Origin of the sequence: Citrobacter sp. 50677481, assembly GCF_001463265.1 — a bacterium.
Taxonomy (GTDB): Bacteria; Pseudomonadota; Gammaproteobacteria; order Enterobacterales; family Enterobacteriaceae; genus Citrobacter_A; species Citrobacter_A sedlakii.
The window spans coordinates 1-196075 of sequence record NZ_LNHZ01000070.1; the positions used below are offsets into that span (position 1 = coordinate 1).

The 196075-nt window shown below is 54.4% G+C and carries 179 protein-coding genes, 3 tRNA genes, 2 rRNA genes, 1 other RNA gene and 1 pseudogene; 98 read left to right on the forward strand and 88 right to left on the reverse strand.

Features of this window, described 5'->3' with window-relative positions; all coding sequences use genetic code 11:
* The 3 genes from rrf (APU02_RS19895) to rrf (APU02_RS19905) form a co-directional block, all read left to right on the forward strand.
* Positions 1-106 (forward strand): 5S ribosomal RNA (gene rrf, locus APU02_RS19895); the annotation flags it as partial.
* A gap of 14 nt (positions 107-120) precedes the next feature.
* Positions 121-196: transfer RNA gene (locus APU02_RS19900), tRNA-Thr, on the forward strand.
* Positions 197-236: 40 nt separating this feature from the next.
* Positions 237-352 (forward strand): 5S ribosomal RNA (gene rrf, locus APU02_RS19905).
* A 104-nt stretch (positions 353-456) separates the two neighbouring features.
* Here the strand turns inward: rrf (APU02_RS19905) and APU02_RS19910 are convergent.
* From APU02_RS19910 to APU02_RS19935, 6 genes are all read right to left on the reverse strand, one after another.
* The gene (locus APU02_RS19910; RefSeq protein WP_042292042.1) at positions 457-1215 is read right to left on the reverse strand and encodes an amino acid ABC transporter ATP-binding protein; all 759 of its coding nucleotides are present in this window, start codon (positions 1213-1215) and stop codon (positions 457-459) included.
* A 7-nt stretch (positions 1216-1222) separates the two neighbouring features.
* The gene (locus APU02_RS19915) at positions 1223-2326 is read right to left on the reverse strand and encodes an amino acid ABC transporter permease (protein WP_060571028.1); all 1104 of its coding nucleotides are present in this window, start codon (positions 2324-2326) and stop codon (positions 1223-1225) included.
* A 9-nt stretch (positions 2327-2335) separates the two neighbouring features.
* Positions 2336-3517 (reverse strand): amino acid ABC transporter permease, encoded by a 1182-nt coding sequence (locus APU02_RS19920; RefSeq protein ID WP_060571029.1) that lies wholly within the window; start codon positions 3515-3517, stop codon positions 2336-2338.
* Positions 3518-3586: 69 nt separating this feature from the next.
* Positions 3587-4612, reverse strand: a complete 1026-nt coding sequence (locus tag APU02_RS19925) for an amino acid ABC transporter substrate-binding protein (RefSeq protein WP_060571030.1) — start codon at positions 4610-4612, stop codon at positions 3587-3589.
* Between the two features lie 520 nt (positions 4613-5132).
* A complete protein-coding gene (locus APU02_RS19930; RefSeq protein ID WP_060571031.1) occupies positions 5133-8246 on the reverse strand; it encodes an efflux RND transporter permease subunit in 3114 nt (1037 codons plus the stop codon).
* Between the two features lie 11 nt (positions 8247-8257).
* Entirely contained in the window at positions 8258-9421 is a 1164-nt protein-coding gene (locus tag APU02_RS19935; RefSeq protein WP_042292029.1) for an efflux RND transporter periplasmic adaptor subunit, read from the reverse strand.
* A gap of 406 nt (positions 9422-9827) precedes the next feature.
* Here APU02_RS19935 and envR point away from each other — a divergent pair, with 406 nt between their 5' ends.
* Positions 9828-10490, forward strand: a complete 663-nt coding sequence (envR, locus tag APU02_RS19940) for an acrEF/envCD operon transcriptional regulator (protein WP_060571032.1) — start codon at positions 9828-9830, stop codon at positions 10488-10490.
* 27 nt (positions 10491-10517) lie between these two features.
* On the opposite strand, the gene APU02_RS19945 is transcribed toward envR, so the two are convergent.
* From APU02_RS19945 to APU02_RS20005, 13 genes are all read right to left on the reverse strand, one after another.
* Positions 10518-10682: a DUF2556 family protein gene (locus APU02_RS19945; RefSeq protein ID WP_042292024.1), complete on the reverse strand. Its 165-nt coding sequence runs from the start codon at positions 10680-10682 to the stop codon at positions 10518-10520.
* Positions 10683-10764: 82 nt separating this feature from the next.
* Positions 10765-11649 (reverse strand): adenine-specific DNA-methyltransferase, encoded by an 885-nt coding sequence (yhdJ, locus tag APU02_RS19950; RefSeq protein WP_060571033.1) that lies wholly within the window; start codon positions 11647-11649, stop codon positions 10765-10767.
* 85 nt (positions 11650-11734) lie between these two features.
* Entirely contained in the window at positions 11735-12031 is a 297-nt protein-coding gene (fis, locus tag APU02_RS19955) for a DNA-binding transcriptional regulator Fis (RefSeq protein WP_000462905.1), read from the reverse strand.
* A gap of 23 nt (positions 12032-12054) precedes the next feature.
* Complete coding sequence (dusB, locus tag APU02_RS19960) at positions 12055-13020, reverse strand: tRNA dihydrouridine synthase DusB (RefSeq protein ID WP_060571034.1); 966 nt, start codon at positions 13018-13020, stop codon at positions 12055-12057.
* 326 nt (positions 13021-13346) lie between these two features.
* Positions 13347-14087: a carbonic anhydrase family protein gene (locus APU02_RS19965; protein WP_042292016.1), complete on the reverse strand. Its 741-nt coding sequence runs from the start codon at positions 14085-14087 to the stop codon at positions 13347-13349.
* A gap of 143 nt (positions 14088-14230) precedes the next feature.
* The gene (gene prmA, locus APU02_RS19970) at positions 14231-15112 is read right to left on the reverse strand and encodes a 50S ribosomal protein L11 methyltransferase (RefSeq protein WP_042292014.1); all 882 of its coding nucleotides are present in this window, start codon (positions 15110-15112) and stop codon (positions 14231-14233) included.
* An 11-nt stretch (positions 15113-15123) separates the two neighbouring features.
* Positions 15124-16575 carry a sodium/pantothenate symporter gene (gene panF, locus APU02_RS19975; RefSeq protein ID WP_060571035.1) on the reverse strand — a complete coding sequence of 484 codons (1452 nt, stop codon included), beginning with the start codon at positions 16573-16575 and terminating at the stop codon, positions 15124-15126.
* Positions 16565-16807, reverse strand: a complete 243-nt coding sequence (locus tag APU02_RS19980) for a YhdT family protein (RefSeq protein ID WP_060571036.1) — start codon at positions 16805-16807, stop codon at positions 16565-16567. Before APU02_RS19980 ends, panF begins: the two co-directional genes overlap by 11 nt.
* A gap of 108 nt (positions 16808-16915) precedes the next feature.
* Positions 16916-18265 carry an acetyl-CoA carboxylase biotin carboxylase subunit gene (gene accC / locus APU02_RS19985; protein ID WP_042292006.1) on the reverse strand — a complete coding sequence of 450 codons (1350 nt, stop codon included), beginning with the start codon at positions 18263-18265 and terminating at the stop codon, positions 16916-16918.
* Positions 18266-18275: 10 nt separating this feature from the next.
* Positions 18276-18743 carry an acetyl-CoA carboxylase biotin carboxyl carrier protein gene (accB, locus tag APU02_RS19990; RefSeq protein ID WP_042292003.1) on the reverse strand — a complete coding sequence of 156 codons (468 nt, stop codon included), beginning with the start codon at positions 18741-18743 and terminating at the stop codon, positions 18276-18278.
* A 383-nt stretch (positions 18744-19126) separates the two neighbouring features.
* Positions 19127-19726 carry a protein-methionine-sulfoxide reductase heme-binding subunit MsrQ gene (msrQ, locus tag APU02_RS19995; RefSeq protein ID WP_060571037.1) on the reverse strand — a complete coding sequence of 200 codons (600 nt, stop codon included), beginning with the start codon at positions 19724-19726 and terminating at the stop codon, positions 19127-19129.
* Positions 19727-20731: a protein-methionine-sulfoxide reductase catalytic subunit MsrP gene (gene msrP / locus APU02_RS20000; protein ID WP_042291996.1), complete on the reverse strand. Its 1005-nt coding sequence runs from the start codon at positions 20729-20731 to the stop codon at positions 19727-19729. It abuts the gene before it with no gap.
* 105 nt (positions 20732-20836) lie between these two features.
* Positions 20837-21811 (reverse strand): MDR family oxidoreductase, encoded by a 975-nt coding sequence (locus tag APU02_RS20005; RefSeq protein WP_060571038.1) that lies wholly within the window; start codon positions 21809-21811, stop codon positions 20837-20839.
* Between the two features lie 205 nt (positions 21812-22016).
* On the opposite strand from APU02_RS20005, the gene csrD reads away from it, so the two are divergent.
* From csrD to tldD, 8 genes are all read left to right on the forward strand, one after another.
* The gene (csrD, locus tag APU02_RS20010) at positions 22017-23957 is read left to right on the forward strand and encodes an RNase E specificity factor CsrD (protein ID WP_060571039.1); all 1941 of its coding nucleotides are present in this window, start codon (positions 22017-22019) and stop codon (positions 23955-23957) included.
* Between the two features lie 308 nt (positions 23958-24265).
* Positions 24266-25309 (forward strand): rod shape-determining protein MreB, encoded by a 1044-nt coding sequence (gene mreB / locus APU02_RS20020; RefSeq protein ID WP_000913396.1) that lies wholly within the window; start codon positions 24266-24268, stop codon positions 25307-25309.
* A 63-nt stretch (positions 25310-25372) separates the two neighbouring features.
* Entirely contained in the window at positions 25373-26398 is a 1026-nt protein-coding gene (mreC, locus tag APU02_RS20025; protein ID WP_060571040.1) for a rod shape-determining protein MreC, read from the forward strand.
* Positions 26398-26886, forward strand: coding sequence for a rod shape-determining protein MreD (mreD, locus tag APU02_RS20030; RefSeq protein ID WP_042291986.1), 489 nt, complete (start codon positions 26398-26400; stop codon positions 26884-26886). Before mreC ends, mreD begins: the two co-directional genes overlap by 1 nt.
* 17 nt (positions 26887-26903) lie before the next feature.
* On the forward strand, positions 26904-27497 hold the full coding sequence (locus APU02_RS20035; protein WP_060571041.1) for a nucleoside triphosphate pyrophosphatase: 594 nt from the start codon (positions 26904-26906) through the stop codon (positions 27495-27497).
* The gene (gene rng, locus APU02_RS20040) at positions 27487-28956 is read left to right on the forward strand and encodes a ribonuclease G (protein ID WP_042291983.1); all 1470 of its coding nucleotides are present in this window, start codon (positions 27487-27489) and stop codon (positions 28954-28956) included. Before APU02_RS20035 ends, rng begins: the two co-directional genes overlap by 11 nt.
* A 94-nt stretch (positions 28957-29050) precedes the next feature.
* Positions 29051-32854, forward strand: coding sequence for an AsmA2 domain-containing protein YhdP (yhdP, locus tag APU02_RS20045; RefSeq protein ID WP_060571042.1), 3804 nt, complete (start codon positions 29051-29053; stop codon positions 32852-32854).
* A gap of 167 nt (positions 32855-33021) precedes the next feature.
* Complete coding sequence (gene tldD, locus APU02_RS20050) at positions 33022-34467, forward strand: metalloprotease TldD (RefSeq protein ID WP_060571043.1); 1446 nt, start codon at positions 33022-33024, stop codon at positions 34465-34467.
* 100 nt (positions 34468-34567) lie between these two features.
* Here the strand turns inward: tldD and aaeR are convergent, their stop codons facing one another.
* A complete protein-coding gene (gene aaeR, locus APU02_RS20055; protein ID WP_060571044.1) occupies positions 34568-35500 on the reverse strand; it encodes an HTH-type transcriptional activator AaeR in 933 nt (310 codons plus the stop codon).
* A gap of 181 nt (positions 35501-35681) precedes the next feature.
* Here aaeR and aaeX point away from each other — a divergent pair, with 181 nt between their 5' ends.
* The 5 genes from aaeX to APU02_RS20080 all read left to right on the forward strand — a co-directional run bounded on the left by aaeX (position 35682) and on the right by APU02_RS20080 (position 40636).
* Positions 35682-35885, forward strand: a complete 204-nt coding sequence (gene aaeX / locus APU02_RS20060; protein ID WP_000051841.1) for a p-hydroxybenzoic acid efflux pump operon protein AaeX — start codon at positions 35682-35684, stop codon at positions 35883-35885.
* A 7-nt stretch (positions 35886-35892) separates the two neighbouring features.
* Entirely contained in the window at positions 35893-36825 is a 933-nt protein-coding gene (aaeA, locus tag APU02_RS20065; protein WP_060571045.1) for a p-hydroxybenzoic acid efflux pump subunit AaeA, read from the forward strand.
* Between the two features lie 5 nt (positions 36826-36830).
* Positions 36831-38798, forward strand: coding sequence for a p-hydroxybenzoic acid efflux pump subunit AaeB (gene aaeB, locus APU02_RS20070; RefSeq protein ID WP_060571046.1), 1968 nt, complete (start codon positions 36831-36833; stop codon positions 38796-38798).
* An 87-nt stretch (positions 38799-38885) separates the two neighbouring features.
* The gene (locus tag APU02_RS20075; RefSeq protein WP_060571047.1) at positions 38886-40334 is read left to right on the forward strand and encodes an NAD-dependent succinate-semialdehyde dehydrogenase; all 1449 of its coding nucleotides are present in this window, start codon (positions 38886-38888) and stop codon (positions 40332-40334) included.
* A 29-nt stretch (positions 40335-40363) separates the two neighbouring features.
* The gene (locus APU02_RS20080) at positions 40364-40636 is read left to right on the forward strand and encodes a barstar family protein (protein ID WP_042291964.1); all 273 of its coding nucleotides are present in this window, start codon (positions 40364-40366) and stop codon (positions 40634-40636) included.
* Positions 40637-40693: 57 nt separating this feature from the next.
* Here APU02_RS20080 and yhcN read toward each other — a convergent pair whose 3' ends face one another.
* Together yhcN and argR are read right to left on the reverse strand one after the other, a co-directional pair.
* On the reverse strand, positions 40694-40957 hold the full coding sequence (yhcN, locus tag APU02_RS20085) for a peroxide/acid stress response protein YhcN (protein ID WP_042291961.1): 264 nt from the start codon (positions 40955-40957) through the stop codon (positions 40694-40696).
* A 368-nt stretch (positions 40958-41325) separates the two neighbouring features.
* Positions 41326-41796, reverse strand: a complete 471-nt coding sequence (argR, locus tag APU02_RS20090) for a transcriptional regulator ArgR (RefSeq protein WP_012135369.1) — start codon at positions 41794-41796, stop codon at positions 41326-41328.
* Positions 41797-42211: 415 nt separating this feature from the next.
* On the opposite strand from argR, the gene mdh reads away from it, so the two are divergent.
* Positions 42212-43150, forward strand: coding sequence for a malate dehydrogenase (gene mdh / locus APU02_RS20095; RefSeq protein ID WP_042291960.1), 939 nt, complete (start codon positions 42212-42214; stop codon positions 43148-43150).
* Between the two features lie 201 nt (positions 43151-43351).
* Here the strand turns inward: mdh and degS are convergent, their stop codons facing one another.
* The 3 genes from degS to zapG form a co-directional block, all read right to left on the reverse strand.
* Complete coding sequence (degS, locus tag APU02_RS20100; RefSeq protein WP_042291957.1) at positions 43352-44419, reverse strand: outer membrane-stress sensor serine endopeptidase DegS; 1068 nt, start codon at positions 44417-44419, stop codon at positions 43352-43354.
* Positions 44420-44509: 90 nt separating this feature from the next.
* Positions 44510-45877 (reverse strand): serine endoprotease DegQ, encoded by a 1368-nt coding sequence (degQ, locus tag APU02_RS20105; RefSeq protein ID WP_060571048.1) that lies wholly within the window; start codon positions 45875-45877, stop codon positions 44510-44512.
* Between the two features lie 168 nt (positions 45878-46045).
* Positions 46046-46444 (reverse strand): Z-ring associated protein ZapG, encoded by a 399-nt coding sequence (gene zapG / locus APU02_RS20110; RefSeq protein ID WP_042292056.1) that lies wholly within the window; start codon positions 46442-46444, stop codon positions 46046-46048.
* A 192-nt stretch (positions 46445-46636) separates the two neighbouring features.
* Between zapG and zapE the strand changes: the two genes are divergently transcribed.
* From zapE to nanQ, 11 genes are all read left to right on the forward strand, one after another.
* Positions 46637-47761 (forward strand): cell division protein ZapE, encoded by a 1125-nt coding sequence (gene zapE, locus APU02_RS20115; protein WP_042291953.1) that lies wholly within the window; start codon positions 46637-46639, stop codon positions 47759-47761.
* 241 nt (positions 47762-48002) lie between these two features.
* Positions 48003-48431, forward strand: a complete 429-nt coding sequence (gene rplM, locus APU02_RS20120; protein ID WP_000847556.1) for a 50S ribosomal protein L13 — start codon at positions 48003-48005, stop codon at positions 48429-48431.
* 15 nt (positions 48432-48446) lie between these two features.
* A complete protein-coding gene (gene rpsI / locus APU02_RS20125) occupies positions 48447-48839 on the forward strand; it encodes a 30S ribosomal protein S9 (RefSeq protein WP_000829818.1) in 393 nt (130 codons plus the stop codon).
* A gap of 304 nt (positions 48840-49143) precedes the next feature.
* A complete protein-coding gene (sspA, locus tag APU02_RS20130; RefSeq protein WP_042291949.1) occupies positions 49144-49782 on the forward strand; it encodes a stringent starvation protein SspA in 639 nt (212 codons plus the stop codon).
* Between the two features lie 5 nt (positions 49783-49787).
* Complete coding sequence (gene sspB, locus APU02_RS20135; RefSeq protein WP_042291947.1) at positions 49788-50285, forward strand: ClpXP protease specificity-enhancing factor; 498 nt, start codon at positions 49788-49790, stop codon at positions 50283-50285.
* A 118-nt stretch (positions 50286-50403) separates the two neighbouring features.
* Positions 50404-51186 (forward strand): transcriptional regulator NanR, encoded by a 783-nt coding sequence (nanR, locus tag APU02_RS20140; protein ID WP_042291946.1) that lies wholly within the window; start codon positions 50404-50406, stop codon positions 51184-51186.
* Positions 51187-51307: 121 nt separating this feature from the next.
* Positions 51308-52201: an N-acetylneuraminate lyase gene (nanA, locus tag APU02_RS20145; protein WP_060571049.1), complete on the forward strand. Its 894-nt coding sequence runs from the start codon at positions 51308-51310 to the stop codon at positions 52199-52201.
* A 111-nt stretch (positions 52202-52312) separates the two neighbouring features.
* The gene (locus APU02_RS20150; protein ID WP_042291941.1) at positions 52313-53803 is read left to right on the forward strand and encodes an MFS transporter; all 1491 of its coding nucleotides are present in this window, start codon (positions 52313-52315) and stop codon (positions 53801-53803) included.
* A gap of 47 nt (positions 53804-53850) precedes the next feature.
* A complete protein-coding gene (locus tag APU02_RS20155; protein WP_042291938.1) occupies positions 53851-54540 on the forward strand; it encodes an N-acetylmannosamine-6-phosphate 2-epimerase in 690 nt (229 codons plus the stop codon).
* Entirely contained in the window at positions 54537-55412 is an 876-nt protein-coding gene (locus APU02_RS20160; protein WP_060571050.1) for an N-acetylmannosamine kinase, read from the forward strand. The genes APU02_RS20155 and APU02_RS20160 overlap by 4 nt, the downstream gene beginning before the upstream one ends.
* Positions 55409-55876: an N-acetylneuraminate anomerase gene (nanQ, locus tag APU02_RS20165; RefSeq protein ID WP_042291934.1), complete on the forward strand. Its 468-nt coding sequence runs from the start codon at positions 55409-55411 to the stop codon at positions 55874-55876. Before APU02_RS20160 ends, nanQ begins: the two co-directional genes overlap by 4 nt.
* A 62-nt stretch (positions 55877-55938) precedes the next feature.
* On the opposite strand, the gene APU02_RS20170 is transcribed toward nanQ, so the two are convergent.
* A complete protein-coding gene (locus tag APU02_RS20170; protein WP_042291932.1) occupies positions 55939-57219 on the reverse strand; it encodes a cytosine deaminase in 1281 nt (426 codons plus the stop codon).
* Entirely contained in the window at positions 57209-58459 is a 1251-nt protein-coding gene (gene codB / locus APU02_RS20175) for a cytosine permease (RefSeq protein ID WP_060571051.1), read from the reverse strand. The genes APU02_RS20170 and codB overlap by 11 nt, the downstream gene beginning before the upstream one ends.
* A gap of 880 nt (positions 58460-59339) precedes the next feature.
* On the opposite strand from codB, the gene APU02_RS20180 reads away from it, so the two are divergent.
* The 7 genes and pseudogenes from APU02_RS20180 to APU02_RS25450 all read left to right on the forward strand — a co-directional run bounded on the left by APU02_RS20180 (position 59340) and on the right by APU02_RS25450 (position 65802).
* The gene (locus APU02_RS20180; RefSeq protein WP_060571052.1) at positions 59340-59900 is read left to right on the forward strand and encodes a fimbrial protein; all 561 of its coding nucleotides are present in this window, start codon (positions 59340-59342) and stop codon (positions 59898-59900) included.
* A gap of 127 nt (positions 59901-60027) precedes the next feature.
* Positions 60028-62677: pseudogene (locus tag APU02_RS20185) on the forward strand (outer membrane usher protein).
* A gap of 18 nt (positions 62678-62695) precedes the next feature.
* Positions 62696-63439, forward strand: a complete 744-nt coding sequence (locus tag APU02_RS20190) for a fimbria/pilus periplasmic chaperone (protein WP_060571053.1) — start codon at positions 62696-62698, stop codon at positions 63437-63439.
* A gap of 104 nt (positions 63440-63543) precedes the next feature.
* Positions 63544-63960: a fimbrial protein gene (locus tag APU02_RS20195; protein WP_060571098.1), complete on the forward strand. Its 417-nt coding sequence runs from the start codon at positions 63544-63546 to the stop codon at positions 63958-63960.
* Positions 63957-64424: a fimbrial protein gene (locus APU02_RS20200; RefSeq protein ID WP_060571054.1), complete on the forward strand. Its 468-nt coding sequence runs from the start codon at positions 63957-63959 to the stop codon at positions 64422-64424. The genes APU02_RS20195 and APU02_RS20200 overlap by 4 nt, the downstream gene beginning before the upstream one ends.
* Positions 64421-64945: a fimbrial protein gene (locus tag APU02_RS20205; RefSeq protein ID WP_060571055.1), complete on the forward strand. Its 525-nt coding sequence runs from the start codon at positions 64421-64423 to the stop codon at positions 64943-64945. Before APU02_RS20200 ends, APU02_RS20205 begins: the two co-directional genes overlap by 4 nt.
* A 2-nt stretch (positions 64946-64947) precedes the next feature.
* Positions 64948-65802: a StfH/YfcO family fimbrial adhesin gene (locus APU02_RS25450; RefSeq protein ID WP_072197160.1), complete on the forward strand. Its 855-nt coding sequence runs from the start codon at positions 64948-64950 to the stop codon at positions 65800-65802.
* Positions 65803-65874: 72 nt separating this feature from the next.
* Here the strand turns inward: APU02_RS25450 and gltD are convergent, their stop codons facing one another.
* On the reverse strand, positions 65875-67293 hold the full coding sequence (gene gltD, locus APU02_RS20215; protein ID WP_060571057.1) for a glutamate synthase subunit GltD: 1419 nt from the start codon (positions 67291-67293) through the stop codon (positions 65875-65877).
* A 12-nt stretch (positions 67294-67305) separates the two neighbouring features.
* Positions 67306-71766, reverse strand: coding sequence for a glutamate synthase large subunit (gltB, locus tag APU02_RS20220; RefSeq protein WP_042291926.1), 4461 nt, complete (start codon positions 71764-71766; stop codon positions 67306-67308).
* 686 nt (positions 71767-72452) lie between these two features.
* Between gltB and APU02_RS20225 the strand changes: the two genes are divergently transcribed.
* From APU02_RS20225 to mtgA, 4 genes are all read left to right on the forward strand, one after another.
* Positions 72453-73382: a TIGR01212 family radical SAM protein gene (locus APU02_RS20225; RefSeq protein WP_060571058.1), complete on the forward strand. Its 930-nt coding sequence runs from the start codon at positions 72453-72455 to the stop codon at positions 73380-73382.
* A 93-nt stretch (positions 73383-73475) separates the two neighbouring features.
* Positions 73476-75815, forward strand: coding sequence for an aerobic respiration two-component sensor histidine kinase ArcB (gene arcB, locus APU02_RS20230; RefSeq protein ID WP_042291921.1), 2340 nt, complete (start codon positions 73476-73478; stop codon positions 75813-75815).
* 229 nt (positions 75816-76044) lie between these two features.
* The gene (elbB, locus tag APU02_RS20235; protein ID WP_042291918.1) at positions 76045-76698 is read left to right on the forward strand and encodes an isoprenoid biosynthesis glyoxalase ElbB; all 654 of its coding nucleotides are present in this window, start codon (positions 76045-76047) and stop codon (positions 76696-76698) included.
* Complete coding sequence (gene mtgA / locus APU02_RS20240; protein ID WP_042291915.1) at positions 76695-77414, forward strand: monofunctional biosynthetic peptidoglycan transglycosylase; 720 nt, start codon at positions 76695-76697, stop codon at positions 77412-77414. The genes elbB and mtgA overlap by 4 nt, the downstream gene beginning before the upstream one ends.
* A gap of 5 nt (positions 77415-77419) precedes the next feature.
* On the opposite strand, the gene yrbL is transcribed toward mtgA, so the two are convergent.
* The 12 genes from yrbL to APU02_RS20300 form a co-directional block, all read right to left on the reverse strand.
* Positions 77420-78052, reverse strand: a complete 633-nt coding sequence (gene yrbL / locus APU02_RS20245; protein WP_042291913.1) for a PhoP regulatory network protein YrbL — start codon at positions 78050-78052, stop codon at positions 77420-77422.
* A gap of 202 nt (positions 78053-78254) precedes the next feature.
* The gene (npr, locus tag APU02_RS20250) at positions 78255-78527 is read right to left on the reverse strand and encodes a PTS phosphocarrier protein NPr (RefSeq protein WP_042291909.1); all 273 of its coding nucleotides are present in this window, start codon (positions 78525-78527) and stop codon (positions 78255-78257) included.
* Positions 78524-79378 carry an RNase adapter RapZ gene (gene rapZ, locus APU02_RS20255; RefSeq protein WP_042291907.1) on the reverse strand — a complete coding sequence of 285 codons (855 nt, stop codon included), beginning with the start codon at positions 79376-79378 and terminating at the stop codon, positions 78524-78526. The genes npr and rapZ overlap by 4 nt, the downstream gene beginning before the upstream one ends.
* 45 nt (positions 79379-79423) lie before the next feature.
* Positions 79424-79915 carry a PTS IIA-like nitrogen regulatory protein PtsN gene (gene ptsN, locus APU02_RS20260; protein ID WP_042291903.1) on the reverse strand — a complete coding sequence of 164 codons (492 nt, stop codon included), beginning with the start codon at positions 79913-79915 and terminating at the stop codon, positions 79424-79426.
* Between the two features lie 117 nt (positions 79916-80032).
* On the reverse strand, positions 80033-80320 hold the full coding sequence (gene hpf, locus APU02_RS20265) for a ribosome hibernation promoting factor (protein ID WP_003025078.1): 288 nt from the start codon (positions 80318-80320) through the stop codon (positions 80033-80035).
* A gap of 22 nt (positions 80321-80342) precedes the next feature.
* Positions 80343-81776 (reverse strand): RNA polymerase factor sigma-54, encoded by a 1434-nt coding sequence (rpoN, locus tag APU02_RS20270; RefSeq protein ID WP_060571059.1) that lies wholly within the window; start codon positions 81774-81776, stop codon positions 80343-80345.
* A gap of 47 nt (positions 81777-81823) precedes the next feature.
* Positions 81824-82549 (reverse strand): LPS export ABC transporter ATP-binding protein, encoded by a 726-nt coding sequence (gene lptB, locus APU02_RS20275; protein ID WP_003025073.1) that lies wholly within the window; start codon positions 82547-82549, stop codon positions 81824-81826.
* A 6-nt stretch (positions 82550-82555) separates the two neighbouring features.
* Positions 82556-83110, reverse strand: coding sequence for a lipopolysaccharide ABC transporter substrate-binding protein LptA (gene lptA / locus APU02_RS20280; protein WP_060571060.1), 555 nt, complete (start codon positions 83108-83110; stop codon positions 82556-82558).
* A complete protein-coding gene (gene lptC / locus APU02_RS20285; protein WP_042291892.1) occupies positions 83079-83654 on the reverse strand; it encodes an LPS export ABC transporter periplasmic protein LptC in 576 nt (191 codons plus the stop codon). Before lptC ends, lptA begins: the two co-directional genes overlap by 32 nt.
* Positions 83651-84217 (reverse strand): 3-deoxy-manno-octulosonate-8-phosphatase KdsC, encoded by a 567-nt coding sequence (gene kdsC, locus APU02_RS20290; RefSeq protein WP_042291889.1) that lies wholly within the window; start codon positions 84215-84217, stop codon positions 83651-83653. Before kdsC ends, lptC begins: the two co-directional genes overlap by 4 nt.
* A 19-nt stretch (positions 84218-84236) precedes the next feature.
* Entirely contained in the window at positions 84237-85223 is a 987-nt protein-coding gene (gene kdsD / locus APU02_RS20295) for an arabinose-5-phosphate isomerase KdsD (protein ID WP_042291887.1), read from the reverse strand.
* A gap of 13 nt (positions 85224-85236) precedes the next feature.
* The gene (locus tag APU02_RS20300; RefSeq protein ID WP_042291885.1) at positions 85237-86214 is read right to left on the reverse strand and encodes a calcium/sodium antiporter; all 978 of its coding nucleotides are present in this window, start codon (positions 86212-86214) and stop codon (positions 85237-85239) included.
* A gap of 207 nt (positions 86215-86421) precedes the next feature.
* On the opposite strand from APU02_RS20300, the gene mlaF reads away from it, so the two are divergent.
* From mlaF to murA, 7 genes are all read left to right on the forward strand, one after another.
* The gene (mlaF, locus tag APU02_RS20305) at positions 86422-87234 is read left to right on the forward strand and encodes a phospholipid ABC transporter ATP-binding protein MlaF (protein ID WP_042291883.1); all 813 of its coding nucleotides are present in this window, start codon (positions 86422-86424) and stop codon (positions 87232-87234) included.
* 7 nt (positions 87235-87241) lie between these two features.
* Complete coding sequence (mlaE, locus tag APU02_RS20310) at positions 87242-88024, forward strand: lipid asymmetry maintenance ABC transporter permease subunit MlaE (RefSeq protein WP_042291881.1); 783 nt, start codon at positions 87242-87244, stop codon at positions 88022-88024.
* Between the two features lie 4 nt (positions 88025-88028).
* On the forward strand, positions 88029-88580 hold the full coding sequence (gene mlaD / locus APU02_RS20315) for an outer membrane lipid asymmetry maintenance protein MlaD (RefSeq protein WP_042292053.1): 552 nt from the start codon (positions 88029-88031) through the stop codon (positions 88578-88580).
* An 18-nt stretch (positions 88581-88598) separates the two neighbouring features.
* Positions 88599-89234, forward strand: coding sequence for a phospholipid-binding protein MlaC (gene mlaC, locus APU02_RS20320; RefSeq protein ID WP_042291878.1), 636 nt, complete (start codon positions 88599-88601; stop codon positions 89232-89234).
* The gene (gene mlaB / locus APU02_RS20325; protein ID WP_042291875.1) at positions 89234-89530 is read left to right on the forward strand and encodes a lipid asymmetry maintenance protein MlaB; all 297 of its coding nucleotides are present in this window, start codon (positions 89234-89236) and stop codon (positions 89528-89530) included. Before mlaC ends, mlaB begins: the two co-directional genes overlap by 1 nt.
* A 169-nt stretch (positions 89531-89699) precedes the next feature.
* Positions 89700-89954, forward strand: a complete 255-nt coding sequence (gene ibaG, locus APU02_RS20330) for a BolA family iron metabolism protein IbaG (protein ID WP_042291873.1) — start codon at positions 89700-89702, stop codon at positions 89952-89954.
* Positions 89955-90006: 52 nt separating this feature from the next.
* Complete coding sequence (gene murA, locus APU02_RS20335; protein WP_042291871.1) at positions 90007-91266, forward strand: UDP-N-acetylglucosamine 1-carboxyvinyltransferase; 1260 nt, start codon at positions 90007-90009, stop codon at positions 91264-91266.
* Between the two features lie 65 nt (positions 91267-91331).
* Here the strand turns inward: murA and sfsB are convergent, their stop codons facing one another.
* A complete protein-coding gene (gene sfsB, locus APU02_RS20340; RefSeq protein ID WP_042291869.1) occupies positions 91332-91619 on the reverse strand; it encodes a DNA-binding transcriptional regulator SfsB in 288 nt (95 codons plus the stop codon).
* A gap of 236 nt (positions 91620-91855) precedes the next feature.
* The gene (gene ispB, locus APU02_RS20345) at positions 91856-92827 is read right to left on the reverse strand and encodes an octaprenyl diphosphate synthase (RefSeq protein WP_042292051.1); all 972 of its coding nucleotides are present in this window, start codon (positions 92825-92827) and stop codon (positions 91856-91858) included.
* Between the two features lie 258 nt (positions 92828-93085).
* Here ispB and rplU point away from each other — a divergent pair, with 258 nt between their 5' ends.
* The 4 genes from rplU to cgtA all read left to right on the forward strand — a co-directional run bounded on the left by rplU (position 93086) and on the right by cgtA (position 95955).
* Positions 93086-93397 (forward strand): 50S ribosomal protein L21, encoded by a 312-nt coding sequence (gene rplU, locus APU02_RS20350; RefSeq protein ID WP_000271401.1) that lies wholly within the window; start codon positions 93086-93088, stop codon positions 93395-93397.
* 19 nt (positions 93398-93416) lie between these two features.
* On the forward strand, positions 93417-93674 hold the full coding sequence (gene rpmA / locus APU02_RS20355) for a 50S ribosomal protein L27 (protein WP_042291867.1): 258 nt from the start codon (positions 93417-93419) through the stop codon (positions 93672-93674).
* Positions 93675-93801: 127 nt separating this feature from the next.
* Positions 93802-94767, forward strand: a complete 966-nt coding sequence (locus APU02_RS20360) for a DMT family transporter (protein ID WP_060571061.1) — start codon at positions 93802-93804, stop codon at positions 94765-94767.
* A 15-nt stretch (positions 94768-94782) separates the two neighbouring features.
* Positions 94783-95955, forward strand: coding sequence for an Obg family GTPase CgtA (gene cgtA / locus APU02_RS20365; RefSeq protein ID WP_060571062.1), 1173 nt, complete (start codon positions 94783-94785; stop codon positions 95953-95955).
* Positions 95956-96010: 55 nt separating this feature from the next.
* Here the strand turns inward: cgtA and dacB are convergent, their stop codons facing one another.
* Positions 96011-97444 (reverse strand): serine-type D-Ala-D-Ala carboxypeptidase, encoded by a 1434-nt coding sequence (gene dacB / locus APU02_RS20370; protein WP_060571063.1) that lies wholly within the window; start codon positions 97442-97444, stop codon positions 96011-96013.
* Between the two features lie 244 nt (positions 97445-97688).
* Between dacB and greA the strand changes: the two genes are divergently transcribed.
* A complete protein-coding gene (greA, locus tag APU02_RS20380; protein WP_042291859.1) occupies positions 97689-98165 on the forward strand; it encodes a transcription elongation factor GreA in 477 nt (158 codons plus the stop codon).
* 155 nt (positions 98166-98320) lie between these two features.
* On the opposite strand, the gene yhbY is transcribed toward greA, so the two are convergent.
* Positions 98321-98614: a ribosome assembly RNA-binding protein YhbY gene (gene yhbY / locus APU02_RS20385; RefSeq protein WP_042292049.1), complete on the reverse strand. Its 294-nt coding sequence runs from the start codon at positions 98612-98614 to the stop codon at positions 98321-98323.
* Positions 98615-98740: 126 nt separating this feature from the next.
* On the opposite strand from yhbY, the gene rlmE reads away from it, so the two are divergent.
* From rlmE to APU02_RS20415, 6 genes are all read left to right on the forward strand, one after another.
* A complete protein-coding gene (gene rlmE, locus APU02_RS20390; RefSeq protein WP_042291855.1) occupies positions 98741-99370 on the forward strand; it encodes a 23S rRNA (uridine(2552)-2'-O)-methyltransferase RlmE in 630 nt (209 codons plus the stop codon).
* A 99-nt stretch (positions 99371-99469) separates the two neighbouring features.
* On the forward strand, positions 99470-101401 hold the full coding sequence (ftsH, locus tag APU02_RS20395) for an ATP-dependent zinc metalloprotease FtsH (RefSeq protein WP_042291851.1): 1932 nt from the start codon (positions 99470-99472) through the stop codon (positions 101399-101401).
* An 87-nt stretch (positions 101402-101488) separates the two neighbouring features.
* Positions 101489-102337 carry a dihydropteroate synthase gene (gene folP, locus APU02_RS20400; protein WP_060571064.1) on the forward strand — a complete coding sequence of 283 codons (849 nt, stop codon included), beginning with the start codon at positions 101489-101491 and terminating at the stop codon, positions 102335-102337.
* Positions 102330-103667, forward strand: a complete 1338-nt coding sequence (glmM, locus tag APU02_RS20405; RefSeq protein WP_042291845.1) for a phosphoglucosamine mutase — start codon at positions 102330-102332, stop codon at positions 103665-103667. Before folP ends, glmM begins: the two co-directional genes overlap by 8 nt.
* A 228-nt stretch (positions 103668-103895) precedes the next feature.
* Entirely contained in the window at positions 103896-104228 is a 333-nt protein-coding gene (gene secG / locus APU02_RS20410) for a preprotein translocase subunit SecG (RefSeq protein ID WP_042291843.1), read from the forward strand.
* A 9-nt stretch (positions 104229-104237) separates the two neighbouring features.
* A tRNA-Leu gene (locus APU02_RS20415) sits at positions 104238-104324 on the forward strand.
* A 213-nt stretch (positions 104325-104537) separates the two neighbouring features.
* Here the strand turns inward: APU02_RS20415 and argG are convergent.
* Positions 104538-105881, reverse strand: a complete 1344-nt coding sequence (argG, locus tag APU02_RS20420; RefSeq protein ID WP_042291839.1) for an argininosuccinate synthase — start codon at positions 105879-105881, stop codon at positions 104538-104540.
* 298 nt (positions 105882-106179) lie between these two features.
* Between argG and APU02_RS20425 the strand changes: the two genes are divergently transcribed.
* The 12 genes from APU02_RS20425 to mtr all read left to right on the forward strand — a co-directional run bounded on the left by APU02_RS20425 (position 106180) and on the right by mtr (position 119951).
* A tRNA-Met gene (locus APU02_RS20425) sits at positions 106180-106256 on the forward strand.
* A 207-nt stretch (positions 106257-106463) separates the two neighbouring features.
* Positions 106464-106916, forward strand: a complete 453-nt coding sequence (rimP, locus tag APU02_RS20430; RefSeq protein ID WP_042292047.1) for a ribosome maturation factor RimP — start codon at positions 106464-106466, stop codon at positions 106914-106916.
* A gap of 28 nt (positions 106917-106944) precedes the next feature.
* On the forward strand, positions 106945-108432 hold the full coding sequence (nusA, locus tag APU02_RS20435; protein WP_042291836.1) for a transcription termination factor NusA: 1488 nt from the start codon (positions 106945-106947) through the stop codon (positions 108430-108432).
* A gap of 24 nt (positions 108433-108456) precedes the next feature.
* Positions 108457-111138 carry a translation initiation factor IF-2 gene (infB, locus tag APU02_RS20440; protein ID WP_042291835.1) on the forward strand — a complete coding sequence of 894 codons (2682 nt, stop codon included), beginning with the start codon at positions 108457-108459 and terminating at the stop codon, positions 111136-111138.
* Between the two features lie 214 nt (positions 111139-111352).
* Positions 111353-111754, forward strand: a complete 402-nt coding sequence (rbfA, locus tag APU02_RS20445) for a 30S ribosome-binding factor RbfA (protein ID WP_001040201.1) — start codon at positions 111353-111355, stop codon at positions 111752-111754.
* On the forward strand, positions 111754-112698 hold the full coding sequence (truB, locus tag APU02_RS20450; RefSeq protein WP_060571065.1) for a tRNA pseudouridine(55) synthase TruB: 945 nt from the start codon (positions 111754-111756) through the stop codon (positions 112696-112698). The genes rbfA and truB overlap by 1 nt, the downstream gene beginning before the upstream one ends.
* Before the next feature lie 149 nt (positions 112699-112847).
* Positions 112848-113117, forward strand: coding sequence for a 30S ribosomal protein S15 (gene rpsO / locus APU02_RS20455; protein ID WP_000059465.1), 270 nt, complete (start codon positions 112848-112850; stop codon positions 113115-113117).
* A gap of 245 nt (positions 113118-113362) precedes the next feature.
* A complete protein-coding gene (gene pnp, locus APU02_RS20460) occupies positions 113363-115498 on the forward strand; it encodes a polyribonucleotide nucleotidyltransferase (RefSeq protein WP_042291830.1) in 2136 nt (711 codons plus the stop codon).
* Between the two features lie 108 nt (positions 115499-115606).
* Complete coding sequence (nlpI, locus tag APU02_RS20465; RefSeq protein WP_042291827.1) at positions 115607-116491, forward strand: lipoprotein NlpI; 885 nt, start codon at positions 115607-115609, stop codon at positions 116489-116491.
* A gap of 105 nt (positions 116492-116596) precedes the next feature.
* Positions 116597-116677, forward strand: a complete 81-nt coding sequence (yrbN, locus tag APU02_RS26510) for a protein YrbN (protein WP_010723222.1) — start codon at positions 116597-116599, stop codon at positions 116675-116677.
* Complete coding sequence (gene deaD / locus APU02_RS20470; protein ID WP_042291824.1) at positions 116670-118562, forward strand: ATP-dependent RNA helicase DeaD; 1893 nt, start codon at positions 116670-116672, stop codon at positions 118560-118562. The genes yrbN and deaD overlap by 8 nt, the downstream gene beginning before the upstream one ends.
* Before the next feature lie 144 nt (positions 118563-118706).
* A complete protein-coding gene (gene mtr, locus APU02_RS20475) occupies positions 118707-119951 on the forward strand; it encodes a tryptophan permease (RefSeq protein ID WP_060571066.1) in 1245 nt (414 codons plus the stop codon).
* 43 nt (positions 119952-119994) lie between these two features.
* Here mtr and APU02_RS20480 read toward each other — a convergent pair whose 3' ends face one another.
* From APU02_RS20480 to APU02_RS20490, 3 genes are all read right to left on the reverse strand, one after another.
* Positions 119995-121002 carry an LLM class flavin-dependent oxidoreductase gene (locus APU02_RS20480; RefSeq protein WP_060571067.1) on the reverse strand — a complete coding sequence of 336 codons (1008 nt, stop codon included), beginning with the start codon at positions 121000-121002 and terminating at the stop codon, positions 119995-119997.
* 80 nt (positions 121003-121082) lie between these two features.
* Positions 121083-121979 carry a U32 family peptidase gene (locus APU02_RS20485; RefSeq protein ID WP_192841989.1) on the reverse strand — a complete coding sequence of 299 codons (897 nt, stop codon included), beginning with the start codon at positions 121977-121979 and terminating at the stop codon, positions 121083-121085.
* Positions 121970-122965, reverse strand: coding sequence for a peptidase U32 family protein (locus tag APU02_RS20490; protein WP_060571069.1), 996 nt, complete (start codon positions 122963-122965; stop codon positions 121970-121972). The genes APU02_RS20485 and APU02_RS20490 overlap by 10 nt, the downstream gene beginning before the upstream one ends.
* 220 nt (positions 122966-123185) lie before the next feature.
* Here APU02_RS20490 and APU02_RS20495 point away from each other — a divergent pair, with 220 nt between their 5' ends.
* Positions 123186-123710: an SCP2 domain-containing protein gene (locus APU02_RS20495; RefSeq protein WP_060571070.1), complete on the forward strand. Its 525-nt coding sequence runs from the start codon at positions 123186-123188 to the stop codon at positions 123708-123710.
* Positions 123704-124207 carry an N-acetyltransferase gene (locus APU02_RS20500; RefSeq protein ID WP_060571071.1) on the forward strand — a complete coding sequence of 168 codons (504 nt, stop codon included), beginning with the start codon at positions 123704-123706 and terminating at the stop codon, positions 124205-124207. Before APU02_RS20495 ends, APU02_RS20500 begins: the two co-directional genes overlap by 7 nt.
* Here the strand turns inward: APU02_RS20500 and APU02_RS20505 are convergent.
* Positions 124194-124496: a GIY-YIG nuclease family protein gene (locus APU02_RS20505; protein ID WP_042291807.1), complete on the reverse strand. Its 303-nt coding sequence runs from the start codon at positions 124494-124496 to the stop codon at positions 124194-124196. The genes APU02_RS20500 and APU02_RS20505 overlap by 14 nt on opposite strands.
* 52 nt (positions 124497-124548) lie before the next feature.
* Between APU02_RS20505 and APU02_RS20510 the strand changes: the two genes are divergently transcribed.
* Positions 124549-124992 (forward strand): YhbP family protein, encoded by a 444-nt coding sequence (locus tag APU02_RS20510; protein ID WP_042291805.1) that lies wholly within the window; start codon positions 124549-124551, stop codon positions 124990-124992.
* On the opposite strand, the gene APU02_RS20515 is transcribed toward APU02_RS20510, so the two are convergent.
* Positions 124972-125490 (reverse strand): type 1 glutamine amidotransferase domain-containing protein, encoded by a 519-nt coding sequence (locus APU02_RS20515; RefSeq protein WP_042291802.1) that lies wholly within the window; start codon positions 125488-125490, stop codon positions 124972-124974. The genes APU02_RS20510 and APU02_RS20515 overlap by 21 nt on opposite strands.
* Before the next feature lie 128 nt (positions 125491-125618).
* Between APU02_RS20515 and APU02_RS20520 the strand changes: the two genes are divergently transcribed.
* Together APU02_RS20520 and APU02_RS20525 are read left to right on the forward strand one after the other, a co-directional pair.
* Positions 125619-126257: an NAD(P)H-binding protein gene (locus APU02_RS20520; protein ID WP_060571072.1), complete on the forward strand. Its 639-nt coding sequence runs from the start codon at positions 125619-125621 to the stop codon at positions 126255-126257.
* Between the two features lie 138 nt (positions 126258-126395).
* Complete coding sequence (locus APU02_RS20525) at positions 126396-127433, forward strand: permease (RefSeq protein ID WP_060571073.1); 1038 nt, start codon at positions 126396-126398, stop codon at positions 127431-127433.
* A gap of 52 nt (positions 127434-127485) precedes the next feature.
* On the opposite strand, the gene dolP is transcribed toward APU02_RS20525, so the two are convergent.
* The 4 genes from dolP to APU02_RS20545 all read right to left on the reverse strand — a co-directional run bounded on the left by dolP (position 127486) and on the right by APU02_RS20545 (position 131221).
* On the reverse strand, positions 127486-128061 hold the full coding sequence (gene dolP / locus APU02_RS20530) for a division/outer membrane stress-associated lipid-binding lipoprotein (protein ID WP_042291799.1): 576 nt from the start codon (positions 128059-128061) through the stop codon (positions 127486-127488).
* A gap of 9 nt (positions 128062-128070) precedes the next feature.
* Positions 128071-128661, reverse strand: a complete 591-nt coding sequence (diaA, locus tag APU02_RS20535) for a DnaA initiator-associating protein DiaA (RefSeq protein WP_012135279.1) — start codon at positions 128659-128661, stop codon at positions 128071-128073.
* Positions 128662-128813: 152 nt separating this feature from the next.
* Positions 128814-129209 (reverse strand): YraN family protein, encoded by a 396-nt coding sequence (locus APU02_RS20540; RefSeq protein ID WP_042291797.1) that lies wholly within the window; start codon positions 129207-129209, stop codon positions 128814-128816.
* Positions 129167-131221, reverse strand: a complete 2055-nt coding sequence (locus tag APU02_RS20545; RefSeq protein WP_060571074.1) for a penicillin-binding protein activator — start codon at positions 131219-131221, stop codon at positions 129167-129169. The genes APU02_RS20540 and APU02_RS20545 overlap by 43 nt, the downstream gene beginning before the upstream one ends.
* Before the next feature lie 64 nt (positions 131222-131285).
* Here APU02_RS20545 and rsmI point away from each other — a divergent pair, with 64 nt between their 5' ends.
* Positions 131286-132146: a 16S rRNA (cytidine(1402)-2'-O)-methyltransferase gene (rsmI, locus tag APU02_RS20550; RefSeq protein ID WP_060571075.1), complete on the forward strand. Its 861-nt coding sequence runs from the start codon at positions 131286-131288 to the stop codon at positions 132144-132146.
* Positions 132147-132151: 5 nt separating this feature from the next.
* On the opposite strand, the gene APU02_RS20555 is transcribed toward rsmI, so the two are convergent.
* From APU02_RS20555 to garD, 12 genes are all read right to left on the reverse strand, one after another.
* Positions 132152-133225, reverse strand: a complete 1074-nt coding sequence (locus APU02_RS20555) for a fimbrial protein (protein WP_233459267.1) — start codon at positions 133223-133225, stop codon at positions 132152-132154.
* A gap of 11 nt (positions 133226-133236) precedes the next feature.
* Complete coding sequence (locus APU02_RS20560; RefSeq protein WP_082636879.1) at positions 133237-135777, reverse strand: fimbria/pilus outer membrane usher protein; 2541 nt, start codon at positions 135775-135777, stop codon at positions 133237-133239.
* A gap of 30 nt (positions 135778-135807) precedes the next feature.
* On the reverse strand, positions 135808-136500 hold the full coding sequence (locus APU02_RS20565) for a molecular chaperone (protein ID WP_042291790.1): 693 nt from the start codon (positions 136498-136500) through the stop codon (positions 135808-135810).
* A 69-nt stretch (positions 136501-136569) separates the two neighbouring features.
* The gene (locus APU02_RS20570; protein ID WP_060571077.1) at positions 136570-137136 is read right to left on the reverse strand and encodes a fimbrial protein; all 567 of its coding nucleotides are present in this window, start codon (positions 137134-137136) and stop codon (positions 136570-136572) included.
* A 505-nt stretch (positions 137137-137641) separates the two neighbouring features.
* Complete coding sequence (locus APU02_RS20575; protein WP_042291789.1) at positions 137642-138415, reverse strand: DeoR/GlpR family DNA-binding transcription regulator; 774 nt, start codon at positions 138413-138415, stop codon at positions 137642-137644.
* 110 nt (positions 138416-138525) lie between these two features.
* Positions 138526-139569 carry a galactitol-1-phosphate 5-dehydrogenase gene (gene gatD / locus APU02_RS20580; RefSeq protein WP_060571078.1) on the reverse strand — a complete coding sequence of 348 codons (1044 nt, stop codon included), beginning with the start codon at positions 139567-139569 and terminating at the stop codon, positions 138526-138528.
* A gap of 44 nt (positions 139570-139613) precedes the next feature.
* Positions 139614-140987 (reverse strand): PTS galactitol transporter subunit IIC, encoded by a 1374-nt coding sequence (locus APU02_RS20585; protein ID WP_060571079.1) that lies wholly within the window; start codon positions 140985-140987, stop codon positions 139614-139616.
* Between the two features lie 4 nt (positions 140988-140991).
* Positions 140992-141276: a PTS galactitol transporter subunit IIB gene (gene gatB, locus APU02_RS20590; protein WP_042291785.1), complete on the reverse strand. Its 285-nt coding sequence runs from the start codon at positions 141274-141276 to the stop codon at positions 140992-140994.
* A gap of 29 nt (positions 141277-141305) precedes the next feature.
* Positions 141306-141770, reverse strand: a complete 465-nt coding sequence (gene gatA / locus APU02_RS20595; protein WP_042291783.1) for a PTS galactitol transporter subunit IIA — start codon at positions 141768-141770, stop codon at positions 141306-141308.
* A gap of 14 nt (positions 141771-141784) precedes the next feature.
* A complete protein-coding gene (gatZ, locus tag APU02_RS20600; protein ID WP_060571080.1) occupies positions 141785-143056 on the reverse strand; it encodes a tagatose-bisphosphate aldolase subunit GatZ in 1272 nt (423 codons plus the stop codon).
* 49 nt (positions 143057-143105) lie between these two features.
* Positions 143106-143960, reverse strand: coding sequence for a tagatose bisphosphate family class II aldolase (locus APU02_RS20605; RefSeq protein WP_060571081.1), 855 nt, complete (start codon positions 143958-143960; stop codon positions 143106-143108).
* Positions 143961-144140: 180 nt separating this feature from the next.
* The gene (garD, locus tag APU02_RS20610) at positions 144141-145712 is read right to left on the reverse strand and encodes a galactarate dehydratase (RefSeq protein WP_060571082.1); all 1572 of its coding nucleotides are present in this window, start codon (positions 145710-145712) and stop codon (positions 144141-144143) included.
* A 427-nt stretch (positions 145713-146139) separates the two neighbouring features.
* Here garD and garL point away from each other — a divergent pair, with 427 nt between their 5' ends.
* From garL to APU02_RS20670, 12 genes are all read left to right on the forward strand, one after another.
* Entirely contained in the window at positions 146140-146910 is a 771-nt protein-coding gene (garL, locus tag APU02_RS20615; protein WP_042291775.1) for a 2-dehydro-3-deoxyglucarate aldolase, read from the forward strand.
* A 29-nt stretch (positions 146911-146939) separates the two neighbouring features.
* Positions 146940-147830: a 2-hydroxy-3-oxopropionate reductase gene (garR, locus tag APU02_RS20620; protein ID WP_042291774.1), complete on the forward strand. Its 891-nt coding sequence runs from the start codon at positions 146940-146942 to the stop codon at positions 147828-147830.
* Positions 147831-147927: 97 nt separating this feature from the next.
* On the forward strand, positions 147928-149073 hold the full coding sequence (garK, locus tag APU02_RS20625) for a glycerate 2-kinase (RefSeq protein ID WP_042291772.1): 1146 nt from the start codon (positions 147928-147930) through the stop codon (positions 149071-149073).
* Positions 149074-149105: 32 nt separating this feature from the next.
* Positions 149106-149482: RNase P RNA component class A (gene rnpB / locus APU02_RS20630), an RNA gene on the forward strand.
* Positions 149483-150506: 1024 nt separating this feature from the next.
* Positions 150507-151445, forward strand: a complete 939-nt coding sequence (gene tdcA, locus APU02_RS20635; protein ID WP_042292871.1) for a transcriptional regulator TdcA — start codon at positions 150507-150509, stop codon at positions 151443-151445.
* Positions 151446-151543: 98 nt separating this feature from the next.
* Positions 151544-152533: a bifunctional threonine ammonia-lyase/L-serine ammonia-lyase TdcB gene (gene tdcB, locus APU02_RS20640; RefSeq protein ID WP_042292873.1), complete on the forward strand. Its 990-nt coding sequence runs from the start codon at positions 151544-151546 to the stop codon at positions 152531-152533.
* A gap of 34 nt (positions 152534-152567) precedes the next feature.
* Positions 152568-153899 carry a threonine/serine transporter TdcC gene (gene tdcC / locus APU02_RS20645; RefSeq protein ID WP_042292876.1) on the forward strand — a complete coding sequence of 444 codons (1332 nt, stop codon included), beginning with the start codon at positions 152568-152570 and terminating at the stop codon, positions 153897-153899.
* Between the two features lie 31 nt (positions 153900-153930).
* Entirely contained in the window at positions 153931-155139 is a 1209-nt protein-coding gene (gene tdcD / locus APU02_RS20650; RefSeq protein WP_060571083.1) for a propionate kinase, read from the forward strand.
* Between the two features lie 32 nt (positions 155140-155171).
* A complete protein-coding gene (tdcE, locus tag APU02_RS20655) occupies positions 155172-157466 on the forward strand; it encodes a 2-ketobutyrate formate-lyase/pyruvate formate-lyase (protein ID WP_042292881.1) in 2295 nt (764 codons plus the stop codon).
* 86 nt (positions 157467-157552) lie between these two features.
* Complete coding sequence (tdcG, locus tag APU02_RS20660; RefSeq protein WP_060571084.1) at positions 157553-158917, forward strand: L-serine ammonia-lyase; 1365 nt, start codon at positions 157553-157555, stop codon at positions 158915-158917.
* A gap of 278 nt (positions 158918-159195) precedes the next feature.
* Positions 159196-160527, forward strand: coding sequence for an amino acid permease (locus tag APU02_RS20665; RefSeq protein ID WP_042292974.1), 1332 nt, complete (start codon positions 159196-159198; stop codon positions 160525-160527).
* A 21-nt stretch (positions 160528-160548) separates the two neighbouring features.
* Positions 160549-161859 (forward strand): serine dehydratase subunit alpha family protein, encoded by a 1311-nt coding sequence (locus APU02_RS20670; RefSeq protein ID WP_042292887.1) that lies wholly within the window; start codon positions 160549-160551, stop codon positions 161857-161859.
* Positions 161860-161881: 22 nt separating this feature from the next.
* On the opposite strand, the gene APU02_RS26725 is transcribed toward APU02_RS20670, so the two are convergent.
* Both APU02_RS26725 and APU02_RS20675 read right to left on the reverse strand, forming a co-directional pair.
* A complete protein-coding gene (locus APU02_RS26725; protein ID WP_167333871.1) occupies positions 161882-162043 on the reverse strand; it encodes a hypothetical protein in 162 nt (53 codons plus the stop codon).
* Positions 162044-162062: 19 nt separating this feature from the next.
* On the reverse strand, positions 162063-162764 hold the full coding sequence (locus tag APU02_RS20675) for a pirin family protein (RefSeq protein WP_060571085.1): 702 nt from the start codon (positions 162762-162764) through the stop codon (positions 162063-162065).
* A gap of 104 nt (positions 162765-162868) precedes the next feature.
* Between APU02_RS20675 and yhaJ the strand changes: the two genes are divergently transcribed.
* Positions 162869-163765 carry a DNA-binding transcriptional regulator YhaJ gene (gene yhaJ / locus APU02_RS20680; protein WP_042292892.1) on the forward strand — a complete coding sequence of 299 codons (897 nt, stop codon included), beginning with the start codon at positions 162869-162871 and terminating at the stop codon, positions 163763-163765.
* A gap of 50 nt (positions 163766-163815) precedes the next feature.
* Here the strand turns inward: yhaJ and APU02_RS20685 are convergent, their stop codons facing one another.
* From APU02_RS20685 to exuT, 12 genes are all read right to left on the reverse strand, one after another.
* Positions 163816-164175, reverse strand: coding sequence for a DUF805 domain-containing protein (locus APU02_RS20685; RefSeq protein WP_042292895.1), 360 nt, complete (start codon positions 164173-164175; stop codon positions 163816-163818).
* Between the two features lie 226 nt (positions 164176-164401).
* A complete protein-coding gene (locus APU02_RS20690; RefSeq protein WP_042292897.1) occupies positions 164402-164767 on the reverse strand; it encodes a DUF805 domain-containing protein in 366 nt (121 codons plus the stop codon).
* 151 nt (positions 164768-164918) lie between these two features.
* Positions 164919-165905: a glutathione S-transferase family protein gene (locus APU02_RS20695; protein ID WP_060571086.1), complete on the reverse strand. Its 987-nt coding sequence runs from the start codon at positions 165903-165905 to the stop codon at positions 164919-164921.
* Between the two features lie 120 nt (positions 165906-166025).
* Positions 166026-166418: a DoxX family protein gene (locus APU02_RS20700; RefSeq protein WP_003024847.1), complete on the reverse strand. Its 393-nt coding sequence runs from the start codon at positions 166416-166418 to the stop codon at positions 166026-166028.
* A 279-nt stretch (positions 166419-166697) separates the two neighbouring features.
* The gene (locus APU02_RS20705) at positions 166698-166982 is read right to left on the reverse strand and encodes a YqjK-like family protein (RefSeq protein WP_042292902.1); all 285 of its coding nucleotides are present in this window, start codon (positions 166980-166982) and stop codon (positions 166698-166700) included.
* Positions 166972-167376: a phage holin family protein gene (locus APU02_RS20710; protein ID WP_042292904.1), complete on the reverse strand. Its 405-nt coding sequence runs from the start codon at positions 167374-167376 to the stop codon at positions 166972-166974. Before APU02_RS20710 ends, APU02_RS20705 begins: the two co-directional genes overlap by 11 nt.
* A gap of 2 nt (positions 167377-167378) precedes the next feature.
* Complete coding sequence (locus APU02_RS20715; protein ID WP_042292907.1) at positions 167379-167684, reverse strand: YqjD family protein; 306 nt, start codon at positions 167682-167684, stop codon at positions 167379-167381.
* A 35-nt stretch (positions 167685-167719) separates the two neighbouring features.
* Positions 167720-168088, reverse strand: a complete 369-nt coding sequence (locus tag APU02_RS20720; RefSeq protein ID WP_042292909.1) for a DUF1090 domain-containing protein — start codon at positions 168086-168088, stop codon at positions 167720-167722.
* Between the two features lie 150 nt (positions 168089-168238).
* Positions 168239-168622: an EnvZ/OmpR regulon moderator MzrA gene (gene mzrA / locus APU02_RS20725; RefSeq protein WP_042292912.1), complete on the reverse strand. Its 384-nt coding sequence runs from the start codon at positions 168620-168622 to the stop codon at positions 168239-168241.
* 3 nt (positions 168623-168625) lie between these two features.
* Positions 168626-169288 (reverse strand): DedA family general envelope maintenance protein YqjA, encoded by a 663-nt coding sequence (gene yqjA / locus APU02_RS20730; protein WP_042292913.1) that lies wholly within the window; start codon positions 169286-169288, stop codon positions 168626-168628.
* A gap of 349 nt (positions 169289-169637) precedes the next feature.
* Positions 169638-170414 (reverse strand): transcriptional regulator ExuR, encoded by a 777-nt coding sequence (exuR, locus tag APU02_RS20735; RefSeq protein ID WP_042292915.1) that lies wholly within the window; start codon positions 170412-170414, stop codon positions 169638-169640.
* 151 nt (positions 170415-170565) lie between these two features.
* A complete protein-coding gene (gene exuT / locus APU02_RS20740) occupies positions 170566-171855 on the reverse strand; it encodes a hexuronate transporter ExuT (RefSeq protein ID WP_060571088.1) in 1290 nt (429 codons plus the stop codon).
* A 475-nt stretch (positions 171856-172330) separates the two neighbouring features.
* On the opposite strand from exuT, the gene uxaC reads away from it, so the two are divergent.
* The gene (gene uxaC, locus APU02_RS20745) at positions 172331-173743 is read left to right on the forward strand and encodes a glucuronate isomerase (RefSeq protein WP_042292917.1); all 1413 of its coding nucleotides are present in this window, start codon (positions 172331-172333) and stop codon (positions 173741-173743) included.
* Between the two features lie 14 nt (positions 173744-173757).
* Complete coding sequence (locus APU02_RS20750; RefSeq protein ID WP_060571089.1) at positions 173758-175245, forward strand: altronate dehydratase family protein; 1488 nt, start codon at positions 173758-173760, stop codon at positions 175243-175245.
* Between the two features lie 74 nt (positions 175246-175319).
* Here APU02_RS20750 and sstT read toward each other — a convergent pair whose 3' ends face one another.
* From sstT to APU02_RS20770, 4 genes are all read right to left on the reverse strand, one after another.
* Entirely contained in the window at positions 175320-176564 is a 1245-nt protein-coding gene (sstT, locus tag APU02_RS20755) for a serine/threonine transporter SstT (protein WP_042292921.1), read from the reverse strand.
* A gap of 239 nt (positions 176565-176803) precedes the next feature.
* The gene (locus tag APU02_RS20760) at positions 176804-177769 is read right to left on the reverse strand and encodes a TerC family protein (protein WP_060571090.1); all 966 of its coding nucleotides are present in this window, start codon (positions 177767-177769) and stop codon (positions 176804-176806) included.
* 273 nt (positions 177770-178042) lie between these two features.
* A complete protein-coding gene (locus tag APU02_RS20765) occupies positions 178043-179041 on the reverse strand; it encodes a Gfo/Idh/MocA family oxidoreductase (RefSeq protein WP_060571091.1) in 999 nt (332 codons plus the stop codon).
* 69 nt (positions 179042-179110) lie between these two features.
* Positions 179111-179614 carry a M48 family metallopeptidase gene (locus tag APU02_RS20770; protein ID WP_042292980.1) on the reverse strand — a complete coding sequence of 168 codons (504 nt, stop codon included), beginning with the start codon at positions 179612-179614 and terminating at the stop codon, positions 179111-179113.
* 86 nt (positions 179615-179700) lie between these two features.
* Between APU02_RS20770 and rlmG the strand changes: the two genes are divergently transcribed.
* Positions 179701-180837 (forward strand): 23S rRNA (guanine(1835)-N(2))-methyltransferase RlmG, encoded by a 1137-nt coding sequence (gene rlmG, locus APU02_RS20775; protein WP_042292930.1) that lies wholly within the window; start codon positions 179701-179703, stop codon positions 180835-180837.
* 78 nt (positions 180838-180915) lie between these two features.
* Here the strand turns inward: rlmG and APU02_RS20780 are convergent, their stop codons facing one another.
* Together APU02_RS20780 and ygjG are read right to left on the reverse strand one after the other, a co-directional pair.
* Complete coding sequence (locus APU02_RS20780) at positions 180916-182934, reverse strand: NADPH-dependent 2,4-dienoyl-CoA reductase (protein ID WP_060571092.1); 2019 nt, start codon at positions 182932-182934, stop codon at positions 180916-180918.
* 213 nt (positions 182935-183147) lie between these two features.
* Entirely contained in the window at positions 183148-184527 is a 1380-nt protein-coding gene (gene ygjG, locus APU02_RS20785; RefSeq protein ID WP_167333872.1) for a putrescine aminotransferase, read from the reverse strand.
* A 430-nt stretch (positions 184528-184957) separates the two neighbouring features.
* On the opposite strand from ygjG, the gene APU02_RS20790 reads away from it, so the two are divergent.
* On the forward strand, positions 184958-186478 hold the full coding sequence (locus tag APU02_RS20790) for a PAS domain-containing methyl-accepting chemotaxis protein (RefSeq protein WP_060571093.1): 1521 nt from the start codon (positions 184958-184960) through the stop codon (positions 186476-186478).
* Between the two features lie 332 nt (positions 186479-186810).
* The gene (locus APU02_RS20795; protein WP_060571094.1) at positions 186811-188376 is read left to right on the forward strand and encodes a methyl-accepting chemotaxis protein; all 1566 of its coding nucleotides are present in this window, start codon (positions 186811-186813) and stop codon (positions 188374-188376) included.
* On the opposite strand, the gene APU02_RS20800 is transcribed toward APU02_RS20795, so the two are convergent.
* Positions 188373-189047: a PadR family transcriptional regulator gene (locus APU02_RS20800; protein WP_060571095.1), complete on the reverse strand. Its 675-nt coding sequence runs from the start codon at positions 189045-189047 to the stop codon at positions 188373-188375. The genes APU02_RS20795 and APU02_RS20800 overlap by 4 nt on opposite strands.
* Before the next feature lie 226 nt (positions 189048-189273).
* Between APU02_RS20800 and APU02_RS20805 the strand changes: the two genes are divergently transcribed.
* From APU02_RS20805 to APU02_RS20820, 4 genes are all read left to right on the forward strand, one after another.
* Positions 189274-190041 carry a siderophore-interacting protein gene (locus APU02_RS20805; protein WP_060571096.1) on the forward strand — a complete coding sequence of 256 codons (768 nt, stop codon included), beginning with the start codon at positions 189274-189276 and terminating at the stop codon, positions 190039-190041.
* Between the two features lie 267 nt (positions 190042-190308).
* On the forward strand, positions 190309-190800 hold the full coding sequence (locus tag APU02_RS20810) for a hypothetical protein (RefSeq protein ID WP_060571097.1): 492 nt from the start codon (positions 190309-190311) through the stop codon (positions 190798-190800).
* 655 nt (positions 190801-191455) lie between these two features.
* Complete coding sequence (locus tag APU02_RS20815; protein ID WP_042292970.1) at positions 191456-192760, forward strand: TolC family outer membrane protein; 1305 nt, start codon at positions 191456-191458, stop codon at positions 192758-192760.
* Positions 192761-192842: 82 nt separating this feature from the next.
* A partial coding sequence (locus APU02_RS20820; RefSeq protein ID WP_120714931.1) for an Ig-like domain-containing protein occupies positions 192843-196075 on the forward strand: 3233 nt, incomplete at its 3' end.

Genomic DNA, 196075 nt, shown 5'->3' on the forward strand with positions numbered 1-196075 from the left:
GTAGCGCGGTGGTCCCACCTGACCCCATGCCGAACTCAGAAGTGAAACGCCGTAGCGCCGATGGTAGTGTGGGGTCTCCCCATGCGAGAGTAGGGAACTGCCAGGCATCAAATTTAGCGTGCTGATATGGCTCAGTTGGTAGAGCGCACCCTTGGTAAGGGTGAGGTCCCCAGTTCGACTCTGGGTATCAGCACCACTTAATTAGGTTAAAGTTCGGCACAGTAGAAAAGAATTTGTCTGGCGGCAGTAGCGCGGTGGTCCCACCTGACCCCATGCCGAACTCAGAAGTGAAACGCCGTAGCGCCGATGGTAGTGTGGGGTCTCCCCATGCGAGAGTAGGGAACTGCCAGACATCAATTAAGTGAGAAGGCCATCCGAAAGGATGGCCTTCTTGCGTTTGGAACCCTATGAATCTATAGGCCCGGTAAGCGTGGCGCCACCGGGCAAAACAAGCGTTTAATGAATGACCTGCGACAGGAACGCTCGCGTACGTTCTGATTTCGGATGCGCGAAGAACTCATCTGGCGGAGCCTGCTCTACAATCTCTCCCCGGTCCATGAAGATCACTCTGTCTGCCACGGTTCTGGCAAACCCCATCTCATGCGTGACGCAAAGCATTGTCATCCCCGACTGTGCCAGGCCTATCATGGTATCCAACACTTCTTTAACCATTTCAGGGTCCAACGCTGAAGTAGGTTCATCAAACAGCATGATTTTTGGTTTCATGCACAGCGAGCGAGCAATCGCTACGCGCTGCTGCTGACCGCCCGAGATCTGGCCCGGGAATTTATGAGCATGCTCCGCTATACGAACGCGTTCGAGATAGTGCATCGCCAGGGCTTCGGCCTCTTTTGTCGGCATTTTACGTACCCAAATGGGAGCCAGCGTACAGTTTTGCAGAACAGTGAGATGCGGAAAGAGATTAAAATGCTGGAATACCATTCCAACCTCCTGCCTGACGCGTTCGACATTACGAATGTCCTCATTCAGCTCGATACCATCCACAACGATACGTCCTTGTTGATGTTCTTCGAGATGATTAATGCAGCGGATCGTCGTTGATTTCCCCGATCCGGAAGGACCACATAAAACAATGCGTTCTCCCTGTCTTACGCTCAGGTTAATATCCTTTAAAACATGGAACTGCCCGTACCATTTATTAACGTTTTCCAGCGTAATCATCGCGTCGGCAGATGGCATTAAAAGTTGGCTCATAGAATCCTCAGTGCGGCGTACGCCCGGTGTTAAAGCGCTTTTCCAGATACTGGCTGTAGCGCGACATGCTGAAGCAAAAAATCCAGTAAATCAGAGCGGCAAAAACATAGCCTTCGGTGGACATACCCAGCCAGGCAGGGTCAACCGTGGCTTGTTGCACGCTACTGAAGAGATCGAACAGGCCGATGATGATGACCAGACTGGTATCTTTAAACAGCGCGATGATGGTGTTGACCAGGCCCGGAATAACCATCTTCAGGGCCTGGGGAAGAATGACCAGCCCTTGCATTTTCCAGTAGCCAAGAGCTAACGATTCCGCCGCTTCATATTGACCCTTTGGCAGCGCCTGAAGACCACCACGAACGACTTCCGCGACATAGGCGGACTGAAACAGAATCACCCCTACCAACGCCCGAATGAGTTTATCGATACTTGTTCCTTCTTCCATGAACAATGGCAGCATAACCGATGACATAAACAGGACGGTGATCAGCGGCACGCCTCGCCAGAACTCAATGAAAATAACGGATAAGATCCGGACAACGGGCATAGGGGAGCGGCGCCCCAGAGCCAGTAGAATCCCTAAGGGTAACGCCCCAGCGATCCCGACAGAGGCGATGATTAAGGTCAGGGTCAGCCCTCCCCACTGGCGCGTCTCAACCCGCTCCAGCCCCAGCAAACCGCCATACAACAACCACCAGACCACTAATGGGTAGATGACTGCCCAGACAGCAATATAACGTCCGCGCCGGGGCATCCTGTTCCAGAACATCGGAACAATTGAGACCAGCCCGACAAACAGCGCCAGCTTGATCCGCCAGCGTTGCTCGTGCGGATAAAGGCCAAACATAAACTGGCCGAAACGTTCATGGATGAACACCCAGCATGCGCCTGATTGCGTGCAGTCCGCACGAGCAGAACCGATCCAATTGGCCTGTAAAAACGCCCAGTTTACGAAGGGAGGAATAAGCTCCCACATCAGCCACAGGCATAAGATTGTCAGTAGGCTATTCAATACGCTGGAAAAAAGATTTTTACGCACCCAGGCCACGATTCGGCCATGACCATGACTGGCCGGACGCGCGGGATGTGACAGCAGGACTTTTGTCATCATGCTTCCTTAGCGCTCAACGAGGGCGATGCGGCGGTTATAAATGTTCATCAGCAGTGAGATACTCAGGCTGATGATCAGATACACCGACATGGTGATGGCAATCGTTTCAATGGCCTGTCCTGTCTGATTCAGAACCGTTCCCGCGAACAGCGAAACCATATCGGGATAACCAATCGCGGCGGCCAGCGAGGAATTCTTAACAATATTGAGGTACTGGCTGGTTAACGGCGGGATAATCACCCGCAGCGCCTGAGGAATAATGACCTGACGTAGGGTGACCGTGTTTGGAAGCCCCAGCGAGCGCGCTGCTTCATGTTGACCATACGGCACCGCCTGAATCCCCGCGCGAATGATTTCCGCAATAAACGCCGAGGTATAAACCGACAGTGCCAGCGTCAATGCCGCCAGTTCGGGGATAAGCACCATTCCGCCACGGAAGTTAAACCCCCGCAATTCGGGGATGTCCCAATGAAGCGCAGCGCCAAAAAGCCAGTGGGCGAACAGTGGCAACAGGACAATCAGCCCCAGCGCAGTAGGCCAGGTTTTACGTAACTGTCCTGTTTTTGTCTGGTGCATTTTATTGAAGCGAAACAGCCCAACGGAAATCGCAACGGCGAGCGCAATTGAGATCGTAAAAGGCAGTATGCCTTCTCCCAATTGCGGAGAGGGAATATAGAGACCCCGGTTACTCAGAAACACGGCATCCAGCGCGCTGACAGCCTGCCGCGGGCCGGGCAAATTGCGTAACACCGCGAAGTACCAGAAAAATATTTGCAAAAGTGGGGGGACGTTGCGAAAGATCTCAATATACACCGTCGACAGTTTGCGCAGTAACCAGTTATCGGAAAGGCGTGCCAGCCCGAGAAAAAAGCCGAGAACGGAGGCAAACACAATACACAATGCGGAAACCAACAAGGTGTTAAGCAAACCAACCAGAAAAACGCGCCCGTAAGTATCACCCTGTTGATAGTCAATCAGGTGCTGGACAATACCAAACCCGGCACTGCGGTCAAGAAACGCAAAACCTGAAGTAATGCCGCGATTGCTCAGGTTATTAATCGTATTGTGAACAAGGTAAATAACCACGGCGACGACCGCAAGAATGGCGATAATTTGAAACAGCCACGCGCGGACCACAGGATGAGAAAAGGAGAGCGATCCTTTTGCGTGAGAGCGGCGATGGAACATAAGAAAGCCTCGGTAACCATGACTCTGGACTGAGCGCCGCCTGTGCGGCGCTCGTTACAGCACAACGGCTTAACGTACGGGTGGTGCGTACTGGATGCCGCCGTTATTCCAGAGATTGTTTTGCCCACGTTTGATCTTCAACGGGCTTTCCGATCCCACGTTACGTTCAAAGATCTCAGCGTAATTACCCACCTGCTTGATGATGTTATACGCCCACTTGTTATCGAGTTTCAGGTCTTTACCGTAATCCCCTTCTTTGCCCAACAGATGAGCCATATCCGGCGTTGCAGGGTTAGCCGCTTTCTCATCAACGTTTTTCGACGTGACGCCCATCTCTTCAGCATTTAGCATCGCAAATAGCGTCCAGCGTACAACAGCAAACCATTCATCATCGCCGCGACGGACAACAGGGCCAAGCGGCTCTTTGGAGATTACCTCCGGCAGGACGATCCATTCGCCTGGGTTACTTAGTTTAATGCGCAGAGCGTAAAGCTGAGACTGGTCGGAGGCGAGGGTATCACAACGTCCTGACTCCAGCGCTTTTGCCGACTCGTCAGAGCGATCAAAGGTCACTGGGGTATACTTCATCTTATTTGCTTTAAAATAGTCAGCCACGTTCAGCTCAGTGTCTGTTCCTGCCTGAATACAAACAGTCGCACCATCAAGTTCTTTCGCGCTTTTCAGACCCGCTTTGTTGTGTGTCAGAAAACCGATGCCGTCGTAATAGGTTACGCCGGTAAATGACATGCCCATCCCGGCGTCACGCGAGGAGGTCCAGGTCGTATTCCGCGAGAGAAGATCCACTTCGCCGGACTGTAACGCGGTGAAGCGCTCTTTGGCCGTCAGCGGGGTGTATTTCACTTTGCTGTCGTCGCCGAGCACAGCAGCAGCGACACCGCGACATACGTCGACATCAATGCCCGAGAATTTCCCCTCCGCGTCGGCGTAAGAAAAACCGGGCAGTCCATCACTGATCCCACATTGTACGAAGCCTTTCTTTTTTACGGCATCCAGGGTTGCACCCGCATGTACCTGATTTGCAACCGTAAGCAGCACGCCGGCGGCAGCCAGCGTGGCGATCATCATCTTTTTCATAATGCATCCTGTGTGGCGAGAATTATTGTTATAGAGAACGTTATGCAACGTTTTAAACCTGTCTGTGGCCTGGCCGTACTCTTATAAGCAAAGGGAGTGCCAGGTTTTGCGTCAGCGTGCACGACGCAATATCCAGAGTGTAGACAGGATTAAATACATGCAGCGCCCTTAAATAGTGCGAAAATGAAACGTAAGCCACATTTTGGAGCAAAATGTTTTTAACATATTCACTAAATCGAAATACTAATTTCGGACGTGAATATCGACAGGGTGAGTAATAGAAAAGTATTTCGTAAATGAGCAGTAGGAAATTTACAGAGCTAACAGAAAAGTAAATCAATGAAGAGAAAAAGATAATTAAAGGTGATACCAGAAATCATTTTCAAACGGCTTAATTATGGTGATACAGGTAAAAGCGTAATGACACCCTGCCGGACAGAACAAAATAATGATTCGATTCATAAAGTAAGAACAAGGCAGGATGTCACAAAGGCGTCCTGAGACGCCTTTGTTGACACGGTTACTGGCGGGTTCGTCCAAAACGTCCTCTGACGACCACGAAGAAGACAGGCACAAAGAAGATTGCCAGCAGGGTTGCTGAAACCATGCCGCCCATCACGCCGATACCGACCGCATTTTGCGCGCCGCTACCCGCGCCATTACTGATCGCAAGCGGCAATACGCCAAGTATAAAGGCCAGTGACGTCATGAGAATTGGACGTAAACGCATACGTGACGCAGAGAGGGTCGCTTCAATAACGCCTTTGCCTTCTTTATCCATTAAGTCTTTCGCGAATTCGACAATCAGGATCGCGTTCTTTGCGGACAGGCCAATGGTGGTTAACAGCCCAACCATAAAGTAAACGTCATTCTTTTGCCCAAATAACGTTGCGGCGAGCAATACCCCCACAATACCTAACGGCACAACCAGCATCACCGAGAAAGGTATCGACCAGCTTTCATACAGTGCGGCCAGGCAAAGGAAGACGACGACAAACGAGATGGCGATTAGCGCTGGCGCCTGGTCTCCGGATAGCCGCTCCTGATACGACATTCCTGTCCAGTCATAGCCAATCCCCACAGGAAGATTGGAAGCCATGCTTTCCATTAAGGCCATCGCCTCACCGGAACTGGTTCCAGGGGCGGCTTCCCCCAGGATCTCCATTGAAGGCAGGCCGTTGTAACGTTCCAGACGCGGCGAACCGTAAATCCAGTGCGACGAACTAAACGTAGAGAACGGCACCATCTCTCCATTTGCGCTCCGCACATACAGATTATCGATGTCCTCTGGCAACATGCGGAACTGGGCGTCGGCCTGAACATAGACTTTCTTCACACGACCACGGTCAATGAAGTCGTTAACGTAGTAGCCGCCCAGCGCCGCAGAGATTGTCTCGTTGATATCGGACAGCGAGACGCCCAGCGCCTGCGCTTTTTCCTGATCGACGTCCAGCTTAAACTGCGCAGTGTCTTCCAGCCCATTCGGGCGAACGCGTACTAGCGTTTCAGGATGTTGAGCCACCATTCCTAAAAGCTGGTTTCTCGCCTGGGTTAACGCGTTATGCCCCAGCCCCGCCTGGTCGATAAGCTCAAAGTCGAAGCCCGTTGCGGTACCCAGCTCGACAATTGCTGGCATGTTGAAAGGGAAAACCATGCCATCCCGGATCTGGCTGAAAGCGCGAGTCGCCCGGGCGATAATCGATTCAACGTTGTTTTCTTCGCCGCTACGCTCCTCCCAGGGCTTGAGGCTCACAAAGGCCATCCCCGAGTTTTGTCCCTGACCGCTGAAGCTAAAGCCGTTCACGGTAAAGACGCTTTCAACGTTGGCTTTCTCGGTGTCCAGATAATAATGGGTCACTTGATCCAGCACGTTTTGCGTGCGCTCCTGCGTTGCCCCGGCAGGAAGTTGGATCATGGTCAGAAACACGCCCTGATCCTCTTCAGGCAAGAAGGATGTCGGCAAGCGTACGAACAGGAGCGCCATCCCGACAACAATCAGCAGATAGATTAGCAGGTAACGACCGGTGTTGTGGACAATGCCGCTGACGCTATTGGTGTAATGGTTGACGCTATGATCGAATTTGGCGTTAAACCAGCCGAAGAAACCGCTCTTTTTCTCATGATGCTCAGCGGAGACGGGTTTAAGCAACGTCGCGCAGAGCGCAGGCGTGAGGATCAACGCGACCAGCACCGAGAGCGCCATTGCCGACACAATGGTGATGGAGAACTGGCGGTAGATTGCGCCTGTCGATCCGCCAAAGAAGGCCATCGGGATGAACACGGCGGAGAGCACCATTGCGATCCCCACCAGGGCGCCCTGAATCTGCGACATGGACTTCTCAGTGGCTTCCCGTGGAGGCAACTTATCTTCCATCATCACGCGTTCGACGTTTTCAACCACCACTATCGCGTCATCGACCAACAGGCCGATGGCGAGCACCATGCCGAACATGGTCAGGGTGTTTATCGAGTAACCAAATGCCGCCAGTACCGCAAACGTTCCCAACAGGACAACCGGAACGGCAATGGTCGGGATCAGCGTGGCGCGGATGTTCTGCAGGAACAGATACATCACCAGGAATACCAGTACGATTGCTTCGAAAAGTGTTTTCACCACTTCATGAATGGAGATTTTCACAAACGGGGTGGTGTCATACGGGTAAACCACTTTCATTCCCGCCGGGAAGAAGGGCTGTAGCTCGACCAGTTTGGCCTTAATGGCGGTGGCAGTATCAAGGGCGTTGGCGCCGGTAGCCAGTTTAATCCCCAGACCGGATGCCGGTTTACCGTTGATGCGAGCGACAACGTTATAGTTTTCTCCGCCAAGCTCAATGCGCGCGACATCTTTCAACCGCACGACGGAGCCGTCGCTGTTTACGCGCAGCGTGACTTTGCCGAATTCTTCGGGATCTTTCAGGCGCGTCTGCGCAATGATCGAGGCGTTAAGCTGTTGTCCCGGCAGGGCGGGCGTCCCGCCAAGCTGACCGGCCGCGATTTGGTCGTTCTGCACTTTCAACTGGTTGATAACATCTACCGGCGTGAGCTGGTATTTGTTCAGGAGATTGGCATCCAGCCAGATGCGCATCGCATACTGCGCGCCAAACAGTTGAACGTCACCGACGCCGTTCAGACGGCTGATGGAGTCTTTAACGTTTGAGGCGACATAGTCGGAGATATCGTCCTGGGTGGTCTGAGGATTATCGGAAACAAAGCCTGCAACCATCAGGAAGCTACTGCTCGACTTCTCAACGCTAATTCCCTGCTGCTGAACTTCCTGCGGCAGGAGCGGCGTCGCCAGCTGCAGTTTGTTCTGAACCTGAACCTGAGCGATATCCGGATCGGTACCCGACTCGAAGGTCAGCGTGATGGTTACGCTTCCCGCAGAGTCGCTGGTGGAGGACATATACATCAGGTTATCGATACCGTTCATATTCTGTTCGATAACCTGAGTCACGGTATCTTGTACCGTCTGGGCATCTGCCCCCGGATAGTTTGCGGAAATCGAAACCGCCGGTGGAGCGATGGTGGGGTACTGCGCAACGGGCAGTTGCATAATGGCCAGGGCGCCCGCCAGCATCAGAATGATGGCCAGTACCCAGGCAAAAATAGGACGCCTGATAAAAAAGTTTGCCATGTCCGTTTACCTTATTGCGCCGCTTGTGCAGCAGGGGCTTCGGTATCCGGCGTGGCTTTCACTTTGGTGCCTGGACGCGCTTTTTGCAACCCGCTCACGATCACCCGATCGCCAGGCTGTAACCCTTCGCTTATCAGCCATTTGTCGCCAATTGCCTGCGAAGCGATGACGGGGCGGGATTCCACTTTGCTTTCGTTGTTCACGACCAGTACCGTGGCATCGCCGCGCGGGGTTCGTGTGACGCCTTGCTGTGGTACGAGGATCGCGTTTGGCTGCACGCCTTCATCGATACGCGCGCGGACAAACATGCCCGGCAGCAATGTGTGCTGCGGGTTAGGGAACACGGCGCGTAAGGTGATTGAGCCGGTGCTTTCGTCAACGGTGACATCAGAGAACTGTAAAGCGCCTTTTAGCGGATACGCTTGGCCATTTTCCATGACCAGCTCGACGCTACTGCTGGCGTTATCCTTGTGCAGACTGCCTTGTTCGAGAGATTCTTTCAGACGCATGAAGTCGTTGCTGGATTGGGTCACATCGACGTAAATAGGGTCGAGCTGCTGTACGGTTGCCAGTTCCGTCGCCTGCCCGTTAGTCACCAGTGCGCCTTCGGTGACGCTTGATTTGCCAATCCGTCCGCTTATCGGCGAGGTGACTTTGGTATAAGCGAGATTGATACGCGCGCTTTCCACCGCGGCTTTTGCTGCTGTGACGGCGGCATCAGCCTGGCGCGCATCGGCAATGGCCTGATCGTATTCCTGTTGGCTGATGTACTTTGTACCAACCAGCGGAACATAGCGTTTCACCGTCAAATGGGCGATGGCGGCAGCGGCTTCGCTTTTCGCCAGCTCGCCTTTCGCACTGTCATAGTCGGCCTGATAGGTTGCCGGATCGATCTGGTAAAGCGACTGTCCGGCCTCGACATCGCTACCTTCGGTGAAATTCCGTTTAAGGACAATACCGCTAACCTGCGGGCGAACCTCGGCAATGCGGAAGGCTGTGGTGCGTCCCGGTAATTCTGTGGTCACGGCTAATGGTGCGGTGTTGACCACGTGTACGGTCACTTGCGGCTCGCTGGCATGCGCTTGTTGCTCTCCCTGATCGTTACAACCGGCCAGCAGCGCAGCAGAGATGATAATGAATGAGGGCAGGAGTGAAAACCTGGCATGTTTCGTCATTACTGTTCCTTAAAAACCAATAGCTCGTTATTTACCGGATAACGGTAAGGCGGTAACGTGCGCGAAAAAATAACAGCTTGCTATCCTACAAATTATTGGGTCGCGATGTAAGTAATACTTATTTTTAGGTTGGCGCAACGGCACGTAAAAGCAAAAAAGGAACACTGGCTTACCGAATTGCCCTGTCGAATTTAGACATTCTTTATTGCGAGTTAATATATTTTGAAATATACATTCCTTGTGTGAATAATTTATCTATTGGCATTCGCGCACTCTATTTATTTGAATGATTTGTGCGTCACAATCAGGCTTTTATTTCGTGTGCGCGGGTCTGAGATGTTACAGTCGGCTTTTCCAGAACGGCTTTACTGGCGTAATAATTACTCCGACTCTGATGTGATACTCCATGGCAAAAAAAACCAAGGCTGATGCCCTTAAAACGCGACAACATTTAATTGAAACGGCCATTACACAGTTTGCCGCACGGGGCGTAGGCAACACCACGCTCAATGATATTGCCGACGCCGCCCAGGTCACGCGTGGCGCAATCTACTGGCACTTCAGCAACAAGACGCAGTTGTTTAACGAAGTGTGGCAGCAGCAACCCCCTTTGCGCGATCTTATTCAGGAACGAGTCACTGCGCTGAATGCAGAAAACCCGTTACAACAACTGCGTGAGAAGTTTATCGTCGCATTGCAATATATTGCCGACGTTCCACGACAGCAGGCTTTATTACAAATCTTATATCATAAATGTGAATTTCAGGATGACATGATATCTGAGCGGGAAATACGTGAGAAAATAGGTTTTAACCAGCAGGCGTTACGCGAGGCATTACAGGCCTGTATAGCGGAGGGCATGATACCCGGAACCCTTGATCTGGACGTGGCCTTAATCATTATTTGCGGCAGTTTTAGCGGCATCCTTAAAAACTGGTTAATGAACCCTGCCAGTTATAATCTTTATGAGCAGGCGCCTGCGCTGGTGGATAACGTATTAAGCATGTTAAGCCCGGACGGAAATGTCAGGCAATTAATAAAACCAACCAATATTCACGGGGAAATATAATCATTTCCCCAATTCAAAAACGTGACGCTATTGCAGGTCGGCACAGTTGACTAACTTTAGGGGATTCACCGAGTCCATGTTGCGACACTTGTCGGATTCCGTGGTGATAAGCTCGATCCACTGAATCAGTAACGCATCAAAGATAAAAACGGAGACCGCAAAAACAACCAGCCACCAATACTTGCGAATCATTGTCCAATCCTGTGTATTCATGCCCAAGCGTGCTGGAAATATACACGAAAAATGCGCTCTGAAAAGCGGGCTTACAATGCTTTTACTTTGTCACGACGCTGAGCGTTTTGGGCCCCGTCCGGCTCTTTTTCGACAAATTTTTCGTCTTCCTTTTTTTCACTTTCGCAAGCTCATCGCTGGTGAAGTGCGAGGTCACATTCATGCGTCGCAGGCCTATCTTGACGTATTCATCATTTACCTCAATACCAATGAACTTCCGTCCTGTCTCCAGCGCCACCGCGCCGGTGGTAAAGCTGCCTGCGAAAGGATCAAGGACGGTATCGCCAGGGTTTGAGGAGGCCAATATGATCCGCTTTAACAGGGCGACAGGCTTTTGCGTCGGATGGTTTTCATATTCATTCATCAGGTAACGCACACGGGGAAACTCCCAGACGTTTCCCGGGACTTTTTGCGTGTTGTAGGGCTGAGGCGGGTTTTTACGGTAGTCGATCAACGCTCGTTTAGCGCCGGTTTTTGTCTCAACCAGAATCGCTTCGCTATTGAAGGTGTAATTTTTGGCGTCTTTTACCATCATCAGGATCGGTTCGTACATTGAGCCGAAATATTTCTTTGCCTGTACGCCTGAGCTGTCGTAGGACCAGACGATCCGGCTCTTGATGGTAAACAGATTCCGGCACTTGAGATCAATATATGGCATGTTCTCGGTGCTGTTCATGATGTACATCGTGCCCTGCTTTTTCAGTACCCGATGACACTCTTCAATGCATTCGAACAGCCAGGCGAGGAAAACGTCCGCGTCCCAGGCTTCCCGCATGCCGTCAAAATCTTTTCCGATGTTATAGGGCGGATCGGCAAAAATTAAGTCGACGCTTTCAGTAGGTAATTTCTTGAGTTCGGCTAACGCATCTCCGTGAATGACCGACGTCGATTCATTGCCAAAGTAGTGTGGTTCAACTCCCGTTTTCATCTCTACTCCACAAGAAATGCGTATAAAAAAGGCGCTTCCCCATGCCGAGTAGCGCCTTTTATATCAGACAGTTAACTGATTAGTATCAGTTCATGCCGTATTTTTTCAATTTTTTACGCAGCGTACCACGGTTGATGCCCATCATCAGAGCAGCACGGGTCTGGTTACCGCGGGTGTATTGCATCACCATGTCCAACAGGGGCTGTTCAACTTCAGCCAGTACCAGCTCATAGAGGTCATTAACATCCTGACCGTTCAGTTGAGCAAAATAGTTCTTCAGTGCCTGTTTAACCGAGTCACGCAGGGGCTTTTGAGTTACCTGATCCTGAGAGTTAACGGTAGAAACGGTCAGTACGTCAGAATTTACGCGTTGTTCGAACATAGTTCTGTCAGCTCTTTATTTCATTACGCAAAATTTTCGAAGTATGCCTCCAACGCCTCCAGCTGTTCGCTGGCGTCTTCAATGGCGTTGAATGTGCGCCGAAACTGGTCATTTGGAGCGTGCTCCTGGAGATACCAGGAGACGTGTTTACGCGCAATTCGGTACCCTTTTGCCTGGCCATAAAAGTCATGCAATTCCCGAACATGCGCACAAAGCAAGCGCTTAACCTCTGCCAAAGGCAGGGGGGACAGCAGCTCCCCAGTGTCCAGATAATGCTGGATTTCCCGGAAGATCCAGGGTCTTCCCTGAGCTGCGCGGCCTATCATCAGGGCATCAGCCCCCGTATAGTCGAGCACAGCTCTGGCTTTAAGCGGGTCAGTAATGTCGCCATTCGCGATAATCGGAATGGAAACTTTCTGCTTAACTGCCCGAATACTGTCGTACTCAGCATCTCCATTGAACAAACAGGCGCGGGTGCGTCCATGAATGGTCAGAGCCTGAATGCCACAGTCTTCAGCCAGTTGGGCAATCTCTACGCAGTTACGGTGTTCCGGAGCCCAGCCGGTGCGAATCTTCAGGGTGACAGGAACGTCCACTGCTCTGACGACCTCGGTTAGTATTGACTTCACTAATTCCGGGTACTGCAAGAGGGCTGAACCTGCGAGCTTGCGATTCACTTTTTTAGCCGGACACCCCATATTGATATCAATAATCTGGGCGCCGCTTTCCACGTTGATACGTGCGGCATCGGCCATCTCAACAGGGTCGCTACCGGCAATTTGCACCGTGCGAATTCCTGACTCATCAACGTGCACCATCCGTAGCCGGGACTTGTCGCTTTCCCAAACCTGCGGGTTAGAAGACATCATCTCGGATACGGTCAATCCTGCTCCCATCTCGTAGCACAGCGTCCGAAAGGGTCTGTCAGTGATGCCAGCCATTGGCGCTGCGATCAGGCGATTTCTGAGCTGGTATTGTCCGATGCGCATGAGTTAAGAAATGACCATACTGTGACTGCAAGGCGGCGTATATTACGCATTTTTTGCACGAGATGAAAGGCCAAACTTTGACCAATCCTCTGAGATGGATCAAAGAATCACCGTTAAACGAAGGTGACTTGAATAATTAGCTTTATAAATCATTAAATTAAAAAAATGTGTCGAATTTCTGTACGCGTATTATTTTGCGTAACTTCTCATTTTTTCTTCGATACCACAGGTGCTGACAAGATAATCTGCTGAATTAACCAGCAGATTAGCAGGTCATAGTGTGACTATGCTCTCATTTCAGGCATGAACGTTTACGGTGTCGTCGTTTACTCAACCACCACGCGGCCATTCAGCGGCTGTGCCGGGCGGCTATTGTCATGGTGCATGGTGTGGCTGAACTTCTCCAGCTGTGCCGCAGAGAGGGTCAGCGGATGCTTAAGAACGATCCAGGTCACGCCTTCAGAGCAGGGCGGTGTGGTCAGAGAGCCGCTGAAACGCCAGTAAGATTTCTCTTTTGGCAACAGCGCGTTCAGGTCCATCTGGGTGGTAATCTTGACGTCCTGAGCGGCTTTTTCCGGCATCGTCGCCCACAGCTTTTCCAGCTCGCTATTGGCGGCACCTTTGTCGAACATGACGGCGACGACGGTAATCGCCCCTTTCGCATCTTTATGCACCAGATGCATCTCCATGGCGTAATGCTTACCGTGAACGGTGTTTTCGCTCGGCGCATGGAAGTGAAACTGCTGCAACGTGAATGGTTGGCCATCGATCGTTACGGTATCCGCAGTGGTGGATTTTAACCCGGCCTGAATGGTATGCCCGTTGTTGATCAGCGTGACAGGGCCATCAACATAGTGGGTAGCCAGCGGACTCAGATGGGCATTGACCGTATGGTCGATATTAACCGGGGACTGATTCATTCCTGTCTGACAGGTTTTATATTCCTCACTCAGCGTACCCCAGTGCTCCGGGGCGCCTTCGCCTTCATAGGTCCAGTGTGAGGCCAGTGCCGTAAACGGCATGATACTTAGCGCCAGAAGCGCTGCCTTGCTCAAAGAATGGTTCATCGTATTCTTCCAATGAATGTATATGATTTTTATATGTGTAACTTCAATGGGTTACGTCACTATTTTAGCGAATGGAAGGCGATGGGAAAGAGGTAAAAAACCGAAAAAAAGGCCTGCGAACAGGCCATATTGGAAAAAAGGGATTACTGTTTTATTCCGGTGATCCGGCACCACTCCTCTTTTTCCACTACCGGATCGAGGGCGAAGAGGTCGGCATAGGCTTCGCAGACGCTTTCCGCCTGGCTGGCGAGGATACCGGAAAGGCCCAGCAAACCGCCTGTAACGGGCAGGACGCTGATTAACGGCGCCAGCTCGCGTAACGGGCCAGCAAGGATATTAGCGACCACCACGTCGGCTTTCAGGGCTTCTGGTTGATCCTGCGGCAGGTAAAGCGCCAGGCGATCGGAAACGCCGTTACGTTCGGCGTTGTCGCGACTGGCCTGAATCGCCTGCGGATCAATGTCCACGCCGATGGCTTTCGCCGCCCCAAGCTTCAGCGCCGCAATCGCCAGAATGCCGGAGCCACAGCCGAAGTCGATCACGGTTTTACCGGTTAAATCGAGGCTGTCCAGCCACTGCAGGCACAGGGAGGTCGTTGGATGTGTGCCGGTGCCGAACGCCAGTCCCGGGTCGAGCATGACGTTGACCGCGTTTTCGTCGGGGACTTCACGCCAGCTGGGGCAGATCCACAGGCGTTCGCCAAAGCGCATCGGGTGGAAGTTTTCCATCCATTCGCGCTCCCAGTCTTTATCTTCTAACTGTTCGATTTTATGGGCAAAACCCGCGCCAAGCAGCGGATGATTCTCAAGAATCGCGACCACCTCTTTCATGTCCGTCTCGGCGTCAAACAGGCCGATCACGTCAGTGTCGCCCCACAGGCGGGTTTCGCCCGGCAATGGCTCGAAAACCGGCGTGTCGTGGGTATCCTGGAAGGTAATGGAAACAGCGCCTGCTTCCATTAACGCATCACTCAGATCTTCCGCATTCGCACCGGTGGTATTCAGTTTTAATTGGATCCATGGCATGGCAAAACTCTTTATTTATCAGTAGACAATACGGCGGCCTGTGGTGCGGGGGAACCGAAACGGTTTCCGACCAGAAAGGCCAGCAGACTTAGCAGTAGCGAGGGCACTATCGGGTGAAAGCCCTGATACTGAATATTCAGGGTGGCGAGGATGGCGTATAGCCCACCACCGACGATCATCGCGCTCAACGCCCCGGTTGCGTTTGCGCGCTCCCAGTACAGCCCAAGCACCAGAGGCCACAGGAATACCGCTTCCAGTCCGCCAAACGCCAGCAGATTCAGCCAGATAATCATCTCTGGCGGCTTCCAGGCCGCCAGCAATAACAGCGCTCCCAGGATCAAGGTGATCGCCGCGGACATACGCTTCAGCCGCGTCTCATTTTCCGCGTGATCCGGGCGAATATTGAGGTAGAGATCTTTAATGATCGTAGCGGAACTCTGCAGCAATTGCGCATTGATCGTCGACATAATCGCCGCCATTGGCGCAGCCAGGAAGATCCCGGCAGCGAAAGGCGGCAACACCTTGACCATCAGCGTGGGAATCACCAGATCCGGCACCGTCAGGTCCGGGATCACCGCGCGTCCCAGCGCGCCCGCAAGGTGCATCCCGAACATCAGGATCGCGACCACGATGGTGCCGATGATCATCCCGCGATGCACGGCCTTGCTGTCTTTATACGAAATACAGCGTACCGCCGTATGCGGCAGCCCGATCACGCCAAAGCACACCAACACCCAGAACGAGGTCATAAAGGCGGGAGACAGGATATCATCCGCCCCCTGAGGGGAGATCAGTTGCGGATTAATGGCCTCGAGGGTTGCAACCGCGTGTCCTACACCGCCTGCGGCGTGCACGATACCGACCAGCAGAACGATCGTACCAATAAGCATCACCAACCCTTGCAAGGTGTCGTTCAGCACGCTGGCGCGAAAGCCGCCAAAGGCGGTGTACAGCGCGATACTGACCCCGAAAATCAGCAGCCCGGTTTCGTAAGGAATACCCGCCGCCGTTTCCAGCAACCGCGCGCCGCCGATGAACTGCACTGTCATCGCCCCGACAAAGGCCACCAGCAGGCTGAGACTCGCCAGCCACACCAGCAGTCGGCTTTGGTAGCGGGCAAACAGCATGTCATTAAGGGTCACGGCATTATAACGGCGCGCGAGAATGGCGAACTTTTTACCGAGGACGCCCAGCGAGAGCCAGACAGCGGGGAGCTGAATCATTGCCAGCAGAACCCAGCCCAGCCCGTATTTGTAGGCGGCGCCCGGGCCACCAATAAATGAACTGGCGCTGATATAGGTCGCGGTCAGGGTCATGGCCAGCACAACCCCGCCCATTGAGCGGCTGCCGAGGAAATATTCATTCAGAAATGAGCCGGTCTGCCTTTTACGCATGGCATAAACAGAAATGGCAAATACCACAACCAGGTAGGCAACCAGCGGCAGAATGACTTCAAGCTGCATCGTCATCCTCCAGCGGAATGTCGCGATAGATAAATTTTACCATTGCCCAGCACAGCAGAATGAAGATCAGCGGCGTCAACAGGCAGGCCATCTCAAACCAATGGGGCAGCCCGGTGAAACCCGGCGCTACGCCTGGTAAGTAAGCAGTCACTAACCATGCAGCAAGATAAAGAAGGGTCAGCCACAGCGCCCAGCGCGCTTCTTTATGGGCCTGAACAAAACGTTTGTCCATTTTTTGTCCCTTGTGGATGAAGAAAGCGGGGATTGTACATGATGGGGCCTGGCGATCCCCAGAAATAAAAAAGGCCGGGTTGCCCGGCCTTTTCGCATAAACGCTGACTTACTTCTCGTTCAGACCGAGTTTTTTCTCCAGGTAGTGGATGTTCGTGCCACCATTCTGGAAGTGCTCGTCGTTCATAATGCGGGTCTGCAAATCAACGTTGGTTTTGATACCGTCGATGATCAGCTCCTGCAGGGCGTTCTTCATGCGGGCAATCGCCACGTCACGGTTTTCGCCGTAGCAGATGAGCTTGCCGATCATGGAATCATAGTACGGCGGTACGGTGTAACCGGCGTAGATATGGGACTCCCAGCGCACGCCAAAGCCGCCAGGCGCATGGAAACGCGTGATTTTGCCGGGGCTTGGCAGGAAGGTATTCGGGTCTTCGGCGTTGATACGGCATTCCACCGCATGGCCGCGAACCACAACTTCTTCCTGTTTGATGGACAGGGGCTGACCGGCTGCAATACGCAGCTGTTCTTTGATCAGATCGACGCCGGTAATCATTTCGGTAACCGGATGTTCAACCTGAATACGGGTATTCATCTCAATGAAGTAGAACTCGCCGTTTTCGAACAGGAACTCAAAGGTACCCGCCCCGCGATAGCCGATATCGACGCACGCTTTCGCGCAACGCTCGCCGATGTAGCGACGCAGTTCCGGGGTAATGCCCGGCGCTGGCGCTTCTTCGACGACTTTCTGGTGACGACGCTGCATGGAGCAGTCACGTTCCGCCAGATAGATCGCGTTCCCCTGACCGTCAGCCAGCACCTGAATTTCGATGTGGCGTGGGTTTTCGAGGTATTTCTCCATGTACACCATGTCATTGCTGAAAGCCGCTTTCGCTTCCGCCTTGGTCATGGAAATGGACTGCGCCAGTTCAGCATCGCTGCGCACCACGCGCATACCGCGACCGCCGCCGCCGCCGGAGGCTTTGATGATCACCGGGTAACCGATGCGTTTAGCATGGGCGCGGTTCGCATCCATATCATCGGTCAGCGGGCCGTCAGAACCCGGTACAGTCGGTACGCCTGCTTTCTTCATGGCGGTAATCGCAGACACTTTGTCGCCCATCAGGCGAATAGTGTCGGCTTTCGGGCCGATGAAGATAAAGCCGGAACGTTCAACCTGCTCGGCAAAGTTGGCGTTCTCAGAGAGGAAGCCGTAACCCGGGTGAATCGCGACCGCGCCGGTGATTTCGGCGGCGCTGATGATCGCCGGGATGTTCAGATAGCTTTTTACGGACGGAGCCGGGCCAATACAGACCGTCTCATCCGCCAGCAATACGTGTTTTAAATCGCGGTCCGCGCTTGAGTGCACGGCCACGGTCTTGATGCCCAGTTCTTTACAGGCACGAAGAATACGCAGTGCAATCTCGCCACGGTTGGCGATAACAATTTTATCCAGCATGTTCGCCTCGTTACTCGATGACGACCAGCGGCTCGTCAAATTCTACCGGCTGACCACTTTCGACCAGGATCGCTTTCACAGTACCTGATTTGTCTGCTTCGATCTGGTTCATCATTTTCATGGCTTCGACGATGCACAGGGTATCGCCGACGTTGACTTTCTGACCCACTTCGATGAACGCTTTGGCGTCCGGGCTCGGGGTGCGGTAGAAAGTACCAACCATTGGGGAACGTACGATGTGACCACTGATTTCCGCTGCGGCGGCTGCCGGCGCTTCTGCTGCCGGAGCAACTGCGTTAGACAGAGCCGGTTGCTGCTGCATCACTGGCGCAGCGTAAGCCTGTTGCATAACCGGGAAGCTGCCTGCCGGCGCTGCACGACTGATGCGTACAGATTCTTCGCCTTCAGAAATTTCCAGTTCGGAGATGCCTGATTCTTCAACCAGCTCGATCAGTTTTTTAATCTTACGAATATCCATGAGTGGGTTCCGTACTCTTTGTTTAGTGTGATTGTGACAGAGGGGTTACCGCTGTCTGTAAAGCGTGAGTCCCAACGGCAACAGCGCGTTTGCCTGTCAGGACGTCGGACTATTTCGCCTTTACGCCTCAAGTGAGACTTGTCGGTCAAAATGCTGCGATTTGCGGCAATCCTCCGGCAAAAAACAAAATATACCTTCAAAGCGCGATTGTCACCCTTTCAGCGGCTTAAAAACGCCTTCCGGGAGGTCAGGGTCGCACATTATAACGATTTCGTAGCAATTGGCAGCTAAATACTGGTCTTATCAGGGAAGATAATCAACCGCTAACACGTAAATAACATCTGAGTCTCTGCGTTTTGTAACCGACAGCACACTTCGCTGAACTAGCGCCACCACTGGCGAAACTTCTTGTAACGGCAGGCTAAAAGCGCCAGCGCCAGCAGGGCGTAAATAACGGGTTGCGGGGATAAAACCTTCACTGACCAGAGATAATGTAAAGGGGCGAGGATCGCCACCAGATAGACGACGTTATGCAGCAATTGCCAGCGTTTGCCCAGCTTGCGCTGCGCCGCCTGCGTGGAGGTCAGCGTCAGCGCCAGCAAAATAAGCCAGCTGATAATGCCCAGCGTCAAATACGGGCGCGTAATCAATTCGCGACCCAGTAAACCCAGATTCTGAATGCCCAACTCCAACATCGCATAGCTGGTTAAATGCAGCGTGACCCAGGCAAAACACCATAGCCCCAGCAAACGCCGCGTGCGTATCAATAAGGGCTGTTTAGCGTAACGCGCCAGCGGCGTGACCAACAAGGTCGCCAGGAGAAATTTCAGAGCGGTCCTACCGGTAAAATGTTGAATATCTTTCACCGGATCGGCGCTTAACCCGCCGCTGTTAATTGCCCAGAACAGCCAAAGCAACGGCACAATTCCCGCCAGGTGAAGGAGGATTTTCAGCCAGGTCATCTGTTTTGCATTCAGCCGCACTTATATGTTCTCCCGCAGATCCAGTCCCCGGTATAACGACGCCACCTGCTCGCCATAGCCGTTGAACAGCAAGGTCGGCTGGCGCTTAACGTCAAGGATCCCGCCCGTACCGATAAATCGCTCCGTGGCCTGCGACCAGCGCGGATGATCGACGTGCGGATTCACGTTGGCGTAAAAACCGTACTCATCCGGGGCGGCGAGATTCCAGGTGGTCGGCGGTCGTTCGCGGGTGAGTTTGATGCTAACGATCGATTTAATGCCTTTGAAGCCATATTTCCACGGCACTGTCAGACGGATGGGCGCGCCGTTTTGCGGCGGTAGCGCTTTACCGTAGACGCCAACGGTGAGCAGGGTAAGCGGGTGCATGGCTTCGTCAAGCCGCAGGCCTTCAACGTAGGGATACTTCAACCCGCCGCCGATAAAACGATCTTTTTGTCCCGGCATATCGTCCGGCGCGTAAAGCGTCTCGAACGCCACATAACGGGCATTGCTGGTGGGTTCGACAAGCGCGAGCAGCTTGTGTAAAGGAAAGCCAATCCACGGTACCACCATTGACCAGGCCTCGACGCAGCGCATCCGATAAATGCGTTCTTCTAAAGGAAAGCGGGTGGTTAAGGCGTCGTGGTCCAGCGTCAGGGGTTTAGCGACCTCTCCGCTGATTTTCAGCGTCCAGGGATCGGTTTTCATGCTGCCGGCATTGGCCGCCGGATCGGCTTTATCCAGTCCGAATTCATAGAAGTTGTTATAGCCAGTGACCTTATCTTCCGGCGTTAAAGGCAGGCTGTTTTGCCACTCGCTGGGTTTACTGAAGTCGAGCGGCTTTCCGGCAGGCGCGGGGGGGCGATCGTTGCCTTTAAACCATCCCAACAGATCGGCCTGCGCCGTTGTAGGGAGCGAGAGGGCGGCAGCGCTGATGCCCAGGGCTTTAAGCACCTGGCGGCGATGCATAAAAAAAGCCGATTCGGCGGTGACATCGGCTTCAGTAAGTGGACGGTATTTTTTCATAACAGACTCCCGGCATACGCATAACGCGTAGTTACTATGGCAGGGAGTCTGTCAATGCGCTGAGAAATTTCGTTATTTATATGTAAATTTTTGCAGCGCTACGGCTTATTTAACCTTGACCAGCGTACGGCCCTGAACCTGATTGTTCATGATGGCGTCGGCGAATTTCGGCGCGTCGGCCAGCGCGATCTCCGTTGTGGCTTGCGCGTAGAAGCTTTCCGGCAGGTCACGAACCAGTCGTTCCCAGGCCTGGGCGCGGCGGGCGGGCGGCGTCATCACGGAATCCACACCCTGCAAACGCACGTTGCGCAGAATAAACGGCATCACCGTTGTCGGCAGGGCAAAACCGCCCGCCAGGCCACAGGCCGCCACGCAACCCCCGTAGTTCATCTGTGCCAGAACTTTTGCCAGCACCTTATCGCCAACGGTATCCACCGCGCCTGCCCACAGCTGTTTTTCCAGCGGGCGAGACTCGGCGAACTCGTCGCGTCCCAAAATGCGCTGGGCGCCAAGTTGTTTCAGATAAGCATGGGTGCTTTCACGACCCGATACGGCAACGACCTGATAACCCAGCTTATGCAACAGGGCGACAGCCGTACTGCCCACGCCGCCGCTGGCGCCGGTCACCACGATTTCGCCATCTTCAGGACGGATACCGGCCTCTTCCAGAGCCATTACGCAGAGCATGGCGGTGAAGCCCGCCGTACCGATCACCATTGCCTTACGGCTATCCAGGCCTTTCGGCATCGCCACCAGCCAGTCCGCTTTGACGCGCGCCTGCTCGGCCAGACCGCCCCAATGATTCTCGCCAACGCCCCATCCGGTCAGTAAAACGTCCTGACCGGCATGAAAACGCGGATCCTCGCTTGCGCGCACAGTGCCAGCGAAATCAATTCCAGGAATCATCGGAAAATGACGGATAATTTTTCCCTTTCCGGTGATCGCGAGCGCATCTTTGTAGTTCAGACTGGACCAGTGCACGTCCACGGTAACATCGCCTTCCGGCAACCGGCTTTCTTCAAGCGTCTGCACGGATGCGAGGGTTTTACCGTCCTGCTGTTCCAATATCAAAGCCTGCATAACCTGTCCTCAATGTTGCGTAGTGGATTGGAAAATGATTCCTGAAGACTATACTCGCTAATTGAAACGTGACGTCGATTCAACGCAATAAATTGCCAGATACACCTGATTTGGTAGTATGCACTCACTCTTTGCGCAACCAGGCGGATTTCGCGTTTGGTTATGCATTTTCGTGTCGCAATTTACTGGCGGAGTTAACACAAGGATGCGATTAACGACGAAATTCTCAGCTTTTGTTACGCTACTCACCGGGTTGACCATTTTTGTCACCCTGATCGGCTGCTCGCTGAGTTTTTACAATGCCATCCAGTACAAAATGAGTCATCGCGTGCAGGCGGTCGCCACTGCTATCGATACGCATCTCGTTTCGCGCGATTTCAACGCGCTGTCACCACACATCAACGAACTGATGATGTCTGCGGATATCGTCCGGCTTGATTTGCGCCAGGGTGAAAAAACGATCTTTACCCAGACGCGCGCCAGCAGCTACCGTCCGGTTGGCACCAGTAATATGTTCCGGGAACTGTCGGTACCGCTGTTAAAACATCCGGGCATGACGATGGATCTGGTTTATCAGGATCCGATGGGGAATTATTTTCATTCGCTGATGACCACCGCGCCGCTCACGCTGGCGATCGGTTTTATTATCCTGATGCTGTTTCTGGCTGTGCGCTGGCTGCAGCGCCAACTTTCCGGCCAGGAGCTACTGGAGGTGCGTTCTACGCGGATCCTGAACGGCGAACGCGGACCGAATGTTCGCGGCAGCGTGTATGAATGGCCGGCGCGCACCAGCAGCGCGCTGGACATGCTGCTCTCCGAGATCCAGAGCGCGCAGGAGCAACGCAGCCGACTCGATACGCTTATTCGCTCGTACGCGGCTCAGGACACCAAAACCGGCCTCAGCAACCGTCTCTTTTTTGATAACCAACTGGCGACATTGCTGGACGATCAAGAAAAGGTCGGCGCTCATGGGGTGGTGATGATGATTCGTCTGCCGGACTTCAATTTGCTGCGTGACAGTTGGGGACGCAACCTCGCCGAAGAAGAACTGTTCAGCCTGATCAATTTGTTATCCACCTTTATCCTGCGCTTTCCGGGCGCGCTGCTGGCGCGTTACCATCGCAGTGACTTCGCCGTGCTGTTGCCGCACCGTACCCTGAAAGAGGCGGAGAGCGTCGCCGGGCAACTTCTGAAAGCGGTCGATGCGCTGCCAACCAATAAAATGCTCGATCGCGACGATATGTTCCATATCGGCATTTGCGCCTGGCGTAGCGGCCAGTCGACCGAACAGGTGATGGAACATGCGGAAGCGGCCACCCGCAACGCGGTTTTGCAGGGCGGAAATAGTTGGGCGGTGTACGATGATACGCTGCCGGAAAAAGGGCGCGGCAACGTACGCTGGCGCACCCTGATTGAACAAATGCTCAGTCGCGGCGGGCCGCGCATTTATCAAAAGCCAGCGGTTACCCGTGAAGGGCGCGTTCACCACCGGGAACTGATGTGCCGCATTTTTGACGGCCATGAAGAGGTTAGCTCGGCGGAATATATGCCGATGGTGCTTCAGTTCGGCCTGTCGGAAGAGTATGACCGTCTGCAGATCAGCCGGGTCATTCCGCTCCTGGGCTACTGGCCGGAAGAAAATCTGGCGATTCAGGTCACCGTCGAGTCGCTGATTCGCCCGCGTTTTCAACGCTGGCTGCGTGATACCTTGATGCAGTGTGAAAAATCACAACGTAAACGCATAATTATTGAACTTGCAGAGGCAGATGTGGGTCAACACATCAGCCGGTTACAGCCAGTTATTCGTCTGGTGAATGCGTTAGGCGTTCGGGTGGCGGTAACCCAGGCGGGTTTAACGTTGGTCAGCACCAGTTGGATCAAAGAGCTCAATGTGGAATTACTCAAGCTCCATCCGGGATTGGTCAGAAACATTGAGAAGCGAACAGAGAACCAGTTACTGGTGCAAAGCCTGGTGGAAGCCTGTTCGGGCACCCATACCCAGGTTTACGCGACAGGGGTACGGTCGCGTGGCGAGTGGCAGACGCTGACAGCCCGCGGCGTTGCGGGCGGACAGGGGGATTTCTTTGCCTCCTCCCAACCGCTGGATACAAACGTGAAAAAATATTCTCAAAGATACTCGGTTTGACCTGCCGTTTGTTCAGTTTTCACGTAGAATAACGCGCGCTGTGCTTTCATGGGGGTGTGCTTGTCTGCTCGCCAGGGTGTTGCAGCACATATGCAGGTGAATGACCTTAAACAGGTTGCAAATGAAAGCGAGGATTGCTGCTGAAAAGCTCAGCCCTGAGGGACTCAGGTAGAGATTTGTAACAGAGGAAACGAACTGCACTAATTTTCACCGTAGCAGATGATTTTTGCGCCTTGTCGCTGCTGCGTGTGGTTGGTAAAGTAAGCGGATTTTGTTTTCCGCCCCAGCTTTCAGGATTATCCCTTAGTATGTTGAAAAAATTTCGTGGCATGTTTTCCAATGACTTGTCCATTGACCTGGGTACCGCGAATACCCTTATTTATGTAAAAGGACAAGGCATCGTATTGAATGAGCCTTCCGTTGTGGCCATTCGTCAGGATCGTGCCGGTTCGCCGAAAAGCGTGGCTGCAGTAGGTCATGATGCGAAGCAGATGCTGGGCCGTACGCCGGGCAATATTGCTGCGATTCGCCCCATGAAAGACGGCGTGATCGCCGACTTCTTCGTGACTGAAAAAATGCTCCAGCACTTCATCAAGCAAGTGCATAGCAACAGCTTTATGCGTCCAAGCCCGCGCGTGCTGGTGTGTGTGCCGGTTGGCGCGACCCAGGTTGAACGCCGTGCTATTCGTGAATCCGCGCAGGGCGCAGGCGCCCGTGAAGTGTTCCTGATCGAAGAACCAATGGCTGCCGCTATCGGCGCAGGCCTGCCGGTTTCTGAGGCAACCGGTTCCATGGTGGTGGATATCGGTGGCGGGACGACGGAAGTGGCCGTTATCTCTCTGAACGGCGTCGTTTATTCGTCATCTGTGCGTATCGGCGGCGACCGCTTCGACGAAGCAATCATCAATTACGTCCGCCGTAACTACGGCTCTCTGATCGGTGAAGCGACCGCAGAACGTATTAAGCACGAAATCGGTTCCGCTTACCCGGGTGACGAAGTGCGCGAAATCGAAGTGCGTGGTCGTAACCTGGCGGAAGGCGTTCCACGCGGCTTTACCCTGAACTCCAATGAAATCCTGGAAGCGCTGCAGGAACCGCTGACCGGTATCGTGAGCGCGGTGATGGTTGCGCTGGAACAGTGCCCGCCGGAACTGGCGTCTGATATCTCCGAGCGCGGCATGGTGCTCACCGGCGGTGGCGCGCTGCTGCGCAATCTTGACCGCCTGTTAATGGAAGAAACCGGTATTCCAGTTGTTGTCGCTGAAGACCCGCTGACCTGTGTGGCGCGTGGCGGCGGCAAAGCGCTGGAAATGATCGACATGCACGGCGGCGACCTGTTCAGCGAAGAGTAATCGGATGCAGGCAGGGGCGTGTCTGGCGCCTCTGCCGAATCTGATACGAGAATACGCAAACTTATGAAGCCAATTTTTAGCCGTGGCCCGTCGCTACAGATTCGCCTTATCCTGGCGGTGCTGGTGGCGCTCGGCGTCATTATCGCCGACAGCCGTCTGGGTACGTTCAGTCAAATCCGCACGTACATGGATACCGCCGTCAGTCCTTTCTACTTTATTTCCAATGGTCCCCGTGAACTGCTTGATGGCGTCTCGCAAACGCTGGCTTCGCGCGACCAGCTTGAGCTTGAAAACCGGGCGCTGCGTCAGGAACTGCTGCTGAAAAACAGCGAGCTGCTGATGCTCGGGCAGTACAAACAGGAGAATGCGCGTCTGCGCGAGCTGCTGGGATCGCCGCTGCGTCAGGATGAACAAAAGATGGTGACGCAGGTCATCTCGACGGTTAACGATCCCTACAGCGATCAGGTGGTTATCGACAAAGGCAGCGTGAACGGCGTTTACGAAGGCCAGCCGGTCATCAGCGATAAAGGCGTTGTTGGCCAGGTGGTCGCGGTGGCGAAGCTGACCAGCCGTGTATTACTGATTTGCGACGCGACCCATGCGCTGCCGATTCAGGTACTGCGTAACGATATCCGTGTGATTGCCGCCGGTAACGGCTGCACCGATGATTTACAGCTCGAACACCTGCCAGCCAATACCGACATTCGCGTTGGCGATGTGCTGGTGACGTCGGGGCTGGGCGGGCGCTTCCCGGAAGGTTATCCGGTGGCCGTGGTTTCCTCCGTTAAGCTGGATACACAGCGGGCATATACCGTGATACAGGCGCGTCCAACCGCCGGTTTACAGCGTCTGCGCTATCTGCTGCTGTTGTGGGGCGCCGACCGTAACGGATCAAATCCCATGACGCCGGAAGATGTGCATCGCGTGGCGAATGAGCGCCTGACGCAGATGATGCCTCAGGTGCTGCCCTCGCCGGATATGATGGGGCCGCCTGCGCCAATGCCCGCGCCAGCGACCGGGATCGCCACGACGCCCGTAACGCCGCCGCAGCCAGCGTCGCCTCAGCCACGTCCGTCGGGAGGTCAGTAGTGGCGAGCTATCGTAGCCAGGGTCGCTGGGTTATCTGGCTCTCGTTTCTCATCGCGCTTTTATTACAAATCATGCCCTGGCCGGAGGAGATCATCGTCTTTCGGCCAAACTGGGTGCTGCTCATTTTACTGTACTGGATCCTCGCGCTGCCGCACCGCGTAAATGTGGGCACAGGCTTTGTGATGGGTGCCATACTGGATCTGATTAGCGGTTCCACGCTTGGCGTGCGGGCGCTGTCGATGAGCATCATCGCGTATCTGGTCGCATTAAAATTTCAGTTATTCCGCAATCTGGCGCTCTGGCAGCAGGCTCTGGTGGTGATGTTGCTTTCGCTGGTGGTGGATATTATTGTTTTCTGGTCAGAGTTTTTAGTGATCAACGTCTCTTTCAGACCTGAAGTGTTCTGGAGTAGTGTAGTCAACGGCGTGCTCTGGCCGTGGCTGTTCTTGCTGATGCGTAAAATCCGCCAGCAGTTCGCGGTGCAATAAGTGCAATAAAGGTTTCTATGACGTCTCTATACTTAGCTTCCGGTTCACCCCGCCGCCAGGAACTGCTCGCCCAATTGGGCGTTGCGTTCGAGCGTATCGTTACCGGTATCGAAGAGATGCGCGGCGCAGGGGAAAGCGCGCAGCAGTATGTCTCTCGGCTGGCGCGTGAAAAAGCACAGGCGGGCGTGACGCAGACCCCGCGCGATTTGCCAGTGCTGGGGGCGGACACGATCGTCATCCTTCATGGTGAAGTTTTAGAGAAACCGCGCGATGCAGAACACGCCGCGACAATGCTGCGTAAGCTATCCGGGCAGACGCACCAGGTGATGACCGCCGTGGCGCTGGCCGACAGTCAGTACGTGCTCGACTGTCTGGTGGTGACCGACGTGACGTTCAGAGCGTTGTCGGATGCGGATATCGCTGACTATATCGCCAGCGGTGAACCGATGGATAAAGCAGGTGCATACGGTATTCAGGGGCTGGGTGGCTGTTTTGTCAGGAAGATAAATGGCAGCTATCACGCCGTAGTCGGCTTACCGCTGGTTGAAACGTATGAGTTGCTAAGCAATTTTAACTCACTGCGTGAGAAAAGGGATAAACATGACGGCTGAATTGTTGGTAAACGTAACGCCATCGGAAACGCGTGTGGCGTATATCGACGGCGGGATCCTCCAGGAGATTCACATTGAGCGTGAGGCGCGACGGGGAATCGTAGGCAATATCTACAAAGGTCGGGTAAGTCGCGTACTGCCGGGTATGCAGGCGGCTTTTGTAGATATTGGGCTGGATAAAGCCGCATTTCTTCATGCTTCTGACATCATGCCGCATACCGAATGCGTGGCGGGCGATGAGCAGAAACAGTTTACCGTACGGGACATTTCCGAACTGGTGCGTCAGGGACAGGATCTGATGGTGCAGGTGGTGAAAGATCCCCTCGGCACCAAAGGCGCGCGTCTGACCACCGACATCACCCTGCCTTCCCGTTATCTGGTCTTTATGCCCGGCGCGTCACACGTTGGGGTGTCTCAGCGTATTGAAAGCGAAGCCGAACGCGAAAGACTGAAAAAGGTGGTGGCGGAATATTGCGACGAGCAGGGTGGATTTATCATTCGCACCGCGGCAGAAGGCGTATGTGAAGACGATCTGGCTTCCGATGCCGCCTACCTCAAGCGTGTCTGGACGAAAGTCATGGAGCGCAAAAAGCGCCCGCAGACGCGGTATCAGATGTACGGCGAACTGGCGCTGGCGCAGCGCGTATTGCGTGATTTTGCCGATGCGCAGTTGGATCGCATTCGCGTGGATTCCCGTCTGACCTACGAGGCGCTGCTGGAGTTTACCGCCGAGTACATTCCGGAAATGACCAGCAAGCTGGAGCATTACAGCGGGCGTCAGCCGATTTTTGATCTCTTTGATGTGGAAAATGAGATCCAGCGGGCGCTGGAGCGCAAGGTTGAGCTGAAGTCCGGCGGCTATCTGATTATCGATCAGACCGAAGCGATGACGACCGTTGATATCAATACCGGCGCTTTTGTCGGCCATCGCAATCTCGACGACACCATTTTTAACACCAATATCGAAGCAACGCAGGCCATTGCCCGCCAGCTTCGCCTGCGCAATCTGGGCGGCATTATTATCATAGACTTTATCGATATGAATAATGACGATCACCGCCGTCGGGTTCTGCATTCTCTGGAGCAGGCGCTGAGCAAAGACCGAGTGAAAACCAGCATCAATGGCTTTTCACAGTTGGGACTGGTGGAAATGACGCGCAAACGCACGCGGGAAAGCGTGGAACATGTGCTCTGCAACGAGTGTCCAACCTGTCACGGTCGCGGTACGGTGAAAACGGTGGAAACCGTGTGTTATGAAATTATGCGTGAGATCGTACGCGTGCATCATGCCTACGATTCCGACCGTTTCCTGGTTTATGCTTCTCCGGCGGTCGCGGAGGCCCTGAAAGGGGAGGAGTCGCACGCGCTGGCGGAAGTGGAAATTTTTGTTGGCAAACAGGTTAAAGTGCAAATCGAACCGCTCTATAACCAGGAGCAGTTCGACGTCGTAATGATGTAATCATTTACGTAGGCCAGATCACGCGTTCACGCCGCCATCTGGCACCCTTTGCTTGCAGTTTGCGAGCCACTTTCAGGCAGACAAGGAGAGACGCGTGAGGCGATTGCCGGGGATATTACTGCTCACTGGAGCCGCGCTCGTCGTCATCGTAGCGCTGCTGGTCAGTGGCCTGCGCCTGGCCCTGCCGCATCTCAACAGCTGGCGTCCTGCCATCCTCGCCAAGATCGAATCCGCGACCGGTTTGCCGACGGAGGCCAGCCAGCTTACCGCCAGTTGGCAAAACTTTGGTCCAACGCTGGAAGCGCGGGACATCCGCGTGCAGCTAACTGACGGCGGCGAGTTTGCGGTGAAGCGCGTCACCCTGGCGCTGGATGTCTGGCAAAGTTTGCTGCATATGCGCTGGCAGTTTCGCGATCTGACGTTCTGGCAACTGAACCTACGCACCAATACCCCCATTCAACGCAGCGGAGACGCGGATACCCCTGAAGCGGGACGCATCAGCGATCTTTTTCTGCGTCAGTTCGATCACTTCGATCTCCGCGACAGCCAGATTAGCTTTCTGACCCTTTCAGGCCAGCGCGCCCAGTTGGCTATCCCCCAGTTGACCTGGCTTAACAGCCGAAACCGTCACCGCGCGGAGGGGCAGGTCAGCCTGTCGAGCCTGACCGGTCAACATGGCGTAATGCAGGTCCGTATGGACCTGCGCGACGATGATGGACTGCTGAATAATGGCCGCGTCTGGTTGCAGGCGGACGACATTGACGTCAAGCCGTGGTTGGGGCGATGGATGCAGGACAACGTGGCGCTGGAAACCGCGCGCTTTAGTCTTGAGGGCTGGATGAACATCAGCAAGGGAGAGATCGCTGGCGGCGATGTCTGGCTGAAAAAGGGCGGCGCGAGCTGGAAAGGCGAAAACACGACCCACACGCTTGCAGTCGATAACCTGACGGCGCATATCAGTCGCGAACAGCCCGGTTGGCAGTTCGCCATTCCAGATACCCGCATCACCATGGACGGCAAACGCTGGCCGAGCGGCGCACTGCAGCTTGCCTGGATCCCTGAGCAGGACGTGGGCGGCGCGGACGGTAAACGTAGCGACGAGCTACGCATTCGCGCCAGCCATCTTGATTTAGCCGGCCTTGATGGGCTGCGCCCCGTGGCGGCGAAGCTCTCGCCTGCGCTTGGTGAAGTCTGGCAGGCGACGCAGCCGAGCGGAACGATTGACACGCTGGCGCTGGATATCCCCCTTGATGCGACCGAAAAGACCCGTTTTCAGGCTGCATGGCGCGATCTGGCGTGGAAGCAGTGGAAGCTGTTGCCGGGAGCAGAGCATTTTTCCGGGACCCTTTCAGGAAGCGTTGAGGATGGTCGGTTAACCGCCGCCATGAAGCAGGCGAAAATGCCGTATGAAACGGTTTTCCGCGCGCCGTTAGAAATTGAAGATGGCGTAGCGACCCTGCACTGGCTGAAGAATGAGAAAGGTTTTCAACTGGATGGGCGCGATATCGACGTTAAAGCCAAAGCGGTACATGCCCGCGGCGGTTTCCGCTATCTGCAACCCGCAGGCGACGAGCCGTGGCTGGGCATTCTGGCGGGTATCAGCACCGACGACGGCTCCCAGGCCTGGCGGTATTTTCCGGAAAACCTGATGGGTAAAGCGCTGGTGGACTATCTCAGCGGGGCGATTCAGGGCGGTGAAGCGGATAACGCGACGCTGGTCTATGGCGGAAATCCCCATCTGTTCCCCTATAAACATAACGAAGGCCAGTTTGAAGTGCTGGTGCCGCTGCGTAACGCCAAATTCGCTTTCCAGCCGGATTGGCCTGCGCTGACCAATCTGAATATCGAGCTGGATTTCCTTAACGACGGCTTGTGGATGAAAACCGACGGTGTCGATTTAGGTGGTGTAAAAGCCTCCAACCTGACAGCGGTCATCCCCGACTATTCGAAAGAAAAACTGTTGATTGATGCCGATATCACTGGGCCTGGCGACGCAGTGGGGCCGTATTTTGACGGTACGCCGCTTAAAGAGTCGCTCGGCGCCGCCCTTGAGCAGTTGCAAATTGGCGGCGATGTGAATGCTCGCTTACATCTGGATATTCCCCTCGACGGCGAGCTGGTAACGGCGAAAGGCGACGTCACGTTGCGCGACAACAGTCTGTTGATAAAACCGATCGACAGCACCCTGAAAAACCTTAGCGGTAAATTCAGCTTTACCAATGGCGATCTCCACAGTGGGCCGATGACGGCGAACTGGTTTAATCAACCGTTGAACGTCGATTTCTCCACGACCCAGGGAGCAAAAGCGTATCAGGTCGCGGTGAACCTCAACGGTAACTGGCAGCCCACCCGTACCGGCGTATTGCCTGTTCAGGTGAATGACGCGCTCGGTGGCAGCGTGGCGTGGAAGGGAAAGGTGGGGATTGACCTGCCGTATCGTTCAGGCGCGCATTACCACGTTGAGTTGAACGGCGATCTTAAAAATGTAAGTAGTCGCTTACCTGCGCCGCTGAATAAAAAAGCCGGTGAACCGTTACCCGTTAACATTACCGCTAACGGCGACCTGCGTAGCTTTGCCCTCACCGGCAACGCAGACAAAGAGAACCATTTCAACAGCCGCTGGCTGCTGGGTCAGAAGCTTACCCTGGACCGCGCCATCTGGACGGCGGAAAGTCGAACCACACCGCCACTGCCCGAACAGGAAGGTATCGAACTTAATCTGCCCGCGTTGGATGGCGCCGAATGGCTGGCGTTATTCCAGAAAGGTGCGGCGGATAACGTGACCAGCAGCGCGAAGTTTCCTCAGCGCATTACCCTGCGTACGCCAGCGCTGACGCTGGGCGGTCAACAGTGGAACAACATGAGCATTGTTTCGCAGCCAGCGCTGAACGGAACGACCGTTGAAGCGCAGGGGCGAGAGATCAATGCGACGCTGGCGATGCGCAATAACGCGCCGTGGCTGGCGAATATCAAATACCTTTATTACAACCCGTCCACAGCGAAACCTGCAGAAAAAAACGACGCTCCCGCGACGCCGTTTGCCACTGTAGATCGCGTCAGTTTCCGCGGCTGGCCTGACATGCAGCTGCGCTGTAGCGAATGCTGGTTATGGGGGCAGAAGTATGGGCGCATCGATGCCGATCTGGCGATCAACGGCGATACGCTGAACCTGAGCAACGGGTTGCTGGACACCGGCTTTGCCCGGCTCACCGCAGACGGCCAGTGGGTCAACGCGCCTGGCCGCGAACGCACTTCGATTAAAGGCAAACTGCGCGGCAACAAGATTGATGCGGCGGCAGGCTTCTTTGGCGTGACCACGCCGATGCGCAACGCGTCGTTTAATGTCGATTACGATCTGCACTGGCGCAATCCGCCGTGGCAGCCAGATGAAGCCTCACTCAACGGGATTATTCGTACCCGTCTGGGCAAAGGGGAAATCACCGACTTAAGCACCGGCCACGCCGGGCAGCTCCTGCGCTTGCTCAGCGTAGACGCGCTGCTGCGTAAACTGCGTTTTGATTTTAGCGACACCTTTAGCGAAGGGTTCTACTTTGATTCGATCCGCAGTACCGCGTGGATTAAAGACGGCGTGTTGCATACCGATGATACGCTGGTGGACGGCCTGGAAGCGGATATCGCTATGAAAGGGTCGGTTAATCTGGTGCGACGCGAACTGGACATTGAAGCGGTCGTGGCGCCGGAAATCTCTGCCACGGTGGGCGTGGCTGCCGCGTTTGCGGTCAACCCGATCGTCGGCGCGGCGGTATTTGCCGCCAGTAAGGTGCTTGGGCCGCTGTGGAACAAAGTGTCGATTCTGCGCTATCGCATCACCGGTCCGGTCGATCAACCGCAGATCAACGAAGTTCTGCGCCAGCCGCGGAAAGATAAAACGCAATGATTTGACGGCGACGCGGAATTACCCCACTCTCAGTACATAGTCTTGCCGGAGGGTAACGTAGCGGCCTACATTATGACGTTTCCGTAGGCCGCATACACGCAGCGCCATCCGGCGTAAATTTTTTAGCATAGCGCTCTCCTACGCAGCAACTAACGAGTAGCAAAACGATGAGTCTGAACCTGGTAAGTGAACAATTGCTGGCAGCAAACGGCCTGAAACATCAGGATCTGTTTGCCATTTTGGGCCAACTGGCCGAACGCCGTCTCGATTACGGCGATCTCTATTTTCAATCGAGCTATCACGAATCCTGGGTTTTAGAAGATCGCATCATTAAGGATGGTTCTTACAATATTGACCAGGGCGTGGGCGTACGGGCGATCAGCGGCGAAAAAACCGGGTTTGCGTATGCAGACCAGATCAGCCTGCAGGCGCTGAGCCAGAGCGCACAGGCTGCGCGCACCATTGTCAGAGACAGCGGTGACGGGAAAGTGAGAACGCTGGGCGCTGTGGAACACTCCGCGCTTTATACCTCAGTGGACCCGCTCCAGAGCATGACCCGTGAGGAGAAGCTCGATATCCTGCGTCGTGTCGATAGCGTGGCGCGAGACGCTGATACGCGCGTGCAGGAAGTCACCGCGAGCCTGACCGGCGTCTATGAACTGATCCTTGTGGCGGCAACGGACGGAACGCTGGCGGCGGATGTGCGTCCGCTGGTGCGTCTTTCCGTTAGCGTACAGGTGGAAGAAGACGGTAAACGCGAGCGCGGCGCCAGCGGCGGCGGCGGTCGTTTCGGCTATGACTGGTTCCTTGCGGATCTGGACGGGGAGGTTCGCGCAGACGCATGGGCGAAAGAAGCGGTACGTATGGCGCTGGTTAATCTCTCCGCCGTCGCCGCGCCGGCAGGCACGCTGCCGGTGGTGCTTGGCGCGGGCTGGCCGGGCGTGCTGCTCCATGAAGCGGTAGGCCACGGACTGGAAGGCGACTTTAACCGTCGTGGTACGTCGGTGTTCAGTGGACAGGTCGGCGAGCTGGTCGCTTCTGAACTCTGTACGGTGGTGGATGACGGCACGATGGTCGATCGTCGTGGTTCTGTCGCGATTGACGATGAAGGCACGCCGGGCCAGTACAACGTGCTCATCGAAAACGGCATTCTGAAAGGTTACATGCAGGATAAGCTGAATGCGCGCTTAATGGGCGTTGCGCCAACCGGAAACGGTCGTCGTGAGTCTTACGCACATCTGCCGATGCCGCGCATGACCAACACCTATATGTTGCCGGGGAAATCCACCCCGCAGGAGATCATTGAATCCGTCGAATATGGCATCTACGCGCCAAACTTTGGCGGCGGTCAGGTGGATATCACTTCTGGTAAGTTTGTCTTCTCGACTTCGGAAGCCTATCTCATTGAAAACGGTAAAGTGACCAAACCGGTAAAAGGCGCAACGCTGATTGGTTCCGGGATCGAAGCGATGCAGCAGATCTCTATGGTGGGTAATGACCTGAAGCTGGACAACGGCGTCGGCGTCTGCGGCAAAGAAGGACAGAGCCTGCCGGTGGGCGTCGGTCAGCCGACGTTGAAGGTGGATAACCTGACCGTGGGCGGCACCGCGTAAGTCGCGGGTCTGCCGTGCCGGATGGCCGCACGTTGCGAGTTATCCGGCCTGGCGTGTTGTGTTCCTGCGTGCCCGATAAGCGACAGCGCCATCGTGCAATTTAGCCTTTCTCTTTTCCCCGACCGTACATTCCCTGAAACAGCTGCGATACATCGACAAAATAATCGGTCAGGTAGTTAATCACGACCTGCACTTTCAGCGGCAGCTTATCTTTTTCGGTATACAAGGCATAAACCGGACGCGGATCGGACTGATAACGCGGTAATAAGATCTCCAGTTCTCCGCGGTTAATCTCGTTGATCACCCACATCAACGGGACGTAGGCGACGCCCGCGCCGGCGGTCAGCCAGCGGCTCAGGGTCATCGGATCGTTGGTGACAAAGCGTCCCTGTGGGATCAGACGGGTTGAAATCCCTTCTGGCGCGATCAGCTCAAACTCATTGTCCGGACGGACGCTGTACTCCAGCCATGAGTGGTTTGCGAGGTCGGCTGGCTTCTCCGGTATGCCATATTGCGCGAGATAGCGTTTGGCGGCGCAAACCACCATTGGCATCGCCCCCAGGCGGCGGGAAAACAGACTGGAATCCTGTAACGCGCCAACGCGGATCACCACGTCCAGGCCGTCAGCAATCAGGTCGGGTGCGGGAATACCGGTGACCAGATTTACCGTCAGGCCGGGGTACTCTTTCAGCATTTTTGCGGTCAGTCCGGCGAGGACATTTTGTGCCATCGTTGAAGAACAGCCGATCCGCAACGTGCCGATAGGGGTATTGTTAAACGCGTAAAGCTGCTCGTGAACATCCTGCACTTCATGGAGCATTCGACGGCAGCCCTGGTAGTAAATTTTTCCGGCTTCAGTCAGCCCAATGCTGCGCGTACTGCGGTTGAGCAGTTTAACCTGCAGTTCATCTTCCAGTTTTGCAACCGTCTGGCTGATGGATGAAACGCTCATTTGTAGCTGTCTGGCCGCGGCGGTGAAGGAGCCAAATTCCACGACTTTGGCAAACACCGACATCCGTTTTAATCGTTCCATTATTCACTCTGGCTTAAAAGTGATTTAGATCACATATTATAGATAACAGCATAACAGTTACGTTAATATATTATTATTCAAATAACGGCTGCGTCGCTCTCGCCTGGCTTTCCTTGCCCTTCTCCGCGGCGACACGGCTAAAAACTGTATCGCCTGCACTCTCTAAAAAATCAAGGTCAACATGAGTCTGTTTCCCGTTATCGTGGTGTTTGGTCTGTCCTTCCCACCGATATTTTTCGAATTGCTTCTGTCACTGGCGATTTTCTGGCTGGTGCGCCGGGTGCTTGTGCCCACGGGCATCTATGATTTTGTCTGGCATCCGGCTCTGTTCAATACCGCGCTGTATTGCTGTCTCTTTTACTTAATATCGCGCCTGTTCGTTTGAGGTTGAAGTGAAAACACTAACAAGAAAACTCTCCCGTACGGCCATTACCCTCGTTCTGGTCATCCTGGCGTTCATCGCTATTTTTCGCGCCTGGGTCTATTACACCGAATCACCGTGGACGCGTGACGCGCGCTTCAGCGCCGACGTGGTCGCCATTGCGCCCGATGTTTCCGGGCTGATCACTAACGTGAATGTGCATGATAACCAGCTGGTAAAGAAAGATCAGGTGCTGTTTACCATTGACCAGCCGCGCTACAAGAAAGCGCTTGAAGAAGCAGAAGCCGACGTCGCCTATTACCGGGTGCTGTCGCAGGAAAAACGTCAGGAGGCCAGCCGCCGTAACCGTCTTGGCGTACAGGCGATGTCACGAGAGGAAATCGACCAGGCCAATAACGTTCTGCAAACCGTCTTACATCAGCTTGCGAAAGCGCAGGCGACCCGCGACCTGGCAAAATTAGATCTTGAGCGTACCGTGATCCGCGCTCCGGCCGACGGCTGGGTCACTAACCTTAACGTTTATACTGGCGAATTTATTACCCGGGGCTCCACCGCTGTGGCGCTGGTGAAGCAAAACTCGTTCTACGTGCTGGCCTATATGGAAGAGACCAAACTGGAAGGCGTGCGTCCGGGTTACCGCGCCGAGATCACCCCGCTGGGCAGCAACACGGTGCTGAAAGGTACGGTGGACAGCGTGGCGGCGGGGGTGACCAACGCCAGCAGCACGCGTGACGACAAAGGTATGGCCACTATCGATTCTAACCTTGAATGGGTCCGTCTGGCGCAGCGCGTGCCGGTGCGTATTCGTCTTGACGATCAGCAGGAGAACCTGTGGCCTGCCGGGACGACCGCCACCGTGGTTGTCACCGGTAAGCAGGATCGCGACGCCAACAACGACTCGTTCTTCCGTAAAATGGCGCACCGTCTGCGCGAGTTTGGTTAATCGCGATGGGTATTTTTTCCATTGCCAACCAGCACATTCGCTTTGCGGTTAAACTGGCATGCGCCATCGTACTGGCGCTGTTTGTTGGTTTTCATTTTCAGCTTGAGACGCCGCGCTGGGCCGTTCTGACCGCGGCTATTGTCGCGGCGGGACCGGCTTTCGCCGCTGGCGGCGAACCCTATTCCGGCGCTATCCGCTATCGCGGGATGCTGCGTATTATTGGGACTTTCATCGGTTGTATTGCCGCCCTGGTGATCATCACGACGATGATCCGCGCGCCGCTGCTGATGATTATGGTGTGCTGTATCTGGGCGGGGTTTTGTACCTGGGCATCGTCGCTGGTGCGTATCGAAAACTCCTATGCCTGGGGATTGTCGGGCTATACTGCCCTGATTATCGTTATCACCATTCAGCCGGAACCGCTGTTGACGCCGCAGTTCGCCGTTGAACGATGTAGCGAAATCGTCATCGGGATTGTCTGCGCCATCATGGCGGATCTTCTGTTTTCTCCGCGATCCATCAAACAGGAAGTGGATCGCGAACTGGACAGCCTGCTGGTCGCGCAGTACCAATTGATGCAGCTGTGTATCAAACATGGCGACAGCGAAGAAGTGGATCAGGCCTGGGGCGATCTGGTGCGGCGAACCGCCGCGCTGGAGGGAATGCGCAGTAACCTGAACATGGAATCATCGCGTTGGGCGCTTGCCAACCGCCGTCTGAAGGCGATTAACACGCTTTCGCTGACCATGGTGACTCAGTCCTGCGAAACCTATTTGATTCAGAATACGCGACCGGAAGCGATCACCGATACGTCCCGGGAGTTCTTCGATATGCCCGTTGAAACGGCGCAGGACGTGCATAAACAGCTTAAACGCCTGCGTCGGGTGATTGCGTGGACCGGCGAGCGCGAAACGCCGGTGACCTTGTACACCTGGGCCGGGGCGGCGACGCGCTATCTGCTGCTTAAGCGGGGAGTAATCGGTAATACCAAAATTAGCGGTACCGAGGAGGAGATCCTGGAGGGCGAGCCGGTGGTGAAAGTGGAATCCGCCGAGCGTCATCATGCGATGGTCAACTTCTGGCGTACCACGATTTCCTGCGTGCTGGGCAGCCTGTTCTGGCTGTGGACCGGCTGGACCTCCGGCAACGGGGCAATGGTCATGATCGCGGTGGTGACCTCGCTCGCCATGCGTTTGCCGAATCCGCGGATGGTGGGGATCGATTTTATCTACGGGACGCTCGCGGCGCTGCCGTTGGGGGCGTTTTACTTTCTGGTGATCCTGCCTAATACCCAGCAAAGCATGTTGCTGCTGTGTCTGAGCCTTGCGGTGTTGGGGTTCTTTCTCGGGATCGAAGTACAGAAGCGGCGGCTGGGATCGATGGGGGCGCTTGCCAGTACCATTAACATTATCGTACTGGACAACCCGATGACCTTCCATTTCAGTCAGTTTCTCGACAGCGCGTTAGGGCAAATTGTCGGCTGCGTGCTGGCGTTCCTGGTTATTCTGTTGGTGCGTGATAACTCCCGCGCCCGTACCGGACGTGTGCTGCTGAACCAGTTTGTCTCTGCGGCGGTCTCGGCGATGACCACCAATGTGGTGCGTCGTAAAGAGAATCATCTTCCGGCGCTTTATCAGCAGTTGTTTTTGCTGATGAACAAATTTCCTGGCGACCTGCCGAAATTCCGTCTTGCCCTGACGATGATCATTGCGCATCAGCGCCTGCGCGACGCGCCTGTTCCAGTCAACGAGGATCTGTCAGCGTTTCACCGCCAGCTGCGCCGTACAGCGGATCACGTAATATCGGCCAGCAATGACGATAAGCGTCGACGCTACTTCGCGCAATTGCTGGAGGAACTGAACGTCTATCAGGAAAAACTGCGAGTCTGGGAAGCGCCGCCGCAGGTGACCGAGCCGGTAAAACGTCTGACCGGCATGCTACACAAGTATCAACATGCGCTCACCGATAGCTGACCTGAAACCGACGCCAAAAGCGTCGGTTTTTTTATGGCTATACTTATTCGATGTGCGCAAAACCATGACATCGAAAGGAGAAACACCATGCAAACGCTCCAGGAGAACGAACTTTTCCAGACGGGATATCTGGTTGATGGATTGTGGAAAACGCTGGATACCACCTTTGATGTCCTGAACCCGGCCACCGGCGAGATAATCGCGAAGGTCGCCAAAGCGGGTAAACAGCAGACCGAGGAGGCGATTGCCGCCGCCAGCAAAGCGTTTCCCGCCTGGCGAGCGAAAACGGCGAAAGCGCGCTCGGCTATTTTGTACCGTTGGTACGAATTGATTATTGAGAATAAACGTTGGCTGGCCCAGTTAATGACCACCGAACAGGGGAAACCGCTGAAAGAAGCGGAAGGCGAAGTGGAGTACGCCGCCAGCTTTATCCAGTGGTTTGCGGAGCAGGCTAAACGCGCTAACGGTGAAATTATTCCGCCGGTCAAACCCGGATCGCGCATTCTGGCGACCCGTGAACCGGTGGGGGTGGTGGCGGCAATAACCCCGTGGAACTTCCCAATGGCGATGCTGACGCGAAAACTTGGCCCGGCGCTGGCCGCTGGCTGCACCGGCGTGATTAAACCCGCCAATAACACACCGCTAAGCGCCTTTGCGCTGCTTACCCTGGCGAAGAAAGCGGGCGTACCGGATGGCGTCCTCAACGCCGTGGCGGGCAATACGCAGGAGATCAGCGACGCGATTATGGCCAGCCATGAAGTGCGCAAAATCTCCTTTACCGGTTCCACTGCCGTCGGGAAAACGCTGATGCGGAACGCGGCGGAAACGATGAAAAAGGTCTCGATGGAGCTGGGCGGCAACGCGCCTTATATCGTATTTGACGATGCCGATATCAATGCCGCCGTGCAGGGTGCGATCGCCAATAAATTCCGCAATGCCGGTCAGGTATGCGTGAGCGTCAACCGTTTCTATATTCAGGAGAACGTCTACGACGAATTTACCCGCAGGCTGGCGGACGCAGTACAGGCGCTGAAGGTCGGCAACGGACTGGACGAAGGCGTAGTGGTCGGGCCGCTCATAGAGCCGTCTGCGGTCGACAAAGTGCGTGAGCACGTCGACGATGCAGTGGCGAAAGGCGCGAAGGTGTTGGCGGGCGGCAAGGCGCATCCGTCTGGCGGTAACTTCTGGCTACCGACGGTGCTGGGGGAGTGCAGTGATGGCATGAAGCTGGCCAGCGAGGAGACTTTTGGGCCGGTTGCCGCCTGCTTCCGTTTTACCAGCGAAGACGAGGTCATTCAGCGAGCGAATAACACGCCGTTTGGCCTCGCCGCCTACTTCTATACGCAAAACCTGCAGCGGGTTTTCCGCGTCTCGCAGGCCATTGAAAGCGGCATGATCGGCATTAACGAATGTGCGGTTTCCACCGAGCTGGGGCCGTTTGGCGGCGTGAAAGAGTCAGGGTTGGGACGTGAAGGATCGGTGCTGGGGCTGGACGAATTCCTGGAAGTGAAAACCCTGCACATTGGCGGCCTGTAAGTGAGGTGGCGTCGGGAAGGTGGCGACAAATGAACATCTATACATTTGATTTTGATGAAATTGAGGATCAGAACGATTTTTATCGTGAATTTACCCGGATGTTTGGCCTCGCCAGCGAAAACGTGAACGATCTCGATGCGCTGTGGGATATCGTTATGAGCGAAAAGCTGCCGCTGCCGCTGGAGATCGAGTTTGTGCATCTCCCCGACAAGCTGCGCAGACGCTATGGCGCGCTGATTCTGCTGTTTGATGAAGCGGAAGAAGAGCTGGAAGGGCAGTTGCGCTTCAACGTCCGTCATTAAGGCATAAAAAAGCCCCCGCCAGTCGGGGGCAAGGTCGTCGGACTAGACGACGAGGGTTTATTTGTACAGTTCGGCAGTGGCATGCCAGTTGTCACCGCTGCGGGCTTCAGTGATCTGATACGCTGATGCGCCTTTTTCTTCGGCTTTTTTGTTCAGCATTTCATGCATGTCCATCGGGTTTGAGCCGATCGCGCTTACGGAGATAGAACCCATTGCTTCGCGATTTTGTGCTTGTTCTGCGGTAATCGAATCTGCGGCGAAAGCGCCGAAAGAAAGAACAGAGAGAACGCTTAATGCTGCAACAGTAGTTTTGATTTTCATGATAAGTACCTCGTCGAATTTTATTATTGGGGGTCTTCGTTTCGTGACCCTCATCACAGAACTGAGTATACACTAATAACGCGATAAATTAATACCACGCTAACTGTTTCGCTGCTTTGTCAGTGATTAAAAACGACATTTTTATAACAATGCGTCATTAAAAATGCAGGCATTTAGTGTGTTTTTCAATAAAATCAAAATGTTATACAATTTAGCGATTTGTGCGTTTTAGAGAAGATGTATTCACTATGTGAATGTCTTTAGGCAGTAAAAGGCACTAACTGTTAAATCAGATGCAGCAGAAAAGCGGGTGAATTGAGGTGCGGGCCGGGTTTTCCCCGCCGCGGAACGCAGCGGGGTGAAGGGGATTAAAGCTCTTGCTCGAACAGCTCCAGAATGGCTTCGTACAGATCTTTCACCGTAAAGCCGTTCGCCGGCGTGGTGAAGATAGTGTCATCACCGGCGATGGTGCCAAGGATACCTTCGGCTTTACCGAGCGAGTCCAGCAGGCGCGCGATCAGCTGCGCGGCACCGGGGCTGGTGTGGATCACCACCACCGCATCGTTATAGTCGATGTCCAGCACCAGATTCTTCAGCGGACTGGAGGTCGTGGGGACGCCGAGTTCAGCCGGCAGGCAGTAAACCATCTCCATTTTCGCGTTGCGGGTGCGTACCGCGCCGAACTTGGTCAACATGCGGGATACTTTGGACTGGTTGATATTATCAAAGCCCTGATCCTGCAACGCGAGGACGATTTCGCCCTGGGAACTGAATTTTTCTTCTTTGAGCAGCGCTTTAAACGCTTTAACTAACTCTTCTTGCTTAGCGGAGCTTCGCATAAGTCACCCGTAGTATGAGGATGGAAACAACATTATTATGCATACAGATGAATTTTTATGCAAACAGTCTGCCTTAGTGAAGGCTGAAATAATGTTATGAAAGAGCGGAATTTTATCAAATTTCGTTATCAAGAAACATGCCTGTGTCACGCCTCGCAAATAAGCTTAAAAGTAAATTAATTGTTATCAAAATGATGTTGTTTTGGTCGGGCAGTAGGGTATATTGTCACCACCTGTTGGAAAGTTGCTCGACTGCGCTGGCGTCCTCGTATTACGTAAATTAAATGCATAAAAGCTAAATTCGCGTGACTACACATAATTGAGTATGAGTGATTGTATTCATCGTATTTGTGGATTATGGTCGCCGCCGCGGAGCAACAAACACTTAGTTTATCAATATAATAAGGAGTTTAGGATGAAAGTCGCAGTCCTCGGCGCAGCTGGCGGCATCGGCCAGGCGCTTGCACTACTGTTAAAAACCCAACTGCCTTCAGGTTCAGAACTCTCCCTGTACGACATCGCTCCAGTGACTCCCGGTGTGGCCGTTGATCTGAGCCATATCCCAACTGCTGTGAAAATCAAAGGCTTCTCCGGTGAAGACGCGACCCCGGCGCTCGAAGGCGCTGACGTGGTGCTGATCTCCGCAGGCGTTGCACGTAAGCCGGGCATGGACCGTTCCGACCTGTTTAACGTTAACGCAGGTATCGTTAAGAACCTGGTTCAGCAGATCGCGACCACCTGTCCGAAAGCCTGCATCGGTATCATCACCAACCCGGTGAACACCACCGTGGCTATCGCCGCTGAAGTGCTGAAAAAAGCGGGCGTTTACGATAAGAACAAACTGTTTGGCGTCACCACGCTGGACATCATCCGCTCCAACACCTTTGTCGCGGAATTGAAAGGCAAGCTGCCAACCGACGTTGAAGTTCCGGTAATTGGCGGACACTCTGGCGTGACGATTCTGCCGCTGCTGTCGCAGATCCCGGGCGTGAGCTTTACCGAGCAGGAAGTGGCTGACCTGACCAAACGTATCCAGAACGCGGGTACTGAAGTGGTTGAAGCAAAAGCCGGTGGCGGTTCCGCAACCCTGTCGATGGGCCAGGCGGCGGCACGTTTTGGCCTGTCTCTGGTTCGCGCGTTGCAGGGCGAAAAAGGCGTGGTGGAATGTGCCTACGTTGAAGGTGACGGCCAGTATGCGCGTTTCTTCTCTCAGCCGCTGCTGCTGGGTAAAAACGGCGTGGAAGAACGTCAGTCTATCGGCAAACTGAGCGCATTCGAACAGAACGCGCTGGAAGGCATGCTGGACACGCTGAAGAAAGACATTCAGCTTGGCGAAGAGTTCGTTAACAAGTAAGCGAACCGTAGCCAGAAAAGACAAAACCGGAGCGCAGACTCCGGTTTTTTTGTGATTGGGTTTGGCGATATTCTCTGTACCCCGAATCATTCACGTAGCGTCGGGGCAGCAAGTCAGTGAATTCCCAGAAGCGTACGAACAGTACGAGACTGGGGAGAATGACCATAGCCAACAAAGCGGCAGCGTGACGGATGCAGCGTATTAATTGGTCGCCGGGTATTCCTGAATGGTGACCTGCAACGTCAGTTGCTTGTCATCACGCATGACCACCACAGGGATCACCGACCCCGGTCGGATCTCCGCCACCTGATCCATCGTTTCCAGCGCGGACACGGCCGGCTTATTGTTCACCGAGATAATCAGATCGTTAACCTGAATTCCCGCCTGCGCCGCCGGGCCATCCGGGGCGACTTCATTCACGACGATCCCCTGGATCTGATCCATCCCGCTGCCTTGTGCGTGCAGCGGCGCAATCTCGCGACCGCCAATGCCAATGTAGCCGCGGATCACGCGCCCGTCGCGGATCAGCTTATCCATAATTTTGGTCGCCAGCTGGAACGGGATGGCAAAGCCGATCCCCTCCGGGGTTTCACCATCGTTGCTCTTGTCAAACGACAGCGTGTTGATTCCCATCAGTTCGCCCAACGAATTCACCAGCGCGCCGCCGGAGTTTCCGTGGTTGATCGAGGCGTCCGTTTGCAGGAAGTTCTGCCGTCCCGTCGGGTTCAGGCCGATGCGCCCCGTCGCGCTGATAATCCCCTGGGTAATGGTCTGCCCGAGGTTGTACGGGTTACCAATAGCCAGCACGACGTCGCCAATGTGTGGCGTGCGACGGGTGTTGATCGGAATGGTTGGCAGACCGCCGGTGGCGTTGATTTTCAGGACCGCCAGATCGGTCAGCGTGTCGGAGCCGACCAGCAGCGCTTCGAACACCCGACCATCCTGAAGGGCGACGATGATTTGGTCGGCATCGTTGATCACGTGCTTGTTGGTAATGATATAGCCGCGTTGATCCATAATGACGCCCGAACCGAGCGTGCGGATCTCCAGCTGGTTATGCGCGGTGCTGTTCATGCTGCGGTTATAGACGTTGACCACCGCAGGCGCCGCGCGACGTACCGCAGAGTTGTAGCTCGCCGGCGTCTCGTCGGCGCTGTCGTATTGCGGTACGGAAAGGGTGTTGATTTTGCGTAGCGAAGGCATGGCGGCCAGAAGAATGGCGCCGACAATCAAACCAATTGCGACCGAACGTAAGAGCTTCACAAACATGATGGAGGCGTCATTAATAAAGGAAACGGCAGCAGCATACCACGAGTTAACCGGACATCACACGCGGGGCTGATGTCCGGTTAAGTCGCATTAGCGCAGGAGCAGGTAAATACTCTCGTTACCGCGAACCACCTGTAGCGCGATGATTGACGGTTTCGCTTCCAGCACTTTGCGCATTTCGGCGATGGAATGGACGCGATCGCGGTTGACCCCGATAATCACATCATCTTTCTGCAAACCAGCCTGGGCGGCCGGGCTGCTTTTCTCCACGCTGTCAATTTTGATGCCTTTGCTGCCGTCTTTCAGCTGACCGTCGCTCAGCGTCGCGCCCTGAAGCGCCGGAGCGATCATTTCCGCACTCGCAGAGGCGGAGGTACTGGCATCGAGCGTGACTTCCACGTCCAACGGCTTACCGTTACGCAGCAGGCCCAGTTTCACTTTTGTGCCCGGTTCAGTGGTGGCGATACGCGATCGCAGTTCGGCAAAGCTATTGAGCGGCTTACCGTTGAGGCTGGTGATGACGTCGCCGGATTTCACGCCTGCCTTCGCGGAACCGGAGTTCGGCAGTACTTCGCTGACAAACGCGCCGCGCTGAACGTCAAGTTTGAACGCTTTGGCGATGTCAGCGGTCATTTCGGTGCCCTTGATACCGAGCAGGCCGCGTTTGATTTCGCCAAACTGAATCAACTGCTGCGCCAGAATGCGCGCCATATTACTGGGGATGGCAAAGCCAATGCCCACGCTGCCGCCCCCGGGCGCGAGGATGGCGGTGTTGATGCCAATAAGCTCGCCGTTGAGGTTAAGCAGCGCGCCGCCGGAATTCCCGCGGTTAATCGAGGCGTCGGTCTGAATAAAGTTTTCCAGTCCTTCCAGATTCAACCCGCTGCGTCCCAGCGCGGAGACGATACCCGAGGTGGCGGTCTGTCCCAGACCGAACGGGTTGCCTACGGCCACCGCAAAATCGCCGACGCGCAGTTTGTCGGAGTCGGCGATAGCGATTTGCGTCAGCTTGCTGGCGTTCTGAATTTGCAGCAGGGCGATGTCGCTCTGGTCGTCGCTGCCAATCAGCTTCGCGTCAAACTCGCGACCGTCGTTAAGCTGTACGCTGATTTTTTGCGCCTGATTAATGACGTGATTGTTGGTCAGCACATAACCTTTCGCGGCGTCGATGATCACCCCGGAGCCAAGACCTTCGAACGGCTGCGAGGGCTGATCCGGCAGTTCGTCACCGAAGAACTTTTTGAACTCTTCCGGTACTTTCTGGCTTTGGGTGGCGGTGCCTTCAACCTTCACGCTCACCACGGCAGGCAGCACCTTTTCGAGCATCGGCGCCAGGCTCGGCAACGCGGGCTGGCCCGGAACCTGACCGGGAATCGAGGCGACGGCCTGAAACGGTGCCGAGAGAGTTAACCCGACACTTAACGCTAAAGCACTCAACAGCTGGGTGTGTTTTTTCATGGATCCTGCTCTCGTACCTTGAGTGAAAGGAAAGTCGATTCAAAACAGGTTGATGTTATTGAATTTTCAGTCAGCTAACAATGCGGATAATGATTAAATGATAGTCGGGACGGGAGAGAAGAGGCGGGCGCAATGAGCGCGCCCGGAAAATTTCGTGCCGATGTGCGATCAGTCGCGCTTTGCGCCGCTACGCAGCAGGCCGGATGCGCCTTCAGAGTAGTCACGGGGCATTTGCACCGGCGCTTGATCGTTGCTGGCTTCAGACTCCGCCAGGCGGTTACGGAACGGATTCGACTCCGCAGACAGTTCCGGCAGCAGGCTGCTGGAGCTTTTCGCCATGTGCTGATACAGCTGGCGGTAATCGTGGGCCATGGTGTCCAGCAGTTCGGCGCTGCGGGCAAAGTGGCTCACCAGTTCTTCACGGTACTCTTCCAGCTCAGCTTTGTTCTTTTCCAGTTCGTACTGCAACGCCTGTTGCTGACGTAATTTGCGATTACCAAAACGCATGGCCACGGCGCCGATGATGATGCCGACGACTAAACCAATTAGCGCATATTCCCAGGTCATGAACATCTCCCGTTGTCTTTTGTTTCCGTAGGGTGTTGGCTTTAGGCTCCATGCCCGCGCCTGATATAGCCACTATAACCGCTAATCCCGCAGAAGTGGAATCCCACGTGTATATCGCGTAGTGTAGAACGGCCTTTTTTTCGACAACCGTGAACGACGGCACACCGATTTTCAAGGAATAACAATAACATCATGCAAAGCATTTCCCCCACATCGCGTTATCTGAAAGCCATTAACGACGGCACCCACCAACCCGACGACGTACAAAAAGAAGCGGTTAACCGCCTGGAGGCGATCTATCAGGCGCTAACGGTAAAGACGCCGCCAGCCGCCCCGGTGAAAGGCTTTATGGCCCGCGTCGGCCAGCTGTTGGGAAAACGAGAAGTGACGCAGCGCGTCCCGGTGCGCGGCTTATATATGTGGGGCGGCGTCGGGCGTGGGAAAACCTGGCTGATGGATCTTTTCTACCATAGTCTGCCGGGCGAACGTAAACAGCGTCTGCACTTTCATCGTTTTATGCTGCGCGTCCATGAAGAACTGACGGCGCTCCAGGGGCAGAGCGATCCGCTGGAAACGATCGCTGACCGTTTTCAGGCCGAAACGGACGTGCTGTGCTTTGACGAATTTTTTGTTTCCGACATTACCGACGCGATGCTGCTCGGCGGGCTGATGAAAGCGCTGTTTGCCCGCGGTATCACGCTGGTGGCGACCTCGAATATTCCGCCTGACGAGCTGTACCGTAATGGCCTGCAGCGCGCACGCTTTCTTCCCGCCATTGATGCCATTAAGCAACATTGCGACGTCATGAACGTGGACGCGGGTGTTGATTATCGCCTGCGAACCCTGACCCAGGCGCACCTGTGGCTTTCACCGCTTAACGATGAAACGCGGCAACAGATGGATACGCTGTGGCTGGCGCTGGCAGGGGTGAAGCGCGAGCAGGGGCCGACGCTGGAAATCAATCACCGTCCGCTGCCGACGCTGGGCGCCGAAAACCAAACGCTGGCGGTGTCGTTCGATACGCTGTGCGTCGACGCCCGCAGCCAGCATGACTACATTGCCCTGTCGCGCCTTTACCATACGGTAATGCTGTTCGATGTGCCGGTGATGACGCCGCTGATGGAGAGCGAAGCGCGGCGCTTTATCGCGCTGGTGGATGAGTTTTACGAACGCCATGTCAAGCTGGTGATCAGCGCGGCGGTGCCTTTATATGATATTTATCAGGGGGAGCGGCTGAAGTTCGAGTTCCAGCGCTGCTTGTCGCGGTTGCAGGAGATGCAGAGCGAGGAGTACCTCAAGCGGGAGCATATGCCCTGAACGCTCGCCCTCCGGCGCGGATGACCGTTACACAAATCACAAAAAGGGGTCGATCTTTGACCCCGACTTCTCTATAATCCTGCGACCCCACGTTACAAGAAAGTTTTTTTCCCGAAACTTTTTGTGTGCTGGCATTGGCTATTCGAAGGGGTAGGTTTGCCGGACTTTGTCGTGTGAACCTCAACTGACTAAACGTTTGGGTGTTCACCAACGTGTAACTTATTTATTGGGTAAGCTTTTAATGAAAACTTTTACAGCTAAACCAGAAACCGTAAAACGCGACTGGTACGTTGTTGACGCGACCGGTAAAACTCTGGGCCGTCTGGCTACTGAACTGGCTCTTCGCCTGCGCGGTAAGCACAAAGCGGAATACACTCCGCACGTAGATACCGGTGATTACATCATCGTTCTGAACGCTGACAAAGTTGCTGTAACCGGCAACAAGCGTACTGACAAAGTGTACTATCATCACACCGGCCACATCGGTGGTATCAAACAAGCGACCTTTGAAGAGATGATTGCTCGCCGTCCTGAGCGTGTGATTGAAATCGCGGTTAAAGGCATGCTGCCAAAAGGCCCGCTGGGTCGTGCTATGTTCCGTAAACTGAAAGTTTACGCTGGCAACGAGCACAACCACGCGGCACAGCAACCGCAAGTTCTTGACATCTAATCGGGATTATAGGCAATGGCTGAAAATCAATACTACGGCACTGGTCGCCGCAAAAGTTCCGCAGCTCGTGTGTTCATCAAACCGGGCAACGGCAAAATCGTAATCAACCAACGTTCTCTGGAACAGTACTTCGGTCGTGAAACTGCTCGCATGGTAGTTCGTCAGCCGCTGGAACTGGTCGACATGGTTGAGAAACTGGATCTGTACATCACTGTTAAAGGTGGTGGTATCTCTGGTCAGGCTGGTGCGATCCGTCACGGTATCACCCGCGCTCTGATGGAGTACGACGAGTCTCTGCGTTCTGAACTGCGTAAAGCTGGCTTCGTTACTCGTGACGCTCGTCAGGTTGAACGTAAGAAAGTCGGTCTGCGTAAAGCACGTCGTCGTCCGCAGTTCTCCAAACGTTAATGGTTCTCTGCCTCTGGCAGAAGACTCTTGGCGAAAAAACCCGCTTCGGCGGGTTTTTTTATGGATAAATCGGGCGTAATCCCCTGACAACTCCCTCTTTTTCCCCATTTCCGGAATCGACTCACCACAAAGGTCACAAAATCTGGTAAACTATCATCCAATTTTCTGCCCAAATATCGGGTATTGCTCATTTTTTGTTTGCTTTTTGAACGATGATGACCTTTCCGATGTGGGTGACATCACTTCTGGCTGGCCACGCGGTGGCTGGTAGCAGTAAAAATTCTGAATATACCTGGAGGTTTTCATGGCTGTCGCTGCCAACAAACGTTCGGTAATGACGCTGTTTTCTGGTCCTACTGACATCTATAGCCATCAGGTCCGCATTGTGCTGGCTGAGAAAGGTGTGAGTTTTGAGATCGAGCACGTGGAGAAGGACAATCCACCTCAGGATCTGATTGACCTCAACCCGAATCAGAGCGTCCCGACACTGGTGGATCGTGAGCTGACCCTGTGGGAATCTCGCATCATTATGGAATACCTGGATGAGCGTTTCCCTCATCCGCCGCTGATGCCGGTTTACCCGGTTGCACGTGGCGAAAGCCGCCTGTACATGCACCGTATCGAAAAAGACTGGTACACCCTGATGAACGTCATCGTCAACGGGTCTGCCTCGGAAGCGGACGTCGCGCGTAAGCAACTGCGTGAAGAACTGCAGGCGATTGCGCCGGTCTTCGGTCAGAAGCCGTACTTCCTGAGCGATGAATTCAGTCTGGTCGATTGCTACCTGGCGCCGCTGCTGTGGCGTTTACCGATCCTGGGCATTGAGTTCAGCGGTGCGGGCGCGAAAGAGCTGAAAGGCTATATGACCCGCGTCTTTGAACGTGACTCTTTCCTGGCTTCTTTAACCGAAGCTGAACGTGAAATGCGCCTCGGCCGGGGTTAATGCCTATGGATTTGTCACAGCTGACACCACGTCGTCCTTATCTGCTGCGTGCTTTCTATGAGTGGTTGCTCGACAACCAGCTCACGCCGCATCTGGTGGTGGATGTGACGTTGCCTGGCGTGCATGTTCCAATGGAGTATGCGCGCGACGGTCAGATCGTCCTGAATATCGCCCCGCGCGCGGTGGGGAATCTGGAACTGGCCAACGACGAAGTGCGTTTTAATGCGCGTTTTGGCGGCGTACCGCGCCAGGTTTCCGTCCCGCTGGCGGCAGTGCTGGCGATTTATGCGCGTGAGAACGGCGCCGGAACGATGTTTGAACCGGAAGCGGCGTACGACGAAGACGTTGCCAGCCTGAATGATGATGACGCGGCGTCTGGCGCTGAGAGCGAAACCGTCATGTCGGTTATCGACGGCGATAAGCCGGATCGTGATGACGACGACAATCCGGATAACGATCCGCCGCCGCGCGGTGGACGACCAGCGCTTCGCGTGGTGAAGTGATGTCAAACAGGCTCGTCAGAGCCTGTTTTTTTATGCCTGCCGCCCTGTTTCCCCCTTATTTCGATCCTGTGTTAGGATGAAGCTGCTATACATTCCCGTAACGTGCTGATCAGGTCTTATGAAAACATTTGATTCACAAGCTGAAAATTCGTCTGCCCTTATCGGTCGTAGTCTGCGAAAACGTCCGCTGGCGCGGAAAAAGCTCTCTGAGATGGTGGAAGAAGAACTGGAACAAATGATTCGTCGTCGGGAATTTGGCGAGGGCGAACAGCTTCCGTCTGAGCGTGAGCTGATGGCGTTCTTCAACGTGGGACGCCCCTCGGTGCGTGAAGCGCTGGCGGCGCTCAAGCGTAAAGGGCTGGTGCAGATCAACAATGGTGAACGCGCCCGTGTCTCCCGTCCTTCCGCCGACACGATCATCAGCGAATTGTCCGGCATGGCGAAAGATTTCCTCGCCCATCCCGGAGGTATTGCCCACTTCGAACAACTGCGGCTGTTTTTTGAATCGAGTCTGGTGCGCTACGCCGCGGAGCACGCCACTGACGCGCAGATCGATCTACTGGCGAAAGCGCTGGAACTCAACAGCCAGTCGCTGGATGACAACGCGCTGTTTATCCGGTCCGACGTGGATTTTCACCGCGTGCTGGCGGAGATCCCCGGTAATCCGATTTTCATGGCGATCCATGTCGCTTTGCTCGACTGGCTGATCGCCGCGCGTCCAACGGTACCTGATCGCGAGCTTCATGAGCATAATAGCGTTAGCTATCAGCAGCATATCGCGATCGTCGAAGCGATTCGTCAACGCGATCCTGACGAAGCCGATCGTGCGTTACAAACCCATCTCAATAGCGTCTCCGCCACCTGGCACGCCCTCGGACAACAGTCTCGATCTAAAAAATAACGATCCTTTAGTGAAGCAGATCGCAATATAAGCACGCTGTATTGCACTGCTGCTTATTTGATCTGGTATAACAGGTATAAAGGTATGCAATCAGATAACACTAACAGTGACAGAGGTCGGTATGGCAAAAGAGTTACGAGGCGTAATGCCAGCGTTATTAACCCCTTTCGATTCGCAACAGCAGCTGGATATCGACAGTCTGCGCCGTCTGGTGCGCTTTACTGTCTCACAGGGCATCGATGGGCTTTATGTGGGTGGGTCGACCGGGGAAGCCTTCGTTCAGAGCATCGCGGAGAGAGAGCGAGTACTGGAAGTTGTCGCTGAAGAAGCGAAGGGCGACGTCACGCTGATTGCCCATGTAGGAACGGTGAGTACCGCGGAAAGCCAACAGCTCGCCCGGGCGGCGCATCGCTATGGTTTTGACGCTGTCTCCGCTGTGACGCCGTTTTACTATCCGTTTAGTTTTGAGGAGCATTGCGACCACTATCGGGCAATCATTGATTCGGCAGAGGGATTACCCATGGTGGTTTATAACATCCCGGCGCTCAGCGGCGTGAAGCTCAGCCTGGATCAGATCAACACGTTGGTGACGCTACCGGGCGTCGGCGCGCTGAAGCAAACTTCTGGCGATCTGTATCAGATGGAGCAAATCCGTCGCGCGCACCCGGATCTGGTGCTGTACAACGGCTACGATGAGATTTTTGCTTCCGGCCTGCTGGCGGGGGCGGATGGTGGGATCGGCAGCACCTATAACATTATGGGCTGGCGCTACCAGGGCATTGTAAAGGCGCTTAAGGCCGGTGACATTCAGGCTGCGCAACAACTGCAAACCGAGTGTAATCAGGTTATCGATCTGCTGATAAAAACCGGGGTATTCCGTGGGCTGAAAACGGTACTGCACTACATGGACGTGCTGTCCGTCCCGCTGTGCCGTAAGCCGTTTGCCCCGGTAGACGAACGCTATCTACCGGAACTGAAGGCGCTGGCTCAGCAATTGTTGGCAGAGAAGGCGTAACCGTGAAAAGCCGGGGGCGCTTCGCTTGCCCGGCCTGCAAAACATACTCTGTAGGCCGGATAAGGCAACGTCGCCGTCCGGCATAACAGCAAAAATTATCGGGAGAGTGTTATGAGTAAGTGTACCCAAAGCATCCCGTGGTATCGCCATCTCAATCGCGCCCAATGGCGGGCGTTTTCTGCCGCATGGCTGGGATATTTGTTGGATGGTTTTGACTTTGTGTTAATTGCCCTTGTCCTGACCGAAGTACAAAGCGAATTTGGGCTGACGACGGTACAGGCGGCAAGCCTGATTTCGGCGGCCTTTATTTCCCGCTGGTTTGGCGGGCTGATGCTGGGGGCGATGGGCGATCGCTACGGGCGTCGTCTGGCGATGGTCACCAGCATCATTATGTTCTCTGTGGGAACCCTGGCCTGCGGTTTTGCGCCGGGATACACCACCATGTTTATCGCCCGACTGGTGATCGGCATGGGCATGGCGGGGGAATACGGCTCCAGCGCCACGTACGTCATTGAAAGCTGGCCGAAACATCTGCGTAACAAAGCCAGCGGCTTTCTGATTTCCGGTTTCTCCGTCGGTGCGGTGGTTGCCGCACAGGTTTATAGCCTTGTCGTTCCTGTCTGGGGATGGCGTGCACTGTTTTTTATCGGCATTTTGCCAATCGTCTTTGCCCTTTGGCTACGTAAAAACATTCCGGAAGCCGAAGACTGGAAAGAGAAGCATGAAGGCAAAGCGCCGGTGCGCACGATGGTCGATATTCTCTATCGGGGCGAGCATCGCGTCGTCAACGTATTGATGACGATCGCGGCGGCAACAGCGCTGTGGTTCTGCTTTGCCGGCAACCTGCAAAATGCGGCGATCGTTGCCGTGCTTGGCCTGCTGTGCGCGGTTATCTTTATCAGCTTCATGGTGCAAAGCAGCGGCAAGCGCTGGCCGACAGGGGTGATGCTGATGGTCGTCGTGCTGTTTGCGTTCCTCTATTCATGGCCTATCCAGGCGCTGTTGCCAACGTATCTGAAAACCGAACTGGCGTACGATCCATCAACCGTTGCGCGCGTGCTGTTCTTTAGCGGCTTTGGCGCGGCGGTCGGCTGCTGCGTGGGCGGTTTCCTCGGCGACTGGCTTGGCACGCGCAAAGCCTATGTCTGCAGTCTGCTGGCCTCGCAAGTATTGATCATTCCGGTGTTTGCGATTGGCGGCACAAACGTCTGGGTGCTCGGTTTGCTACTGTTTTTCCAGCAGATGTTAGGGCAGGGGATCTCCGGGATCTTGCCGAAACTGATCGGCGGTTATTTTGACACCGATCAGCGTGCGGCGGGCCTGGGCTTCACCTACAACGTGGGGGCATTGGGCGGCGCGTTGGCCCCGATCCTCGGCGCGCTTATCGCCCAGCGTCTGGATCTGGGTACCGCGCTGGGATCGCTCTCGTTTAGCCTGACCTTTGTGGTGATCCTGCTGATTGGCCTGGATATGCCGTCCCGCGTGCAGCGCTGGCTGCGCCCGGAAGCATTACGTACGCACGACGCCATTGATGGTAAACCGTTCAGCGGCGCCGTACCGCTCGGCGGCGATAAAAGCGCGTTAGCGAAAGGTAAAAGTTAAGCCATTTACCCGGTCTCGTACCGGGTAACACTTGGAAGGGAAGAAGTATGTCGTTACTTGCTCAACTGGATAAAAGCATCGCCGCAAACGGCGGCCTGATTGTCTCCTGTCAGCCGGTTCCCGGCAGTCCGCTGGATAAACCGGACATCGTTGCGGCGATGGCGCTGGCGGCGGAGCAGGCGGGGGCGGTCGCCCTGCGTATTGAAGGCATCGACAATGTACGGGCAACGCGCGCTGTGGTGAACGTGCCGATTATCGGCATCCTCAAGCGCGATCTGGACGACTCTCCTGTGCGCATCACTGCGTTTCTGGACGATGTCGATGCGCTGGCGCAGGCCGGGGCGGATATTATTGCGTTTGATGGTACCGATCGCGTGCGACCGGTTCCTGTGGACGCGCTGCTGGCGAGGATCCATCATCATCAGCGTCTGGCGATGGCGGACTGCGCGTCGCGTGAGGACGGACTGGCCTGCCATCAGCGGGGCGCGGATATGATTGGCACCACGCTTTCCGGTTACACGACCCCGGAAACGCCAGAAGAGCCCGATCTGGCGCTGGTCAAAACCCTGAGCGACGCCGGGTGTCGGGTGATTGCCGAAGGGCGCTACAACACGCCAGCGCAGGCCGCGGAGGCGATGCGTCACGGCGCCTGGGCGGTGACGGTGGGGTCTGCGATTACGCGTCTGGAACACATCTGCGGGTGGTACAACGCGGCGCTGAAAAAGGCGGTGCTATGACGACGCTGGCGATTGATATTGGCGGCACCAAACTCGCCGCCGCCCGGGTGGATGAGGATTTACAGATCCGCGAACGAATTGAACGTCCAACGCCCGCCAGTAAAACGCCAGATGCCCTGCGCGAAGCGATCGCGGAACTGATTGCGCCGCTGCAGGCGCAGGCGCAGCGGGTTGCTGTCGCGTCAACCGGGATAATTCGCGACGGTAGCCTGCTGGCGATTAACCCGCAAAATCTCGGCGGGTTGCTACACTTTCCGCTAGTTGAAACAGTAAAAGCGATCACCGGGTTACCGACCCTGGCGGTCAACGATGCGCAGGCCGCGGCCTGGGCGGAATACCATGCGCTGGCCGATGCGACCCGCGATATGGTGTTTATCACCGTATCGACCGGTGTGGGCGGCGGGGTGGTGAGCGGCGGCAAACTGCTGACCGGTAGCGGAGGGCTGGCCGGGCATCTCGGACACACCCTGGCGGATCCGAACGGCCCACGGTGCGGCTGCGGTCGGATTGGCTGCGTGGAGGCGATTGCCTCGGGACGCGGCATTGCCGCCGCCGCGCAAGGCGATCTTGCTGGTTGCGACGCCAGAACCCTTTTTGCACGCGCGGCGGAAGGGGATGCGCAGGCGGCACAGCTGGTTACGCGCTCGGCGAAAGTACTGGCGCGGCTGATCGCCGATGTCAAAGCGATCACCGACTGCCAGCGGGTAGTGGTGGGCGGCAGCGTCGGACTGGCGGAAGGTTATCTGACGCAGGTCGGCGATTTTCTGGCCCAACAACCGCCGGTCTATCACGTCGCATTATCCGCCGCGCACTACCGACACGATGCAGGGTTACTGGGCGCAGCGCTGCTGGCTCAAGGAGAACGTCTATGATATTGGGTGAAGTTCGTTCATTACCGTCCGCAGGTTTGCATCCTGTGCTTCTGGATGCGCTGACGCTCGCGCTGGCGGCAAGGCCGCAGGAAAAAGCGCCTGGTCGCTATGCGCTGCAGAGCGACAATATTTTTATGAATGTGATGGAATTTTTCACGCAGTTGCCGACGGAAAAGAAAGCGGAGCTGCACGAGCAGTATATCGATATCCAGCTGCTGTTAGCAGGGAAAGAGCGCATTCACTTTGGCGTGAACGGCGCGGCGCGACGTTGCGAAGAGATGCATGAAGAAGAGGATTACCAGTTGTGTAGTGAGATCGCAGACGAACAGTCGGTCACCCTGCAACCGGGGATGTTCGCCGTGTTTATGCCGGGAGAGCCGCATAAGCCAGGATGCGTATTTCGGGAGCCAGGCGAAATTAAGAAAGTGGTGGTGAAGGTACGAGCCAGTTTGCTGGCCGTTTAGACCGGATGCTTTTACAGGCCGGACAGGGATGACTCCGCTATCCGGCTATATTCTTCAGCACATTACCGCTTAAACGTGACCGCTTCTGGCTGCGTCAGATGCAGTGTTGTCTGGCTGGGAACCGTCTCGGCAATGATCTTTCCGTGGCGGATGGAATAGCGTGCAGGCGTCTGGCGACGAACCGCATCAAAACCATTCTCAGCCGGTAAAATCACCAGGTTCGCCGAATTTCCTACCTTCACGCCGTAATCCTGCAGGTGGAGCGTTTTCGCACTGTGGCTGGTGATCAGATTTAGCCCATCGTTAATCTGTCCGTACCCCATCAGTTGGCAGACGTGTAATCCCATATGCAGCACCTGCAACATGTTTGCGGTGCCCAGCGGATACCACGGATCGAAAACGTCATCATGACCAAAGCAAACGTTGATTTCCGCTTCCAGCATTTCTTTCACCCGCGTCACGCCGCGACGCTTAGGATAGGTGTCGAAACGGCCCTGCAGGTGAATGTTCACCAGCGGATTAGCGACGAAGTTAATGCCCGACATTTTCAGTAAACGGAACAGGCGGGACGCGTACGCGCCGTTATAAGAGTGCATCGCCGTGGTATGACTGGCCGTGACGCGTGGGCCCATCCCGTCACGATGCGCCAGCGCGGCGACGGTTTCAACGAAGCGCGACTGCTCATCATCGATTTCGTCACAGTGCACGTCGATCAGCCTGTCGTACTTCTGCGCCAGCGCGAACGTTTTATGCAACGACTCAACGCCATACTCGCGGGTAAATTCAAAGTGGGGGATCGCGCCAATTACGTCCGCGCCCATCCTCACCGCTTCTTCCAGCAATGCCTCGCCGTTGGGGTAAGAAAGAATGCCCTCCTGCGGGAACGCCACGATTTGCAGATCGACCCATGGGGCAACATCCTGCTTCACTTCCAGCATCGCTTTAAGCGCCGTCAGCGTGGGATCGGAGACGTCAACGTGAGTACGGACATGCTGGATACCGTTGGCCATTTGCCACTTCAGTGTCTGCATTGCGCGAGTCTTAACGTCTTCGTGGGTGAGGAGCGCCTTACGCTCTGCCCAGCGTTCAATACCTTCGAATAACGTACCCGACTGGTTCCAGCTCGGTTCACCTGCTGTTTGCGTTGTATCCAGGTGAATATGCGGCTCGACGAAAGGCGGAATCACCAACCCGCCTTCGGCGTCAAGTTGTTGACCTGCAGGCGCTGAGGCGGTTTCCTGCTGTTCAATACGGCTGAATCGTCCGTTTTCAATCGCGATCTGCCATAGCCCTTCTTGCCCCTGCAAGCGGGCCTGACGAATCGTGAGCGTATTATTCTGCATGGGTGGCCTCCGGGGCGTTAGCAAAGGTTCGTCTGGCGAATGGGGTTAACAGGATGTAGCTGAATACGCCGCCGAGGACCGCATTCACCGGCACAATGCCGGGGAGATAGTGCCCGGCTGCCACGCCGAGCGCGACTGACAAGATGGCGACCCAGTTGACCATCACAAAAGTTGCGTTGTGGAAGTTGGCATAGCGGCGGCGGTTGATCAGATAATCGGCGATAATCACCCCGCCAACGGGGGGAATCGCTGCCGACAGAAAGGTCAGCCAGCCGACAAAGTTATTGTACAGCCACAGCGCGCAGAGCGTACCGATAATCCCATTTACTACTGACAGCGTGCGGCTGGAGAGCCCGGTAATGTTGGCAAAGCCCAGACCCGACGCGTAGAGCGCGTTGTCATTGGTCGTCCAGATGTTCAGGCCAAGAACGATAATGGCGGGCAGTAGCAGGCCCTGAGCAATCATAACGTCAGAGATATCAGCCTGGCCCACCGCGGCGGCGCCTGCGGCACCGAAAATAAACATCAGCGAGTTGCCAAGGAAAAACGCCACCATCGCGACCAGTACGGCGCCTTTCGCGTTGCGGCCAAAGCGGACGAAATCGGCGGTGAGCGTCCCGGCGCTGATAAACGAGCCGACGACCAGCGCCAGCGCGCCTGAAAAATTGAGCGGTGTCTGCGGCACGATCGCTTTTAAGTGATCCAGACCGCCCACGCCGTCCACTGCCAGCCACACGGAGTAGCTGCCGAGGATGACAATCGCCGGAACGGCGATGATCGATAACACCGTCAGCGCCGATATGCCAAAGAAAATGGTCATGGTCATCAGCAGGCCGGAAACCGCGATGAGGATATTGACGTCAATTCCCGTAGCTTTACTCACCGGGATTGCGAACATGGCCACGCCAACCCCAAACCAGCCTACCTGCGTCCCGCCTAATAGCAGGGAGGGAAGCCATGAGCCTTTCACACCAAATGAGTAGCGGGCGAGGAGGTGGGTCGAAAGGCCAGTTTTGGCGCCAATGTAACCGAGAAAAGCGGTGTAAATACCGAGGAGAAGATTACCGAAGAGAACTGCCAGGAAGAAATCATGATAGGAAAGACCGGTGCCGAGCGTGCCGCCGGTCCACATACTGGCGGAAAAAAATGTCAATCCCAACATTACAAACGTTAATGGAATGACACCTTTCCGCGCCGTCAGTGGGACGGGTCCCTGGCTATAATTGTTATCTTGCGACACAACGCCTCCTTGAATTTTGGTCAAAAAATCCGCCGCATAATATACATTTTTCTGGTGAATGCAAACGTTTCCGTCCGGATTTACATACGTTGCGGGGGAACCACGAGATCAGCGTGGGGAGAGTAACGTTGCCGCCGGACAGTATCCGGAGGTGGCCGTATAAAAATGTCGTTAATGGCCCTGGTACAAACGGAAGGTGTCCGCAATATTGTTGCCATTTTTTTATTTTCACATTTGCGGCAATCATGACTTTGAATTAATAACCTCGTAACAAATTAAAACATCATCATTATCTTTTTATTTTATTCGGGGATCGGGTATGACGCCCGTTTTACCTCTGCGACGTTATTCCGTGCAATCATGCCAGAAGCATAGCGTTAGACGTATTAATATGAAATTTATCACCATTAATATTTATGGTGTTAATTTGAAAAACAGCAATGATCAATAAGGGTGATACGCGAACCCCGTGAACAATGATTTATTTACTTAAGCGAACTTTAAGTTAAATTGAATTAATGTAATAGTCATATATCAGATTTATTTTTTGTGCAGGGTTTGAGCACTGGCTGATGCTATTTTAATCTTTTCATGCATCTCTTTTATGGGGATTTCCTTAAATTAAGAAAACAGATCTTTAGTAAGTTATCTACCATTAAAAGTGGTTTGTTTGGGGGTTTTTATGGGTAATAATGCGTGGCGAAAATAAAATTTAGTTATTTTCAGTACGCATTGTACATTTTGCTGAATTCTAAAATGAAAATCAACAAAAATAATCTTATCTGAGTGAAGAGTATGCACTCTGCATCGGCTTCGATGTTTTTATTGGAGACGCGTGTTAATCATACTCATCTTATTTTAAATGTTTAAAGGATTAAGAATGAAAACTGTAGTGAAAACAATCGCTGCTTCGGCAATGATTATGGGGTTCGCGTCTTTCGCTAATGCGGCGGGTACGAATATGGGTAACGTAACATTTACCGGTACGATTGAAGATTCTCCATGTTCGATTGCGGTGGGCGACGAGCATCAGACCGTTAACCTGGGACATATTGGCACCGGTTCTCTGTTGAAAGGCGGTCAGTCTTCCGCAGTTGATTTCCATATCAAACTGGAAAATTGTGCGTTCACTACCGAGAAAACCATGTCGACGACATTCTCAGCGGCGGGTAATGAATCCACAACGAGTGCAGGCAATATCGCCTTAATGGGCGCGAACGGTGAAATGGCAGGATCAAGTATCGTTTTGGCAACTTATAAAGGCGCACAGATTAAGCTGGATGAAGCTGATAGCCAGCCTCTGGCTGTCGATGCCAGCGGCGTAGGGCTGGCTGATCAGACGCTGAACTTCAAAGCATGGGTAAAAGGGGACGACGCGGCAACGTCGATCGATACTGGTGAATTTAACAGTGTCGTGAACTTCGCAGTGAGCTACCTGTAAGGTATGCCATTCTCTACGGCAGTCGTGCCGTAGAGAAACCAATCAAGATAATTTTATTCGCCATCCATCAGATCGTCTGAGGGTTTATTTCGCTTGCTATCATTAAATTATCAGGGATAGATATCTGATGAGCCGTTATTCATCATTTCGCTCGCATGCGCTAACGTTTCTCGTCGGTATGGCGTTAATTGGCGATCTGGGAAATAGCTTCGCCGAAGATGCTATTCAGTTTAATACTCAGTTTCTCGACGTTAAGGATGGTTCGAAATTCGATCTCAACCGCTTTTCCCGCAAAGGGTACGTCATGCCGGGCAAATACACATTACAGGTGATGGTAAATCAGAGCCAGATTGCCCAGGAACGCATCGTAAATTATATAACAGCGCAGGCTGATAACACGGTTACTTTTCCCTGTTTACCCCCTGAATTGATTGCGCAATTTGGATTAAAAACAGATGTTCTCAACAAATTACGCTGGATAAATTCAGGCGGCTGCCTGATGCCTAATCAACTCGATGGCGTCGAATTTCAAACGGATTTAAGTAAGTCGACTCTGGTTGTTATAATCCCGCAAGCCTATCTCCAATATTCAGATAAAGACTGGGACCCGCCATCGCGCTGGGATGAAGGTATTCCCGGAATATTCATCGACTACAATATTAATAGCCAGTGGCAGCACCCTGAGCATACAAAAGGTGACGAATATGACGTCAGCGGGAATGGTACGCTGGGGGCAAACCTGGGGTCGTGGCGTTTGCGCGCCGACTGGCAGGCCAATTACTGGCATCAGGATGCGGACGATCGTGAAAATGACGACGTTTCTGCTCATTCTGACCGTAACTGGGACTGGAGCCGCTATTACGCCTATCGTGCTATTCCGTCCCTGGGGGCGCAGCTGAAATTTGGCGAAGATTCGCTAACGTCAGATATCTTTGACAGCTTTCGTTATATCGGTGGCAGTCTGAATACCGACGATCAGATGCTGCCGCCGAATCTGCGAGGCTACGCGCCGGATATTTCCGGCGTCGCCCGAACGCACGCCAGGGTCACCGTTACTCAGCAAGGACGGGTGATCCATGAAACGCAGGTACCGGCGGGTCCGTTTCGCATTCAGGATCTCAACGAGGCCGTCTCCGGCGACCTTCACGTACGTATTGAAGAACAGAACGGTCAGGTGCAGGAGTATGACGTCAGCACCGCGTCTGTCCCTTATCTGACACGACCTGGACAGGTGCGTTATAAAGTGGCGATCGGCCGCCCGCAGGACTGGGACCGTCATTTGCAGGGTTCGCTGTTCAGCGTCGGGGAGGCGTCCTGGGGGGTGGCGAACGGCTGGTCATTGTACAGCGGCGGGATTGGCGAAAAAGATTACCAGGCGCTGGCGATCGGCGTCGGGCGGGATATGGCGGTTCTGGGGGCGCTGTCGATCGACCTGACCCATTCGCGAGCGCGTATGCCTGAAGGCAGCGTTTATGGCGAGGGAATCATCCACGGGAACGCCTTTCGGGCCAGCTATGCTAAAGATTTTGACGCGTTGAAAAGTCGTCTGACCTTCGCGGGTTTTCGTTTCTCGGAAGAGAACTATATGACGATGGATGACTATCTGGATGCTCAGTATGCGGATGAGGATCGGGTGCGCAGCGGCCATGATAAAGAGATGTATACGCTGACGTACAGTCAGAACTTTGCCGAGATTAACGTCAACGCCTATCTGAATTTTACTCACCGGACCTACTGGAACCGACCGGACGAAGACAGCTATAACCTGACGGTTTCCCACTATTTCAACGTTGGCGACATGCGCAATGTCAGCTTATCGATCAATGGTTATCGCAACGACTATGACACTGATACCGACGATGGGGTTTTCGTCTCGCTGAGCGTCCCCTGGGGAAGCGACCGTACGCTAAGTTATAACGGCTCCTTCAGCGACGGCAATAACAGCAATCAGGTGGGGTATTACGAGCGTATCGACGATCGTAATAACGTCCAAATCAACGCCGGTCACAGCAACGACGGTGCGACGATGGACGGCTACTATCGCTATGCCGCTAATTTTGCCGATGTGGATGCCAGCGTGAATTATCAGGAAGGGGAATACCTTTCCGGCGGGCTCTCCTTACAGGGAGGAGCAACGTTAACGCCGTACGGAGGCGCATTTCACCGTACTGGCGTGAATGGCGGTACCCGATTATTGGTTAACGTTGACAGTCAGGCGGATATTCCGGTCAGTGGCTACGATACGCCGGTGTACACCAATGGTTTTGGTAAAGCGGTGCTCACCGATGTCAACGATTACTACCGCAATCAAATCCGTATCGATCTGACGGAATTACCCGAAAATGCCGAAGTGATTAATTCGGTAGCGCAGGCGACGCTAACCGAAGGGGCAATAGGCTACCGTCATATGGACGTGATCAGCGGCGAAAAAGCGATGGCGGTTATCAGGTTGCAGAACGGTGATTATCCCCCTTTTGGCGCAGAGGTTCGCAACGAGCATCTCCAGCAGGTGGGCATTGTTGACGGCGACGGCAGCGTCTATTTGATTGGCGTCAATGCGGCAGAGCGGATGCAGGTTATCTGGGACGGACTGCCACAATGTGAAATCGTGCTGCCGATGCCGTTGCCGAAAGCGTTATACAGCGGGCTGCTGCTTCCCTGCCGGAGCGAGGGGCTGTCATGAAAGAGCCGGCTCTCGACCTGTTCTCCCGATGACACAGCAGAAAACCCGGTTAGCGCCTTCCGTAAAACCGGAAGCGCTTTTAACCCGAAACTGATCACAAAGGATTTATTTTATGAAAGGACATCTTCTGACCGTGTTGGTGAGCTGCGCAATGGGCACAATCGGCGCGGCGCAGGCGGCCGTATCCCCGGACCGCACGCGACTGGTATTCAAAGGGGATGATAAATCCATAAGTGTGGATTTAAAAAATGCCAGCGAGAAAATGCCTTACCTTGCTCAGTCGTGGATCGAAGACGAAAAGGGCGTGCGGATCAGCTCGCCGCTGACCGTTGTACCGCCGGTGCAGCGCATTGAAGCGAAAAGTATCGGCCAGGCCAGGATTCAGGGAATGCCGGGTTTAGCTGCGCTGCCCCAGGACAGAGAAAGCTTATTTTTCTACAACGTACGTGAGATCCCGCCCAAAAGCGATGCGCCCAACACGCTGCAAATTGCGCTGCAAACGCGGATCAAGCTGTTCTATCGCCCCGTGTCGCTAGCGAAAGTCGATCCCATGAATCCCTGGCAGTATGACGTGGTGCTGGAGAAAAAAGGGGGTCAGTATCAGGTGAATAACACCACGGGTTATTACGTCATAGTGAGCGATGCCAGTCGCGATGTGGACGGCGAGACGGCGAAAGGGTTTACGCCAATGGTGATTGCGCCGCAGACCAGCCAGATGATGGTCGCCGGTATCGCCGAATTGGGTAACACGCCGGTACTTACTTACGTGAATGATTATGGCGCTCGCTTGCCGCTGATTTTTAACTGCTCAGCAGAGAAATGCACAGTCAATAAAGAGAAGAGCAGAAAATCGTGAGTGTCTTCAGCAGGAAGAACGTGGCGCGTATAGGGGCGGCGGCGTTAACGTTATTCATTTGCGCAGGAATAGCCCCGGTTAATGCGAAAAGTAAAACGGTCAATATGAAATTGATCGTGCTGGTGAACGCGGCTCCGCCCTGCACCGTCACGGGCGGGTCGGTTACGTTTGGCGACGTGCTGACGACCGAAGTGGGGAAGGCGGAGTATATCCAGCCGGTTAAGTACTCATTGAACTGTAACGGAAGGGTATCCGATTACCTGAAATTGCAGATCCAGGGCGCACCCGTGACGATAAACGGTGAGTCGGTGTTAAAGACCAGCGCCAGCGGGCTGGGTATTCGTATCCAGACGGCCAGCGACGGAACGCTGGTCCCCCTTGATAACAGCAACTGGCTGAATTTTACCTACGCTTCTACGTCCGGCATACCGCTGGAGGCCGCGTTGGTTAAGGCGAGCGGTAGCGAACTTCAGGCACAGGAATTCAGCGCGGCCGCAACGTTAGTGGTGGATTATCAATGAAAAAAATTCTCCTGGGCTTCCTGCTAAGCAGCTTTACGCTGTCGGCGGCGGAAAATCTGCAATTCAGCGGGACGCTGATCGCGCCACCCACATGCACCGTTAACAATGAAGAGACAATAGAGATCGGCTTCGGTGATGTCGCCATTGAGAAGATCGATGGCGTCAACTATACGACGCTGATTGGACTTTATGTTTATTGCAACTATCCCGGCAGGAACCACCAAATGACGTTAACCATCGGTGGGGCGATCAGCGATTTTAATCCTGCGGCAATTGAAACAGATGTTGATGGTCTGGGTGTCGAAATCAAACAGAATGGTAAACCCTTCCCCATTAATGATGTGCTGTCGGTTGAGGAACTGACTTTCCCGTTGCTGGAAGCGGTGCCGGTGAAAAAGAGCGGGGCAAGCTTAAAGGACGGTTCCTTTGAGGCATGGGCAACGATAAAGGTGGAGTATCAATGAGCGTCGTGAAAGATGCGCTCTGCTTGCTGGCGCTGTGGGGAATGTTGGGACAGACGGTGAACGCAGAGACGAAAATTCATTTTACCGGTCGGTTGCTGTCATCGCCCTGCTCGCTGGTGGTCAATGGCAATACGCTCACAGAAGTCCTTTTTCCCTCATTGAGCGCGCCAGAGCTGGCTACCCGCGGGAGATCGAAGCCTGTCGCATTCAGCTTACAGCTTAAAGACTGCAATACGGTGACAAGCAAGTCTGTTTCCGTGCGTTTTTCCGGAATGGAAGTCAGCGGCATGAGCGGCTTTCTGGCGCTGGAAGGGGGCGCCGACGCCAGCGGCATTGGCATCGGCATTGAGACTGAAGACGGCGCACAGGTGAAGATCAACGGCGCTTCAGGAAATGAATTTATGCTGAGCGATGGGCTGAATACATTGAATTTTAATGCCTGGATTCAGGCGGTGGAAGGCCAGGAGATAACGCCGGGAACCTTCAGTGCGACAACTCTCGTTGCTTTTGAGTACTTATAACGATGAAACAATTTATCTGCATCAGCGTATTTTTTCTTTGCTTACCCTTATTTTCCGCTTCCGCGACTGCGGCCGGGGATAAGTTGGCGAACTCAAAATTTAATAGTGAAACGGTCTACTACGGGCGTAATCGGACAATCAATAGTGGACCGACGACGCTAAATGTTACTGTTGCCACACCTCAGGGGGTTGCCTATGGGGCTTATCAAATTCCCTATGTGTCACATAAAGGCTCGGTCATTGCGGCAACATCCTGGTCGGGCACGGGAAAGGCGCCCATCCTGACGATAGTCGATTTTGCATCGGCATCGAACTCAAACTGTCCCGGCATAGATACCTCTAAATGGCAATGTGGTCAACTCGTCGTCAGCGTTGAGGTTGAATCGGATAACTTTGGCTGTCCATGGATAGCGACAATATCGGCGACATCGACAATGCGAGCGAATGGCAACTTTTATACGGGGCCAGTGACCCGCGACTCGGTATGCCCGACGGTACCGGTGGACACATTTGATATTTCCTGGGATCCCAACATCGTAAAGCACGAGACCGTTCTCGCTGTTGATGCTACAGGCGGGACGGTGACCTCCTCGCTGCAAACCTATTTAATGGAGAGCGGTTCGCTATGCGATAAAAGCAAGTATGATTCGCGCGGCGCGTACTGCCGTTTTGTGGGGACTGGAGTGACGTTGAGTGTACTGGGATGCGATGACAATCATGTCCAAAGCAGAGCCTCGCCCTTTGCGCTAACAGATAAAGCCTTGCACGATATTACTGTTTCGGTGAACACCAAAAATATAGGCACGGGAATGGTAAAAGCAACCTGTAATTTCCAGTATATTCTTGAACAGCTATAAGACGTTTTTCGCTGTACAGGCTTGCAGATAGCCCCCATCCCTGACTTATCTTCCGGATGGGGGCGGTGGTGTTTAAACCTCCAGGTAGTTCATGATCCCGTCAGCCGCTTTACGGCCTTCGGCAATGGCGGTGACCACCAGATCTGAACCGCGTACGATGTCGCCACCGGCGAAGATTTTCGGATTGCTGGTCTGGAACGCGTTATCGCTGCTTTCCGGAGCGATAATACGGCCCTGTGAGTCCAGCTCGACGCTGTGCGCTTTCAACCATTCCATGCTGTGCGGACGGAAACCAAACGCCATCACGACGGCGTCAGCCGGGACCACGTGTTCTGAACCGGCGACGATCTCCGCGCGACGACGGCCTTTCGCATCCGGCGCGCCCATTTCGGTGCGCGCCATTTTCACGCCGCACACCTTGCCGTTAGCGTTGACTTCAATACCCAGCGGCTGCACGTTGAACTGAAACTCGACGCCTTCTTCACGCGCGTTTTTCACTTCGCGTTTTGAACCCGGCATGTTTTCTTCGTCGCGGCGATAGGCGCAGGTGACGTGCGTCGCGCCCTGACGAACAGAGGTACGCACACAGTCCATCGCCGTATCGCCACCGCCCAGCACGACCACGCGCTTGCCTTCCATACTGATGAACGGCGCGTCGGTGGTTTCGCCAAAGCCCATGATCTGCCTGGTGTTGGCGATCAGGAACGGCAGCGCGTCAAACACGCCATCGGCGTCTTCGTTTTCCAGCCCGCCGCGCATGGACTGATAAGTGCCGACGCCGAGGAATACCGCATCGTAATCCTTCAGCAGGTCGTCGAGCTGTATGTCACGACCCACTTCCACGTTGAGTTTGAACTCAATGCCCATGCCGGTGAAGATTTCGCGGCGACGGGTCATCACCTCTTTTTCCAGCTTAAACGCCGGGATGCCGAAGGTCAGCAGGCCGCCGATTTCCGGATGACGATCAAAGACCACCGCCTTTACGCCGTTGCGGGTCAGCACGTCGGCGCAGGCCAGCCCGGCAGGACCGGCGCCGATAATCGCCACGCGTTTGTCGGTCTGACGTACCCCGGTCATATCCGGACGCCAGCCCATCTCGAACGCTTTGTCGTTGATATAGCGCTCGATATTGCCGATAGTCACCGCGCCAAACTCGTCGTTCAGCGTACAGGATCCTTCGCACAGGCGATCCTGAGGGCAGACGCGACCGCACACTTCCGGCAGGGTGTTGGTCTGGTGAGACAGCTCGGCGGCCTCGAAAATACGCCCTTCGTTGGCCAGTTTCAGCCAGTTCGGGATGTAGTTATGTACCGGACACTTCCACTCGCAGTACGGGTTGCCGCAGGACAGGCAGCGGTCTGCCTGTGCTTTGGCCTGACCTTCAGAAAACGGCTCGTAGATTTCGACGAACTCGATTTTGCGAATTTTCAGCGGCTTCTTCGGCGGATCAACGCGCTGCAGGTCGATAAATTGATATACGTTTTGACTCATGACCAGACCCTCTTACTGCGCCTGCACGCGCAGCTCGGCTGCGCTACGACTACGGTGACCCAACAGGGCTTTCACATCACTGGATTTCGGCTTCACCAGCGCGAACTTCGTGGCAAAAGCTGACCAGTTCGCCAGAATTTCTTCGCCACGCTGCGATCCGGTATGCTGCACATGTTCGGTAATCAATCCACGCAAATGCTCCTCGTGAATCGCCAAATCGTCAACGCTCAGCACTTCCACTAATTCCGGATTCACGCGTTTGCGGAACTCACCGTCTTCATCCAGCACGTAAGCAAAACCGCCCGTCATGCCTGCGCCGAAGTTCACGCCGGTTTTGCCGAGAATGCAGACAATACCGCCGGTCATGTATTCGCAGCCGTTGTCGCCAATGCCTTCCACGACGGTGATTGCCCCGGAGTTACGCACCGCAAAACGTTCACCTGCGCGGCCTGCGGCGTACAGGCGACCGCCGGTCGCGCCGTACAGGCAGGTGTTACCAATAATGCTCGCCTCATGACTGCGGAAAGCTGAACCGACCGGTGGACGTACCGCCAGCAGCCCCCCCGCCATGCCTTTACCGACATAGTCGTTAGCATCGCCGGTCAGGTATAACTCAACGCCGCCGGCGTTCCAGACGCCGAAGCTCTGGCCCGCGGTGCCGTTAAAGTGCGCTTTGATCGGGTCAGACGCCAGCCCCTGATCGCCATGCGTCTGGGCGATATAGCCCGACAGCGACGCGCCAACGGAACGGTCGGTATTGCGAATGTCAAACCAGAAGGTTTTGCTCTGACGTTCGTCAACGTACGGTTTCGCCTGTTGTAACAATTGCGCGTTCAGCACGCCGTTATCGAACGGCGGGTTGTTTTCCGTGCAGTACAGCGCTTTGCCTGGATGAGGCTCGGCGGTTTCCAGCAGACGGGACAGGGCCAGTTTCTGCTGTTTGGCGGTAAAGCCTTCCAGCTCTTTCAGCAGGTCGGTACGGCCAATCAGATCCACCAGGCGGGTGACGCCCAACTGCGCCATCAGCTCGCGGGTTTCACGGGCGATAAATTCAAAGTAGTTGGTCACTTTGAACGGCAGCCCGTGATAGTGATTCTTACGCAGTTTGTCATCCTGCGTTGCGACGCCCGTCGCGCAGTTATTCAGGTGACAAATACGCAGGTATTTACAGCCCAACGCCACCATCGGGCCGGTACCGAAGCCGAAGCTTTCCGCGCCCAGAATCGCGGCTTTGATAATATCAACGCCGGTTTTCAGGCCACCGTCCACCTGCAAGCGGATCTTATGACGCAGACCGTTTGCCACCAGCGCCTGCTGGGTTTCCACCAGGCCCAGTTCCCACGGACAACCCGCGTATTTCACCGAGGAGAGCGGGCTGGCGCCAGTACCACCGTCGTAGCCAGCGATGGTGATCAGATCGGCATAGGCTTTCGCCACGCCGGTCGCAATGGTGCCGACGCCCGGCTCGGAAACCAGCTTCACGGAGATCATCGCTTTCGGGTTAACCTGCTTCAGGTCGAAAATCAGCTGCGCTAAATCCTCGATAGAGTAAATATCGTGGTGCGGCGGCGGGGAGATCAGCGTCACGCCCGGTACCGAGTAGCGCAGTTTGGCGATGTATGGGGTGACTTTATCACCCGGCAACTGGCCGCCTTCGCCCGGCTTCGCGCCCTGCGCGACCTTGATCTGGATAACATCGGCATTGACCAGATACGCTGGCGTTACGCCAAAGCGACCGGATGCCACCTGCTTGATACGCGACACTTTATTGGTGCCGTAGCGCGCCGGGTCTTCACCGCCTTCGCCGGAGTTGGAGTTCCCGCCGAGGCTGTTCATGGCTTCCGCCAGCGCTTCGTGGGCTTCGGGGCTCAGCGCGCCGATGGACATTGCCGCCGTGTCGAAACGCTTGAACAGTTCGCTGGCCGGTTCAACGTCGTCAATACTCACGGCGTCGTCACCCGGTGTGATAGCCAGCAGATCGCGCAGCGTCGTGGCGGGACGTTCGTTGACCAGCTTCGCGTATTCCTGATAGTCGCTGTATTCGCCGCTTTGTACCGCCTGTTGCAGAGTACGCACCACGTCCGGGTTATAGGCGTGGTATTCGCCGCCGTGCACGTACTTCAGCAGGCCGCCCTGGGCTATTGGCTTGCGCGCCAGCCAGGCGCGTTTGGAGAGATTCAGCAGATCCTGCTGGAAGTCGGCGAAGCCCGCCCCGCCGATGCGACTCACCACGCCCTGGAAGCACAGGTTCACCACGTCGTCATGCAGGCCGACCGCTTCAAACAGCTTCGAGCAGCGGTAAGAGGCGATGGTTGATATGCCCATTTTGGACATGATCTTGTACAGCCCTTTGTTGATGCCGTTACGGTAGTTCAGCATCACGGTGCGGTAGTCTTTGGCAATCGCCTGGGTGTCGATCAGACGGCCCAGCGTTTCGTATGCCAGATAGGGATAGATGGCGGTCGCGCCGAAGCCGAGCAGCACCGCAAAATGATGCGGGTCACGGGCGCTGGCGGTTTCAACGATGATGTTCGCGTCGCAGCGCAGGCTTTGTTCCACCAGACGCGTCTGTACCGCGCCCACGGCCATCGGCGCGGGCACCGGCAGACGGTTCTTGCCAATGTTGCGGTCGGAAAGCACCAGCAGGACGGTACCATTACGCACCATCTGTTCGGCGGTGTCGCAGAGCGTTTTCACGGTCTCTTCCAGCGTGGTCTGCGTGGCGTCGAAGGTGATATCAAGCCAGTCGGCGCGATAATGTTCCTCTTTCATCGTCGTCAACTGTTTAAAGTCAGAGTACAACAGGATCGGCGATTTAAAGCTCAGACGATGCGCCTGGCCTTCCGCTTCGCAGAAGACGTTCATTTCGCGACCAATGCTGGTGGCCAGCGACATGACGTGAGCTTCGCGCAGCGGATCGATTGGCGGGTTGGTTACCTGCGCAAACTGTTGGCGGAAGTAGTCGTAAATAATGCGCGGCTGGCTGGAGAGCACGGCAAACGGGGTGTCATCACCCATAGAGCCGACCGCTTCCTGGCCGTTTTCGCCCAGTACACGGATGACGGAGTCCAGCTCTTCCGCGCTGTAGTTAAATTGTTTCTGGTAGCTGGCGAGCGCGTCGTCGTCCAGTTCGCGGCTTCCCACCTGATCGTCAGCCAGCTCTTCAAACGGTACCAGGCGGCGAACGTTTTTCTCCATCCACTCTTTATACGGGTGGCGGCTTTTCAGATCGTCGTCGGTTTCGGCGGAATGCAGAATACGGCCGCCGCGGGTGTCGATCACCATCAGTTCGCCAGGCCCAACGCGGCCTTTTTCCACCACTTCGTCAGGCTGGTAATCCCAGATGCCGACTTCCGAGGCGCAGGTGATCAGTTTGTCTTTGGTGATGACGTAGCGCGCCGGACGCAGACCATTACGATCGAGGTTACAGGCAGCGAAGCGACCGTCGGACATGACGATCCCCGCCGGGCCGTCCCAGGGCTCCATGTGCATGGAGTTAAAGTCGAAGAAGGCGCGCAGCTCGGGATCCATATCGGGGTTGTTCTGCCAGGCTGGCGGCACCAGCAGGCGCATCGCGCGAACGATGTCCATCCCGCCGGCCAACAGCAGCTCCAGCATGTTATCCATGGAGCTGGAGTCGGAGCCGGTTTCGTTAACAAACGGCGCGGCGTCGTGAAGGTCCGGGATCAGCGGCGTCTGGAATTTATAGGTACGGGCGCGCGCCCACTGACGGTTACCGGTGATGGTGTTGATCTCGCCGTTATGCGCCAGATAGCGGAACGGCTGCGCCAGCGGCCAGCGCGGTACGGTGTTGGTGGAGAAGCGCTGATGGAACAGGCAGATGGCCGACTCCAGACGCAAATCCGCCAGGTCCAGGTAGAAGCGCGGCAGATCCGCCGGCATACACAGACCTTTATAGATGTTGACCAGGTTCGACAGGCTACAGACGTAGAAGTCTTTATCATCCTGGAGGCGCTTTTCAATGCGGCGGCGGGCGATGAACAGGCGGCGTTCCATATCGCGCGGACGCCAGCCTGCAGGGGCGTTGACAAAAATTTGCTCAATGCGCGGCAGAGAGGAGAGGGCAATTTCACCGAGAACGCCTTCGTTGGTTGGCACATCACGCCAGCCGACAATTGACAGGGTTTCCTGCTGCAGCTCTTCTTCAACAATACGGCGAGAGGCGGCGGCCAGATCCGGATCTTTATTTAAAAAGATCATCCCGACGGCGTAGTTTTTGGCTAAGCGCCAGCCGCGCTCTTCGGCAACGATACGAAAAAAGCGGTCCGGTTTTTGTAACAGCAAGCCGCAACCGTCGCCGGTTTTACCATCGGCTAGGATCGCGCCACGGTGCTGCATTCGGGCCAGTGCGTGGATTGCGGTACGCACTACCTTGTGGCTAGGTTCGCCTTCTATGTGGGCGATCAGGCCAAAACCACAGTTATCCTTCTCAAGGGATTTATCGTACAACATATCAGTGAACCTCCCCAGGCTCTGCGGGATCCCCTTCCGACACCGTTTGCGCGCGGGCACACCAAGAGCATGGCGACGGGGTTTGCGCATCTTACGCTTACCTCGCATTCGCCCTCTTTATCCTTATCGCGTAGGTCAAACAAGTTTGAGGACTTGCTGTCAGAGGGAATCTCAATTACTGCATAAATATGATGAGCGCAGCGCTCATCCAGAAAGCTTCCAGCGGATTTCCAACTTATCGGGAATCCACACACAGGTCAAATGGCAAGCTTATTTATGCCAAAATGTGCTACGCAGCATGTATCAGAATGAAATTACTGGAATTATTGACATTTTTACATTGCTTTAACGTGGGAGATACGGGATGCAGAGTGTGATCTGTCTCACTGTCATATCCCCCTGTTAACCCTTATCTCAGCTTGATTCCCCGTGAGATGCAGTGTTTTGTGCTGGTTGTCGCTGTGAAGGCGATTCATCATACTGTTTTTGCGCAATCGGCGTCAGAAGATAAAAAAAATGGAAGGAGATAAGGAAAAATAATTGAACAGCTTATGAATGAAATAGCGTTTATTTTGACTGGATATGTAATTGATAAAAGCCCGCCGTGGCGATTGATCCAGGTCATCGCCGAACGGGGCTAAAAATGGCAGGCTTTGGCCTCTTTTTAAGAGGCGGTCTATCAGATTATGCAGTTACAGAAATTAGTCAATATGTTTGGTGGGGATCTTTCGCGTCGTTATGGACAAAAGGTTCATAAACTGACGCTGCACGGCGGGTTTAGCTGCCCTAACCGTGACGGCACCATCGGTCGTGGCGGCTGCACTTTCTGTAACGTCGCCTCTTTTGCCGATGAAGCCCAGCAGCATCGATCGATCGCCGAACAGCTTGCCCATCAGGCGCATCGGGTCAATCGCGCCAAACGTTATCTGGCCTATTTCCAGGCTTATACCAGCACCTTCGCCGAAGTGCAGGTGTTGCGCGCGATGTATCAGCAGGCGATAAGCCAGGCCAACATGGTCGGCCTGTGCGTCGGTACGCGTCCCGACTGCGTGCCGGATGCGGTGCTCGATCTGCTCTGTGAGTATAAAGACCAGGGCTACGAAGTGTGGCTGGAGCTTGGGTTACAGACCGCGCATGATAAAACCCTGCATCGTATTAATCGGGGTCACGATTTCGCCTGCTACCAGCGCACCACCCGGCTGGCGCGCGAGCGCGGACTGAAGGTGTGCGCGCATCTTATCGTCGGCTTGCCGGGCGAAGGCCAGCGTGAGGGCCTGCAAACGCTGGTGCGGGTGGTGGAGACGGGGGTGGATGGCATTAAGCTGCACCCGCTGCATATTGTCACGGGTAGCATTATGGCGAAGGCCTGGGAAGCGGGGCGGCTGACCGGCATTGCGCTGGACGATTATACCTTGACGGCAGGAGAGATGATTCGCCATACGCCGCCGGAAGTGATTTACCATCGTATCTCCGCCAGCGCCCGCCGTCCGACGCTGTTGGCGCCACTGTGGTGTGAAAATCGCTGGACCGGAATGGTCGAGTTGGATCGCTATCTTAACGAACACGGCGTTCAGGGGTCGGCGCTTGGACGCCCCTGGATTTCGCCCGACGCCTGATCTATGACGGGCGCTCGCATTTCTTGCACATTCTTCAACGTCACGCCCAGAATTGAGTATTATTGTGCCAGGTTGTCGTAAAGGAAATTCCTGATGAAGCAAATTCGTATGCTGGCGCAGTACTATGTTGATCTAATGATGAAATTGGGTCTGGTGCGCTTTTCGCTGCTTTTGGCGTTAGCGCTCGTTGTGCTGGCAATTGTCGTGCAGATGGCGGTCACTATGGTGCTGCATGGCCGGGTCGAACAGATCGACGTCATCCGCTCCATCTTCTTTGGTTTATTAATCACTCCCTGGGCCGTCTATTTTCTGTCGGTGGTGGTCGAGCAACTGGAGGAGTCACGCCAGCGGCTTTCCCGGCTGGTGCAAAAGCTGGAGGAGATGCGCGAGCGCGACCTTAAGCTCAACGTTCAGTTAAAAGATAATATCGCGCAGTTGAATCAGGAGATCGCCGATCGCGAAAAGGCGGAAGCTGAACGTCAGTCGACCTTTGAACAGCTGAAAGTGGAGATCAAAGAGCGCGAGGAAGCGCAAATTCAGCTTGAGCAACAGTCTTCTTTTCTGCGGTCATTCCTTGATGCATCTCCGGACCTGGTTTTTTATCGCAACGAAGATAAAGAATTTTCCGGCTGTAACCGGGCGATGGAGCTGCTGACCGGCAAAAGTGAAAAGCAATTGGTGCACTTAAAGCCTGCTGATGTTTATTCGCCGGAAGCGGCAGAAAAAGTCATTGAAACCGATGAAAAAGTGTTCCGCCATAACGTGTCGTTGACCTACGAACAGTGGCTGGACTACCCGGACGGACGGAAAGCCTGTTTTGAAATCCGCAAAGTGCCGTACTACGACCGCGTGGGTAAACGCCACGGTCTGATGGGCTTTGGCCGTGATATTACTGAGCGGAAGCGTTACCAGGATGCCCTTGAGCGCGCCAGCCGCGACAAAACCACCTTTATCTCCACTATTAGCCATGAGCTTCGTACGCCGCTGAACGGCATCGTCGGCCTGAGCCGCATTCTGCTCGACACCGACCTGACCGCCGAGCAGGAAAAATACCTGAAAACGATCCATGTTTCCGCCGTGACGCTTGGGAATATTTTCAACGATATCATTGACATGGATAAGATGGAGCGGCGAAAAGTCCAGCTCGATAATCAGCCGGTGGATTTCACCAGCTTTATGGCCGACCTGGAAAACCTCTCCGGTCTGCAGGCGCAGCAGAAAGGGCTGCGTTTTGTGCTGGAGCCGACGCTGCCGCTGCCGCATAAGGTGGTGACCGACGGTACGCGTCTGCGCCAGATTCTGTGGAATCTGATCAGCAACGCGGTGAAATTTACCCAGCAGGGGCAGGTGACGGTGCGGGTTCGCTATGACGAAGGCGATATCCTGCATTTTGAGGTGCAGGACTCCGGCATCGGTATTCCGCAGGATGAGCAGGATAAAATCTTCGCCATGTATTATCAGGTGAAAGACAGCCACGGCGGTAAACCGGCCACCGGCACCGGGATTGGTCTGGCGGTTTCCCGTCGTCTGGCGAAGAACATGGGCGGCGATATCACCGTGTCCAGCCAGCCGGGGAAAGGTTCCACCTTTACGCTGACCGTGCATGCGCCCGCCGTCGCGGAAGAAGTGGAAGACGCGTTTGAAGAGGACGATCTGCCGCTGCCGGCGCTGCATGTGCTGCTGGTGGAAGATATCGAACTCAATGTCATTGTGGCGCGTTCGGTGCTGGAAAAACTCGGTAATAGCGTAGACGTGGCAATGACGGGCAAAGCGGCGCTGGAGATGTTCACGCCGGGCGAGTATGACCTGGTGCTGCTTGACATCCAACTGCCGGACATGACCGGTCTTGATATCTCCCGTGAGCTGACCAAACGCTATTCGCGTGAAGATCTGCCGCCGCTGGTGGCGCTGACCGCGAACGTTCTGAAAGATAAACAAGAGTATCTGGATGCCGGAATGGATGACGTGTTGAGCAAGCCGCTGTCGGTTCCGGCATTAACCGCGATGATCAAGAAGTACTGGGACACGCAAAACGAGGAGGAGAGCACGGTGACACCTGAAGAAAGCAGTAAATCACAAGCGCTGTTAGATATTCCGATGCTGGAACAGTATATCGAGCTGGTGGGGCCGAAGCTGATTACCGATGGCCTCGCCGTGTTTGAAAAGATGATGCCGGGCTATTTGAGCGTGCTGGAGTCCAATCTGACGGCGCGCGACAAAAAAGGCGTGGTGGAAGAAGGACATAAAATCAAAGGCGCCGCTGGCTCTGTCGGTCTGCGTCATTTGCAACAGTTGGGGCAGCAGATCCAGTCTCCGGATCTCCCGGCCTGGGAGGATAACGTCGGCGAATGGATAGAAGAGATGAAGCAGGAGTGGCAGCACGACGTGGCGGTGCTGAAAGCCTGGGTGGCGGCGAACGGCGGAAAAAAATGACCCCGGCTTGACCGGGGTGCGCGAATACTGCGCCAACACCAGGGAAATCGTGGCTGCGCCGTAAGTTATACTCATTATCTCAAAAGGCGCAGCGCTCATTTTCAGGCCGCACGCAGATAAGATAGCAAATCTTAAATGTTTTGTTACATGAATCAGTTAAATGTGTGAAGCGCGGCAGTGTAATCACAATTATTAATGCGCTTCATACGAAGGGAAAAGGACATTTTGCATGAAGAAAATTGGCGTAGTGCTCAGCGGATGCGGCGTCTATGACGGTGCGGAAATTCATGAAGCGGTGCTGACTTTGCTGGCGATTGCCCGTAGCGGCGCGCAGGCCGTTTGCTTTGCGCCGGATAAGCCCCAGGCCGATGTGGTTAACCATGTGACGGGAGAGTCGATGGCGGAAACCCGCAATGTGCTGATCGAGGCGGCCCGCATTACGCGTGGTGAGATACGCCCGCTTTCGCAAGCCGTTTCTGCTGAACTGGATGCGCTGATCGTTCCTGGCGGCTTTGGCGCGGCTAAAAATTTGAGCACCTTCGCCAGCCAGGGCCGTGAATGTCAGGTTGACGCAGATCTTGCGGCGCTGGCTGTCGCCATGCATCAGTCGGGGAAACCGCTCGGCTTTATGTGCATTGCCCCGGCGATGCTGCCGAAAATCTTCGGCTTCCCGCTGCGGTTGACCATTGGTACCGACATTGATACCGCAGAAGTACTGGAAGATATGGGCGCAGAGCATGTGCCATGCCCGGTTGATGATATTGTCGTCGATGAAGACCATAAAATTGTCACTACACCGGCGTATATGCTGGCGCAGAATATCGCCGAGGCAGCGTCTGGCATTGAAAAACTGGTGTCGCGCGTGCTGGTTCTGACGGAATGAAAAAAGGCATCACCGCGTTTCTGCGGCGTCTGGTTCTGCGCATTATTCTGGTGCTCGCGGTATTCTGGGGCGGCGGCATTGCGCTGTTCAGCGTGGCGCCGGTGCCGTTTTCCGCGGTTATGGCGGAGCGCCAGATTAGCGCGTGGCTACAGGGGGATTTCGGCTATGTCGCCCATTCCGACTGGGTGAATATGAATGAAATCTCCCCCTGGATGGGGCTGGCGGTGATTGCCGCTGAAGATCAGCACTTCCCGGCGCACTGGGGGTTTGACGTCGCCGCGATTGAAAAAGCGCTGTCGCACAATGAGCGCAACGAGAACCGCATACGCGGCGCCTCTACGCTGTCACAGCAAACGGTCAAGAATCTCTTTTTATGGGACGGGCGAAGCTGGCTGCGTAAAGGTCTGGAGGCGGGTCTGACGCTGGGTGTCGAGACCGTCTGGAGCAAGAAGCGGATCCTGACGGTGTATCTGAATATCGCCGAATTCGGCGAAGGAATATTTGGCGTGGAGGCCGCGGCACAGCGCTATTTCGGTAAGCCCGCCAGCCGGTTGACGCAGTCGGAAGCGGCGCTGCTCGCGGCTGTGTTGCCTAATCCGCTGCGCTATAATGCCGCCGCGCCGTCCGGGTATGTCCGTAGCCGTCAGGCATGGATACTGCGTCAGATGCGGCAGTTGGGTGGCGAGTCGTTTATGACCCGCAACGCGTTGTATTAAACGTTTTAAGCCTCGCGGGAAGAGAGCGCCAGACCTGCGGACTCTTTTGGCGCCGCGCTTCTTTCCAGCGCCAGTGCCAATGCCGGTTGGGCAATAAACCGCTGCCACAAACGTTCCTGTTTGCGCTGGCAAAACCATTTCGACCAGCTGGCCAGCGGGATCAGCGTTCCTTCACCAATGTTATCGCACACGACGGGCACCACCTCGGATTCACTGATGCGATGGCAGAGGATATTCTGCGGCTTCAGCGTCATGGTCACGATATGGTTGTCACGCAGATAGCGCTTCAGCTTCTTCAGTAATTGACGCAAAACGGCAACGTCATCCTCGTAACGACACTGTTTAGCAAATTCAGTGAGCGTCACAGACGGTTTGCCATCGTAATCGGCAATCACATCGTATACATATCCTGTACCGCAGTCGGTCTCCACCGTGCCGTAATAGCGCGGGATCCCGCTCCAGTCCTGCAAATAGCGAGAGAGACGCGCGTAGTATTTCAGTTCGCGCTGTGTCTCTTTATCGCCGCCGTGGCCGCCGTTATAGACAATCTTGATACAGCGCCGGGCATCATCCGGATGCGCATAACATTTACGATGTCGTCCGGTGCCCAGGGGTGTCTGATCGGATAGACGAATCATGAGAGTATCCTGGAAATATTTACTGACAATAATCCAGTATGGACAACCAAAGTAAATGAAACCTAAACGAGCGGCCTTAAGGTTTTCTTAAGGTTATTCTTAGAGAAAAAAGCGCACAAAATGTACAAACGGAGAGCGTGAGAATAAAAAAAACGCCGGGTGGCGTTTTCTGTGAAGATCTTAATTGCGGTCAACCGGAGACTTAGTCTTCGTCGAATCCTGAATTGAACAAGGCGATCACCGCAGCCAGCGCCTCGACTTCCTGCGGGCCTGAGGCTTCAATTTCAATCTGGCGGCCTTTCGCCGAGTCCAGCATCAGCAGCGCAATGACGCTGTTGGCTTCGGCTTCGGTGCCTTCATCGTTACGTAACAGAACTTCGGCGTCAAACCCCTGCATTAATTCGAAAAGCTTCATCGCAGGCCGGGCATGCATGCCCAGCTTGTTGGTGACTTCCACAGTTTGCTTCACGGTCATGTTTTGCGTTTTTCCAGCGTACGATGGCGCGACTGTACGTTTTTACCGCGCGAGCGGAAGTAGTCTGCCAGCTGTTCTGCAATATACACCGAACGGTGCTTCCCGCCGGTACAGCCGATGGCTACGGTCAGATAGCTACGGTTGTTGGTTTCCAGCATCGGTAACCATAGCTCAAGATAGCTGCGCGTCTGGTAAATAAAATTGTGTACTTCTGTGTGCCTGTCGAGAAAAGCGGCAACGGGTTTGTCGAGACCGGTCATGGGGCGTAGCTTCGGGTCCCAGTGCGGGTTTGGCAGAAAGCGCACGTCGAAAACATAGTCGGCATCAATCGGGATGCCGTGCTTAAAGCCAAAGGACTCAAACACCATCGTCAGTTCGCGCTCGCGTTTCCCCAGTAATCGGGTGCGTAGCATTTCCGCCAGCTCATGTACCGACATTTCTGAAGTATCGACAATCAGGTCGGCGCGGGAGCGTAGCGGCTCCAGCAGGTCGCTTTCCTGATCGATCGCGCTTTCCAGGGAGAGGTTTTTACTGGAAAGAGGATGCAGACGACGTGTATCGCTGTAACGGCGAATCAGGGTGTTGCGATCGGCGTCAAGGAACAGCAACTGCGGTGAGAACGCATCGGGCAGGTTGTTCATCGCCTGCTCGAAGATCTCCGGGGATTCAGGCATGTTGCGCACGTCAATACTGACGGCTGCCGAGATCTGGCGTTCGGCAAGCGTGCGAGCCAGATCGGGCAACAGCACCACGGGAAGGTTATCCACGCAGTAAAAACCCATATCTTCCAGCGCCCGCAGGGCGACAGATTTACCTGACCCTGAACGACCGCTGACGATCATCAGTACCATGTACTGTTTCTCCTCACCACGTCAAAAGGGGAGTGTTTTACGCGCTTACTCATCATCCTGGCGACCTTCTGTGTCAGTGATGATTTGATACAGCTCTTCATCGCTTTGCGCAGCGCGAAGCCGGCGACAAATGGTTTTATCCGCCAGACGCTTGGCGACTAAAGACAGCGTGTGCAGATGCGTTTTGGTTTGATCCGCGGGCACCAGCAGGGCAAAGAGCAGATCCACCGGTTGATTATCGATCGCGTCGAAAGCAATCGGCGTTTCCAGTTGCACAAACACGCCTACGGCCCGCAAGGTATCTTCTTCCACTTTACCGTGTGGGATGGCGATGCCGTTGCCGATGCCGGTACTGCCCATCTTTTCCCGCGTCAGGATCGCTTCAAAAACGATCTGTGGAGGCAAACTTAGCTGCTTTGCCGCCAGTTCACTGATAATCTCCAGCGCGCGTTTTTTGCTCTGGCAATGCACGCCGCTGCGTGTACATTCCTGGTTAAGTACACTGCTCAGTTGTAGAGTTGTATCGTTATTTATCATAATTTCACCTAAGAACCTGCCCCTTCAAATGAGAAAACAGGTTCGGAGCGCTAACTGTACAAATGGCCCGTTGTTGTACACAACAGGCCGTCCTGCACCCGCTAACTGCCCGGACAATTAGTGTTGTTTCAGTTTATCTTTATGTTTGGTCAGCTGTCTTGCCAGCTTATCGATTAAGCCGTCAATGGCGGCATACATGTCCTGACCTTCCGCACTGGCGTGAATTTCGCCACCGTTGACGTGCAGGGTTGCATCCGAGATGTGGGTGACCTTCTCCACTTTCAACACAATGTAGACCTGATTGATTCTGTCGAAATACTGTTCGAGCTTCGCGAACTTGGTATTGACGAAGTCGCGCAGGGCTTCAGTGATCTCGACGTTGTTTCCAGTGATGTTGAGCTGCATAGTGTCTTCCTTATCGGTTGGGTCAAACCAGCTGTTTACGCTGATTCGACGGCGGAATGGATAAAGACTCTCGGTACTTCGCAACGGTGCGGCGCGCCACCATGATACCCTGTTCCGACAGCAAAGATGTTAACTTGCTGTCGCTCAGCGGTTTCGCGGGGTTTTCGGCCGCAATCAGCTTTTTCACCAGCGCGCGGATAGCCGTGGAGGACGCTTCGCCACCGCCTTCGGTGTTCACATGGCTGGAGAAAAAATACTTCAGTTCAAAAATGCCGCGCGGACTGTGCAGGTATTTCTGCGTGGTCACACGGGAAATGGTTGATTCGTGCATTTCGACGGCCTGGGCGATATCCGCCAGCACCATCGGTTTCATAAATTCTTCGCCCTGCTCAAAGAAGGCCTGCTGTTGCTCGACGATACAGCGGCTGACGCGCAGGAGCGTATCGTTACGGCTCTCCAGGCTTTTAATGAGCCATTTCGCGTCCTGCAAATTGCTGCGAATGTACTGACTGTCGGCATCGTTACGCCCGCCGTTACACATTGCCGCATAATGCTGATTGATCTGTAGCCGGGGGATGCTGTCGCCGTTCAGTTCGACCGTCCAGCGGCCATTGTGCTTACGCACCAGCACATCCGGAATGACGTATTCAGGTTCACTGGTCTGGATCGACTGGCCGGGCCTGGGATCGAGCGACTGGATAAAATTGACCGCCTCTTTGAGCACGTCTTCTTTCAGGCGCGTCACGCGCATCAGGGTGCGGAAGTCATGATTCGCCAGCAGATCAAGGTGATCGCTGACGATCAGCCGGGCTTCGTCGAGAAACGGGGTGGCCTTATCAAACTGGGACAGTTGGATTAGCAGACAGTCGCGCAGATCTTTCGCCGCCACGCCAACCGGATCAAAGCGCTGGATGCGTTTCAGGACCGCTTCGACCTCATCAATGTCCACCTCCTCGTCGCCCATGCTGTCGAGAATGTCTTCCAGAGAGACGGTGAGATACCCGGTGTCATCCACGGCATCAACGATGGAAGTGGCTATCGCGCGGTCTGTATCGGAGAAGGGCGTCAGCTCCACCTGCCACATCAGGTAATCCTGAAGGGACTGGGTGGTCTCGCCCTGATAAACGGGAAGCTCGTCGTCGATGTAATCTCCGCTGGTGCCGGATGGCGTACCGGCGGTATAGATCTCATCCCAACTGGCGTCGAGCGGCAGCTCTTCCGGCATCTCTTTTTGTTCGAGCGCGTCGGCGGCGTCCAGCGTTTCGCTGTCCTGCGTTTCGCGGGTTTCCACTTCATCATGAACGTCGGTTTGCTCAAGCAGCGGATTGCTTTCCAGCGCCTGTTGCAGCTCCTGCTGAAGTTCCAGCGTGGACAGCTGCAGCAGACGGATAGCCTGCTGAAGTTGCGGCGTCATCGCCAATTGTTGGCTGAGCCTGAGTTGCAAACCTTGCTTCATGTTCAGAGTCGTTTTCCCCCGCTATAACGTCGCGAACTTCTACCCTATCAGAGTCTGAAGTCTTCCCCAAGGTATACGCGCTTAACGTGTTCATCCTGGAGAATTTCCGTTGGCGTGCCGTGGGCGATCAGATGTCCCTGGCTGACGATATAGGCGCGTTCACATACTGCCAGCGTTTCACGGACGTTATGGTCGGTGATCAGAACGCCCAGGCCGCTGTCGCGCAGGTGCTCAATGATACGTTTGATGTCGATGACGGAGATCGGGTCAACGCCCGCAAACGGTTCATCAAGCAGGATAAATTTCGGGTTTGCGGCCAGCGCGCGGGCGATCTCGACACGGCGGCGTTCGCCCCCGGAAAGCGACTGTCCCATGCTGTCGCGCAGGTGCTCAATGTGAAATTCTTCCATCAGCTCGTTGGCGCGATCTTCGCGTTGCTCGCTGGTAAGATCGTCGCGAATTTGCAGTACCGCCATCAGGTTATCGAACACGCTCAGGCGGCGGAAGATCGATGCTTCCTGCGGCAGATAGCCAATACCGCGGCGCGCGCGGGCGTGCAGCGGCAGCAAACTGATGTCTTCATCATCAATGATGATGTTACCGGCGTCGCGCGGCACAATGCCGACCACCATATAGAATGTGGTGGTTTTACCCGCGCCGTTAGGCCCGAGCAGACCGACAATTTCGCCTGAGTTAACGGTCAGACTGACATCTTCCACGACGCGGCGGCCTTTGTAGGCCTTCGCCAGATTCTTTGCAGTTAATGTTGCCATAACGAATTAGTTACTCTTTTTCTGAGCCGGAGCCTGGTCTTTATTTTTGTCCTGTAGCTGGGACGGTACCAGAACGGTGGTCACGCGCTTGCCTTTCTCGCTGAACGCCTGCATTTTTTGCTCTTTCACCAGATAGGTAATCTTGTCGCCGGTGATGTTGCTGTCGAGCTGTTCCAGGTAAGCATTGCCGGTAAGCACGACGAAGTCTTTCGCCAGCTCGTAGTGCATCTTCGAGGCGCGGCCTTTGACCGGCTTCCCGTTGTCCTGCATTTGATAGAAAGTGGCCGGGTTGCCGAAGCCGTCAATGACCTCTTTGCCTTCTTCGCCGCCCGGGCGGGTCACGACAACTTTATCGGCGTTGATTTTAATGGTGCCCTGGGTCACGACGACATTGCCGGTGAAGGTGACGACGTTACCTTGCATATCCAGAGACTGCTGGTCCGACTCGATATGGATCGGCTGCTCGGTATCGCCGGTGACGGCGAACGCTGGAATGCTGGCGGCCAGAAGGGCGCTGGCAAGCACAAGATTAAGGCTGAGTTTGTTTGTTTTGAATTTCATAGGAGGTTCTAACCTTTTCAATCAGCTCGGCGTTCTTGCTGCGTAAGTTGCCGCGCATTTTCAGTCCGCTGGAGTTAAATGTTGTTCCGTATAACGTGACAAGATCCTCAGACGTGACATCCTGCGTCACGAGGTTGATCTGCGCGTTATCGGTGGTAATTTTGCGAAGTTGAGCGTCAGGCACCAGCGCGTTGACTTCAACGTGACCATACAGATACAGCATCCGATCGTCGGTCAGCTTGGCTTTATCCGCCTTGATTGACCACGTAGGGACCTTGTCCTTATCAAAGGTGGTTAATACCGGTTGAGTAAACCACGAAATGGCTTCATCCGAGAAATACTCAACGTTCTGCGCAATTAAACGATAGCTCAGCGCGCCTTCCGGGCTGTACACGACGGTATCGGTATGCTCGCTCTTATAAGTGGGATCGCTCGTGTTCACCACCACCTGCGCGGTATCGTCTTTATCGGCCAGATTAATACCAATCAGCACCAGCACGGCCAACGACAGTAGAATGATAACCCAACGTCTGGCTTTACTCATATCGATTGCCCTTTGGCCTCATCAAGCTTACCCTGCGCCAGCAGGAGTAAATCGCACACTTCCCGTACCGCACCGCGTCCGCCAGCGATTTTCGTGACGTAATCCGCGCGCGGAATCAGTAACGGATGCGCATCCGCGACCGCGACGCTCAGGCCGATTTTTTCCATCACTGGCCAGTCGATCAGGTCATCGCCGACGTACGCCACGTTTTCCGGAGCAATCGCCAGCTTATCCAGCAGATCGTGAAACGCCAGCAGCTTGTCAGACTGGCCCTGATACAGATGGGTGATCCCCAGGGTGGCGCAGCGATCTTCTACCAGTTTAGCCTTTCGCCCGGTAATAATGGCAACGTCGATATCAGACGTCAGCGCACAGCGGATGCCGTAACCGTCGCGTACGTTAAAGGCTTTCAGCTCTTCACCGTTGTTACCCATGTAAATCAGCCCATCCGACAGCACGCCGTCGACGTCAAGAATCAGCAGCCGAATGTTCTCTGCTTTGGCGATGACTTCAGCGCTAACGGGGCCATAACAGGTCGCAAGCGACGCACCTGCTTTACTCATTTCTTTTATCCTTGAATTGCTACACAACGCCTGCACGCAGGAGATCATGCATATGTAACACACCGAGTAACTGGTCGCCATCGGCAACCATTACTGAGGTGATATGGCGGGACTGCATTAAGTTCAGCGCATCGACCGCCAGAATCCCGGGACGCACGCGGATACCGCCCGGCGTCATCACGTCGGCGATACCTAACTGGCGTACGTCAACGCCCATATCAAAGACGCGACGTAAATCGCCGTCGGTGAAGATACCGTCGATCTTCATCGCATCGTCGCAAATCACGGTCATACCGAGATTTTTACGGGTGATTTCCAGCAACGCCTCGCGCAGGCTGGCGTCTTTGCGTACATGGGGGATTTCATCCCCGGTATGCATAATATCGTTAACGCGCAGTAAAAGTTTACGCCCCAGCGCGCCGCCCGGATGAGACAACGCGAAATCCTCGGCGGTAAACCCGCGCGCTTTTAACAATGCCACCGCCAGCGCATCGCCCATGACTAATGTGGCCGTGGTGCTGCTGGTCGGTGCCAGCCCCAATGGGCAGGCCTCTTTCGGTACTTTAACACACAGATGCACATCCGCGGCACGCGCCATGCTGCTTTCTGGCCGGCCAGTGATACAGATGAGCTGCACCTGGAGGCGTTTGAGGACGGGAATTAACGCGGCAATCTCGCTGGATTCGCCGGAGTTGGAGATGGCAATCACCACATCCTGCGAGGTTACCATGCCGAGATCGCCATGGGCGGCTTCACCCGGATGCACAAAAAAGGAGGACGTGCCGGTGCTGGCGAACGTCGCGGCCATTTTGCGTCCGATATGCCCCGATTTTCCCATGCCCATGACTACCACTTTGCCAGTGCAGTTGAACATCTTCTCACAGGCGAGGGTGAAGTCCTGATTGATATACTGATCAAGCTCCGCCAGGCCTTCACGTTCAATCGCCAGGACCTCTTTACCGGCCTGCTGAAAGTCAAAACCCGGTTGTAACGCTAAGTGCGACATAATCTGTTTCCAGTTATCCAACGAGGAGCGGCGACAGCCAATACAACATCGCCAGCCATATGATAAAACCGCCGGTCAGCAGTACGCCCGCGCCGCGACCGGACTGGCGGGGGCGCCGCCAGCAGAGTAATGCAAAGATGACGCTTACCAGTAGCATCACGCTGTAATCGCGGCTAAACGCCAGCGGGTTGACCTCGCCGGGCGTCAGCAGCGCGGGCAGGCCAAGGACCAGAGCGAGATTAAAAATGTTCGCCCCAATAATATTGCCTACCGCGATATCGTTCTCACCTTTACGCACGCCGGCAATCGCGGTCGCCAACTCCGGCAGACTGGTGCCGATAGCGATAACCGTCAGGCCGATGGTCAGTTCGCTCATCGCAAAGTAATTGGCAATAACGGTGGCGTTATCAACCACCATGCGGGTGGCCATCGGCATTATGATAAGCGCGATGCCCAGCCATAAAAACGCCACCGGCAGCCCGCCTTCGCGCGGTAGCTCCGCCAGTTGTTCGCGGGTGAGGCTGTCATTGCCCTGGCGTTCGGCCAGACGGGCGATTTTAACAATGAACAGCAGCCATAACACCGCTAACAACAGCAAAAATATGCCATCGCTACGGCTTAGCTGACCGTCGTAAAGTACGGAACCGGCCACTACGCTGACCAGCAACATTAACGGTAATTCGCGACGCAGAATATCGGAATGCACGGTAAAGGGGTGGATCAGCGCGGCAAGCCCCAGGATCAACAGGATATTGGTGATATTGGATCCGATCGCGGTGCCAACGGCGAGATCCAGCTGCCCGTGCAGGGAGGCGGCGAGCGAAACGATGATCTCTGGTAACGACGTGCCGATACTGACCACCGTCATGCCGATGATCAGCGGCGGGACCCCCAACGTTCGGCATAAAATAGACGCGGCGAACACCAGACGGTCGGCGCCGTAGACGACCAGAAGTAAACCAATAATTAACAGCGCCGTTGCTAAAAGCATCTAAAGTCCTTTCTTCAGGTATACTCGCCGGTCACCGGGATCCTCTGGAAACCGTAACGAAGTCTTAATTTTGACTTTATGCAGCTAAAAAGTAAAACAAATGCCAGCTTTAGCTAACCAGGGCAGGTAATATTCTGTAAATATGTTGGGTTCATGGCGCCATTCAACGCCATGCTTTGATCAACACGTAATACAAAGGATGAATGAATGGGTGAGTCTGCGGCGAATTTAGTCGATATGCGCGACGTCAGCTTTACGCGTGGCGACCGCTGCATCTTCGATAATATCTCCCTGACGGTGCCGCGTGGAAAGATCACCGCGATCATGGGACCATCGGGCATCGGTAAAACGACGCTCCTGCGCCTGATCGGTGGTCAAATTTCCCCAGACAAGGGCGAGATCCTGTTTGATGGCGAGAATATTCCCGCCATGTCGCGTTCGCGGCTCTACACGGTACGTAAACGGATGAGTATGCTGTTTCAGTCGGGCGCGCTCTTTACCGACATGAACGTTTTCGATAACGTCGCCTATCCGCTGCGCGAACATACCACGCTGCCCGCGCCGTTACTGAAAAGTACGGTCATGATGAAGCTCGAAGCGGTCGGTCTGCGCGGGGCGGCCAGACTGATGCCGTCCGAACTCTCCGGCGGGATGGCCCGGCGCGCCGCGCTGGCGCGCGCTATCGCGCTGGAACCGGACCTTATCATGTTCGATGAACCGTTCGTGGGGCAGGACCCCATCACGATGGGCGTACTGGTTAAATTGATCTCTGAATTAAACAGCGCGCTGGGCGTCACCTGCGTGGTGGTTTCTCACGATGTGCCTGAAGTCCTGAGCATTGCCGATCACGCCTGGATCATGGCGGACAAGAAAATTGTCGCTCACGGTAGTGCGCAAGGACTACAGGAGAACGCCGATCCGCGCGTCCGTCAATTCCTGGACGGTATTGCCGACGGGCCGGTCCCGTTCCGCTATCCGGCGGGCGATTATCATTCTGATCTACTCGGAACAGGGAGTTAAGCCACACATGCTGTTAAATGCACTGGCGACGCTGGGACACAAAGGTATCAAAACCGTCAGCTCGTTTGGGCGCGCCGGGTTAATGTTATTCAATGCGCTGGTCGGCAAACCGGAATTTCGTAAACATGCGCCGCTGTTGGTGCGCCAACTCTATAATGTCGGCGTCCTGTCGATGCTTATCATTCTGGTGTCGGGCGTGTTTATCGGCATGGTGCTGGGGCTACAGGGGTATCTGGTGCTCACCACCTACAGCGCGGAAACCAGCCTTGGCATGCTGGTGGCGCTGTCGCTGCTGCGTGAGCTTGGCCCGGTTGTCGCGGCGCTGCTGTTTGCCGGACGCGCGGGTTCCGCGTTAACCGCGGAAATCGGTCTGATGCGCGCCACCGAGCAGTTGTCCAGTATGGAAATGATGGCAGTTGATCCGCTACGCCGGGTGATTTCGCCGCGCTTCTGGGCTGGCGTGATTTCGCTGCCGCTGCTAACCATTCTGTTTGTCGCGGTCGGTATCTGGGGCGGCTCCCTGGTCGGCGTAAGCTGGAAAGGGATCGACCCGGGATTCTTCTGGTCGGCGATGCAAAACGCCGTCGACTGGCGTCTCGACCTGGTGAACTGTTTGATTAAAAGCGTGGTGTTCGCCATCACCGTAACATGGATTGCATTATTCAATGGATATGATGCGATCCCGACCTCGGCAGGGATCAGCCGGGCTACCACACGCACCGTTGTGCACTCGTCGCTGGCCGTTCTGGGCCTGGATTTTGTGCTGACCGCTTTGATGTTTGGGAATTGAGTTCATGCAAACGAAAAAAAATGAAATTTGGGTGGGGATTTTCTTATTAGCGGCGCTGCTGGCGGCGCTGTTTGTCTGCCTGAAAGCGGCAAACGTAACGTCGATGCGCACAGAGCCGACCTACACGATTTATGCGACCTTCGATAATATCGGCGGCCTGAAAGTGCGCTCGCCGGTGCGCATTGGCGGGGTGGTCGTGGGACGCGTCGCGGATATTTCGTTAGATCCGAAAACTTATTTACCGCGCGTCACGCTGGATATCGAAGAACGTTATAACCACATTCCTGACACCAGCTCGTTGAGCATCCGGACCTCCGGTTTGCTGGGCGAACAATATCTGGCGCTGAACGTCGGTTTTGAGGACCCGGAGCTGGGAACGTCTATCCTCAAAGATGGCGGCACGATTCAGGACACTAAATCCGCGATGGTGCTGGAAGATATGATTGGTCAGTTCCTTTACAACAGTAAGGGGGATGACAATAAGAATTCTGGCGATGCGCCAGCGCCGGCCGAAGGCAATAATGACGCTAACGGGCCTGCGGGCACAACGAATTAATCTCAGGAGATTCGACATATGTTTAAACGATTGATGATGGTGGCTCTGCTGGTGATTGCACCACTGACCGCCGCCACTGCAGCCGATCAAACTAACCCGTACAAGCTGATGAACGAAGCGGCGCAGAAAACGTTCGACAGACTAAAAAATGAACAACCGAAAATCCGTTCGAATCCGGACTACCTGCGCGACGTCGTCGATCAGGAACTGCTGCCGTATGTGCAGGTGAAATATGCGGGCGCGCTGGTGCTGGGCCGTTACTACAAAGAAGCGACCCCCGCGCAGCGCGAAGCCTATTTCGCCGCGTTCCGTGAATACCTGAAGCAGGCTTACGGACAGGCGCTGGCGATGTACCACGGTCAGACTTACCAGATTGCGCCTGAACAACCGCTGGGCGATGCGACGATCGTGCCGATCCGCGTCACCATTATCGATCCTAACGGTCGCCCGCCGGTGCGCCTCGACTTTCAGTGGCGTAAAAACACCCAGACGGGCAACTGGCAGGCCTATGACATGATCGCCGAAGGCGTCAGCATGATCACCACTAAACAAAACGAGTGGAGCGACCTGCTGCGAACCAAAGGGATCGACGGCCTGACCGCGCAACTGAAATCTATCGCACAGCAGAAAATCACGCTGGATGAGAAGAAGTAATGACGCAGTCACTCAGTTGGACGCGTAAAGGCGATACGCTGGCGCTGATGGGAGAGCTTGATCAGGACGTGGTAAATCCGCTATGGGATGCGCGCGTTGAGGCAATGCAAGGCGTCACCTGTATCGACCTGAGCCAGATTTCCCGTGTCGATACCGGTGGGCTGGCGCTGCTGCTCCATCTTATCGATCAGGCAAAAAAGCAGGGCACCCGTGTTTCGTTGCAGGGGGTGAACGATAAAGTTTACACCCTGGCGCAGCTGTATAATCTGCCTGAGGACGTTCTTCCTCGCCTGTAATTTGCGCCGGGTAGCTTACTGGCTATCCGGCCTTTTCCTGTCGTTCTGATCACCGCGTTAGCGTCACCATCAGGCAACTTTACGTTGATCGCCCTTTTGCTTATTTATGACAGCGCAACTTTGCTCTAAGATGTTGGGCTGTTTTCACTATCTGACGAATATAGAGCCCATGGAAAATAATGAAATCCAGAGCGTGCTGATGAACGCACTCTCCCTCCAGGAAGTCCACGTCTCCGGCGATGGCAGTCACTTTCAGGTTATTGCCGTGGGTGAGATGTTTGACGGTATGAGCCGGGTGAAGAAACAGCAGACCATCTATGCCCCGCTGATGGAGTATATTGCGGACAACCGCATTCATGCTCTGTCCATCAAAGCGTATACCCCCGCAGAGTGGGCGCGCGATCGCAAACTTAACGGTTTTTGAGCTACGGGAGAAATACCGGTAGCGACGATGAATTTTAACTGAGAACAACATCATGGATAAATTTCGTGTACAGGGGCCAACGAAGCTCCAGGGCGAAGTCACCATTTCAGGTGCAAAAAACGCCGCACTGCCGATCCTCTTTGCGGCGCTGCTGGCGGAAGAACCGGTCGAGATCCAGAACGTCCCGAAACTGAAAGATGTGGATACGTCCATGAAGCTGCTGAGCCAGCTTGGCGCCAAAGTGACGCGTAACGGCTCTGTGCACATTGATGCGCGCGACGTCAACGTATTCTGCGCGCCGTATGATTTGGTGAAAACCATGCGCGCGTCGATCTGGGCGCTGGGGCCGCTGGTCGCCCGTTTTGGTCAGGGCCAGGTTTCACTGCCGGGCGGCTGTACTATCGGCGCACGTCCGGTTGACCTGCATATCACCGGTCTTGAGCAACTGGGTGCGACCATTAAGCTGGAAGAAGGTTATGTGAAGGCCTCTGTCGACGGACGACTGAAAGGCGCGCATATCGTGATGGATAAAGTCAGCGTTGGCGCGACGGTCACCATCATGTGCGCAGCGACCCTTGCGGAAGGCACCACCATTATTGAAAACGCCGCGCGTGAGCCGGAAATTGTCGATACGGCGAATTTCCTGGTGACGCTGGGGGCGAAGATCTCCGGTCAGGGGACCGATCGGATTACGATCGAAGGCGTTGAACGTCTGGGCGGCGGCGTGTACCGCGTACTGCCGGACCGTATCGAAACCGGCACCTTCCTGGTCGCGGCGGCTATCTCTCGCGGTAAGATCATCTGCCGCAACGCGCAGCCGGATACGCTGGACGCCGTGTTGGCGAAGCTGCGCGACGCCGGTGCGGATATCGAAGTGGGCGAAGACTGGATCAGCCTCGACATGCATGGCAAACGCCCGAAAGCGGTAAATGTGCGTACGGCGCCGCATCCGGCGTTCCCGACCGATATGCAGGCGCAGTTTACGCTGCTGAACCTGGTGGCGGAAGGCACGGGCTTCATTACTGAAACCGTGTTTGAAAACCGTTTTATGCATGTGCCGGAGCTGAGTCGTATGGGCGCGCATGCGGAAATCGAAAGCAATACCGTGATTTGCCACGGCGTCGATAAACTTTCCGGCGCCCAGGTGATGGCAACCGACCTGCGTGCTTCTGCAAGCCTCGTGCTGGCAGGATGTATTGCAGAAGGAACCACAGTGGTTGATCGTATTTATCATATCGATCGCGGTTACGAGCGCATTGAAGATAAACTGCGTGCGCTGGGCGCGAACATCGAGCGCGTAAAAGGCGAGTAATTCGGACGCTTTCGTCACGAATAAACAGGTAGCCCCATCGCGAAAGGGGCTACCGTTCTGCCGTGTCACTCGGTGCCTGGCTTCTCCCGACGCGACGCTCTCATCAGGCGCGTTCTGTCGATGAATTCGTGCGTTTTGGCGTCGTGATAGCGCGACGGCCAGATCACCCACGGTTCCGTTCCCAGCGCTTTGGCAATAATCAGTTCGCCTTTCGGCCACGGTCGGGTTAAGGCATTGGCCAGCGTCGAAGAACTTAATCCGTTTCTGCGCGATTCAGCCGCCATTGATGTCCCTCTTTTGCGTAATCCCGCGATGATATCAGCGGGATGCCAGTCGATCAGTTTGCTCTCCATTTTTCCCTCGCTCCTTAACTTGTTCATGGGAATTTTGAACAATAAACCTGAGAAACACACTATACGCCTCAAGAACAAATGTTCTAAAAAGTTCATGTAAAGAGAGCGAATATTCAGAATATGCCAGGAGTTATTACAGCTATTGCAAGGGGTTTATGGATGAGCAAAATAATTAAAGAAATTTACTGGAATTTATATGAATCCATCCCGCGCGATACGGGATGGAGAGGATGTGTTTAACGGTCGCGCTGGACGGCGATATGCGCGAGGCCAATCAGCGCGTCGCGCCACGGCGTGTCCGGTAGGATCTGCAGGGCGGCGATGGCCTTATCCGCTTCTTCTTCCGCGCGCTGGCGTGTCCATTCCAGCGAGCCGCAGGCGTTCATCGCATCCAGAACCGGTTCCAGAAGATGTCGGCCGTTTCCTTGTTCAATGGCGGTGCGAATCATTTGCGCTTGTTCAGGCGTACCGTGACGCATCGCATGCAGCAGGGGAAGGGTTGGCTTGCCTTCGTTCAGATCATCACCCACGTTTTTACCAAGTTGCTCGCCGTCGGCGCTGTAATCCAGCAAATCGTCAATCAACTGGAAAGCGGTGCCGAGGTAACGGCCATAGTCCTGTAACCCTTTTTCCTGCGCGCCAGTACAGCCTGCAAGGATACCGGAACATTGCGCCGCCGCTTCAAACAGGCGCGCGGTCTTGCTGTAGATGACGCGCATGTAGTTTTCTTCGGTGATGTCCGGGTCGTTAACGTTCATCAACTGCAGCACTTCGCCTTCTGCGATGACGTTAACGGCTTCGGACATCACTTCCAGTACCTTCAGCGAGCCAAGGCTGGTCATCATCTGAAACGCGCGGGTATAGATAAAGTCGCCGACCAGAACGCTGGCGGCGTTACCAAACGCGGCGTTGGCGGTGGCTTTGCCACGACGCATGTCGGATTCGTCCACCACATCGTCGTGAAGCAGGGTGGCGGTGTGGATAAACTCGATCAGCGCCGCGATAGTGACATGGGCATTTCCCTGATAACCCACGGCGCGCGCCGCGAGTACCGCAATCATCGGACGGATACGTTTTCCGCCGCCGCTCACAATGTAATAGCCCAATTGGTTGATCAACTGGACGTCGGAATTAAGCTGTTCAAGGATTGTCGCATTGACACCCGCCATATCTTGCGCGGTTAACTCGTTGATTTTTTCTAAATTCATCGCAAAAGCCGGGCTTTTCGCCCTGTTTACCTGACAGTACATCAAGGTAACTTAGGGTTTAGGGTTAGAAATAAATGCTGATTGTACTGAAAAAACGCCGCAGATAAACGTTACCATACACGTTGTGTTTTTTTTCTTCATGTATTGACTGTAGCACTTGTCAAAGGCTCACGTTTTGCGTAATATTCGCGCCCTATTGTGAATATTTATAGCGCACTCTGAATCATTCAAAAGGTGTGCGCGGAAGCGGAGTTTTTTATGTACGCGGTTTTCCAAAGTGGTGGTAAACAACACCGAGTAAGCGAAGGTCAGACCGTTCGCCTGGAAAAGCTGGACATCGCAACTGGCGAAACTGTTGAGTTCGCTGAAGTTCTGATGATCGCAAACGGTGAAGAAGTCAAAATCGGCGTTCCTTTCGTTGATGGCGGCGTAATCAAAGCTGAAGTTGTTGCTCACGGTCGTGGCGAGAAAGTTAAAATCGTTAAGTTTCGTCGTCGTAAACACTATCGTAAGCAGCAGGGCCATCGTCAGTGGTTCACTGATGTGAAAATTACTGGCATCAGCGCCTAAGACCTGAGGAGAGATTTAAATGGCACATAAAAAGGCTGGCGGCTCCACTCGTAACGGTCGCGATTCAGAAGCTAAACGCCTGGGCGTTAAGCGTTTCGGTGGCGAAACCGTTCTGGCGGGTAGCATCATCGTTCGTCAACGTGGTACCAAATTCCACGCTGGTGCTAACGTAGGTTGCGGTCGTGACCACACTCTGTTTGCTAAAGCAGACGGTAAAGTGAAATTTGAAGTTAAAGGCCCGAACAACCGTAAATACATCAGCATCGTTGCTGAGTAAGTTTTTCGTGGTCCGGTAACGGATTAAAGCCCCGCACCTGTTGCGGGGCTTTTTACATTCGACGACCGGTAAATATGCTCGTGAAACCGTTCCTTTTCGGCTCACGAGCCCTTGCAGGGAAACGGGCATGAAGCAGCAGGCTGGCATTGGCATTCTTTTGGCGCTCACCACCGCGATGTGTTGGGGGGCTTTGCCAATTGCGATGAAGCAGGTGCTGGAGGTGATGGAACCTCCTACCGTCGTGTTTTACCGTTTTTTAATGGCCAGCGTTGGTCTGGGGGCGATCCTGGCGGTGAAGCGCAAGCTGCCGCCGCTACGAATTTTCCGTAAGCCGCGCTGGTTGGTGCTGTTGGCGATTGCCACCGGCGGGCTTTTTGGTAATTTCATTCTGTTCAGCTCTTCCCTGCAATATCTTAGCCCGACAGCCTCGCAGGTTATTGGGCAACTGTCGCCGGTTGGTATGATGGTTGCCAGCGTATTTATTCTCAAAGAGAAAATGCGCGGTACGCAGATCATCGGCGCAATGATGCTGCTGAGTGGGCTGGTGATGTTCTTCAACACCAGCCTGGTCGAAATCTTTACCAAACTGACCGATTACACCTGGGGCGTCATTTTTGGCGTTGGCGCGGCGATGGTCTGGGTGAGTTATGGCGTTGCGCAAAAAGTATTATTGCGGCGTCTGGCGTCACCGCAGATCCTGTTTTTACTGTACACTTTATGTACGATAGCGCTATTGCCGCTGGCGAAGCCAGGGGTGATCGCGCAGCTCAGCGACTGGCAGCTTGCCTGTTTGATTTTCTGCGGGCTGAATACGCTGGTAGGATATGGCGCCCTGGCGGAAGCGATGGCGCGCTGGCAAGCGGCGCAGGTGAGCGCGTTAATCACGCTTACCCCGCTGTTTACCTTGTTATTTTCAGATCTTTTATCTGTGGCCTGGCCCGATTTCTTCGCCAGACCGATGTTAAACCTTTTAGGTTATCTCGGTGCGTTTGTCGTGGTTGCGGGCGCGATGTACTCCGCCATTGGTCATCGAATTTGGGGCGGATTACGCAAGCATGAACCGGTGGTATCGCAACCCCGCTCAGGCGAATGATTTACGGAGAGTAAAATGAAGTTTGTTGATGAAGCAACGATTCTGGTCGTTGCAGGCGATGGTGGTAACGGTTGTGTCAGCTTCCGTCGCGAAAAATACATCCCGAAAGGCGGCCCGGACGGCGGCGATGGCGGTGACGGCGGTGACGTCTGGCTGGAAGCGGACGAAAACCTTAACACCCTGATCGACTACCGTTTTGAGAAATCCTTCCGCGCGGAGCGTGGTCAGAATGGCGCCAGCCGTGACTGCACCGGTAAACGCGGTAAAGATGTCACCATTAAAGTGCCGGTCGGCACACGCGTGATCGATCAGGGCACTGGCGAAACCATGGGCGATATGACCAAACACGGTCAGCGTCTGATGGTGGCGAAAGGCGGCTGGCACGGTCTGGGGAATACCCGTTTTAAATCTTCCGTAAACCGTACCCCGCGTCAGAAGACCATGGGGACGCCGGGTGATAAGCGCGATCTGTTACTGGAGCTGATGCTGCTGGCTGACGTCGGTATGCTCGGTATGCCAAACGCCGGTAAATCGACCTTTATCCGCGCAGTATCGGCGGCGAAACCAAAAGTGGCGGATTATCCGTTTACCACGCTGGTGCCGAGCCTTGGCGTGGTGCGTATGGATAATGAGAAGAGCTTTGTGGTCGCGGACATCCCGGGGCTGATTGAAGGCGCTTCTGAAGGCGCAGGGTTGGGGATTCGCTTCCTGAAGCACCTTGAGCGCTGCCGTGTTCTGCTGCATCTCATCGACATCGATCCGATCGACGGTTCCGATCCGGTGGAAAACGCCCGTATCATCATCGGCGAACTGGAGAAGTACAGCCAGGATCTGGCGTCCAAGCCGCGCTGGTTAGTGTTCAACAAGATCGATCTGCTGGATAAAGCCGAAGCGGAAGAGAAAGCGAAAGCGATCGCCGACGCGTTGGGCTGGGAAGGTAAATATTATCTCATCTCTGCCGCCAGCCAACTGGGCGTGAAAGATCTCTGTTGGGATGTGATGACCTTTATCATCGAGAATCCAATCGTTCAGGCTGAAGAAGCGAAGCAGCCGGAAAAAGTCGAATTCATGTGGGATGACTACCACCGCCAGCAGCTCGCGGAAGTCGAAGACGAAGCGGAAGATGACTGGGATGACGACTGGGACGAAGAAGACGAAGAAGGCGTTGAGTTCATTTATAAGCGCTAACCTGTGTAATGCGAAGCGCCGGATGGCGCTTCGCTTCTCCGGCATTACCGCCCGCCTAGTTGTTCTGATAAATATCTTTGTACAACCGGCTTTCGAAACGCACCAGCGGAATTCGGCGGTTACGCTGCTCGGCTGGCGCAACCGCATAGCCTGACAGATACTGTACGAATGCCATACGCTGCCCGCTTGCGGTAGTGATGAACCCTGCCAGGTTATAAACGCCCTGAAGCGAACCGGTTTTCGCCGACACCTTACCATCCACTCCCGCCTGATGCAGGCCCGCCCGGTATTGCAAAGAGCCGTCATAGCCCGCCAGCGGAAGCATAGAGATGAAGTTCAGCTCGCTGTCGTGCTGGGCGATATATTGCAGCACCTGCATCATGGTCGCAGGGGCTATCAGGTTGTGGCGAGAAAGACCGGAACCATCGGCGATAATGGTATTGCCAATATCTACGCCCGCCTGCTGACGAAGGATCTGGCGTACCGCATCGGATCCGGCGCGCCAGGTGCCCGGCACGTTGAAACGGGCATGGCCAATCATGCGAAAGACGGTATCGGCAATCATGTTGTCCGACTTTTTCAGCATAATCTTAAGCAGATCGTGCAACGGGGCGGACTGTTTGCTGGCAACAATGGTTCCCGGTTCATTGACCTGCGTCTGGCGTAATAACGTTCCGCCATAACTGATACCGGCTTGTTTTAACTCGGCTTTTAAAATTGCCCCGGCATAGCTGGCGCCATCCTGAATGGCGAAGGCTAATGGCAGCGGTTCGGCACGCTGCGGCAGGCAGCCGGTTAATGTGAAGCGGTTTAAATCTCCAGGCACCACGTCCAGTTCACAGTATTGCGCCTCAGCGGAGCCGCGAGCGAGCGTACGCACCTGGCTAAAGAAGGTGACAGGATAGTAAGACGCCACGCGAATATACGCCAAATCGTTGGGTTTCTGGGCGCTATAAAGCGAAATGGAGAAGCAGTTTCGGTCCACAATCGCAGCCGCAGGCGGGGCGCTAAAGCATTGAGTCATGTCATTCCACGGCCATCCCGGCGCTTTGTCATGACTGGCAAAAATCGAGGTATCAATGAGGATATTTCCGGTAATCTGCGTGACACCTGATTTTTTCAGGTTCGCGACCATATTCCGAATATCCTGACGTTTTAACGTCGGATCGGCACCGAATCGCGCCACTAAGTCACCCTTCAAAACGCCGCCATCGACCTGGCCTTTGGTCTCCAGCGTTGTCGTAAAACGGAAGTCCGGGCCAAGCTGTATCAGCGCCGCCAGCGCGGTGATGACTTTCTGCGTGCTGGCAGGTAGGGCCATTTGCTGACTATGATAATCAATCGCGGGGGCCGGCGCGCCAACCTTCTGCACCATGAGGGCAAGATTGGCTCCGGCAGGAAGCTGGTTGATGTACTCATCAACGTTCGCGGCCTGGACGCTGAACGCTATACTGGTGGTCAATCCGATGATAAATCTGGAAAATCGCATAATCTCGCGCTAACAACCTGGAAACAAGCCGTCATACTACGGCGCAATGCCCTGGAAAGTAAACGATGACCCATAGGGAACTCCAGGGTAAAATGAGTATCAAATTGAGAATTGTAGCTGACCTGGGTTTTTGCCCGGGTCGGTATTTTTTTGCTTCTGGCTCGGGTATGACGCCATACCGGGGCAGGCTTAACAGCCGGGGTGGACCATTGCCCCCTACAGGAATGTTTAAGAGGTATAACAAATGCAAGCTATTCCGATGACCTTACGCGGCGCAGAAAAACTGCGCGAAGAGCTGGATTTTCTGAAATCTGTACGCCGCCCTGAAATTATCGCCGCTATCGCTGAAGCGCGTGAACACGGCGATCTCAAAGAGAATGCGGAATATCACGCCGCGCGTGAGCAGCAAGGGTTTTGCGAAGGCCGCATCAAAGATATCGAAGCGAAACTGTCGAATGCGCAGGTGATCGACGTTACAAAAATGCCTAACAACGGTCGCGTGGTTTTCGGTGCGACGGTCACCGTGCTGAATCTTGATAACGATGAAGAGCAGACCTGGCGCATCGTGGGCGATGATGAGGCCGACTTTAAACAAAACCTGATTTCGGTGAATTCGCCGATTGCCCGCGGTCTGATTGGCAAAGAGCAGGATGACGTTGTGGTCATCAAAACGCCGGGCGGCGAAGTTGAGTATGAGATCACCAGGGTCGAATACCTGTAAGAATTTCCCAATACTCAAGATGTTGATGTATTGTAAAGAAAGGAAAAAGGCCGCATAGCGGCCTTTTATCAACGAACAGAGCGTGGCATTTTGCTCTCCTGCCAGCGGAAAATCCCTCGTTTTACACAGAATTTGTGTTCAACGTCAGGATATTCTTAGCGCGGCAGCGAGATTTTACGTTCTTTACTTGGGCGATAAAGCACCAGCATTTTACCGATGACCTGTACGTTACAGGCGCCGGTTTCGCGCACGATAGCGTCCACGATCAAGGTTTTGGTTTCGCGATCTTCTGATGCGATTTTCACCTTGATAAGTTCATGGTGCTCTAACGCTTGTTCAATCTCGGCCAGTACCCCTTCGGTCAAACCATTATTGCCAAGCATAACGACCGGCTTGAGCGGATGTGCCAGACCTTTCAGGTGCTGTTTTTGTTTAGTACTCAGATTCATCGTATATTTTTGCTTACGTTGGGATTGAAAACGGGTCATTCTACCGCCATCTCCCATATATCACCAAATAGTGCGTTGAAATTTACGCCGTATGGCAACGATGTTCTGCCCGGATGGGAAAGTTAAATGACAGGTAAAAAGCGTTCTGCCAGCTCGAGTCGCTGGCTTCAGGAACACTTTAGCGATAAATATGTTCAAGAGGCACAGAAAAAGGGGTTACGTTCCCGTGCCTGGTTTAAACTTGATGAAATACAGCAAAGTGACAAACTCTTTAAGCCGGGAATGACGGTTGTCGATCTCGGTGCCGCGCCAGGAGGCTGGTCACAGTATGTGGTCTCGCAAATTGGCGGCAAAGGCCGCATCATCGCTTGCGATCTTTTACCTATGGATCCTATTGTTGGTGTGGACTTTCTTCAGGGCGACTTTCGTGATGAACTAGTGATGAAAGCGCTGCTGGAACGCGTGGGTGACAGTAAAGTACAAGTTGTCATGTCAGATATGGCACCAAACATGAGCGGAACACCGGCGGTGGACATCCCCCGCGCCATGTACCTGGTGGAACTGGCGTTAGAAATGTGTCGTGATGTGCTAGCGCCGGGTGGAAGTTTTGTAGTGAAGGTGTTCCAGGGCGAAGGTTTCGATGAGTACCTAAGGGAAATTCGCTCCCTGTTTACGAAGGTGAAAGTTCGTAAGCCGGACTCTTCTCGCGCACGTTCGCGTGAAGTGTATATTGTAGCGACCGGGCGTAAACCATAACTGGTCGATTTCAGACGAAAGTTTGAAAGACGCTGGATATAGAGTATCCTGACGCTGTTTTTAACACAGTTGTAATAAGAGGTTAATCCCTTGAGTGACATGGCGAAAAACCTAATACTCTGGCTGGTCATTGCCGTTGTGCTGATGTCAGTATTCCAGAGCTTTGGGCCCAGCGAGTCTAATGGCCGTAAGGTGGATTACTCTACCTTCCTGCAAGAGGTCAACAACGACCAGGTTCGTGAAGCACGTATTAACGGACGTGAGATCAACGTTACCAAGAAAGATAGTAACCGTTACACGACCTACATTCCGGTTAACGATCCGAAGCTGCTTGATAACCTGCTGACGAAAAACGTCAAGGTTGTGGGTGAACCACCGGAAGAGCCGAGCCTGCTGGCTTCTATCTTTATTTCCTGGTTCCCGATGCTGCTGTTGATCGGTGTCTGGATCTTCTTCATGCGTCAGATGCAGGGCGGCGGTGGCAAAGGCGCCATGTCGTTTGGTAAGAGCAAAGCGCGCATGCTGACGGAAGATCAGATCAAAACCACCTTTGCCGACGTAGCAGGTTGTGACGAAGCGAAAGAAGAAGTCGGTGAACTGGTTGAATACCTGCGCGAGCCGAGCCGTTTCCAGAAACTGGGCGGTAAAATCCCGAAAGGCGTTCTGATGGTGGGGCCGCCGGGTACCGGTAAAACCCTGCTGGCGAAAGCCATCGCCGGTGAAGCGAAGGTACCGTTCTTTACCATTTCCGGTTCTGATTTCGTGGAAATGTTTGTTGGTGTCGGTGCGTCTCGCGTACGTGACATGTTCGAACAGGCCAAGAAGGCGGCGCCGTGCATTATCTTCATCGATGAAATCGACGCCGTAGGCCGCCAGCGTGGCGCAGGCCTGGGTGGCGGTCACGATGAACGTGAACAGACGCTGAACCAGATGCTGGTTGAGATGGACGGCTTCGAAGGTAACGAAGGTATTATCGTTATCGCGGCGACAAACCGTCCGGACGTTCTTGACCCGGCGCTGCTGCGTCCAGGCCGTTTTGACCGTCAGGTCGTGGTGGGGCTGCCGGATGTGCGCGGTCGTGAACAGATCCTGAAAGTCCATATGCGTCGCGTGCCGTTGGCGCCGGATATCGATGCGGCCATCATTGCCCGCGGTACGCCTGGCTTCTCCGGTGCGGACCTGGCGAACCTGGTGAACGAAGCGGCCCTGTTTGCTGCGCGAGGCAACAAGCGCGTGGTCTCCATGGTTGAATTCGAAAAAGCGAAAGACAAAATCATGATGGGTGCGGAACGTCGCTCCATGGTGATGACGGAGGCGCAGAAAGAATCGACCGCTTACCACGAAGCTGGCCATGCGATCATCGGTCGTCTGGTGCCGGAACACGATCCGGTGCATAAAGTGACGATTATTCCGCGCGGTCGTGCGCTGGGTGTGACCTTCTTCCTGCCTGAGGGCGACGCGATTAGCGCCAGCCGCCAGAAACTGGAAAGCCAGATTTCGACGCTTTACGGTGGTCGTCTGGCAGAAGAGATCATCTACGGTGTTGAACACGTTTCTACCGGCGCGTCAAACGACATCAAAGTGGCGACCAACCTGGCGCGTAACATGGTGACCCAATGGGGCTTCTCGGAAAAACTCGGTCCGTTGCTGTATGCGGAAGAAGAGGGTGAAGTGTTCCTTGGTCGAAGCGTCGCGAAAGCCAAACACATGTCCGATGAAACCGCGCGTATCATCGACCAGGAAGTGAAAGCGCTGATTGAACGTAACTACAATCGTGCGCGTCAGCTTCTGAACGATAACATGGACATCCTGCACGCAATGAAAGATGCGCTCATGAAATACGAGACCATCGATGCGCCGCAGATTGATGACCTGATGGCACGCCGTGACGTTCGCCCGCCAGCTGGCTGGGAAGAACCCGGTTCTAACAATTCTGACAACAATGGCACCCCGCGTGCGCCGCGTCCGGTTGATGAACCCCGTACGCCGAACCCGGGCAATACCATGTCAGAGCAGTTAGGCGACAAATAAGTCATACCATTGTTGATGACTGCGCGTTAATGAAAACCCTGGGGCTTGCTCCGGGGTTTTTTATGATTTCATACCAGGGATAACATTATGCAACTCTTCGCCCAGGGCACTTCACTTGATCTTAGCCATCCGCATGTGATGGGCATTCTCAATGTCACCCCAGACTCCTTCTCTGACGGTGGAACGCATAACACGCTGATCGAGGCCGTGAAGCATGCGAATCTGATGATTAACGCCGGTGCCACCATCATTGATGTTGGTGGCGAATCAACGCGTCCTGGCGCGGCTGATGTCAGTGTGGAAGAGGAATTGCAGCGGGTGATTCCGGTTGTTGAGGCGATTGCGCAGCGTTTTGAAGTCTGGATTTCAGTGGATACATCGAAGCCGGAGGTGATCCGCGAATCAGCCAGAGTGGGCGCTCACATCATTAACGACATCCGCTCGCTTTCTGAACCCGGTGCGCTGGAAGCCGCAGCGGAAACCGGTTTGCCCGTTTGCTTAATGCACATGCAGGGGCAACCGAAAACCATGCAGCAGGCGCCGAAATATGACGACGTTTTCGCTGAAGTTAATCGCTACTTTATTGAGCAGATAGCACGTTGTGAAAGGGCGGGTATCGCAAAAGAGAAATTGTTACTCGACCCGGGATTCGGTTTCGGTAAAAATCTCTCCCACAACTATACATTACTGGCGCGTTTATCTGAGTTTCATCATTTTAATCTGCCGCTGTTGGTGGGAATGTCGCGCAAATCGATGGTGGGCCAGTTGCTCAACGTCGGGCCTTCAGAGCGACTGAGCGGCAGCCTGGCCTGCGCGGTAATTGCGGCCATGCAGGGAGCGCAGATCATTCGTGTCCATGACGTCAAAGAAACCGTAGAAGCGATGCGTGTGGTCGAAGCCACATTGTCCGCAAAGGAAAACAAACGCTATGAGTAACCGTAAATATTTTGGTACCGATGGAATCCGTGGTCGCGTTGGCGACGCCCCGATCACCCCTGATTTCGTGCTTAAACTGGGATGGGCGGCCGGTAAAGTGCTCGCGCGCCACGGCTCCCGTAAAATCATCATCGGTAAAGATACGCGTATTTCCGGTTACATGCTGGAGTCGGCCCTGGAAGCGGGACTGGCGGCGGCGGGCTTATCCGCCTCATTTACCGGCCCGATGCCGACACCCGCCGTGGCATACCTGACGCGCACTTTCCGCGCAGAGGCTGGCATTGTGATATCAGCGTCGCACAATCCGTTCTATGACAACGGTATTAAGTTCTTTTCTATTGATGGCACCAAACTGCCGGATGCGGTGGAAGAAGCCATTGAAGCAGAAATGGAAAAGGAGATCACCTGCGTGGACTCCGCTGAACTGGGTAAAGCCAGCCGTATTGTGGACGCCGCAGGACGCTATATTGAGTTCTGCAAAGGCACATTTCCAAATGAACTGAGCCTGAATGAGTTAAAAATTGTTGTCGATTGCGCGAACGGCGCGACCTACCACATCGCGCCCAACGTGTTGCGCGAGCTGGGCGCAAAGGTCATTGCGATTGGCTGTGAACCGAACGGCGTTAATATTAACGAAGAAGTGGGCGCGACGGATGTGCGTGCTCTGCAGGCGCGCGTTGTCGCGGAAAAAGCCGACCTGGGGATTGCTCTGGACGGTGACGGTGACCGCGTGATCATGGTTGACCATGAAGGCAATAAAGTCGATGGCGATCAGATCATGTATATCATCGCCCGTGAAGCGTTGCGTCAGGGACAATTACGCGGCGGCGCCGTCGGTACGCTGATGAGCAACATGGGGCTGGAGCTGGCGCTCAAACAGTTGGGCATTCCGTTCACCCGTGCCAAAGTAGGCGACCGCTACGTGCTGGAAAAAATGCAGGAAAAAGGCTGGCGTATCGGTGCGGAAAACTCCGGGCACGTCATTCTGTTGGATAAGACCACCACGGGCGACGGCATTGTGGCGGGACTGCAGGTATTAGCGGCAATGGTGCGTAACCATATGAGTCTTCACGATCTCTGCAGCGGCATGAAAATGTTCCCGCAGATCCTGGTTAACGTGCGCTATACCGCCGGCAGCGGCGATCCGTTGGAAAACGAAACCGTGAAGGCGATCACGGCGGATGTGGAAGCGGCGTTGGGCAACCGCGGTCGCGTGCTGTTACGTAAGTCAGGCACCGAGCCGTTAATCCGCGTGATGGTGGAAGGCGAGGACGAAGCCCAGGTCACTGAATTCGCTCACCGTATCGCAGAGGCTGTAAAGGCGGTGTAAAGGTCCTTTTTACTGCATAAAAAGGCGGCAAATGCCGCCTGTTGCAGGTAGAAATGGCATGCTTTTGCTGTTTTTTTCCGCAGTTGATACAATGGCCTAAAATTGCCCTTGCGAAGGCCATTCGCTTTGGTTAGTATTCACACCCGCTTCAGTGGGAAACAGTAGCTTATCCCACTTTATTGGTTTGAAGCATTGGTATGCGGCAACTCCGCAAGGAACAGGTTGATTATGTACGAAGCTCTTTTGGTAGTTTTCCTTATTGTGGCAATTGGCCTCGTCGGTCTGATCATGCTGCAGCAAGGTAAAGGCGCTGATATGGGAGCCTCCTTCGGAGCAGGCGCTTCCGCTACGCTGTTTGGTTCAAGTGGTTCTGGTAACTTCATGACCCGAATGACGGCTGTGCTGGCGACGTTGTTCTTCATCATCAGTCTGGTGCTGGGCAATATCAACAGCAATAAGACCAATAAAGGAAGTGAGTGGGAAAATCTGAGCGCGCCGGCGAAAACCGAGCAGACTCAGCCCGCGGCACCGGCTAAGCCGACCAGCGATATCCCACAATAAGATTTTCGTGCCGAGGTGGTGGAATTGGTAGACACGCTACCTTGAGGTGGTAGTGCCCAATAGGGCTTACGGGTTCAAGTCCCGTCCTCGGTACCAATATTCCGAAAGAAAGACGCTGAAAAGCGTCTTTTTTTTCGTCTTTTATTTATGACTCTTGCCGTCTGTGGTCATTTGCCTGCCGAATAGTGGTTGCGCCGATATTCAACATTATTCACGAAGCCTGATGGCGCCACGCTTATCCGGCATACAGGGTGACGCCACGTATAAAAAAGGCCGCAAACGCGGCCTGGTGGAAAGCATCTTTTCAGATCACTTCGCTTTATTTTCCAGATTCTCTACCTGCGGCAGACCGGTCGCGGAAGAGGCGGTGAGCAAGCCAGACTGCGCATAGCCAAACAGCTTCTCACGGGTGTCGGTGATATCCAGATTACGCATAGTTAACTGACCGATACGATCGTCCGGTGAGAATACAGAGTCACCTTTTTCCATCGTCAGGCGTTCCGGTTTGTAGGTCAGATTCTCTGAAACGGTATTGAGGATGGAATAATCATTACCGCGGCGCAGTTCCAGCGTGACTTCACCGGTGATCTGGCTGGCGACCCAGCGTTGCAGACCGTCACGCAGCATCAGCGCCTGTGAGTCAAACCAGCGGCCCTGATACAGCAGGCGGCCCAGCTGACGTCCGTGCGCATGATATTGCTCAATAGTGTCTTCATTATGAATGCCAGTCAGCAAACGTTCGTAGGCGATATGCAGCAGCGCCATCCCCGGGGCTTCATAAATACCGCGACTTTTCGCTTCAATGATACGGTTTTCAATTTGATCGCTCATGCCCAGACCATGACGGCCGCCGATACGGTTCGCTTCCAGCATCATCTCCACATCGTCGCTAAACGTTTTGCCGTTCAGCGCCACCGGATGCCCCTGTTCGAAACGTACGGTGACTTCTTCCGCCGGGATTTTCACGTTTTCGTCCCAGAACTTCACGCCCATGATCGGATTAACGATCTTCACGCTGGAGTTCAGAAACTCGAGGTCTTTGGCTTCGTGCGTCGCGCCGAGCATATTGGAGTCCGTGGAATACGCCTTTTCGACAGACATTTTGTAGTCGAAGCCGCAGGCGATCATAAATTCAGACATCTCGTGACGACCACCCAGCTCATCAATAAAGTCGGTGTCCAGCCACGGTTTGTAAATCTGTAGCTCAGCGTTGGTCAGCAGACCGTAGCGGTAAAAACGCTCAATATCGTTTCCTTTATAGGTGCTGCCGTCACCCCAGATGTTCACGCCGTCTTCTTTCATCGCGGCAACCAGCATGGTGCCGGTTACTGCGCGGCCCAGTGGCGTGGTATTAAAATAGGTCAGGCCGCCAGTGGTGTTATGAAATGCGCCACACTGAATCGCCGCGATACCTTCGGCAACCAGCTGTTTACGGCAGTCAATCAGGCGAGCGTTCTCTGCACCGTATTCCATTGCGCGACGAGGAATCGCATCGTAATCGTCCTCATCTGGCTGACCCAGATTCGCAGTATATGCATATGGGACAGCCCCTTTTTGTCGCATCCACAGCAGTGCTGCGCTGGTGTCCAGTCCGCCGGAAAAAGCGATACCAATACGTTGACCTGCCGGAAGATGCTTGAGAATCGTCGTCATAAAATAAAACCCTGCTTGATAGACTGATGGTGAGATCGGCTTTCTGCTCTTATTGCATTTTTATGCAAAATAAATGAGTTTTCATTTAAACATCTTTTTCGCAAGACAGGAAGTGTTTCATGCGTTTTTCCACCATTCGCGCCGATGGCGTGTCGCGAGAGGATGCTGTTAACAAGGTTGACACAATGGGGGAGTAATCAATATAATAGCTGCAGATTTTACGTCCCGTCCTCGGTACCAAATCCCAGCAGTATTTGCATCTTTTACCCAAAACGAGTAAAATTTGCCACGTTTCAGGCGCGGGGTGGAGCAGCCTGGTAGCTCGTCGGGCTCATAACCCGAAGGTCGTCGGTTCAAATCCGGCCCCCGCAACCACTTTCCCTTAGAGTTCTTTTTCAAATATACTGTGAAGACTTAGGCCTTCGTAGCTGGATTTGAAAAAAATTCTTTCGGAAGGTTCTCCAGACCGCAGTTGCGGTTATAGGGTTCAGTTATCTAAAGCCCCGATTTATCGGGGTTTTTTGTTATCTGACTACAGAATAACTGGGCTTTAGGCCCTTTTTTTATGTCTTGGGGGTGGGCTTGTCCACATTAGAGCAAAAATTAACAGAGATGATTACAGCGCCAGTTGAAGCCTTAGGTTACGAGCTGGTCGGCATCGAATTTATTCGCGGTCGCACATCCACACTGCGCATCTATATTGATAGTGAAGATGGCATCAATGTTGATGATTGTGCTGATGTGAGCCATCAGGTGAGCGCTGTACTGGACGTAGAAGATCCGATCACGGTGGCGTATAACCTGGAAGTCTCCTCACCGGGGCTCGACCGTCCGATGTTCACTGCTGAACACTACGCGCGTTTCCTGGGTGAAGACGTTTCGCTGGTACTCCGCATGGCGGTACAGAACCGCCGTAAATGGCAGGGCGTGATTAAAGCGGTGGATGGTGAAATGATTACCGTCACAGTCGAAGGAAAAGATGAAGTGTTCGCGCTGAGTAATATCCAGAAGGCGAACCTGGTTCCCCACTTTTAACAGTCTGGATTGAGGTGAAAAGCCCGCGATGAACAAAGAAATTTTGGCTGTTGTTGAAGCCGTATCCAACGAAAAGGCGCTGCCACGCGAGAAGATTTTTGAAGCGCTGGAAAGTGCGCTGGCTACAGCAACTAAGAAAAAATATGAACAAGAGATCGACGTTCGCGTAGAAATCGATCGTAAAAGCGGTGATTTCGATACCTTCCGTCGCTGGCTGATTGTTGAAGAAGTAACCCAGCCGACGAAAGAGATTACGCTCGAAGCGGCGCGTTTTGAAGACGAAAGCCTGAACCTGGGCGACTACGTTGAAGATCAGATCGAATCTGTCACCTTTGACCGTATCACCACCCAGACGGCAAAACAGGTTATCGTACAGAAAGTACGTGAAGCCGAACGCGCGATGGTTGTCGATCAGTTCCGTGAACACGAAGGTGAAATCATCACCGGCGTAGTGAAGAAAGTGAACCGCGACAACATCTCACTGGATCTCGGAAATAATGCTGAAGCCGTGATCCTGCGTGAAGATATGCTGCCGCGTGAAAACTTCCGTCCGGGCGACCGTATCCGCGGCGTACTGTATGCAGTCCGTCCGGAAGCGCGCGGTGCGCAGCTGTTCGTTACCCGCTCCAAACCGGAAATGCTGGTCGAATTGTTCCGCATTGAAGTGCCGGAAATTGGCGAAGAAGTGATCGAAATTAAAGCGGCGGCTCGCGATCCGGGTTCCCGTGCGAAAATCGCGGTGAAAACCAACGACAAGCGTATCGACCCGGTCGGCGCCTGCGTAGGTATGCGCGGCGCGCGCGTTCAGGCGGTGTCGACCGAACTGGGCGGCGAGCGTATTGATATCGTTCTGTGGGACGATAATCCGGCGCAGTTCGTCATTAACGCAATGGCGCCTGCTGACGTCGCGTCTATCGTGGTGGATGAAGACAAACACACCATGGATATCGCCGTCGAAGCGGGTAATCTGGCGCAAGCGATTGGACGTAACGGTCAGAACGTCCGTCTGGCTTCGCAACTGAGCGGCTGGGAACTCAACGTAATGACCGTTGATGACCTGCAGGCAAAACATCAGGCTGAAGCCCACGCCGCCATCGATACCTTCACCAAATATCTCGATATTGATGAAGAGTTCGCAACAGTTCTGGTTGAAGAAGGTTTCGCAACCCTGGAAGAGCTGGCCTACGTGCCAATGAAAGAACTGCTGGAAATCGACGGCCTTGACGAGCCGACCGTTGAAGCGCTGCGCGAGCGCGCTAAAAACGCACTGACCACTCTGGCGCTGGCCCAGGAAGAAAGCCTCGGTGATAACAAACCGACTGACGATCTGCTGAATCTCGACGGTATGGATCGTGAACTGGCCTTCAAACTGGCTGCCCGTGGTGTTTGTACGCTGGAAGATCTCGCCGAACAGGGCATTGATGATCTGGCTGATATCGAAGGGTTGACCGACGAAAAAGCCGGAGAGCTGATTATGGCTGCCCGTAATATTTGCTGGTTCGGTGACGAAGCGTAATAAACTGTAGCAGGAAGGAACAGCATGACAGATGTAACCGTAAAAACGCTGGCCGCAGAGATACAGACCTCCGTGGAACGCCTGGTACAGCAATTTGCTGATGCCGGTATCCCGAAGTCTGCTGATGACTCTGTGTCCGCACAAGAAAAACAGACCTTACTGGCGCACCTGAACCGTGAAAACGGTTCAGGCCCGGATAAGCTGACGCTGCAACGTAAAACGCGTAGCACCCTGAACATTCCTGGTACCGGTGGAAAAAGCAAATCGGTACAAATCGAAGTCCGCAAGAAGCGCACATTTGTGAAACGCGACCCGCAAGAGGCTGAACGTCTCGCCGCGGAGGAGCAAGCGCAGCGTGAAGCGGAAGAGCAAGCCCGTCGTGAGGCAGAAGAAGCAGCCAAACGCGAGGCGCAACAAAAAGCTGAACGTGAGGCCGCAGAACAAGCTAAGCGTGACGCCGCTGAAAAAGCGAAACGTGAAGCTGCGGAAAAAGACAAAGTGAGCAATCAACAGACTGACGATATGACCAAAACCGCCCAGGCCGAAAAAGCCCGCCGTGAAAATGAAGCTGCTGAGCTGAAGCGTAAAGCGGAAGAAGAAGCGCGCCGCAAGCTTGAAGAAGAAGCGCGTCGCGTAGCGGAAGAAGCTCGCCGTATGGCGGAAGAAAACAAATGGACGGATAACACTGAGCCGACTGAAGACACCAGTGATTATCACGTCACCACTTCTCAGCATGCCCGCCAGGCTGAAGACGAGAACGATCGTGAAGTTGAAGGGGGCCGTGGCCGCGGTCGCAACACGAAAGCGGCCCGTCCGGCGAAGAAAGGCAACAAGCACGCTGAGTCTAAAGCCGATCGCGAAGAAGCGCGCGCAGCGGTTCGTGGCGGTAAAGGCGGCAAGCGTAAAGGTTCCGCGTTGCAGCAGAGCTTCCAGAAGCCAGCGCAAGCCGTTAACCGTGACGTTGTGATTGGCGAAACCATCACCGTTGGCGAACTGGCGAACAAGATGGCGGTGAAAGGCTCTCAGGTCATCAAAGCGATGATGAAACTGGGCGCAATGGCCACCATTAACCAGGTCATCGACCAGGAAACCGCGCAGCTGGTTGCCGAAGAGATGGGCCACAAAGTGATCCTGCGTCGTGAAAACGAGCTGGAAGAAGCGGTAATGAGCGACCGTGACACCGGCGCAGCGGCTGAACCGCGCGCACCGGTAGTGACCATCATGGGTCACGTTGACCACGGTAAAACCTCCCTGCTGGACTACATCCGTTCCACGAAAGTGGCCTCTGGCGAAGCGGGCGGCATTACCCAGCACATCGGTGCGTACCACGTTGAAACCGACAACGGCATGATCACCTTCCTGGATACCCCGGGTCACGCCGCGTTTACCTCCATGCGTGCGCGTGGCGCCCAGGCAACGGATATTGTGGTTCTGGTTGTTGCCGCAGACGACGGCGTGATGCCGCAGACCATCGAAGCTATCCAGCACGCGAAAGCGGCGGGTGTGCCGGTGGTGGTTGCAGTGAACAAAATCGATAAGCCGGAAGCAGATCCGGATCGCGTGAAGAATGAACTGTCCCAGTACGGCATTCTGCCGGAAGAGTGGGGCGGTGAAAGCCAGTTCGTCCACGTGTCGGCAAAAGCCGGTACGGGCATCGACGAGCTGCTGGATGCGATTCTGCTGCAAGCCGAAGTACTTGAGCTGAAAGCGGTACGTAAAGGCATGGCGAGCGGCGCGGTCATCGAATCCTTCCTGGATAAAGGACGTGGCCCGGTTGCTACCGTTCTGGTTCGCGAAGGTACCCTGCATAAAGGCGATATTGTGCTGTGTGGCTTCGAATATGGCCGCGTTCGTGCGATGCGTAACGAACTGGGTCAGGAAGTGCTGGAAGCGGGTCCGTCGATTCCGGTGGAAATCCTCGGTCTGTCCGGCGTACCGGCTGCGGGTGATGAAGTGACCGTGGTGCGTGACGAGAAGAAAGCGCGTGAAGTTGCACTGTACCGTCAGGGCAAATTCCGTGAAGTCAAACTGGCGCGTCAGCAGAAATCGAAACTCGAGAACATGTTCGCCAACATGACCGAAGGCGAAGTTCACGAAGTGAATATCGTGCTGAAGGCCGACGTACAGGGCTCTGTGGAAGCGATCTCCGACTCCTTGCTGAAACTGTCTACTGACGAAGTGAAAGTGAAGATCATCGGTTCCGGCGTGGGCGGTATCACCGAAACCGACGCGACCCTGGCGGCAGCATCCAACGCGATTCTGGTTGGCTTCAACGTACGTGCCGATGCGTCTGCGCGCAAAGTGATCGAAGCGGAAAACCTGGATCTGCGTTACTACTCCGTCATCTATAACCTGATCGACGAAGTGAAAGCGGCGATGAGCGGTATGCTGTCTCCGGAACTGAAACAGCAGATTATTGGTCTGGCTGAAGTGCGTGATGTGTTCAAATCACCGAAATTCGGTGCGATCGCGGGCTGTATGGTTACCGAAGGGACCATCAAACGTCACAACCCGATCCGCGTTCTGCGCGACAACGTGGTTATCTACGAAGGCGAGCTGGAATCCCTGCGCCGCTTCAAAGATGACGTCAACGAAGTCCGGAACGGTATGGAATGTGGTATCGGCGTGAAGAACTACAATGACGTTCGCGTCGGCGATATGATCGAAGTGTTCGAGATTATCGAGATCCAACGTACCATCGCGTAATCTTCGTCGTCTTTCGGGCCGCAACTGCGTTGGCTACGAGTGCTCACCCCGGTCACATAGTTATCTATGCTCCCGGGGATTCACACTCTTGCCGCCTTGTTGCAACCCAAAATACTTAGAAGATAATTTTGCGTAGGCCGGGTAAGCGAAGCGCCACCCGGCATGAATTTCAAAAGGGGGCTGATTGCTCCCTTTTTTGTCTGGAGAATTGATTATGGCGAAAGAATTTGGTCGCCCGCAGCGCGTGGCGCAGGAAATGCAAAAAGAGATCGCAATTATCCTGCAACGCGAAATTAAAGATCCGCGCCTGGGCATGATGACGACCGTTTCCGGTGTCGAAATGTCCCGCGATCTGGCGTATGCCAAAGTGTACGTCACTTTCCTGAACGACAAAGATGAAGACGCAGTGAAAGCGGGCATCAAAGCGTTGCAGGAAGCCTCCGGTTTTATCCGCTCCCTGCTGGGTAAGGCAATGCGCCTGCGGATCGTGCCGGAACTGACCTTCTTCTACGACAACTCGCTGGTCGAAGGGATGCGCATGTCTAACCTGGTGACCAACGTGGTAAAACATGACGAAGAGCGTCGTGTGAACCCGGACGACAGCAAGGAGGACTAATGAGTCGTCCTCGTCGTCGTGGTCGCGACATTCACGGTGTCCTGCTGCTGGACAAGCCGCAGGGCATGTCCAGCAATGATGTCCTGCAGAAAGTAAAGCGCATTTATAACGCCAACCGCGCCGGACACACCGGTGCGCTGGATCCGCTGGCGACCGGTATGCTGCCGATTTGCCTCGGAGAAGCGACAAAGTTTTCGCAATATCTGCTGGATTCTGACAAGCGCTATCGTGTGATTGCCCGTCTCGGGCAGCGAACGGACACCTCCGATGCCGACGGGCAAATCGTGCAGGAGCGTCCGGTAACGTTTACCCCTGAGCAGCTTGCCGCCGCGCTGGATACCTTCCGTGGCGACATTGAACAGATCCCATCGATGTACTCGGCGCTCAAGTATCAGGGCAAAAAGCTCTACGAATACGCGCGTCAGGGGATAGAAGTACCGCGGGAAGCCCGACCGATAACGGTTTACGAACTGCTGTTTATTCGCCAGGAAGGCAATGAACTTGAGCTGGAAGTGCACTGCTCGAAAGGCACCTACATCCGCACCATCATCGACGATCTTGGCGAAGCGCTGGGCTGCGGGGCGCATGTCACCTATCTGCGCCGCCTGACGGTAAGCAACTATCCGGTTGATCGGTTGGTGACGCTGGAACAACTGCGTGAGCGAGTGGCGCAAGCCGAGCAGCAGGGCATTCCGGCGGCGCAGCTGCTGGATCCGCTGCTGATGCCAATGGACAGTCCGGCCTCGGACTACCCGATCGTTAATCTGCCGTTAACCTCCTCGGTTTACTTTAAAAATGGTAATCCGGTACGCACCGCGGGCGCGCCGCTGGACGGGCTGGTCCGCGTGACGGAAGGGGATGACGGTAAGTTTATTGGCATGGGCGAGATCGACGATGAAGGCCGCGTGGCGCCTCGTCGGTTAGTGGTGGAATACCCAGCCTGATGCGGGTTCGTCTTGCGATAAGCAGGCGCTACGAGTAGAATACTGGCGCTTAACGTCGCGTAAATTTTTTAACAGTTTACGCGATGTACACTGGGACTGCTGAATTAGAGATCGGCGTCCTTTCATTCTTAATACTTTGGAGTTTTAAAATGTCTCTAAGTACTGAAGCTACAGCTAAAATCGTTTCTGAGTTCGGTCGTGACGCAAACGACACCGGTTCTACCGATGTTCAGGTTGCTCTGTTGACTGCACAGATTAACCACCTGCAGGGTCACTTTGCAGAGCACAAAAAAGATCACCACAGCCGTCGTGGTCTGCTGCGCATGGTTTCTCAGCGTCGTAAACTGCTCGACTACCTGAAACGTAAAGATGTTGCACGCTACACCGCGCTGATCGAGCGTCTGGGTCTGCGTCGCTAATTCTTGCGAGTTTCAAAAAAGGGGGCCTTCATGGCCCCTTTTTTCAAGCAGATGGCAGCAATTCACGGGAAACTATTGTATTGTTGCTATGAATGATCTTCCGTTGCAGAGGTTCGCGCGGCTAATGAGAGGCTTTACCCAATATCATGCGGGTTAGGGTTGTCATTAGTCGCGAGGATGCGCAGAAGATCGGGTCTTAACGGCGACTCAGCATAGGGTCGCCAGAATCAGGAAAGGATATTATTTTGCTTAATCCGATCGTTCGTAAATTCCAGTACGGTCAACATACCGTTACGCTGGAAACTGGCATGATGGCGCGTCAGGCCACTGCCGCTGTTATGGTTAGCATGGATGACACTGCGGTATTCGTTACCGTTGTGGGCCAGAAAAAAGCCAAACCAGGTCAGGACTTCTTCCCGCTGACCGTTAACTATCAGGAGCGTACCTACGCTGCTGGTCGTATTCCGGGTAGCTTCTTCCGTCGTGAAGGCCGCCCGAGCGAAGGTGAAACCCTGATCGCGCGTCTGATTGACCGCCCGGTTCGCCCGCTGTTCCCGGAAGGCTTTGTCAACGAAGTCCAGGTTATCGCGACCGTGGTTTCCGTTAACCCGCAGGTTAACCCGGATATCGTTGCGATGATCGGCGCCTCTGCCGCGCTGTCCCTGTCCGGCATTCCGTTCAACGGCCCAATTGGCGCCGCGCGTGTAGGCTACATTAATGACCAGTACGTACTGAACCCGACGCAGGACGAACTGAAAGAGAGCAAGCTGGATCTGGTTGTTGCCGGTACTGAAGCGGCTGTGCTGATGGTTGAATCCGAAGCGGAACTGCTGAGCGAAGACCAGATGCTGGGCGCGGTGGTGTTCGGTCACGAACAGCAGCAGGTGGTTATCCAGGCGATCAACGATCTGGTGAAAGAAGCCGGTAAACCGCGCTGGGACTGGCAGCCGGAAGCCGTAAACGAAGCGCTGAACGCGCGCGTTGCTGCTCTGGCCGAGTCTCGTCTGAGCGACGCTTACCGCATCACCGACAAGCAGGAGCGTTACGCTCAGGTTGACGTGATCAAATCTGAAACCATCGATGCGTTGCTGGCGGAAGACGACACTCTGGACGCTAACGAGCTGGGTGAAATTCTGCACGCCATCGAGAAAAACGTTGTCCGTAGCCGCGTACTGGCAGGCGAACCGCGTATCGATGGTCGTGAAAAAGATATGATTCGTGGTCTGGACGTGCGTACTGGCGTACTGCCGCGTACTCACGGTTCCGCACTGTTCACCCGTGGTGAAACCCAGGCGCTGGTTACCGCGACGCTGGGGACTGCCCGCGACGCGCAGGTGCTTGACGAACTGATGGGCGAGCGCACCGACAGCTTCCTGTTCCACTACAACTTCCCTCCGTACTCCGTCGGCGAAACCGGCATGGTCGGTTCTCCGAAACGTCGTGAAATCGGCCACGGTCGTCTGGCGAAGCGCGGCGTGCTGGCGGTTATGCCGGACATGGATAAATTCCCGTACACCGTGCGTGTGGTATCGGAAATCACGGAGTCCAACGGTTCTTCCTCCATGGCTTCCGTGTGTGGCGCGTCTCTGGCGCTGATGGACGCAGGCGTGCCGATCAAAGCCGCCGTTGCGGGTATCGCGATGGGTCTGGTGAAAGAAGGCGACAACTTTGTTGTCCTGTCTGACATTCTGGGCGACGAAGATCACCTGGGCGATATGGACTTCAAAGTAGCGGGTTCCCGCGACGGTATCTCTGCGCTGCAGATGGATATCAAAATTGAAGGTATCACCAAAGAGATCATGCAGGTTGCGCTGAACCAGGCTAAGGGTGCGCGTCTGCACATCCTCGGCGTGATGGAACAGGCGATCAACGCGCCGCGCGGCGACATCTCTGAATTCGCTCCGCGTATCCACACCATCAAGATCAACCCGGACAAGATCAAAGACGTGATCGGTAAGGGCGGTTCTGTGATCCGTGCGCTGACCGAAGAGACCGGCACCACCATTGAAATCGAAGACGACGGTACAGTGAAGATCGCCGCGACTGACGGTGACAAAGCGAAACACGCGATTCGCCGCATCGAAGAGATCACCGCTGAAATCGAAGTGGGTCGTATCTACAATGGTAAAGTGACCCGTATCGTTGACTTTGGCGCGTTTGTTGCCATCGGCGGCGGTAAAGAAGGTCTGGTCCACATCTCTCAGATCGCTGATAAGCGCGTTGAGAAAGTGACCGATTACCTGCAGATGGGACAGGAAGTACCGGTTAAAGTTCTGGAAGTTGACCGCCAGGGCCGCGTACGTCTGAGCATCAAAGAAGCCACTGAGCAGTCCCAGCCAGCTGCTGCGCCGGAAGCGCCAGCCAGCGAACAGGGCGAGTAAGGTTGTTTTTGCCCTCCGCTTTGCGGAGGGCGTTTAACCTGGCAGGACGCCTTGTTGAGCCGCCGGTGGACAGGACGTTCAGTTAATCGTTGTCTTCGGGAGTGGGAAATGAAGCCTTTTTTGCGCTGGTGTTTCGTAGCGACAGCACTCACGCTGGCAGGATGCAGTAACTCCGCCTGGCGTAAGAGTGAAGTCCTCGCAGTACCATTGCAACCGACTTTGCAGCAGGAAGTGATTCTGGCACGCATGGAACAAATCCTTGCCAGTCGGGCTTTAACCGATGACGAACGCGCGCAGCTTTTATATGAGCGCGGAGTGTTGTATGATAGTCTCGGTCTGAGGGCATTAGCGCGAAATGATTTTTCACAAGCGCTGGCAATCCGACCGGATATGCCTGAAGTATTCAATTACTTAGGTATATATTTAACGCAGGCAGGCAATTTTGATGCTGCCTATGAAGCGTTTGATTCTGTACTTGAGCTTGATCCAACTTACAACTACGCGCACTTAAATCGCGGTATCGCATTGTATTACGGCGGTCGCGACAAGTTAGCGCAAGATGATCTGCTGGCGTTTTATCAAGACGATCCCAATGATCCTTTCCGCAGCCTGTGGCTTTATCTCGCTGAGCAGAAGCTCGATGAGAAGCAGGCGAAAGAAGCGTTAAAACAGCGCTTCGAGAAATCGGATAAAGAACAATGGGGATGGAACATTGTCGAGTTCTACCTGGGCGACATTAGCGAATCCACGCTAATGGAAAAGCTTAAGGCAGACGCAACGGATAACACCTCGCTCGCTGAGCATCTCAGTGAAACCAACTTCTATTTAGGTAAGTACTACCTAAGTCTGGGGGATTTGGACAGCGCTACGGCTCTGTTCAAACTGGCGGTGGCTAACAACGTTCATAACTTTGTTGAGCACCGATATGCATTGTTGGAATTATCGCTCCTGGGCCAGGACCAAGATGACCTGGCAGAATCGGACCAGCAATAGCTGACGTACACATCAGCCCGTAATCTTATTGATTGCCATCACCTTCACGGGTGAGGGCGTTGTTGTTCGTTAATACACCTACTTTGAGCCGGTTCACACTTTTCAATGAAAATTGCAGATCAATTTCATGATGAGTTATGTAGACTGGCCGCCATTAATTTTGAGGCACACGTACTACATGGCTGAATTCGAAACCACTTTTGCAGATCTGGGCCTGAAGGCTCCTATCCTTGAAGCCCTTAACGATCTGGGTTACGAAAAACCATCTCCAATCCAGGCAGAGTGCATTCCGCATCTGCTGGGTGGTCGCGATGTTCTGGGTATGGCCCAGACCGGTAGCGGCAAAACCGCAGCGTTCTCTTTACCGCTGCTCAACAATCTTGATCCTGAGCTGAAGGCACCTCAGATTCTGGTGCTGGCACCGACCCGCGAACTGGCGGTTCAGGTTGCTGAAGCCATGACAGATTTCTCTAAACATATGCGCGGCGTAAACGTGGTAGCCCTGTACGGCGGCCAGCGTTATGACGTGCAGTTACGCGCCCTGCGTCAGGGGCCGCAGATCGTCGTCGGTACGCCGGGTCGTCTGCTTGATCACTTAAAACGCGGTACCCTTGACCTGTCTCGCCTGAGCGGTCTGGTACTGGACGAAGCCGATGAGATGCTGCGTATGGGCTTCATCGAGGACGTCGAAACTATCATGGCGCAGATCCCGGAAGGTCATCAGACCGCGCTGTTCTCTGCCACCATGCCGGAAGCGATTCGTCGCATTACCCGCCGCTTTATGAAAGAGCCGCAGGAAGTGCGCATTCAGTCCAGCGTGACAACCCGTCCTGACATCAGCCAGAGCTACTGGACCGTCTGGGGCATGCGTAAAAACGAAGCGCTGGTGCGTTTCCTGGAAGCAGAAGATTTTGATGCGGCGATTATCTTCGTTCGTACCAAAAACGCGACCCTGGAAGTGGCGGAAGCGCTGGAGCGTAACGGCTATAACAGCGCCGCGCTGAACGGTGACATGAACCAGGCGCTGCGTGAGCAGACGCTGGAACGCCTGAAAGATGGTCGTCTGGACATCCTGATCGCGACCGACGTTGCCGCCCGCGGCCTGGACGTTGAGCGTATCAGCCTGGTCGTCAACTACGACATCCCGATGGATTCCGAGTCTTACGTTCACCGTATCGGCCGTACGGGCCGCGCCGGTCGTGCGGGTCGCGCGCTGCTGTTCGTTGAGAACCGCGAGCGTCGTCTGCTGCGTAACATCGAACGCACCATGAAGCTGACCATTCCGGAAGTGGAACTGCCGAACGCAGAGCTGCTGGGCAAACGCCGTCTGGAAAAATTCGCCGCGAAAGTACAGCAACAGCTGGAAAGCAGCGACCTGGATCAGTACCGTGCGCTGCTGGCGAAAATCCAGCCGACCGAAGAAGGCGAAGAGCTGGATCTCGAAACGCTGGCCGCTGCGCTGCTGAAAATGGCGCAGGGTGAACGTACCCTGATCGTTCCGCCGGATGCGCCAATGCGTCCTAAGCGTGAGTTCCGCGACCGCGATGACCGTGGTCCGCGTGACCGCAACGATCGTGGTCCGCGTGGCGACCGAGAAGATCGTCCGCGTCGTGAACGTCGCGACGTAGGTGATATGCAGCTGTACCGCATTGAAGTGGGCCGTGATGATGGCGTGGAAGTGCGTCATATCGTGGGTGCGATTGCCAACGAAGGTGATATCAGCAGCCGTTACATTGGTAACATCAAGCTGTTCGCTTCTCACTCCACCATTGAACTGCCGAAAGGCATGCCGGGTGAAGTGCTGCAGCACTTTACGCGTACCCGCATCCTGAACAAGCCGATGAACATGCAGCTGCTGGGCGATGCACAGCCGCACACTGAACGTCGTGGCGGTGGTCGTGGCTTCGGTGGCGAACGCCGTGAAGGCGGTCGTGGCGAAGGTCGCGGTTTCGGCGGCGAGCGTCGCGAAGGCGGTCGCGGTGATGGACGTCGCTTCAGCGGCGAGCGTCGCGAAGGTCGTGCTCCACGTCGTGAAGAGGGTTCAAGCCGTCGCCGTTTTGGTGACGCGTAAATCCCGCGCTGACTAACGTAAAGTAAAAGATACAGGCCCCGATAAAATTATCGGGGCTTTTTTTATTCCCTTTGTACTATTGTACTGGTACAGTGCAGCGTATTAAAATTCAGTCGCAAAAGAATTCACTGGAGATCGGGCTGTATGGCAACACTAACCACCACCCAAACGTCACCGTCGCTGCTTGGCGGCGTGGTGATCATCGGCGGCACTATTATTGGCGCAGGGATGTTCTCTCTGCCGGTGGTTATGGCAGGTAGCTGGTTTTTCTGGTCCATGGCAGCGCTGGTCTTTACCTGGTTTTGCATGCTGCATTCCGGGCTGATGATCCTTGAAGCCAACCTGAACTACCGTATTGGCGCCAGCTTTGACACCATCACCAAAGACCTGCTGGGTAAAGGCTGGAACGTGGTCAACGGCATTTCGATAGCCTTTGTGCTTTATATTCTGACCTATGCCTACATTTCGGCGAGCGGCTCGATTCTGCATCACACCTTCGCTGAAATGTCGCTGAATGTGCCAGCTCGGGCGGCAGGCTTCGGCTTTGCGCTGTTGGTGGCGTTTGTGGTGTGGATAAGTACAAAAGCAGTAAGCCGGATGACGGCAATTGTACTGGGCGCGAAGGTGATCACCTTCTTCCTGACTTTCGGCAGCCTGCTTGGGCACGTCAACCCAACCACGCTGTTTAACGTCGCGGAAAGCAACGCCACCTATACGCCGTACCTGTTGATGACGCTGCCGTTTTGTCTGGCGTCATTTGGCTACCACGGCAACGTGCCGAGCCTGATGAAGTACTACGGCAAAGATCCGCGCACGATTGTGAAGTGTCTGGTCTACGGTACGCTGCTGGCGTTGGTGCTGTACAGCGTCTGGCTGCTGGGGACGATGGGCAATATTCCACGTCCGGAATTTATCGGCATTGCGCAGAAGGGCGGCAATATTGATGTGCTGGTGCAGGCGCTGAGCGGCGTACTGAACAGCCGCAGTCTGGATCTGCTGCTGGTAGTCTTCTCCAACTTCGCGGTGGCGAGTTCGTTCCTCGGCGTCACGCTTGGTCTGTTTGATTATCTTGCGGATCTGTTTGGCTTTGACGACTCAGCGATGGGGCGTTTCAAAACCGCGCTGTTGACCTTTGTTCCGCCGGTGGTGGGCGGCCTGCTGTGGCCGAACGGATTCCTGTACGCGATTGGCTACGCAGGTCTGGCGGCGACGATCTGGGCGGCGATTGTCCCGGCGCTGCTGGCGCGTAAATCACGTGAACGCTTCGGTAGCCCAACATTCCGCGTCTGGGGCGGCAAACCGATGATTGCGCTGATCCTGGTGTTCGGCGTGGGCAACGCGCTGGTGCATATCCTGTCGAGCTTTAATTTATTGCCGGTGTATCAATAGCGATAATGCCCGGCAGGCGTAGCGCCACCGGGCAAACCCCTGTTTACCCCACCAGTTCTTCTTTCACCTGCATGGCAAGATCGAAGGAGTGCAGACGCGCCTGATGATCGAAAATTTGGCCATTAACCATAATCTCATCGGCCTGCGTTTCCCGCAGAATGGATTCCAGACCGTGGCGGACTTTCGCTTTATCCCCCACCAGCGACATGCTCAGCGCCTGTTGTACGCCGTACTGTTCTGACGGCGACCAGAACTGATCCATATTCTGGATGGGCGGTGGAAGCTGGCCCGTTTCGCCACGGCGAAGTTTCACAAACGCCTGCTGCATTGAGGTAAACAGATATTCCGCATCACGGGTGCTGTCGGCGGCGATGATATTAATGCACACCATCGCGTACGGTTTTTCCAGTCGCGCGGAGGGTTTGAACTGAGTACGGTACAGATGTAGCGCCTGGAATAGCATATCCGGCGCGAAGTGCGAGGCGAACGCAAACGGCAGACCAAGCTGCGCCGCCAGCTGCGCGCTGTACAGGCTGGAACCCAACAGCCACACCGGGATCTGTTCGCCGTAGCCGGGCACCGGACGTACTTGCGGGTTGGGGTGGCAGGCGTCAAACCACTCCACCAGCTCCGCCACGTCGCGCGGGAAGTTATCGATATCGCCGCCCATATGACGACGCAGCGCGCGCATCGTGGGCTGATCGCTGCCCGGTGCGCGGCCGAGACCCAAATCAATGCGTCCCGGATACAGGGTGTTGAGCGTACCGAACTGCTCGGCAATCACCAGCGGTGAATGGTTGGGTAGCATCACGCCGCCGGACCCCAGATGCAACGTGGTGGTATTCGCCGCCAGGTAACCAATCAGCACCGAGGTTGCCGCACTGGCGATGCCGGTCATGTTGTGGTGTTCCGCCAGCCAGTAGCGATGATAGCCGCGCTTTTCCGCCAGACGTGCGAGGTCCAGCGAGTGTGAGAATGCCTCTTTGGCCGAGGCCCCTTCAGGGATCGGCGCCAGATCCAGCACCGAGAATGGAATGGTTTTGTCAGTCATAACGGCTCACTTTGTTCCGGTTAATCTTGTCATACTGCATTAAAGATTAGCGAATGTTGTTAACAAAGTGAGCTGTTTTATCAGGCTTCCAGCGTCAGCCCGGCGAGCCGCTTCCAGTAGCCGTTGCAATCGCTGTGCGCAGCGAGCGGCAGCGGCGACGCGCCGTTTTCGTTGGCGCGGAAGGCGTCCAGCATGGCGAACGTCCCGGTGTCGAGCGGCGACAAACGAACGATATCCACCAATCCCTGCATCGACGTCAGTTCGTTACCAAGGTTATAGACATAGCCGCTCATGGTCTGAATGCCATTTAGTACAAACACCTGCTGATTCTCCTGGGAGAGCACGTCGCGGCCATTCGGATACTTGATGCAGCAGGTTTCACACTCATCTTTCGGGCGGTCTTCCGAACGGGCGGTAAAGCAGCGAGCGGAATATGCCAGCGGCAGATGGCCGTAGCTCAGCACCTCGACTTCAAACTGGTTGCGAATGCCCAGTTCATCGCACTGTTCCAGCAGGTTAGCCAGCCAGTCGCGGGAAAGCTCTACCGGCATACACCAGCGTACCATTCCCTGTTTAAGCAGCAGACGCAGCGTTACCGCGTTATAGCAGTTCAGCGCATGTCCGGCGACAAACGGCAGCTTGCGCTCGGCGCACATGTTTACCACGCCGAGATCGCTCGCTTCCAGCAAAAACTCGCCGTTTTCCACGTAGCGTTTCAGTTCGTTCAGCTCAGACGAGGCCTGCACCAGCGCCAGCGTCGAAAGCACCACCTGCTTGCCGCTGCCGGCGAGCGATTTCGCCATCTCCAGCCAGTCGCCCACTTTAGTGGCGCGGCGTTTGCTGCACACCGCTTCACCCAGATAAATCACGTCAGCGCTGCTTTGCGCCGCCTGTTGATAAAAATCTTCCAGTGTTTCTTTCGGCCAGTAATAAAGCACCGGCCCCAGGGAATATTTCATTGCTTCTCTCACTGCCATTTCCGGTGATACGCGCCAAGCGTGGTCTGGGTGCCTTCGGACATCGCGCCGAGCGTCTCCATCCATGCGCTTTGCGGCGCAAAGTTTTGCGGGTCGGCCAGACAGCGGTCGATCGCCTGACGCCACACTTTCGCCACCTGGCTTACGTATGCCGGGCTGCGCTGGCGTCCTTCGATTTTCACCGACGCAATGTTCGCCGCCAGCAGTTCCGGCAGCAGTTCCAGCGTATTCAGGCTGGTGGGTTCTTCCAGCGCGTGATAGCGCTCGCCGCCGACGAGATAGCGGCCTTTACACAGTGTCGGATACCCGGCGTTTTCGCCGTCCTGGTAGCGGTCTATCAGCACATCGTTCAGGCGGGATTCCAGTCCCTGCCCGGTTTGCTGCCAGCGAACAAAACGGGCGGGGGAGCAGGCTCCTACCGTATTCGGCGATTCGCCGGTTAAATACGACGACAGGTAGCAGCGACCCTCCGCCATAATGCACAGGCTACCGAACGCAAAGACCTCGAGTGGTACTGGCGTGGCGCGGGCAAGTTGCTTCACCTGGTGAATGGACAGCACGCGGGGCAGCACCACACGTGCGACGTCGAAGTTGCGATGGTAGAAGTTCACCGCTTCTTCGTTGGTCGCTGATGCCTGAACGGAGACATGGCGCTCAATATGCGGATAACGTTCTGCGGCATACTCAAGCATGGCCAGGTCGGCGAGGATCAGCGCGTCGGCGCCCAGTTGCGCCGCCATATCGACAGCGCGCTGCCAGCGGGCATAGCCGTCCGGATGCGCAAAGGTGTTGATGGCGATATGCAGCTTGCGGCGATGTTGATGGACAAAACTCACCGCTTCCTGCAGTTTCTTCTCGGTAAAGTTAAGGCCGGCGAAGTGACGGGCATTGGTATCATCTTTCAGCCCGATATAGACGGCGTCAGCGCCGTTTTCGATGGCCGCCTTAAGCGCCGGGAGATTTCCGGCAGGGCAGAGCAGCTCCATAATTTATCCTGAAGGTAGCGCCGCCTGGGACGCATAATTGTTAACGAACTGGGATTTTAGTTAACCTTGCTGCGACAATTTTTGATTTAAGGCAGTTAAAGTCGTATTGATATCAGCAATAAAGAGGTACGGTTAACGCATACAATTGTTGATTTACGCCGCTATGTCGTTTATCTGATATGGCAAAATGGCAGGACTACGGAAACAGGGAGTAAAGCTCGTGTTAGATAAACTGCGTTCACGCTTAGTGCATTTTGGTCCGTCTCTGATGAGCGTGCCGGTTAAACTGACGCCCTTTGCGCTGAAGCGCCAGGTTCTGGAACAGGTCCTGAGCTGGCAGTTTCGCCAGGCGCTGGCAGACGGGGAGCTGGCGTTCCTCGATGGCCGTTGGTTAAGCATTACGGTTAGCGATATTGGCCTTCAATGGTATACCTCTGTTGAAAATGACAAGCTGATCGTCAGTCAGCACGCGCAGGCCGACGTCAGTTTTCGCGCCGAAGCCAGCGATCTGCTGATGATCGCCGCGCGTAAGCAGGATCCGGATACGCTCTTTTTCCAGCGTCGGCTGGTCATTGAAGGGGATACGGAGTTAGGGTTGTATGTGAAAAACCTGATGGACGCCATTGAGCTGGAGCAGATGCCAAAAGCCTTACGCGTGCTGCTGCTACAGGTGGCGGATTTTGTTGAGGCGGGACTGAAGCACTCGCCGGAAACCAAACAGACATCGGTAGGTGAACCATGCTGATTCGAGTAGAAATTCCAATTGACGCGCCGGGGATTGATGCCCTGTTGCGTCGTTCATTCGAAAGCGATGCGGAAGCAAAACTGGTTCACGATCTGCGTGAAGATGGTTTTCTGACGCTCGGTCTGGTCGCCACGGACGACGAAGGTCAGGTGGTGGGTTACGTCGCGTTTAGCCCGGTCGATGTACAGGGCGAAGACCTGCAATGGGTGGGGATGGCGCCGCTGGCGGTGGATGAACACTACCGTGGGCAAGGGCTGGCTCGTCAACTGGTCTACCAAGGACTCGATTCCCTCAACGAATTTGGCTATGCCGCCGTCGTCACGCTGGGCGATCCGGCACTGTATAGCCGTTTTGGTTTTGAACTGGCCGCCCATTACGATCTACACTGCCGCTGGCCGGGCACGGAGAGCGCGTTCCAGGTGCATCGTTTAGCTGAAGATGCGCTGAAGGGCGTGACGGGGCGGGTTGAGTATCACGAACACTTTAATCGCTTTTAAGCGCCGTGGTTTGCAGGTCGTTGAGTAACGCTGCAAAACCGTCGCCATTCGCCACCAGGCGCTCTTTTTGACGCTTGGTGAGCTGTTTAATGCGGTATTCCATGCGCAGCGCCAGCGAGCGATCGCCCACCTGCGCGGAAAACGCCAGCGTCAGCTCGCCCTTTCCCCGCAGCGCCTTCGCGCCTTTTCCACTCTGATGCTGTTGATAGCGGCGCGCCACATCGGTGGTGATACCGGTATACAGCGCATTATCCGCAGTACGGATCAAATAGAGAAACCAGGGTGTCATCGTGACCTTCTGCGTGTTACGTTTCTGGCTCCCAGTATAAAAGAGAACAGCAATGGAAACACTCACTGCGATTAGCCGCTGGCTGGCAAAACAACACGTTGTGACCTGGTGCGTCCAGCATGAAGGGGAACTCTGGTGCGCCAACGCGTTTTACCTTTATGATGCGCAGAAGGTGGTTTTTTACCTGCTGACAGAAGACAAAACCCGCCACGCGCAGATGTCGGGGCCGCGAGCGAAGGTCGCCGGGACGGTAAACGGTCAGCCCAAATCAGTAGCGCTTATTCGCGGTGTGCAATTTACAGGTGAAATTCGCCGGCTGGACGGTGATGAAAGCGACGCGGCGCGTAACGCCTATCATCGCCGCTTTCCGGTTGCCAGAATGCTGTCAGCGCCAGTCTGGGAGATCCGACTGGATGAACTCAAGTTCACCGACAACACGCTGGGCTTTGGCAAAAAACTTCACTGGTTAAGGCAGTCAGGCGCCGAGGATACGTAACGCCTCGCGGTTAAACGCCGGCAGATCGTCAGGGGTTCGGCTGGTGACCAGTTGGTCTTTATCCACCACCACTTCCTGATCGAAGAATTCCGCCCCGGCGTTCTTCACGTCAATCACAATGGGTTTAACGGCGGTGAGCTTGCGCCCGCGAATGACGTCCGCGCTGATCAGTAACTGTGGGCCGTGGCAAATGGCAAAAACCGGCTTTCCGGTGTTCACAAAGTCGCGTGTGAAGGTGACGAAGCGATCGTCGCCGCGCAGGTAATCCGGTGAATGGCCGCCGGGCAGCAGCAGGGCGTCAAAGTCGGCAGGGCTGACATCATCAATGGCTTTATCGATGGTGACGCTGGCGTCGCCTTTTTTCCCTTTTACCGTTTTCCCCGCCTGCTTCTCAATGGTGATGACCTCGTGTCCGGCCTGACGAAATTCTGCTGCAGGTGAAGTAAATTCGGAATCTTCAAACTCGTCAGTGATTAAAACGGCTATCTTCTTGCTCATGCTTCCTCCGCGGTGTTGGCATTGGATAAGGCAAATTTTCCATGATGAGGGATAATTACCTTGTGAATGAATAAGTCTGGTCGATGAGACTGAGAGTGCAAGTTGGACAATTCTGTAAAGGGGTGAGGATGAGTCAGGTATTGATTACAGGCGCGACGGGGCTGGTAGGCGGTCATCTGCTGCGAATGCTGCTTAATGAACCGAGAATCCATTCGATTGCCGCACCCACGCGTCGTCCGCTGGCTGACATGCCTGGCGTGTACAATCCTCACGATCCGCAACTGACCGATGCGCTGGCGCAGGTGACGGATCCGGTGGATATTGTTTTCTGCTGCCTGGGGACCACCCGGCGCGAGGCGGGAAGCAAAGAGGCGTTTGTCCATGCAGATTATACGCTGGTGGTGGATACCGCGCTTACCGGACGGCGGCTTGGCGCACAGCACATGCTGGTAGTCAGCTCAATGGGCGCTAATGCCCGCTCGCCCTTTTTCTACAATCGGGTAAAAGGGGAGATGGAAGAGGCGCTCATCGCCCAGGACTGGCCGCGGCTGACCATTGCACGCCCGTCGATGCTGCTGGGGGACCGGGCGAAACATCGAATGAACGAAACCCTTTTTGCGCCGCTGTTCCGGCTGCTTCCGGGTAACTGGAAGTCGATAGAGGCGAGGGATGTGGCGCGGGCGATGCTGGCAGAGGCGCTGGCGCCCGAAAAAGAGGGGGTAACAATTCTTAGTTCTGCGCAGTTGCGGGAAAAAGCGGCGCAATAGGCTTTCGCATTGTGCCGGAAGCCAACGCGTTGCGTCTTATCCGGCATTCGGCATCAGGCAAAAAAACGACATTTCCAAACATTTCCCAAAGGCGTAGTATTCACCGGCAAAATATTCTAACACTCCCTGGGGAATGCTATGACTGGTCAGTCTTCATCTCAGGCGGCAACGCCAATGCAATGGTGGAAACCCGCTCTTTTCTTTCTCGTTGTTATCGTCGGTCTCTGGTATGTGAAATGGCAACCGTATTACGGTAAAGCTTTTACTGCCGCCGAAACTCACAGTATCGGCCAATCCATTCTGGCGCAGGCGGATGCGAATCCGTGGCAGGCAGCCTGGGATTACGCCATGGTCTATTTCCTCGCCGTCTGGAAAGCGGCGGCGCTGGGCGTGATTCTCGGCTCATTAATCCAGGTGTTGATCCCGCGAGACTGGCTGCTGCGCACGCTGGGGCAATCGCGCTTTCGCGGTACGCTGTTTGGCACGCTGTTTTCTTTGCCCGGAATGATGTGTACCTGCTGCGCCGCGCCAGTGGCGGCAGGAATGCGCCGTCAGCAAGTGTCAATGGGCGGCGCGCTGGCCTTCTGGCTGGGAAACCCACTGCTTAACCCGGCGACGTTGGTCTTTATGGGCTTTGTGCTTGGCTGGCATTTCGCGGCGATTCGCCTGGTTGCCGGGCTGGCAATGGTGCTGGTGGTGGCGACGCTGGTACAAAAATGGGTGAAAGAGCCTGCGCAAACCGATCTGCCGATCGAGATCGCCGCGCCGCAAGCGCAGGGTGGGTTCTTTGCGCGTTGGGGTAAAGCGCTGTGGACGCTGTTCTGGAACACTATTCCGGTCTATATTCTGGCGGTGCTGGTTCTCGGCGCGGCGCGCGTCTGGTTGTTTCCGCACGCCGATGGCGCCATTGATAACAGCCTGATGTGGATCATCGCGTTGGCGGTAGCCGGATGCCTGTTCGTGATCCCGACGGCGGCGGAAATTCCGATTGTGCAAACGATGATGCTGGCCGGTATGGGCACCGCGCCCGCGCTGGCGCTGTTGATGACGCTTCCGGCGGTGAGCTTGCCGTCGCTGATCATGCTACGCAAAGCATTCCCGGCAAAAGCGCTGTGGCTGACGGGGGGGCTGGTGGCGATATCGGGGGTGATTGTCGGCTGTCTTGCGCGAGTGTGACGTGGGATTGCTACCCTGCCTACGTGAGCCATCACGTAGGCAGGTTGATGTGTTATTTAATAAAGGTAAACGCGGTGGTGACACGCTTCACGCCGCTCACCCGGCTGGCGATGTCGGCTGCGGCTTTGGCTTCACGTTCAGTCACCAGACCCAGCAGGAACACTTCGCCGTTTTCGGTGGTCACTTTCACGTTAGAGGATTTCACCTGGTCGCTGGTGAGTAACTGAGAGCGTACTTTGGTGGTGATCCAGGTGTCGTTGGAGGCGGTTCCGAGGCCAATTGGCTGGCCCTGACGGATCTCGTTAAAGACTTCGGTTGTGCCTTCCACGCCCATTGCGATCTGTTTGGCGCGCGATGACAGTTCGCTGTTAGGCGACTGACCCACCAGCAGCACCTTGCCCTGATAAGCCGTCACGTTAATCCGCGCTTCTTTCTTAATTTGTTCGTCTTTCGACAGCGCGCTGTTCACGCGCAGTTCCAGGGTTCCATCATCCACCTGGGTGCCGACGCTACGCGGGTCGGTTGCTGCTTTGGTTCCCACCGCGGCGGTACCGACTACGGCGGCAGCGACACAGCCTTGCAACAGCAGCGCAGAAATAAGGACTGCGATTGGCGATAAAGCCTTCATGTAAACTCCTTAATCATCCTGGTGAGGGAAAAGCGTGTTATCGATCAGATCGCACAAACAATTTACCGTCAGCATATGCATCTCCTGAATGCGCGCGCTATGGTGAGACGGTATGCGGATTTCAACGTCCTGCGGCCCTAACAGCCCGGCCAGCTCTCCTCCGTCATACCCGGTCAGCGCCACAATCGTCATATCACGCGTGACGGCGGCTTCTACGGCTTTTACGATATCGCGACTGTTGCCGCGCGTCGAAATAGCCAATAAAACATCGCCCGCATGTCCCAGCGCCCGGACCTGTTTTGCATAGATTTCATCATGCAGGCGATCGTTGGCAATCGCAGTTAAGACCACGTTATCGGTATTTAGTGCGATAGCGGGTAAACTGGGACGCTCTGTCTCAAAACGGTTGATCATGCTGGCAGCAAAATGCTGTGCATTGGCAGCGGATGTCCCATTACCACAACAGAGGATTTTGTTGCCATTCAGCAGCGAGTGTACCAGCGTCATGGCGGCGCGGGAGATCGCATCCGGGAGCGCTTCAGCCGCAGCTATCTGAGTTTGAATGCTTTCTGTAAAGCAGACTTTAATTCTGTCTAACACGCGAATCCTTAAGTCCCTGCTATAAGGCTATTTTATTTGCCATTTGTCCCTGGCAAGCGCTTACCCTCCGCACGTACGCTCCGGGTGTTCCGCGCTGTCCGCCCGGACTGGCGGCAACAATGACGCCTTATAAGCAGGAACTGGTTTAAGTATCATGAGCAGTCGTTAAAGGCATCCCTTAACCACTCAACATCATTTCCGGTGAAGGCTAACACATCGAACCGGCAATCCACAGTATCAAAACTCCCATTGTGGCGCGCGAGCCACAAGCGGGCAGTGTGTAATAATTTGCGTTGTTTGCTCCGGGTCACACTGGCCGCCGCGCCGCCGAAGGCTGCTGAGCGGCGGTAGCGGACCTCAACAAAGACGGTCGTTTTACCTTCACGCATAATCAGATCAATTTCGCCGCCACGTTCGTTGACGTTGGCGGCGATAAACTGCAGTCCCTTGCGCTCGAGCCAGCGTCGCGCGGTGACTTCCCACGCGCCGCCGGTCTGTTTGCTCGTTAACTGGCCGGGACGATCTGCCCTTGCTGGTATTTGAGCCATGATAACTTCCTGTTAATCACACAGTCCTGATTAGCGGTCAGCGCGCCGGTGTTGCCGTTGATTTCAAAGCCCTGAACCTGACGCATCTGCGAGAAATGGTTCGCCAGCGTCCAGGCGTCAACGCCCATCGCGTACATGCGCGCCAGAGAGTAGTCGTTGCGTACCGCGCCGAGCGCCTGTTGCATCAGCGACGGATTGCCGCCAGCGAGCATTGGGATTTCGCTGTACTGTAAGCCTTCCATTTCCAGACGGAAGTCCGGTCCGGCATTTCCCTGTGCGCTACGGGAGCTGGCGTAAAGCGTTGCGCCGCTCTGGCTGCCGTTGCGCATGGCGATCATCGGCTTAATAAACGCGATCTCGTTCGGCGTCGCCAGTATATAGACCGCGTCGACACGACCGCCGCTACCGGTAATTTGGGCCTCGGTTGGCGGCGCCGGAATGGTCAGATCGCCAATGGTCACCCCAGGCTGCGATCGCGCGCTGGCGGCAACCGGGCTACCGGTTAACGCGATGCCGGCGCCGCCGTTGACGCCCATCCGTAGCTCTGCGGTAGAACCGAATTTTTGCTGTAGCACGGTACCGCCGCCCAGCTTCAGCCATTCTTCAGCAAAAGCGTTGGCCACGCGATCGCCCAGCGCGCTGCGTGGGATCAGCAGCAGCGGCGACTGTTTACCCTCGTCACGAATGTGACGGGCGGCGTCGCGCGCTTCATCTTCCGGCGAGAGGGCGAAATAGCAGATATTGACGCGGTTCTGCACCGCTTCCGGCTGGTTTAGCGCCAGCACGTTCAACGGGGTATTGCTCTTGATCAGCTCATCGACATTGCTTTTCAGCAGCGGGCCTACCACGATGCTCGCGCCATCCTGCTGAACCTGATTCAGGATCTGCGTCAGCGGCTGTGAGCTGGTGTCATAAATTTTGAGTTCCGCGGAGGGATTCGCCGCCGCGCTTGCCGTTACAGGCTGCGCAGGCGCTGTTTGCGGGGCGCTGGTCGGCGTGGGTTGCTGTGCTGGCTGCTCGTTGGTCAGATCGTTCACCGACGCCTGAGACGGGCTGGCGACGCCATCGGTTACCTGCGGCTGTTGTTCGGCTGGCGCAGGCGCCTCTACCGGCGCGGGCTGGGCGGCTGGCTGCGCGTCTACGGGCTGCGTGCCCTGGTTTTTCGCCGCTTCAAACCCTTGCTGGATGGTGCGGCCAAAAACGGCGGCCTGACCGTTCAGCGGCAGCAGCAGGGCGATTTTACTGGTGGACGCTGGCTTAAAGCTCTGCACATTCACCAATTGCGTCGGCAGCATTTTCGCTCCCGGGTTCTGTGGATAGCGTTTTTGCCAGTCTGTAATGCCCGCTTTCATCATGTCCGGATCGCTGCGGTTATCAAACCAGACCCGCTGCAGATCCAGCCAACCCTGCAGTACGTTTTCATCCGCATTGATAACCAACGCTTTCGCCTGATCCTGACTCATGGAAGTCAGGGCCTGCCAGGTGGCATCGATGTTCGCCTGTTTTTCTTTTGCGCCGAGCAGTGGTTCCTGGGCGATCAGCGCACGCAGGAGCGTCAGGGAAGGCTGTCCCTGTTCCGCGGCGATGCCGATTTGCCAGAAACGCAATTGTTGATTTTTATCCAGCGCGGAAAGATCGATCTCGCCTAACTGTTTTTTCGCGCCGGCAACGTCCTGCTGCACGACCTTCACTTCTGCCCCCAGCAGCGCCTGCTCACGGCGCTGGGCGTCGTTCAGGTTCTGCGGCAGTTGGTTAAACAGTTCGATAGCCTGCTGGTTTTTGCCCTCTTTCAGCAGGGCACGAATGGCGAGTAATTGCCAGTTGGTCTTGCTATCATCTGCGCTCTGCTGCATTTGCTGTAAATAAAAGCCAGAGTCAGCTTGCGCGCTGCCCTGCATGTGCGCAGTGCTTTGATCGGGCGCCTGGGTGCCACAGCCGGCGAAAATCAGTGCTGCCAGAATGACGGGCAGACAGCGCGCGGCTTTTAAACGAGAAAATGTTAAGGGTACCATACTGTATCCAGTGATATTTTTTATACGCAATGCTCAATATTAAATCGGCAATACGGACGACACAATGAAACAACACGAATCGGCGGATAAATCTCCCGGCCAACTCTTTATTGTACCTACTCCCATCGGGAATTTGTCCGATATTACCCAACGTGCGCTCGAAGTTTTGCAAGCCGTTGATTTAATTGCCGCTGAAGACACACGTCATACCGGTTTGCTGTTGCAGCATTTCGCGATTACCGCCCGCCTGTTCGCCCTGCACGACCATAACGAGCAACAAAAAGCCGATACGCTGGTGGCAAAGCTGAAAGAAGGGCAGAACATTGCGCTGGTATCAGATGCCGGAACGCCGTTGATTAACGATCCGGGTTATCACCTGGTGCGCACCTGCCGGGAGCAGGGGATCCGCGTGGTGCCGCTACCGGGGCCCTGCGCGGCCATTGCGGCATTAAGCGCGGCGGGCTTGCCTTCTGATCGCTTCTGCTATGAAGGCTTTTTACCTGCAAAATCAAAGGGTCGGCGTGATGCACTCAAAGCCCTCGAAGCGGAACCGCGGACGCTAATTTTTTATGAATCGACTCACCGCCTGCTCGACAGTCTGGAAGATATGGTGGCGGTATGGGGAGGAGCCCGTTACGTCGTGCTGGCGCGAGAGCTGACCAAAACCTGGGAAACGATTCACGGCGCGCCGGTCGGCGAGCTGCTGGCGTGGGTGAAAGAGGACGAAAACCGCCGCAAGGGCGAGATGGTATTAATTGTCGAAGGGCATAAAGCGCAAGAAGACGAATTGCCCGCTGACGCCCTGCGCACGCTGGCGTTACTCCAGGCGGAGCTGCCGCTGAAGAAAGCCGCCGCGCTGGCGGCTGAAATTCACGGCGTGAAGAAAAACGCGTTGTATAAGTATGCGCTGGAGCAGCAGGACTAACGCTGCTACTTCACCACCACGGTAATGGTGGCGGTCCCCTTAAAACGCCCTCCGGCAAGCGTGCCCCCGGTGAGATTGACCGGGTAAGCCTGTAAATGCGCGGTCCCGCTGCCGGAACTGTCCATCAGAAGTGCGCCGGGGTTAAAAGGAATATCTATGTTTGTGGTGGTGATATCCACCAGGCGGATTCCCACATCCGGCTCGTTGTCAGACTCTCTGCGTCTTGCGACGAGCACATATTGGCTGGCCAAATCGCTGCCCTCGATATACATATACAGGCTGTTCTTTATTTCAGACATATCCCCGCAGTCATAGGTAATGTCGAAGTTAATGGGTGTGTAATGCTCAGGCATTTGGTCCTTAATTGTAAAATGTGCAGCACTGATTGTTCCAAGATTCACCTGGATGACGTCTCCTTGATTAATCTTACAGTGTTGTGGAACCGTAATTCGCCCCTGGATATGCAGCTCAGCAATATTATTGAAGGTTTTTGGATAGGTCGACGAGCTGCTCCATGCCGCCTGGATGTAGGCGACAAGGGTGTCAGGAATAATCATTTCGCCTAAAAACGGTTTGCGGACATACAGCGTAAATGTGGTATCCATACCAATTGAAATCGCTGACGATCTTTGCTCGGCAGGATCGTCATTACAGACGCTGTTACTGGTTTTTGTACTGTAAGAACCGCTGGTATCCTTGATGGGCGAACCAATTTTCGTGGGAACAAGTACGGTACCTGCGTTGGGAATATCGTTAATCTCGGTTTTAATGTCCAGACTGTCGTTTAAACGATAAAAACCACTTAAATGTCCGGTGGTGGTGATTGCGCTGACGGTAGAATAATAAAGGTTTACCTTGGTGTTAGCACTGCAGTCGCATCCTAATTGATAGGCATTGCCCCTGGCTGCCGAAGGGATCTGCCAGACTGAAGCTGTCACATTCTGTTCTTTTGTCCAGTCGGTTGCGATATCTGTCATAAAATTTCCATTCGCTTCGCAAATACCTGTCGCTGACTGAGCCGGTGAGACAGAAGCCAGGGCGATAAGCGCGGTAATCACAGATAAAATATAAATTCTCATCGAATACACCCTTAACGACATACCGTTGTGTCTTTTAGAACAGATGATGCGCTCTGCCGGTTATCTGACAGGCTATAAGTAAACTGACATTGCTGGCTGGCTTCTTTACCCCAGCGAATCGTCCAGGTTTGCGGCAACTCGTTAACCCCAGTGAGATAAAGCACGCCGCCCTCGTCCACGATGCTTTGCGTTCCCGCACTCTGGTTATTCGCCATAGCACCGAAAGGTAAAGGGGTATTCTGCGCATCGGTCACGGTGAGTAAAACTCTGCGCCCCGTCTGCGCACTAAAATAGGCACTCACGGCAGCGCCCTGACCTGGCACGACGATTTTTGCTGTTTCCGTTACGTCAACGTCATCCGGCATGGTGGTCGTGTCCAGCGTAATTCGGTTTTCCTGATACGGCGTGAGAAAAGGGATAACGGCATTGCCAAAATAGTCGGTTGCGATTCCCGGGTAGTTCTTAATCCGTATATTGGCGGCGCCATTGGCGTCAATAAGCGCAAAGGCATTACCAAGCGGCTGGGACAGCGTTACGCCATGAGAATGCGCAACGACGCCGCCAGAAAGGCCATAGCTGAGCTGGCGATTATCTGGACTGTAGTCGTAGCTACTGCTGACGGTACCGTATGCGGAGCGGTAATTTGCGGAAAAACTGCTACTGGTGTTGTCGTTATCTTCGCTTTGCCGTTGCTTAAGGCTATAGCTCAGACGATAGTCATCCAACAGCGAACCATTAATTCCTACCTCATGCTGCGTCGCTTTATTTTTATCTTCCGTAACACGCCATGTCGCCTGCGCATGGGGAAGCCATCGATCCAGCGGTACGCTAATACTGAGCGAAACGGAGCGCTCGCTCTCGCGGTCCGTTGAATCGGTGAATTGTCCGTTAAGGTTATAGCTGACGCCGTAGAGGCTGCCATTCAGTCCTGCGGAGAAGTTGTTATCTTTTTGGCTGTCGTTCCAGTAGGTACGTTGAGAACCGGAAACATAAAAATTGATGCTGTTGAGTAGCGTCTGGCTGATGCTGAATTGTGCTTCACTTTTTTGACGGTAACTATTGTTTATATTCTTTGCATTGGCATCAGAAAACGTAAAATAGCCATTGCTGGTATAGCGATAATATCCCAGCGATAAATTCGTGCCAGTTTCTGGCAAATCTTTAATATATTGGGTACGCCAGGTATAGCCTTCAAAGGTATTGCCATCGTCAAATTGCGTCTCTGCCCTGCCAATATCCACTGAAACGGCGCCGAATTCTCCCAGAGTGCCGCCAACGCCGACGGTTTGCGACCGATAATTTTCAGCGGTTAGCATTCCGCCATACACCGTCAGGGCGTTGCTCAGACCATAGATGCCGGTACTTTCAATAAATTGGGGTTCTTTACTCTCTGCTGATTGGGCGGCGCGAAAGCGACCCGCAGTAAGGCTGTATTTCAGATGCCCCAGCCTTTGCATAACGGGAAGCGACGAGAAAGGTTGAATGAAATGGCGAACTGTCCCGTCGGCTTCTTCGATACTGACGTCCAAATCGCCCCCGAAGGAGGAGGGATAGAGATCGTTAATCTCAAATGCGCCCGCAGGGACGTTGCTTTGGTAAATCGTATAACCGTTCTGGCGAACCGTGACGATAGCGCTGGAATTGGCGATGCCACGAATGGTTGGCGCAAAGCCTTTTTGACTGTTTGGCAGCATGTTGTCGTCGGAGTAAAGGCGAGCGCCGGTAAACTGGTAGCCCGGAAAAATGGCGCCGTCTGTTGAGCTTTCGCCAATCACCAACTGTGACCTGAGGGACTTTATGTCCCGTTGCAACCAGCTGTTGATGCTGTCCCAACGAGCGTCATCCTCATTGTGCGTCCAGGTGGAGTAGTTACGTAATCGCCACTCGCCGAAGTTCGCGCCACTTTGCAGGTTCATGTACTGGCGTTCACTTTGTTCGTTATTGTCGTAGCGGCTTCTGGAACCGGTGAAACTGTAGTTGGTGAAAACGACCGGAACACCGTTATCCCAGCGCGAAGGATCGACATAGCCTCTGGCATCGCGATAAAGGGCAATTTGCGGAACGCTTAATTTGAGTTTGCTGTGGTTAAAATCAAATATCGCAACGCTACCGGGAACGGCTTTAGCGAGATCGGGAATGCGCGTACCGTCATTAGCATTGGCAAATACCGGATTCTCATCGACTTTAAAGCCTAATTCGCGTAGTTGCCCTACTGTAAATTGTGGTTGAAGCTGGTGATTATTTGCGATGACAAAAGGCAGCGTTCGTTGCATCATCTTTTTATTATTGATGTAAATATCGACAGAATATTCACCAGGTTGCTGTGCATTCTTATGAGAAAAAAGTGACAGATCGACGGGGCGTTGACCACTTTTGGCGGTTTCCAGTAGAGCGGGGTCGAAAAAATAGTCATCGGCAAAAACAGTACCTGAAACCAGGTAACCGCTGGTGATGGTAAACGGCAAAAGGTACCTGATGCAGTGGCGCAAATATTTCTTTGCGTACAGTACATCGATTTTCTCCGTTAAATCCTTTTTCCGCTTATAGCTCATATTTCCCTTATCACTGAAGCGTTGCCTGTTTTATGGAATCAGGCGTGTTTCTGGCGCTGTACTGCCACCAAAATCATTTATTGCCGCCCATTTCACCGTTCTTCCAGTCGTGGCATTGATGGCAATTATTTTTCTTTCCTGCGGCGCGATGTATTCAATTTTGTCGGTGAGGTTGACATTGTCTAAACTTAATCCCGCAAAAACGACATGATATGCCGATGGGTTATAAATAGTCAGTTGGTTCGCTGAGATGCCAAACTCGAGCGCTTTGAAAGCATCTCTGGCTTTACCGTTGAGTCCTTTTGGTCGGTAAAAAAGTTTGATTCGGGTTTTAAACACTAACGTTAATGTATTGGTATTGGCGAGATCGGCTTTGTTCTGTGCAGGAATGGCTCGCACATTGATAAAATACATCGACTCTCTGTCATTAGGCACTTGTCCATCAGCCTTAATAATACGTAGCGTAGAGTCTTCTCCGGCATCAAGTCGAAACAGTGGTGGCGTGACAATAAACGGGCCGCGCGAGCTGTTGTTGCTGTTTTCTACCCATGATTGCAGCAGATAAGGCATTTTTTCGCTGTGGTTAGCGAGCGGCAGAGCGGCCTCTTTTTTACTGGCGTCATAAATAACGCGCGTCCTTTCCAGTACGATACCCCCTGCGAAAGCTGTGCTTGCCAGAGTGGTAAGCAAGATAAAAAATGCCAGTGTCGCCAGTCTCTTCATTATTTACTCCCTGAAATGTTAATATCTCTTTATCCCTGTAAAAAGGGATAAAGAGATATGATGAAGGGATTAACGGTAATCAAGAGTGACATCAACCGAAGCGTTTGCTTCACCTGGGGTAATGTCTTTAGACTCTACGGTTGAAACGTAATAAGCCAGTAAATTGATATCCATCGTCGCCCCGGTAATAGGGAAAGACACTTTAGGATCGTTGAGTTTGTTAATGGCCATTTGTGTCCCCTGGTCATTATCGATACGAATACCGACACCCGTCGCAGGTTCGTCCATACCCGTCACCGCAACCAGTTCGTCATTTGTTCCGGTCGTTCCGCCATTTCGTGTTTCTAACCATAGCTGGAAAGACGCATCTTCAACACCATCAACATGCTCCCACGGGTCAGTTGGACAATTTTTTAATGGGATAGTGACTGGAATACTTGGCGTTTTATCGCCAACGGTTTTGAACTGAGAAGCGGCGTAATGACCAAGTTCAACATCAACCGTGTCGCCATTAGCAAATTCACAGGTGCTGGTTAATATTTGCCCGGTAAATTCAATCGTTCCATCTGTCGCCCACGCGTGGCTTGCGGAAAGCGTGAGTAAACCCGCAATAACGGATTTCGTATAGCGTTTCATTACTAATTCCTTATCCTTGCTTAAAATACAATGAAATATTTCATTAGGCAATATATCTGCATGCTTTAAGGATTATACAGTTCCTGACGGCTTAGAATGGCGTAATGTTATGTTTTCGGAATATATTTATATTAATAAAGTCTATTTGGCTGGTGGTTAATTGATCTGTCAACAGGGGGTTTTAAAAATTCATACTTAATGCTGTTGCTCATAACTGGTTGATTTTAAGTCATAATGAAAGTGTAAGGTTAAATAAAAGTGAGCAGTCTATTTAATATAAGTCAAATAAAAATATTCATATTATTGATATGAGGGGGCGATTCATCTCAAAAAAGACTTTTTAATATTATTTTTGTGCAATATCTTTATATAAATTTCTTTCGGGATAAGATACCATCAAGCTAAAGATATAATCTTAAACTAAACAGTATTTTTAATTTGTATAACCGGATAAAAAGTAGACTCGCTGCAGGCAGGCGCAGGCCTGCCTTTATTAAGTGAAGCTCTAAACAATAATAAGCTCAACGCCGGTTTTGAGCACCGCCGCTTTATCCTGCTTACTGATGCCATCGTCAGTGATCACGCAGTTGATCTTCTCCATGGGAAGAACCTGGTTGAATCCGCGGCGGTTGAACTTGGTGGCGTCCAGAACGGCGACAACTTTGTGTGCCGCAGCGGCCATCACTCCGCTTATCGAATACCCTTCATTAAAGGTGGTGATCCCGTTGGTGGCGTCGATACCGTCCGCACCGACAAACATCAAGTCTGCGCTGATGCCCTGTAACGAACGTTCGGCGATGGTGCCATGCATGGAATGTGTTTTATGCCTTACCGTGCCGCCGCAAACCACCAGCGTCAGGTCTTTGTTGTCGGACAGGGTAAATGCCGCCGGTAAGCTGTTGGTAATCACGGTAATGTTGCTCTTACGGTTCAACGCTTCGGCGATCAATAACGTGGTGCTGCCGCTATCCAGAATCACGGTCATCCCTTCTTCCACCATCGCCGCCGCTGACTGAGCAATGCGCTTTTTCGGATCGCTGGCAAGCTGGTAACGGTCCTCGAGTATAACTTCCTGATTATCGCCTTCCGCCAGATGACTTCCGGGTTTAGCCGCGCCGCCGTGAAACCGCGTAACCAGACCCTTTTCCTCCAGCAAACGCAGATCGGCACGGATAGTGACTTCAGAAATACCAAAGGTATTCGAAAGATCAAGCACCAACACGCTGCCCTGCGAATTAATCAGGTCGACAATTTTGTTCCTTCGCTCAAATGAGTTCATATTGATTTGCCTGATAATTAACTGTGACTAGTTTAATCGAAGGATTGCGAAAGGTGAACGCTAAATTTCGAAAGTAAATGTGAGCCAGCGCAGGTTGCTGGCTCGTACGATCAGGAGAAGTCCAGGAGGATTTTTCCCTGCATAGGTGCGCCGTTTAGCGCTTTCACGGCTTCTGCGAAACGCTCTGGGTTACCCCGATGGGCAATCAGCGGGATGAGCTGCAGGCGTTTCTCGGTCAACAAGCGTGCGGCCGTTTCCCACTCTTCTCCTGGCCACGGGCTGGAGTAGTTCATCCAACTGCCCTGCACCGTGAGCTCTTTGCGCAGGATCAGCCCAAAAACGTGACTGGTGAGCGTCAGATCATGGTGCAGCGTGCCGACCAGCGCTACCTGCGCACGCGGTCCGGCAATTTCAATTGAGAGTGAGACGGTCTGCGGCGTGCCTGCCGTTTCCAGCACCAACTGGTCGAACTGCGCGTCGTTCTGCGCTGCCTGAATCTCTGCTGCGCTCATCTCCCGGCTGTTATACACCCGCGTGGCTCCCAGCGCTGTTGCCAGCGCCAGTTTCTGTGGATTAATGTCGATGGCGGCGACGCTTTTCGCACCGAGCTCTTTTGCGCACTGAAGCGCGAGCAGGCCGATGGTGCCCGCGCCAACGATGATAACGTTTTTCCCTTCACATCCCCGCGCCAGATGAAACGCATGCAGACCAACGGTGATCGGCTCAATGAACGCGCCGTCTTCGACAGGCATATCGGAAGGTAAGCGGAACAGATTGGCGCGCTTTACGACAACGAACTCCGCATTGCCGCCTTCACTGCGCGAACCGACAAACTGGTACTGTTTACACAACGAGTAAAAACCACGCTCGCACTGGGGACAGTGAAAGCAGGGCAGAAGCGGCACGCAGGCAACCGCGTCGCCCGGCTGCATGTCCTTCACGCCCTTGCCATACGATTCAACGTAGCCGCTAAATTCATGGCCGAGGGTAATGGGGTAATAATGCGCGCCTTTAGCAAAAATACGCGGAATATCAGAACCACACAGACCAGAACTGATGACTTTCACCAGCACGTCGTCGTCGTTTTGCAACTGGGGCATGGGGCGTTCTTCAACGCGCACGTCTCCCTCAGCGTGAATCACCACTGATTTCATAACATTCTCCAGAAAGATAGCGGGGAGCGAACGCTCCCCTGAAATTACACGGTGGGCTGACTTTCCGTCAGCGTTGCGTTTTGCTCCGCGGCTGCAAAATGACGCGCCCGACGCCAGGTCAGCAGTACGCCGGTGAAATAGAGGGCGGCAATCACCACGAACCCTATAACGTTCTGCCAGGTAAAGAGCTGGATCAGAAGCCAGGTTACCGGCGATCCCCCCTGGTCCATGGAGGCCACCATGCCACCGGCTTTCAGCGCCCCGGCATTGGCGGCAAGCTGGGTATGCAGACCGATGGTTTGCGTGGCGATCCACAGCGTAATGCCCATAATGATGACGCCGGATATCAGCGTGCGGAAAAGGTTGCCCTGATGCACCGCCACCGCCATCGCGACAAAGAAACCGATAGTCGCAAGGTCGCCGAACGGCAGCACCTGGTTACCCGGGACCAGCACCGCAATCAGGATCGTCAGCGGGATAAAAATCAGGCTGGCGGAAACCACAGAGGTATGGCCGAGGAGCAGCGCCGGATCCAGTCCAATCAGAAACGCCTGGCCGCCAAATCGGGCCTGCAGACGTTTACGCGCCTGTTTGGCTATCGGCGTTAAGCCATCCATGATCGGCTTGATCACGCGCGGCATTAGTAGCATCACTGCCGCTGTTTTGACTGCCAGTTGCAGGACGGCTTTCACGTCGTAGCCTGCCAACATGCCAATCACCAACCCCATCACAAAACCGACGGTCACCGGCTCGCCAAACGGACCGAAGCGTTTTTGCACATCGTCCGCGCTGAAATGAATGCGGTTAAGGCCCGGTATTTTGTCGATAACCGTATCGACCAGTACCGCGACAGGACCGAGGTAGGCTGAGGTGCCATGCGGGATAGCTATTCCTTCCAGACCGAAGAAGTCGCGGGTATCTTTTGCGAACCAGTCGCCAAGTTTGTAAACAAAGGCAGCATGGACAATCACGCCGAGGATCCCCAGCCAGTACGATCCGGTCGCCAGATGCAGCATCGCACCGGTAAAGGTCATGTGCCAGATATTCCAGATGTCGACGTTCACAACGCGGGTCATACGCGTCACCAGCATCAGAATATTGACGCCAATGGCGACCGGGATGGCGATCAGCGCAATTTGCGAGGCCCAGGTCATGGGTGACGAGCCGGGCCAACCAACATCAATGACGTGAAGATTGATTTGAAATTGTTCGGCCATCGCTTTCGCCGCAGGGCCAATAGAGTCAAGCATCAGACCGATCACCAGGCCGATTCCGACAAAGCCAATGCCAATATGCAGACCCGATTTAAAACAGTCCCCGAGCTTCATCCCCAGCAGTTTTGAGAAGATGATGATCACCAGCGGCAGCATTACCGTTGGGCCTAAGTCGAGGATATAACGCATAATTTCGCTAAACATGGCGTCACCCCACGAGGATCGTCAGTATTTTTTGCTGCAACGCTTCGATACCCACCCCGGAAACAAAAGGCATACCGTGAACGACAGGAATATCGCCAAAGGTGCGGTCGACGCGGGCGGTGGTGCAAATGAGATCGGCGCCGTCCATATAGGTTTCGATTTCCGTGACCCGACATTGCACCAGGTCGAGTGTGATATCGTTGGCTTCACATAGCTCTTTAATTTCTTCCGCGGCCAGCGTAGAGGTCGCGACAGCACCGCCACAGGCCACAATCACTTTACGTTTCATAGGGTATTCCTTTTATTATCAGTATATTATCAGGCCTGTTCGCAAGGCTCAGGCATCAGGATAGTTTCCTGAAAACGGGCTGCCAGCGCTGTTTCAGGGGCACTCAGTAACGCTTCAAGGGTGTCCGGGTTTTGCAGTTCGCTAAACAGACGACGCAGGAGTTTCAGCTGCGCCGTCGGGTTTTCAACGATCAGCGCGATGATCAGCGAAACGGCAATTTCGCCGTCGTCATCGGCCTGCTGAAACGCCACCGGAGTATCGGGACGGATGAGGTAGATCGCCGGCGATTTGGCGTGAACCGCTTCGCAGTGTGGAATCGCAACGGCATGGCGTTCCAGCGCGATGCCGGTTGGAAAGTTTGCTTCACGTTCGAGAAGCGCCTGCGGATACGTGTCATGCACCACGCCTTTGGCCAGCATCTCCTCGGCAATGTGCGCGAGCGCCTGCTGGCGCGAGGTAAAATGAATTCCAGTACGGACAAAAAGTTGGCTCATAGCGTCTCCGGTTTTCAGGCTGTTTCTGACGCGCAACCGAACCGGTATGCACGTAAAACATCCTGAATTTTGTCAATAATCAGGCTGTGCGGCGTGGCGTTTAGCGCGCCTTCCGACAGCCGTTCAAACTGTACAGGCATAAACTGGCTGATTAATCCCAGCGGTAATGAGACGCCACTCAGATTGGCGATCAGTTTTTCCACACTTTGCCGAATACGCGGGTGCGGCCAGTAGTAACGGATACGGTCTGACAGGCTGAAATGGATATCGACCATCGCCTGGCTCCAGGTCGGCCGGTAATACTTCTTCCAGTATCCAGGCTCGTTAAGCATCACTTCATCGATCACCTCCAACACCCGGCTGCGTTGTTCCGGCGAAATCAGGGCGTCTTCCATCTGCGCCAGCGCAAAAACGGCTTCACGCAGAGCGAAAGTCAGGGCCGGGCCGACCTTGAGAATGGCGTAGTGATCACGAACCAGCGCGCGGTAGGCTTGTCGGGTCTGGTAGTCTGTGGAGTGCGCTTCGTAAACCATTGGCGTGGCCTTGATCCAGGTAGTGAGCGCTTCGGCAGCCTGAGGCTGGTAGTGGATAATTTGGGTGTGATCGAATTCCACGCCGGGCTGCACGACGATGGCGATAACGCGGGTTAAGGCCTCATCAAGCCCCCGAGCGTGAAAGGCAACCTGATGCGTTTCCAGCGTGCGGGCGGCATCGTCGGCGCGGGTGACGTGAACCGTCCCAATGCTGCTGGCTTCCCCGCCCGGTACCGGAACTTCAGTGCCGATTACATAGGTCAGTCGGCGTTTTTGTTCTTCCGTTGCCGTCGCTTCAGCCGCCTGGCAAAGTACCGCTGCGCGTTCGGCGACCACCATCGGGTCGAGCGGCGTGGGGTCATCGGCGCAGGACATAGAGGCGTCCAGGTGGATTTTACTGAATCCTGCGGCGACGTAGGCCTGAATCAACACCACCGATTTTTCCATCGCATCCGCTGCGGGTTCATCCTGCCAACAGTTCGGGCCCAAATGATCCCCGCCAAGGATTAAACGCTCACGCGGGAAGCCAACCTCCTGGGCAATGCCATAGACAAAATCGCGGAAATCAGCGGGTTTCATGCCGGTATACCCGCCGAACTGATTGACCTGGTTAGAGGTCGCTTCAATCAGCACTTTGTTGTCGCTGTGCAGATCAAAGCGCAGGGCCGCTTCAATGACCAGCGGATGGGCTGAACAGACAGAACAGATCCCGACATGTTCACCGGCTTTATGACGCGAGATAATTTCTTTCACTTCTGACTCCGATATCTTTCGTTTGTATTGAATGCGAATGCGCTATCTGTCAAAGCTTGCCTTCGCAGCCGCAGTCGGCGATGACTTTGCGCACGACGGCTTTCATGGCGGCTTTGGCTGGCACCATGTAATGTCGGGGATCATTGGCCTTGGGATGCTCACTAAGATAGGTTTTCAGGGCATCGGAAAAGGCAATTTTAAGTTCGGTGGCAACGTTAACCTTGCAGATGCCGAGTGAGATTGCGCGTTGGATATCCCCGGTGGGCAGGCCCGAGGCGCCGTGCAGCACCAGTGGAATATCCACGTGTTGCCGAATCTCCGCCAGGCGCTCAAAATCCAGTCGCGGTTCGGCGGTGTAAAGGCCGTGAGCCGTTCCAATTGCTACGGCCAGAGAATCAATGCCGGTTCCGGCGACAAACTCCCGGGCCTGCTGCGGATGGGTATAAAGCGCGTCTTTTTCGTCAACGTTCAATTCGTCTTCCTGTCCACCCAAACGGCCCAGTTCGGCTTCGACGCTAACGTCGTAACGATGGCAGTAATCGACAACATTTTTCACCAGGGCAATATTGTCGGCAAACGGAAGGTGCGAGCCGTCGATCATGACGGAACGCACGCCAGCAGCGACTTTCTGTTCTATATCTTCACGTTTTTCATGATGATCAAGATGGATCGCGAGAGGGTGGTTCCATGACTTCGCCAGTTCCCCGGCGATGGCGACGATATTGCTCACGCCTGCATAGCGAAACGTGCCTGGCGTCCCCGCAACGATCAATGGTGAACGTAATTCTGCTGCGGTTTCCACGACCACCTGCAGGGTTTCAAGATTATGGATGTTGAAAGCCGGTACGGCGTAACCCTCGCGCTGGGCCTTCCTGAGCATGGTCTTGCTGGAAATAATAAACATCCTTCCTCCGAAATCTTTCGTTTGTCTTCTTCGAAAGAATGTATAGGCTTTCGTAATGTTTTTATGTGATTTCGATCGGATAAATGAAAGCTACGAAAGTAAAAGAAGGTTTGCGAAAGATTACGGCCGAAAAAAAAGCACGCCCGCCGGGCATGCTTTATGAGAAGAGAAGGGGGGGCGTCACGTCACCGGCGCCGGGTTAAACACTGCCAGTTGGTTATGAAGGCCCCATTGATCCGAGAAGGTTTTCTTCCGTCCGCTGGCTACCTCCAGGATAAACGCAAACAGCTTCTGACCGACCTCTTCAATGGTTTCTTCCCCGGTGGCGATGGTCCCGGCGTTAATATCCATTAAGTCATACCAGCGGTTTGCCAGCTCGGTGCGGGTAGCCATTTTGATCACCGGTACCGCCATCAGCCCATACGGGGTACCGCGCCCGGTAGTAAAGACCTGGACGGTGATCCCTGACGCCACCTGCTGGGTGCCGCAGACAAAGTCGCTGGCGGGGGTTGCCGCGTATATCAGGCCGCGCTTCGTTGGCCGCTGGCCCGGCGACAGCACTTCAACAATCGCGCTCTTACCTGACTTGGCAATGGAGCCGAGCGCTTTTTCGACCACGTTCGCCAGCCCGCCTTTTTTGTTCCCCGGTGACGGGTTGGCGCTGCGGTCGGTTTTCCCCATGTCGAGGTAGTTATCGTACCAGGCCATCTCTTCGAGCAGGCGCTTGCCCACCTCTTCGTTGACCGTGCGCGGGGTCAGCAGATGGATGGCGTCACGCACTTCGGTCACTTCGGAGAACATCACCGTGGCGCCGCAGCGAACCAGCAGGTCCGAGGCATACCCTACCGCCGGGTTCGCCGTGACGCCGGAAAACGCATCGCTGCCGCCGCACTGCATCCCGACGACCAGTTCAGAGGCCGGGCAGGTTTCGCGCTGGCGCTGATTGAGTTTCGCGAGATGGCGCTCAGCCACCTGCAAAATGTCATCCACCATCGAGCGGAAACCGACGTGTTTTTCATCCTGCAAGCTCACGATGCTGGCGCTGTCCACCGGGATACTCTGCACATCGTCGGTACCTTCCAGCAGGCGCTCAGGTTGCAGTTTTTCACAGCCGAGGCCGATGACCATCACTTCGCCGCCAAAGTTCGGGTTCAGCGAAATGTTGTGAATCGTGCGAATGGGCACTACCGCTGCCGGGGCGTTGATCGCCACACCGCAGCCGTACAGATGGTTCAGGCCGACGACGCCGTCGACGTTCGGGTAGTCAGGCAGCAGATCGCGCTCAATGATCTTCACCACATAATCGACCACACCCGCCACGCAGTGGACGCTGGTGGTAATGCCGAGCAGATTTTTGGTGCCCACGCTGCCATCGGCATTGCGATAGCCCTCAAAGGTATAACCTTCCAGCGGCGGCAGCGGCTCCGGCACTTTGGTCGCCAGCGGCAACGTGTGCAGTGGCGGCGCCTTCGGCAGTTCCACCATGGACTCATCGATCCAGCTTCCGCGCGCGATATTGCGAACGGCATAACCAATCACCTCGCCATAGCGAACGATTTCACCATGCGCGGGAATATCCACCAGCGCCACTTTGTGCCCCTGCGGAATATGTTCGATCAGTTCAAGCCCGTCCGGGAAACGCGTTCCGGCTTTTAAACCATTGTCGTTGACAATGATTGCCACATTATCGATGTCGTGAACTTTAATATAAAACGCCGTCGGCGATTGCTGTCGGATGTCGATGTTAGCCATTGCTCAGTATTCTCCAGCTAAAAATAATTCGTTCAGTGAACCTGAAAAAAGAGAATGTCATTTTGATAAAATAAGCATGTCAGGCGCGCTGGAATAAGAATGTGATCGCGATCACCCGTTGTGGCGAACGCCACGCCCGCAGGGTGAGCAAAGCGTAAATCTGTGCATCAGCGCCCAGGCTTATGTGCATATGCACAAAATAATATTTAATGCTCGTTTCTTTAATGAGCGTTTGCACAATGCCTAATACACCGCGGCTGATTATACTGAACCACGAACTTATTACACCCGTCGGTTATTTTAATTAGCATCGGTAAATGTCAAACAATAATAAAATACCGGCTTAAATATCTGGGTAAATAAATAGTGACCCGTCCGTCGGTTTATAAAACTCTCTATATAACGGTTAAGTGACAAGGTAAACGTGATGAATAACGACATCTTCCCCAACAAATTCAAGGCAGCGCTGGCTGCGCATCAGGTGCAGATCGGTTGCTGGTCGGCGCTGGCAAGCCCCATCAGCACCGAAGTGCTCGGTCTGGCGGGCTTTGACTGGCTGGTGCTGGACGGCGAACATGCGCCGAACGATGTCTCAACCTTTATCCCGCAACTGATGGCATTAAAAGGTAGCGCCAGCGCGCCGGTTGTGCGCGTGCCGACCAACGAGCCGGTGATTATCAAGCGTCTGCTGGATATCGGCTTTTACAATTTCCTCATCCCGTTTGTGGAAACAGAACAAGAAGCCGTAAACGCCGTGGCGGCGACCCGCTATCCGCCAGAGGGGATTCGCGGCGTATCCGTATCACACCGCGCCAATATGTTTGGCACCGTAGCGGATTACTTTGCGCAGTCGAATAAGAACATCACCATCATTGTGCAGATCGAAAGCCAGCAGGGCGTCGATAACGTGGACGCGATTGCGGCAACCGCAGGCGTTGACGGTATTTTTGTCGGGCCAAGCGATCTGGCTGCCGCGTTAGGCCACCTTGGCAACGCGTCGCATCCTGACGTTCAGAAAGCCATTCAGCACATTTTTGCCCGTGCGAAAGCGAACGGTAAACCCTGCGGCATTCTGGCGCCGGTTGAAGCCGATGCGCGCCGTTATCTGGAGTGGGGAGCGACGTTTGTGGCCGTGGGCAGCGATCTGGGCGTATTCCGTTCCGCCACGCAGAAGCTGGCAGATTCCTTTAAGAAATAACCACCACCGCAACAAGAGAGAATAGTGATATGACGATGAAAGTTGGTTTTATTGGCCTGGGTATCATGGGTAAACCAATGAGTAAAAACCTCCTGAAAGCAGGTTACTCGCTGGTGGTTTCTGACCGTAACCCTGAAGCGATTGCTGAAGTTATTGCTGCCGGGGCAGAAACCGCCTCTACCGCAAAAGCGATCGCTGAGCAGTGTGATGTGATCATCACCATGCTGCCGAACTCCCCGCACGTGAAAGACGTTGCGCTGGGTGAAGGCGGCATTATTGAAGGCGCGAAGCCGGGCACCGTTTTGATCGACATGAGTTCGATCGCGCCGCTGGCAAGCCGTGAAATCAGCGACGCGCTGAAGGCCAAAGGGATTGATATGCTCGACGCGCCGGTCAGCGGCGGCGAACCGAAAGCCATCGACGGCACGTTGTCCGTCATGGTGGGCGGCGACAAAGCGATCTTCGACAAATATTACGATCTGCTGAAGGCGATGGCGGGATCCGTGGTGCATACCGGTGAAATCGGCGCGGGTAACGTCACCAAGCTGGCAAACCAGGTGATTGTGGCGCTGAATATTGCCGCGATGTCAGAAGCGCTGACGCTGGCGACCAAAGCGGGGGTAAACCCGGATCTGGTATATCAGGCGATTCGCGGCGGTCTGGCGGGCAGTACCGTGCTGGATGCGAAAGCGCCGATGGTTATGGATCGCAACTTCAAACCGGGCTTCCGTATCGATCTGCATATTAAAGATCTGGCGAACGCGCTGGATACGTCGCACGGTGTCGGCGCGCAGCTGCCGCTGACCGCTGCGGTGATGGAGATGATGCAGGCGCTGCGCGCGGACGGGCTGGGGACGGCCGATCACAGCGCGCTGGCATGCTATTACGAAAAACTGGCGAAAGTGGAAGTCACTCGCTAATCACGTCGTGCCTTGTGGCACGCAGCAATCTGGCCTGCCTGGCGCAGGCCGGAACAGTGAAACGCTAATTGGCGTTATGCAGTAACAGGCTACCCCTATGAAAATCGTCATTGCCCCAGACTCTTATAAAGAAAGCCTTTCTGCCAGTGAGGTAGCTCAGGCAATAGAAAAAGGATTCCGGGAAATTTTTCCGGATGCGCAATATGTTTCTGTTCCCGTCGCCGACGGTGGTGAAGGAACAGTTGAAGCCATGATTGCCGCCACGCAGGGAACTGAACATTCCGCTTGGGTTACCGGCCCGTTGGGGGAAAAGGTCAATGCCAACTGGGGCATGTCAGGAGACGGAAAAACCGCGTTTATCGAAATGGCGGCAGCCAGCGGACTGGCGTTGGTTCCCCCGGAAAAACGTAATCCGCTGATCACCACCTCTCGCGGCACGGGCGAGCTGATTTTGCAGGCGCTGGAAAGCGGGGCGCGAAACATCATCATCGGTATTGGCGGCAGCGCCACCAATGACGGTGGCGCGGGTATGATACAGGCGCTGGGTGCGAAACTGTGCGACGCCAATGGCACCGAGATCGGTTATGGCGGAGGCAGCCTGAACAGCCTCAACGCAATTGATATTTCGGGTCTTGATCCACGATTACGCGCCTGCACGATTCGCGTTGCCTGCGACGTCACCAATCCGCTGGTGGGGGAGAAGGGCGCATCGCGAATTTTTGGACCGCAGAAAGGCGCGACCGAGGCGTTAATTGTCGAACTTGACGCCAATCTTGCCCATTACGCCGATATCATCAAAAAATCGCTACGGGTGGATGTCAGAGAGGTTCCTGGCGCAGGCGCGGCGGGCGGTATGGGCGCGGCGCTGATGGCCTTTCTCGGCGCGGAGCTGAAAAGCGGTATCGAGATTGTGACCCAGGCGCTGAATCTGGAAGAACATATCCACGACTGTACGCTGGTGGTGACTGGCGAAGGACGAATTGACAGTCAGAGCATTCACGGAAAAGTACCGGTCGGCGTGGCGAGCGTGGCGAAGAAATACCACAAGCCGGTGATAGGTATTGCCGGCAGCCTGACGCGTGACGTCGCGGTGGTGCACCAGCACGGTATTGATGCCGTGTTTAGCGTATTAAGCAGCATTGGCACGCTGGAAGAAGCCTTCCGGGGCGCATTTGACAATATTTACCGCGCTTCGCGAAATATTGCGGCCACGCTGGCGATGGGAATGCGCAGCGCGGGGTGACAAGGGCGCGTAAACCCTCTATACTTCGCGCCGAAGCTGACCAGACAGTCGCCGCTTCGTCGTCGTCCCTTTCGGGGGAGACAGGCGGAGGGGAGGAAAGTCCGGGCTCCATAGGGCAGGGTGCCAGGTAACGCCTGGGGGGGAAACCCACGACCAGTGCAACAGAGAGCAAACCGCCGATGGCCCACGCACGTGGGATCAGGTAAGGGTGAAAGGGTGCGGTAAGAGCGCACCGCGCGGCTGGTAACAGTCCGTGGCACGGTAAACTCCACCCGGAGCAAGGCCAAATAGGGGTTCATAAGGTACGGCCCGTACTGAACCCGGGTAGGCTGCTTGAGCCAGTGAGCGATTGCTGGCCTAGATGAATGACTGTCCACGACAGAACCCGGCTTATCGGTCAGCTTCAACTCATTACTGAAACCCCGCCATCAGGCGGGGTTTTTGCTTCTGTGAAGCAGATGAATGCCTGTCCACGACGCTATACCCAAAAGAAAGCGGCTTACCGGTCAGCTTCAACTCATTACTGAAACCCCGCCATCAGGCGGGGTTTTGCTTTTGTGAAGCAGATGAATGCCTGTCCACGACGCTATACCCAAAAGAAAGCGGCTTACCGGTCAGCTTCAACTCATTACTGAAACCCCGCCATCAGGCGGGGTTTTTGCTTTTGTGAAGCAGATGAATGCCTGTCCACGACGTTATACCCAAAAGAAAGCGGCTTACCGGTCAGCTTCAGCTCACTACTGAAACCCCGCCATCAGGCGGGGTTTTTGCTTTTGTGAAGCAGATGAATGCCTGTCCACGAGGATAACCATTCGGCAGGGGAGCGTATTGAACGCAAGAGATTTCCCGATATGTGACAGGAAACACAAAACGCTGGCTTTGATTCTTTTGGCGACAGAAACAAAAAGCAAACGATCGCCTTCACAAAATTACTTGCTATAAAATCTATAAAAACTAGTGTTAATGGTTTGTTTGTAATGATAATGAATTGTATGCTTATATTTAATTATTGATAAAAGTAATGTTTATTTACAAACAAATACGGCAAAAAAATGTGATATGCCACAATATTTAACGTCATTTATGTTTTATATATAATTATATTTGATAAATTGCACATTAAATTTAATGACATATTTGAACGTTAATTGCACGATAATTGATTGAAATATCATCATTCGCCGATTTTGAAAATAACCACAAGTTTATCGATGTTATCGCCATAAAATATTGTTATCCCCCCTATTTTTTTGACTAAAATCAGACTAAAGCGACATTGTAATTATATAACTGTTTGAAAAATATAAATTTAATAATTTATTTGCCAGCTTCATAAAATAATGGCAAGGCAATTTGTGAGTGGTCGCACATATCCCCCATTACGTAATTTGTTACACTCCACGCCGTCAACAAAGTTATTTGCGCAGGTCGATATGAATACGTTTGCTCTCCCAAAAACTCAGCAGTTGGTGGTCTTTCAGGAAGTAATCAGAAGTGGTTCGATCGGATCTGCGGCGAAAGAATTAGGGTTAACTCAACCGGCGGTCAGTAAAATCATTAACGATATTGAAGCGTATTTCGGCGTTGAGTTGGTGGTACGGAAAAACACCGGCGTCACCTTAACCCACGCAGGGCAGGTTTTACTCTCGTGGTCAGAGTCCATCACTCGCGAGATGAAAAACATGGTGAATGAGATGAACAGCATGACCGACAGCGCGGTGGTGGACGTCTCCTTCGGATTCCCGTCGCTGATTGGATTTACCTTTATGTCCGATATGATCCAGAAGTTCAAAGAGGTCTACCCGAAATCGCAGGTCTCTATGTATGAGGCGCAGCTCTCCTCGTTTCTGCCAGCGATTCGCGACGGACGACTGGACTTTGCTATTGGCACGCTCAGCGATGAAATGAAGTTACAGGATCTCCATGTCGAGCCGTTGTTCGAGTCAGAGTTCGTGCTGGTGGCGAATAAGTCCCGAACATGCACCGGCACCACCACGCTGGAATCGTTGCAAAACGAACAGTGGGTGCTGCCACAAACGAATATGGGCTACTACAGCGAACTCCTCACCACCCTGCAAAGAAATGGCATCAGTATTGAAAACATCGTTAAAACCGACTCCGTCGTCACCATTTATAATCTTGTTCTTAATGCCGATTTTTTAACTGTTATTCCATGTGACATGACCGCGCCTTTTGGTTCAAACCAGTTTATTACGCTCCCTGTAGAAGAATCATTACCCATTGCGCGATATGCTGCAATATGGTCTAAAAATTATCGTATTAAAAAAGCCGCCTCGGTGTTGGTGGAATTAGCGAAAGAGTATTCATCTTATAAAGGTCGCAGACGAAAGCAATTAATTGAAATCGATTAACCCAAATAAATTTAGTTAATCCAATATTAACGCCATCGCGCTGTATTTCAGCCGTTGGTCACGATCATTTATTACTTTACAATAAGTAAGAGGTTACAATGCACATTACTTACGATCTACCGGTTGCCATTGACGATATCCTCGAAGCCAAAAAACGCCTGGCAGGAAAAATATATAAAACAGGCATGCCGCGTTCGAACTATTTTAGTGAGCGCTGCAAAGGTGAAATATTTCTCAAGTTCGAAAATATGCAGCGTACCGGTTCTTTTAAAATCCGCGGCGCGTTTAACAAATTAAGTTCGCTGACGGATGCGGAAAAACGCAAGGGCGTGGTGGCCTGTTCCGCGGGCAACCACGCGCAGGGCGTATCGCTCTCCTGCGCGATGCTCGGTATTGACGGCAAAGTGGTAATGCCAAAAGGCGCGCCGAAGTCAAAAGTTGCCGCGACCTGCGACTACTCCGCGGAGGTGGTGCTGCACGGGGATAACTTTAACGACACCATCGCCAAAGTCAGCGAAATTGTAGAAACCGAAGGCCGTATTTTTATTCCACCGTATGACGATCCGAAAGTCATTGCCGGGCAAGGCACAATTGGTCTGGAAATCATGGAGGATCTTTATGACGTCGATAACGTTATTGTGCCTATTGGCGGAGGCGGTTTAATTGCCGGGATTGCCATCGCGATTAAATCCATTAACCCGACAATTAAAGTCATCGGCGTTCAGGCTGAAAACGTACACGGTATGGCGGCATCTTATCAGGCCGGAGAAATAACCACGCACCGAACGACCGGCACCCTGGCGGATGGTTGTGACGTTTCCCGCCCGGGTAATTTAACTTACGAAATTGTGCGTGAATTAGTGGATGACATAGTCCTCGTGAGCGAAGACGAAATACGCAACAGCATGATTGCCTTAATTCAGCGCAATAAAGTGGTGACAGAAGGCGCTGGCGCACTGGCTTGTGCCGCTTTATTAAGCGGGAAATTAGATAGCTATATCCAGAACAGAAAAACGGTCAGCATTATTTCTGGCGGCAATATCGATCTTTCTCGTGTATCGCAAATAACGGGTTTAGCAGACGCTTAACACCGGCTATTCATCTTTTCGTTGAGGATAGGATATGAGTACTACTGATAGCATTGTATCCAGCCAGACAAAACAGTCGTCCTGGCGTAAATCGGACACCACCTGGACACTGGGATTATTTGGTACCGCCATCGGCGCCGGAGTGCTGTTCTTCCCCATTCGCGCCGGATTTGGCGGCCTGATCCCCATTCTACTGATGCTGGTGCTGGCGTACCCCATCGCCTTTTACTGCCACCGGGCGCTGGCGCGCCTGTGCCTGTCCGGCTCGAACCCGTCCGGTAACATTACGGAAACGGTAGAAGAGCACTTTGGCAAGACGGGCGGCGTGGTGATCACGTTCCTCTACTTCTTCGCCATTTGTCCGCTGTTGTGGATTTACGGCGTGACCATTACCAACACCTTCATGACTTTCTGGGAAAACCAGTTGCAGTTGCCAGCCCTGAACCGCGGCTTTGTGGCGCTGTTCCTGCTCTTGCTGATGGCGTTTGTCATCTGGTTTGGTAAAGATCTGATGGTAAAAGTGATGAGCTATCTGGTCTGGCCGTTTATCGCCAGCCTGGTGCTGATTTCACTGTCGCTGATCCCGTACTGGAATTCGGCGGTGATCGATCAGGTCGATCTGAGCAACATCGCGCTGACCGGTCACGATGGCATTCTGGTCACCGTATGGCTCGGTATCTCCATTATGGTGTTCTCGTTCAACTTCTCGCCGATCGTCTCCTCGTTCGTGGTGTCGAAGCGCGAAGAGTATGAGAAAGATTTTGGCCGCGACTTTACCGAGCAGAAATGTTCACAGATCATCTCCCGCGCCAGCATGCTGATGGTCGCCGTGGTAATGTTCTTCGCCTTCAGTTGCCTGTTTACGCTCTCGCCGCAAAACATGGCGGATGCGAAAGCGCAGAACATCCCTGTGCTCTCTTACCTGGCGAACCACTTCGCCTCAATGTCCGGTACTAAGTCAACGTTCGCGACCACGCTGGAATACGGCGCGTCGATTATCGCGCTGGTCGCCATTTTCAAATCGTTCTTCGGGCACTATCTGGGCACGCTGGAAGGGCTGAACGGTCTGATCCTTAAGTTTGGCTATAAGGGCGATAAAACTAAAGTCTCGATGGGTAAACTCAATACCCTCAGCATGATCTTTATCATGGGGTCCACCTGGGTTGTGGCCTATGCCAACCCGAATATTCTTGACCTGATTGAAGCGATGGGCGCGCCGATTATCGCCTCGCTGCTCTGCCTGCTGCCGATGTACGCCATTCGTAAAGCGCCTTCGCTGGCGAAATACCGTGGCCGTCTGGATAACGTGTTTGTCACCGTCATTGGTCTGCTGACCATCCTGAACATCGTGTACAAACTGTTTTAAGCCTTAGGCTCAGGATGAGCGGAGTAGTGAAATGACTGAATTTCCTGTAGTTCTGGTAATTAACTGCGGTTCGTCTTCAATTAAGTTTTCAGTGCTGGATGCAACAAACTGCGACGTTTTAATGGCAGGTATTGCTGACGGCATTAACACTGAAAGCGCCTTCTTGTCGGTAAACGGAGGAGAGCCAGCAACGCTGGCTCACCACAGTTACGAAGGGGCATTAAAGGCGATCGCCTTCGAACTGGAAAAACGTAATTTAAACGACAGCGTGGCCTTAATTGGCCACCGCATCGCCCACGGTGGAAATATCTTTACCGCGTCGGCCATTATTACCGATGAGGTCATCGACAATATCCGCCGGGTTTCACCGTTAGCGCCGTTACATAACTATGCGAATCTGAGCGGAATAGAATCCGCACAGCAGTTATTTCCCGGCGTCACGCAGGTCGCTGTTTTTGATACCAGTTTTCATCAGACGATGGCGCCTGAGGCCTACCTGTACGGCCTGCCGTGGGAATATTACGAACAACTCGGCGTGCGGCGTTACGGCTTTCATGGCACGTCACATCGCTATGTGTCTCTGCGGGCGCATGCGCTGCTGGATCTTGCTGATGACGATTCAGGTCTGGTGGTGGCGCATCTTGGCAATGGGGCGTCTGTCTGCGCGGTTCGTAACGGGCAGAGCGTGGACACCTCAATGGGCATGACGCCGCTGGAAGGGCTGATGATGGGCACCCGCAGCGGCGATGTCGACTTCGGGGCGATGGCGTGGGTCGCCAGCGAAACCGGTCAGACCCTGAGCGATCTGGAGCGGGTGGTCAACAAAGAGTCCGGTCTGCTGGGAATTTCGGGTTTATCGTCCGACTTAAGAGTGCTGGAAAAAGCCTGGCATGAAGGACACGCGCGGGCGCAACTGGCGATCAAAACGTTCGTCCACCGTATCGCCCGCCATATCGCCGGGCATGCAGCGTCGTTACATCGTCTGGACGGCATTGTTTTCACCGGCGGTATCGGCGAGAACTCGGTCTTAATTCGTCGCCTGGTAGCAGAGCGTCTGGCGGTGCTGGGCGTTACGCTCGACAGTGACAGAAATAGCCTGCCGAATTCCCACGGCGAACGCATTATTTCCGCCAGCGATGCCCGGGTCATGTGCGCCGTTATTCCGACCAATGAAGAAAAAATGATTGCGCTTGATGCGATCCAGTTAGGCCGTATTCACGCGCCAGTGGAACTCGCTTAATTCATTGTTGTTCTGTAGAGAGATTATTTTTCATGAAGGTAAATATCGATACCAGCGATATGCTGTACGCCGACGCATGGCAGGGTTTTAAAGGTACGGACTGGAAAGAAGAAATTAATGTCCGTGATTTTATTCAGCACAACTATACGCCTTATGAAGGGGATGAATCTTTTCTCGCGGAAGCGACGCCAGCCACAACGGCGCTGTGGGAAAAGGTGATGGCGGGGATTCGCATCGAAAACGCGACCCATGCGCCGGTTGATTTCGACACTAATATCGCCACGACGATCACCGCGCATGACGCGGGCTATATCGAGCAGTCGCTGGAAAAAATCGTCGGTCTGCAAACGGACAAACCGCTCAAGCGTGCCCTGCATCCGTTTGGCGGCATCAATATGATCAAAAGCTCGTTTGAGGCTTATGGTCGCGAGATGGACCCACACTTCGAATACCTGTTCACCGAGCTACGAAAAACCCACAACCAGGGGGTTTTCGACGCCTATTCGCCGGACATGCTGCGCTGCCGTAAATCCGGCGTCCTGACCGGTCTGCCGGACGGCTATGGCCGCGGGCGAATCATTGGCGACTACCGCCGCGTGGCGCTGTACGGCATCCGCTATCTGGTGCGCGAGCGTGAACTGCAGTTCGCCGATCTCCAGTCAAACCTGGAGTGGGGGCAAAATCTCGAAGCCACCATCCGTCTGCGCGAGGAGCTGGCGGAACATCGCCGCGCGCTGCTGCAAATGCAGGAGATGGCGGCAAAATATGGTTTCGATATCTCGCGTCCAGCGCGCAACGCTCAGGAAGCAGTACAGTGGCTCTACTTTGCCTACCTGGCGGCAGTGAAGTCGCAAAACGGCGGCGCGATGTCGCTGGGGCGTACCGCGTCATTCCTCGATATCTACATTGAACGTGACTTCAAAGCGGGGATCCTGACGGAGCAACAGGCGCAGGAGTTGATCGATCATTTCATTATGAAGATCCGCATGGTGCGCTTCCTGCGTACGCCGGAATTCGACACCCTGTTCTCCGGCGATCCGATCTGGGCGACGGAAGTGATCGGCGGGATGGGGCTGGATGGTCGCACGCTGGTGACGAAGAACGCTTTCCGTTACCTGCATACGCTGCACACTATGGGTCCCGCGCCGGAACCAAACCTTACCGTGCTGTGGTCGGAAGCGCTGCCGGTGGCCTTTAAAAAGTACGCTGCGCAAGTGTCTATCGTCACGTCGTCGCTGCAATACGAAAATGACGATCTCATGCGTACTGACTTTAACAGCGACGACTACGCGATCGCCTGTTGTGTTAGCCCGATGGTAATCGGTAAGCAGATGCAGTTCTTCGGCGCGCGCGCCAACCTCGCCAAAACGCTGCTTTACGCGATCAATGGCGGCGTGGATGAGAAGCTGAAAATCCAGGTTGGGCCAAAAACCGCGCCGCTGATGGACGATGTGCTGGATTACGACACCGTGATGGAAAGCCTCGACCACTTTATGGACTGGCTGGCGGTGCAGTACATCAGCGCGCTGAACATCATTCACTACATGCACGACAAGTATAGCTATGAAGCCTCGTTAATGGCGCTTCATGACCGCGACGTGTATCGCACCATGGCCTGCGGTATTGCCGGGCTGTCAGTGGCGGCGGACTCCCTTTCCGCCATCAAATACGCGAAGGTAAAACCGGTGCGCGACCATAACGGCCTGGCGGTCGATTTCGTTATCGAAGGCGACTACCCGCAGTACGGTAATAACGACGAGCGCGTCGACAGTATCGCCTGCGATCTGGTCGAACGTTTTATGAAGAAAATTAAGGTGTTGCCGACCTACCGCAATGCGGTGCCGACCCAGTCCATTCTGACCATTACCTCAAACGTGGTGTACGGGCAGAAAACCGGGAATACGCCGGACGGACGCCGTGCCGGTACGCCGTTCGCGCCGGGAGCCAACCCGATGCACGGACGCGACCGCAAAGGCGCGGTCGCCTCGCTGACCTCCGTGGCGAAGCTGCCATTTACCTATGCCAAAGACGGTATTTCGTACACCTTCTCCATTGTGCCAGCGGCGCTGGGCAAAGAAGATCCGGTGCGGAAAACCAACCTGGTCGGGCTACTTGATGGCTACTTCCATCATGAAGCGCATGTGGAAGGCGGTCAGCATCTGAACGTCAACGTCATGAACCGGGAAATGCTGCTGGATGCCATCGAACATCCGGAAAGCTACCCGAACCTGACGATTCGCGTTTCCGGTTATGCGGTGCGCTTTAACGCGCTCACCCGCGAGCAGCAGCAGGATGTCATCTCGCGGACTTTCACCCAGGCGATGTAACATTATCGGGGCGGTCAGCCGATCGCCCCTGGTCATAATGCGTATCAAACCTGGTCTCCACTGAACGGCATTCCGAGGGTGTAGATATGATTAGCGCATTCGATATTTTTAAAATAGGTATTGGTCCTTCCAGTTCCCACACCGTAGGGCCAATGAATGCAGGTAAGCGTTTTATCGATCAACTGGTCAACAGCGGTGACTTGCTGCGTACAACGCGCATCACGGTGGATCTGTATGGGTCGCTGTCGCTGACCGGAAAAGGTCATGCTACCGATACCGCCATCATCATGGGGCTGGCGGGTAACAGTCCGCAAAACGTCAATATTGACGTCATTCCCGGGTTTATAGAGGCGGTCACTCGCAGCGGGCGTCTGCCGCTGGCGGAAGGCGCGCATGTCGTTGATTTTCCAGTGACGGACAGCATTCTGTTTCACGGCGAAACGCTTCCCCGTCACGAAAACGGTATGCGCATCAGCGCCTGGGAACACCAGCGCCAGTTGTTGAGTAAAACCTACTATTCGATTGGCGGTGGGTTTATCGTCGATGAAGAGCATTTTGGTCAGGCCCACGATGTCGAAGCCCCTGTGCCTTACGATTTCCATTCGGCGAGCGAACTGCTCAGGCTGTGTGAGCGCAACGGGCTGTCGGTCTCCGGACTGATGATGCAAAACGAACTGGCGCTGCGCAGTAAGGCGGAAATCGACGACGGATTTGCCTGTATATGGGACGTTATGCACGCCGGAATCGAGCGCGGCATGAATACCGAAGGCGTACTGCCCGGTCCGCTCAACGTACCGCGGCGGGCGGTGGCGCTGCGGCGCTTGCTGGTTTCCAGCGATAACCTTTCCAGCGATCCAATGAACGTTATCGACTGGATCAACATGTTCGCCCTCGCGGTCAGTGAGGAGAACGCCGCGGGCGGACGTGTGGTGACAGCGCCCACTAACGGGGCGTGCGGGATTATCCCGGCGGTGCTGGCCTACTACGATAAGTTTCGCCGTCCGGTGAACGCCAATTCTATCGCCCGCTACCTGCTGGCGGCAGGCGCTATTGGCGCGCTATATAAGATGAATGCGTCGATCTCCGGCGCGGAGGTGGGCTGTCAGGGAGAGATCGGCGTAGCGGCGTCAATGGCGGCGGCAGGGCTGACTGAGCTGCTCGGCGGGAGTCCGGCGCAGGTGTGCATTGCGGCAGAAATCGCCATGGAACATAACCTCGGCTTAACCTGCGATCCGGTGGCCGGACAGGTGCAAATCCCCTGTATTGAACGCAACGCGATCAATGCGGTAAAAGCGGTTAACGCCGCGCGCATGGCTCTGCGTCGCACTTCGCAGCCGCGCGTGTCGCTCGATAAAGTCATTGAAACTATGTACGAAACCGGCAAAGACATGAACGACAAATACCGCGAAACGTCACGCGGCGGGCTGGCGATCAAGGTGGTCTGCAGTTAGCCTACGTCCCGGTCCGGTAAAAAAAAGCACACTTCGGTGTGCTTTTTTTATTGTGATCGCTATCAAATTAAGAAATTAATGCCTTTAAGATGCAGTTAAGGGGAAAATTTTTCTTAACACAGGGAAAATACAGGGGTTTGTTTGTGAAGTTTTTCTCTGCGCCCGGGCGTATGATTTTTTTCATACTAACAACTCGCCTGCACACCTGTACCGCGTATCGCCCTGATGCGGCACGACAAAAATATAAAAACTTACCCTACATATTGAGCGAGAATTTTATGGAAACGGCAACGAACAGCAGTGTGATACCTGGTGCCTCCAGCCCGGCGCGCCGGGCCGGTATGACCGAAAGCGAATGGCGTGAAGCGATCAAATTCGACAGCACCGACACCGGCTGGGTCATTATGAGTATCGGGATGGCAATTGGCGCGGGGATTGTTTTTCTCCCGGTCCAGGTGGGGCTGATGGGGTTATGGGTCTTCCTGCTCTCTTCGGTCATTGGCTACCCGGCAATGTATCTGTTCCAACGACTGTTTATTAACACCCTGGCGGAATCGCCGGAATGTAAAGATTATCCGAGCGTTATCAGCGGCTACCTCGGCAAAAACTGGGGTATTTTGTTGGGCGCGCTGTATTTTGTGATGCTGGTGATCTGGATGTTTGTTTATTCCACCGCAATCACCAATGACAGCGCCTCTTATCTGCATACCTTTGGCGTCACGGAAGGATTACTCTCCGACAGCCCGTTTTATGGTCTGGTGCTCATCTGCATCCTGGTTGCCATCTCCTCGCGCGGTGAGAAACTGCTGTTCAAAATCTCCACCGGTATGGTGCTGACCAAACTTTTGGTGGTCGCGGCGCTGGGCGTGTCGATGGTGGGGATGTGGCATTTGTACAATATTGGCGCGCTGCCGCCGATGGCGCTGCTGGTGAAAAACGCGATCATCACGCTGCCGTTTACCCTGACCTCAATCCTGTTTATTCAGACCTTAAGCCCGATGGTGATTTCCTATCGCTCCCGCGAAAAATCCATTGAGGTCGCGCGCCACAAAGCGCTGCGCGCGATGAACATCGCCTTCGGCATTTTGTTTGTGACCGTTTTCTTCTACGCCGTCTCCTTTACGCTGGCGATGGGCCACGATGAAGCGGTGAAAGCCTATGAGCAAAACATTTCCGCGCTGGCGATCGCCGCACAGTTTATTAGTGGCGCGGGCGCAGGCTGGGTAAAAGTGGTCAGCGTGATCCTCAATATTTTTGCCGTAATGACCGCGTTCTTTGGCGTTTACCTGGGCTTTCGTGAGGCTACCCAGGGGATTGTGATGAATATCCTGCGCCGCAAAATGCCCGCCGAGAAGATCAACGAAACGCTGGTGCAGCGCGGCATTATGCTGTTCGCCATTTTACTGGCCTGGAGCGCCATTGTGCTCAATGCACCGGTGCTCAGCTTTACCTCAATCTGTAGCCCCATTTTCGGCATGGTGGGCTGTCTGATCCCGGCCTGGCTGGTTTACAAAGTTCCTGCACTGCACAAATACAAAGGGGCGTCGTTATATCTGATTATCGTCACCGGTTTGCTGCTGTGCGTATCTCCGTTCCTGGCATTCTCCTGATTGACTTTGAAGGTTGTTGTTATGTTTGAGACTACAGAAAATCCGTTGTGGCAGCGTTTTATCCTCGCCGTACAGGAGGAAGTCAAACCGGCGCTGGGCTGTACGGAACCTATTTCACTGGCGCTGGCGGCGGCGGTTGCCGCTGCCGAACTGGATGGCGCGGTTGAACGTATCGACGCCTGGGTCTCGCCAAACCTGATGAAAAACGGGCTGGGCGTAACGGTTCCCGGAACCGGAATGGTAGGACTGCCTATCGCCGCCGCGCTCGGCGCGCTGGGCGGAAACAGTCAGGCCGGGCTGGAGGTGCTGAAAGACGCCTCCGCACAAGCTATCCATGACGCGAAAGCGATGCTGAGCGCCGGAAAGGTATCGGTGATGCTGCAACAGCCCTGCGACGAGATCCTTTTTTCCCGTGCGAAGGTCTACAGCCGCGACGGTTGGGCCTGCGTGACCATCGTCGGCGGACATACCAACATCGTGCGCATCGAAACGCACGCTGGCGTGAAGTTTGCTCAGGACACGCGGACGGACGGCGATGAGCAGGACTCTCCGCTGGCGGTGTTGTCCACGACCTCGCTCGAGGAGATTCTGGCGTTTGTGAATAACGTCCCGTTTGACGATATTCGTTTCATTCTCGACGCTGCCCGGCTCAACGGCGCGCTGTCGCAGGAAGGGCTGCGCGGGAGTTGGGGGCTGCACATCGGCGCGACGCTGGAAAAACAGTGCGCGCGCGGACTGCTGGCGAACGATCTCTCTACGGCGATTATTATTCGCACCAGCGCGGCGTCCGATGCGCGCATGGGAGGGGCGACGCTGCCGGCCATGAGCAACTCCGGCTCCGGCAATCAGGGGATTACCGCCACGGTACCGGTGATGGTGGTGGCGGAGCACTTCGGCGCCGACGAGGAAAAACTGGCGCGCGCGCTGATGCTTTCTCACCTGAGCGCGATCTACATCCATCATCAGCTTCCGCGTTTGTCGGCTTTGTGTGCGGCGACTACGGCGGCAATGGGGGCGGCGGCGGGGATGGCGTGGCTGGTGGATGGGCGCTACAGCACCATCTCCATGGCGATCGGCAGCATGATCGGCGACGTTAGTGGGATGATTTGCGACGGTGCGTCAAACAGTTGTGCGATGAAGGTGTCGACCAGCGCGTCGGCAGCGTGGAAAGCCGTGTTGATGGCGCTGGACGACACGGCGGTAACCGGCAACGAAGGCATCGTGGCGCATAACGTGGAACAGTCCATTTCCAACCTGTGCGCGCTGGCGTGTCATTCTATGCAGCAAACGGACAAGCAGATCATCGAGATCATGGCCCGTAAAGCGCAGTAAGGGAGGCAACAGGCGGAAGGGATCAGGCGGTGGCCTCTTCCTCGGCGAGCCGCACTTCGGCGTCGGCGACAATCGCCTCCAGCTCGGTCAACATCTCCTCGTAGCCAAAACGACGGGAAGCGACCGGGGTTTCTGCTGCCGCGGTAGGTTTCGCGGCAGCCTGTTTTTTGATTTTCTTACTCATAAGCAACTCCATTTACCGGCTACACCGGCAAATCTATCAGCAAAGCGCGCAGCGGCGAATCGGCGACGAGCGTAATGTTAGCTTCATCACGAATAAACGCGCCGTCGCCGCAGGTCAGCGCCTCGCGGGCTTCATCGTGCGTGACCGCGTGAAACGTACCGTGAATCGACTGCAGATAGGCACGGGGACCATGCAGTTGAAAGCGCAGGGATTCTCCCTGTTCCAGTTCAACATGATGCACCCACACCTGTTGACGCAGTTGCAGACTGCCATTCTCGCCGTCAGGAGAGGCGATCAGCTGTTGCTTCGCTTTTTCAAGCGTGGTTTTCTGCACAGACGCGTTTTCGCGTTCAGGACAGGCGTCAAGCCACAGCTGCATGCGTGTTAACGGCTTGTCCTTACTGATGTTATGTTCGCTGTAGCTAATACCCGGCTGCGTGGCGAGCAACAGCGCTTCGCCCGCTTTGGCCTGGACATGGTTGCCGTCGCTGTCGCGATATTCGGCAACCCCTTCCAGAATCAGGTTTAAAATATCCACCTTCGGGTAGGTGCGCGGCTGAAAAGCGGCGCCGGGCGCCAGCACTTCCTGATTGAGTACGCGCAGTGAGGCGTAGCCCAGCAGTTTCGGGTCGAAGTAGTGTCCAAAGGAAAAAGTGTAACGGGCCTGCAGCCATCCGTAGTCCGCTTGTCCGCATTGTTTGGCTGTTCGGGTAGTAATCATAATTCTTGACCTCTCTTTACTCCCTTTTATGTTAAGGGGCTGGACGCTACATTGTTAGCCAGATATTCTGCCCGGTATGTTCAAATTTCCTGAATGAGAACGATATGGCCAAAGAAAGGGCATTAACGCTCGAAGCGTTGCGCGTGATGGATGCGATAGACCGTCGCGGCAGCTTTGCGGCGGCGGCGGATGAACTGGGGCGCGTGCCGTCTGCGCTCAGTTACACCATGCAGAAGCTGGAAGAGGAACTGGATGTGGTGCTGTTTGACCGCTCCGGGCACCGCACAAAATTCACCAATGTCGGACGCATGTTGCTGGAAAGAGGCCGCGTTCTTCTCGAAGCGGCGGATAAACTGACTACCGATGCCGAAGCGTTGGCCCGGGGATGGGAAACGCATTTGACCATTGTAACGGAAGCGCTGGTGCCGACGCCGTCCTTTTTCCCGCTTATCGACAAGCTGGCGGCCAAAGCCAACACGCAGCTATCGGTCATTACCGAAGTGCTGGCAGGCGCCTGGGAACGTCTGGAGCAGGGGCGGGCAGATATCGTTATCGCCCCGGACATGCACTTTCGCTCGTCGTCAGAAATCAATTCGCGCAAATTATACACTCTGATGAATGTTTATGTGGCTGCGCCGGATCACCCTATCCATCAGGAGCCAGAACCGCTTTCTGAAGTGACGCGCGTGAAATATCGCGGCGTGGCGGTGGCGGATACCGCCCGCGAGCGTCCGGTGTTGACCGTACAACTGCTGGATAAGCAGCCGCGTCTTACCGTCAGTACGATTGAGGATAAGCGTCAGGCGCTGCTGGCGGGGCTTGGGGTGGCGACGATGCCTTATCCGTTGGTGGAACACGATATCGCTGAAGGGCGACTGCGGGTTGTCAGTCCTGAATCGACCAGTGAGATCGACATTATTATGGCCTGGCGGCGAGACAGTATGGGCGAGGCGAAAGCCTGGTGTCTGCGTGAGATTCCGAAACTGTTTATTGGAAAGTAATATTTGCTGGAACAATGAAATTCGGGGCAAATATATTGCCCCGAAAAATCTTAATTAATCTCACCCTGCTTAGGGTCTGCGCCGAAACGGTTATTTCCGGCGGTGCCGTTCTGGCACATAAAGACGATAAGCACAATCGCCCCGACAATCGGAATCAGGCTAATCAGCAACCACCAGCCAGAGCGCTCGGTATCGTGCAGACGGCGAACCGCCACGGCAATACTCGGCAGCAGAACGGCGAGGCTATAAATTATCGTGATGTACGGCGTTTCCATGCCGATAACGGCTTGAATAACGTTCAGAATTGCGCTGATGATCATGTTGATCAGCACAAACATCCAGTACTCTTTCCTGCGCGCACGTCCCGTAAAAAGGGCATAATTTTTTAATACACCTATATACCAATCCATTAAATATCCTTATTAGTGCTAAAAAAAGTCGCAGAAATATATCACGCTATATCGCTGAGGTCATTTTTATTATGCAAACTTAGGAATATTTCATGTTAATATTCGTATTAATAATAATATGATTAGATATAAATAAGATGTGAATGGATAAACGCACAGACAACAAAAAGAATATTTATCGTGTAAAAATTAAAAAGGCAGCTTTTTTTTCTGCCTTTTTGGGTTCTTATGGCAGGGTTTTCGGATCCGGGCCGAAGCGGTTTTCGCCAGACGTACCGTCCTGACAGTTAAAGATAATAATAACCAGCCAGCCGATGACGGGAATGAGTAACAGTAACAGCCACCATGCAGATCGATCGGTGTCGTGCAGGCGTCGGAACTGAACCGCCCACCACGGCAGAAACACGAGGATCCCATACAGGGTTGTGAGTACGCCTTCTCCGCCTGCGCGTTGCCAGCCCAGGATTTTATCCAGCACGCCCAGAACGAACGTTAAGATGACGTTGACCAGAATAAACATCCAGTACTCTTTGCGCCGGGCGCGACCACCGAACCCGATGTAGTTTCGTAGAACTTTTAAATACCAATCCATTTTCGCCTCAACCTTGGGTCAATCACTTGTTTTTAAAGCAATCAAATTAAGAATAGCTGCGAATGATCGGGGGGTAAATATTTGTGAACGGAATGAGGCCTGGTAGGCAGAAAAAGAAAGAAGCGCCGCCATCCGCGATGGCGGCAGGGTGTTACGCGAAGCGGGTGTCGCGCCCGTGAGGCTCGCTGAGATCCTGCCACGGACCGATGGAAATGATCCCCGTCGGGTTGATGGTCTTATGGCTTCGGAAGTAGTGCGTGCGAATATGGTCAAAATTCACCGTTTCCGCAATCCCCGGCATCTGGTAAATATCGCGCAGGAAGCCGTAAAGGTTGAGATAGTCGCTGATGCGATGCTTATCGCATTTAAAATGCGTCACGTACACCGGATCAAAACGGATCAGCGTGGTCCACAGACGAATATCCGCCTCAGTTAAGCGATCGCCGGTAAGAAAACGATGCTGACTGAGGATCTGCTCCAGGCGCGCCAGATGGGTAAAGACATTGTTAACCGCGTCGTCATAGGCCTGCTGGCTGGTGGCGAAACCGGCTTTATAAACGCCGTTATTGACGTTGTCATAAATCCAGCCGTTCAGTTCGTCGATCTTACCGCGGAGATCGGCAGGGTAGTAGTCGCCTGCTTTGGCGCCCTGCGCATCAAACGCCGTATTAAACATGCGGATGATTTCTGCGGATTCATTGCTGACGATAGTGTGGTTCTTTTTATCCCACAGTACCGGTACGGTCACCCGACCGCTGTAATGCGGGTCGGCGTGTAGATACAGTTGATACAGAAATTCGTGTTGATACAGAGTATCACCTGTCGCAGCCGGGAAGTTATCGTCAAAGGTCCAGCCATTTTCCAGCATTAAGGGATTGACGACGGAAACGGAAATAAACGGCTCCAGCCCTTTTAACTTGCGCAGGATCAGCGTACGGTGCGCCCACGGGCAGGCGAGCGAAACGTACAGATGATAACGATCTTTTTCCGCCGCAAAGCCGCCTTCACCGGAAGGACCGGGTGCGCCATCGGCAGTGAGCCAGTTACGGAATGCCGATACCGAACGCTGAAATTTGCCGCCGGTGGATTGGGTGTCGTACCAGGTGTCATGCCAGACGCCGTCAATCAGTTGTCCCATGTTACTCTCCTTTACACGCTTCGTTGTAGGCCGACTCGAAGCAACGCGAAATCCATTAGGTATGGATAGCAAAAACGAGGAGAAGGTCTCCTCGTTTTACGTTCATCAAGTATAGTGCGTTTACCACTTTTTATTCAGCACGCGGTCGATACTGAACGCGCCCGGACCGGTGATGGCCAACAGCAGGAAGCCGCCAGCGATGGTCAGGTTTTTCATGAACATCAGCGAGTTCACCCCTTCCGCGAAATTACTGTGGAACAGAAACGCGGTCAGAAGCGTAAAACCGGCAGTAAACAGGGCGGTGGTGCGGGTCAGGAAACCAAACAGAATCGCCAGGCCGCCGCCAAACTCAAGCAGGATTACCAACGGTAACATAAAGCCAGGCACGCCCATGGCTTCCATATACTGTTGTGTACCCGCGTAACCGGTAATCTTTCCCCATCCTGCGGTAATAAACAGGATTGGCATCAGAATACGCGCGACCAGTACACCAACATCTTCTAATTTTTTCATTTTACTCTCCAGGAAACCACTCAGGCTGCTGATTATGTTTTTTAGCGCAATGGCGCGGTACTCCGCGTCATTGCTGTCGATGGAGAGAATCATAAACGTGAGTAATGAGAATTGTTAGCAAGGAAAACTGTCAAATTTCTTCAATAATTTTGATGAATATAAGATTGGGTGCTGAACAGCGACGATGGCGTAATGTGCCAGTGGGGGTTATGCGCTCAATAAGTGGGGAAAAAGGAGAGGCCCGATAAGCGAAGCGCCATCGGGCAGAAGGCGTTCGGCCTACGCATTCAACGTCTTTTTGAATAACCGCCAGGCCGTCCAGGCACCGAATCCACGTCTTGCCCAGCGTACCAGCATATTTGGATGACGCACGGTCCAGATCGCCATCACGCTGCTGCCCACCAGCGCCCATGAACGCAGACTCAGGAGCGTGTTCCAGCCGCGATCGTAGGCGCCCGTGGCTTCCAGCCAGTCACGGCGACTGGCTGAAAGATCCAGCCTTTGCTGCTGGATCTCGCTAAGCAGTCGGGCCTTACGCTGTGCACGTTCGACTTTACCGCTCACGGCTCTCCTCCTCGAGAATTTGCCTGTCGTTCGCCAGTTCATGCCGCGTATGGCGAAGCAGCGTGGACTGACGCGCTTTGCGTAACGTCCATATGCCGCCAATCAGCGCCAGAACCAGCAGTACGACCGTGGTGGCAATCATCGCGTTGAGCCGGTACTGCGGATCAACGGCCCAGATCACCAGCACCATCAGGCTCATCAAACCAAATGCAGCGAAAAGCATGGTGAGTCCCAGCATCAGCAGCAGCTGAAAGAGGTTAGCCTTTTCTTCTTCAAGCTCAACCACCGCCAGACGCAGCCGGGTTTCCACCATCTCTACCAGAATAGAGACGATTCGCTGCCCGATGCCCAGAACGCTTTTACCGGGCCCTTGCGCGTGATGAGTGTCCGCCATAATTAGCGACGCGACAGCAGTACGCCCAGCACTACGCCAACCGCAGCACCAATACCTACGCCAGTCCATGGATTTTCGCGAACATAGTCGTCTGCACGGGCAGCGGCTTCACGGGTCTGCTTCGCGATAGCATCACCGGTTTCACCAAGACGATAACGGCTCTCTTTCAGCGCACGTTCGGCTTTGCTACGGATCTTACTCAACTCTTCTTTCGATTTTTCGCCAGAGGAGTTCAGCACTTCTTCCAGCGTATCGGTCAGGGATTTCAACTCAGCGCGCAGATGTTCCGAAGTAGTATCTTTCGACATAGTTTTTCTCCAGATGAGTAAGGGGTTAGGGTTGCTTAGTAGTCGCGAGCTTCCAGCTCTTTCAGCTCGGCCTCTGCTTCAGCCAGCTTGCGCTCACGTTTGGCAATTTTGTCCGCATCGCCTTTTTGCTTCGCTTCCACGAGATCCTGTTTACGCTCAGTAATCTCTTCTTTTTGCTCAGCAATCTTTTCCTGATGTTCCGCGCGCAGTTTACTGTCAGTGCAGTTGGCTTTGACTTCACTGAGCGCTTTCTTCAGCCCATCGATACGGTGTTGATTATTGTGTTTCTCGGCATAGCTGATTTCCCGTTGAATATCCTGCTCCTTCTGTTGACAGAGCGTATTGGCGTAACTGCCAGCACTAAGAGCAAAAAGGGTAATAGCTAAAGCGATGCGGTGTTTCATTCTTGAACCTTCCATTGTGATTCGTTCCCGTGAAGTCAGGAACGAGAATCCAGATGACAACGCGATGGGGTGACCCACCGCTTTATTAATCATAGACATTAAACGGGGAAATCACCAAAGTGGGTGACGGGATTCGGATTCCTGGCGATATTATCCTACCCGATGTGGGGTATCGCGCAAACGCGACAGCCACTGTACGGCCTGGCTGTCATTATCCTGCTGAGCAATGATATAGCCCTGCGGCAGGGTTTTATCGAGCACCGCTTTTGCCGCGGCGCTTTGGGCGCTGGAATCGAACGTGATCAGCAGCGTATCTTTCTGTGGCGTGATGCTTTTAAAGCGAATACCGTTGGCGTCAAGATGATGCCAGATAGAGAAACCGTCGGGCACGCTTGCCCCCTGATGAACGGCGCGGATCGCGAGAGTTGAATCCTGCTGGCGAATGGCCGACCAGACCAGTAGCAGACTGCCCAGCACCAGCAGGAACGCGGTACTCAAGGCCAGTTGCTTCAGCGTTATGCGCGGTTTCAGCATCCCTTACCCTCGGTTCCCGTATTTCTTTTTCCACAAGACCACCAGCGAACCGGCAAGGCCAAAGACCAGCAGGACGACCGGCAGCAGCATCAGGCAGGACATCAGTTGGTCTTCATATTTCAGAAAGACCGGTGTTTTGCCCAGCAGATAGCCCAACGTGGTCAGGATAAGCACCCATAGCAGGCCGCTCATCCAGTTGAAAAACTGAAAGCGCGCATTATTAAGGCCGGACAACCCTGCGATGGTGGGCAACAGGGTACGCACAAATGCAATAAAACGGCCAATAAGCAGTGCTGAAAGCCCATGCTTATGGAACAGATGGTGCGCGCGCTGATGATAGTGCGCGGGCAGATGCGAGAGCCAGTTTTGCACGGTGCGGGTATTCCCCAGCCATCGTCCCTGAATATAGCTCAGCCAGCAGCCCAGGCTGGCGGCGGTGGTGAGCAGCAAAATGGTTTGCGGATAGCCCATTGCGCCTTTCGCAATCAGTACGCCGACCAAAACCAGCAGACTGTCGCCGGGTAAAAAGGCGGCAGGCAGCAACCCGTTTTCCAGGAACAGAATCATAAATAAAACAAAATACAGCATGCCAATCATGGAAGGATTGGCCAGAGTTTCAAAATCCTGCGCCCACAGAGCGTGCAGTAATTGGGTCAAAAGTTCCATTCAGTATTCCTGGTGAATCGGTTAACGTCACGCCGGTTTCAGGAGTTTGCTATGCCGCATCATTTATCAACTTTTTTGTATGGTGTGCGAACGGCGCAAAGCCACGGCCTGAACTAATCCCTGTAAAGTGGTGAAGTAAGCAAGCACTAACAAACATAAATTCGATTTGCATCTAATTGTAACAAAGGTCAACGGAGTCCGTTATAGAAATTACGCGTCCCTGAGGTCTGATTTTGCTTATCGTAGTGGAGTGAGGCGAGAGGATTTACACAGGCTGACACTTTATACCTTTCGCTTACTGTCAGGCGTGCAGACAGGCGCAGCGGCGCGCCTGTCGGAGAAAGAACGTTTATTTTGCCGCGTTGACGGCGGTATCAAGATGAACCACCGGATTTTCAGCAAAAAGATAACGGTCAGCGTTAAATTCGAAATCGTCGCTGGTTTCGTTAAACAGCATGATTTTGGTGTTTTCGAGATGCTGCCACATTGCCAGTTTGGCGGCGTTCGGATCTTTACGAATCAGCGCCTTAAGGATTTGATCGTGATCGTCGCACCAGTTGTCCACGGTACGCGCATCAATGTGTTCGTGCAGTTTTTTCCAGTAGGGGTTATGGCTGCGCTGGGTCCACATTTTTTCGACAATCGCCGCCAACGCGGAGTTTTGCGTCGCTAACGCCACCTGAATGTGAAACTGCAGATCCCATTCGGAATCGCGAAAGCACTTTTCATTGCGCGCTTTCTCCTGGATCTCCATCAACTTCATGATGTCCTGCTTGGTCACCTGGGTCGCGGCAAATTCAGCAATATTGCTTTCAATCAGCTGACGCGCCTGTAGCAGTTCGAACGGTCCGTAATTGGCGAACTCCAGCGACTCGTCGGCCGCCTGATGATAGCGAGGCTGATTAGAAATGACGTGAATACCCGAACCTTTACGCACTTCCACAAAACCTTCCACTTCCAGCATGATAATGGCTTCACGAACCACGGTGCGGCTGACGTTCTTTTCATCGGCAATAAAACGCTCTGCGGGCAGTTTATCGCCCACCAGGTAAACGCCCTGCTCAATACGCTCTTTCAGGTCAGCGGCAAGTTGTTGATACAAACGACGGGGTTCAGTGATTTCCATATGCGCTCCAGGCATGATACGGCAGACTCTATTTGTTATACCACTTTCGCGAGTTTCGCTCCACTCACAGAGACGAAAAAGCCGCCCTGGAGCAGGCGGCTTAGGTCAGCCGGGCAGGTAAAGCGCTCCGGCACAGGCTCTGGATTGCAGGTTAGCTTTGCGTAGCCGGTTTATTCACCTGCGGACCGGCATCGACATCGCTGGCCGGTTTGTTTTGCAGAACGGTCCAGATGACCAACGCGCCCAGCAGGTCAAACACCGCCAACACAGCAAACAGCGGGCTAAAGCCGATGGTATCCGCCAGCGCGCCTACCACCAGGGCGAACAGGGTGCTCGCCAGCCAGGCGGACATCCCGGTCAGGCCATTCGCGGTGGCCACTTCGTTGCGGCCAAAGACGTCAGAGGAGAGGGTAATCAACGCGCCGGACAACGCCTGGTGAGCAAAACCCCCTACGCACAGCAGCATGATGGCAATGTACGGGCTGGTGAACAGGCCGATCATCCCCGGACCAATCATCAGTACCGCGCCGAGGGTGACCACCATTTTACGCGACACGATCAGGTTTACGCCGAACCAGCGCTGGAACAGCGGCGGCAGATAGCCCCCGACGATACAGCCCAGGTCGGCAAACAGCATAGGCATCCAGGCGAACATGGCGATTTCTTTCAGGTTAAAGCCATACACCTTAAACATGAACAGCGGGATCCACGCGTTGAACGTACCCCATGCCGGTTCCGCCAGGAAGCGTGGCAGGGCGATCCCCCAGAACTGGCGGTTGCGCAGGATCTGCAGCAGCGACATTTTCTTTGCGCTGTTGGTCTGATGCTGAGCTTCCTGACCGTTAATAATGTAGTCACGCTCTTCGTCCGTCAGTTTTTTCTGGTCGCGCGGGTGTTTGTAGAAAATCAGCCATGCCATCGCCCAGATAAAGCTCAGGGCGCCGGAGATGATGAACGCCATCTGCCAGCTGTGCATCACAATCGCCCAGACGACCAGCGGCGGGGCAATCATCGCACCGATAGAGGAGCCAACGTTAAAATAACCCACCGCAATGGAGCGCTCTTTCGCCGGAAACCACTCAGAACTGGCTTTCAGGCCAGCCGGGATCATCGCGGCTTCGGCTGCGCCGACCGCGCCACGCCCGCCCCAGCTTCCCGCCAGTGCCGTTGCGCCACAGAAAACGGCCCACAATACGGCAAACATCGCGTAACCCACTTTGGTGCCGAGGACGTCAAGCACGTAACCGGCAACGGGTTGCATAACCGTGTAAGCAGCAGAGTAGGCTGCGATGATATAGGAATACTGTTGGGTGGAGATGTGTAACTCTTCCATCAGAGTCGGCGCAGCTGCCGCCACAGTGTTACGCGTCAGATACCCGAGCACGGTGCCAAGCGTCACCAGTGCGATCATGTACCAACGTAACCCTTTAATTTTACGCATGTAAAACCTCATCGTTTTGTTATTTCCGCCAGGAACGCGGCCATCATCCAGCGTAGGGCGGAGGATGTTCTTCTCACGAAGGGCGTAACCGAAAAAAGCCGGTACTCCCCGAACGTTGCCATTAAGTCGTTGTGCTCATTCGGTTTCCGTACCGGTCAATCCGATGATGAATTCATCGGTAATAATGCATTCCGTCAGCTTATGTATCGCGACGGCAGAAAGATAACTTGTCATACAACTTTAAAAGGTGAGAGCCATCACAAAAGTGCTATTCTTAGCAGGGTCATTATTTCTTTACAGGAAGGCCAGTCGTGGCGCGGCCTGGGACGGTTTTTACCTCCAGAAGGGTAACGTTTTTGTCAGGGTTTATTGATCTGGCTCACGAAAATATCTTCGGATAGTGGAAATTGGTGTGATAACTTTGTCAGCATCGCAACATAAGCAATCTGACGCACTCGATGAGAGGAAGACGATAATGACCCCGTTTATGACTGAAGATTTTCTGCTGGATACCGAATTTGCCCGCCGCCTGTATCATGATTACGCTAAAGAACAGCCGATCTTCGACTACCACTGCCATTTGCCGCCGCAGCAAATCGCCGAAGACTACCGTTTCACGAACCTGTATGACATCTGGCTGAAGGGCGATCACTACAAATGGCGCGCGATGCGAACCAACGGCGTGCCTGAGCGGCTGTGTACCGGCGACGCGTCCGATCGCGAGAAGTTCGACGCCTGGGCGGCAACCGTTCCGCATACCATCGGCAATCCGCTGTATCACTGGACTCACCTCGAACTGCGTCGCCCGTTTGGCATCACCGGTAAGCTGCTGTCACCGTCTACCGCTGATGAGATCTGGAATGAGTGCAACGACCTGCTGGCGCAGGATCGCTTCTCCGCGCGCGGGATCATGCAGCAAATGAACGTGAAAATGGTCGGCACTACCGACGATCCGATCGACTCGCTGGAGCACCATGCGAAGGTGGCGCAGGACAGCAGCTTCGCCATTAAAGTGCTGCCAAGCTGGCGTCCGGACAAAGCTTTCAACATTGAACAGGCGACCTTCAATGATTACATGGCGAAGCTGGGTGAAGTGTCCGATACCGACATCCGCCGCTTTAGCGATCTGCAAAGCGCGCTGACCAAACGTCTGGATCATTTCGCCGCCCACGGCTGTAAAGTCTCTGACCACGCGCTTGATGTGGTGCTGTTTGCGGAGGCGAATGAAGCCGAACTGGACGGCATCCTGGCGCGCCGTCTGGCGGGCGACGCCCTGAGCGAACACGAAGTGGCGCAGTTCAAAACGGCGGTGCTGGTGTTCCTCGGCGCGGAATATGCCCGTCGCGGTTGGGTCCAGCAGTATCACATCGGCGCGCTGCGCAATAACAACCTTCGCCAGTTCAAACTGCTGGGGCCGGACGTGGGCTTTGACTCCATCAATGACCGTCCGATGGCAGAAGAGCTGTCTAAATTACTCAGCAAGCAGAACGAAGAAAACCTGCTGCCAAAAACCATTCTCTACTGCCTGAACCCGCGTGATAACGAAGTGCTGGGAACGATGATCGGTAACTTCCAGGGCGAAGGGATGCCGGGCAAAATGCAGTTCGGTTCCGGCTGGTGGTTTAACGATCAGAAAGACGGGATGGAACGTCAGATGACACAACTGGCGCAGTTGGGCCTGTTAAGCCGCTTCGTGGGCATGCTGACCGACAGCCGCAGCTTCCTGTCGTATACCCGTCATGAATACTTCCGCCGCATTCTGTGCCAGATGATCGGCCGCTGGGTGGACGCGGGCGAAGCCCCGGCAGACATTCAGCTGTTGGGCGAGATGGTAAGAAACATTTGCTTTAACAATGCGCGTGACTACTTCGCCATTGAGCTCAACTAAGGTTCGGGGTTGATATGCAATACATCAAGATCCATGCGCTGGATAACGTTGCGGTAGCGCTGGCCGATTTGGCGCAGGGCACGGAAGTGAACGTTGATAACCACACCGTAACGCTACGTCAGGCTATCGCACGTGGTCATAAATTTGCGTTGAGCAATATTACGCGTGATGAATACGTCATTAAGTACGGGCAGCCTATCGGCCATGCTCTGGCGGACATTGCGGCGGGTGAACACATTCATGCCCATAATACACGCACCAACCTGAGCGACCTGGATGCGTATCGCTATCAACCTGAGTTTCAGGATCTCCCGCCGCAGCCCGCGGATCGCGATGTGCAGATCTACCGTCGCGCCAGCGGGGAGGTCGGCGTACGTAACGAGCTGTGGATCCTGCCGACCGTCGGCTGCGTCAACGGGATCGCCCGGCAGATCCAGAATCGCTTCCTGAAGGAGACCAATAACGCCGAAGGCACCGACGGCGTTTTCCTGTTCAGTCACACCTATGGTTGTTCCCAGCTCGGGGACGACCACATCAACACCCGCACCATGTTGCAAAACATGGTGCGTCATCCGAATGCCGGGGCGGTACTGGTGATTGGCCTCGGCTGTGAAAACAACCAGGTCGATGCGTTTCGCGAAACGCTGGGCGAGTTCGATCCTGAACGCGTGCATTTTATGATCTGCCAGCATCAGGACGATGAAGTGGAAGCAGGGATTGCGCATCTGCATCAGCTTTACGAAGCGATGCGCCACGATAAGCGCGAACCGGGTAAACTGAGCGAACTGAAGTTTGGTCTGGAGTGCGGTGGTTCTGACGGGCTTTCCGGTATTACCGCGAATCCGATGTTAGGACGTTTTTCTGACTATATGATTGCCAATGGCGGCACGACGGTGCTGACCGAAGTGCCGGAGATGTTCGGCGCGGAGCAACTGCTGATGAGCCACTGCCGCGACGAAGAAACCTTCCACAAGCTGGTGACGATGGTCAACGACTTTAAGCAGTATTTTATGGCCCATAACCAGCCCATCTACGAAAACCCCTCGCCGGGCAACAAAGCCGGGGGCATTACCACGCTGGAAGATAAATCGCTGGGCTGTACCCAGAAAGCAGGTTCCAGTCAGGTGGTGGACGTGCTGCGTTACGGCGAGCGTCTGAAAACGCACGGGCTGAACCTGCTGAGCGCGCCGGGTAATGATGCAGTGGCTACCAGCGCACTGGCCGGGGCGGGGTGTCATATGGTGCTGTTCAGTACCGGACGCGGCACGCCCTATGGCGGTTTTGTGCCGACAGTGAAAATCGCCACCAACAGCGAACTTGCAGCGAAGAAAAAGCACTGGATCGACTTCGACGCGGGTCAGCTCATTCACGGTAAAGCGATGCCGCAGTTGCTGGATGAATTTATCGACACCATTGTTGAGTTCGCCAACGGCAAGCAGACCTGCAATGAACGTAATGATTTCAGAGAGTTGGCTATTTTTAAAAGCGGCGTTACCCTCTAATTACCCTTCGTTTTGAGTCAGGTTGTAAAAACAGGCCGGATACGCGCAGCGCTATCCGGCCTGGGGATGTCACATTAGCTACGCAGTGCGTTGTTGGCCAGACGCTCATCTTCCGCCTGGCAAGCCGCCGCGGTAAACAGTACGTCGGTAGAGGAGTTCAGCGCCGTTTCGCAGGAGTCCTGCAGTACGCCGATGATGAAGCCAACCGCCACAACTTGCATGGCAATATCGTTCGGAATGCCGAACATGTTACAGGCCAGCGGGATAAGCAGCAGTGAACCGCCCGCCACCCCGGATGCGCCACAGGCGCACAGAGAAGCCACCACGCTCAGCAGCAGCGCCGTCGGCAGATCCACCGGCACGCCCAGCGTATGTACCGCCGCCAGTGTCAGTACGGTGATGGTGATTGCCGCACCCGCCATATTGATGGTCGCGCCCAGTGGAATTGACACCGAATAGGTATCACGGTCCAGATTCAGCTTTTCACACAGCGCCATGTTTACCGGAATATTGGCCGCGGAACTGCGGGTGAAGAAGGCGTAAACGCCACTTTCACGCAGGCAGGCGAACACCAGCGGATACGGGTTGCGCCGAATTTTCCAGAACACCAACAGCGGGTTGATCACCAGCGCCACCAGCAGCATACAGCCAATCAACACCACTAACAGCTGAGCGTAGCCCCACAGTGTAGAGAAACCGGTGGTGGCCAGCGTAGACGACACCAGACCAAAAATACCAATCGGCGCAAAACGGATGACCAGCTTCACCATAAAGGTGACGGCATTGGACATATCGTTCACCAGGTTTTTGGTGGTCTCATTACCGTGACGCAGGGCAAAGCCCAGACCGACAGCCCACACCAGAATACCGATATAGTTGGCGTTCAGTAGCGCATCGACAGGGTTAGAGACCATGCTCATCAGCAGGCCGCGCAGGACTTCGACAATGCCGGACGGCGGCACAACGTCATTGGCGCTACTACTTAAATGCAGCGTGGACGGAAAGGCGAAGCTGAACACGACCGCAGCCAGCGCTGCAGAAAAGGTGCCCAGCAGATAGAGGAACAGAATCGGACGGATATTGGTTTTTTGCCCGTGTTGATGGTTGGCGATAGACGCCATGACCAGCATCAGAACCAGGACAGGTGCGACGGCCTTTAACGCGCCGACGAAAAGTGTACCCAGTAACCCTACAGCTTCTGCTGCGGGCTTAGAAATCCATGCCAGTAGAATCCCCAGAACGAGGCCCACTAAAATTTGTTTTACCAGACTCCCTTGCGCCAGGCGCTGGAACAACCCCGGTGTACGTTGCGTAGTCATTTCTCGATCCTTACAGTGTGATGTTGCTCATCCGCTGTGCGCTCTGATGGCGCATCTTTCTGGATGTAACAAAGTGTTTGCATGGTCGAGTATAAGGAAAGATAAAGCTTCGGGAAGCGAAATATGCTGGAATTTTCGCTGTGATCATATTTTATAACTTATAATTAACACAATTGTGACATGATAAACAAAAAGCGATCGCGCCGGGCGGAGGAAAACCGCCACCCGGCATAACAGATTTAAGCCTGCTGCTGCTTATCACGCTGGTGGTTCACCCAGGCATTGATCAGTAGCGTAACAACCAGAATACCAAACACCACACCCAGCGAAATGGCGATCGGGATATGGTAGAAGTCGACGATCAGCATCTTAATGCCGATAAACACCAGTATTACCGCCAGTCCGTATTTGAGCATTGAGAAGCGCTCAGCCACCCCCGCCAACAGGAAGTACATCGCACGCAGACCGAGGATCGCAAACAGGTTCGATGTCAGTACGATGAACGGGTCGGTCGTCACAGCGAAGATCGCCGGGATACTGTCGACCGCGAAAATGACGTCGCTCAGCTCCACGAGGATCAGCACCAGCATCAGCGGCGTCACGTACAGCAGACCATTTTTACGCACAAAGAAATGCTCGTTCTCAATGGTATCGGTCATTCGCAGATGTCCGCGCAGCCAGCGCACCAGCGGCTTGTCGCCAATGCCGGATTCGTCCTCTTTCGCCAGCGCCATCTTCACGCCGGTAAACAGCAGGAACGCGCCGAACACATACAGCATCCATTCGAACTGGGTAATCAACCAGGTCCCTGCAAAAATCATAATCGTACGCAGTACGATCGCGCCCAGCACGCCGTAGACCAGCACCCGACGCTGCAGCGCAGGGGGGACCGAGAAGTAGCTGAACAGCATCAGCCAGACGAAGACGTTATCGACGGCCAGTGATTTTTCAATCAGATAACCGGTGAGGAAGGCGAGCGCCTGTGGGTCTGCGACCGCGCGTCCTTCAGTTTGTACCAGATACCACCAGAACGCGGCATTAAACAATAACGAGAGGGTAACCCAGACGAGGGACCAGGCTGCCGCTTGCTTCATGGTCATCGTGTGTACGCCACGACGCCCCTGAAGCAAGAGGTCGATAGCCAGCATAATCACCACAACGACAGCGAATCCGCTCCATAACAACGGTGTGCCGACAGTATTCATAGACATTCCTTACACATAAAAAAAACGGCCAACGTCGGAAGACGTCAGCCGCTGCTTTTTATATGCATAGACCTCGCCTTCCGGCAAGGTCTCACTTACAACAAAACAGGAATACGTTGTCGCATTCCTGTTTGGTTGCCCGGTGACCGGATGTGGTTTTTCACACATCGTAATGACGATCAACCGACAATGAAGTTACTCCCCTTTGCAGGTTACAAAATATGACAGGCCACGCATTTCGTCAATGGCCTGTAACATCTGTTTTACAATGTTTTACGCAGGGGTCGCGTGGCTGACATCATCCGCCGGGAAAATCACGCCGGTCTGGCGGCGAATTTCCGTAAGCAGTTTGGCGGTCACGCGACTGACCGACAGCCCGGGATGGTTCACTTCATTGGTTTCTACCAGTGCTGCAAAAACCTCTGCCTCATACAGCATAGTATTGATGTGCTGAGGTTGGGTGAGGTCCTGCGATTTCCCGCCGCGCGGCACGAAGCACACTTTCTGGCATTCGGATATCTTTTCGACAACCAGTGCGCCCGCTTCACCCTGAATTTCACTGTCGATAACGGAATCACTGACTTTCGAATGCTGCAACGTTACGCTGAAATCGCCGTAATCCATCACCACCACGCCGTGCGCATCGACGCCGCTGTCCAGCAGGCTGGCTGTCGCCTGCACGCCGTGCGGTTCGCCCCACAGCGCTACCGCTGACGCCAGGCAATAAAAGCCGATGTCCATGATGGAGCCGTTAGAAAAGGCGGGATTAAAGGTGTTTGGGTTTTCTCCATCCAGATAACGTTGATAGCGCGAGGAGTACTGGCAGTAGTTAAGAAACGCTTTACGCATTTTGCCCACTTTCGGCAACGATTGCTGGAGCAGCAGGAAATTCGGCAGGCTGGCGGTTTTGAACGCCTCGTACAGCACCACCTGATTTTCCCGCGCGCAGGCAATTGCGGCTTCCGCTTCCGCCAGGTTCGACGCCAGCGGTTTTTCGCAAATCACATGTTTCTTATGACTCAGAAAAAGCTGTGTTTGTGGGAAGTGCAGCGAGTTCGGGCTGGCAATATACACAGCGTCAATGGCATCGCTCTGCGCCATCGCGTCCAGCGAGGTAAAAAGATGCTCGACGAGGTAATCATTGGCGAAGGTTTGCGCCTGCTCGAGGCTGCGGGAATAAACGGCGGTGAGCTTATATTTGCCGGTCTCATGGGCGGCATCGACAAACTGGCGGGTGATCCAGTTCGTGCCAATCACTGCGAAACGTATCATAAACGCGTTCTGGCTCCATAAAAGGTATCTGCCGACAATGTAGCATGCCCACGTGTCAAAGCCAGTGCGCTACCGCGCAGTTTCCCTGATTGAAAGCGCCGTCAGCCAAAGCCGGGTATCGAATTCCAACTGGTGATAATGCGGCTCCATATGACAGCAGAGCTGGTAAAACGCCTTGCTGTGCTCTTTTTCTTTGAGATGCGCCAGTTCGTGCACCACGATCATGCGCAAAAACGGCTCCGGCGCATGGCGAAACACGGTGGCGACCCGGATTTCCGCTTTCGCTTTCAGTTTACCGCCCTGCACCCGCGACACGGCGGTATGCAGCCCCAGCGCGTTTTTCAGCACATGGATCTTATTGTCATACATCACTTTATTGATCGGCGGGGCGCTGCGCAGGAACTGGCTTTTCAGGTCCTGGGTGTACTGCCAGAGCGCCTTATCGGTGGCGAAGTCATGCGTGCCGGGATAACGCTTTTCCAGCACCGCCCCCAGTCGTTGTTCGGCAATCAGCGTGCGCACCTGAGAAAGCAAATGTTCAGGGTAACCCTGGAGATAAGGCAGTTGGTTCATTACGGTCCACGCCATTGAATGAAAATGTTGTATACTCACGCACCCTTTTCAGGGACAAGCCGAAATTTTACCATTCAGGAGGGCCGATGAGCCACACAGACAACGGTTTCCGTTCACTGACATTAAAACGTTTTCCCCAGACGGATGACGTTAACCCACTGCTGGCGTGGGAAGCGGCGGACGAGTATCTGCTGCAACAGTTGGACGATACGGAAATTCGCGGCCCGGTGCTGATCCTGAATGACGCCTTTGGCGCGCTGAGTTGTGCGCTGGCGGCGCACACGCCGTACAGCATTGGCGACTCATATCTGAGCGAGCTGGCGACGCGGGAAAACCTGCGCCATAACGATATCAGCGAAGCCAGCGTTACGTTTCTCGACAGCACCGCGGCGTATCCGCAGGCGCCGGGCGTGGTGCTGATTAAAGTACCGAAAACGCTGGCGCTGCTGGAGCAGCAGCTACGCGCGTTGCGTAAAGTCGTTACCCCACAAACGCGAATTATCGCTGGCGCAAAAGCCCGGGATATTCACACGTCCACGTTGGAACTGTTTGAAAAGGTGTTGGGACCGACCACCACCACGCTGGCATGGAAAAAAGCCCGTCTTATCAACTGCGCCTTCAGCGAACCTGCGCTGACCGACACCCCGGACACCCTGAGCTGGAAGCTGGACGGTACCGACTGGACCATCCATAACCATGCCAACGTTTTCTCGCGTACCGGGCTGGACATCGGCGCGCGTTTTTTTATGCAGCATCTGCCGGAAAACCTGGAAGGGGAGATTGTCGATCTCGGCTGCGGCAATGGGGTGATCGGCTTAACCTTGCTGGCGAAAAATCCGCAGGCGAGCGTGGTGTTTGTTGATGAGTCGCCGATGGCGGTGGCGTCCAGCCGCCTGAACGTAGAAACCAACCTGCCGGATGCGGTCGATCGCAGCGAGTTTATGATCAACAACGCCCTTTCTGGCGTCGAACCGTTTCGTTTTAACGCCATCTTCTGCAATCCGCCGTTCCACCAAAAGCATGCCCTGACCGATAACATCGCCTGGGAGATGTTTCATCACGCCCGCCGTTGCCTGAAGATCAACGGCGAACTGTATATTGTCGCCAACCGGCATCTCGACTATTTCCACAAGCTGAAGAAGATTTTCGGTAACTGCGCCACTGTCGCCACCAACAACAAATTCGTGGTGCTCAAAGCGGTGAAACTGGGACGTCGTCGTTAACGTATTGCCGGATGACGGCCAACGCCTTATCCGGGCCGCATCGGAATGCTATCCCGTCGGCCCGGTAAGCGTAGCGCCTTAAATCGCCAGCGCTAAACGGGTGCCCTGGGCGATGGCGCGGCGAGCGTCCAGTTCCATCGCCACATCGCAGCCGCCAATCAAATGCACCGTTTTACCGGCCGCGTACAGCGGTTCGGCCAGTTCACGCCGCGGCTCCTGCCCGGCACAGATAATGACGTTATCCACCTTCAGGATCTGCGGTTCGCCGCCGATCAGCAGATGCAGCCCGTCATCGTCGATCCGTTGATAACTCACCGCAGGGATCATTTTCACCCCACGCGCGAGCAGCGTGGCGCGATGGATCCAGCCGGTGGTTTTCCCCAGCCCGTCGCCGGGTTTACTGGCTTTACGCTGGAGCATCACGATCTGGCGCGGACTGCGCGGGAGATGCGGCCCTTCCGGACGTAATCCGCCGGCCTGTTTCAGGCTGGTGTCGATGCCCCATTCCACGCAAAAATCGGCAATGTTCTGGCTGGTCGGTTCGCCAGGCTGGCTTAAATACATCGCGGTATCAAAGCCGATACCGCCGCAACCAACGATCGCAACCCGGTTGCCCACCGGCGCTTTATCACGCAGCACGTCGAGATAGGTTAATACTGAAGGATGATCGATGCCTTCAATTGGCGGTCTGCGCGGTTCGATCCCGCTGGCGAGGATCACCTCGTCAAAGGCCTGAAGGTCGTCCGCGCTGACAACGTGGTTCAGCTGCAGCGTAACGCCTGTAACGTCGATCATCCGCCGGTAATAGCGTAGCGTTTCGTAAAACTCCTCTTTGCCGGGGATCTGTTTGGCAATGTTAAACTGCCCGCCGATCTCGCCCAGGGCATCGAACAGCGTGACGTGATGACCGCGCGACGCCGCGTTGATGGCAAAGGCCAGCCCTGCCGGACCCGCACCGACTACCGCCAGGTTTTTTGCCTGCAGCGCAGGCAGAACCGGCATTTGGGTTTCGTGACACGCGCGTGGGTTGACCAGACACGAGGTGACTTTTCCGGCGAAGATTTGATCCAGACAGGCCTGATTGCAGCCGATGCAGGTGTTGATCTCATCCGCACGTCCCGACTGCGCTTTTGACAGGATCCCGGCATCGGCCAGAAATGGACGCGCCATCGATACCATGTCGGCATCGCCGCGCGCGAGGATCGCATCGGCGACCTGCGGATCGTTAATACGGTTGGTGGTCACTAACGGTACAGAGACATGCCCCTTCAGCTTGCGAGTCACCCAACTGAAGGCGCCGCGCGGTACCGGCGTGGCGATGGTGGGAATACGCGCTTCGTGCCAGCCAATGCCGGTGTTGATGATTGTCGCGCCCGCGGCTTCAATGGCCTTTGCCAGCTGGACGGTCTCCTCAAAGGTGCTGCCATTTTCCACCAGATCCAGCATCGACAGACGATAGATAATAATAAAATCGTTGCCGACACGCTGGCGTACCGCACGCACCACCTCCACCGCAAAACGCATGCGGTTGGCGTATTCTCCGCCCCACTGGTCGTCGCGCTGATTGGTGCGCAGGGCGAGAAATTCGTTAATCAGATAGCCTTCCGACCCCATCACCTCTACGCCGTCATACCCCGCTTCGCGCGCCAGCTGCGCGCAGTGCGCAAAGTCCTCAATCAATTGCAGTATCTCATCATGAGACAGCGCATGGGGCGTAAAACGGTTGATCGGCGCCTGAATCGCGGAGGGAGCGACCAGCTGCGGCTGATAGCTGTAGCGCCCGGTGTGCAAAATTTGCAGGGCTATTTTGCCGCCCTCATTGTGCACTGCGTCAGTGACTACGCGATGCTGCGGCAACTGACAGGCATCGTTAAGCGTCGCGCCGCCCTTCAGCGCCACCCCGGACAGGGAGGGCGCAATGCCGCCTGTCACAATCAGCGCAACGCCGTGCCGTGCGCGTTCGGCGTAAAAGGCCGCCAGGCGTTCAGCCCCCTCGGGGTGCTCTTCCAGCCCGGTATGCATCGATCCCATCAGCACGCGGTTTTTCAGCGTGGTAAAGCCAAGATCCAGCGGGGCAAACAGCGACGGGTAGCTCATAGCAGTATCCAGTATGTAAAATTATTGTTATGTGGTCGGATGAGTTACTAATTTAGCCGTCGCGCCGTAAAAGGGAAAAGGGGAATGCGATGATTGTGATGGGATTCAAAAAAGCGCCACCGCAGATAAAAAAAGCCGGATAGCGCTTATCCGGCCTGGATTGGTTTCTTGCCCGTAAGCCGGGTGGCCATACCGCCCCCTGGCACTGTTGCGTTACACTTCTTCCACGCTTACCCGTAGCGCCGCCAGCGCTTTACGCGCGGCTTTCAGTACCTGCTCGCACTGCTCGACGGACAGGGTGAGCGGTGGCTCAATGCGGATCGTTTTCGCGTTGTTGAGCGTGCCGGCAACCAGTACGCGCTGTCGGAACATCTCGCTGGCGAAGCTGTAGCCGATCTCATTGTCGACAAACTCGATCGCCATCAGCATCCCCTTGCCGCGCGCGTCATGCACCAGATCCGGATATTCACGGCTCAACTGGCGGAAACCGTCCAGCAGCATATCGCCTTTCTGCTCTGCCTGAGCGGGCAGGTTTTGCTCCAGCAACACGTTGATGGTTGCCAGCGCCGCTGCGCAGGAAAGCGGGTTTCCGCCAAAGGTGGTGGTGTGCAGGAACGGGTTGTCGAACAGTACCGAAAAGACCTCTTCGGTCGCAATCGTTGCGCCAATCGGCATCACGCCACCGCCCAGCGCCTTCGCCAGGCAGAGAATGTCAGGCTGCACGTTTTCATGTTCGCAAGCGAACATCTTGCCGGTGCGCCCCATGCCGGTTTGCACTTCATCCAGAATCAGCAGCGCGCCGAATTCGTCGCACAGTTTACGCACGGCGCTAAGATACCCCTGCGGCGGCAGGATCACGCCGCCTTCTCCCTGAATGGGTTCGAGGATCACCGCCGCCACGTCGTCGCCGGTCTTTTTGCACTCGCTAAGGACCGATCGCATCGCGCTGATATCGCCAAAAGGCACATGACGAAAGCCCGGCAGCAGGGGCATAAACGGTTTGCGGAAGGTCGATTTCGCCGTTGCGGACAAGGAACCTAATGACTTGCCGTGGAACGCGCCGCTGGTGGCGATAAAAGTGAACTTACCGCGCGGCGACTGGTACGCTTTGGCGAGCTTCAGCGCCGCTTCGACGGATTCAGTACCGCTGTTGGAGAAGAAGCTGTATTTCAGTTTGCCTGGCGCCAGGGCGGCGAGCGTTTTTGCCAGCATCGCCCGCAAAGGATCAAGCAGTTCCTGACTGTGCAGGGGTTGTTTCGCGAGTTGATTCTGTACGGCGGAAACCACGACTGGATTACGGTGCCCCACGTTAAAGATGCCGAACCCACCCAGACAGTCGATAAATTCCTGACCCTGGGTGTCGACAAGCGTATTCAGACTCCCCGCTTGCCACTCTACGGCTCCGTAATCCCCGCCGGCGGTAACAGATTTGCGATACTCTAAAAAACCCGGATTCACATGCTCTTTGAAGTAATCAATCACCTCTCGGTTTAGTGCTTTCATTTCCTCATGGTCAAGCGTTCGCTTTTCGATGAGATTCAGGGCGTGTGCGCTGCAGGCTAATGCCGACGCGCTGGAAGGTAACCTGTTCAAAATATGCTCCCGCGGCTCGCGTATCACATGATACCGATTTAAGTATTGCAGGGATTGCGCCATCCCAATGAGGCCGACGAAAATCGGGATAAACATGAGGAAATAAGGAAAATGCGCAATATTTAATCTTATTTGTTAACAAAAAGTAGCATATTGAGCAGAATTTAATCAGTTCACAACGAGGAGAGATCCCGCTCGCTGCACAAAAAAGAGGCGGATTTTGCGCTATGGTGGTGCGGGTGGGCTCGCAGGTACGGATAGTTTCATCCCGAAAGTATTCAAAATCAACAAATTGGAATTCGTACAAATAATAAGGTTTAATCGCAAATTGCGATCTAAATCAAATTTAACAACTAAAGATAAATCCGTTAGCGCCGAAATAACATCTGACAAGAAGTTAACAACCAGATAACCTGCACAGGACGCTACTATGTCTTCTCATCTCTACGTTACCCAGCAAAATACACCGCTGGATGACGATACGACGCTCATGTCCACGACCGATCTGCACAGTTACATCACGCACGCTAACGATACTTTCGTCACTGTTAGCGGCTACTCGCTCAATGAGCTGTTGGCGCAGCCGCACAACCTTGTACGTCATCCGGACATGCCAAAAGCTGCGTTTGCCGATATGTGGTACACCCTGAAACAGGGCGAGCCGTGGAGCGGCATTGTTAAAAACCGTTGTAAAAACGGCGATCACTATTGGGTTCGCGCCAACGCGGTGCCGATGGTTCGCGAAGGGCAGGTCACTGGCTACATGTCGATTCGTACCCGCGCAACGGAAGAAGAGATCGCCGCGGTGGAGCCTTTATACCAGGCGCTGAACGAAAACCGCTGCGCCCGACGCATTCACAAAGGGCTGGTGGTACGCAAAGGCTGGTTGGGAAAACTCCCTTCTCTGCCGCTGCGCTGGCGGGTACGCGGCGTGATGACGCTGTTGTTCGTGATGGTCGCGGCGGGCCTGTATGCCTCCGACGCGCCCGCGCTGGCGTATCTGATGAGTGCGCTGGCGCTGGGAGCCGGCACCGCGATCTTTGAAGGACAAATAGTTCGTCCGATCGAAAACGTGGCGAAGCAGGCGCTGAAAGTCGCGACCGGGGAGCGTAACAGCGTGATGCATCTTAATCGCAGTGACGAACTGGGACTGACGCTGCGCGCGGTTGGGCAACTTGGGCTGATGTGCCGCTGGCTCATCAACGATGTCTCAAGTCAGGTGTCGAGCGTACGTAACGGCAGCGAAACGCTGGCGAAAGGCAATGACGATCTGAATAAACACACCCGCCAGACGGTTGATAACGTGCAACAAACGGTTGCTACCATGAACCAGATGGCCGCTTCGGTTAAGCAGAACTCCGAAACCGCCTCCGCTGCCGACAAACTGTCGAGCGCCGCCAGCAGCGCAGCGACTCAGGGTGGTGAAGCCATGGATACGGTGATCAAAACGATGGATGACATCGCCAACAGCACCCAGCGGATAGGCACCATCACCACGCTGATAAACGACATCGCTTTCCAGACCAATATCCTCGCGCTTAACGCGGCGGTGGAGGCGGCGCGTGCGGGCGAGCAAGGAAAAGGGTTCGCCGTCGTGGCGGGAGAAGTACGCCATCTGGCCAGCCGCAGCGCCAGTGCGGCGAACGACATCCGTAAGTTAATTGACGCCAGCGCGGACAAAGTTCAGTCCGGTTCGCAGCAGGTTCACGCCGCAGGACGCACCATTGATGACATTGTTTCGCAGGTGCAAAACGTCACCCAACTGATTGCGCAAATCAGTCATGCGACGTCGGAACAGGCCGACGGGCTGAGCAGCCTGACCCGCGCGGTGGATGAGCTTAACCACATCACCCAGAAAAATGCCGAGCTGGTTGAAGAAAGCGCGCAGGTATCCGCTATGGTCAAACACCGCGCCAGCCGTCTGGAAGATGCCGTGACGGTACTGCATTAATTTCCTCATTTCTTCACATCTCTGCCTCTTCTTTTTTCTGCCAACGCTTACCGTAATGGGTGAGCGTTTTGTAAATTTAATGTTAAATTTATATTAAATATTAACCCATAAGGGTGAGATAGTTATTTTTATCCTCGTTGTCGCTCGGCGGTTTTCCGCATTTCACGAAAGCATAAAAAACGCTTATATAACGATCGGTCTACCGTTATTCATCGTTAAAAGCGATTTATCAGAAAGCGTTTAAAATAAAAACTGATCAATATCATAAAGTTACTGAGATTCCGACCGATAAGAAATGCTATCTGAGAAAAACGATCTCCGGGAGGGGAAATATGTTTTTGCGTAACGTGAAAATTCGTTCAAAGTTATTTATCGCGTTTGGTTTGTTTATTGTGCTGATGATGGTGAGTTCCGGTTTGTCGATATTTAGCCTGGATCGTGCGAATCGTGGTATGCAAAACATCCTGACCGACGATTATCCGATCACGGTAAAAGCCAACAAACTTATCGACAATTTTCAGGAGTATGTCAGCACGCAACAACTGATGCTGATGGATGAAGAAGGGCGTTGGACAGGGGCTTCGCAGGCCCGGCTCGACGCGATAAGCCAGCAGATTAGCCTTCTGCTGGACGAGCTAAGCGCGGCGCCGCTCGACGATAAATCGAAAACGGTGATAGCAGACATTCGCGACGTGCGTGAGCAGTATCTTGCCTCGCAGCACCGTATCCAGGCGGCGGTGCAAAGTCACAACCGTCAGGCGGCAATGCAGGAGATGATGACCACCACGGTAAACGTGCAGCAGGCGTATAAAGATAAAGTTATGGCGTTGATCGCCATAGAAGACGCGCAGATGCTAAAAGCAGGCGAGCAAGTGGAGAGCGATTTTAAAGCCAACCGGATCCTGCTTGTCGCCCTGGCGCTGGCAGGCATTGTCGCTGGCTGCGTTATGGGGCTGTACATCGTGCGTTCCATTACCCGACCGCTGGACGACGCTGTCCAGTTTGCCGAAGCGATCGCCGAGGGCGACCTGACCCGCACTATCGCCTGCGAACAGCGGGACGAAACCGGCGTATTGCTGCAGGCGCTGATGACCATGAAAAACCGCCTGCAAGAGATTGTGCAGGAGGTACAAAACGGCTCGGAGAATATTTCCAGCGCGGCGGCGCAGATTGTGGCTGGCAACCAGGATCTGGCGGCGCGTACCGAAGAGCAGGCCAGCTCGGTTGAACAAACTGCCGCGTCGATGGAACAGATCACCGCGACGGTGAAAAACACAGCGGAACATACCGGAGAAGCGACGAAGCTCTCTGCGGGGGCGGCGACCGTAGTGAAAAACAACGGTGAAATGATGAATCAGGTCACGCAAAAAATGCGCGTCATAAATGAAACCGCTAACCGCATGTCCGACATCATCAATCTGATTGACTCTATTGCCTTCCAGACCAACATACTGGCGTTGAACGCTGCGGTAGAAGCGGCGCGTGCGGGTGAACACGGGCGTGGGTTCGCGGTAGTGGCGGGTGAAGTGCGGCAGTTGGCGCAGAAAAGCGCTTCGTCCGCCAGCGAGATCCGTAATCTGATTGAAGATTCCACCGGTCAGACTCAGGAGGGAATGCTGCTGGTCGAAAAAGCGAATGCGCTAATCAACGGTATGGTGAGCAATGTTGAGGAAATGGACGTGATCCTGCGGGAAATCGGCCAGGCCAGTCGCGAACAGACCGACGGAATTTCGCAGATCAACAGCGCGATTGGCCTGATCGACGCCACCACGCAACAGAACTCCTGTCTGGTGGAGGAGTCCGTTTCCGCGGCAGCGTCACTGAATGAGCAGGCGCTTCACTTAAAAGAGCTGGTGAAAGTGTTCCGTGTCAGGGAAGACGACGCGCAGCCAGCTTAATCCAGTTGAGTGATTTCCAGCGCCGCGCGGTCGATCACGCCAGTGATCTGTTTTAACTGCGCGTCGCTGAGATTCCCTTGATTCACTTTCAGGTCCAGCACCGCCTTGAAATTGTCCAGCGCCCGCTTCATCTGCGGATTCTTACGCAGTTCCGCGCCAACATTACGCGCTGTGATCCGCGCCTGAATGTGTCCGAGGTGTTCCTGGTTCTCCTCCAGCCATTGTGCGCCGGACGCGGTAAGGGTGATTTTCTTCCGTCCGCCGTCTTCTTCGCTAATGGTGATAAGCGCCTGCTCCTGTAAAAAATCGAGCGTTGGATAGATCACGCCCGGGCTGGGGGTATAGTTCCCTTGAGTCAAATTTTCGATAGCTTTGATCAGCTCGTAGCCATGACTGGCCTCACGGGAGAGGATATCCAGAATCACCAGACGCAGCTCGCCATGTCCGAAGAAGCGTTGGCGTCTTCCACCGCCTCTGCCATGACGTTGCCCACACCCGCCGTGATGATGACTTTCGCCGTTACACCCGCCGTGTTGATGACCTTCGCCATTACATCCGCCGTGATGATGACCTTCGCTGTGACAGCCGCCCTGGTGGCGACCTTCGCCGGAACAGCAACCCTCATGATGCTCTCCTTCGCCGTTGCAGCAACCCTCGTGATGATGTCGCATAGGTTTCTCCTGATGTTTATTAGATATATCTAATTTATATCTAAACTCTTGATTTTGGCAAGCTGTGCAATGAAAATTTTATAATCTATTGAATTTAATGTTTATTTATGGCAGGTGAGGCAGTATAAACCAGTATCGAAAAATCGCTTGCAATCATCTTGATTAGCAATCATTATCATTTGGAAATTAAATTCGATATATCTGATTATTTCACGAAGGCAGCGACATGACCGACATCACCTCACGTTATCCTCAACGCGTGCGCAACGAATTGCGTTTTCGCGAACTTACCGTTTTGCGCGCGGAACGTATCAGCGCAGGCTTTCAACGCATTGTACTGGGCGGCGACGCGCTGAAAGGCTTTTGCTCACACGGCTTTGACGATCACACGAAAGTCTTTTTCCCCCAGGCTGGCGCTCCGTTTGTCCCTCCAACGGTCACTGACGAAGGCATTGTCTGGGGAGAGGGCGCACGCCCGGCGTCCCGTGACTACACGCCGCTTTACGATGAAGCGCGTCATGAACTGGCGCTGGATTTCTTCATTCACGATGGCGGCGTGGCGAGCCGTTGGGCGATGCAGGCTCGCGAAGGGGATACGCTGACCATCGGCGGGCCGCGTGGTTCGCTGGTGGTGCCGGAGGATTATGCATACCAGGTTTATGTTTGCGATGAGTCAGGTATGCCCGCGCTGCGTCGGCGTCTGGAAGCGCTCAGCCGCTTGCCGGTCAGGCCGTCGGTGACCGCGCTGGTGAGCGTCAACGATCCTGCTTATCGGGATTACCTGGCGCATCTTGACGGGTTCAACATCGAATGGCTGGCGCACGACGAGCAGGCGATTGATGCGCGACTGGCGCAATTGTCGGTGCCAGCGGCAGATTACTTTATCTGGGTCACCGGAGAAGGAAAGGTGGTCAAAAACCTCAGCCGCCGTTTCGAAAGTGATGCGTTTGACCCGCAGTTGGTGCGCGCGGCGGCCTACTGGCATCGAAAATAAGGCCGTCCGTGGCCCCATTGTTGCAGGCCGGGTAAGGTGTTTTCGCACCACCCGGCAAAAAGCCGATGTCAGAAAATTCGCCAGGATATTTCGTTCTGCCATTAAGATTATCCTAAATAATGGGGGTAATTTAGCCGACCGTTTACCGTAACGTTTTATTATTTTCACATTAACTGGAAAATTTAGGACTTTTCAGTTCCAAAAAACTATAAATCCATCGCGACTGCCGTTAGGATAGCTTTTCCAAAATTACTGACTCGCTATATCATGTTCTACACAAAAGTCTTCATGTTGCTGTGTGCATTAAGCATTGGCACCTTTCTTTTTCTTTCAATTCGCTATTTGCTGACGTCGCCGTTTAGTACGAATAATCTGTTGTCCGAACAGCGAATGCGTGACCAGCGTATTATTGAGGAGATTCTTCACGTTTGGCCCTATGAAGAAACAGTGGGCTGTACGCAGTACTATTTGCATCCGGCGATTATTCATCAAATCTCACATCGCATGGAGCAGGCTGAAAAATTTAACGATACCGACTATCGCCTGCATGATGAAACGATAGAGCTGGCGAAACGTGAATTCATTTCTTCGATCATCGAACTTAATTATACAATATACGCATTCCTGCTCTCTGAAGGCTCGGAATACAACGACTATCGCGACAAAATAGGCATCAAGTCGCAAATGATGATCGAAAAGTACGACCGCTTTCTTTTCACCTGTAAGCGGAAAAACCACACCGTTTTACTCCCTTCCTGATTTCCCGCATTAACACGCTCACCTCGGCATGGATGCTAACTGATTGGAATAATATTGTTTCTAATTTGTTATTCATCTGAAAACTGATCCGGTTTAATTTTAGTCAAGGATGAACAATACTGATGAATCTCTGCGCACCCCATGGCTTTTTAGTTCAAAATTTCAGCAAGTAAAGGGCTTTTCAGAGTGTTTAAGATCTTTGGTTGAAATATCATGTTCTTGTTTTTATTAGTTTTAGTTCTTCATGGTTACAATCAGAAATCATTTAAGATGAATTAAGGTTATTTTTCTTTCCTCGTTTACCCCGACACCTCAGAATATTCTTCAACCCGTGATGCCAGCGATAGGTAACGCTTACCCTGAATACCCGGGAAAGTGTCTTTTCTGGACGCTGGAAAATGTCATACAGACGTAGTGATGATGACGTTTTTCAACTTTGTTTGTCACGGACAGGTATATGTCGTTATCAGTGTGGGCATTATTTAAGCTCAGGGGAGACTGACCGTTAAATTCAGCGGAATGCGCTGAAAACACATTGATAAGGGCATATCTCATAGCAGGCTTCGTTATTTTCCATATCGCTCTGAAAAAGAAAAGTGTGGAGGCATCGGTCAGCCTGAAGAAAGCCATTTTAATTAGGATATATGTTGTGAGTATGCGTTTTGTTTTTTCATTGGTGACGTTAACTCTTGCACTTTGCGGCGCTTCTGTTTCTTGCTTCGCGGCATTAGCGAATGTTGAAGAGACGAATCTGAAAGAAAGTATTTTATTTGCTTTAGATCGCGACCCGGCAATTAGCCGTCAGGCCGCGCAAATGGGAATCGGCCAGGCAATGACAAAAGAGGCGAAAAGCGGCTGGATGCCGCAAATTGGCTTAACGGCGAGTACCGGTCACAGCCAGACAACGGATTCCAGTGGTTCGTTAAATAATTCCGCAGCCTGGGGAATTACCGTTACGCAATTAGTGTATGACTTTGGTAAAACCAATAGCGCTATTGCCCAGTCGGAAGCGCAATACGAAAGTTATCGCTATCAGTTGATGGCGACCCTTTCGGAAGTGGCGGAAAAAGCCGCGCAGGGTTATGTCGAAGTGAAACGCTATAGCGCCTTAGTGAATGCGGCGCGGGAGAACATCGCCGCGCTGGAGAAAATTCAGCATCTGGCGCAACTGCGCGCTGGCGCAGGTCTTAGCTCGACCTCTGACGATCTGCAAACCCAGACCCGCATTGCCGGGATGCGAGCGACGCTGGAGCAGTACGACGCCGCGTTGCAAAAAGCGAAAGCGGTGCTGGCGGTACAGACCGGTATCAGCGCCCATCGTTACGCCCGTCTGCCGGAGAACCTGGAAGCCAAACAGGTCGCCGTTGACGATATCGATTATTCCAGAATCCCTGCCGTGCTGTCCGCACGCGCGATGGTGACATCCGCACAGCACGGCATTGATCGGGCGAAAGCCCAACATCTGCCCACGCTCAGCCTGAAAGCGGGACGCACCCGTTATGAATCTGACAATCGCGGCTACTGGGACGATCAAATCCAGCTCAGCGTGGATGCGCCGCTGTATCAGGGTGGTGCGGTTTCCGCGCGCGTTGATCAGGCGCAGGGGGCAAAGGCGATGGCCGCTTCAGAAGAAGAAAAAGCGCGATTTGACATTCTGCAAAAAGCCTCATCGGCAATGGCGGACTGGAAAGGCGCACGCGGTCGTGAAGATGCCGGCAAATTCCAGCTGGTTAACGCCATGCAAACCCGCAGCGTTTACAAAAACGAATACACCCTGAGCAAAAAAAGCATCAACGACCTGCTGAGCGTCGAACAGGACGTCTGGCAGGCGCAATCTTCACGCATTAATGCTGAATACGACGGCTGGAGCGCCGCCATTCAGTACGCGACGGCAGTCGACAACCTGTTGCCCCTTATCGGGATTGAAAAACAGGCATCTAAAAAATTGCCCGATCTCTAATCCATTTTACTCGCAGCACCATGACCTCAGGGACGCGACCCGCAAGCGTAGTACTGATTAACTGACCTTTATGAGCCAGACTATGAATACATTAAAAACCGCAAACATTATCAATCGTCACACCGCGAAAAAAACCGTCCTGTCGGGCGAAGGCAACCTTTCCGTCGCAGTATCCGGCGCTTCCGTGATCGAAATCCTCGGTTCCGCTCAGGATGTGGCCCGCTACGTCCGCCAGGGCAACGACCTGCTGATCTACATGAAAGACGGCAGCGTGATTCGTTGCAGCGGCTATTTCACCGAAGATCCCGAGTCGAAACTGCACTCTGAACTGGTTTTCAATGATGAAACGGGACTGACCCACGTGACCTTTGACGATGTGGGCAATGTTGCCAGCCTGGACGCGGTTGAGCTGACGGCGCATGCGACGCCGATCGACAGCATCGAACCGTTGATGGCGGAAGCCGCCAGCGAAGAGAATGATTTTCCGTGGGCATGGCTGGCTGGTGCCGCGTTGGGCGGCGGCGCGATTGGCGCGCTGCTGGCTAATGATGACGGCGGTGAAACGAAAACAGTCACAGTGACCGAAACTGAAACCGTTGATAACACCAAAAATACGCCAACCTACATGGTCACCGATAATCAGGGCGACAAACAGGGCGGTCTGACCGCCAATGCCACGACCGACGATAACACGCCGACCTTCAGCGGGACCGGCCATCCGGGCGCGACAATTCAAATCAAAGACAGCAACGGCAACACCATCGCCAGTACAATGGTCGATGCAAATGGGGTCTGGACGGTACTGCTGCCCACGCAGACCGACGGCGTACATACCTGGTCTGTCGTGCAAATCAACGGTAGCGAGTCCACCTCAGCGGGCAATATTACGGTCAATGTCGATACCACGCAGGCAACCCTCACGCTGGCGACAACGGCTAACGATAATGTGATTAACGCCAGTGAACAGTCTGCCGGGTTTACGCTGTCAGGCAGTAGCAGTCATCTGGCGCAGGGCACGCAACTGACCGTCACGCTAAACGGTAAAAGCTATCTCACCCGCGTCGACGCGAACGGGGAGTGGCAGATCAACGTCCCGGCGGCGGATGCCGCTGCGTTGGCTGACGGGAGCTGGACGGTGAGCGTAAGCGGTCAGAATGCGGCGGGCAATACGGTGACGGGCACTCAGGTGATTGCTGTCGACACACAGGCGCCGCTGCTGTCGATGGATAGCATCGCCGTTGATCAGATCCTCAATGCCGTTGAGCACAACGCGTCCCTGGCATTAAGCGGAAAAACCACTGCCGAAGCCGGGCAGACGGTCACACTGACGCTGAACGGCCAAACCTATACCGCCCTTGTGACGAACGAGGGGACCTGGGCGCTGACGGTGGACGCCGCAGACGTACAGGCGCTGGCGAATGGCGACCATTCTTTGACGGTTTCAGTGAGCGATAAAGCCGGGAACGCGGCGGATTTCTCCGATCAACTGACTGTCGACACCACCGCGCCGATCCTGACGGTCAATCCCGTAGCTGGCGATAATATCCTTAATGATGATGAGCAGGATGTCGCTCAACTGATTTCAGGAATGGCGAACGGCGCCGCGCCCGGCGACGTCGTGACCGTTCAGTTTGGTGATCAGACCTTTACTGGCGTGGTACAGGCAGACGGCAGCTGGAGCGTGGGCGTTCCGGCCTCGTTGTTTAATTCCATGAGCAACGGGCAGCACACCATTACCGTGACGGTGACCGATGCGGCGGGCAATACCAGCACAGCCACCCACGATGTGACTCTCAACAGCCTGGCCGTCGGGATCACCGTCGATACTATTAGCCAGGACAACGTACTTAACGCCCAGGAGTCGATGCAGCCGCTGACCTTAAGCGGCGCCAGTACTCTCGCGGACGGTAGCACCCTGACCGTGATGCTCAACAATATCGCCTATACCGCAACGGTCAACGGTGGCGTCTGGTCTGTTCAGGTGCCGGTTTCTGATGTACTGAACCTTGCCAATACCCTCTATCATGTCACCGTTAGCGGCACGGACGCCACCGGTAACAGCGGCACGACCAGCGCATCCTTCCTCGTCGACACGGTGCTGCCGCAGGTGGTCATTAATCACTTCGCCACCGACAACCTGGTGAACCACGCGGAAACGCAAAGCGACCAGATTTTAAGCGGTCGTGTCATCCATGCCGCGGCGGGCGATACGGTCACCGTTCAGGTCGGCGGAAAAAGCTACAGCGCTACCGTGGAAAATGATCTGAGCTGGAAGGTGACCATTCCGGCCAACGACCTGCAACACTTTGGCGATGGCGACCTCACCTTTACCGCTTCCGTAACCAACAGTCACGGCAATACCGGGACCGGCGATCGCGATATCAGCATTAATGCGTCGCTGCCGGGCCTGCGTATAAATACGCTTTCTGGCGACGACATTGTTAATGCCATCGAACACCATCAGGATCTGGTGGTGAGCGGTAGCAGCAGCCATCTGGCGGCGGGTACACTGGTCACGGTGTCTATCAATAACGTGAATTATCAGGCGGTGGTGAGCAGCAACGGGGGTTGGCAGATTGGTGTTCCGGCAAGCGACTTGCAAAACTGGAACGCAGGACAACTGACCGTAACGGCCAGCGCACAGGATGGCTGGGGCAACCCCGTGTCCGTTGATCATCCGGTTGAGCTGGATCTTGATCCGGTGGCAATTACGATCAATACCGTTGCCGCAGACGATCTCATTAACGCCGCGGAGAAAGGCGCAGACCTGCTGCTTTCAGGGCAAACTCAGGGCGTGGAAGCGGGTCAAACTGTGGTGGTGAAATTCGCTGACCAGACTTTTACGGCACAGGTTCAGGCGGACGGTTCCTGGCGCGTGACTGTACCGTCATCGGCGATGGATTTACTGACCGACAGCCGCGAACAGATTGGCGTAAGCGTGACTAACGTCAGTGGCAACACGGCCAGTGCGAGCCATACCGTCACCCTGGACTCCCACGCGCCGGTGATCACCATCAGCACCATCGCGGCAGACGATATCCTGAACGCCACCGAAGCGCAGGCGGATCTGCTGATCGGCGGCACTACCACCGCTCCGGCGGGTCAGACGGTGACCGTGACGATTGGCGGCACCGGCTACACCACCCAGGTACAGGCCAACGGCAGCTGGAGCGTCACCGTCCCGGCAGCGGACGTGGCCTCCATCACAACGGGGGCAGTGACGGCCAGCGTGGCAGACGCCGCCGGTAATACCGGTTCGGCCAGCCATACCCTGACCGTCGACACTGCCGCGCCGGTGGTGACCATCAACACCGT

Coding starts and splice junctions, on each gene's coding strand:
- APU02_RS19910 (WP_042292042.1), bottom strand. CDS start 1,215: ATGAGCCAACTTTTAATGCCATCTGCCGACGCGATGATTACGCTGGAA.
- APU02_RS19915 (WP_060571028.1), bottom strand. CDS start 2,326: ATGACAAAAGTCCTGCTGTCACATCCCGCGCGTCCGGCCAGTCATGGT.
- APU02_RS19920 (WP_060571029.1), bottom strand. CDS start 3,517: ATGTTCCATCGCCGCTCTCACGCAAAAGGATCGCTCTCCTTTTCTCAT.
- APU02_RS19925 (WP_060571030.1), bottom strand. CDS start 4,612: ATGAAAAAGATGATGATCGCCACGCTGGCTGCCGCCGGCGTGCTGCTT.
- APU02_RS19930 (WP_060571031.1), bottom strand. CDS start 8,246: ATGGCAAACTTTTTTATCAGGCGTCCTATTTTTGCCTGGGTACTGGCC.
- APU02_RS19935 (WP_042292029.1), bottom strand. CDS start 9,421: ATGACGAAACATGCCAGGTTTTCACTCCTGCCCTCATTCATTATCATC.
- envR (WP_060571032.1), top strand. CDS start 9,828: ATGGCAAAAAAAACCAAGGCTGATGCCCTTAAAACGCGACAACATTTA.
- APU02_RS19945 (WP_042292024.1), bottom strand. CDS start 10,682: ATGATTCGCAAGTATTGGTGGCTGGTTGTTTTTGCGGTCTCCGTTTTT.
- yhdJ (WP_060571033.1), bottom strand. CDS start 11,649: ATGAAAACGGGAGTTGAACCACACTACTTTGGCAATGAATCGACGTCG.
- fis (WP_000462905.1), bottom strand. CDS start 12,031: ATGTTCGAACAACGCGTAAATTCTGACGTACTGACCGTTTCTACCGTT.
- dusB (WP_060571034.1), bottom strand. CDS start 13,020: ATGCGCATCGGACAATACCAGCTCAGAAATCGCCTGATCGCAGCGCCA.
- APU02_RS19965 (WP_042292016.1), bottom strand. CDS start 14,087: ATGAACCATTCTTTGAGCAAGGCAGCGCTTCTGGCGCTAAGTATCATG.
- prmA (WP_042292014.1), bottom strand. CDS start 15,112: ATGCCATGGATCCAATTAAAACTGAATACCACCGGTGCGAATGCGGAA.
- panF (WP_060571035.1), bottom strand. CDS start 16,575: ATGCAGCTTGAAGTCATTCTGCCGCTGGTTGCCTACCTGGTTGTGGTA.
- APU02_RS19980 (WP_060571036.1), bottom strand. CDS start 16,807: ATGGACAAACGTTTTGTTCAGGCCCATAAAGAAGCGCGCTGGGCGCTG.
- accC (WP_042292006.1), bottom strand. CDS start 18,265: ATGCTGGATAAAATTGTTATCGCCAACCGTGGCGAGATTGCACTGCGT.
- accB (WP_042292003.1), bottom strand. CDS start 18,743: ATGGATATTCGTAAGATTAAAAAACTGATCGAGCTGGTTGAAGAATCA.
- msrP (WP_042291996.1), bottom strand. CDS start 20,731: ATGAAAAAATACCGTCCACTTACTGAAGCCGATGTCACCGCCGAATCG.
- APU02_RS20005 (WP_060571038.1), bottom strand. CDS start 21,811: ATGCAGGCTTTGATATTGGAACAGCAGGACGGTAAAACCCTCGCATCC.
- csrD (WP_060571039.1), top strand. CDS start 22,017: ATGCGATTAACGACGAAATTCTCAGCTTTTGTTACGCTACTCACCGGG.
- mreB (WP_000913396.1), top strand. CDS start 24,266: ATGTTGAAAAAATTTCGTGGCATGTTTTCCAATGACTTGTCCATTGAC.
- mreC (WP_060571040.1), top strand. CDS start 25,373: ATGAAGCCAATTTTTAGCCGTGGCCCGTCGCTACAGATTCGCCTTATC.
- APU02_RS20035 (WP_060571041.1), top strand. CDS start 26,904: ATGACGTCTCTATACTTAGCTTCCGGTTCACCCCGCCGCCAGGAACTG.
- rng (WP_042291983.1), top strand. CDS start 27,487: ATGACGGCTGAATTGTTGGTAAACGTAACGCCATCGGAAACGCGTGTG.
- tldD (WP_060571043.1), top strand. CDS start 33,022: ATGAGTCTGAACCTGGTAAGTGAACAATTGCTGGCAGCAAACGGCCTG.
- aaeR (WP_060571044.1), bottom strand. CDS start 35,500: ATGGAACGATTAAAACGGATGTCGGTGTTTGCCAAAGTCGTGGAATTT.
- aaeX (WP_000051841.1), top strand. CDS start 35,682: ATGAGTCTGTTTCCCGTTATCGTGGTGTTTGGTCTGTCCTTCCCACCG.
- aaeB (WP_060571046.1), top strand. CDS start 36,831: ATGGGTATTTTTTCCATTGCCAACCAGCACATTCGCTTTGCGGTTAAA.
- APU02_RS20075 (WP_060571047.1), top strand. CDS start 38,886: ATGCAAACGCTCCAGGAGAACGAACTTTTCCAGACGGGATATCTGGTT.
- APU02_RS20080 (WP_042291964.1), top strand. CDS start 40,364: ATGAACATCTATACATTTGATTTTGATGAAATTGAGGATCAGAACGAT.
- yhcN (WP_042291961.1), bottom strand. CDS start 40,957: ATGAAAATCAAAACTACTGTTGCAGCATTAAGCGTTCTCTCTGTTCTT.
- argR (WP_012135369.1), bottom strand. CDS start 41,796: ATGCGAAGCTCCGCTAAGCAAGAAGAGTTAGTTAAAGCGTTTAAAGCG.
- mdh (WP_042291960.1), top strand. CDS start 42,212: ATGAAAGTCGCAGTCCTCGGCGCAGCTGGCGGCATCGGCCAGGCGCTT.
- degS (WP_042291957.1), bottom strand. CDS start 44,419: ATGTTTGTGAAGCTCTTACGTTCGGTCGCAATTGGTTTGATTGTCGGC.
- degQ (WP_060571048.1), bottom strand. CDS start 45,877: ATGAAAAAACACACCCAGCTGTTGAGTGCTTTAGCGTTAAGTGTCGGG.
- zapG (WP_042292056.1), bottom strand. CDS start 46,444: ATGACCTGGGAATATGCGCTAATTGGTTTAGTCGTCGGCATCATCATC.
- zapE (WP_042291953.1), top strand. CDS start 46,637: ATGCAAAGCATTTCCCCCACATCGCGTTATCTGAAAGCCATTAACGAC.
- rplM (WP_000847556.1), top strand. CDS start 48,003: ATGAAAACTTTTACAGCTAAACCAGAAACCGTAAAACGCGACTGGTAC.
- rpsI (WP_000829818.1), top strand. CDS start 48,447: ATGGCTGAAAATCAATACTACGGCACTGGTCGCCGCAAAAGTTCCGCA.
- sspA (WP_042291949.1), top strand. CDS start 49,144: ATGGCTGTCGCTGCCAACAAACGTTCGGTAATGACGCTGTTTTCTGGT.
- sspB (WP_042291947.1), top strand. CDS start 49,788: ATGGATTTGTCACAGCTGACACCACGTCGTCCTTATCTGCTGCGTGCT.
- nanR (WP_042291946.1), top strand. CDS start 50,404: ATGAAAACATTTGATTCACAAGCTGAAAATTCGTCTGCCCTTATCGGT.
- nanA (WP_060571049.1), top strand. CDS start 51,308: ATGGCAAAAGAGTTACGAGGCGTAATGCCAGCGTTATTAACCCCTTTC.
- APU02_RS20150 (WP_042291941.1), top strand. CDS start 52,313: ATGAGTAAGTGTACCCAAAGCATCCCGTGGTATCGCCATCTCAATCGC.
- APU02_RS20155 (WP_042291938.1), top strand. CDS start 53,851: ATGTCGTTACTTGCTCAACTGGATAAAAGCATCGCCGCAAACGGCGGC.
- APU02_RS20160 (WP_060571050.1), top strand. CDS start 54,537: ATGACGACGCTGGCGATTGATATTGGCGGCACCAAACTCGCCGCCGCC.
- nanQ (WP_042291934.1), top strand. CDS start 55,409: ATGATATTGGGTGAAGTTCGTTCATTACCGTCCGCAGGTTTGCATCCT.
- APU02_RS20170 (WP_042291932.1), bottom strand. CDS start 57,219: ATGCAGAATAATACGCTCACGATTCGTCAGGCCCGCTTGCAGGGGCAA.
- APU02_RS20180 (WP_060571052.1), top strand. CDS start 59,340: ATGAAAACTGTAGTGAAAACAATCGCTGCTTCGGCAATGATTATGGGG.
- APU02_RS20190 (WP_060571053.1), top strand. CDS start 62,696: ATGAAAGGACATCTTCTGACCGTGTTGGTGAGCTGCGCAATGGGCACA.
- APU02_RS20195 (WP_060571098.1), top strand. CDS start 63,544: ATGAAATTGATCGTGCTGGTGAACGCGGCTCCGCCCTGCACCGTCACG.
- APU02_RS20200 (WP_060571054.1), top strand. CDS start 63,957: ATGAAAAAAATTCTCCTGGGCTTCCTGCTAAGCAGCTTTACGCTGTCG.
- APU02_RS20205 (WP_060571055.1), top strand. CDS start 64,421: ATGAGCGTCGTGAAAGATGCGCTCTGCTTGCTGGCGCTGTGGGGAATG.
- APU02_RS25450 (WP_072197160.1), top strand. CDS start 64,948: ATGAAACAATTTATCTGCATCAGCGTATTTTTTCTTTGCTTACCCTTA.
- gltD (WP_060571057.1), bottom strand. CDS start 67,293: ATGAGTCAAAACGTATATCAATTTATCGACCTGCAGCGCGTTGATCCG.
- gltB (WP_042291926.1), bottom strand. CDS start 71,766: ATGTTGTACGATAAATCCCTTGAGAAGGATAACTGTGGTTTTGGCCTG.
- APU02_RS20225 (WP_060571058.1), top strand. CDS start 72,453: ATGCAGTTACAGAAATTAGTCAATATGTTTGGTGGGGATCTTTCGCGT.
- arcB (WP_042291921.1), top strand. CDS start 73,476: ATGAAGCAAATTCGTATGCTGGCGCAGTACTATGTTGATCTAATGATG.
- elbB (WP_042291918.1), top strand. CDS start 76,045: ATGAAGAAAATTGGCGTAGTGCTCAGCGGATGCGGCGTCTATGACGGT.
- mtgA (WP_042291915.1), top strand. CDS start 76,695: ATGAAAAAAGGCATCACCGCGTTTCTGCGGCGTCTGGTTCTGCGCATT.
- yrbL (WP_042291913.1), bottom strand. CDS start 78,052: ATGATTCGTCTATCCGATCAGACACCCCTGGGCACCGGACGACATCGT.
- npr (WP_042291909.1), bottom strand. CDS start 78,527: ATGACCGTGAAGCAAACTGTGGAAGTCACCAACAAGCTGGGCATGCAT.
- rapZ (WP_042291907.1), bottom strand. CDS start 79,378: ATGGTACTGATGATCGTCAGCGGTCGTTCAGGGTCAGGTAAATCTGTC.
- ptsN (WP_042291903.1), bottom strand. CDS start 79,915: ATGATAAATAACGATACAACTCTACAACTGAGCAGTGTACTTAACCAG.
- hpf (WP_003025078.1), bottom strand. CDS start 80,320: ATGCAGCTCAACATCACTGGAAACAACGTCGAGATCACTGAAGCCCTG.
- rpoN (WP_060571059.1), bottom strand. CDS start 81,776: ATGAAGCAAGGTTTGCAACTCAGGCTCAGCCAACAATTGGCGATGACG.
- lptB (WP_003025073.1), bottom strand. CDS start 82,549: ATGGCAACATTAACTGCAAAGAATCTGGCGAAGGCCTACAAAGGCCGC.
- lptA (WP_060571060.1), bottom strand. CDS start 83,110: ATGAAATTCAAAACAAACAAACTCAGCCTTAATCTTGTGCTTGCCAGC.
- lptC (WP_042291892.1), bottom strand. CDS start 83,654: ATGAGTAAAGCCAGACGTTGGGTTATCATTCTACTGTCGTTGGCCGTG.
- kdsC (WP_042291889.1), bottom strand. CDS start 84,217: ATGAGTAAAGCAGGTGCGTCGCTTGCGACCTGTTATGGCCCCGTTAGC.
- kdsD (WP_042291887.1), bottom strand. CDS start 85,223: ATGTCGCACTTAGCGTTACAACCGGGTTTTGACTTTCAGCAGGCCGGT.
- APU02_RS20300 (WP_042291885.1), bottom strand. CDS start 86,214: ATGCTTTTAGCAACGGCGCTGTTAATTATTGGTTTACTTCTGGTCGTC.
- mlaF (WP_042291883.1), top strand. CDS start 86,422: ATGGGTGAGTCTGCGGCGAATTTAGTCGATATGCGCGACGTCAGCTTT.
- mlaE (WP_042291881.1), top strand. CDS start 87,242: ATGCTGTTAAATGCACTGGCGACGCTGGGACACAAAGGTATCAAAACC.
- mlaD (WP_042292053.1), top strand. CDS start 88,029: ATGCAAACGAAAAAAAATGAAATTTGGGTGGGGATTTTCTTATTAGCG.
- mlaC (WP_042291878.1), top strand. CDS start 88,599: ATGTTTAAACGATTGATGATGGTGGCTCTGCTGGTGATTGCACCACTG.
- mlaB (WP_042291875.1), top strand. CDS start 89,234: ATGACGCAGTCACTCAGTTGGACGCGTAAAGGCGATACGCTGGCGCTG.
- ibaG (WP_042291873.1), top strand. CDS start 89,700: ATGGAAAATAATGAAATCCAGAGCGTGCTGATGAACGCACTCTCCCTC.
- murA (WP_042291871.1), top strand. CDS start 90,007: ATGGATAAATTTCGTGTACAGGGGCCAACGAAGCTCCAGGGCGAAGTC.
- sfsB (WP_042291869.1), bottom strand. CDS start 91,619: ATGGAGAGCAAACTGATCGACTGGCATCCCGCTGATATCATCGCGGGA.
- ispB (WP_042292051.1), bottom strand. CDS start 92,827: ATGAATTTAGAAAAAATCAACGAGTTAACCGCGCAAGATATGGCGGGT.
- rplU (WP_000271401.1), top strand. CDS start 93,086: ATGTACGCGGTTTTCCAAAGTGGTGGTAAACAACACCGAGTAAGCGAA.
- rpmA (WP_042291867.1), top strand. CDS start 93,417: ATGGCACATAAAAAGGCTGGCGGCTCCACTCGTAACGGTCGCGATTCA.
- APU02_RS20360 (WP_060571061.1), top strand. CDS start 93,802: ATGAAGCAGCAGGCTGGCATTGGCATTCTTTTGGCGCTCACCACCGCG.
- cgtA (WP_060571062.1), top strand. CDS start 94,783: ATGAAGTTTGTTGATGAAGCAACGATTCTGGTCGTTGCAGGCGATGGT.
- dacB (WP_060571063.1), bottom strand. CDS start 97,444: ATGCGATTTTCCAGATTTATCATCGGATTGACCACCAGTATAGCGTTC.
- greA (WP_042291859.1), top strand. CDS start 97,689: ATGCAAGCTATTCCGATGACCTTACGCGGCGCAGAAAAACTGCGCGAA.
- yhbY (WP_042292049.1), bottom strand. CDS start 98,614: ATGAATCTGAGTACTAAACAAAAACAGCACCTGAAAGGTCTGGCACAT.
- rlmE (WP_042291855.1), top strand. CDS start 98,741: ATGACAGGTAAAAAGCGTTCTGCCAGCTCGAGTCGCTGGCTTCAGGAA.
- ftsH (WP_042291851.1), top strand. CDS start 99,470: ATGGCGAAAAACCTAATACTCTGGCTGGTCATTGCCGTTGTGCTGATG.
- folP (WP_060571064.1), top strand. CDS start 101,489: ATGCAACTCTTCGCCCAGGGCACTTCACTTGATCTTAGCCATCCGCAT.
- glmM (WP_042291845.1), top strand. CDS start 102,330: ATGAGTAACCGTAAATATTTTGGTACCGATGGAATCCGTGGTCGCGTT.
- secG (WP_042291843.1), top strand. CDS start 103,896: ATGTACGAAGCTCTTTTGGTAGTTTTCCTTATTGTGGCAATTGGCCTC.
- argG (WP_042291839.1), bottom strand. CDS start 105,881: ATGACGACGATTCTCAAGCATCTTCCGGCAGGTCAACGTATTGGTATC.
- nusA (WP_042291836.1), top strand. CDS start 106,945: ATGAACAAAGAAATTTTGGCTGTTGTTGAAGCCGTATCCAACGAAAAG.
- infB (WP_042291835.1), top strand. CDS start 108,457: ATGACAGATGTAACCGTAAAAACGCTGGCCGCAGAGATACAGACCTCC.
- rbfA (WP_001040201.1), top strand. CDS start 111,353: ATGGCGAAAGAATTTGGTCGCCCGCAGCGCGTGGCGCAGGAAATGCAA.
- truB (WP_060571065.1), top strand. CDS start 111,754: ATGAGTCGTCCTCGTCGTCGTGGTCGCGACATTCACGGTGTCCTGCTG.
- rpsO (WP_000059465.1), top strand. CDS start 112,848: ATGTCTCTAAGTACTGAAGCTACAGCTAAAATCGTTTCTGAGTTCGGT.
- nlpI (WP_042291827.1), top strand. CDS start 115,607: ATGAAGCCTTTTTTGCGCTGGTGTTTCGTAGCGACAGCACTCACGCTG.
- yrbN (WP_010723222.1), top strand. CDS start 116,597: ATGAAAATTGCAGATCAATTTCATGATGAGTTATGTAGACTGGCCGCC.
- deaD (WP_042291824.1), top strand. CDS start 116,670: ATGGCTGAATTCGAAACCACTTTTGCAGATCTGGGCCTGAAGGCTCCT.
- mtr (WP_060571066.1), top strand. CDS start 118,707: ATGGCAACACTAACCACCACCCAAACGTCACCGTCGCTGCTTGGCGGC.
- APU02_RS20480 (WP_060571067.1), bottom strand. CDS start 121,002: ATGACTGACAAAACCATTCCATTCTCGGTGCTGGATCTGGCGCCGATC.
- APU02_RS20485 (WP_192841989.1), bottom strand. CDS start 121,979: ATGGCAGTGAGAGAAGCAATGAAATATTCCCTGGGGCCGGTGCTTTAT.
- APU02_RS20490 (WP_060571069.1), bottom strand. CDS start 122,965: ATGGAGCTGCTCTGCCCTGCCGGAAATCTCCCGGCGCTTAAGGCGGCC.
- APU02_RS20500 (WP_060571071.1), top strand. CDS start 123,704: ATGCTGATTCGAGTAGAAATTCCAATTGACGCGCCGGGGATTGATGCC.
- APU02_RS20505 (WP_042291807.1), bottom strand. CDS start 124,496: ATGACACCCTGGTTTCTCTATTTGATCCGTACTGCGGATAATGCGCTG.
- APU02_RS20510 (WP_042291805.1), top strand. CDS start 124,549: ATGGAAACACTCACTGCGATTAGCCGCTGGCTGGCAAAACAACACGTT.
- APU02_RS20515 (WP_042291802.1), bottom strand. CDS start 125,490: ATGAGCAAGAAGATAGCCGTTTTAATCACTGACGAGTTTGAAGATTCC.
- APU02_RS20520 (WP_060571072.1), top strand. CDS start 125,619: ATGAGTCAGGTATTGATTACAGGCGCGACGGGGCTGGTAGGCGGTCAT.
- APU02_RS20525 (WP_060571073.1), top strand. CDS start 126,396: ATGACTGGTCAGTCTTCATCTCAGGCGGCAACGCCAATGCAATGGTGG.
- dolP (WP_042291799.1), bottom strand. CDS start 128,061: ATGAAGGCTTTATCGCCAATCGCAGTCCTTATTTCTGCGCTGCTGTTG.
- APU02_RS20540 (WP_042291797.1), bottom strand. CDS start 129,209: ATGGCTCAAATACCAGCAAGGGCAGATCGTCCCGGCCAGTTAACGAGC.
- APU02_RS20545 (WP_060571074.1), bottom strand. CDS start 131,221: ATGGTACCCTTAACATTTTCTCGTTTAAAAGCCGCGCGCTGTCTGCCC.
- rsmI (WP_060571075.1), top strand. CDS start 131,286: ATGAAACAACACGAATCGGCGGATAAATCTCCCGGCCAACTCTTTATT.
- APU02_RS20555 (WP_233459267.1), bottom strand. CDS start 133,225: ATGAGAATTTATATTTTATCTGTGATTACCGCGCTTATCGCCCTGGCT.
- APU02_RS20560 (WP_082636879.1), bottom strand. CDS start 135,777: ATGAGCTATAAGCGGAAAAAGGATTTAACGGAGAAAATCGATGTACTG.
- APU02_RS20565 (WP_042291790.1), bottom strand. CDS start 136,500: ATGAAGAGACTGGCGACACTGGCATTTTTTATCTTGCTTACCACTCTG.
- APU02_RS20570 (WP_060571077.1), bottom strand. CDS start 137,136: ATGAAACGCTATACGAAATCCGTTATTGCGGGTTTACTCACGCTTTCC.
- APU02_RS20575 (WP_042291789.1), bottom strand. CDS start 138,415: ATGAACTCATTTGAGCGAAGGAACAAAATTGTCGACCTGATTAATTCG.
- gatD (WP_060571078.1), bottom strand. CDS start 139,569: ATGAAATCAGTGGTGATTCACGCTGAGGGAGACGTGCGCGTTGAAGAA.
- APU02_RS20585 (WP_060571079.1), bottom strand. CDS start 140,987: ATGTTTAGCGAAATTATGCGTTATATCCTCGACTTAGGCCCAACGGTA.
- gatB (WP_042291785.1), bottom strand. CDS start 141,276: ATGAAACGTAAAGTGATTGTGGCCTGTGGCGGTGCTGTCGCGACCTCT.
- gatA (WP_042291783.1), bottom strand. CDS start 141,770: ATGAGCCAACTTTTTGTCCGTACTGGAATTCATTTTACCTCGCGCCAG.
- APU02_RS20605 (WP_060571081.1), bottom strand. CDS start 143,960: ATGTTTATTATTTCCAGCAAGACCATGCTCAGGAAGGCCCAGCGCGAG.
- garD (WP_060571082.1), bottom strand. CDS start 145,712: ATGGCTAACATCGACATCCGACAGCAATCGCCGACGGCGTTTTATATT.
- garL (WP_042291775.1), top strand. CDS start 146,140: ATGAATAACGACATCTTCCCCAACAAATTCAAGGCAGCGCTGGCTGCG.
- garR (WP_042291774.1), top strand. CDS start 146,940: ATGACGATGAAAGTTGGTTTTATTGGCCTGGGTATCATGGGTAAACCA.
- garK (WP_042291772.1), top strand. CDS start 147,928: ATGAAAATCGTCATTGCCCCAGACTCTTATAAAGAAAGCCTTTCTGCC.
- tdcA (WP_042292871.1), top strand. CDS start 150,507: ATGAATACGTTTGCTCTCCCAAAAACTCAGCAGTTGGTGGTCTTTCAG.
- tdcB (WP_042292873.1), top strand. CDS start 151,544: ATGCACATTACTTACGATCTACCGGTTGCCATTGACGATATCCTCGAA.
- tdcC (WP_042292876.1), top strand. CDS start 152,568: ATGAGTACTACTGATAGCATTGTATCCAGCCAGACAAAACAGTCGTCC.
- tdcD (WP_060571083.1), top strand. CDS start 153,931: ATGACTGAATTTCCTGTAGTTCTGGTAATTAACTGCGGTTCGTCTTCA.
- tdcE (WP_042292881.1), top strand. CDS start 155,172: ATGAAGGTAAATATCGATACCAGCGATATGCTGTACGCCGACGCATGG.
- tdcG (WP_060571084.1), top strand. CDS start 157,553: ATGATTAGCGCATTCGATATTTTTAAAATAGGTATTGGTCCTTCCAGT.
- APU02_RS20665 (WP_042292974.1), top strand. CDS start 159,196: ATGGAAACGGCAACGAACAGCAGTGTGATACCTGGTGCCTCCAGCCCG.
- APU02_RS20670 (WP_042292887.1), top strand. CDS start 160,549: ATGTTTGAGACTACAGAAAATCCGTTGTGGCAGCGTTTTATCCTCGCC.
- APU02_RS26725 (WP_167333871.1), bottom strand. CDS start 162,043: ATGAGTAAGAAAATCAAAAAACAGGCTGCCGCGAAACCTACCGCGGCA.
- APU02_RS20675 (WP_060571085.1), bottom strand. CDS start 162,764: ATGATTACTACCCGAACAGCCAAACAATGCGGACAAGCGGACTACGGA.
- yhaJ (WP_042292892.1), top strand. CDS start 162,869: ATGGCCAAAGAAAGGGCATTAACGCTCGAAGCGTTGCGCGTGATGGAT.
- APU02_RS20685 (WP_042292895.1), bottom strand. CDS start 164,175: ATGGATTGGTATATAGGTGTATTAAAAAATTATGCCCTTTTTACGGGA.
- APU02_RS20690 (WP_042292897.1), bottom strand. CDS start 164,767: ATGGATTGGTATTTAAAAGTTCTACGAAACTACATCGGGTTCGGTGGT.
- APU02_RS20695 (WP_060571086.1), bottom strand. CDS start 165,905: ATGGGACAACTGATTGACGGCGTCTGGCATGACACCTGGTACGACACC.
- APU02_RS20700 (WP_003024847.1), bottom strand. CDS start 166,418: ATGAAAAAATTAGAAGATGTTGGTGTACTGGTCGCGCGTATTCTGATG.
- APU02_RS20710 (WP_042292904.1), bottom strand. CDS start 167,376: ATGGCGGACACTCATCACGCGCAAGGGCCCGGTAAAAGCGTTCTGGGC.
- APU02_RS20715 (WP_042292907.1), bottom strand. CDS start 167,684: ATGTCGAAAGATACTACTTCGGAACATCTGCGCGCTGAGTTGAAATCC.
- APU02_RS20720 (WP_042292909.1), bottom strand. CDS start 168,088: ATGAAACACCGCATCGCTTTAGCTATTACCCTTTTTGCTCTTAGTGCT.
- mzrA (WP_042292912.1), bottom strand. CDS start 168,622: ATGCTGAAACCGCGCATAACGCTGAAGCAACTGGCCTTGAGTACCGCG.
- yqjA (WP_042292913.1), bottom strand. CDS start 169,288: ATGGAACTTTTGACCCAATTACTGCACGCTCTGTGGGCGCAGGATTTT.
- exuR (WP_042292915.1), bottom strand. CDS start 170,414: ATGGAAATCACTGAACCCCGTCGTTTGTATCAACAACTTGCCGCTGAC.
- exuT (WP_060571088.1), bottom strand. CDS start 171,855: ATGCGTAAAATTAAAGGGTTACGTTGGTACATGATCGCACTGGTGACG.
- uxaC (WP_042292917.1), top strand. CDS start 172,331: ATGACCCCGTTTATGACTGAAGATTTTCTGCTGGATACCGAATTTGCC.
- APU02_RS20750 (WP_060571089.1), top strand. CDS start 173,758: ATGCAATACATCAAGATCCATGCGCTGGATAACGTTGCGGTAGCGCTG.
- sstT (WP_042292921.1), bottom strand. CDS start 176,564: ATGACTACGCAACGTACACCGGGGTTGTTCCAGCGCCTGGCGCAAGGG.
- APU02_RS20760 (WP_060571090.1), bottom strand. CDS start 177,769: ATGAATACTGTCGGCACACCGTTGTTATGGAGCGGATTCGCTGTCGTT.
- APU02_RS20765 (WP_060571091.1), bottom strand. CDS start 179,041: ATGATACGTTTCGCAGTGATTGGCACGAACTGGATCACCCGCCAGTTT.
- APU02_RS20770 (WP_042292980.1), bottom strand. CDS start 179,614: ATGAACCAACTGCCTTATCTCCAGGGTTACCCTGAACATTTGCTTTCT.
- rlmG (WP_042292930.1), top strand. CDS start 179,701: ATGAGCCACACAGACAACGGTTTCCGTTCACTGACATTAAAACGTTTT.
- APU02_RS20780 (WP_060571092.1), bottom strand. CDS start 182,934: ATGAGCTACCCGTCGCTGTTTGCCCCGCTGGATCTTGGCTTTACCACG.
- APU02_RS20790 (WP_060571093.1), top strand. CDS start 184,958: ATGTCTTCTCATCTCTACGTTACCCAGCAAAATACACCGCTGGATGAC.
- APU02_RS20795 (WP_060571094.1), top strand. CDS start 186,811: ATGTTTTTGCGTAACGTGAAAATTCGTTCAAAGTTATTTATCGCGTTT.
- APU02_RS20800 (WP_060571095.1), bottom strand. CDS start 189,047: ATGCGACATCATCACGAGGGTTGCTGCAACGGCGAAGGAGAGCATCAT.
- APU02_RS20805 (WP_060571096.1), top strand. CDS start 189,274: ATGACCGACATCACCTCACGTTATCCTCAACGCGTGCGCAACGAATTG.
- APU02_RS20810 (WP_060571097.1), top strand. CDS start 190,309: ATGTTCTACACAAAAGTCTTCATGTTGCTGTGTGCATTAAGCATTGGC.
- APU02_RS20815 (WP_042292970.1), top strand. CDS start 191,456: ATGCGTTTTGTTTTTTCATTGGTGACGTTAACTCTTGCACTTTGCGGC.